The sequence below is a fragment of the Xanthomonas sp. GPE 39 genome (genome assembly GCF_000963005.1).
In the GTDB taxonomy this organism is placed as follows: Bacteria; Pseudomonadota; Gammaproteobacteria; order Xanthomonadales; family Xanthomonadaceae; genus Xanthomonas_A.
Genome location: NZ_JZHZ01000007.1, coordinates 1,987,534 through 2,218,219, shown reverse-complemented (window position 1 = coordinate 2,218,219; position 230,686 = coordinate 1,987,534). Strand labels below are relative to the sequence as shown.

The following is a 230,686-nucleotide window of genomic DNA, read 5'->3' as shown; positions in this document are numbered from 1 at the left end:
GCACCGAAATCTCCAAGCGTGATTTCGCCTTTCCGGACGCTATTATTCCGTCCATTCCAAACACTCACGACAGAAATAGGTCTTCTCAATGACGGAAGTTCGCAACTTGCAACAGATCGCCGAAGCCAAGGCCAAGCTGCAAGAAGAAATGCGCAAGTTAGAAGAGCAGGAGAAACAGGCGCGCGAGGGGCAGACCAATGCCGCGCACGCCAACGTGTTGTCTCTGCTGGAGCAGTTTGCCGAGTTTTTCACCGCCAAACAGCGCAACGAGATCGCTTCTTATGTCACCAGCCCAGCGCCCAAGGTCGCCAAGGCTGCCAGTGGTCGTAGCGATGTCAAGCCGAAGTATCAGTTGCCGCATACCGGCGAGACTTGGTCCGGCCGTGGTCGCACGCCGAAGTCGTTTGCCGCCTGGGAAGGCACCGCCGCTTATAACGAGTGGAAGGCGCGCCACCCGGAGTTGAAGTTTCCGCTGTTCAAATATTGAGTTATCCGCAAAGGCCAGGGATGCCTGGCCTTTGATGCGTGATCTTCGATTTTCCGAAGGATCGACCGGCTGCGCCGGTCGAGTCGGCATGGCTAGCCCGCGCCGTTCAGGAGTGGCTGCAGCGACGGTTCCAGTTCGCGCCGACGCCAGCCTGCCAGTGGCAGCGGCCATTGCGCGCTTTCCAGCAGCGCTTCCAGATGTTTACGCGAGGCGAGCAGGCCGTCGGGCAGGCCGAGCTCGGCGCTGCGTGTGGCGACCGCATCCTGGAGTCGCTTCAATGTTGCCTTGTGGCGGTCGCTGGAGGCCTGCGCCAGTGGCGCGTCCGTTTCGTCCAGCAATGGCGTGGTCAGCGCCTGCCATAGCGCATCGCCCAGCTTGCGTGGTGCTTGGGGGTGTTTGTCCAATAGTGCTTGCAGGCCTTGGCGATCGTCCGGTGGAGAGCGTGCCAGCGTGGCGGCCAGTTCGTTGTCCAGGATCCAGCTGCGTGGTTTATCGCTATGCCGGGCCTGTGCATCGCGCCAGCGCAGCAGGCGTAGCAGGCGCAGTTGCGCGGGACGTTCCATGAACTGCGCTGCGCGCATGCTCAGGTGTGGCCAGCGTTCTGCGTTCTCCTGCTCCACTGTGCCGAGCAGGCGCTCGCCGTCTTCCTGTAACCAAGCACTGCGATCCAGCACCTGCAGCCGTGCGTGCAAGCTGTCGTGCAGCGCGAATAAATGCCGCACGTCGTCGGCGGCATAGTCCAGTTGTGCGGGCGAGAGCGGGCGGCGCAGCCAGTCCGAGCGCGTCTCGCCTTTGGTCAGGTGGATGCCGGTGATCTCCAGAACCAGCTTCTGGTAGCCCATGCCAGCGCCGATGCCGGCCAAGCCGGCCGCGATCTGGGTGTCGAACAGCGGCCGCGGCAACGTGCCGCAGGCGCACTTGAACGTCACCAGATCCTCGCTGGCGCTGTGCATGATCTTGAGGATGCCTGGATCGTTCAGCCATGGCGCTAGCGCCTGCGGCATGCCGGGGATCAGCGGATCGATCAGCAGGATCTCCTCGGCCACCGCCATTTGCACCAGCGCCAGTTGCGGCCAGTAGGTACGTTCGCGGACGAATTCGGTATCCAGTCCGATCCTGGTTGGTCGTTGCGCCAGGCGCTCAGCCAGCTCGTTGGGGTGCTTGATCCAATAAGGCACGTGATTTCCGATTGAATGCAGGGTTTGCTCAGGCAGGCGAGAATAGCCTAACGTCGTCTCGTCGGTCGCACGTGCGCAGGGCGCGCGTGTCACCAGATCAATCTGTTCGGAGGATAAGGTGCGCACGAGTGGCGCGGTGATGGTCTGGATTCTGCTGGTGGGGATGCTTGGAGGCTGTGCACGGCAGACGTCCACGCCGATGCCGGCTGCGGCGGCACCGGCCAGAGCGGTGCGTGCGCCCAGTGTCACCGTCGGTGGCGAAGACGCCGCGCAGATCGTGGCGCAATGGCAACCGCCGCTGCCGACGCTCGCACGCAGCGGCCTGGCCCAGGCGCGGCGCGATGCCGCGCGTGCGTTGGCCCAGGACCATCTATTCGAGGATGCGCAGGCGGCGATTCCACTGTATCTGGCTATCCGCACGCTAGCGCCGAAGGATCGCCTCGCACGCGACGGCCTGCGCAAGGCGCGACGGCGGCTGTTGCAACTCGGCGAGGACGCGCTGCGCGACCCGGAACGTTCGGATGCGGTGCTGGAACGCGTTGACCGCATCGCGATGGTGGCGCGCTGGCTGGATGCGGAGGATCCGGCGCTGTGGCGTCTGCAGCAACGGTTCGAGACCGCATCGCGGGTGTTGGCCTACAACCGTGCAGGTGAGGACGACCTGCGCGCTGGTCGGCTCGGCGAGGACGGCAGCAGCGGGGCGCTGGCCAATTTCCGCGAGGCCCAGGAACTGGATCCCGATGACGCGCGTGCGCGGCAAGGCGTGGCGGCGGTGGAAAGCGCGTTGATCCGGCGTGCCGAGGTGGCCGCTATGGCATCGGATTTTGCCGCTGCCGACATTTGGCTGGCGCGCGCTGGGCGCGTGCGCGATGACGCCGTCACTGTGCACGATGCGCGCGAGCGAGTGGAACAGATGCGTATCGCGCGGATTGAGGCGTTATGCGACGCCGGTCTGCGCGATCTGGTCACGCCGGCAGGCTTGAAAGCTGCGCGTGCGCGGCTTGAGGAAATGTTGCGTATCGCCGATCCTGGCGATCCGGTTGCCGCCATGCTGCGCGAGCATATCGATTTGGTGGCGCATTACGGCAGCTTTCGCCCTGGTCAGGTATTCGCCGACGCCATGCGCGATGGCACGCGCGGCCCGCAGATGATTGTGGTGCCGCACGGTGGCTTCCGCATGGGCGCCGGCGAGACCGAGCCGAATGCCGCACCGAGCGAGATGCCGCAGCACTACGTGCGCTTCGAGCGTGGGTTCGCCATGGCGATCACGGAGGTCACGGTGGGCGAGTTCCGTCGCTTTGTCCAGGCCACGGGGGTGCGGCCGCGCGCGACCCGGCGTGGTCATTCCACGGTGTACGACGAGCGCAGCGGCAACTTCATTCGCCGCAGTGGAGTGGATTGGCAGTCGGATTACAGGGGCGTGCGCGCGGCGCCGAACAGCCCGGTGATCCACGTCAGTGTGCGCGATGCCGAAGCTTATGCAGCCTGGTTGTCGCAGCAGACCGGGCACCACTACCGGCTGCCGAGCGAGGCCGAGTTTGAATACGCTTTGCGCGTCGGTAGCCAGGGGCGCTATCCCTGGGGCAACGCCGCCACGCCGCCGCGCGATAGCGGTAATTTCACCGGCAGTGGCGATCTCTCGGCCAGTGGCCGACATTGGAACAACGCCTTTGTCGGTTACACCGATGGATTTTGGGGGCCGGCGCCGGTTGGCAGTTTTGCCGCCAATGTGTGGGGGTTGCACGACATGGCGGGTAACGTCAGCGAGTGGGTCGCCGATTGCTGGCATGCCAGCTACCGACGCGCGCCCGCCGATGGTGCGGCCTGGTACAACCCCGGTTGCCGCTCGCGGGTGGTACGCGGCGGCAATTGGGCCAGCGCCCCGGAGCAGACCCGGGCCGCGTGGCGCTCGATGCAGGATTCGGACAGCACCAGCGCCCGCGTGGGTTTTCGTTTGGTGCGCGGTATTTGATTCTGTCTGATGCCGGTTAAGACAACGGCGCGCCCTTGCGTGGCGTGCGTCGCTGACAGCGGAATGACGGCGCATGGTGCGCTGTCGGGTTCATCGCGACGCGGCATGATCCGTTGCGCGCCATCGGCAGCAGCCTTATGCCGCGTCTGTAGGCAGAGCCATGCAGGTAGGCACGCGGTGGCGATGACGACAAGCGCGTTTGCGTCGGCCCTGCCTCGGTGCGGCGCTCAGCATTCCTGCTCGGGCGCGACATAGCCTTCTGGCTTGGCGGCACCGCCCTGGAACAGGAATTTATCCAACTCCGCCTCCAGAAAGGCGCGATGCTTGGGGTCGCGCGGCGATAGCCGATTTTCGTTTATCAGCATGGTTTGGTGCGCCAGCCATGCCTGCCAGCCGGCCTTGCCGATCTGCGCGAACACGCGCTTGCCCAGTTCGCCGGGGTAGGGGACGTAGTCGAGGCCCTCGGCGTCGCGTTGTTGGTAGTGGCAGAAGACGGTACGGGACATAGCGGTTCCTGAGAGTGCGTCGTGGTGCTGGTGCGTGGGGTACATCACACCGGCTAAAGACCATCGAGCAGTTTGCGGATCGGTGCCGGCAGGCCGAGCGCCGATAGTGCGGCACGCGCGACCCAGCGCAGGTCGTCATTGTCGCGCAGCGCATCGCGTAGGGCGACCTTGCGCAGGCGCAGCGGCTGCAGATGCAGGCGGTAATGGCTGAAGGTGTGAACGATGGGCGGTAGTGGCTCGGCCGCGTCTAAGGCGCAGCCGCTGGCATGGCGGGCGAACCAGTCGCGCAATGCGCTTTCGGTCTCGGCCTGCGGCAGTGTCCATAGCCCGGCCCAGATGCCGGTTGGCGGCCGCCGCTGCAGGAGCAGATCGCCGGCGGCGTTCTCCAGCAGCAGGGCTACTGCCTCGCGTTCTGGCAGGGTCTTGCCGGGCTTGGGCGTGGGGAGTGCATCGACCAGGCCGTCGCGGCGTGCCACGCAGTCGTCCTGCAGTGGGCACAACACGCAGGCCGGATTGGCGCGGGTGCACAGGGTGGCGCCGAAATCCATCTGCGCCTGGGTGTAATCGGCCATGCGGCCGTCGGGAACTGCACCGATATGGGCCTGCGCCATCGCCCACAGTGGCTTTTCCACCGCAGGCAGGCCCGGATAGCCGGCGATGCCGTGGTAGCGCGTCAGCACGCGTTTGACGTTGCCGTCGAGGATCGCAAAGCGGTCGTTCCAGGCCTGGCTGAGAATCGCGCCGGCGGTGCTGCGTCCTATTCCCGGCAGCGCGTTCAGCGCTTGGAAATCGCGCGGCAGCTCGCCGTCGTGCAACGCCACGCATTGCTTGGCCGCCGCATGCAGATTGCGCGCACGTGCGTAGTAGCCCAGCCCCGCCCATTGCGCCATCACTGCGTCGTTGTCGGCGGCGGCCAGTGCGGACAACGTGGGGAAGTGCGTCAGGAAGCGCAGGAAATACGGGATCACCACCGCCACCTGGGTCTGCTGCAGCATGATTTCCGATAGCCACACCCGGTAGGGGCTGCGTGGATGCTGCCACGGCAGGTCGTGGCGCCCATGGCGGTCGAACCAGGCGAGCAGATGTGCGGCAAAGTGGTCTGCGGGCTGGCGCATCGGTGCGGGAGTGCTCTTAGTTCTTATCGGCACAGGCTGCTAGCCAGTGTGTATGAGGCACCAGACGCAGCATGACGGGATTGCATCGGTATCTGTAGGGCGAGGTGTTGAGGTGTTCTTGCTGCCAGAGCGGTTCTCTGCAATCGCGCTCTGCGCAGCACAGCAGCGGCCAGCCGGATCAGCCGCCGAGTGCCTCCGGCAGCAAGGCGTCAACAAATGCTTCGGCATCGAACACGCGCAAATCCTCGGGGCGTTCGCCGATGCCGGCAAAGCGGATCGGGATACCGAACTCGCGCGCCAGCGCGAACACCACGCCACCTTTGGCAGTGCCGTCGAGCTTGGTCACGACCAGCCCGGTCACACCGACTGCGGCATGGAACTGGCGCAACTGCGACAGCGCGTTCTGACCGGTAGTGCCGTCGATGACCATCAGCACTTCGTGCGGTGCGTTCGCATCCAGCTTGCCGAGGACGCGACGAATCTTGCCCAGTTCGTTCATCAAGCCGGTCTGGGTGTGCAGACGACCAGCGGTATCGGCGATCAGCACATCGGTGCCGCGCGCCTTGCCGGCTTGCAGTGCGTCGAACGCCACCGAAGCGGCGTCGGCGTTTTGGCCCTGTGCGATGACACTCACGCCGTTGCGCTCGCCCCAGATTTGCAACTGCGCCACCGCCGCGGCGCGGAAGGTATCGCCGGCGGCGAGCATCAGGCTATGACCTTCGTCCTTGAAGCGCTTCGCCAATTTGCCGATGGTGGTGGTCTTGCCGACGCCATTGACGCCGACGGTCAGCACCACGAAGGGTTTGGCGTTGGCGTCGATCTGCAATGGCTTGGCCACGGGGCGCAGGATCGCCAGCAGATCCTCGCGCAGCGCACGCTGCAGTGCTGCGGCGTCGGCGAACTCGCGTGCTTTCATGCGCTTGCGCAACTGCTCGATCAACGCGGTGGTGGCGGGAATGCCGACATCGGCGGTGATCAGCGCGGTCTCGATTGCATCGAGCAGGTCATCGTCGAGTTTGGGATTGCGCGAGAACAAGCCGCCCACGCTGCGCGCGAAGCTGCTGTTGCGCAGGCGCTCGCGCCAGCCGGGTTTGCCAGCCGGTGCGGCGGGTAAGGCATCGCTGCGCACCAGGCCATCGTCGGCCGCTGCTACGGTGGTCGCTGCAGGAGGTGTCGGCGTGGAGATGGGGGGGGATGGTGCAGGAGCGGCGGCTATCGGAGACGCTTCAGCGTGTGCTGGCGAGGCCGATGTCGGCGATGCTTCGGCAGCTGACGCGGGAGCGATGGCTGTGGCCGTCATTGGCGTAGCCGATTCGGCCGCGTTGGGTATCGGCGTGGTCGGTCCGACGTCGGTGGCAGGCGCTGCGGCAGCGGGCTTCGGGAAGGCGGCCGCCAATTCCTCGGTGCTGTAACGTGGCGCGCGGCTTTCGCCAGCGTTGTCCTGGGGCTTGTTGCGGCGGAATAGGCTGACCATGGATGACGCGTGGTGCGGAAACGGTCCATGCTACCACTTGCAGCCGATTGGCCTTGCGCAGCGGTGCCTTGGTTGTTTTTTAGGAGTTCATTGCCAGCGAATAGGCAAATAGCCAGGAGCGACGTTTGGGAGGCCGCAGATCCTCGGCAGTGATCGTCACGGGAGCAGTGACGTGGCTTGGCGGCTCTGGTGGTGCATGGGACGTTTCCCGTGCCAGCTAGGCGACAGCATATTGCTCGCGCGCCACCTGCCCGTGCTGTTCCTGCTGCAATTGCACGATCAGTGCCTGTTCCTACACCTGCAATTGGGCCGTCTTTGGTATATCGAACAAGGCGGCGTCAGCGTGCGTCGCGTGCGGTGGCGCTCATGCCATCGGCTAGTTATCGGCCATACGAATGCTCGTATTTTGGCTGCTGCCGCATGGCCGTCAACTCCGCTTCCCGTGTCTGCAGTTGGGTCTGTACCTGCTGTAGCGTGGACTGTACCGATGGGGCTGGCTCGCGCAGGTCCAGCATGAAGTGGTTATAAGGGACATCGAGATTGCGGCCATAGAGCGTATCGCCCTTGACCACGAAATCGTTTTTCCCTCCTGTGTTCATTCCTTGGAGCGCCATCTTGCCGACGAGCTGGTGCATGCGTTCCTCGGACACCGAGATGCCCCTGCCCTCCATGGTGGTTTTGGTCTGTGCGTAGAGCGCGTGCAGCGGGGAATTGTGGCTGCTGTAGGGTTCCAGCGCTTTTGGTGCTGCCTGCTGCTGCGTAATGGCGAGGTCGGGGCGAGGCGGGTTCGGGCGCTCGGCGACGGCATCGGTCGAATGGGAGGGCACGGGCTTAGCTTGATCGGCCAAATGGCGGTCGGTGGCAAGGTCCTGTGTCTTCTGCCGCGCGGCGAATTGGGCATGTGTTTGCAGTGCTTCGAGCGTGCCTGGGTCGGCGATGCCGGTCGGCTCGCGGCCAGCCCAACGCTGGAAGTTCTCTACCGCCTGTTGGGTGCGTGGACCGTAGTCCTTGTCGTCCTGGATGGCCTTGCCATCGTGGTCGGTGGCACCGATGGTCTGCAAATGTTGTTGCAAGGACTGCACGGCGACGCTGCGGTCGCCAGGCTCCAGGGGATGTGCCGTCATCAGCGGGAGCTGTGGTCCGTGCGCCGCTGGCGGGGTGTGCAGCATCGGCTCGGCGGCCTGACGCTGTTCATGTTGATGCGAACGGGTGTCTTGGCTGTGGCGCTGGTCGTGTTCGCGTTCGTGTTGCTGTGCATCCATGGCTTGGCGGTGCAACTGCGCGTGTTGCTGCGCAAGCTGATGTTGCTGCTCGCGCGCTGCCTGCGCTTGCTGTTCCTGCTGCTGTAATTGCGCGATCCGCGCCTGTTCCTGCATGTCCACGCTGGCCGGTTTTTCATGGGCAGCAGTGCTGTGCTGTGGAGGTGGTGCATGTACATGCGCGGGGGGCTGCACCAAATGCGGGGCTTGGTGTTGCTGTGCCTGTTGCCTGTCCACGGCAGGATGCGGCGTGGATGCGGCTGGCGCGCTCTGACCGAACCACTGCCCTGGATGGGTGACAGTCTCATAAGCTTGGCCGGCAGCATGTTCGGCCGCATTGATGACGCGTTCGACAGTGGGACCACTGGCCGCGTAGGCATGTTTGGCACGCACCTGGACAGTCAGTGCTTCCAACTTCGCCGCCATGGCGGTAGTGGCGCCAGGATTCAGGGCCATGTTCAGTAGCTCGCGGTCCTGATGTATGTCCTGGCGAAAATGGTCAAAGGCGGCCTTGTTGTGCGCGTAGTTGGTTTGGAGCTGCGCCAGCCTTTCCGGGGACAGCACGCTCTGCGGGCCAGTGAAGTGTGTCCCGCTGTGATCGCCCATGCGCATCGCTCGCAGCGGATTGGGTGACGATGCGCCGTGGCTGAAGTCGAGGTAGTGCGCGTCTTTGAGCGCTTGCACATTCTCTGGAGTCGCCAGAGTCACCACCGTACCGTAATGCCGACTGGCCGCACTCACCGGATCACCTGCCAGGACGTAATTGGTCACCGCCGTGCCACCTTCCGGCACGTGATGACGCAGACTCACCACGCCGTAGGCGTTGTAGGTGGAGCCGGCCAGGCCGAATTCCGCCGCCTCAATCTGCGCCAGTGCTCCGCCGAGAGAGTGGCCGGTGACGGTTACGTGGTCTTTGGAAATGCCCTGCTTGGCTGCCTTAGCGAGCATCTGCGCGGTGAACGCATCGGCGGCGGCTTTTTGTGGATTGACGGCATCGCGCACCATCGTGGCATCGGCAGCGATGTCTTGAATGGTGGTGAGCGCATGCTGCGCTTTTTCCGCCTTGGTCTCGCCGGTAAATAAAGCCGGGTCGGTGCCACGGTAGGCGATGATGATGTTGTGTGGTACTTCCACACTTCGATACGCGGTTGCATGGAAACCACTGACAGGATCGTTTGCGTAGCCGAAGACGGTATAGCTTGCACCTCCTAGAGGTATTTTTTTCGCGCTATCAACATCGGTTTGCGGACGGCTGAAATACGAGTCATTGGCAGCATCTGCACGCGTTTGATCAGTGGGTTTCATGGCTTGGCTTCCTTGACAGCGATGGTGACTGAGAAATGAGCATCCGGATGCTGAATAACCTCATCGTCTTCCCCAGTGAGAGTTTCAGTACCATACTCAACGAGATGCTGATCCCCATATGAGCTTTTCTTGAAGTAATAGGTCTCCTGACTTTCTCGCAGGAGTTCTTGCAACATACCAGACCAATTGAACCTAACTCCCTTGGCAATCGCAGATATGCCTACACTGGTGACATCCCAGTGGCACACACCAAGCTTGAAGTAGTCTTCGTCCAGCAAGGTATCACGGTAGAAATACCCCTTCCACGTGTGATCGTCCACCTGTGTCATGGGAACATAGAGTCCGGTATTGGGCATGTGTCGTTGTCCAATGAACGGAATAAGTGGCACGCATTTCGCATTGATGACGTCATACCCGATGTATGCCTCAATCGAATCCCACGGCCCCGGCGCATGGGAGGTGGCGATGACTTCGTAGCGTTTGACCGGGTGTGGATTGAGGTGACCGGTAGCGCCGTCATTGCCGACATCGATGCCTTTGGAGCAGCCCGCAGCAGTCAGGGCCAGCGGCATGATGGCGGTGGCGGCAAGGTGGTGCAGTTTCATCGGGTCGTCCTCGGGCGAATTGGTCGCGGATGCGGCGGCAGGCGGGTACGGCAGTGGCGCGGGTTTACGCTTGGGTTGCACCGGCAATCCGCCAGGTGGCAGTGGCCCAAGCTCGGCACGCACCCGCGCATTGATGATCGCCATATCGCGCAGGAGCTGCAGATCGTGCAGCCGATCGCGCACGTTGAGTTTGCGCGGGCGATAGGGATTGTCGCTGTGATCGTCTTGATCGTCGCTTTCCTGGCTCATCGCGCGTGACCTTTCCTTTTGATTTTGAGCAAGCCTCCCCACTGCGCTTGCGATCTTACGTCACGAAGCGGATGCCAACACCGCCCAACCTGTCCACTGGGTCTTTGAGGCCATGGCCGGTGGTGGTCATGGTATGGCGCACGACCAGCCAACAGCGTGACAGGATGTATCGGCACGACAGCGACGCCCGCCGGATGCGCCGCCGAGGCCATGCGCTCGCTCATGGCCTGCACTGCATGGACGACTCAGCAACAACGAAACCCGCTCTTGCCGCCGTAGCGCGCTTGCTGGCGCTCGCGGAAGAAGGTTTTGTAATCCATCGGCTGTTGCTCCGGATGTTTCTCCAGCATATGCCGAACGTAGTTGTCGTAGTCGGGAATGCCGCAGCATAGTCGTGCGGTCTGCACCAGTCGCCGCCACAATCGACGGTGCGCTTGGTATTGGCCGACGGGGACCAGGTCGGTACGCATCACATATCCGCCATTTGGTGTGGTTGTAGTGCGATGTAGGGAGTTTCGCGGTCGCTGCGCTGCGGCTTGCGGCGTGCGGCGAGGATGGTCTTGATCGAGTAAATCAGGATCGCCAAGACCACGCACAGGAACAACACCGTCAGCCCAGTGTTGACGTAAGCGTTGGTCACGATCTGCTGCATCTGCGCCATTGATGTGGCTGGTGCGGTGAGGGTGCCGCTGGCAATGGCGTTGCCGAAGGTGTGCGCTTGCGCCAGAAAGCCTTGCGTGGGGTCGGCGTCGAAGATTTTGATCAAGCCGGCACAGGTCGTACACAGCAGCAGCCACAGCGCCGGGATCAGGGTCACCCAGGCGTAGCGGTCGCGTTTGAGTTTGAACAGCACCACCGTGCTCAGCATCAGCGCGATACCGGCGAGCATTTGATTGGAAATGCCAAAGAGCGGCCACAGTGTGCGAATGCCGCCATACGGATCCTTGACCCCGGTGTACAGCAGATAGCCCCACAGTGCGACGCAGCCGGCGGTGCCGAGGATGTTGGCTCCCCATGATTCGGTGCGACGCAGCGCCGGCACGAAGTTGCCGAGCAGGTCTTGCAGCATGAAGCGTCCGGCGCGGGTGCCGGCGTCGACTGCGGTGAGGATGAACAACGCTTCGAACAAAATAGCGAAGTGGTACCAGAACGCCATCATGTTCTCTCCCGGCAGCAGCCGGTGCAGGATCTGCGCGATGCCCACCGCCAGGGTCGGCGCGCCGCCGGCGCGGGCCAGGATGCTGCTTTCGCCGATATCGTGCGCGGTAGTCTGGAGGACGTCCGGGGTGATGCTGAAGCCCCACTCGGAGACCTTGGCTGCGACCGCGATGGCGTCGTGACCGACCATCGAAGCGGGCGCGTTCATTGCGAAGTACACGCCCGGCTCGATGATCGAAGCCGCGACCAGTGCCATCACCGCGACGAACGATTCCATCAGCATGCCGCCGTAGCCGATGTAGCGCATATGCTGCTCGTTGGCGAGCAGCTTGGGCGTGGTGCCGGAGGCGATCAAGGCATGGAAGCCGGATACCGCGCCGCAGGCGATGGTGATGAACAGGAACGGGAACAGGCCACCGGCCCACACCGGGCCCATGCCGGTGTGGGCATAAGCGGTGATCGCAGGCATCTTCAGTTCGGGCATGACCACCACGATGCCGATGGCCAGTGCGAGGATGGTGCCGATCTTGAGAAAGGTGGACAGGTAGTCACGCGGTGCCAGCAGCAGCCACACCGGCAGGACCGAGGCGACGAAGCCGTAGCCGATCAGCATCCAGGTGACCTGCATGTCGGTGAAGGTGAAGGCTGCGGCCCAGACCGGATTGGCGGCGATGCGACCGCCAAACCAGATCGCCGCCAGCAGCAGGATCAGCCCGAACACCGAAATCTCGCCGATCTTGCCAGGACGTAGGTAGCGCATGTACACGCCCATCAGCAGCGCGATGGGCATGGTCGCGATCACCGTGAACATGCCCCACGGGCTTTGCGCCAGGGCCTTGACCACCACCATCGCCAGTACCGCCAGGATGATGATCATGATCATAAATGCACCGAACAGAGCGACGGTGCCTGGAATCTGCCCCATTTCCTCGCGCACCAGCTCGCCGAGCGAGCGACCGTCGCGGCGGCTGGACAGGAACAACACCATGAAATCCTGCACCGCGCCGGCGAGCACCACGCCGACTACTAGCCATAACAGGCCGGGCAGGTAGCCCATCTGCGCGGCCAGCACCGGCCCGACCAGTGGCCCGGCACCGGCGATGGCGGCGAAGTGGTGGCCAAACAGCACGTGTTTGTTGGTCGGCACGTAGTCCAGACCATCGTTGTTGACGACAGCAGGCGTGGCGCGGGTGGGGTCCAGTTGCATCACCTTGTCGGCGATAAAGCGGCTGTAGAAGCGGTAGGCGATCAGGTAGATCGAGACGGCGGCGACCACGATCCAAAGTGCGTTGATGTGTTCGCCGCGCCTTAGAGCCAGCGTGCCGAGACAGAACGCCGCCAGCACGGCGAGTGCGGCCCAGGCCAGTTTGGAAACGCTTTTCATGTAGCGTGTACTCCTAGAGTTATGCGACAAGCGTCGCCGCGATGCTGCGGGCGGTCAAGGCCGGCCATTGGTATTGGGTGCTCACCTGCATGTGGCTGCGACACAGCCACGGCCACCGGCAGTGGCCGCGTCGACATCTGCACGATGGAACGATGGGTTGCGCTGATCGCGGTTGGCTGCTGCATTGGTCGCTCCCATAGTGATGACTTACCCAGCGAGATTGCCTGCCATGACCGATACCTCCACGAACGACCCGGCGCGCATCCTGCGCACGATTCGCGGCCATGCCACCGCCGATGGCGATGGGGTCAAGTTGACTCGGGTGATCGGCGGTGGCGAACTGCCCGAGCTGGACCCGTTCCTATTGCTGGACGAATTCGGCACCGACCGCGCCGAGGACTATATCGGCGGCTTTCCCAGCCATCCGCATCGCGGTTTCGAGACGGTCACCTACATGCTCGATGGCCGCATGCGGCACAAGGACAACCACGGCAACGAAGGTCTGCTGACCCCAGGGAGCGTGCAGTGGATGACGGCCGGTCGTGGCTTGGTGCATTCGGAGATGCCGGAGCAAGAGTCCGGGCGCATGCGCGGTTTTCAGCTATGGGTGAATCTACCGGCGCGCGAGAAAATGACCGCGCCGCGTTATCAGGAGTTCGCGCCGGAGCGCATTCCGCTGATTCAACCGGCTGCGGGCGTGACGATCAAGGTCATCGCCGGGCAGATCGGCGAAATCCATGGGCCGATTGCGCAGCCGGCCACCGATCCGCTGTATCTGGACATCGCGTTGGCCGCGGATGCGGCCTGGTCGTATCTGCTGCCATCCGGACACAATGCGTTTGCATACATGTTCGAAGGCGCGGCGGTTGTGGGCACGGGCGCGCAGGCGCGGCCACTGGCGGCGCAGACCCTGGCGGTGCTTGGCGGTGGCGATCTATTACAGCTTCAGGCTGGGGAGCAGGGGGCGCGTCTGATCCTGGTGGCTGGGCGGCCCTTGCACGAGCCGGTAGCACGGCATGGACCGTTCGTGATGAACACGCGCCAGGAGTTGATGCAGGCCTTCGTTGATTTCCAGGAAGGGCGCTTCTAAGCGCAGCATAGGCTTTTGTCGTTTTACCGCAGCGCCAGGCCGATCCGCCTGGCCGCTGTCCTCAGCGCTCCAAGGCCAGACTGGCCTGATGCATGTCCAGTGCTTGTACCACCCCCTGCAGTGACTGCAGTTCCTGCGCATCGCTCGCATCGATCCATACCTGTGCGAACTGGCCTTTTTTCAGTTCTGCGACGGTGATGCGGCGCGAGGCCTGGCCGGGTAGCTCGGCACCGCCCACGTCGGGTCTGTACCATTGGATCGTCTCGCCACCGATGCTGCCTTTTTCCTCGCGCAACGCGCGCGGGAGCGGAATGCGCGGGTCACGCGCGGTGAGCATGATGCCCAGCACCTGGCGGCCGTCGGCGGTTGCCGCGCGACAGACGATGAGGCCCTTGTCGCTGCGCTCGTTCCACTGCAAGTTGACCTGCGGCGGCAGTTGTGGGCAGTTCTGGGACTGTTGCGCCAGAGCAGTGGCCGCCGGCAGAGCGGCGGCCATCGTCAGAAACACGTTGCATACGATGGCAAGCTTCATTCGCGATGTCCCCATGGGTCTTGTTGCAACGGTTTCGGTTTGTTTGTCCATTCACGCCAATATCGGCTGTCTGTAGCGGTTCTCCTGCTGGTGGGCGATCACTGTCTCCCTATCCCGGCGCAGTGCCTGTCCCAGAGTGCACTTGCCTGTCTCGCACGATAGCACCTCGCCAAGGTGATAGCGTGGGCGGATCTATAAAGGTGGACATGCGCCAGGTGTGCGCTAGCCAGTGTCTGGTGTCTGGTGTCTGGTGTCTGGCGGGGGCGTTGTGCATGGCCGCTGCGTGGGCTTGGCCATGCGCCGGCCGCCAAGGACTGAACAATCGCATCTTCCGCGTCTTTTGAGCGGCCAATCCATTGGAGTGTAAAGTCCTCGATCACGCGGGTATAAATTGTTTAGGTCATCCCTAAATGTCAACTTGGAACTGTGCGCGATGCCTGCTCATTCGTCAGTTCTCAGGAATCAAGGCTACAATCCTTGGCTCCTCACAGCGACTGTGTTGCGATCACGCTGAAACTCCGTGTCGACTATGTTTATCATCGTGTGATCCTGGTGCTGGTATTGCAGGATTTAGTTACAGCTTCAATCCGCGTCCGCGAGGTAATTTGATCAACGTCATAGCTAATGGCATCCAGGTGATCAGCCTCTGAGACGGTGCCGGTAAACGCTGAAAGTGAGTGCGCGTGCTGTTGCCTCAAAAAAGCTCCCGGCTGCGTCGGTGTGGACGACGACCTCGCGCGAGCGCCTGCAGCGCTCTTTTGCGATCAATCACCTCCGCAGTCGTCGCGAACACCGCAGCGGTAGTGTCTGGGTGTCCACTGTAATGCGCCATTGGCAGCCGTGTAGCTCTTTCTCACTCATGCATTGCCGCAACGGGTAGTGCGTGGTCGGCCTGCCTGCAGGTGGCGGCAGTGTCTGAGGTGTTGCCTGTCCGGTTCACGTCCACGCCATGTTCTGGTGCGCAGTGTCGCTCCTGTGTCGTCGATGAACAGGCATGCGTCGCGGCCTCGGGGCAAGGGGCATGCACAGTCTGGCATGCTTGGTGGTTATGTCTGTTTAAAGAAATTGCATGATGTGCAATCGCGCAAGCAGTTGTCTACGTCATGCCTGTGTGGATACATATCATGTCCTGTGTGCGACCGTACTGAGTGTCGATAAAGCTTCAGTCGTCTCTGTGTCTGGACTGCATAGCGTATCGATACAAAATGGCCAGATGTTATTCGGTCCCTGGTTCGGTCCCGGCACGGCCTGGATCCCGTGTTCGGTCTTACGCATGCTGGTGATCCAGAAACGACGATGGCGTTCGTCGTGCAATCCGTTTCCTTACCATTCCTCTATATTTGGAGTAATCCCATGATCAGCACGACATCCAACGTTCGTTCTTGCTGCAAGGCTGTGCTGTTTTTCTCGCTCGTGATTGCCACATTCACCGCTTTCGCGTCGCAGGCACGGGCGGAAGATCTGCATGGCGTTAATGATGTGCACTCTGCCGGCGCATTGCTGGTCAGTGGGGGCGATCTCGGTAATCCAATCTGTTGCTATGTGGATTGGAGCAAGCAACAGAATATCTCGCGATAAACTAAGTGTGCCACTGCCTAGTGATTGCCATACAAGCGCCTCAATGCACGGCTGGCACTGGGATAGTGGGAGATCGCGATACGACGTGGGGAGATCCGATCGACCTCAACGTCGCTATCACGGATAATGGTCTGGTATTTGCTAAATACCGACCATGAGCCCGGATCCGCACGCGGGCGATCATGTCTGGCGCGGGGTAGTGGACTGCCCGCGTCTGTGCATGGTTGCCCGTTGTGCGTGGTCGGGCTTACGCAATAGGTCATCTCAAAACAGGCTCCCGGCTGCGCCGGTGTGGACGGCGACCTCGCCACGACGCGAGGCCAGCCGATCGGCCAGCCGGGTCGGTTCCGGCAGACGGTAGCCGCGCAGATAACGCTGAGTCCACTGCAAGGCGCTGTCCACGCTCACACGGTGTCCTGGCGAGACGATCAACGGATTGCAGCGTGCCTTGCTGCGCAGCGCCCAGCCGACCACTTCGCCGCGATGCAGGATCGGGCTGTGGTCGCCGGCTTGCGCGCCGGGTGCGTCGAAATGACCGGCCAGCGATTTTTTTGCCACCCCGATGCTGGGTAGTCCGGTGACCACGCCAAAATGCGCGGCGATGCCAAGCCGGCGCGGATGGGCGATGCCTTGGCCATCGACGAAGACCAGATCCGGAGGCTGTCGCAGCAATGCCAGCGCGGCCAGGAGTGCCGGCAATTCGCGGAAGCTCAGCAGGCCCGGGATGTAGGCCATTGCGGTAGGCACGCGGGCGATCTCGGCCTGCTGCGGCTGTAGCGTGTGTGCGTCTAGCAGCACGGCGGCGGCGCGGGTGATGCGGCCCTCGTCTTCGAAGCCGACATCGACGCCGGCCAGCCAGCGTGGTGGATCGCTGACCTCGTCGTGCAGGCGCACCTGCCGCGCCAGCGTCGTTTGCAGGGCGCGGGCTTGCGCGACGCTGCCATCCCAGTCGCCGAACACGGCGGAGTTTTCAGACATTTGCATGTGCGCATGCTGACAGCGTGGGCGTTGCCGCGCTGTGGATGCGCTGTGGATGCGCTGAAGATGCGCAGGGGACGCCAGGGGTGTGCGTGCGGATCGGGCCCTGTCCGTGGGGGGCGTCACGGTGACGGCACCGGCTTGCGTCATGCCGCTACAATTCGTAGGCAATGTCCTGTCTTTTCCTCTCACGGAGACCGTCGTAGTGACCCGCAAACTCGTACTGTTGCGCCATGGCCAGAGCCAATGGAACCTGGATAACCGCTTCACCGGCTGGGTGGACGTGGATCTCACCGAGCAAGGCCGCCAGGAGGCCGTGGCCGCCGGTCGGCTGATGCGCGAGGAGGGGCTGCACTTCGATGTGGCGCATACCTCGGTCCTCAAACGCGCCATTCACACCTTGCAGGGCGCGTTGAACGTGCTGGATCAGGATTGGCTGCCGGTACACAAGAGTTGGCGCCTCAACGAGCGCTGCTACGGTGGCTTGCAAGGCCTGGACAAGGCCGAAACCGCCGCCAAGCACGGCGAGGAGCAGGTCAAGGTCTGGCGCCGTTCCTACGATATCCCGCCGCCGCCGATGGATGCCGCCGATCCGGGGCATCCGCTGCACGACCGCCGTTACGCCACGCTCGATCGCAATGCGCTACCGGCGACCGAGTCGTTGGCGAGCACGCTCGATCGTGTGTTGCCGTACTGGCACGATGCCATCGCCCCGCAACTCAAGGCCGGACAGACGGTGCTGGTCACGGCGCACGGCAACTCGCTGCGCGCGCTGTACAAATATTTGAACGCGGTGTCGCGCGAGGAGATTCTCGAACTCAACATCCCCACCGGCATCCCGCTGCTGTTCGAACTGGACGACGCCTTGCAAGTGCGTTCCTATCGCTATCTCGGCGATCCGGAAGCGGCCAAGCGCGCCGCCGAGGCAGTGGCGAATCAGGGCAAGGCAAAGTAAGCGCCAGACCATTGCGGCCACGCGCACGGTGCCGACCACAGGCACCGTTGCGCGCGCAGCCAGATGCTGCTGCGCGCGCGTGGTGCATTGCATGCCTGGCTCAGCCGTTGCCGCCAGCGTCCATCCACACCCGCATCTCGCCTTCGCCGCGGTTGGCCCAGGCGAAATACGGCACGAAGGTCAGTGTCTGCGGCTGTGACGTTGGTGGCGGCGCATCGTAGCGGTACAGCGGTGCGGTGTCGGTGAGGCTGTCGTCGCCGTGCAGGCGTTCGCCTTCGGCTTGCAGCAGCACCTGTCCGGCCAGCGCGCCGCTGCCGGCAATCGTATGGATCGCCGCAGTGGCGGGCAGGCGTAACTGCTGCAGGTGGGCACCGTTGTCGGCCTGTTCCAGGCAATACACCAGCGGCCCGCGTTGCAGTGCGACCTTGCCGGCCAGGTGCCGCACCCGTGGATGCGCGCTGACCCGCATCGCCGGCATCGGCAAGTGCAGGTGGAGCGTGTCGCCTTGTTGCCAGTGTCGACGCAGCACGCAGTAGCCGTGTTGCCGGTGTGCGTCGATTTCCACCGGCTCGCCATTGAGCCGCAGTTGCGGCGTGCGACACCAGTCCGGCAGGCGCAGGCCCAGGGCGGCTTCGATAGGCGTGGCGCAGTCCACGCGCAGTTCGATCTGTTCCTGCCAGGGGTAGTCGCCGCGCTGCTGCAGGGTCAGGGTCTGCCCGTGTACCTCCAGGCTCGCATCGCTGCCGACGTAGAGGTTGACGTACAGCGCGTCGTCGCGGCGGGTGTAGATGTAGTGGCCGAGCGAGGTCAGCACGCGGGCGATGTTGGGTGGGCAGCAGGCGCAGCCGAACCAGCGTTGGCGCACCGGTTTGACGTGGTCGAAGGTGTGGTTGCCGTGTACCGTGGCCGGCTGCACTTCCAGCGGATTGACGTAGAAGAAATGCCGGCCGTCCAGGGCCATGCCGGCCAGGACCGTGTTGTAGAGCGCCCGTTCCATCACGTCGGCGTAGCGGCTATCCGGTGCCAGTTGCAGCATGCGCTTGGCGAACATCATCAGCCCGATGGACGCGCAGCTTTCGTTGTAGGCGGTATCGCTGGGCAGGTCGTAATCGACGCTGAAGGCTTCGCCGTGGCTCTGCGCGCCGATGGCGCCGGTGAGGTACATCTGTCGTTGCGTGGCGTTATTCCAGAGTCGTTCGCAGGCCGCACGCAGGCGGACATCGTCGCTGTGCCGGGCCAGGTGTGCCACGCCGGTGTATAGGTAGGCGAAGCGCACGGCATGGCCGACGGCGCTGTCTTGCAGTGCCACCGGCAGGTGCGCCTGGCTGTAGGCCTTGTCCTTGATCATCCAGGCCGGGCCGTATGCGTCCCAGAAGAAGCTGCCGCCGCGTTGTTCCTGTTCGATGTCGTAGTAGTGCGGCGTGCGCCCGCGTTGCTCGACGAAGTAGCGCGCCAGCGCCAGGTAGCGTGGTTCGCTGGTGGCCTCGTACAGGCGCATCAGCGCCAGTTCGATTTCCGGGTGGCCGGGGTAGCCGTGCAACTGCGTGGGGCCGGGGCCGAAGGTGGCGTCGATGTGGTCGGCGAGCCGGCAGACGATGTCGAGCAGGGTGCGTTTGCCCGTGGCCTGGTGATAGGCGACGCCGGCTTCGATCATATGCCCGGCGCAGTACAGTTCGTGGCACTCGGCCAGATTGGTCCAGCGTTGTTCTGGCGCTTTGACGGTGAAGTAGGTGTTGAGATAACCGTCGGCCTGCTGCGCGGCGCCGATCAGTTCGATGGTCGCATCGGCATTGCGTTCCAGGACCGGGTCGGGATGCTGCGCCAGCAGATAGGCCACCGCTTCCAGCCATTTGGCCACGTCGCTGTCCTGGAACACCATGCCGTAGAAAGTGCCATCGCTGCGTCCTGCGGCGATGCGGAAGTTCTCGATTGCATGGCTGGGGGCGGCATCTGCCACGGCGTCGTTGAGCGCATCCCATTGGTAGGGCAGTACCACCTCCTGCACCAGGCGCTGGTAGCGCTGCCAGAAGGGGGCGGCGATGCGCAGGCGGTCCAGCGGCAGCTCGGCGGAGGGCAGGGGAGTATTCGGCATGGGGGATGCGTCCTGGACGAAGGCGAGAAGGGTCAGCGTACCGGGTGGGTGGCAAGATCGGCGGCGATGCGGGTCAGGAGTGGTCGACGCAGGCGGCAGCGTTGGATCGCCACGGCCAGCATCACGTGCAGGCCGGCGGGAATCAGGGTTTCCAGCAGGGTGATCGCACGCAGCGAGGCGGCGGTCTGATGCGCGGCACCTGCATGGTAGCCAGCGTGTACGAATAGAGCGCCGATCACCACCGCGCTCGATGCCCAGGCCAATTTGATGCAGAAAAGATTGAAGGCGAAGTTGATGCCGGAGGAGCGCAGTCGGTTTTTCCAGGCGCCGTAGTCGTCGGCGAAGGCCATCAGCGAAAAATGCAGCGGCAGTGCGAAGCCCAGCACCAGGCAGTTGACGAAAATCACTCCCAGCCACAGCGTCTGCTGGGTCGGCCCGGTCGGTATCCACCATTGCAGTGTGCCCAGTGCGGCCAGTGCCAGGTTGGTATGCAGGTAGAGCGTTAGTGGGTCGAAGCGGCGGCACAGCGCGTTGACCACGATGGCGCCCAGCACCGTGGCCAGCGCCACCATCGCGAAGAACAGCGAGGTGTAACCGCCGTCGCCGCCGAGGACGTAGGTGATGAAATACAGGTACCCACCGCCGCGCAGATTGAATACGTTGATCAGTAGGAACGACATCAGCAGTACCAGCCGCATCTGGTCGTTGTGCAGTAGCCCACGCAGGTGTTCGCCGATGCTGGCGTTGCCGAGCAGGCTGAATGGCACCCGCTCGCGCACGGCAAAAAAGCAGCACAGGAACATCGCGACTGCCAGCACGGCGAGTAGGCCGACACCGAGGCTATAGCCGCGCGCGACATCGCCGTTGCCGAGCGCACGCACCAGCCAGGGCAGGCCGACCGAGACGAGGAACCCAGCGATGCCGCACAGCACGAAGCGCCAGGATTGGGCCGAGACGACCTCGCGATGGTCGTTGGTCATGCTGTTGATCAGGGCGCAGTACGGCACGTTGATCGCGGTGTAGCACAGCGACAGCAGGAAATAGCTAGCGAAGGCGTAGCCGATTTTGGCGTTCTGGCTGAGCTGCGGCGTGCTGAAGGTCAAGACGCAGGCGATGCCGATCGGTAGCGCGACCCACAGTTGCCACCCGCGAAAACGGCCCCAGCGGCTACGTGTACGGTCGGCGATGAGGCCCATCAATGGGTCGGACACCGCATCGGCCACGCGCAGCACGGTGAACAGGGTGCCGACCAGTGCCGGCGTCAGCCCGAAGACATCGGTGTAGAAAAAGGTCAGGAAGTTGGCGATCAGGCAGGTGACGATGGTGCCGCCGGCATCGCCAAGGCCGTAGCCGAATTTCTCGATGGACGAAAGCCGTGGCGTGGTAGCAGTGGTTGTGGCGACATGCTCGGTGGTGGTCGCATTCAACGGATCGGCTCCTGATGGGCGTGCGCTGCTGCGGCGCCGCGCCAAACTCGCATGTCGCGGGCGTGGTAGCAAGCGGCGCTGCGGGATAAAAACCGCACGATTGCGATCTGCCTGGTGACGACTGCATGGCAAAAGTTGTCTGCAAAATTTTTGCTGCATCGCAACGTTGCGTCACTGTAGAGCGATATTGCTGCGCGATTGGGTGGGAGCGAATATCTGAGCCTTTTGCACACGCATGGTGGGTTGGCCGAGAACGATGGCCTCGCTGCACATCGTCATGCGGCGCATTGCGCGTGCATCGCAGTGGCTATGCTGCGAGCAATACATCAACGTTGATTGAGCGCGTGACTGACCATGCCATGCAAGAGGGTGGTGGCTGTCGCTGGTCAATGTGGAGGCTGACCGATCTCGCGCATCATCGCGCTCAGCGGCAGGATTTTTTCTGCGCCGTCGCGCTTGCTTGCTTACACGAGTGACTGTCGCGTTGCAGGTATCCAGTTGGAGGTGCCGAATGTGCGCGCTCAGCGCCTCCTATGTGGCAAGGTGCGTGTGGTCTTTAAGGCGCGCGCCACTCAGCGTGGCGACAGCGCCGTCAGCAGGCCGCGCGCGGCATTGAAGCGGTCGATGGGCTCCGGTAGCGGCAGTTTGAGTTTCAGTTTGTCCGGGCCGTCCATCGCGTACAGCTTGGGCTGTTTCTGGATCATCTGCAGGATGGTCATCGGGTCGATGTTGGGCTTGCTCTCGAATACCAGCCGTCCACCTTGTTCGCCTAATTCCAGTTTGCGGATGCCCAGCGCATTGGCTTGCAATTTCAGTTCGGCGATTGCGAACAGGTGCTTCACCGGCTCGGGCAACAGGCCGAAGCGGTCGATCATTTCCACCTGCAATTCGCGCAGGCCATCGCCATCGCGGGCGCTGGAGATGCGCTTGTACAGCGTCAGACGGGTATGCACGTCGGGCAGGTAGTCGTCCGGAATCAGTGCCGGCACGTGCAGTTCCACTTCGGCGCCACGCGCGCTTTCTCCGCTGTCCAGATCCGGCAGCTTGCCCTGGCGGATACTGCGCACCGCGCGTTCCAGCAGTTCGGTGTACAGGCTGAAACCGACCTCGGCCATCTGCCCGCTCTGGTCTTCGCCGAGCAATTCGCCGGCACCGCGGATTTCCAGGTCGTGGGTGGCCAGGGTGAAGCCGGCACCGAGTTCGTCCATCGAAGCGATCGCGTCCAGCCGCTTCTGTGCATCGGCCGTGATGCTGCGTTGATCCGGCACCAGCAGGTAGGCGTAGGCGCGATGGTGCGAGCGACCGACGCGGCCGCGCAACTGGTGCAATTGCGCCAGGCCGAATCGGTCGGCGCGGTTGATGACGATGGTGTTGGCGTTGGGGATGTCGATGCCCGATTCGATGATGGTGGTCGATAACAACACGTTGAAGCGCTGCTTTTGAAAATCCAGCATCACCGATTCCAGCTCGCGTTCTGGCATCTGCCCGTGGGCGATCCCGATGCGCGCCTCCGGCACCAGTTCGCTCAATTCGCGCTGCATGCGGCCAATGCTCTCCACGTCGTTATGCAGAAAATACAACTGGCCGCCGCGCGCCAATTCGCGCTGAAAGGCTTCGCGCAGCAAGGCGTTGTCCCACTGGGTGACGAAGGTCTGCACCGCCAGCCGGTTCAGCGGCGGCGTGGCGATGATCGATAGATCGCGCAGGCCGGCCATGGCCATGTTGAGTGTGCGCGGAATCGGCGTGGCGGTCAGGGTCAGCAGGTGGACGTTGGCGCGCAGTGCCTTCAGTGCTTCCTTCTGGCGCACGCCGAAGCGTTGCTCTTCATCGACGATAACCAGGCCCAGATCCTTGAACCGCACGTCCGCTTGCAACAGGCGATGGGTGCCGACGATCACGTCGATGGTGCCGGCAGCGACTTTCTCCAATTCGGCCTTGATTTCCTTGCTGCTCTTGAAGCGCGACAGCACTTCGACCTTGAGCGGGTAGTCGGCAAAACGGTCGCGAAAGTTGCGGTAATGCTGTTCGGCCAGCAGGGTGGTCGGCACCAGTACCGCCACCTGTTTGCCGGCGCTGGCCGCGGCGAAAGCCGCACGCACCGCGACCTCGGTCTTGCCGAAGCCGACGTCGCCGCAGACCACGCGGTCCATCGGCTGGCTGCTGGCCAGGTCGCGCAAGGTGGCGTCGATGGCGGCCAATTGGTCGGGGGTTTCTTCGAATGGGAAGCCGGCGGCGAATGGCTCGTACATCGCACGGTCCACTTGTAGCGCCAGGCCGGCGCGAGCCTGGCGTCGCGCCTGGATTTCCAGTAGTTCGGCGGCGACGTCGCGGACCTTTTCGGCCGCTTTGCGTTTGGCTTTGGCCCACTGCTCGCCGCCCAGCGAATGTAAGGGGGCGGTCTCGGCGGAGGCGCCGGAGTAGCGGCTGATCAGGTGCAACTGGGCCACTGGCACGTACAGCCGGTCGCCCTTGGCGTATTCGATTTCCAGGAACTCGCCAGGCATGCCGCCGGCGTCGAGCACGATCAGTCCACGGTAGCGACCGACGCCGTGGTCCTCGTGCACGATGGGCGCGCCTTCGGACAGCTCGCCGAGGTCGCGGATGATCGCTTCCGGCTCGCGGCCGACGCGGCGGCTGCGTCGCGCTTGGCTGGCGCGTTCTGGGAACAGTTGGCGCTCGGTCAGGACCGCGATGCGCGGTTGCTCCAGCGCGAAGCCGCCATCCAGTGGTGCCACCGCGATGGCGAAAGCCGGGCCGGTCGCGGCGGCGAACGCGCTGAAGTCGCCTAGCACATGGGGTTTCAGGTCGGCGGCGGCCAGCACTTCGAGCAGTGCTTCGCGACGGCCGGGCGAGTCGGCAGCGATCAGCACTCGGCCCGGGTAATGGTCGAGGAACTGCTTCAGCGCCGCAGCCGGCGCGGCGTCCTTGGCGGCCACCGGCAGCGGCGGCAGCGTTTGGTCGCCCAGCGTCTGTGCCTCGTCGATGCGCGGATGGTCGGCCGCGCGCACTTCGATGCGTGCCAGCGTGTTGAGCCGTTCGCGCAGTGTGTCCGGCGTCTGGTACAGCTCATCGGGGACAAGCAGCGGCCGTTCCACGTCGTGGCGGCGTTGTTCGTAGCGTGCCTGGGTCTGTGTCCAGAAGGCATCGGCAGCGGCACCCACCCCCGGTACGATCAACGGCAGTACGCGTTCGCCCAGGTAGTCGAACAAGGTGGCGGTGGTATCGCGTGCGCTTGCTTGGCTGCCGCGCGATTCCTGAAAGAACAGCGGCAAGTAGTATTCGATGCCCGACGGTGCCAGCCGCGCTTTCAGGTCCTGGTAGAGCGCGCTGCGCCGGGTGTCCACGTCGAAACGCTCGCGCAGCGTGGTCAGTACCCGCTCCACGCTGGCATCGTCCATTGGGACTTCGCGCCCGGGCAAGATCCGCACCGCTTGTACGTGGTCCAGTGAGCGCTGCGATTCCGGGTCGAATGCACGGATGGAATCGATGTCATCGTCCAGCAGCTCGATGCGCAGCGGTGTGTCGGCACCCATCGGGTAGACGTCGAGCAAACCACCGCGCACGGCGAAGTCGCCCGGGTCCATGACCTGCGGCACGTGACGATAGCTGGCGCTTTCCAGTCGTCGCTTTTCCGCGTCCAGATCCAGGCGTTGACCCACGCGCAGGTCGAAACTGCCGCCAACGATGTAGCGCAGTGGCGCCAAACGCTGCATCAGCGTCTGTACCGGCACCACCACGATGCCCTGTTGCAGGGTCGGCAATCGCTGCAGTGCCGCCAGGCGTTGGCTGACGATGTCCGGGTGCGGGCTGAACTGGTCGTAGGGCAGGGTCTCCCAGTCGGGAAATGGCACCACTGGCAGATGTGTGTCGCCGCCGAGCAGGGTATGTAGTTCGCCCTCGATCTGGTGTGCACTGTGGTTGTCGCGCGCGATCACCAGTAATGGTCCGCGATGCGCGGCGGCGGCGCAGGCGATGTGCCAGGCCAGCGCGGTGGAGGAGGCGGGTGCGCGCCAGTGCGCGCGGAGCTGGCCGGACTTGGGCAGCGGCGGAACGGGGAAGGAAATAGACGGCATCGATTGTCGAGTTTAGTAAAGCCATGGGCGAGAGCCGTTGGCTTTTGCCCAGAGAAACGCCGCAGCCTGAGGCAGCGGCGACGGATGCCGCGCAGAACAAGCAATGTTCTATACGAGCGGCGTGTGCGCTGGTTTCAGTTGCCCAATTCCAGCACCACGCGCACCAGGCCGGATGTGTCCGCATGCGGCATCCGCTGGAAACCGAGCGATTCGGTCAGTTGCAGCATCGGCACGTTGCTTTCGAGAACCTCGCCGTAGAGCCGGTCCAAATATTTGCGTCGCGCCCACTTGACCAACTTGCGCATCAGTTGCCGCCCCAGGCCCTGGCCGGCGACGAAGCTGCTGAGCAGGATCGCGCACTGGGCCTCGCGGGTGCCGGGGGTGATCGCGGCGCGGGCGAGGGCGCCGACCACCGCTTCGCCGGGTGGCAGTGGTTCGGCGGCCACCAGGATCAGCTCCTCCTTCGGGTTGGGATGGGTGAGCCGTTGCGCCATTTCTTCATTCAATTGCTGCGCAGAATGCAAAAAGCGCGTGCGGATTTCGCTCGGGCCGAGTAGGCCGAAGGCACCTTGCAATGGTGCGCTATCCTCGGGCCGGATTGGCCGGATCAGCAGCTCACGTCCGCTGGGCAGGGTGAAGGTTTCATGCCAAGGGGGCATGCGGTTACGGGTCGCCATGTCCGTCTTGTCCTCGATCAGGCTCGCGATTCTCGCATTATCAGCAGGTCGTCGTCCGTGAATGCCTGCTGTCTTTCTCGTGTTGCTGCGGGTGCCGCGGTGCGGTAGGTCGTCGCCGATACGCGTCGTTGCGCGCAGGCTGTTGCGTGCGTTAACGGTGCGTAGTCGATGCGGCGCGATCCTCGCGCTGCGCATGCCGCGCTGTGTGTTCGCTCCCATTCGTTGTGCCTGCGGCTTAGGTTTCGCGTTTGAGCCACTCCAGGCGGGTCTTGGCGCCGGTTTCGCCCAGATGCGTTTGCAGGATCGGCAGCGTTTGCGCCAGTGTCTGTTCGAACTGCCAGGGTGGGTTGAGCAACAGCATGCCGCTGCCGTTGAGTCGCAGTGGTGAATCGTCGGGGCGGACCTGCAGTTCGGCCAGTAGTATCGATGCTGCTGGCAGTGCTGCCGTCTTGCGGAAGAAGGGTTGCAAGCTGCGCCGTTGCTTGATCGGATACCACACTGCGCACATCGCCTGCGGCCAGCGTGTCAGCGTTTCGCGCAAGGCGGTCACGATCAGCGGGTACTCCGCAGACTGGGCCTCGTAGGGTGGGTCGATCAGGACCAGGCCACGCCCGATCTTGCTGTTGCCGGATTTCGGCGGCAGGAACGCTTTGATGGCTGTATAGCCGTCGCCGACATGCACCTGCACACGGCGGTCTTGGGCCAACAATGTTTTCAGCTCTGCGGCTTCCTCGGTTTGCAGTTCGCATGCAACCAGCCGGTCTTGCGCGCGCAGCGCTTGCGTCACCAGCAGTGGGGAGCCTGGGTAGCTGAGCAACGTGCCGATGGGGTTGTCGGCTTGCACTGCGCGTAGGTAACGTTCCACTCCCTCCGGAAGGGTGGGGTGGCACATCAGGCGCAGTACGCCGGCGGCGGCTTCGCCAGTCTTGCGCGCCTCGCTTGCGGCGAACAGGTAACGGCCACGCCCTGCGTGGGTGTCGAGGACGAAGAAGGCGCTGTCCTTACGCTTGAGCGCATCGAGCAATGCCAGCAGCACGGTATGTTTGAGGACGTCGGCATGGTTGCCGGCGTGGTAGGCGTGACGATAGTTCATCCACGCAGTGTACGGGCCGACACCGCGCACAGCCATGAGCCCGTCGCGGTGTCGGCTGATGCCGAGCATGTCACCTCGTCCATGGTGTGTAAGTGGCAAACGCTGCGGCGACCATGGAATCGCCGCAGCGCATCAGGTATCGGTCAGTAGGCGATAGCCGCCTGGAGCACGTCCTTGGCCACCACCGACCAGGCTAACCTCCCGAAACCTTTCTTGCCCCAATCGGTTCCCCAACTGTTCTCGATCAGCAGGCCATCTTTGTCGTAGCCAAGGGCGATGACCTCGTGCGCGCCCAAAATATCGCTATTGGTGTCGGTATCGAGATCATTGTTCTGGGTCAACGATTCGAAGCCAGCACGGACATAGAAACCGATCACGACCGGGGTGTCGTTGGCGATTGCCAGCTTGATCTGTTCGATCAGTGCCTGACCATCGGCAGCGCTGATCTTGCCCGAATTACTGTAGATCATCTTGTAATGGAAGGGCTGCTTGTAGTTACGGGCATTGGCGCGCTCATGCTTGGTCGGCTTGCTCTTCCAGTTGTAGTCGCCCTGGAAGTAGTCCGCCTCGGTATCGATGCCCTGCGCTAAAGCGACGTCCAGCGGCGCTTCCATCGAGGAGCCTTCATCCTGTCCGTCATTGACTTGGGTGTACAGGTACATCGGTGCGAACAGATTGACCGATTGCTTGGTGACATTGGCATACCAGCCCGCCAGTGTGTGCGCGGTGGCCCAGGAGGCACACGCACCCAACTGCTTCTGATCGCCGGGTTGGATTGCCCATTGGGTCAGGTCGAAGCTTTCCGGAGGCGTCTTAACTAGCTTTCCATCAGCTTGAAAGAGTTTTACCAGTGGTTGTGTCAAGGTGGGTGGCTTCAGACCCATACCATGCGGTTGCGCATGGGCGACCGCGAACGCGGATAATGTGAGCAGACTAGCCAGCGCGACGATTGGGCGAGAGACGGATAGCGACATTAGTGACTCCTTGATCGGCGGCTCATGCCGACATGCGGCTGCCGCAGGGCGGTCAGGCAAATGTCGAGGGCATTCGCGCATCTTGCGGTGTATGAAGTTGTGTTAAATTGCGATTAACATGTTGAGTCACGGCTCGCACTGGAATCGAGAGCCGTGAGGCACTTTTATTGCATTAATAGTGAATGGAATCGATGTGCATCTATCACGAATCTTCCCTTCTGGTGTGTTTGGTAGACGGAAGGCGCGCGGCGGAAGTTCACATGTTCATGCGTCTGGTCGGCGTGATCAAAGCTGCGATGAAGTTACTGGCAGCGGTGCGCAGGTGTGCGGGCGGCATGATCGCCTGCAAGCTTTGCTTTCCATCGCCAGCGAACATTCGATGAATTGGACGATGTGCAAACGCGAGTGTCCTCGGCAAGATGGGGATGCACTTCAGCTCGTCTCCTTGCCTGCTGGTGGCGTACAGCTCCGCGCGCGACTGCGCGCAGACGCGGCGAACGCTGTCGCGGTAGAGCGGCTGCGCAGGATGTGCGTTGCCAGACAGTGCCACGTTGGGCGGGGTAAAATCGTGAGCTTGCCAATTGCTTTGAGCGCTCCATGGTCTGTCGCACCCGTTTTGCCCCCAGTCCGACCGGTTACCTGCATATCGGCGGTGCCCGCACCGCGTTGTACTGTTGGTTGGAGGCGCGCCACCGTGGTGGGCAATTCGTGCTGCGCATCGAGGATACCGACCGCGAGCGCAGCACGCAGGCGGCGATCGATGCGATCCTGGAAGCGATGGACTGGCTTGGCCTGGACTACGACACAGGTCCGGTCTACCAGACTCAGCGCCTGGAGCGCTATCGTGAAGTCGCCGCGCAGTTGTTGGCCCAGGACAAGGCCTACTATGCCTATGAAACCCGCGAGGAGCTGGACGCGATGCGCGAAGCGGCGATGGCCCGGCAGGAAAAGCCGCGCTACAACGGCGCCGCGCGCGAGCAGCACCTGCCGTATCGCGACGATCCGAACCGGGTGATCCGCTTCAAGAACCCGAGCGAGGGCGTGGTGGTGTTCGACGATCTGATCAAGGGTCGCATCGAGATCGCCAACAGCGAATTGGACGACATGGTGATTTTGCGTCCCGACGGCTATCCCACCTACAACTTCGCGGTGGTGGTCGACGATTGGGACATGGGCATCACCGAAGTGATCCGTGGCGACGACCACATCAATAACACCCCGCGCCAGATCAATATCTACCAGGCGCTGGAGGTGCCGGTGCCCAAGTTCGCGCACATGCCGATGATCCTGGACGAGCAGGGCGCCAAGCTGTCCAAGCGCACCGGCGCGGCCGACGTGATGCAGTACAAGGATGCCGGTTACCTGCCGCATGCGCTGATCAACTATCTGGCGCGCTTGGGGTGGTCGCATGGCGATCAGGAGCTGTTCGCACGGCAGGAATTGGTCGAGCTGTTCGACGTCAAGGACGTCAATTCCAAGGCGGCGCGTTTGGACATGGCAAAGCTCGGCTGGGTCAATCAGCATTACCTCAAGACCGATGCCCCCGAATCGATCGCCCCGCATCTGCATTCCCAGCTCGTCGCCCTCGGCATCGACCCGGCGACCGGTCCGGCCGTGGCCGAGGTGGTGGTGGCGTTGCGCGAGCGCGTGCAGACGCTGAAAGAAATGGCCGAGAAGGCGCTGGTCTGGTACCAACCGCTGGACAGCTACGACGCCTCGGCCGTGGCCAAGCACCTCAAGCCGGGCGCCGAGCAGGCGCTGGGCAAAGCCCGCGCGTTGCTGGCCGCGTTGCCGCAGTGGAGCCTGGAGAGCGTCGCGGCGGCATTGCACGACACCGCCGCCGCGTTGGAAATCGGCATGGGCAAGGTGGCGCAACCGCTGCGCGTGGCGATCACCGGTACCCAGGTCAGCCCGGATATCTCGCAGACTGTCTACCTGGCCGGCCGCCGCGAGGCGTTGAAACGCATCGATGCCGCGCTCATCAAGATCCCAGCGGGAAGCTGATTCCCCGGAGACCGCCATGCCCAGCAAGAAGCACGCCTGTATCGATCCCCAGCACCATGTCCATGACCCGGTCGATTTCGTCACGGTGGCTGAGCGAGTGAGTTGTGAGCGTGGTCTGCGTTTGACCCCGATCCGCGCCAATCTATTGCGGTTGATCGCCGAGGCGGCGCGCCCGGTCAAAGCCTACGAGTTGCTGGAATGGGTGCGCGAAGGCAAGAGCGTGGGGGCCGATGCGCCACCCACCGTGTACCGGGCGCTGGATTTCCTAATTGCCAACGGTTTCGTGCACAAGCTCGAATCGGTCAATGCCTTTATCGCCTGTCATCATCCCAGTAGCGCCCAGCACTCGGTGCCGTTCCTGATCTGCGATCGCTGCCACAGCGCGGTCGAACTGGAAGACCGCGATGTGGTCGAACAATTGGAACGGCGGGCCAGGGCGCTGGGCTTCCAGCCGCAGGCGCAGACCCTGGAAGTGCATGGCCTGTGCGCACGCTGCGCGAACGGCTAGGGCGCCATCTCAGCGCCTGCGTGTACGCGCCGGAACTCACATGCAATGCGGCGTCGATAGTATTTGCCAAGTTGTTGCGTAGCGGTTTGCGCATGAAATTCACGACAATGCCTATCCCTTCCAATCTCCGTGTCTTGCTCGACCGTCTCGGCGCCACTGGTTCGTTGTTATGCGCGGTGCATTGCGCGGTGCTGCCGTTGGCCCTGGCGTTATTGCCCTCGTTGGGTCTGTCGATATGGCTGGGCGAAGGGCTGGAGCTGAGTATGGTGGTGTTCGTCACCTGCCTTGGCCTGTTCAGCTTGGTGCTCGGCTACCGTCGGCATCGCGTCTGGCAGGCGCTGGGGTTGTTGATATTGGGCCTGTTGTCGGTGTGGGCCGGGATCCTGGTGCCTGCCTTGCACCACGCGGCAGTGGCGCATGCGGCGATCATGACGTTCGGTGGCACCCTCGTCGGGCTTGCCCATCTGCTCAATCTGCGCCTGAATCACAGCCATGTGCACGACGCGAGCTGCGCCCATTGAGCGCACGTGTTAGGCTTGTCGATCTTGTGTGAGGATCGCCAATTGCGTTGCCCTCGCCAAACTCCGCGCCGCGCGTGGGGATTTTTTGCACATACATTCAGGAGTCGATGAGCATGGGTAAGGGTGACCGCAAGACCGCCAAAGGCAAGCGCTACAACGCCAGTTACGGCAATGCGCGCTCGCACAGCGTGAGCAAGGTGGCTGTGGGCGCTGCTGCGCCGGTCGCGAAGAAGTCGGTGGTCAAGGCGCCGGCGGTGAAGAAGGCGGTGGCCAAGAAGACGGTGGCCAAGGCCGGCTGAGTTCAGGTCAACGCCTGCAGCGTAAAACGCGGCGCTTGCGCCGCGTTTTTTTTTGCGCAGTTTGCCAGGCTGCGGCGGGTTTCGTGTCGTACCGCTTGCGCTGGGTTGCATCCCCCGGTTGGCGGAGGCTGCACGAAAACGGCGGCGGTGTGGCGCTCAGCGCGGGAGCGCGTCCTCGCCCTGGTCTCCGGCCAGGTCGGCGACCAGAGATGTTTTTTCCTCTGTCGTGGGCGCGGGAGGCGGTGGCGGTGCCGGTGCCGCCAGCAACAATTCGGCCAATCCCCTGTAGATCGGCGTGCGGCAGACCAGCGCCGAGGCGCCGCGCGCGATCAGGACTGTTGCCAGGATCGGCAGCAACATGTTGCTGCTGTCAGTCAGCTCCAGCGAGATCACCGCCGACGTCAGGGGAGCCTGGGTAACACCAGTCAGATAGGCGCACATGCCCAGCAGCACAAACGTGCGCGGATCCACGCTCGGCATCAGCACGGCCAGGTTGTGGCCGAGACCGGCACCCACCGCCAGCGCTGGCGAGAACAGGCCACCTGGAATGCCGGCGACGTAGGACACCAAATTCGCCAGGAGTTTCATCAGGCCGAATTCGTGGCCGACGCTGGCATGCCCTTGCACCAGACTGCGGGCCTGCTCATAGCCGGTCCCGAAGGCGCCTGCGCCGAACACCAGGCCCAGCACGACCAGCGTCAGGCCACACAACGCGGCCAGCAGCACCGGATGCTGGCGGCGCAACGTGCCCAGCCAGCGTGGCTTGCCAGCGACGGTCGCCAGGACTATGCGTGCGAACCCGCCGCCGAGCAGGCCGGCGACCACACCGCACAGCAAGATCGCCAGCCACGCCTCGCCAAGTGGCAGCCCCGCCGTGGCGACCTTGCCGAAATAGGTGTAGTTGCCCAGCAAGCCCAGCGAGATCACGCCGCCAACGATCACCGCGGTGAGCAAGGTGCCGGAGAAGTGATGCTCGAAACGTCCGCTGAGTTCTTCGATGGCAAATACCACGCCGGCCAGTGGCGTGTTGAACGCGGCGGCGATGCCGGCCGCGCCGCCGGCGAGTAGGAAGTGGCTGGCATGGCGCGAGTCGCGGAAGCCGAACCAGCGCCCGAACACGTACATGAGGCTGGCACCGACGTGGACTGTTGGACCTTCGCGGCCGATCGAGGCGCCGCCGAACAGCGCCAGCGTGGTCAGTAGCAGTTTGCCGGCGGACACGCGCAGCGATAGGTTGGCTTGTCGGAATGTATGGTCGCTGCGTTCCAACGCGGCGATGACCTGCGGAATGCCGCTGCCACGGGTGGGCCGCAGTGCGCCGTTGGTCAGCCAGGCGAGCAGTGCAAAGATGCCGGGGGTGAGCAGCAAGGCCCACCAGCGCGAATGCGCGGTGATGCGTTGGAACAGGTGGAAGGCGGCGTCGCTGGCTTTGGCAAAGACGAGCGCGACTAGGGCCACCGCCACTGCGCCGCCCCACAGCACGAGGCGTTGTTTCCAGCTTTCGTGCGAGAGCAGTGGCCGTAAGCGATGGCGCAGGCGTGGTGGTTGCGCGTGATCTGGCGAGTGCATGCGCGGATTGTCGCATGCGCTGCGTTGTGCCGGTGGTATCTGGCGAGGCGATCAGCGCATGGATGAGCAGTGTTGCGCGCATGCGTGCACGTTGCGGCCATCTTCGGCTCAGCTTCGGCGTGATGCGGCGCGTGCGCAGGCTGTCGATCCAGGCAGACAGCACCTGCACCGTGACGCGGGGCGGTGTTGCTGTGGATGGCGCATAGCCCCGCCGTGGCGCATGAGCGTGGCTAGCAAAACGATAGCGAATCGCTTCGTTGTGTTAGCCACTGTTAGCCGAACAGTGCCGTGGTCGTGCCGCGATGCGTGTGGGGATCAACCTTGGTGCGGCGTTCCAGTTCCAGTAGCGCGGCTTTGGTCGGTAGGCCGCCGCCGAAGCCGGTGAGCGTGCCGTTGGCGCCGATCACGCGGTGGCAGGGCAACAGAATCGGTAGCGGGTTACGGCCGTTTGCCGCGCCGACCGCGCGCACCGCACGCGGTTGTCCGAGGTGTTGCGCCAACTGCGCATAGCTCCAGGTCGCGCCGTATGGAATGTCGGCCAATGCTTGCCACACGCGGCGTTGGAAGACGGTGCCGTGCGGTGCCAATGGCAGTTCGAAGCCGGTGCGTTCGCCGTCGAAATAAGCCTGCAATTGCCTGCGCGCTTCGCGTACTGGCGCTGGATCGTGGATCCAGTCGGCGCGATCCGGCGCGTCGTAGCGATTTTCCGGGAACAGCAGATGATGCACGCTCTCCTCGTGCCCAACGGCGACGGTGAGTTCGCCGATTGGCGTGGCAAATCGGTCGTAGTACAGCGTGCAGCGGTTCATGCGGCAATTCCCTTGGGCGGGTCGCCGGCCAGTCTAGTACGTTCTGACGCACCAGGACGGAGCGTTCCCGGAAGCACTGCCGGCGGCCATGGCGGTATCGGCCTGCGCGGGTCGTCGCCAATTGGGAGGTCCTGCATAGCGGTAACGGGCAGCTTCCTGATCCGCTCTGCGCGGTGGAAAGACCGTTATCGCAGAACGACGTGGCACCGCTGTCGCTGGCATCGCTCTGAGTCTGAACGGTGGCTGCGCCTGGACACGATGCGTCGCCGCCCATTCATGTTGTGGGCATTCGCGTGGCGCTAGCGTCCGCGGTATTGATCCCCGGAGTGCACCTATGTCCCCCGGAACCAAGCTGATGATGCGTTTGTATCTGCCGCCGGCGCTGTTGGCCTTGGTCGGCTTCCTGCTTGCCGAAGTGCTGCTGCATTTTGCCACTGGCAAGCACGCGACGTTGCTCGCGCGCATTGCTTCTCTACTGAGCCTGTGCGCGCTGCTTGGCGCGACGGTCTGGGCGTTATGGGGCAGTTGGCGTGCCTGGCATCGGCAGCGCTATGTCGTTGCCCCCATCCCGGCACCGCCAGGAGAGGAGATGACCTGAGCGGCGCGGCCCGCAGCGACGTAAACTGCCGGTCCCATCACCGTTGCGTGCGAGCGTTGTCCATGCCGATATCCGTGCCGTCGCATCGCCTGTTCGGCATGTTGCTGTGCGCCGTGGCGCTGCCTGTGTCCGCACAAACCGCCCCGTCCAAGTCGCCGGCTCCGTCCAAGCATGCCGTCGCGGCTGTGCCCGCGCCGGGGCCTTTAGCCAAGCAGGATGCGCAAATGGCACAGGCCGGCCTGCGCGCCGCACAACTGGTCGATGCTGGCCGTAGCGGCGAATTATGGGACGGTGCCTCGGCGCTCACCAAAAAGGCGGTGACGCGCGCTGCGTTCGTGCGCGATGTGGATACCGCCCGTGCGCGGCTGGGTGCGTTGCTCGGGCGCGGTGTCGCCAGCGTGGCCCGGGTGCAGTACGTTGCGGGCTCGCAGGTGCCGCCGGGGACTTATGTCAACATCAGCTTCCCCAGCCGCTTTGCCAATGCGCCGCAGCCGGTGCGCGAGTTGGTGTCGCTGCGTCTGGATGAGGACAAAACCTGGCGTCTGGCCGGCTACCATGTCGCCCTGCCGGATTGAGTCGCAAGCTGTTCCCCGTTCCCGCCGGAGGTTCCGATGATGAGTTTCGAAATCCGCATGCTGGCCTGGGCGATCCTGCTGGGGATCGGGCAATTGCTACTTGCCGCGGTGTTCGTCACCGGGCAACGTGGATTGAAGTGGAACGCTGGCCCGCGCGACACGCCACAGCCGCCGCCAACCGGGGTGGCTGGACGCCTGGAACGCGCCTTGCGCAATTTCCTGGAGACGTTTCCGTTCTTTGCCGCGGGTGTGCTGGCAGTGACGTTGCTGGGCAAGGGCAGTGCGCATACCGCACTGGCGGCACAGTTGTATGTGTGGGCGCGCCTGGCCTACGTGCCGCTGTACGCGCTGGGTGTGCCGTATCTGCGCAGCGTGGCCTGGGTGGCATCGCTATGGTCGATCCTGCAATTTGTATGGGCGCTGTTCTGAGCGGGCTTGGCCGCGTGATGGTGCGCCCTCGCGTGTCATCCCGGCCTAGTCATGCGGCTTGTGCTGGATAGCCAATAGCCTTGACGCGCGTTTTGCGTATTGCCAGGACAACTTCGATCATCTCGCCGCGCGCTGCACGTGGCCGGGCGAGTCGTGCGCGTTCACCGCACATCTGATCCAGCGCGTCATCGTGTCCTTGCGCCGAGAGCGGCCACGGCGGGGGCCGTGGCGCAAATCGTTGCGTTTCTCGCGCTGCTGGGGGAGGGAAGTGTGCTCAGACCTTGCCCAGCACCTGCACGTGCACATCGCCAAGCTGCACCATCTGGCCCGCGCGTACCTTGCATGCCTTGCGCAGTTCGACCTCGCCGTCCACACGCACCTGGCCTTCGCTGATCACGGCTTTGGCGGCGCCGCCGCTGTCGCACAGGCCGGTCAATTTCAACAAGTGTTTCAGTTCTACGTAGTCGCTTTCTAATTGGAGATCGATGGTTTGCATGATGGGGGACTCGGAAATCGATGCCTATTGTCGATCATTCGCGAGCCGAGCGGGCAGGTCGGTGGTGTCGCGGCGAGTCCGCTGTTGGTACCTCATGGCACCGCATCGATGGCGTCGCGCCTGAACGGTGGCCTTCACCTACTTTCGACATGTGAGCTGCCAAGGCGCACAATGTACTCCTTTGCGCTTGCCGGTTCTCTGCGGCGCCTCCGGAGTCTCCCATGTCCCAAGATACCCCCGCGCCGCTGCTGTTCGCAGATCTCGGCCTCTGTTCTGCTGTGATGAAGGCGGTCGCCGAGATCGGTTACGAGTCGCCCTCGCCGATCCAGGCAGCCACCATCCCGGCCCTGCTGACCGGGCGCGACCTGCTCGGCCAGGCTCAGACCGGCACCGGCAAAACCGCCGCGTTCGCGCTGCCGATCCTGTCGCGGCTGGATTTCGCCCAGCGCAAGCCGCAAGCCCTGGTGCTGGCACCCACGCGGGAACTGGCGATCCAGGTCGCCGAGGCGTTTCACCGCTACGCCGCGGCCATTCCCGGCTTCCAGGTATTGCCGGTGTACGGCGGCCAGCCCTACGTGCAGCAACTGTCCGCGCTCAAGCGCGGCGTGCATGTGGTGGTGGGCACTCCGGGACGGGTCATCGACCATCTCGACCGCGGCACCCTGGACCTGTCCGAGTTGAAGACGCTGGTGCTTGACGAGGCCGACGAAATGCTGCGCATGGGCTTCATCGACGACGTCGAAGCGGTGTTGAAGAAGCTGCCGCAATCGCGTCAGGTAGCGCTGTTCTCGGCGACCATGCCGGCGGCGATCAAGCGGATCGCGCAGACGTATCTCAACGATCCGGCCGAAGTCATCATTGCCTCCAAGACCACCACCTCGGCGAACATCCGTCAGCGCTACTGGGCGGTGAGCGGGTTGCACAAGCTTGATGCGTTGACCCGGATTCTGGAGGTGGAGCCGTTCGACGCGATGATTATCTTCGCGCGCACCAAGGCCGGCACCGACGAACTGGCGCAAAAGCTGCAGGCGCGCGGTCTGGCGGCGGCGGCGATCAATGGCGATATCCAGCAGGCGCAGCGCGAGCGGGTGATCCAGCAACTCAAGGATGGCAAGCTCGACATTCTGGTCGCCACCGACGTGGCCGCGCGCGGCCTGGACGTTGAGCGCATCAGCCATGTGTTGAACTACGACATCCCCTACGACACCGAAAGCTACGTGCACCGCATCGGCCGCACCGGCCGCGCCGGGCGCAGCGGCGAGGCGATCCTGTTCGTCAGCCCGCGCGAGCGCGGCATGTTGCGCGCGATCGAGCGCGCCACCCGCCAGCCGATCGAAGAGATGCAATTGCCGAGCGTGGACGCGGTCAACGATCAGCGGGTGAGTCGCTTCATGGAGCGGATCAGCGAGACCATCGCGGCGGGTGGCATCGACATCTATCGCGAACTGCTGCAGCGTTTCGAAACCGAGAAGAATATTCCGATGGTCGAGGTGGCGGCTGCGTTGGCGCGTCTGCTACAGGGCGATACCCCCTTACTGCTGGCCCCGGATCGTCCGCGCACGGCAGCGCAGGGCGAGCGTTTCGAGCGGCCTGGTGGCGAGCGCCGTGAGCGCGGTGAGCGTCCGGAACGTGCAAAGTTCGAGCAGAAATTCGAGCGCGAGGCCCGCCCACCCCGTCGCGACGAGGGTGAACGTGCGCCGCGTCCAGCGCCTGCACAGGGCGGTGATTTCGATTACCACCGCGATGTCGGCAGTTTCGAGGCGCCCCGTCGCGACAAAGCGCCGAAAGCGCCGCGTGGTGCGCCGGATGTGGGCATGGAGACCTACCGCATCGAAGTCGGTCATCAGCATGGGGTGAAGCCGGCCAATATCGTCGGTGCCATCGCCAACGAAGCCGGACTGGAAAGCAAGTACATCGGTCGCATCGACATCCACGACGACCACTCGATCCTGGATTTGCCGGTGGAGATGCCGCGCGAGTTGTTGGCGCACCTCAAGAAAGTATGGGTTTCCGGCCAGCAATTGCAGATGCGTAAACTCGACGACGTTGCGTCCGACGGTGCGCCGTTCAAGCCGAAGTTTGCGCGTGGCGGCAAGCCGGGTGGCAAGCCCAACGCCGCCGCCGCGCGTCCATCTGGGCGCTTCGGCGACCGTCCTGGCGAGCGTCCGCCGCGCAAAGGGCCACCCAAGCGTTGATGCCACGCCGCGAGTGCCGCTCAGTGCCAACCCCTGCGTGACAGGGGTTGCCGGCCAACTGGCGCTTTATCGCCGCTGCGCCTGATCGCCCGCTGTGCCTCGTCCCGAGTTCCCCGTTCCCAGCCCCGGTTCCATGTCCACTCGCCTCAACAAGCACATCGCCGAGAGCGGATTTTGCTCGCGCCGCGAGGCCGATCGCCTGATCGCCGCACGCCGCGTCACCGTCAATGGTCTGCCCGGCGGGGTCGGTTCGGTCGTGGGCGAGGGCGATGAGGTCAAGGTCGATGGTCAACCGCTGCGCGCGCGCGTCCAGCAAAAAAGTGGCCGCCGTCACGTCTATATCGCGCTGAACAAGCCGGTCGGCGTGACCTGTACCACAGAGCGTGAGGTCAAGGGCAACATCGTCGATTTCGTCGGCCACGAACAGCGCATTTTCCCGATCGGGCGTCTGGACAAGGACTCCGAAGGGCTGATCTTGATGACCAGCAACGGCGACATCGTCAACGAGATTCTGCGCGCGGAGAACCGCCACCAGAAGGAATACCTGGTGGCGGTGAACAAGCCGGTCACCGACGAGTTCCTGCGCGGGATGGCGCGCGGCGTGCGCGTGCACGACCAGATGACCTTGCCGTGCCGCACTGCGCGGATCGCCAAGTTCGGCTTCCGTATCGTGCTGGAGCAGGGGTTGAACCGGCAGATCCGCTTGATGGCGGCGGCGTTCGATTACCGCGTCACCCAGTTGCGGCGCGTGCGCATCGACAACATCAAACTCGGCGCACTCAAGCCCGGGCAGTGGCGCAATCTCACCGAACAGGAACTACGCGGGCTCCTGCCGCAGCGCCAGCAGTGGTAGCGGCCAGCGAGTGGTGGGGCTGGCAACGGCCGCGGATTGGGCGATACTGAGCAGCGACATTTGTCGCCGTCCTCCGGTACCCCGTGATCAAACCTTGCAAGTCCGACAACGAAGCCGCGCGTCTGCGCGCCCTGCACGCCCTGCATATCCTGGATACCGAGCAGGAAGACGCCTACCAGGATCTCGTGGACATCGCCGCCAGCCTCTGCGATACCCCTTCGGCGTTGATCTCGTTGGTGGACGAGGAGCGTCAATGGCTGAAATCGCAGCGTAATGTCAATCTGCTGAGTACATCGCGCGACGAATCGTTCTGCGGCCATACTATTTTGTCGCCGCAGCAGGTCATGATCGTTCCCGACGCGGCCGAGGATCCGCGTTTCAAGTGCAATCGGTTGGTGACCGAGGGAGGCGTGCGTTTCTATGCCGGCGCCCCATTGTTGACCGGTGATGGGTTGGCGGTCGGCACGTTGTGCGTGTTGGATAACCGCCCACGCACGTTGGACCCGTTGGACCCGGGCCAGGTGGCGGCGCTACAGGCACTGTCGCGGCAGGTGATGCATTTGATCGAACTGCGCCGCACCAGCCATGCGCTGTCGCTGCAGTTGCGCGAGCGCGAATGGTACGAACAGCAGTTGTTGCGATATCAATCGTCGCTGGAAATGCTCAATGCCGACCTGCTCGAACAGGCGCGCACCGATCCTCTGACCGGTCTGCTCAACCGCCGCGCCTTTGCCACCGCGTTGATGGTGGAGGTTGAGTCGGCGCAGATGAATGCCACAGCGCTCAGCTTGGCTATCCTGGATCTGGATTACTTCAAGAGCATCAACGACCTGCATGGTCATGACAAGGGCGACGAGGTGCTGTTGGCGTTGGCGCGGATGTTGCGCCTGCATGTGCCGTCTGACGGCCTTGTGGCGCGCTACGGCGGCGAGGAGTTCGCGATCCTGTTGCCGTGGATGCAAACGGAACAGGCAGTGCATACGTGCGAAGTAATACGCGAGGAAACGGGTTTATTGCGGGTTGGCGTGCCGATTACCACGAGTATCGGTGTGGCCACGTTACGCGCGCCCGAGAGCGCCGAGCAATTTCTCAAACGTGCCGATCAGGCGTTGTACCAGGCCAAGCGTGCCGGCCGCGATTGCGTGTCTCTGGCCGAATGAGTGCTGTTGCGTGACTCAGTTAAGTGAGTTCTTCGCTTCGCTGGTGGCTAGTAGCTCGGGATGTTGCACCCGTTTGGCGCGGGTCATTAGCGGGTGCAGGAACACTGCACTGAGGATCACCGTCACGCCCAGGTAGAACAGTGCGGTGAGTTGTTTTTGTTCGTCCAGCAGCACGATCGCAAAGAGGATCGCATAGACCGGCTCCAGGTTGGTGATCAACTGCACCGCGTAGGCGCTGAGTCGGCGTAGCGCCACCAGCGCCAGCGCGAACGGCAGCAGCGTGCATAGCAGTGCCAGTGCCACCAACAGCACGCTGTCGTGCAGGCTCGGCAGCATCAGTAACGGCCCGCTCAACGCGGGCAGCACCAACGGCAGTAGCGGTGCCAGCAGGGTCAGGGTGAGAGCGCCTGCGCCCAATTCCACTGCGGTGACCGTGAGCGGATCGGCATGGTCGACCAGGCGCTTGTTGAGCGAACCGAAGGCTGCCACAAAAAGTGCCGATGCCGCGCCGACCACGACCCCGGCACGCATCCCGTGCGGCACCCCGCCGACCACCAGCGCCACCCCCGGCAGCACCGCCAGACCGAACACCAATTCGCTGGGACGGAACGGACGCCTGGCCACCCACGGCTCGATCACGGCGGTGAATACCGGTGCCAGCGCGATGCAGGTCGCCGCGACCGAGGCATTGGCTAGCTTGATCGCGCCATAGAAGGTCAGCCAGTGCAGGCCAACCAGGATGCCGACCATGGCGTAGCCCAGTGCCAGTTTTGCGTTCAGCGCGGCCAGTCCACGCCATACACGCGGCACCAGCGCCAATGCCAGCACGACAATCAGCATTCGCCACCACACCAGCGGCAGCGCGGGTAGGGTGATCAGTTTGCCGAGGATGGCGGTCATGCCCCAGAGCAACACGCACAAATGAATTTGCAACTGGGCTTTGCTGGTGGGGTGGGGTGACATGCGGCTATTGTCGCGCAAAGCGTGGCATCGGCGCGGTGGCTGGCTGGCGTGCGAGGTCAGTGGCTGGTGTCCTGCGTGGCCGAGGCCGGTGCGATCCTGCGCGCGTACAGCGCAGTGAGCAGCGGTACCAGCAGCGAGGTCACGATCACCGACGTCGCGACTAGGACGGTGGCAGCCGGGGCTGTCGCCTTGAATTGCGGTGCCATTGCCGCGATCAGTGCCGGTGTGGCCACCGCCGCGCCGGCAGTCCCGGAAGCGGCGATGCCTGCGCTACCGCTGCCACCGCCCAGCAGCCGGTCGGCCAGCAGCAGCGGGATGCCGGTGACGAAAACGACCAGCAGGCCGAGCAGAATCCCCGCCGGACCACCTTCGACGATGGCGTGTAAATCCAATGTATTGCCGAGCGCGAAGGCGAAGAACGGAATCAGCGCGGGCACCGCGCGACTGAACAAAGTGCGCAGTTGCGGATCCAGATTGCCAAGTCCGAAACCCACCAGCAGTGGCAGCACCGCACCCACCAACAGGCGTGGTTCGAACGTGGCGACACCGGCGCTGCCCAGGATGAGCATGGTGACCAGCGGCCCGGACTCCAGCGACATCAGTACCACCGCGCCGGCCTCGCCGGGCGCGCCGTACTGCTGCATGACCGAGGCGAACAAGCCGCCGTTGGTCATGTCCATTGCTGCGACCAGGGCCAGCACCGACAGGCCCTTCCACAGGCCCGCCTCGATCCCGTTTGGTGGTAGCAGTTGCGCGCCGACGACCGCTACCAGCCATGCCACCGCGATCTTGGTCAGCAACAGTACCCCGGATTTGCGAAGTACCCGACCGCCGGCGCGTAGCTGGATCGACGCGCCCATGCAGAAAAACCACACTGCCAGAATCGGCACGATGCCGCTGACCAACCCTTGGGTGAATCCGCCGAACCATGTGCCCATCTGCGGCCATACGCTATGCAGCGCTGCACCAAGAAACAAGGGGACGAGCATCATGCCGCCGGGAATGCGTTCTACGGTCTGCTTGATCTGCATTGGGTGGGTCCAGTGGAGAGGTGAGGGAGAAGCCGCCACCGCGTCGGGTGTTGCGATCACCGACGTCGCGATTATTTGAGGGTTTTACCGCATCCTCGCGACGTGTGGATGGCACCGGCAGGAGGTTGTCCGCACCCGCTCAGCCCGGCGCGGGCGAATCGATCAACTGCCGAATCGATGTTGTGCTGCGGTTCGCGTCCACGATGCGGGTGACTTCACTCTCTGGCGCTGCCGTCGCTTCGTGTCCTGGCCTACACTGCGCTGCGTATCTGCTGCGGGTGGAGTCGGTGATGCGCCTGCGACCATGTGTAGGTTCCCTTCAGGAGCGATGGATTTGAAAAGTATATCGATGGGCTGTGGCCTGCTGTTGGCGATGAGTGTCAGCGCGCAGGCGCAGGTGCCGACACCCGTGCTGCCGTCGTCGTTGCAGGATTTGGATGCGCGCGTGGAGCGGGTCCGCAAACAGTTCGACGTCCCCGGTATCGCCATTGCCATCGTCAAGGACGGGCAGGTGGTGCTGGAGCGCGGCTACGGTGTGCGCGAATTGGGCAAGCCGGAGCCGGTGGATGCGCAGACCTTGTTCGCCATCGCCTCCAACACCAAGGCGTTTACCGCTGCGGCGCTGTCGATCTTGGCCGACGAGGGCAAGCTGAGTCTGGATGATCGCGTCGTCGAGCATTTGCCTTGGTTCCAGATGTCCGATCCCTACGTGACACGCGAGATGCGCGTGCGCGATCTCCTGGCGCACCGGAGCGGATTGAGCTTGGGCGCTGGCGATCTGCTGTTCTGGCCTGCCACCAGTTACAGCAACGAGGAGGTGGTGCGGCGGTTGGCGCATGTGCCGCTGAAGGGGGGCTTCCGCGACCGCTACGCCTACGACAACATCCTGTATGCCGTGGCGCAGAAGTTGATCGAGCAGGTCTCCGGGCAGAGCTACGCGGCGTTCGTGCAGCAGCGCATCTTCGTGCCCGTGGGCATGCAGGGCGCACGCATCAACAGCGATCATCTACAGGCGGGCGATCAGGCGGCGGTCGGTCATGCCAAGTTCGACTTTCGCCAGTTGCGCACGGTGTCGCCGTTGACCTGGTCCAATAATTCCGGTGCCGGCGGCATCTATGCCAATGTGCACGACATGGCCAAGTGGATGCTGGTGCAGCTCGACGGTGGCCGCTTGCCTTCGCTCGACGGGCAGGAGCGGCGCTTGTTCAGTACGCAGCGCCAGCAGGAGATGTGGCAGGTCATCACTCCAATCGCAATCTCCGAGCCGAGCGTGCCGGAGTTGCTGCCGGCCAAGCCGAACTTCGCCGGCTATGGCGAGGGGTGGAGCCTGAGCGACTACCGTGGCGCCAAACTGGTCTGGCATACCGGTGGCTGGCCGGGCATGGTGTCGCGCTTGACGCTGGTGCCCGAGCGCAAGCTCGGCGTGATCGTGCTGACCAACCAAGAGGTCGGTGCGGCTTTCAATGCGATCACCCTGCAGGTGCTCGATGCCTACCTTGGCGCGCCAGCGACCGATTGGACTGCGGCGTATGCCGCGGCGGAGGCCAAGGCCGATGCCGGCGCCGACGCGGATTGGGCCAAGCATGTGGCCGCACGCGATGCCAAGTCCAAACCCTCGCTGCCATTGGCCGGTTATGCAGGCACTTACCGCGACCCCTGGTATGGCGAGGTGATGGTGCGCCTAGAGGGTAAGAGGCTGGAGTTGCGTTTCAGCAAGACCGCGCAATTGGTGGGTAGTCTGGAGCATTGGCAGCACGACACCTTCATCGTGCGCTGGCGCGATCGCTCGCTCAATGCCGATGCTTTCATAAATTTCGCCCTCAACGCCGACGGCAAAGTGCGCCAGGCGCGCATGCAGGCGATTTCGCCGTTGACGGATTTCAGTTTCGACTTCCAGGATCTGGTATTGACCCCGGTGCAGTGAATGCGGGAGCGGCGATGTTCGCAAGTCCAGCGCCGCAGCGCGGCGCCGGTCTGAGTGTGTTGTCCAAAAGCGGGCAGTCGTGTCAGCGCAAACGCGCGCTGACTTGGCCTCAGTGCGGTGGCGTGCGCACCGGTAGCGGTACGTTGCAAAGGTCGATATGCCCGGCCGGGCGCTTGTAGAAATTGTCATGACGGTTGCGCCGCGCTTCGACCACGTCGCGGAACGTTTGCGTATCGGTGCGCAGCAACTGCAGCGCCGTGCGCTCGGCGACCGGCACGTCGCTGGCAAGACGGATCGCACGGATGGGCGTGCGTTGTTCGGGCTTCTCGTAGAAGCCCATCGGGTCCGGGCCGCGCGGGATGACACTGAGCAGTTCCATGCCCTTGATCACGCGGCCGACCACGGTGATGTTGCGGTCCAGTTGCCGCGGCGACTGACCAGTGACGACATACAGTTCGTTGCCGATGCTGCTGTCCTCGTCGTTGTTGCGGCCGGCGCCGAGGGTGCCGTAGCAATGCGCCAACCATGCGGTGCCGGCCTTGGGATCGCGCGCGACGGGGAAGTCGTCGACAAAGCCGACTTGTGGTGCCCAGCCGTCGCGGTCGGGCAGCGGCTGGAATGTCAGGCCGGTGATCGGGCGCTGGAATTCGGCGGGCAGGTGCGTCTTGGCGCTGCCCAGCGACTTGGCCTTGCCGATGGTGTCGGCATCGGGATCGCCGAACTGCACCACGAAATTATCCTGTGAGCGGTAGATGCTCAGTCCGTCCCAGAAGTGCTCGTGGGCGAGGGTGCGGATGTTGCCGACGTGTTGCGGCGCGAATGCGGGGGCCAGTTCGATGACGACCCGTCCACTTTCCAATTCCAAATAGAGCGTGTTCGCTGGGTCCAAGTTGCGCCAATCGCTGGGCTTGGAGGCATCCAGAATCTGCTGCGGACTGCGATAGGCTGTCTGCTTGGTTTCAGCCGTGGCTGCGTTGGCTGCCGTGGTCGAGCAAAGCAGCGCGAGGACGAGCAGAGGCGAGCGCAATGGCATGGACGTGATCCGGTCGAAGGTCGTTGGATTTTCACCGAAGCGCTGGTCGCTGCCAATGCGTTGACGACGCGGCGGGTTTCACCGCGTCAGCGCTCATCCCCTATGCCGCCATGGCGGCGTTCAGCGCGTTTTGCCGTTGTTGTTGCCACGTTGCTTCAGTGGGCTGACATTGCCGACTGGCACCGCAGCTTTGGCTGCACCAGCATTGGCGGCGATGAAGGCACGTACCTGCGGATAGACGATCTCGCGCCAGCGGCGGCCGCTGAAAATGCCGTAATGGCCGGCGCCTTTCACTTCCAGATGCTGGCGGCGCTGCGCGGCGATGCCGGTGCACAGCTCGTGTACCGCCGCGGTTTGGCCGAGGCCGGAGATGTCGTCTAGTTCGCCTTCGATACTGAGCAGCGCGGTGTCGCGAATCGCCGATGGATCCACACGCTCGCCGTTGACCGTCCATTCTCCGCGCGGCAGCAGGAACTCCTGGAACACCACCCGGATCGTATCCAAATAGTAGGAGGCCGGCATGTCCAGCACCGCGTTGTATTCGTCGTAGAAGCGGCGGTGCGCCTGAGCGTCCTGCAAATCGCCTTTGATCAGGTTGGCGTAGAAATCCCAGTGCGACATGAAATGCCGGCTCGGGTTCATCGCCAGAAAACCGATGTGCTGCAAAAAGCCCGGATACACCTGGCGGCCATGGCCGGGATACGCCGACGGCACGGTGTGGATGACGTTGTGCTCGAACCAGGACAGCGTGTTGCGCGTGGCCAGGTTGTTGACCTCGGTGGGGCTGTGTCGAGCATCGATCGGCCCGCCCATCATCACCAGCGAGCGCGGTGTGACTTCGCCGCGCGCGGCCATCAGCGACACCGCCGCCAGCACCGGCACGGTCGGCTGGCACACGCTCATCACGTGCAGCGATGCGGCGCCGATATGGCGAATGAATTCCTGCACGTAGTCGACATAGTCGTCCAGGCCGAAGTCGCCTTCGCTCTGCGGCACCATGCGTGCATCGATCCAGTCGGTGACGTAGACCTTGTGGTCGCGTAGCAGGGTGCGCACGGTATCGCGCAGCAGCGTGGCATGGTGGCCGGACAGCGGCGCCACCACCAGCACGGCGGGTTGCTGCTTGAGGCTGTCCACGATGGCGGTGTCGTCGCTGAAGCGCTTGAAGCGCAGCAGGCGGCAGAACGGTTTGTGCAGGACTTCCTGCTCGACGATCGGCAGGGCGTGGCCGTTGATTTCGACATGATCCAAAGACCAAGCCGGTTTCTCGTAGTCCTTGCCCAGACGATGCAGTAGCTCGTTGCTGGCGGCGAACCGGTCGGCTCCCGGCAGCGTCGACCATACGCTGTTGGCGTCGGAGAATATCTTGGCGTTGGCCTCGGCCTGGTGGACCCAGGGCGCGAGCAGGTTGCGGGTCAGTTCGTGCAATTGGTAAAGCATGCCGGTGTTCCCATCCTGAGCGTATGCTGCTGTGCAGCATAACCCATCGTGGTCGGCTGCTCCTTAATAGGGGGGCAGAGCTGTCGTCTCCAGCGCCGCTGCATCGCCCGCCATCGCGGGGCTCAGCCAGCAGTGACTGCCCACCGGGCGCAAGCCGACTGCACCAAATTGGCGTCGGTACCAGCGTGCTGCGCGTGGCTGGAACTCGGCATGGTCGCCATCGAAGTCGTCCTGCGCGGTGAAGGTCTCCAGGAATGCGACCCCGCCGCACAGCTCGGCCAGACCTGGCAGGCCCTGACGCAATTCGCGGCTGGGGACGTAGTGCAGGACATCCGAGCACACCAGCAGATCCACCGGGGCGCACGGTCGCAACCAGGCGAAATCGCCAAAGCGCGCCGGGTGCAGATTGCGTTGGCGGCCATAGCGGGCGACCGCGTAGTCACTGCTGTCGAAACCGAGGTAGCGCAGCTTGGGGCGTTGTTTCAGCAGCGGCGCGCGCCAAGCCCCTTCGCCGCAGCCGATGTCGAGCACGCTGCGGATCGGGCGTTCCAAGTAGTACTCGGCCTGCGCGATGGCGAGTGCGACCTTGCGTGCCAGACGCGCGGCATTACCGATGCCGTCGCGGCGGTACCAGCGTTGGAAGTAGTCGGCGTCGTATTGTTTGTGCATGCGCGGGTGGGTCCGTGCGGTCGCGGGACGAATGGGACAAAATGGCACGACATCCTACGCCAGCGACCTGGAGCCAGCGCATGCAACTCTATCTGTGGATCAAGTCCTTGCATCTGCTGTTCGTGATCGCCTGGATGGCGGCGGTGTTCTACTTGCCGCGCATCCTGGTCAACGCGGCCGAGAGCACGGGTCAGCCGCAGGTGCAGGAGCGGCTGGCACTGATGGGGCGGCGTTTGTACCGTTTCGGCCACAGCATGTTCGGTCTGGCGTTGTTGCTGGGATTGGTGCTTTGGCTGGGCTACAAGGTGCTGCCAAATTTCCCGACCATGGTCGTGCCAGACCACAGCGGTTGGTTGCACGCCAAGCTGGGCTTGGTGGCGTTGATGCTGGCCTACTATGTGTTCACCGGACGCTGGCTCAAGCGGGTGGGGCAGCAGGCGCTGCCGTCCTCGCGCGCGCTGCGGCTGTTCAACGAGGTGCCGGTGTTGGTGTTGCTGGTGGTGATCTGGTTGGTGCTGGCGAAGCCGTTTTGAGTCAGCTCGACCACTAGGCAAACCTTGGCGGTCGATTCGCTCGGGGTATACGCAAATGTCCATGCGCACATCCGTCTTGCGTCATCAAATCCAGTGCTGCGATCGATCGCTGCGCGTGATCTGCACGCAGCGGGTCGATTGCAAGAGCGTCGACAGCATCGGCAAGGGCGCGATGCGGCGCAACCCTGCGCGCTGGGAAGGTCAGGCTGCCTCGTAAGCGCCATAGCTGCGCAGGCGCTCGTAGCGCTTTTGCAGCAGTTTTGCGATTGGCTGCCGTTCCAAGGCGTCCAGCTCGTTGAGCAACACGGCTTTCAGGCGCTTGCCCATCTGCATGGGATTGCGGTGCGCGCCGCCGATCGGCTCGCGGATCACCTTGTCGACCAGGCCGAGCGCGGACAGCCGTTTAGCGGTCAGGCCCAGTTGCTCGGCGGCATCCTTGGCCTTGCCGGCGTCCTTCCACAGGATCGAGGCGCAGCCTTCCGGCGAAATCACCGAATAGGTGCCGTACTGCAGCATCAAGGTACGGTCGCCCACACCGATGGCCAGCGCGCCGCCGGAGCCGCCTTCGCCGATCACGGTGCAGATCACCGGAACCTTCAATTCGGCCATTTCCAGCAGGTTGCGTGCGATTGCTTCGCTCTGGCCGCGCTCTTCGGCACCGATGCCGGGGTAGGCGCCCGGGGTGTCGATGAAGGTCAGCAAGGGCAGCTTGAAACGCTCGGCCAGCTTCATCAGGCGCAGCGCCTTGCGATAGCCTTCCGGGCGCGGCATGCCGAAATTGCGCGCGATCTTGCTCTTGGTGTCGCGTCCTTTTTGGTGGCCGATGATGACCACGGAGCGACCGTCGATGCGACCGATGCCGCCGACGATGGCCTTGTCGTCGGCAAATGCGCGGTCCCCGGCCAGTTCCTGGAATTGATCGCACAGTACGTCGATATAGTCCAGCGTGTAGGGGCGCTGCGGATGCCGCGCCAACTGCGAGATCTGCCAGGGCGATAGATCGCGGAAGATCTGCGCGGTGCGTGCGCGCAGTTTGTCCTGCAGCGCCAGCACTTCGGTGTCGACGTTGACGGCTGTGCCATTGCTGGCGCTACGCATTTCCTGGATCTTGGCTTCCAGATCGGCGATGGGTTGCTCGAAGTCGAGGTAGTTCGGGTTCATTGGAAGCGGTGGTGAACGTGATGTGCGCAGTTTAGCCGAATGCCGGGCATTACCCCGTACGCGGCCGTTCGGTGGCGTGGTTGGGCTGGTGTCAGCGTCACTGGAAAGTGCACGCGAAGCGGCAATAGAGACAACGCGACAGCCGCCGCGCGGATCAGTTCGCCCACGGCGGGGTGTATTTGACTTTCACCGCGCACACTGCCGGATCGCCACGCAGCGCGTCCAGCAGGTGCGGGTCCACGCGGACCGAATGATTGCCGTTGAGGTCGAGCATGCCGGCCACGCTGCCTTGCGCCGATTGCAGTAACAGGTCCAGACGCAGTGGCGTCTTGCCCGGGCGGTGGCGGGCGAGCAAGCCGTCGATGCGCGGCCAGGCGCTGCGTTGGCGTAAATCCAGCCGCAACGACAGCCGCTGCGCATGGTGGGTGCAGATGTGTTCGTAGTCCCAGCATTGGCGGATGCGCATGGCATAGCCGCCGTTGAATTCATCCTCGCGCACGCCACCCTTGACGATCAGCAGCCGGTCGCGGGTGAGCAGGTGGCCGAACTCGGCGAGCGCATCGGAGAATGCGCTGCATTCGATGCGACCACGGCCATCTTCCAGTTGTACGAACACCTGGCTATCGCCCTTGCGGCGCACGCCGACCACCAGGCCGGCTAGGATCGCGCTGACTTCCGGACGCCAGGCGCGCTTTTCGCCATCGCCATCGCCGCTGCGTCCGCGTCCGCCGCTGGATTGCGCGCAGATTTTTTCCAGTGCGCCGAGGTCGCAGCCGACCAGTTCGCGGACTTCGTCGCGGTACGGATCGAACGGATGCCCGCTGAGATAAAACCCCAGCGTCTCGCGCTCGCCGGCCAGCAACTGGCCCAGCGGCCATTCTTTGCTTTCCGGCAGGTTCAAGTGCAGCGCCGGTGCGCTGGTGTCGGCGTTGCCAAATAGCGAGTTTTGCCCGGAGGCGCGCTCGCGCGCCATCTGCTCGGTGGCTTTCATCACCTCGGGTAATTGCAGCATCAATGTGGCGCGGTTGCTGTCCAATCCGTCCATCGCGCCTGCGTGGATCAGCGCTTCCAGCGTGCGCTTGTTGAGCTTGGCCGATTCTACGCGCGTGCAGAAATCCAGCAGCGAGACGTAGGCGCCGCTGCGCTCGCGCTCGGCCACGATGGCTTCGCAGGCACCGCGACCCACGCCTTTGATCGCGCCCAGTCCGTACTGGATGGTGTCGGGTGTGGCCGCTTCGAACATGTAGGCCGAGGCGTTGATCCGTGGTGGCAGCACGGTCAATCCGAGGTTGCGGACCTCATCGAGGAAGCCCACGACTTTGTCGGTGTTGTCCATGTCCGAGGACAGCGTCGCGGCCATGAATTCGGCCGGATAGTGGCGTTTCAGCCAGGCGGTCTGATAGCTGACCAGTGCATAGGCGGCGGCGTGCGATTTGTTGAAACCGTAGCCGGCGAACTTCTCCATCAGGTCGAAGATTTCGTCGGCCTTGCTTTCGCCGACGCCGCCCTTGGATGCGCCTTCGCGGAAGATTTCGCGGTGCTTGGCCATCTCGGCCGGCACCTTTTTGCCCATCGCACGGCGCAACAGGTCCGCGCCGCCCAGCGAGTAGCCGCCGACGATCTGCGCCATCTGCATGACCTGCTCCTGGTACACCATGATGCCGTAGGTGTCTTTCAGGATGGCTTCGGTGCGTGGATCGGGGTAGATGATCGCCTGCTGGCCGTGCTTGCGCGCGTTGAAGTCGGGGATCAGGTCCATCGGGCCGGGACGGTACAGCGACACCAGCGCGATCAGATCCTCGAAGCGGTCGGGCTTGGCATCCTTGAGCAAGCGGCGCATGCCCGAGGATTCGAACTGGAACACCGCACCGGTGCTGCCCGAGGCGAAGATGTCTTTGTAGGTCGGTACATCGTCGAGCGGGATCGCGGTGATTTCCACCGGCGGGATACCGGCGCGCGCGTGGCGCACGTTGATCGCTTTCACCGCCCAGTCGATGATGGTCAGTGTGCGCAGGCCGAGGAAGTCGAACTTGACCAGGCCGACCTGTTCGACGTCGTCCTTGTCGAATTGGGTGACGGGATTCTTGCCCAGGTTGTCGACGTCGTGTTCGGCGAATAGCGGGCAGAAGTCTGACAGCGGTGTCGGTGCGATCACCACGCCGCCAGCGTGCTTGCCGGCGTTGCGGGTGAGGTCTTCGAGTTGTCGCGCCAAGTCCATCAGGTCGCGGACGTCTTCCTCGCTCTGGTAGCGCTGGATCAACTCCGGCGCGGCCATTTCGCTGTCCTTGCCTTCGCCCATCGCATCGGTGAGGGTGATGCCGAGGATGTTGGGGATCAGCTTGGCCACCCCATCGACCAAGCCATAGGGGAAACCGAGTACGCGGCCGCAGTCGCGTACCACGGCTTTTGCCGCCATGGTGCCGTAGGTGATGATCTGGCTGACTCGGTCGCGCCCGTACTTGCGCGCAACGTAGTCGATCACCTCATCGCGGCGATCCATGCAGAAGTCGATGTCGAAGTCGGGCATCGACACGCGTTCGGGGTTGAGGAAGCGCTCGAACAGCAGGTTGTACGGCAGCGGATCCAGGTCGGTGATCTGCAGTGCCCACGCCACCAGCGAGCCGGCGCCGGAGCCGCGGCCTGGCCCGATCGGAATCCCCTGCTGCTTACCCCACTGGATGAAGTCTGCCACGATCAGGAAGTAGCCGGGAAAGCCCATCTTGATGATGGTGTCTAACTCGAATTCGAGCCGCTCCACGTAGTCCTGACGGGTTTTGCCCGGGGCCAGTGGGTTCTTTTCCAGGCGTGCGGCCAGACCGTCGCGTGACTGGCTGCGGATCCAACTGTCCAGGGTCTCCTCGTCCGGTACCGGGTAGGCGGGCAGGAAGTAGGTGCCCAACTGCATCTGCAGATTGCAGCGTTGCGCCAGGGCCAGGGTGTTGTCGAGTGCGTCGGGAATGTCGGCGAACAGCGCGGCCATCTCCTCGGCGGATTTAAGGTACTGCTGATCGCTGTACTCGCGTGGGCGCTTGGGGTCGTCGAGCACACGGCCGGAAGAGATGCACACGCGTGCTTCGTGCGCGGCGAAGTCGCTGGCATGCAGGAAGCGCACATCGTTGCTGGCCACCACGGGCAGGCCGCGCACGCCGGCGGCATGCACGGCGAATCGGTTGAACGCTTCCTCGCCGTCGCGGCCGGTGCGGGTCAGTTCCAGGTGCAGGCCGTCGCCGAAGATGCGTTGCCAGTCGGCCAGTTGTTGCTCGGCCAGATCGTGGCGGCCTTCGCTGGCCAGACGTCCGGCCAGGCTGTTGCGCCCGGCCAGCGCGAACAGGTTGTCGCTGCCGTGCTGCAGCCACTCCGGGCGCAGCGCCACGCCGCCTTCGCTGCGGTGGCCTTCCAGCCAGGCACGGGTCAGCAGCCGCGACAGGCTCAGGTAGCCGTCGCGGTTGCGGCACAGCACGGTCAGCCGCCATGGTGCCTGGTTACCGTCGGCGATCAGCAGGTCGGCGCCGGCGATTGGCTTGATGCCCACGCCCTCGGCGGCCTTGTAGAACTTGACCAGCGCGAACAGGTTGTTGAGATCGGTGACTGCCAGCGCAGGCAGATCCAGTTCCACCGCGCGGCTGAGCAGATTGGCTTGCTTGGCTTTCTTCGGGTCGGCCTGATCCGGTTTCTCGGGCACACGGATGGTCGAATCCGCCAGCGAGAATTCGGTGTGGATGTGCAGGTGGGCGAAGCGAGAAGTGGACATGCGGAACCAGAGCGATGCCCAGGCAGGGTAGCGGCGGGGGCGGGAGGGGGCAAGGCTTGACAGGGCAAGCGCTGGCATTCGGGACAGGTCTCACGTGGGCGTGGATCGTCTCGCGTCGTTGCCAGCACCCGCTGCGTGTGTGTTGACGCGCGCTGTATTGCGTACCTAGCCCTGCATGCTCGGCCCTGCGTCCCGGCCTTCCAGGGCTTTGCGCACCGGCGCGAAGCTGCGTCGGTGCTGTGGGCAGGGGCCATGCGCGGCCAACGCGGCCAGATGCGCTGGCGTCGCATAGCCTTTGTGCAGGTCGAAACCGTAATGCGGGTGTTGCGCATGCAGGTCTTGCATGATCCGGTCGCGGGTGACTTTGGCGATGATCGAGGCGGCCATGATGGCGCGATCAAGCGCGTCACCACCGACCAGCGCTTCGGCCGGGCAGGGCAAGCCCTTGGGCACGCGGTTGCCATCGATGCGGGCGAAGCCGGCGACATGCGCCACGCCTTCGACCGCGCGGCGCATGCCGAGCATGGTCGCCTGGTAGATGTTGAGGCGGTCGATCTCTTCGGCTTCGATCAGCACGACATGCCAAGCCAGGGCGCGCTCGATGATGCGTGGGTACAGTGTCTCGCGCCGTGCGGCGGTCAGTTGCTTGGAGTCGTCCAGTCCGTTGATACGGGGACGGGTCGGATCGAACACCACCGCCGCGACCGCGACCGGCCCGGCCAGCGGTCCGCGCCCGGCCTCGTCGACCCCGGCATATCGTCGGGAGTCGGGAGTCGGTGGCGGCTCGGGGAAAAGCGCCAGCTCGTGTGCTTGCCTGTTCACGAGGCGGGGTGTTCCGCGTCTGCTGTTGCGCGTTCTGGAGCTGGGGTGGAGCCTTGCAATAGCTCCGCCACCACATCCGCAGCCCGCGCAGATGCGTCCTGGCGCAGCAGCCGGTGCAGGCGTTCGTACTCCGGTTGCAGCGCTGCTACCGCTTGCCGATTGCGTAGCCAGCGCAGCAGCGCAGCGGCCAGTGCGTCCGGCGTACAGGCATCCTGCATCAGTTCCGGGGCGAGGTCCCGGCCGGCCAGAATGTTGGGCAAGGCATAGCGCTCCACTTTCAACAGTCCCAACGCCTTGACGATGCGGTAGGTCAGCGGCGAGACCTTGTAGCCGACCACCATCGGCCGTTTCACCAGCATGGCTTCCAGGGTGGCGGTGCCGGACGCCAGCAGCACGGCGTCGGCAGCGATCAGCGCGGTGCGCGCCTGTCCATCCAGTACATGCAGTGAAGCTGTGGGCAAGGCCGAACGTGCCACTTGTTCGGCGAGCAGTGCCTTGCAGGCTGGATTGGCCGCCGGCACCAGCACGTGCATGCCCGGTAATTGCTGCAGCACCTGCGCGGCGGCGGCGAAGAAGGTGTCGCCGAGCCGACCGATTTCGCCCAACCGGCTGCCTGGTAGCACGGCCAGCACCGAGACGTTGGGCGGCACACCGAGTTCGACGCGGGCGGCCTCGCGTTCGCTGTGCAGGGCGATTGCATCGGCCATCGGGTGGCCGACGAAGCGCGCATCCACGCCGTGCCTGGCATAGATCGGTGGCTCCATCGGGAACAGGCACAGCACCCGTTCGGCGCTGGCACCGATCTTGGCTGCGCGCTGCTCGCGCCACGCCCAGACCGACGGACTGACGTAGTGCGCGGTGCGGATGCCACGCTGCTTGAGCCAGCGCTCCATGCCGAGATTGAAGTCGGGTGCGTCGATGCCGACGAACACGTCCGGGCGCCAGTCCAGCACGCGTTCGCGCAGCGCGCGGCGCAGCTTCAGCAGGCGCGGCAGATGCCGCAGTACTTCCAGCAGCCCCATGACGGACAGTTCGCTGGCATCGAACCAGGTGTGGCAGCCGGCGTGTCGCATGGCATCGCCACCGACGCCGGCGAACTGCGCATCCGGATAGCGCGCACGTAGTGCCTCGATCAACCCGGCACCCAGGAGATCGCCAGAGGCTTCGCCCGCCACCAGGGCAATGCGGCGCGGTCGCGCGGCTTCGGAACTGGCGATCCGGGGCCCGGGTTCCAGGTCCCGCGCCCCGGCATCGACGTTCATCGCAACAACGACCGTTCGCTGGATTCGATGAATTCCAGCATGGCGCGCACGTCCTCGTTGCCTTCGGCCAGCGTCAGCAACTGCTGCTTGGCTTCGGCCAGGGGCAGCCCGGCCACGTATAGCGCGCGGTAGGCGCGTTTGATCGCGGCCACGCGCTCGGCATCGAAACCGCGACGTTTGAGACCTTCGCTGTTGATGCCGCGCGGACGACCGAGCGAATTGCCGCCGACCATGATGAACGGTGGCACGTCGCCGTTGATCAGCGCACCCATGCCAAGGAAGGCGTGATCGCCGACGCGGCAGAATTGGTGCGCGCCCGCGAAGCCGCTGATGATGACATGGTCACCGATTTCCACATGCCCGGCGAGCGTGGTGTTGTTGGAGAACACGCAATGATTGCCGACGATGCAATCGTGGGCGATGTGGGTGTAGGCCAAAAACCAGTTGTCGCTGCCGATGCGGGTAATGCCGCCGCCGCTGCCGGTGCCACGGCTGATGGTGACGAACTCGCGGATCACATTGCGCTCGCCGATCACCAGTTCGGTGCGCTCGCCGACGAACTTCTTGTCCTGTGGCTCACCGCCGAGCGCGACGTGGCCGATCAGGCGGTTGTCGCGGCCGATGCGGGTCGGGCCGAGGATGCTGCAATGCGAGCCGATCACGCAGCCTGGGCCGATCTCCACCTCCGCACCGATCACGGTGAAAGCGCCGACCTGTACGTCGGCGGCCAGTGTCGCCGTCGGATCGATGATGGCAGACGGATGGATCACAGCAGCGTTGGCACTCATCGCAGATCTCCTGCCAGGGGACATCACTGTGCTTGAGCGCACATCACTTCGGCGTAGGCCACGACCTCGCCGTTGACCTTGGCTTCGCCGCAGTACACCGCCATGTTGCGGATGATGCGTTTGATTTCCACATGCAGCTCCAGCACGTCACCGGGTACGACCGGGGTGTTGAAGCGCACATTGTTGACCTTGACCATGAAGAATGGCGTGGACTCCACGTCGGGGCCTGCCATCAGTTGGATCAGCAGGCCGCCGACCTGGGCGATCGCTTCGATGATCATCACGCCCGGCATGATCGGCAGGTTGGGAAAGTGGCCTTGGAAGAACGGTTCGTTGATGGTGACGTTCTTGTGCGCGACGATTTTGCGGTTCTCGAAATCGAGCGAGATAACCTTGTCCACCATCAGGAACGGATAACGGTGCGGCATCAACGCCATGATCCTGTTGATGCTCGGCAGAGTGTGATCGTGGCTCATGCATTCTCCTTGCTGACAGACAGGATGCGACGGGCCAGGGCATCGAGCTGTTTGAAGCGCGCGGCGTTCTTGCGCCACGTGCGGTTGTCGGTTAACGGGGTACCGGACGAATACTCGCCCGGCGTGTGGATGGAATTACGCACGACTGACCTACCGGTGATCACGACCTTGTCGCAGATCTCCAGGTGGCCGACCACGCCGACCGAGCCACCGAGCATGCAGTAGCGGCCGATCTTGCTGCTGCCGGCAATGCCGGTGCAGCCGGCGATGGCGCTGTGCGCGCCAATGTGCACGTTGTGTGCGATCTGCACCAGATTGTCCAGGCGGACGTCTTCTTCGAGGGTGGTGTCTTCCAGTGCGCCGCGGTCCACGCAGGTGTTGGCGCCGATTTCGCAGTCGTCGCCGATGCGCACGCCACCGAGTTGCGGCACCTTGATCCAGCGGCCGGCGTCCATGGCCAGACCAAATCCGTCGGCCCCGAGGACTGCGCCAGGATGCACGCGCACGCGCTGGCCTATGCGCACTCGGGTCACCAGGGTGACGCGGGCAATCAGTTCGCTGCCGGCGCCGACTTCGCAGTCTTCGCCGATCACGCAGCCCGGGCCAATCACGCAGCCCTCGCCAACCACGCTGCGCGCGCCGATGCTGACGAAGGCGCCGATGTGCGCGCTCGGCGCGATGTGCGCGCTGGGGTCGATGCTGGCACTGGGGTCGATACCAGCCGGGCGCACCGGCAGCGTCTCGAACAGTGCCGCGATCTTGGCGAAGGCCACATACGGATCGCGCGCGATCAGCGCCGTGCCGGGCGCTGCGTCGGCATCGTCGGCGCGCAGCACCACGATCGCCGCGGCGCTGTCGGCCAGTTGCGCGCGATAGCGCGGGTTGGACAGGAAACTGAGCTGCCCGGCACCGGCCCGCGCCAGCGTGGCCACGCCATGCACCGCAACATCGCCGTCGCCCTGCACCTGCAGGCAGAAGCGCTCGGCGATCTCTTCGGCGCGGTAGCGTTTGGTGTTCATTTGACCATTCTAATGTTGAGATTCAAAAACTGATTTGCGAGTTCATTCGGATGGGCGGCAACTATTTATTGCAAGGTGCGCGGGCGTTGACTTGCCTATTGGTACGTGTTAAGAATTTGACTGAGGCTGAGGTGCGTCAGGTTTGCCTTAGTCTAAGGTCCAGATTTTATATCTCTGGAACTTTAATATGCTAGTAATTCCTTCCCAACTCTGGAGTTAAGCGTATGGGTATGAAAATCTTGAATGCGGCTATGGCTTTGGGTGGTATGTTTGCAGTTTTTTCTGTTAACGCGACGACTCGGGCTGAATGCTATAACTATTATAGTAATTGTCTTGCACACCCAGTCACTACGATAGAAGGTTGTGAGATAAATTTGCAATGGTGCCTAGATAGTGCTGTTGGATATGTTCCGGAGAAAATGGAATATCTCAATGATCGTGGTATTAAGCGCGCCATGTCTAATTATGATCAGGAAAGCAGGCAAGTCGCATCGATTGATGGCTTGTCTTTGAGGTAAGAGCATTCGCAGGTAAGGTAGAAGCCTACCTTACCTGCTCGGTTGTACTTAGAACTGTCCGCCGAAAGTAAACTGCAGACGCTCGATTTCGTCGTTGTCTTCCCTTTTCAGCGGGATCGCATAGCTGATCGAGATCGGGCCGACCGGGGCGCGCCACAACAAGGCCACACCGGCGGAGGCGCGCAACGCGTTGGCCTTGAAGTTGTCCACGCCGTTGAACACGTTGCCGACGTCGACGAAGGCGGAGATGCGCGCCGATGGGCTGTCGAACAGCTTCGGGAAATACATTTCCGCCGAACCCACGGTCTTGAACGAGCCGCCCAGTGGTTGGCCGCGCCGGTACGCCGTGGTCATCTCCGAGCGCGGGCCGAGAGTGTTGTCCTGGAAGCCGCGCACCGAGTTGGTGCCGCCGGCATAGAAGTTCTCGTAGAACGGCAGGCCCGAGGCGGTGACGTGGCGGATCAGGTTGGTGCCGTTGCACGGCTGTGGCGTATAGGTGGTGCCCTGCACGCTGCCGCAGATGTCGCGCGAGACATCGTTGCCATAGCTGTCGCCGTAGCCGAACTCGGCGCGGGTGTTGAGCACCAGCGCTGGAATGATCGGCCAATACTTGGAGATTTGATAGTTCAGTTTCCAGTATTCGACGGTGGAGCCGGGCAAGGTGGTTTCCAGGCCGATGCGCTGGTACATGCCACGGGTTGGCATAAAGTACTCATCGCGGGTGTCGCGTGCCCAGCCCAGTTCGGTACGCCACGCGTGGAAGGTGTGCGTCCCGATCGCGTCCATGTAGTCGACGATGGCCTGCGGCGTGAAACCGGGGTAGGCGGTGATCTGGTTGCTGTCCACGCCGAACATCAGCGACACGGTATCGGTTTCGGTGATCGGAATACCGAAGATCGTCTGCGCCGCGCCGTTGGTGCTGTTGTACTGTGCGGTGCCGAAGTTGGAGTAATCCAGCTTGCGCCAGGACAGGTTGTAGCCCAGCGACACACCGTCGTCGGTAAAGAACGGGTTGGTGTAGGAGAACGCGTAGCGCTGCTGGTAGCTGCTGCGCGAGGCGTCCACCGCGACGCGGTTGCCGCCGCCGAGGAAGTTGTTCTGCGACAGTTGCACCGAGGTGGTCACGCCGTAGGTCTGCGAATAGCCCACGCCGAAGGTGAAGCTGCCGGAGGTGGTTTCCTTGACGTTGTAGACCACGTCGACCTGATCGTTGCTCCCCGGCACCGGCGGCGTTTCCACGTTGACCGATTCGAAGTAACCCAGTCGTTGCAGGCGGATCTTGGAGCGGTCGATCGCCGCCTGCGAATACCAGGTGTCCTCGAACTGGCGCATTTCGCGGCGCATGATTTCGTCGGAGGTGCGTGTGTTGCCACGGAACACGATGCGGCGCACCAACACGCGCGGACCCGGCACCACTTGCAGGTTGATCGCCACGGTGCGCTTTTCGCGGTCGACGGTCGGGATCGGGGTGGCCTTGGCGAAGGCGTAACCGATGTTGCTCAGGGTGTTGGTGATGGCGTCGGAGCTGTATTCCAGCAGCGCGCGCGAGAAGGTATCGCCGGCCTTGGGGATCACCAGCTTCTCGATCTGTTCCTGCGGCAGGACGGTGTCGCCGGTGACCTTGATGTCGGAGATCTTGTACTGCTCGCCTTCGCTGATGCCGGCGGTCAGGTACATGTCGCGCTTGTTCGGGCTGATCGCGACCTGGGTGGAGTCGACGTTGAAGTCCACGTAGCCGCGGTCCAGGTACCAGGAGTTAAGTTTTTCCAGGTCGCCGGACAGCTTTTCCTTGGAGTACTGGTCGTCGCGGCGGTACCAGGATAGCCAGTTATGTTCGTGAGACTCCCAGTTTTCCAGGATGTCCTTGTTGGCGAATTTCTCGGTGCCGATCAGGTTGACGTGACGGATCTTGGCCGCTTTGCCTTCCTTGATCGCGATTGCCACATCCACGCGGTTGCGGTCCAGCGGACTCACCGTCGGGGTGATCTGGACGTTGTACTTGCCGCGGTTGTTGTACTGGCGGGTGAGTTCCTGAGTGACGCGATCCAGACTCAGCCGGTCGAAGGTGCCGCCCTCGCTCAGGCCGATGTCGGAGAGTCCCTTCAGCAGCTCCTCGCTCTTGATGTCCTTGTTGCCGGTGACGGTCAGCTTATTGATCGCCGGACGCTCCTTGACCGTGACCACCAGGATGTTGCCCTGACGATCAACGCGCACGTCCTCGAAAAAGCCGGTGTGGTACAGCGCACGGATCGCCTCGGCGACCTTCGCCTCGTTGACCGTGTCGCCACGCTCCACCGGCAGATAGGTGAAGACGGTACCGGCGGAGATGCGTTGCAGCCCGTCGACGCGGATGTCGCTGGCGGTGAAGGGCTCCGCGACCTGGGCCAGGGCCGGCAGGCTGAGGCTGGCGGCGAGTGCGAGGGCTAGCAGGCGGCGATTGGGAAAGCGCGTCATATCACGTCCGGTAGAGGTCGATAGCGTTGTTGCATGGGCGCCGGCGCAAGACGACAGCGGGTCGAGTGGAATCGGCAATCGGGTCATCGCATTACCTGGCCGAAGAGGTCGTTGTAGAACGCCAACCCCATCAACCCTGCCAGCAACGCCAGGCCCACGAATTGCCCCGCCGCCATGGCGCGCTCGCTCAGCGGGCTGCCCTTGACCAACTCGATAAGGTAATACAGCAAGTGCCCGCCGTCCAAGATGGGGATCGGCAGCAGGTTCATGATCGCCAGGCTCAGCGACAGCAATGCTAGGAAATTCAGGAACCAGTCCGGGCCCTGCTGGGCGGAAATATTGGCTGCCTTGGCGATGCTGATCGGGCCGGATACGTTGCGCAGCGATGCCTCGCCGGTGAGCATGCGGCGCAGCAGCCCGAGGGTATCGCCGGCCATCCGGCCAGTTTCGCGCAAGGCCACAGGGATGGCCTGCAACGGCCCGTAGCGCGAAATGGCGTCGAAGGCGGGCCGGGGCTGTTGGCCGATCGCGATCCCCAATTTCCATGCCGTCGCACCGCTGTGCGCAACCGGCTTGAGGTGCACTTGCAGGGCCATGCGCTCGCCGTCGCGTTCCACCTCGATCAGGCCGTTGCCGCCGTTGCGGCCCAGCGCCTGCACCTGCGGTGCGACCTGCTCGGCACTGATGATCGGGCTGCCGTCCACCGCCAGCACACGGTCGCCCGGGCGCAGTACACCGTCGGCTGCCGAGCCTGGCGTGACCATGGCGATCACCGCCGGTTGCAGGGTAAAGCGCCAGCTCAGCCCGGCCAGGCTGGGGACCTGTTGCTCGTCGAAACCTTCGGGCAACTGCGATAGCGCCAGAATGTGGACGCGGCTTACCCCATGCTGAGTGTCCTCGGTTTCCACCCGAACATCTTTGTGGTCCATGGCGGCGATGGTCAGTTGCATGCTGGCCTCGCTCCAACTGGATACGTCGCGCTCGCCGATCCGGACGATGCGCTCGCCAGGCTGGAATCCGGCCTGCAGCGCAAGCCCGTCGGTGCGTCCGATGATCGGTGCGTAGTCCTGTTTGCCGATCACGAACATTGCCCACAGCAGCGCCACGCATAGCAGTAGGTTGGCGATGGGCCCGGCGGCGACGATGGCGATGCGTTGCCACACCGACTTGTTGTTGAAGGCCAGTGCCTGCTCGGCAGGTGCCACCTCGCCCTCGCGTTCGTCGAGCATCTTGACGTAGCCACCCAGCGGAATCGCGGCGATGACGAATTCGGTGCCGTGGCGGTCGTGGCGTGACCACAGCGGCTTGCCGAAGCCTACCGAAAAACGCAGCACCTTGACCCCGCAGCGGCGGGCGACCCAAAAGTGGCCGAACTCATGGAAAGTGACCAGCACGCCCAGGCTGACCAGCATCCACCAGACGGAGCCGAAGAAGTTACCCATGCGCGTGGCTCATGGCAGCGTGCGGATCAAGCATGGGAGTGATGGTGGGCAATGGCGAGTTCGGTGATCTTGCGCGATTGCGCGTCTGCTGCCAGTAAAGCGTCCAGGGAATCGGCCGCAACCGCAGGCAGCTCGGTCAGGGCGTTCTCGACCAGCGCAGGAATCGATAGGAAACCGATACGGCCCTGAAGAAACGCTGAAACCGCGACTTCGTTGGCCGCATTCAGGATCGCCGGTGCGCTGCCCCCAGCCTGCATTGCATGCCAAGCTAGACGCAGGCAGGGAAATGCCTCCATGTCCGGTGCCTCGAAGTCCAGGCGGCCATGCGCCAGGAGGTCCAGTCCGCCGACGCCTGAGGCGATCCGCTCCGGCCACCCCAGGCCTACCGCCAGGCTGGTGCGCATGTCCGGCAGCCCCATTTGCGCCAAGGTGGAGCCGTCGATGAACTCGACCAGCGAGTGGACCAGACTCTGCGGGTGCACCAGGACCTCGATGCACGAAGGCGCCAGCGCGAACAGGTGGTGCGCTTCGATGACCTCCAGGCCTTTGTTCATCAGTGTCGCCGAATCGACCGAGATCTTCGGCCCCATCGACCACTTCGGGTGTGCCACCGCCTGCGCTGGTGTCACTTTCTCCAGGCGGGCGCGGTCCCAGCCACGGAACGGGCCACCGGAAGCGGTCAGCAGCACCCGTCGCACCTCGCTGCCGGTCTGGCGCGAACGTAAGCACTGAAAGATGGCGTTGTGTTCGCTGTCGATCGGGATGATTTCGGCACCGGCTGCGGTTGCCGTGGCGGTGACCAGTTCTCCGGCCAGCACCAGGGCTTCCTTGTTGGCCAGCAGCAGGCGCTTGCCGGCGCGGGCCGCGGCCAGGGTCGAGGCCAGGCCGGCGGCACCGACGATGGCGGCGAGCACGCTGTCGCAGGCGTCGCTGGCGACCAATTGATCCAGAGCCATGGCACCGGTGTGCGCCTCCGTCTGCAAACCGGCCCTCGCCACGCCATCGCGCAGCGCGGGGTACAGGGCTGGGTCGGCGATGACCGCATGCGCTGGACGGTGTGCCGCACACAGCGCCAGCAGCCCTTCCACGTCACGGCCAGCAGCCAGTACATTGACGCGCAGGCGCTGCGGGTGGCGCGCGATCACGTCCAGGGCGGAGCCCCCGATCGAGCCTGTGGCGCCGAGTACGGCGATGGTACGGACCGCCTCGCTCATGTCAGAACCCGAAGATGTCCTTGCCCAGCGCGAAAATCGGCAACGCCGCCAGCACGCCGTCGATACGGTCGAGCACGCCGCCGTGACCAGGGATGACATGGCCCGAGTCCTTGGCCCCGACGTGACGCTTGAGCAGACTTTCGAACAGGTCACCGACCACCGAGGCCAGGATGCTGACTGCCGCCACGATCAGCAGGCCGGGCAGGTGTGGCAGGGTGATTCCGGCGAGCCAGCCGAACCCCACGGCCACCGCCAGGCCGGCCAGCAACCCGCCGACCAGACCTTCCACGGTCTTGTTGGGGCTGATCCGCGGCGCCAGCTTGTGCTTGCCGAATCGGCGGCCGGCGAAATAGGCGCCCGAGTCGGCAGCCCAGATGGTGGCCAGGGCGGTCAGTAGCCAGAGGTGGCCGTTCAGTTGGCTGGCGTGGATCAGGCCCAGTGCCGACCAGGCTGGGACGATCGCCAGGGTGCCGGCAGCCAGCTTGAATACTCGCGCGTAGGTCGAGTGATCGGAACCGAAGTGGAAGTAGCGCAGCCACAGCAAGGCCAGGCACCACCAGCCGATGCCGATGAGGGTGGTCAGTTGGAACAGCACCAGCGACCCGGCCGAGGCCCACACCAGCAATACCATCAGCAGCAGGTTGAGCATCAGCAGGATGGTGCGCGGCAGGGTGTCGTCGATCTCTGCCAGCTTCAGCCATTCCCACAGGCCGATCAGGAAGATCAGCGCAGTCAGCGCGGCCAGCCACTGGGTCGGCAGCAAGACGATGGCGCAGATGGCCAGTGGCGCCATGATTAGCGCGGCGATGACGCGGGTACGGGTCATGCGGGAACCTTCTCCGCTGTTGCGTCGGCAACCTGCGCGCTGGTGAGGCCGAAGCGCCGCTCCCGCCGTGCGTAGTCATCCAGAGCGTGTTGCAGCACCTGCGCGTCGAACTCCGGCCAGAGGGTTTCGGTGAACCACAGTTCTGTATAGGCCATCTGCCATAGCAGGAAATTGCTGATGCGCAGGTCGCCGCCGGTGCGAATGAACAGGTCCGGCGGCGGCAGATCGGCCAGCGCCAGCCGTGCCGAGAGCGCGTTTTCGTCGATCTGCTCCGGCCGCAGGCGTCCGCTGGCGACGTCTTCGGCCAGCGTGCGCGCGGCCTGGGCGATGTCCTGGCGGCCACCGTAGCTGGCGGCGATTGACAGGTGCAGTGCCTGATTGTCGCGGGTCCGCGCTTCGGCTTGGCTCATCCGCTCGCACAGCGATGGCGCAAAGCGCGCGCGGTCGCCGATGAAGCGCACGCGCACACCACGCCGCTGCAACTCATCGACCTCGCGATCGAGCGCGTGCAGAAACAATTTCATCAGTGCGTCCACTTCGTCCTGCGGGCGCCCCCAGTTCTCGTTGGAGAAGGCGAAGAGCGTGAGCGCGGCGATGCCGCGTTCCAGGCAGAAGTCGATGGTGCGGTTGACCGCGCGGGCGCCGGCACGGTGGCCGATCACGCGCGGCCGACGGCGGCGCTGCGCCCAGCGACCGTTTCCATCCATGATGATGGCGAGATGGCGGGGCAGGGACATGGATGCAGAGTCGGAGGTCATGGCCGTAACGGCGCAGACTTAGACTGCCATCAGTTCCTGTTCCTTGCTCTTGACCACCTCATCCACGTCCTTGATCGCCTTGTCGGTCAGTTTTTGGATGTCTTCTTCGCTGCCGCGCGCTTCGTCCTCGGTGACCTTCTTGTCCTTGAGCAGATCCTTGATGTGCTGGTTGGCATCGCGGCGGATGTTGCGAATCGCGACCTTGGTGTCTTCGCCTTCGCCGTGCACGACCTTGGACAGTTCGCGTCTGCGCTCTTCGGTCAGGGCGGGCAGGTTGAGGCGGATGGTGGTGCCGGCGGTATTCGGGGTCAGGCCCAGGTCCGAGGCCAGGATGGCCTTCTCCACTGCGCTGACCATCTGCTTTTCCCATGGGGTAATGGTCAGCGAGCGCGCGTCGGCGACGGCGACACTGGCGACTTGGCTCAACGGCATCTCCGACCCGTAATAGTTGACTTTCAGGTGTTCCACCAGGGCGGTCGAGGCGCGTCCGGTACGCACTTTGATGAGCGTATGGCGCAGCGCGTCGATGCTTTTCGCCATGCGAGTCTGTGCGTCTTGTTTGATGTCGTTGAGCATCGCCGATGTCCGTGCTGAATCTGAATCAAACGATTATAGCCGGGAACCGGCTAGGGTCGGCACTCCGGACGTGTGGATCACGCGCATTGCGCGTTGCAGCATCGGCTTGAGGTGCTCTGACGCGGTCACGCCAGCATGAGGTCAATGCTGGTCTGCGGCGCGCGTTCTGCCTCGTGGCGTCGCTCAGCTCCGGCCTTGCACCAGTGTCCCGATTTCCGCGCCACGCAGGATCTTCAGCAGTTCGCCGGGTTGGCTCATATTGAAAATGCGCAGGGGGAGGTCGCTGTCGCGGGCCAGAGCGAATGCGGCGGTGTCCATCACCTCAAGGTTGCGGGCGATGACTTCGTCGTAGGTCAGGCTGTCGAAGCGCACTGCATCGGCGTGTTTCTTCGGGTCTTTGTCGTACACGCCGTCGACCTTGGTTGCCTTGAGCAGCAGGTCGGCGCCGATCTCGATTGCGCGCAGCGCCGCGCCGGAGTCGGTAGTGAAGAAGGGGTTGCCGGTGCCGGCAGCAAAGATCGCGATGCGGCCCTTTTCCAGATGGCGGATCGCGCGGCGACGGATGAAGTCCTCGCACACGTCGTTGATCTTGATCGCGCTCATCACGCGCACTTTGGCGCCGAGTTTCTCCAGCGCATCCTGCATCGCCAGCGCGTTGATGACGGTGGCGAGCATGCCCATGTGGTCGCCAGTGACCCGGTCCATGCCACCAGCGGCCAGGCCGGCGCCGCGAAAGATGTTGCCACCGCCGATGACCAGCGCCACTTCCGCGCCGGCCTGCTGCGCTTCGATCACTTCACGCGCGAGGCGGTCGATGATCTTGGGGTCGATGCCATAGTCGCTTTCGCCCATCAGTGCCTCGCCGGAAAGTTTCAATAGGATGCGGCGATAGGCGAGCTGAGACATGGCGACCTCGTTGGGTGATGACGAGAAAACCAGCGAATTCTATCCGATGCGCATGAGCACGTCTGCGCCGCCACCTCGGCTCAATCGAGGTGATCGTGCAACGAGTGCGTTAAACGGATTGCAGATGCGGTGTTTGGGGGAGATAAGTGGCACGGTTGGTGCTGGCGTGGACGTTGTCGATTTTATCGACAACGCTGGGGTCGATGCAGGTGAGCGATAGTGGTCAGTGGTGTCGTTTGGCTGACGCGACGTTGTATGGATTGCGCTGCGCATCGGTGTGCGCCTGCGGCTGGTGATCGCATCGGCCGCTGTCAATTGGGCAATGTGCGCATCGAAGATTGGGTTAGCCGCCAGTGGCGGGATGGTGTGTCGCGTCGTGGTCGGTGCGGTTGCGTAGATGCAAATGCAAACGATGGCAACGCTGTGCCTGGATTCATCGATTCATCCAGGATGCGAGCAGTAAAAAAAAGCCGCGACGATGCGCGGCTTTTTCTTCCCGGATTTCGGGCGATCAGGCCAGGCCGGCCTGCTTCATCACTTCGGCAGCGTAGTCTTCCACCACCTTCTCGATCCCTTCGCCCACGGCCAGGCGCTGGAAGCCGACGACGTCGGCGCCGGCTGCCTTCACGGCTTGCTCCACGGTCTGCTCGGTGTTCAGCACGTAGGGCTGACCGTATAGCGTGACTTCGTTGACGATCTTGGCGATCTTGCCGCTGATGATCTTCTCGAGGATGTCCGCCGGCTTGGCCTTGTCCTTCTCGGACATCTTGGCCAGTTCGATTTCTTTTTCCTTCGCCACGAACTCGGCCGGGACGTCGGATGCCTTCACATGCGGTGGGTTCATCGCCGCCACGTGCATGGCGATGCCGCGCGCCAGTTCGATGTCGCCGCCCTTGACCTCTACCAGGACGCCGATACGGCCGCCGTGCACGTAGGCCGCGACGTGGTTGGTGCTGTCGATGCGTGCCAGACGACGGACTTGCACGTTCTCACCGACTTTGGCAATGACGGCGGCGCGGGCTTCCTCGACGGTTTCGCCGCTGGCCAGCTTGGCGCTCTTCAGCGCTTCGGCGTCGGCTGCGTTGGAGTGCAGCGCGGCCTGAGCCACGGCGTCGGAGAAGCTCAGGAAGTTATTGTCCTTGGCCACGAAGTCGGTTTCGGAGTTGATTTCGACCAACACCGCCTTGCCGTCGGCCTGGGCCACGGCGATGCGGCCTTCCGCCGCGACGCGGTCGGCTTTCTTGTCGGCCTTGGCCAAGCCGGATTTGCGCAGCCACTCGGCGGCGTTGTCGATGTTGCCGGCGTTCTCGGTGAGCGCCTTCTTGCACTCCATCATGCCGGCGCCGGTGCGCTCGCGCAGTTCCTTGACCAGGGAAGCAGTGATTTCCACGGGATGACCTCACGAAAGGTGGGAAAGGGCCGGCTTGTGGCCGGCCAGTAATTCTGGGGAGCGGGCGCTCGTCACGCCTGCGATCCCGGACGCGCGGTGCGCGCCGGGGAGTGGCTGCGCATGATCGCGCAGCCACATGGCGTGCCGGTTACTCGGCAGCGGCAGCGGTTTCTTCGGTCTTCTTGCCGTTCTTGCGCGGGCCACGGCCTTTGTCGTCGCCGGCTTCGGTGAACTCTTCCTCGCGCACGCTGGCGGCATGCGGCGCGGCGGCCTTGCCTTCCAGCACAGCGTCGGCGGCGGCGCGTGCGTAGAGCTGCACGGCGCGGATGGCGTCGTCGTTGCCGGGGATGGCGTAGTCCACCAGTTCCGGGTTGTAGTTGGTGTCGACCACCGCGATGACCGGAATGCCGAGCTTCTTGGCTTCCTTGATGGCGATGTCTTCATGGCCGATGTCGATGACGAACAGCGCGTCGGGCAAGCGGTTCATTTCCTTGATGCCGCCCAGCGAGGCTTCCAGCTTGTCGCGCTCGCGGCGCAGGGTCAGCACTTCGTGCTTGACCAGCTTGTCGAAGGTGCCGTCGGTCTCTGCCGCTTCCAGTTCCTTCAGGCGTCCAACCGATTGCTTGACGGTGCGGAAGTTGGTCAGGGTACCGCCCAGCCAGCGCTGGGTCATGAACGGCTGGCCGCAACGCTCGGCTTCTTCCTTCACCGCATCGCGGGCGCTGCGCTTGGTGCCCAGGAACAGGATGGTGCCGCGCTTCTGCGCGATGCTGGAGATGAAGTTCATCGCATCGTTGAACAGCGGAACCGTCTTTTCCAGGTTGATGATGTGGATCTTGCCGCGTGCGCCGAAGATGTACTGCGCCATCTTGGGGTGCCAGTAACGGCACTGATGGCCGAAGTGGACGCCGGCTTCCAGCATCTGACGCATGGTGACTTGGGGCATGACAGTAACTCCTGATAGGGAATCGGCCATGCGCGGGCATGTAGTGGGTGAAGCACGCGCAGGAACGTGCTGGCCTTGGAGGCATGCACGACGATTCCGGGGTTGGGCCTCCCTGTTGCCTCCGTGGCCGAACTCCTTGCGGAGCACCCCGGCACGGGCAATGACGACAGGTGTGAATTCGCCGGTGCGTCCGGCGTGGACGGTTCACGACCCTCGAATCGACGGGACGTAGCGGCGGAACTATACCCTGTGGCGACCGACAGCACAAATGCGCGGCGGGCGGGTCATTCGGCGGGGAGCGCCTGTAGTTGTGATGCGTCGTCCAGACGGGCGGCGAAATGACCGCCCTGGGCTGCGGCCACAGCGGCTGGCAGCGGCCAGCGTTTCTGCTCCCCGGCGAGGACGTAGCCTGACAGGTTTGCATACAAGGTCAGCTGATGGCCATCGGCACCGATGAAGCTCAGGTCGCTGAGCTTGGCGTGGACGCGACCACGGTTACGGATCATTAGCTCCGGCCCGCGCGCGCCGGGGACCAGGCTGGCGCTGAGCTGGGGCGTGGCGGTGCTGTCCTGCGCACTCACGAAAATCGGAGTGGAATAGCGCAGGAGCGTGTGTGAGGGTTCTGCCGCAGACGCTGTGGTGTCGCGTTCTTCCAGTACCAGGCGATAGGCGGTCTCGGTCGCGCTGCTCGTGGTTGTGGTGCGGATCACCCGCAGCAATTGCTTGCCCTGTGCGGGAATGTTGATCCACTGCGGGCTTGTCTGGATCGCGTCGGTGTCCTGCAACTGGTCCGCCCCGTCGGTTTGCACCCAACGATAGACTTGGACCTGGGCCTGCCAGGGATGATCCTGGGTATTGGTCAGCCAGATCTCGGTGGCCATCGTGTCCTGCGTCATCTGCACGAGTGTCGGGCTGATACGCACGCCCGCGCTGGCCGTTCCTGCCAGCACAAGCATTAGGGTGGCAAGCCAGCGGCTCGCCAGTGTGGCGCGGTAGCTGGCCACTAGAACGCGACCGTCGCGTAAGTTGCCTTGTTGCGTGGCAAGGTGGCGGTGGTGGGTAGGCTCAAGGCCAGCGCAACGTCGTTACTCGTCGCCGAGCGGCCATCGATGTTCGCTTGATAGGGCAAGGGGTGGCTGCAGGCGACCACCGGCGTTGTGCCGGATTGGCCATTACCGTCGGCGTTTATTTCACAATTGTGCAGAATTCGGATACCAATCCGGAGTGCGGTGCTACTCGTTTGTTGTGCCGCCAGATCGCCACAGACCAGGCAAAGACTCGCGATTAGTAAGGATCTCAGCAAGGTTGGCGCTATCATGGGGCTAGGATTCCGGGCACGGCAAGGCAGGGGGGACAATGCAGATAACGGCGTTTGCCAGTCCAACTTGATCGGGGGGATATACCCCTGTTCAGGACTCAGTAGGTCACGGTGACGGTGACCAGATCGCTGTAGTTGCCAGAGCTTGGAGTCTGCCCGCCAGGAACCTGGCCGTACAGTGTCAGCGATTGCATATTGCCGGTGCCTGTGCCGGTTTGCGTGTCGCTGTTCAGGGTGTTGCCCCAGCGTTGCGTGCGGGCAGCGTCGCGGTAGAGTTCGTAGGTCAGGTACTGGCCGTTGGTGCTGTTGTACATGCGACGGACAGTTCCACTGGCGTTCTGGCCGTTGTCCAGGCTCACCTGCCAGGCGGTGCGATAACGGCAGGTCATGTTGAGGGTTGTCGTGTAGTTCAACGCGCTGTCCATCAGCCCCGATTGGCTGCCGAAATCCAGGTCCGCGATACTGCCGATGGCGCATGTCGATGGAACCGTGATGGATGCAACGAATGGGAACTGCACCGAACTGCCGCCTCCAACACCACCGCTGGTGCAGGAAGATGGCATAAACCCGGGATTGCCGATCAGTGGCTCGGTGTAGCGATACTGCAGGTTGGTGTACAGGCCGCTGAAATTGTTCTGGTAGTACCCGGTAGCGAGCCCAGTCTGCAGCGGTACGCGTCCGTAAACGGTGAAGGTGGCGGTGGAGCTGCCGCCCAGCAGGAGCGAGGAATACGTCAGGTCCACTTGCAGCGGGGTGGAGCCATTCAGGGCGTTGCCCCAGATCAGCGTGCGCGCGCTATCCTGATAGAGTTGAAAATTGAGGCTGTCGTTGAGCGGGTTGAGCATGCGTCGTGTCGCGATGCCCAGGCCGCCACCTTGGGTGCCTTCGTCGATGTTCAGGCACATGCGCACGTAAATCGTGCCCAGGATGCTGATTGCCCCGGTCTGGCAGGTGACGACGATTTGCGCGGTCGCGTCGGTCGTCGTGGTATCGGAGATGCTGCCGAAGTTCAGGTTCGACGCCTGCGCGCTGCACACGGTGGTGGCGTCGGCGCGTTCGGGCGTCAGCGCCGCGATCCCCAACAGGCCGATGCCCATAACCAGTGTGTGTGCTTCGCGCAGTGTCATGGGGTGCTTCCCGCGCTGCAGCGCAGCGGTTCCAGGTGGGTCGGTCGATGCTGCGGGGTATAGGTGATGCGGACCTTGCACTGGTGGTCGGTGCTGGTCTCCACTTCCAGATCGTTGGGGCCGTGCTTGAGGCCTTCCAGATAGGCTTCGCCGTCGTAGCCCACCATCGTGTCGATGCCCGGGCCGTGGACCCGGCTGCCGACCGGTAGTGGCGTACCGTTGCTATCTTCCAATCGCACCAGAACGCCGTCGCTGTCGCGGATCGGGAATTTCACGACCACGCCGGCGCGGTCGCGCGGAACCACGATCTGGTCGATCTTCTCCGGGTGTGCCTGCGCTGGCAAACGCATCGGGTCGATCGACAGTTGGTTGTGTTGCCAGGCCAGCAACGGTGTCACCAGGAGGAAGCCGCGCGCGTCGGTGCTGCCGATCGGGCGGTTTTCCAGCATCACCGGTACCCCGGCGACGCCGTCGGTGGAGACCAACGCGAAGGCTTGATCGAGATCGCGGCGCGGGAACCATCCGCCGCCGATCCAGGCCAGGCCGCCGGATGCCTCGGCATAGGTATAGATCTGGTTGTTGTTGCTGGCGATACCGCCGGCATAGCGTGCGCTGTCGCCGCGCAAGTTTGCTTCGGCCAGACCGCCGCTGTCCTGGCCGCTGCGCGCCTGTAGCCGCCAGCCGAGGTTATCGGTTGCCGCCGAATGGCTCAGGTCGGCAGTCGCGCTCATGCGCTCGCGGGCCTGTTGCAGTGCCACTGAGGCCTGACGGCTGTCTTCCAATGCGATCGTCCAGCCCAGGTAGACGCTGCGATCGCGGCTCTGGTCCAGATTCTGATTGACACTGAGCGTCAGCGACGACCGTTGTCCCAGGACCTTGCTCCAGAACAGGCTGCCATAGCGCGCTTGGCTGCTGCCGGGATAGGCCAGGCGCACATAACTGAGCGAGACGTTGCCGAGCGGAATCCATGAGGTGCCGAGCAGGGCGCGGTCGCTGATCCGCGCCGGTGGCGCGCCGTACTCCGCGGCGACGTCGCGGTAGCCACGCTGCGCGCGCTGCGTGTCCACCCCCACATTGAAATGCCCGTTGTTCCAGTGGTAGCTGAGCGTGTACTGGAGGCCGTCGCTGGTGGCGTCGCTGCCGTGCGCCAGAGAGGCGGCGACCACGCCGGTCCACGGCAGCAGCCAGATGACTCCCGCACCCGCGTTGCGCACCCCGGCGCCGGCCTCGGCGTGAGTTTCGGCGGTGAGATGCGGGTTGAGGCCACGCCGCCAACTGGCGCTGCCGACCGTGTCGCTGGCGTAGGCGAAATTGCTGCTGCCGTAGCCTTGGCGAACGCGGCCCAATGCCACCGACCAGTCGTTCAGGCCGGTGGCGAGCAGTTGCTGCGTGGCGTAGAACGGGAAGGAGATCGAGCGGGTCTGGCCGTAGGCGTCGGTGATGACGACCTGCGCATTGCCGGCACCATCCACGCCAGGTGCGGCCGATAGCTGGAACCGACCGGCCGGCAATTGCGCGCCGTATTGACGGATGCCGTTGACGTACAGGTCCATGCTCGATGGCACGGTGACCTCGCCGAGGAATTCCGGCAGCGGTGAGGTCACGCGGTATGGCTGCAGGCCGAAGTCGCTGCCGACCCGTAGCCCTCCCAGGCGCAGGGTGCGGCTCCAGTTGGTGCTGCTGCCCAGGGTGTCGCCCACCACCACGCTGGTCATGCGATCTGGGAGCGACCATTGCCATTGCGTGTCCAGGCGGATTGCTTGGCTGCGCCAGTCTTGCAGGGGGTCGTGGGTCAGCCGGCCGACGAACGATTGCCGCAACAGACCACCGCCGAGCACGCCATTGCCCAGCCCAAATGCGCGTATTTCGCCACTGGCGGTGAGATTGCTGGTATCGCCTTGGTGGCTGGCGTACAGGTCGTAATTGAGCAGCGCACCGGGGGAGCTGGTCGTCGGTAGCGCCGGTGTGTTGCCTTGCGCATCGATGTGGGTCACTGGCGCGTCGAGCAAGGCTACCGGCGCGTCGATGTTCAACTGTTGCAGAGCGGCATCGTAGCGGAAGCGCACCCCTTCCAGATCGTTCAAGGACAGTGTCGCCGCGTTGTCGCTGGCGTCCACGCGCAAGCCGAGTTGGCGCAGGGTGGCGGGGCTGGTACGCAATTGCGTGCCATCGCGTTGGAATTGGAACAGGCCAGGTTTGCGGGTCTGGTTCACGGTGACCTCCAGATACAGCGTCTCCTGCGCGGGTGCGGGATTGCTGGGCTGGGCCATGGCGACGTCGATGATGGCGGCGCAGGCCAACAGTGCCAGCAGTAACTCAAGGAGCCGCTGCATCCAATGGAAGCGACTGAGCAAGGGGTGCACCGTTGATCTTGGCTTGGAACGTGCCTTTCGCATGTGCGAGCGTGCTGGTTAGCGGCCAGCGTCTGCGCTGGCCCGGCAGGATGTAACCGGCCAGTCCATTGCTGATTGGGAGATGGCGGCCATCGCTGGTCACGAAATCAAGGTCTACCACTTGCGCGTGGCCGTTGCCTTGGTTGACCACTTCCAGTGACTGGGTCGCGCCATCGCGGACCAAGCGCGCATGCAACACGGGCGTGACCTTGCCGCTCGGGGTGACGAAGATCGGCAGCGAATAGCGCAAGATGAATTGCAGGCCGCTGTTGCTGTTGGTTGCTCCATCCTTCGTCGGTAATTCGTCCACCAGGATGCGATACGTTTGCTCGTTGCCGCTGGGCGCATCATCCAGGCGGATGATGCGCACCAGTTGCCGCGAATGCGGCGCCAGTTCGAGCATTGGCGGGCTGATCGCGATTTTGTCGCTGGGGTCGAGTACGTCTTCGCCATTGTGCTGATGCCAGCGGAATACCCGCACCTGCGCATGCAGCGGCACATCGCCGCTGTTGCTGAGCCAGATGCCTTGAGCGCTGTCCGTGGCGCTCAGCGTCACCGACGTCGGAGCGACCTGCAAGCTGGAGGCTGTGCAGGCGGCAGCCACCGCCAGCCACAGTAAACCGATGGCTGTCAGGCGCAGCATGTCATGCGATCGCGAAAACATGCAGGCAGGTACTCCGATGAGTTTGGTGTTACCAAGTCACGGTGGCGGTGACGATGTCGCTGTACGAATCGGCAGGATAGTTCGCGCTGGCGACTTGGCCGTAGACAGTGACGGGCTGCACGTTGCCGTTGCCGGTGCCGGCTTGGGTATCCAGGCCGATGGTCGATCCCCAGTTCTGGGTCATTGCCGAGTCGCGATACAGCGAGTAGGGCACCCGTGAGGTGTTGCTGCTAGTGGCGCTGCCCATGGTGCGCGTGAGCACCGTCGCAGCGGTGCCGGTGCCGGCATTGAGCGAGATGTTGTAAGGGGTGCCGGTGGTGCAGCGCACGTTCAACGTGCCGGTGCTGGTGATCGAGGTCTGGGTCGAGTTGACGGTGCCGAAGTTGACATCGGTTGGGGCGGTCTGGATGTTGCACGCGCTGGCGATCTGGATCTTCACGTTGAAGGTGCGCGAATCGGTCTGGGCCGATGCCAGGCCGGAGGTGGCGGTGAACAGCACAGCGATGGCGATGGCGCGTTGAAGGGTTTGCATGGCACTGCTCTATTGGTGAAATGACGGATGACCGCCGGTGCCATTTGTGATGCAAAACGTGCGCCATTACGTGTATTTTTAGATATTTATCGCGGTCTGAATTTTGATGTAAGCCGCTTTTTATTCTATTTATGTTTGTGATGGCGTGCGACCTGCCATGCGGGTGCCGAAAAACCGCCGGACTCGCGTTGTCCGTTCAGGAAGCGTCGGATGAGCGATAATGGGGGCATGACAGTCAATCTGAAATCTCCCCAGGACATCGAGAAGATGCGCGTCGCCGGCCGCCTGGCTGCCGAGGTGCTCGACCTAATCGGCCCGTATGTCAAGCCGGGCGTGACCACCGCCGAGCTGGATCGGCTCTGCCACGACCACATCGTCAACGTGCAGCAGGCGGTGCCGGCCAATGTCGGCTACCGTGGCTACCCGAAGACCGTGTGCAGCTCGGTCAACAACGTGATCTGCCACGGCATTCCCAGCGACAGCAAGGTCCTGAAGGACGGGGACATCGTCAATATCGACGTGACCGTGATCAAGGACGGTTGGCACGGCGACACCAGCCGCATGTACTACGCCGGCACCCCGTCGGTGATGGCCCGGCGCCTGGTCGAGACAACCTACGAGGCAATGTGGCGCGGCATCCGCGCGGTGAAACCGGGCGCCACGCTGGGCGACGTCGGCCATGCGATCCAGCAATACGTGGAAAGCCAGCGTTTCAGTGTGGTGCGCGAATACTGCGGCCACGGTATCGGCAAGGTCTACCACGATGAGCCGCAAGTGTTGCACTACGGCCGCCCCGGCGAGGGGCTGGTGCTGAAACCGGGCATGACCTTTACCATCGAGCCGATGATCAACGAGGGCTCGCGCCATACCCGGGTGCTGCCGGACGGCTGGACCGTGGTGACCAAGGACCGCAAGCTCTCGGCGCAGTGGGAGCACATGATCGCGGTCACCGAGGATGGGGTGGATGTGCTCACCTTGTCGCCAGGCGGCCTCGGCGCGCCGTGAGCCTGTTGTCGGTCGGTGCCGATGCCGGCATGCCGGGTGCCGATGTGGACGATGCGGCGTGGGCGCTCGCGATCCGGCAATTGCTGGCGCAGGCCGATGCCCGGCTGAGCAAGCGCTTCGACCAGGGCGAGGAAATCGACCGCCTGTTGGCGTTGCGCGCGCGCGCGCTCGACCACGTCATCCGTGATGCCTGGCGGCGTTGTGTGCCGCCGGAGGCAGGTTTGGCGTTGTTCGCGGTCGGCGGTTACGGTCGCGGCGAACTGTTCCCGCGTTCGGACATCGACCTGTTGGTGTTCGGCGAATGTGCGTGCCATGGGGTCCACGAACAGGCACTGGCGCGGCTGTTTCCATTGCTTTGGGATGCCGGTGTGCCGGTCAGCCATGCGGTGCGCTCGGCCGCGCAATGCACGGCGGCCTGCGCCGACCAGACCGTGCTGACCGCGCTGATCGAAGCCCGTCCCTTGCTCGCCGATGCCGCCGCGACGGCGGCGTTGGCCGCCGCGATCGCGCCGCCGCACCGCTGGCCGCCGCGTGCGTTCTTCCAGGCCAAGCGCGAAGAATTACAGGCCCGCCATCAGCGTTTCGGTGACACCGCCGACAATCTGGAACCGGATATCAAAGACGGCCCCGGTGGGTTGCGCGATCTGCACACCCTGGGTTGGATGGCGCTGCGTGCCTTCGGTGTGCGCGATCTTGAACCGCTGGTCGGGCTGGGCCATGTCGGTAGCGACGAGGCTGCGGCCTTGCGTCGCGAACGCTGCGAATTGTCGCGGCTGCGCTATGGCCTGCATCTGCAGGCCAACCGACCGGAAGAGCGCTTGCGCTTCGATTATCAGAAGGCCTTGGCGCAGCGAATGGGCTTCTCCGACGATCCCGAGAGCCTGGGAGTGGAGAAGATGATGCAGCGCTTCTATCGCAGTGCGGCGATCGTGCGCCGGATCAGCGACAGATTGCTGCAGCGCTTTGAAGAACAGTTCGATGGCGAAACGCAGCCGCAGCCGCTCGGCGGTGGATTCTCGCTGCGGCGTGGTTATCTCGCCGCCGATGCCGAGAGCTGGCCGCAGGCCGATCCGGTGCAGGTGTTTGCGTTGTTCGCAACCTGGGCCGCGCATGGCGAGATACGTGGCCTGCATTCGCTGACCGCGCGTGCCCTGGCGGAGGCATTGGCGTCGCTGCCGTCCTATGACAGCGCCAGCACGCTGGCGCGCGAGCGCTTCATGGCGCTGCTGCGCGGTCCACGTGCGGTACAGACGCTGACCAGAATGGCGCGCTTGGGTGTGCTCGGGCAGTGGATCCCAGCGTTCGCGCAGGTGTCCGGACGCATGCAGTTCGATCTGTTCCATGTCTACACGGTCGATCAGCACACGCTGATGGTGTTGAAGAACATCGAGACGTTTGCCAGTACGCGCGCCGACGAGCGCTTTTCGATCGCACGCGAAGTCTGGCCGCGGTTGCGCAAGCCGGAATTGCTGTTGTTGGCGGGTCTGTTCCACGATATCGCCAAGGGACGTGGTGGCGATCACTCCGAACTGGGGGCGGTGGATGCGCGTGCGTTCTGCGCCTGTCACGGCCTCATTGCTGTCGACACCGAGCTGGTCGCCTGGTTGGTGCAGCAGCATCTGCACATGTCGGTGACCGCACAAAAGCAGGACATCACCGACGTGGAGGTGATTCATCGCTTCGCCACGCTGGTGGGCGACCGCGAGCGCCTGGATTATCTGTATCTGCTGACCTGTGCCGACATCGCCGGCACCAGTCCCAAATTATGGAATGCGTGGAAGGACCGACTGCTGGTAGACCTGTATTTCGCCGCGCGTCGCGCGTTGCGCGAAGGTCTGGAGCATCCGCTGCCCGTGGCGGAACGGCTGCAGGAAGCACGCGATGCCACGCGTGCGCTGATGCACTTCCAGGGGCACGACGATGCCATCATCTCGCGTCAGTTCTCCGGAATGCCGGACGAGAGTTTCCTGCGCTTTCGTCCCGAGCAACTGGCGTGGCAGGCCACTTCGCTGATGGAGGTGGAATTGGGTGGCACTTTGGTGAGGGTGCGTCCGGTCACGCCCGATGATGCTGCGCTGGAAGTGTTCGTCTATTCGCCCGATCGCGACGGCTTGTTCGCCGGAATCGTGATGACCCTGGGCCGGCTTGGCTATGGCATCCACCGCGCACGCGCGCTCGACGCACCGCACGGGGCGATCTTCGACACCTTCGAGGTGGTGCCGGGCGATACGTTTGCCACGAGCGACACGGTGCAACTGGAAGCGGCGCTGCGCGAAGCGCTGGCCGGCGACCTGGCGCGTTTGCGTCCGGCGCGGCGTGCGGTGCCGCGGCAACTGCGGTATTTCCGTTTTCCACCGCGCATCGAGTTTCCCGACAGCCTGGACGAGCGCCTGACCCGTCTGAGCCTGGTCGCACCGGACCGTCCAGGCTTGCTGGCGGATGTGACCTTGGTGCTGCGCTGCCAGCGCTTGCGCGTGCATGACGCGCGCATCGCCACCTTCGGCGAGCGCGCCGAGGACATGTTCCACATTACCGACGAGTACAACTTACCGTTGACCGACGCATCCCGCCAGGCGCTGCATGCCGCGTTGCAGGCATGCCTGGACCCCGATACCCCGCCTGGAGAAGTTCATTGATGGCTACCAAGAAGCCTGCCGCGAAGAAGAAGTCCGTTGCCACAGCTAAGCCGGCCAAGCGTGCCACTGCCGCCAAGCGTACTGCGCCCAGGTCGGTGCCGAAGTCCGCATCCAGCATTGCGCAGGTCAAGCCCGCTGCCACGCCCAGTGTCGACGAACTGAAGTTCATGATCGACAGCGCCTTCGAGCGCCGCGCCATGTTGACTCTGGACGAGATCGAGGGTTCGACCCGGCCTGTGGTCAATCGTGTCATTGATGGCCTGGAAACAGGCGAATTCCGTGTTTCCGAACCGGATGGACACGGCGGCTGGAAACTCAACGAGTGGCTGAAGAAAGCCGTGCTGCTGTATTTCCGGGTCAATGAGATGGCGGTCATCGAGGCGCAGCCGGCACCGTTCTGGGACAAGGTGGAATCGCGTTTCGCCGGTTACCACGAAGCCGAATTCCGCAAGGCCGGGGTGCGTGTGGTGCCGGGTGCGGTTGCGCGACGCGGCAGTTACTTCGGCAAGGACGTGGTGCTGATGCCGAGTTTCACCAACATCGGCGCGCACGTGGGCGAGGGCACCATGGTCGATACCTGGGCGACGGTCGGTTCCTGCGCGCAGATCGGCAAACACTGCCATTTGTCCGGCGGTGCCGGCATTGGCGGTGTGCTGGAGCCGTTGCAGGCCAGTCCGACCATCATCGAGGATCACTGCTTCATCGGTGCGCGCTCGGAAGTGGTGGAGGGCGTGGTGGTCGGCCACCACAGCGTGATCGGCATGGGCGTGTTCATTGGTCAGAGTACGCGGATCTACAACCGCGCCACCGGCGAGATTTCCTATGGCTACGTCCCGCCTTACAGCGTGGTGGTGTCTGGCCAGTTGCCGGCCAAGGACGGTTCGCACTCGCTGTACTGTGCGGTGATCGTCAAGCAGGTCGATGCCAAGACCCGGAGCAAGACCAGCGTCAACGAACTGCTGCGCGGCCTGGCCGACTGACACGTTGTGTTCGCCGATGGCGCGTCGCAGTGAATGCGTGTGGCGCAGTATGCGACCCCATCGCGGCGCGTTTGTCCTGACTCTAATCCCTTGATGTGTTGGAACAAGCGCGGCGCGCAAGAGTGAGATTTGGAAATGATCACGATCTACGGATTGAAAAACTGCGACACCTGCAAGAAAGCTATCAAGTGGCTGGAGCGTTTCGACATCGCCCATACGTTCGTCGACTATCGTGCCAACACGCCCACGCCCGAAACTTTGCTGGAGTGGGCGGCTAAGGTCGGCGGCTTCGACGCGCTGGTCAACAAATCCTCGACCACCTGGCGGCAACTTCCGGAAAACAAGAAAACCCCGGGTTCCGATGCCGAGTGGAAGCTGCTGTTGCGCGAATATCCGCAACTGATCCGACGGCCGCTGGTGCTCACCGCGGATGGCCGGATCAGTCAGGGCTTTTCCGATAATGCGTTCAAGCAGCGTTTTGGCGTCGGTTGACGCCATGATGCGCGTGCGCTTGCAGCGTCTGAGTTGAGTCTTGGGCTCGCTGCACCGCCTGCCTGTTCCCGTGTGTGCATAGCGCTGAGCGCAGGCGCGATGCTGCATGTTTCCCTCTATTTGCGGCTGCTAGCATAAAGCCACGCAATGCTGCTCTGATCGTGATGACCGACCATGTCCGATGTGATTGAACTTGCCTGCGACCTGATCGCCCGTCCCTCGGTGACGCCGGAGGATGCCGGCTGCCAGGAATTGATCGCACAACGCTTGGCGCACGCCGGCTTCGTCATCGAGCATCTGCGTTGTGGCCAGGTCGATAACCTGTGGGCGACGCATGGCGGTGGTGACGGCCCTGTCCTCGTGCTGCTCGGTCATACCGACGTGGTGCCGCCTGGGCCGCGTGAGGCCTGGGCCAGTGATCCATTTGCGCCGCAGATACGCGACGGTGTGCTGTACGGTCGCGGCGCCGCCGACATGAAGGGCAGCGTGGCCGCATTCGTGATCGCGTGCGAGCAGTATGTCGCGGCGCATCCACAGCACCCTGGCACGTTGGCGGTGCTGCTGACCAGCGACGAGGAAGGTCCTGCGCTCGACGGTGTGCGTCATGTGGCGCGCCTGTTCGCCGAACGTGGCGAACGCATCGACTGGTGCATCACCGGCGAACCTTCGTCCACCGAACGGCTTGGCGATCTATTGCGCGTCGGGCGTCGCGGCAGCTTGTCTGGCGCGTTGACGGTGCGCGGGGTACAGGGGCATGTGGCCTACCCACACAAGGCGCGCAATCCGATCCATCTCGCTGCGCCAGCGCTGACCGAACTAGTCGCGCGGCATTGGGACGACGGTTACGAAAGCTTCCCGCCGACGAGTCTGCAGATTTCCAACGTGCACGCCGGGACCGGCGCGAACAATGTGATTCCCGGCCAATTGGAGGTCGCCTTCAATCTGCGCTACACCCCGCACTGGGATGCGCCACGGCTGGAAGCGGAGATCGCGGCGCTGCTCGACCGCCATGGTTTGGACTACAGCGTGCAGTGGCATCGCAGCGGTGAACCGTTCTATACCCCTGAAGGCACTCTGCGCGGGATAGCGCGCGAGGTGCTGGGTGCCTTCGCCGGTGCGCCACCGGAGGAAAGCACCGGCGGCGGCACGTCCGATGCGCGTTTCATCGCGCCATTGGGTGCCCAGTGCATCGAGGTCGGCCCGGTCAACGCCAGCATCCATCAGGTGGACGAACATGTGCGTGTGGCCGACCTGCACGCATTGCCTGGGCTCTACCTGCGTCTGATCGAACGGTTGCTCTCGTAACAGTTGCGTCTGCTCGCGCACCGGGTTACGTTCGATCAATGAACGCGCTGTCTGCCTCCCGCCCGATTCGCGCCAACGCTCGTAACCATGCGCTGGCGAATCATCCTGCGTGGCTGATGCGGGTCTGCGACTAGGCGTTACCAGCAACACCACGCCCAGCTCTCAGACAACCCGCATCGGCCGATGCGGGTTTTTTTGTGCGTGCGTGGGCACCTTTTGCAATCACCCGGTGCGTCATGACCGGGGACAATCCCCACTCGGCCCCACGATCAGGAGTTTCGCATGTGTTCGATTTTCGGCATCTTCGGCCTGCAACCGGGCGACGACCTGCAGGCATTACGTCGGCAGGCGTTGGATTGCTCGCAGCGCCAGCGCCATCGTGGCCCGGACTGGAGCGGCGTGTATGTCGATGACGGTGCGGTTCTGGTGCACGAGCGCCTGGCCATCGTGGATCCGGCCGGTGGCGCGCAACCCTTGCTGGCCGAGGACGGCCAGTTGGCCCTGGCGGTCAATGGGGAGATCTACAACCACCGCGAACTGAAACAGCAACTGACCCAGCCCTATGCGTTCCAGACCGGTTCGGATTGCGAAGTGATCAACGCTCTGTACCGTGAGGACGCGCCAGCCGCGCTGCTCGACCGGCTCAACGGCATCTTCGCCTTCGCGCTGTGGGACAAGGCCGCAGGCCGCGTGCTGATTGCGCGCGATCCGATGGGCGTGTGCCCGTTGTATTGGGGCCATGACGCACAGGGACGCCTGCGCGTGGCCTCGGAAATGAAATCGCTGGCCGACACTTGCGCCGATGTCGCCCAATTCCCGCCGGGCCACTACTACGACAGCGCCAGCGGCGCGTTGGTGCAGTACTACCGCAGGCCGTGGCGCGATTACGCCGCCGTGCAGGGCGTGGAGGTGAGCAAGCAGGAATTGCGCGAGGCGTTCGAGCGCGCGGTGCATCGCCAGTTGATGACCGACGTGCCCTATGGCGTGTTGCTGTCCGGTGGCCTGGATTCTTCGCTGGTGGCGGCGGTGGCCGCGCGTTTTGCGCGCAAGCGCATCGAGGAGAACGACCAGGCCGAGGCCTGGTGGCCGCGCCTGCATTCCTTCGCCATTGGCCTGAGGGGATCGCCCGATTTGGCCGCCGCCGCGATTGCCGCCGAGGCGCTGGGCACCGTGCATCACGGTTTTGAATACACCTTCGAAGAAGGCCTGGACGCGCTGCCGGAGGTCATCCGCCATATCGAGACCTATGACGTCACCACCATCCGCGCTTCCACTCCGATGTTCCTGCTGGCGCGGCGGATCAAGGCGATGGGGGTGAAGATGGTGCTGTCCGGCGAGGGCAGCGACGAGATCTTCGGCGGCTATCTGTATTTCCACAAGGCGCCGAATGCGCGCGAGTTCCATGAAGAGCTGATCCGCAAACTCGATGCGCTGTACAACTACGATTGCCTGCGCGCCAACAAGTCGATGATGGCCTGGGGCGTGGAGCCGCGCGTGCCGTTTCTGGACGTGGAGTTCCTGGATGTGGCGATGCGCATGGACGCCCAGTACAAAATGGCCGGCGTCCACGCCGATGGCCGCAAGCGCATCGAGAAGGCGGTATTGCGCGAGGCGTTCGAGGGCTATCTGCCGGAGTCGATCCTGTGGCGGCAGAAGGAGCAATTCAGCGATGGCGTCGGCTATGGCTGGATCGATGGGTTGAAGGCGCATGCGCAGACCCAGGTCAGCGACCGCGAACTCGCCGCAGCCGACAAGCGCTTCCCGGTGAATCCACCGCAGACCAAGGAAGCTTATTACTACCGCAGCCTGTTCGAACGCGCGTTCCCCACGCCGGCGGCAGCCGAGACCGTGCCGGGCGGCAAGTCGATTGCGTGCTCGTCGCCGGCGGCGATCGCCTGGGACGCGAGCTTCGCGGCGATGGCCGATCCCTCCGGGCGTGCGGTCGCAGGCGTGCACGAACAGGCGCTGGCCTGATCGATGCGGCGGGGCGTGCGGTCGCATTCCCCGCCAGCCATTCGAACCGGCGATTGTGCAGACAATGCCGATCGGGTTCGGATTGGTGGCGTATCAAGCCGGAAGTGCGAATGCGGAGAATGTTGCTGCTGATGTCGCAGCGCGCGTGGCGCAAATGCGCGGCCATCTAAGCTCAGGCATTGCCTGTGAGCTGATGTTTTCTACAGCCTTGCCACTGAGTCACGGCGACTTGGAGAAGCCGAGGTGTTTGGCCGTGCTCTCAGTGGGCTGGTTCTTCAGTCAAGACCAAACCATGCCAGTGATTCGGTCTTGCTTCCCGCATGCGGTTATTTGAACCGCACGCAGTACCCGTAGCGATCAGGCAGGATGTCCACGCCGGAGGCTGTGCCCTCGTTATCGCGCCACAGATTCGGTTGGAAATCGCTGCCTTTGCAGTTGGCCGCGCTGTTCACGCCGACCATGTAGGTGAACGGATTGCCGCGGAAGATGTTGTGCTCGAAGGTGTTGTTCTGGCTCATGCTGTTGTCCCAGCACAGGATCTCCGGCGTGCGCTGGCGGATCGAACAGGTCAGGTATAGGCCCGCGCCCTTGTTATCGATGAACTGGTTGCCGGTAAACAGGTTGCCGCGTGAATCGGACAGGTATAGGCCTTGGCTGCCATTGCGCTCCAGGCGGTTATTTTGGATCTCGCTGTCTTCCAGGTGCTCGGTGGTGATGCCGGCGGCGACATTGTCATGAATCGTGTTGTCGAACAGTTTGATCTTGGCGCTGCGGTTGAACGATACCCCGTCCCAGGTCGCGCCGGAGATGTCGTTGTGGGCGATCAGCAGGTCGTGGCTGTCGTATTCGCTGAGCAGGCAGGCGCTGCGGCATTTGTTTACCCGCAGATGGGTGAGTTGGATGTTCTGTCCGCTGCGCACCACCACCAAGCTGTTGCTCAGGTACGGCAGTTCGGGCATGAATTCCTTCTGGGCATCGCCGCCGACGATCTGCAATTGGCTGATCTGCACGTCGCTGATCGGCCGTAGCGGGCGTTCGTGCTGATAGTCGCCGAGCACGATGGTTGGTTGTTGCACGCCATCGCGCATGCGTAGCACGGTCTTATCGCCCTGACCACGCAGGCGCAGGCCGTTGCGCTGGATCGACAGCAATTTGTTCAAGTGAAAGTCGCCGGCGCTCAGGCAGAGCGTCGCCGGTTTGCCATCGTTAGGGAGGCTGTCGATCATGGCCTGCAGGTCGTTGCCGGGTTCCGCGCGCACGCTGCAATCGGTAGTAGCAGTACTAGTACTCGCAGTACTCGCAGCAGTAGCGGTCTTGGCTTGGGACGGCGCAGCGTGGGCGGTGGACGCCAGGGCCGTCGCCAGTGGTAGTAGCAGTGCGAGCAGGGGGCGATGCTTCATTGGGTTCGGACTCCACGTGGGGTAGGAGAGGTGGGGTTGTCGGTGTGCGCCACGGTATCGGCATGGTGGTAAGGCGTCATTGTCGTACCGGTGAGCTTAATGTCAGCGTGTGGTGCGTCTGTCGAGTCTAGACGCTGCGCGTGTCGTGCTTGCATGGTGGTTGACGCAGGCTGTGCGCCTTATCACGTATGGATGCGATGGCGCGCAGGCGGGCGTGGAATCTGGATGTGAATGATTCCGATTGGAACGTGACAGCGTCGTCTCGGGCACTATGACAGCTTCAATCGACAACACAGAGCCCACCTATGAAGGGACATCCCGACGTCGTCCAATGCCTCAAGGAGTTGCTGCGTGGTGAATTGGCCGCGCGCGACCAGTATTTCATTCACTCACGGCGCTATGAAGATCAGGGCCTGCTGGCGCTGTACGAGCGGATCAATCACGAGATGGAAGAGGAGACCGAGCATGCCGATGCAATACTGCGGCGCATCCTGTTCCTGGAGGGAGATCCGGACATGCGTGCGCTCGCGTTCGAGCCCGGTCGCACGGTTGAGGAGATGCTGGAAAAGGACTTGAAGGTCGAATACGAAGTGCGCGCGAATCTGGCTGCGGCCATGAAATTATGCGAACAACATGGCGACTACGTCAGTCGCGACGTGCTGTTGGCACAACTGCGCGACACCGAAGAAGACCATGCCTGGTGGCTGGAGCAGCAACTGGGGCTGATCAAACGTCTGGGCCTGGCGCTGTACCAGACTGCGCAGATCGACGCGCGCGCCAAGAACGCCTGACCGACTGCCGAGCGCGGTGCCGCCCGCGTGCGGGCGGCGATTACCCAGGTGGCTGGACTGTGCCGAGCGCTGTATGCGCTCGCGCGTTCCTGCTTTCCGACTTACTCCACCGCGAGGTCGTCCACCTTCTGCCAGCCACGCGGCAACAGGCCACCACGGCTGGCGCGCGCGCCCAGGTAGGCATCCAAGTCTTTGAACGACAGCGACATGGTGCGCTGGCCGCTCTTCACCAGCAGGGTGTTACCCGGCGTCACCGCCGCGATTGCCACGACTCGCTCGGTGCCGAGCTTGGCCTTGGGGATGTCGATGATCTTGTTGCCTTTACCCTTGTCCAGCTCGGGTAGCTCGGCGACCGGGAAGGCCAGCAGATGGCCGGCGCTGGTGACCGCGACGATGCGGTCGGTCTCGGCATTGCTCACCGTGGCCGGGGACAGCACCTTGGCGTTGGGAGTCAGGTTGAGCATGGCCTTGCCGGCCTTGTTGCGGCTGGTCAGGTTTTCAAAGCGGGTGATGAAGCCGTAGCCGTGCGAAGACGCTAACACCACGCGGGTATCGTTTTCGCCCGTCGCCAGCGCCTGGAATGCCACGCCGGCCGCGGGCGAGAAGCGCCCGGTCAACGGTTCGCCATTGCCGCGCGCCGAGGGCAGGGTATGCACGAGGGTCGAATAGGCGCGGCCTTCCGAATCCACAAACGCCACCTGCTGGGTGCTGCGACCGCGCACCGCCGCCAGCAGGCTGTCGCCGTCGCGGTAGGCGAGGGCGGCCGGGTCCACGTCGTGGCCCTTGGCCGCGCGGATCCAGCCTTTCTCCGACATCACGATGGTCATCGGTTCGCTCGGCACCAGTTCGGTCTCGTCGATGGCCTGCGCCGCTTCGCGCCGCACCAGCGGCGAGCGTCGCGCATCGCCGAACTTCTTGGCGTCGGCGATCAGTTCGTCCTTGATCAGCTTTTTCAGTTTTGTCTTGCTGGCCAGTAACGCTTGCAATTGTTCGCGTTCCTTGGCCAGAGCGTCCTGCTCGCCACGGATCTTCATCTCTTCCAGCCGCGCGAGCTGGCGCAGGCGGGTTTCCAGGATGTAGTCGGTCTGTTCCTCGCTGAGCGCGAAGCGCGCGATCAACGCCGGTTTCGGCTCGTCTTCGCTGCGGATGATGCGGATCACTTCGTCCAGGTTGAGGAATGCGACCAGCAGACCTTCCAGCAGGTGCAGGCGCCGTTCCACTTTCTCCAGGCGGTGGTTGAGCCGGCGCACCACGGTATCGCTGCGGAAACGCAGCCATTCTTCCAGCAGGGTCTTGAGGTTCTTGACCTGCGGGCGGCCATCCAGGCCGATCACGTTGAGGTTGATGCGGTAGCTGCGTTCCAGATCGGTGGTGGCGAACAGGTGGCCCATCAGTTGGTCGGCGTCGACCCGGTTGGAACGCGGCACCAGCACCACGCGCACCGGATTGGCGTGGTCGGACTCGTCGCGGATGTCCTCCAGCCACGGCAGCTTCTTGGCGCGCATTTGCTGCGCGATCTGCTCGATCACCTTGGACGGGGAGACCTGGTAGGGCAGCGCGGTCACCACGATGTTGGTGTTTTCTTTTTGGTAGGTGGCGCGGGCGCGCACGCTGCCGTGTCCGGTGGCGTACATCGCGTGCAAGTCGGCGACCGGGGTGATGATTTCTGCGGTGCTCGGATAGTCCGGGCCGCGCACGTGTTCGCACAGCTCGGCAATGCTGGCGTCGGGGTCGTCGAGCAGGCGGATCAGCGCGCTGACGATCTCGTTGAGGTTGTGCGGCGGCACGTCGGTGGCCATGCCCACGGCGATGCCGGTGGTGCCGTTGAGCAACAGGTGCGGCAGCCGTGCCGGCATCCAGGTCGGTTCGTCCAGGGTGCCGTCGAAGTTCGGCGACCAGTCCACCGTGCCCTGGCCGAGCTCGCCGAGCAGCACTTCGGCGATGGGGGTCAGCTTGGATTCGGTATAGCGCATCGCCGCGAACGATTTCGGATCGTCGGTGGAGCCGAAGTTGCCCTGGCCTTCGATCAGCGGATAGCGGTAGGAGAACGGCTGCGCCATCAGCACCAATGCCTCGTAGCAGGCGCTGTCGCCGTGCGGGTGGTACTTGCCGATCACGTCGCCGACGGTACGTGCGGACTTCTTCGGCTTGGCCGCCGCGTTCAGGCCCAACTCGCTCATCGCATAGACGATGCGCCGCTGCACGGGCTTCAGGCCATCGCCGAGGAACGGCAGGGCGCGGTCCAGCACCACGTACATGGAGTAGTCGAGGTAGGCGCGTTCGGCGTATTCGCGCAGCGGTAGCTGCTCGAAACCATGGAAGGCGGGGCGGGCGAGATCGGTCATGCGCAGGAAACACCTCTAGGCGAAGGCGGCGAGGGACGCCGCACAGCAACTGATCGATTATCCGGATGTGGCAGTTAATGCCAAGCCGCGCGTGCGGTTGCCGCGGGTCTTTGATGGCCAGAGCGCGTGTCGGTGCAGGGCCTCAGAGTGGCCGCGACGTCGCGACAAAGGTGGGTATTGACGCGGCTGCGAGCCGGATCGATGCGTGGAGCGGCGGTGCTGGGCGGCCCTGGGCAGGTGCATCGTCCGTGAAACGCCGAGGTCACGGGTGATCTAGGCGCTGATGTTGGGCGCAAGGTCTTCCCTTGCGCGGATTCAGTCCTACGGTGATTCAGTCCTACGGTTATTGATGACCGGACATAGGCGAAGGCGGCGAAGAAGGCCGCAGAGCAACGGGTCGGTGATCCCGGATGCGGCAGGGAATGCCGAGCCGTGCGTGCCGCGTGGCTGGCCGTGGACGATCCATGAAGCGTGGCGAGGCAGGCATGGCGTCTGCTCAGGTGTCCAGCGAAGGCTCTCGTGGCGGGCGCATGGCCTGCCTGCATGGAACGCTTAATTTCATTTTAAAATATTCGCTTGACAAATATTTTTAGATGAAAATAATTGACCTGATGAGCACCTTCTCCTCCCCAGACCCTCCCGCGTTCGGCCTGCTCCTGCGGCAGGTGCGCGACGCTCTGATGCGGCGTTTGGATGCTGGGATGGCCGAGTTGCAGCTCGGTTTAGGCGCCAGCCATTACATCGGCATGAAGGCTCTGGCGCAGATGTCGCCGTGCAGTGCCAACGCCCTGGCTCAGGCGATCGACCAGAACCCCAGTGCGGTCACCCGTCTGCTGGACAAGTTCGAGGAACTGGGATGGGTAAGCCGCGAAGCGCACGCGCATGACCGGCGTGCCTTGCGTATCGTCCTCAATGACGAGGGCCGCGCCATGTGGGAGCAACTCAGGCTGCGTGGCGACGAGGTCATCGCCATCGCTCTGAGCGATCTTTCCGCTGAGGAGCGTGAGCACCTCACTTCGCTGTTGATCCGCGTTCGCGATTCTCTCAATTCCTGATGAATACCCTCATGAAGCCATCCACCACGTTTCCTCGTCTGCGTCCGCTGGTGGTCGCTGCACTGACCCTGGCGCTGGCCGCATGCGCCAGCAGTCGTGGCCTGGAGCCGCACGGCCATCGGCTCGATGCCGATCGCCAGTTGCATCTGGATCACACCTTGCGTGACGACGTCCTGACGCCTGCGCCGTGGCCGCAGCAGGATTGGTGGAAGGCGTTGGGTGATGGGCAACTCGACGCGCTCATTGCCGAAGCCTTGCAGGGCACGCCGAGCTTGGAAGCCGCAGACGCGCGCGTGCGCCTGGCGCAGGCGCAGGCCGGTGCCGCCGATGCCGATCGTGGCGCTAAATTGTCGCTGTCGACCGGTTACACCGGGCTGCAATTGCCCAAGAATCTGGTCGGCGACAAGATCGGCGGCCAATACCTCCACGACGAGCATGCGCTGCTGGATTTCAGCTATGGCGTCGACGTGTGGGGCGGTAAACGTGCAGCGTGGGAGGCGGCGGTGGATCAGGCGCATGCCGCACAGGTCGATGCGCAGGCCGCGCGTCTGGATCTATCCGCTGCTGTCGCCCGCGCCTATGTGCAACTCGGTTACGCCTGGCGCTTGTACGATCTTGCCGGCGCGGAACTGGCGCGTGCCGATCACAGCCTGAAACTGGTGCGGCAGCGTCGCGATGCCGGGATCGACAGCAGCTTGCAACTGCGCCAGGCCGAGGCGCGCGTGCCCTTGGCGCGCCAGCAGCAGCAGGCGGCGCAGCAGCAGATCGACGAAGCACGAATCGCGCTGGCGGCCTTGCTTGGGCGTGGTCCTGATCGCGGGTTGCAGATCCAGCGCCCGCGCTTGCTCGACCCACAGGCGGTGTCGCTGCCGTCGGTGCTGCCGAGCGACCTGCTCGGCCGCCGTCCCGACGTGGTCGCCGCGCGTTGGCGAGTCGAGGCTGCCGCGCAGGGGATTCATGCGGCCAAGACGCAGTTCTACCCCAGCATCAACCTCACCTTTCTGGGCGGCCTGGTCTCGAGCAACCCTGGCGATTTCTTCAAGAGCGGGTCGGTGTTGGGCATTCTCAGCCCAGGGTTGAGCCTGCCGTTGTTCGATAGCGGCCGACTGCGCAGCCGGCTTGCCGAACGCGATGCCCAGTACGACTTGGCCGTGGCCAATTACAACCAGGCGTTGGTGGCAGCACTGCGCGAAGTGGCCGATCAGGTCAGTGCGGCGCGCTCGCTCGCGCAGCAGGCCCAGCAGCAGACGCAGGCAGTGGACACCGCGCAAGCCGCTTTCGATCTGGCCCAGCAGCGCTACCACGCTGGCATCGGCAACTATCTGGACGTGCTCAGCGTCCAGCAGCAATTGTTCGAGGCGCAGCAGCGTCTGGCCTTGCTACAGACAAACCAAATCCTGGTTTCGGTGCGCCTGAATCAGGCGCTGGGCGGTGGTGACGAAGCCACTTCCGCTGCCGACGCACCCACGTCTTCTACCGCTTCTTCGCATTCTTGAGATCGCTGCAATGAATCAGACATCCACTCCCGCTTCCTCCGTTGCCGCCTCCAGCCGGCGCGGCAAGCTGCTGCGCGGCTTGGCCGTCGTCGTGGTGCTGGCGCTGATCGCCTTCGCAATCTGGTATTTCTGCATTGGTCGCTGGTACGAGCAAACCGACGATGCCTACGTGCAGGGCAATCTGGTGCAGATCACGCCGATGGTAGGCGGTACCGTGGTGCGGATCGACGCTGACGATGGCATGCGCGTGGAGCGCGGTCAGCTACTGGTGAAGCTCGATCCTGCCGAAACCGAGGTGGCGTTGCAGCAGGCGCAGGCCAATCTGGCGCGCACCGTGCGTCAGGTGCGTGGCTTGTACCGCTCGGTCGACGGCGCACAGGCCGAACTGTCCGCGCAGCAGGTGATTTTGCAGCGCGCCCGTGCCGATGTGGCCCGCCGCGCCGGCCTGGTGGCCAACGGTGCGATCTCCGCCGAAGAGCTGGCGCATGCCCGCGACCAGTTGGCCGCCGCTGAAGCGGCTGTCAGCGGTTCGCGCGAAACCTTGGCGCGCAGCAGCGTGCTGATCGACGCCGCTGGCGTGGATCGGCAACCCGAAGTGCAGGCCGCTGCCGCGCAGATGCGTCAGGCCTTTCTCAACAACGCCCGCACCGCCATCCTGGCGCCGGTTTCCGGCTACGTGGCGCGGCGTTCGGTGCAGGTCGGTCAGCGCGTGCAGCCTGGTACCACATTGATGGCGGTGGTGCCGTTGAATCAGGTCTGGGTGGATGCCAATTTCAAGGAAACCCAGCTCAAGCACATGCGTCTGGGCCAGCCGGTGGACATGGAGTCGGATGTGTACGGCAGTGGGGTGGTCTACCATGGCACGGTGCAAAGCCTGGGCATCGGCACCGGCAGTGCGTTCTCGTTGCTGCCGTCGCAAAATGCCAGCGGCAATTGGATCAAGATCGTGCAGCGCGTGCCGGTGCGCATCGCCATCGATGCCAAGCAACTGGCGGAGCATCCATTGCGCATCGGTCTATCGATGAAGACCGAGGTCGACATGCACCAGCAAAACGGCAATGTGCTGCCGATCAAGCCGGCCTCCGGCCCGCTGTTGGGCACCGATGTCTATGCGCAGCAGTTGCAGCAAGCCGACGCGGCAGTCGCGCAGATCATCCAAGCCAACCTGCCCGCCGTCGCCAAGGCGAATTGAGCCTGCCATGTCCAACCAAGCTGTTGCTCCTGCCGCGCCCGGCATGCCAGGCGCACCAGTCGCCGGATTTCGTCCGGCCAGCGTGGCGTTGTGCACATTCGGTTTGGCGCTGGCCTCGTTCATGCAGGTGCTCGACACCACCATCGCCAATGTGTCCTTGCCGACCATCGCCGGTAATCTCGGCGCCAGTTCGCAACAAGCGACCTGGGTCATCACTTCGTTCGCGGTGAGCAACGCCATTGCACTGCCGTTGACCGGCTTCCTCAGTCGTCGCTTCGGCGAGACCAAGTTGTTCGTGTGGGCCACCTTGGCCTTCACCATGGCCTCGTTGCTGTGCGGTCTGGCTCAGAGCATGGGCATGCTGGTGGTGTCGCGTGCGTTGCAGGGCTTCGTCTGCGGTCCGATGTATCCGATCACCCAGAGCCTGCTGGTTTCGGTGTATCCGCGCGAGAAGCGCGGGCATGCGCTGGCGCTGTTGTCGATGATCACCGTCGTGGCGCCCATCGCGGGGCCGATTCTCGGTGGCTGGATCACCGACAACTATAGTTGGCAGTGGATTTTCTTCATCAACGTGCCGCTGGGCATCATCGCTGCCAGTGTGGTCGGCGCGCAGTTGCGCGACAGGCCCGAACCGACCGAGCGTCCGCGCATGGACTACGTCGGCCTGATCACTTTGATCATTGGTGTGGGATGTCTGCAGGTGGTGCTGGATCTGGGCAACGACGAGGACTGGTTCAACTCGACCAAGATCGTCGTGCTCACGGCGATTTCGGTGGTGGCGTTGGCCACGTTCGTGATCTGGGAATTCACCGATAGCGACCCGATCGTCAACCTGCGTCTGTTCCGTCACCGGAATTTTCGCAGTGGCACCATGGCGCTGATCGTGGCCTATGCGGGATTTTTTGCCGTGTCCCTGCTGATTCCGCAGTGGCTGCAGCGCGATATGGGCTACACCGCGATCTGGGCCGGCCTTGCCACCGCGCCGATTGGCATCTTGCCGGTAATCATGACGCCGTTCGTCGGCAAGTACGCACCGCGTTTTGATCTGCGCCTGCTTGCCAGCATCGCCTTCATCGTCATGGCGATCACCAGCTTCATGCGTTCGGATTTCAATCTGCAAATCAGCTTCGAAAACGTGGCCGGTATCCAGTTGTTGATGGGGATCGGGGTGGCGCTGTTCTTCATGCCGATGTTGCAGATCCTGCTGTCGGATCTGGACGGGCGCGAGATCGCGGCCGGCTCCGGTCTGGCGACGTTCCTGCGGACCTTGGGCGGTAGCTTCGCCGCCTCGTTGACCACCTACCTGTGGGCCAAGCGCACCCAATTGCACCATGCGCATCTGACCGAGCATATCTTCGCGTATTCGCCCAGCACGCAGGAACGGATACAGGCGATGGGCGGCGGCAGTCTGCAAAACGGCGCGGCGCTTCTCAACAACAGCATCAATCACCAAGCATCGCAGATGGGGTTCAACGACATCTGCTATCTGCTGGGCTGGGGGTTCTTGGCGATCATCTTCCTGGTGTGGCTGGCCAAGCCGCCGTTTGGCGGCGGCGGTGGAGCGGCGGCGGCCGGAGGTCATTGAGCGGCGGTCCCCGCTGCGGTGCGTGCTCTGCTGCGTGGCGATGACGCCGCCCTGGCGTGGCGCCATGCTTGGCTGGAGGTGGTGCATCGCTGGTCGGCACGCTGACGTGTCCAGTCGCCCTCTTGCGCTTGCCGTTGCTGCGCGCGATGCAACAGAATGCGGCTCCCTTCGCAAACGTCGGCAGGTTCGGATATGCAGCGTTTTCTGCGCGCCTTGTGGTGTCGTTTCGAACATGTCCGGCCGTGGCGTGCCTGCGCATACGTGCTCTCGCTGGCGGTTGTCATCGCTGCCAGCGCCGGCATATCGCAAGCGTCCATCGTCGCTGCGGCCACGCCGACCGAGCGCGCGGACGCGGCTGGATGGATGCAGCGCCACCAGCAGATTCTTGCGCAGGTGCGTGCGCATGCGCAGACTCCGCTGCTGTTGATCGGCGACGCCATCTTCCGCAGCAGCGGGCCGGATGCGGTGGCCACATCGGCCTGGCAGACCTTTTACGGGGTGCGCGGTGCGCTCGATCTGGGCGTGGACGGCGATGCGACCGAGCATGTGATGTGGCGCTTACAACACGGTGAACTCGACGGTATCCAGCCCAAGGTGGCGATGCTGTTGCTGCGGACCGCAGCGGAGGATCACGACATGCGCAGCGCCGAGGACACCGTGCTCGGAATCGATGCGCTGGTGGCGACGCTGGAGCAACGTCTGCCGAAGACGCGCATTCTGTTGCTTGGCGTGCTGCCCGGCAGCGGGTCGGCGCAGGCGCGTGCGCGCGTGGATGCAGTCAATCGCATGCTGGCCGTGCACTATGGTGAACATCCGCGCGTGACCTATCTGGATGTCGTCGCGGCACTGCCGGGCGATGCGCCGTCCGCGTCCACGCCACAGGCACAACAACGTCTGGCCGAAGCCATCGAGCCGACCCTGGCGCGCCTGCTCGACGCACCGCCGCAGGTCCCACTGGCGGCGATGAGCGAGGTCAATACCGCGCTGATCCCGGTGCCGTGGTTGGAGCAGGATTCCTACGACTGGTACGCGCGCCATCATGCCGCGCTTGCGCAGGGCCGGCCGTTGCAGCCGCAAATCGTGTTGCTGGGCGATTCGATCACCCATTTCTGGGGCGGGCCGCCGCTGGCGACCCGGGTCAACGGCGCGCAAGCCTGGCAGCGAACCTTCGGCAGCGCGCGGGTGCTGAACCTGGGATTTGGCTGGGACCGCACTCAGAACGTGCTGTGGCGTCTGCGTCAGGGCGAATTGGATGGGCTGGCACCGCGTTGGGTGGTCATCAATATCGGCACCAACAACCTCGCCGGCACCGATCATGCGCGCACCAACACGCCGCAGGAAACCGCCGACGGTGTTGCCGCAGTGGTGGCCGAGGTGCGTCGCCGACTGCCGCACAGCAAGATTGTTCTGATGGCGATCCTGCCGCGCGGCTTTGCCGCCGATGGGCCGCTGCGTGCGCCGATCCTGGCGACCAACCGTCTGCTGGCCGCGCGCTTCGACCACGATCGGCAGGTGCGCTGGCTCGACATCGGTACACGTTTTCTACAGCCCGATGGCAGCTTGCCGGCGGCGCTGATGCCCGACAGCACCCATCCCAGCGAGGATGGTTATCGCATTTGGGGTGATGCCTTGCGCGCGGTCGGCGTCGGCGGCTGAGCATACGTCGGCGCGTGCGGCATGGCGCGTGTGTCGGCTCATCGTGACCAATCAAACCTCGCCCGTCGTTGTCGGGCGGGCGCAACGCACAGCAAGTGCTGCGTACAAGGTGCTGCCTGAGGATTGCGAACGTTCTGCGCGTCCGTCAGGCGGCGATGCCGTCGTTGGTGGCGACTCTCAGCCTTTGTCGGGTTTGAGCAGCTCCAGCACTGCCTCGCGACGGCGGGCCGGCATATTGCGGTAACGGGTCAACAAGGCTTGCTCGTGCTGATCGCGCGCTTGCAGGGTGTAATCGGGGGACGCTTCCTGCAGCCGCACGCTGGAGGCATGCCCGCAGATCAGGTCGTCGAGTGAGCGCTTCAGCACCACGCGCAGCATCGGCAGTAGCCGGAAGCTGGGTGTCTCACGGTCGTTTTCCCAGGCCGAAATCGACGACTTGGTAACGCCCAGGGAGAACCCCAGTTGCTCCTGAGTGAGCCCCGCAGCTTTTCTGGCTTCGCGCAACCGGTCGCCGAAGCTTTTCATCGCGGTGGGCCTTGCAGAGACGACGGGCTTACCAAGATATGGAGCATCCGCCAACTTGTCGTACAGTCACGCTTGACTCTAGGTGTTCGGTAATTCAATACTTCTGTGGTGCGGACGCGCCGATGCGCGTTGGCACGCACGACACGGATGCCTCAGGAGTGGAGATGTCGTATTTTCGTTGCATTACTGCTGTCAGGTGGCCTACGGCCGCGCAGCGTGTTGTTCGCGTATGCACAATGGAGGGCGTCGCGTGACCAAATACGATCTGAAACTCAAGCCGATTGCGCAATTCAAGCCGTCTTTGCAAGTGTTGGTACATGCTGCCAATGCCTACTTGGCCGCATCTGCGGCCGAGCGTCGCAACCCTGGCTACCGTGCCTATGTGGTGGCGATGTGGGTGGATGGCGTCCGCGTGGAGATCGGTCCGTTTCGCCCATCGCCGCCTTGAGCAAGATGGTTCGCGCGGTGGTGCCAACAAAAAACCCGCCGCAGCGGGTTTGTTTGATCCAACGTGACCTTTCGGTCGTGGTGCCCAGGAGAGGACTCGAACCTCCACGGTTTTACCCGCTAGTACCTGAAACTAGTGCGTCTACCAATTCCGCCACCTGGGCAACTCAGAACGACAATTGTCTGTGTGGCGCAAGGGACTGTCAAGCGCTGTGGCGACGGCGGCAGCTCGCGCCGTCGCCACAGCGGCTGGTCAGTGGCTGGCGTTGAAACGCAGGCCCTGGTTGATCGCGCAGCGGTAGCCCAGCGTCTGGCCGGTTTGCTCGTAGCTGGGCAGGGCAAAGATGAACATGGTGAAGTCGATGCTGTTGTCCGGATGTATTTGGTAACGCAGGAACTGCTGGATCGGCTTGCCGTCGCGCCCAACGGTCATGTGATCGTCTGCGAAAGACAGGGTGCCGTCGGGCGTCACGCGGTAAGAACCGATACGCAGGCCGCCATGGATCTGGCTCGGCGTGGCGCCACCGGACGTGGGCGTGCACTGACTCAGATCGATCGCCACGGCGACCGAGTTGCCGCTGTCCAGGGCATGTTCGATGTCGGCAAGCGAATCCAGTGGCGCGTGAGCGGAAGCCACCGTTGCACTGGCGAACAAGGCCACGGCGAGCAGGGAAAGGTGGAGAGGTTTCATGGGATGCAAGCTCCGGAGCATGGGGGAGGGCGACGGATCGTGCATTGCACGCTAGCGTTTTGTCGGATCGAGTCAACCGGCAAAAACGCGATTTCCCGGTGCCGTCACACTGTGTTCGAGGTTAGGTTGTGTTCGTCGCGCGATGTTCGAGTGGCATGCAAAACGCGGTTTTCCGCTCAAGGCAGGTGCCACTCGATGAGCCGTGCCTGGGCAGAGGCTTACGCAGGCGCTGTTGCGACAGTGCAGCGCGGGTTTCAGTGCGCACGCGGCCGATGCGTTTGTCTGTGGCGTGTGCCGGCGTCAGGCGCGTTGACAAGTACGGTGCCGCACCGCAGAATGCGCGGCCTTCAGCGCCCAGGTGGCGGAATTGGTAGACGCACTAGTTTCAGGTACTAGCGGGTAAAACCGTGGAGGTTCGAGTCCTCTCCTGGGCACCACAAGCAAGATCGCGAGAGCGCTGAACTCTCGCCGTGACCGGCCCGCGACGCGGGCTTCGTCGTTTCTGGGCTCTGCCGATGTGCGCATTGCGGGGTTGCGGTTGCGTTGGTGGTGCCCGCCATGCGAGTACCATGAGCGGATGACAACTCGCAAAAGTAAGTCCGGCAAGTCCGGCAAGTCTGCGTCCAACGACGCACCCGCTAGCAAACACGCTCCCGCCACCACGCCGAAGCCATCGCGCCTGCCCGCCTGGATGCCCAGTTTCCTGCGCCGTGGCCCCAAACCACCGTTGCAGCCCCTGCACCCTGAGTCGCCCGCAGCGGCCCCCTCCGCCGCTGCGACGCCGCTCCACGATCCACACGCCGCGCGTGAGGCAGAACGTTACGCTGAGCCGATCGCCAGCCGCGAGGCGATCTTGCAGTTGCTGCATCGTTGCGATGGTCCGCAGACGCTGCAGGAATTGGCCGCCCAGCTCGGCTTGACCGAGCCTTCGCGCATGGAGGCGCTGAGCAAGCGCCTGGGGGCGATGCTGCGCGAGGCGCAGGTGGTGCAGAACCGTCGTGGCGGCTACGCGCCGTTGCAGCAGACCAACCTGATTGCGGGTGTGGTGATCGCCAATCCGGATGGCTTCGGCTTCCTGCGTCCGGACGAGGGCGGCGACGACCTGTTCCTGCCGCCTTACGAGATGCGCAAGGTGTTGCATGGCGACCGCGCCCTTGCCAACGTCACCGGCATCGACCGCCGTGGCCGTCGCGAAGGCAGCATCGCGCGCGTGCTCGAACGCGGCCTGAGCCGCTTGATTGGCCGTTTCAGCCTGGAGGCGGGTATCGCCTACGTGGTGCCGGACGACAAGCGTATCCAGCGCAACGTGCAGATTCCCCACGATGCCATCGGCGAGGCGCGCGACGGCCAACTGGTGGTGTGCGAACTCACCTCCACGCCGGATGCGCGACGTCCGCCGATCGGCAAGATCATCGCGGTGCTGGGCGACAAGTTGACCCCGTCGCTGCTGGTGGAAGCGGCAATCCATGGTCACGAGCTGCCCTACGCCTTCCCGCAGGAGGTGCTGGACGAGGCAGCGGCGGTGCCGTTGACGGTGGCGCCGGAGGCGATCCAGGGCCGGGTGGATCTGCGCCACACGCCCTTGGTGACCATCGATGGCGCCGACGCCAAGGACTTCGACGACGCGGTGTTCTGCGAGTCCAACGCGGAGGGTTTCCGCTTGGTGGTGGCGATTGCCGATGTCTCCCACTACGTGCGTCCGGGCACGCCGCTGGATACCGAAGCGGTCAAGCGTGCGACCTCGGTGTACTTTCCCGGGTTCGTGGTGCCGATGTTGCCGGAGACGCTGTCCAACGGCATCTGCTCGTTGAATCCGAAAGTGGACCGCATGTGCTTTGTCTGCGATATGCAGATTGATCGTCAGGGCGAGGTCGCCGGCGCGCGCTTCTACGAGGCGGTGATGAATTCGCATGCGCGGCTCACCTATGACCAGGTGTGGCAGGCGGTGGGCGAGCGCGATGCGCAGGTGCGCAGCGAGTTGGCGGCGGTGCTGCCGCACTTGGAGCGTCTGCACCAGCTCTATCAGGTGTTGGCCAAGGCGCGTGCGCGCCGTGGCGCGATTGAGTTCGAGTCCTCGGAAGTGCGTTTTGTCCTCGACAACACCGGCGAGGTCACCCAGGCCGGGATGCTGATGCGCAACGACGCGCACAAGTTGATCGAAGAATGCATGATCGCCGCCAACGTGGCGGCAGCCCGTTGTCTGTTGGATGCGCGGATTCCGGCGCCGTTCCGCGTGCACGAGCGTCCACCCGAGTCCAAGTACGCCGATCTGCTGGAGTTCCTCAAGGAGTTCAAGCTGAGCCTGCCGGCATGGGCCAAAGTGGTGCCAGGCGACTTCACCAAGCTGCTGAAAAAGGTGCGCGAGCGCCCGGATGCGGCGCTGTTGGAATCGGTCTTGCTGCGCAGCCAGAGCATGGCGGTGTATTCGCCGGACAACGCCGGCCATTTCGGTCTGGCGCTGGAAGCGTATGCGCACTTCACCTCGCCGATCCGTCGCTATCCGGATTTGCTGGTGCATCGTGCGATCAAGTATGCGCTGACCCGTGGCGCGCCGGACAAGTATCTGTATGCGCCGCGCGCGATGGCGGCGTTGGCCTTGCAATGCTCCGAGCGCGAACGCCGTGCCGACGAGGCCGAGCGCGAAGTCGACGAGCGCTACCGCGCGGCGTGGATGGAGAAGCACGTTGGCGGCCAGTTCGATGGCGTGGTCAGTGGTGTCACCAGCTTCGGTTTGTTCGTCGAACTGGACCAGTCCAAGGTCAACGGCCTGATCCACGTGACCCAGTTGCCGCAGGACTATTATCAGTTCGACGCCAGCCGCAAGACCTTGACCGGCGAGCGTCGCGGCCGCCAATTCCGGCTTGGCGACCGGGTGCGCATCCTGGTGCTGAAGGCCAGCATGGAAGAGCGCAAGATCGATTTCCGCCTGGTCGAGGAGGGCAGCTCCTCGCACGAAGACCTGCCACCGCCGCCCGCGCGCGGACAGCCGGCCAAGCGCAAGAAAAAGAAGTACTGATGGCGCATGGGGCGGCACGCGCATCGTGGTGATGGCTGTGCGGCGCCGCCGCTGGCCGATCGTCCAGGATGGCCGCGACGGCGCGCAGGCGTTCGTGCACACCGCCGATCATGTCGCGCGGTCGAGCATGTGACGCGAGCGCCCGCAGCGCCTACCATGCGCGCTTTCCTTTCGTGTAGTCCGGTGGCATGAGCAAGCAGAACCAGTGGATCGTCGGCGTCAACGCCGTGGCTTCGTCGATTGAGAACGATGCCGACAACGTGCGCGAAGTGCTGGTCGAAGCCGGCAGCAAGAATCCGCGACTGCAGGAGATTGAGGAGAACGCGCGGCGCAAGGGCATCGAGGTGCGGCGGGTGAATACCCAGGCGCTGGACGGTGTCGGCGGTGCGGTGCGCCACCAGGGTGTGGCGGCGCGTTATGCGGCGGCGCGCACCTGGGCCGAGAACGAGCTGGAGGGCTTGGTAGCCGCTGCGCAAGGGCGTGCTCTGCTGTTGGTACTGGATGGGGTGCAGGATCCGCACAACCTCGGCGCCTGCCTGCGCAGCGCGGCGGCGGCGGGCGTCACGGCGGTGGTGATCCCAAAGGACAAATCCGCCCCAGTCAATGCCACCGTGCGCAAGACGTCCGCTGGTGCCGCTGACCGCCTGCCGATTGTGGCGGTAACCAACCTGGCGCGCTGCCTGCGCGAGCTGCAGAAGCAGGGGGTCTGGATCTATGGTCTGGCCGGCGAGGCCGAGACCTCGCTGTACGCGCAGGATCTGCGTGGCAATGTGGCGTTGGTGCTGGGCGGGGAATCGGACGGTCTGCGTCGGCTGACCCGCGAGCATTGCGACGGTTTGGTCCGGATTCCGATGCCCGGGGAGATCGAGAGCCTCAACGTGTCGGTGGCGGCCGGTGTCACCCTGTTCGAGGCGGTGCGCCAGCGCATGGGCTGAGTGCCGCTGTGCTGCGTGCGGGCTGCTGTAGTTTGCATTGCGGGGCCAAGCAGTAAAAAGCTGCGCGGCGGCGGGAGTACGCCGCCGGTTTTATCTGTAGAAGCGCTGGTGCCGGCCTGGCACTGGGTTCACGCGGGCGCTCCGCTCTGCGCGGCGGGCCAGGCATTGGCGATCTTGCAGAATAGCCGCGCGGTCTGTTCGGTGTCGTACACCGCGCTGTGGGCGTCGGCGGCGTTCCACTCGAAGCCGGCGGCCTGCACCGCGCGTGCCAGGACAGTCTGCCCGTAGGCGATGCCGGCCAGGGTCACGGTGTCGAACACGCTGAAGGGGTGGAACGGGTTGCGCTTGTGGCCGCAGCGCGCCACGGTCGCGTTGAGAAAATTCAGGTCGAAATGCGCGTTGTGTCCGACCAGGATCGCGCGTTGGCAGCCGTATTTCTTCACCGCCGCCCGCACGGGTGCGAAGACGTGTTCCAGTGCCTCGCGTTCGGGCTTGGCGAAGCGAAACGGGTGATCCAGGACGATGCCGGTGATTTCCAGCGATTTGGGATCGATGACGGTGCCAGGGGCCGGCACCACGTGTGCGCTGGCGGTGGTGCCGGGGGACAGCATGCCGGCCGCGTCCATTTCGAGCGGGATCACCGCGATTTCCAGAAGCGCGTGTCGGTTCCAGTCGAAGCCACCGGTTTCCACGTCCACGACCACTGGCAGATAGCCGCGGAAACGTCGCGACATCGGGGTAATGGCGAGAGCTTGGGGGGAGTGCGCTTCGAGTGGATCGTTCATGCGACAAGGGTAGCAGAGCAGCGTCAAGTGCCCGTCGCGGCGATGCGCCTGGATGTGCTGCGGCTCAGCGTGGTGGGCGGGTGCCGAGCAGGCTGCCCTGCGTGCGCAGGCGCTCGAACAGGGCGGCGCCGTCGTGCAGCATGGTGCCCGGATCGTGGTTGTGTGTGTCGGCCAGCTCCAGCAGCAGTGCGCGTCCGTTGCGCGTGCCAGACTGCAGTGCGCTCAGCATCGCATAGGTGAGCGGCGCCAGTTCGGCGAAGCGGACTTGACCGTCGGCGTCGCGTCGCGCCAGTAAGTAGGTCGGTGCGGGCGGTGCCGTGTCGGGTTGCCACGCCGGGCCGATGCGCTGCACCGGCCAGCGGTAGCGCAGCAGGCGCAGCCAGGGTGAGAGTTGCGGCACGCCATCGAGCAGGTCGCCGTGTGGATCGTGTGGTGGCAGTGCGCTGTCGTCGATCTGGACGTCCAGTTCGACAGTCTCGTAGTGGGCCAATTCTGCCAGCCATGGTCGGCGTGGATCGGCCGCGCGCTGTTCCAGGAACCGCACCAGTTCGCCGCCCAGGCGCGGGAACAGTGGGGTGTGCGCGCGATGTTCGGCGCAAAACGCACGTAGTAGTGCATCCCAGTCGGCTGTGCCGAGCGTCGTGCGCAGTACAGGAAACTGCGCGCCCAGTAGCTGGGCGAGATTATCGAAGAACAGCGCGCGGTATACCGCCAAGCGGCGCGGTTCGATGTCTGCCGGTGGCGCGTGTCGCTGCGGATCGCGCAGATGCAGGGTCAGCGCGAGTTGCTGGCTGCGCAATGTCTCAGCCATGTGCGCTGCACTGCGAGGGCAGTGCGTGTTGCTGCAGGTCGCGAATCTGTTGGATCTCGCCCAGCAGATCCGTCAGCGGCGGAAACTGGCCGTCGCGCTCCAGCAGGGTCGGACGCACGCCGTGTAGACGATAAGCGGTGCTCAGCAGATGCCAGACAGGGTCGATGACCGCTGCGGCATGGGTATCGATCTTCAGGCCGCTGGCGGCATCGTCGCGATGTCCGGCGATGTGGTACGAGGCGATCCGCGCGCTGGGCATGGCGGCGAGGAAGGCCATGGCGTCGTAATCGTGGTTATGGGCATTGACATGGACGTTGTTGACGTCCAGTAGCAGGTCGCAGTCGGCTTCGCTCAGCACCGCGTTGACGAATGCGGCTTCGCTCAGTGCCTGTCCCGGCGCGGCGTAGTAGGAGACGTTCTCCACGGCGATGCGTCGGCCGAGTGCGTCCTGAGCCTGGGCGATGCGTGCGGCCACATGGCGCACCGCCTCGTCAGTGAACGGTAACGGCAGTAGTTCGTAGAGCTGGCCGTCGTCGGCGCTGTAGCTGAGGTGTTCGCTATACAGCACGACCCGGTGCCGATCCAGAAACTGGCGTGTCTGCCGCAACAACATCGCGTCCAGTGGCGCGATGCCGCCGAGCGACAGCGATAGGCCATGGCAACTGAGTGGATGGCGCGTGCTCAGTGTCTGCAGCATTTCGCCGGGACGGCCACCGACACCGATCCAGTTGTCGGGCGCGCATTCGAGAAAATCGAAGGCGTCTGCGGGCAGGTGGAGCAGGTCCGGTAGCAGGCCGCGGCGTAGGCCGAGTCCGGCGCTCGCCGCAGCCAGGGGCCGCAGCATGGCTTCAGCCGCCGCCACCGCATTTGCCTTCGCCGCATTTGCCTTCGGTCATGGCCTTGTCGTGGTGTTTGGCGGTGGCCTTGCCTGCTTTTTTCTTGCTATCTGCGGTCGTGGGGGCATGCGCACCGCACTTGCCTTCGGCAGTCTTGGCGCTGGGCTGGTTGTGTTCGATGTGCGCGGCCGATGGTGTTGGCGTCGCGGTTGGTGTCGCCGTCGGGTCTTCTGTTTGCGGCGGTGTGCTCGTCTGAGTGCCGAGCGCGTAGCCTTGGTCGAGGTCGGTCATTGCCAGCGCGGAGGTGGACATGCTCAGCCCGCTGAGCAGGATCGCACCGGCGAGGGTAGGGGACGGGCGTGGTGATCGGGACATGCGCAGACTCCTGGCGAAGGGATGGGCACCGACGTCGCGCCGATGCGTTGCCAAGCCTACTCGCAGTGGGAGGAGCTTGCATGCGGCGGCGCGCTGCGCCACGGAAAACTCCGCAATGCCTTTTGTCGCACAGCCGCAGTCGCGGCTGCGGCCAAACCCGGTTATCCGTTCTCAGATACCGCTGGTGGAGCTGGTTTCGTCGCGTTTGTCGCGCCGCGGCAGCGGTTGGTCGCCATGCACCAGGAACCACACGTTCTCGGCGATGTTGGTGGCGTGATCGCCGATCCGTTCCAGGTTCTTGGCCATGAACAGCAAATGCGTGCATGGGGTGATGTTGCGCGGATCTTCCATCATGTAGGTCAGTAGCTCGCGAAACAGCGCGGTGTACTGTGCGTCCAGTTGCGCATCGTCCTGGCGGACCTGCAGTGCCAGGGTGGCGTCGTTGTTCTGGTAGGCCATCAACGCGGCCCGGACCTGCTGCGCGGCGAGTTTGCCGAGCTGGCGCAGGCCCAGGGTCTGCGGCATCGGCGGTGACAGGTTCAGCGCGATCGAGCGCTTGGCGACATTGGCAGCGTAGTCGCCGATGCGTTCGATGTCGGAGGGAATGCGCAGGCCGGCGAGGATCTCGCGCAGGTCGCGCGCCATCGGTCCGCGCAGCGCCAGGCGCATGACGTCGTGGCTGATCGATTGCTCAAGCGCGTCGATTGCCTCGTCGTTGACGACGATGCGTAGCGCAGCGTTGTCGTCGCGGCGTTCGACCACGTCCAGTGCCGCTTCCAATTGCGCCACCGCAGTTTCGCCCATGCGCACGATTTCTGCGGTGAGGCGATGCTGTTCTTCGTTGTAGCTCTTCACGATGTGCTCGTTGGGCGGAGTATTCATGGTGTGGCTCCATTTGATCCGGCGTTGTCGCCGCTATCATTACAAACTTTAAGGCGCTGGCTTTCTGTGGCTGTTGTCCGCTCTGCGGTGGGCAGGTGTCGCGGCGAGAGGGCTGCCGCAGCAGGCGCTTAGCCGAAGCGTCCAGTGATGTAGTCTTCGGTCTGCTGTTTGCTGGGTTGCGAGAAGATGGTTTCGGTACGGTCGTGTTCGATCAGGTCGCCCAGGTACATGAAGGCGGTGTAGTCGGACACGCGCGCGGCTTGCTGCATGTTGTGGGTGACGATGAGGATGGTGTAATCGGTCTTGAGTTCTTCGACAAGCTGCTCGATGCGGCTGGTGGAGATCGGGTCCAACGCCGAGGTGGGTTCGTCGAGCAGCAGCACGTCCGGGCGCAACGCCACCGCACGGGCGATGCACAGGCGCTGTTGCTGGCCGCCTGACAGCCCCAGCGCACTCTGCCCGAGTTTGTCTTTGACCTCGTCCCACAGCGCGCCCTGGCGCAGCGCTTGTTCGACCCGTTCGGCCATCTCGGCCTTGGACAATTTTTCGTGGTGGCGGATGCCGTAGGCGACGTTCTCGAAAATGGTCATCGGGAACGGCACTGGCTTCTGGAACACCATCCCGACCTTGCTGCGCAGGCGGTTCATTGGATACTTCGGCGAGAGGATGTTCTCCCCGTCCAGCAGGACTTCGCCGCGCGCTTCCAGCTTCGGATACAGCGCGTAGATGCGGTTGAAAATGCGTAGCAGGGTGGATTTGCCGCAGCCGGATGGGCCGATCAACGCGGTGACGCGCTTCTCCGGCACCTGCAAGTTGATGCTCTTCAGCGCATGGTACTTGTCGTAGTAGAAGTCCAGGCCGCGCGCGGCGATTTTGACCGGTGATGGCGCCAGCGCAGTGTGCCCGGTGGGCATAGCGATGCGATGCATCGGTGCGGCGTTGTGGTGATCGTTCATGGCCTGTTCCATAGGAAAATCAATCGTTGGAAATCTTTTTGCGCAGCAGCAGGGCGCGCGCGCCTAGGCTGACCAGCAACACGAACACGGTGAGCACCAGTGCGCCGGACCAGGCCAGTAACTGCCAGCTGGGATAGGGGCTGCCGGCGAAGGAGTTCATCACCACCGGGACGCTCGCCATCGGCTGCATGATGTTGTTGTTCCAATACTGGTTGCCGAAAGCGGTGAACAGCAGCGGCGCGGTTTCGCCGCTGATCCGCGCCAGCGCCAACAGCACGCCGGTGACGATGCCAGCCGAGGCGCTGCGATACAGCACCTGCATCGTCACCTTCCATTGCGGGATGCCCAGCGACAGCGCCGCTTCGCGCATCTGCGCCGGCACCAAACGCAGCATTTCGTCGGTGGTGCGCACCACCACCGGCAGCACGATGAAAGCCAGTGACAGCGCGCCGGCCATCGCCGAGAAGCGGCCGCCGGTCTGCATCACGTACAGGGTGTAGACGAACAGGCCGAGCACGATCGAGGGCGCCGATAGCAGGATGTCGTTGACGAAGCGCACCACCTGGCCGGTCTTGCGCGCATTGCCGTACTCAGCCAGCCAGGTGCCTGCGGCGACACCGATCGGGGTGCCGATCAGCAGGGCCAGGCCGCACATCACCGCGCTACCGAAGAACGCGTTGGCCAAGCCGCCTGTTTCCTCGCCAGGCGGCGGGGTCATGCGGATGAACAGATCGAGATGGATGCCCGAGATGCCTTTGCCGACCAGCGTCCACAGGATCCAGGCGAGGAATGCCAGTCCGAACAGCGCGGTCAGGCAGGACACCGTGACCGCCATTGCGTTGATTATGCGGCGGCGCTGGTACAGGCGGTGCGCGATGTCTGTGGCCATTTCAGTTGCCCTCCCTGCGCGCGAGCTGCGCCAGCATCAGCCGGGCAATCGCCAGCACGATGAAGGTCACGATGAACAGCACGAAGCCCAGCAGCAGCAGCGCGGAGCGGTAGGTGTCGGTGGCTTCGCCGAAATCGTTGGCGATCAGTGCGGCGATCGTGGTGCCGGGTTCCAACAGCGACGGCGAGAGTCGCACTGTGTTGCCGACCACGAAGGCCACCGCCATGGTTTCGCCGAGCGCGCGTCCCAGCCCCAGGAAGATGCCGCCGATCACCGCCGAACGGGTGTAGGGTAGCACGATATCCCAGCTCACTTCCCAGCGGGTGGAGCCGAGCGCGTAGGCCGATTCCTTGAGCCGGGTCGGCACGGTCAGGAACACCTCGCGCATCACCGAGGAAATGAACGGGATCACCATGATCGCCAAGACGATGCCGGCGGTGAGCAGGCCGATGCCCAGTGGCGGCCCCTGGAAGATCGGCCCGATTACAGGCAGCGTGCCGAGGTGATCGTTGAGCCAGGGGGTGACGTAGTCGGTCATCACCGGCACCAGCACGAACAGGCCCCACATGCCGTAGATGATCGAGGGGATGCCGGCCAGCAGTTCGATCGCGGTTCCGACCGGGCCGCGCAGCCAGCGTGGTGCCACCTCGGTGAGGAAGAACGCGATGCCGAAACTCACCGGCACTGCGATCAGCATTGCGATCAGCGCGGTCACCAGCGTGCCGTAGATCGGCGCCAGCGCGCCGTACTTGTTCTCGACCGGATTCCACTCGCTGGAATAGAAGAAACTCAGCCCTTGCAGTTGCAGCGCCTGGCGGCCACCCCACAGCATCGACATGGCTGCGCTGGCCAGGGCAACGAGGACGAAGACGACGGTGGCGGTCAGCATCCAGCGGAACACTCGGTCGGCGCGGGCGTCATGCAGGTCGCGTCTGCGAGGCGCCGTCATTGTGTCGGGAATGGCAGGGGCATTCATGGCTCGAAACTCGCCGGGACGTGCTTGCGCACGTTCCGATGGTGGCTGCGGCGGGTGGAGTCGCGCGCGGCGGGTGGTTGCATCGTTGCTGCGCTGATCGGAACCGGGAAGTTCAGATCACAGCGTGCGCAGATGACGTCGGGGGGCTTGTAATATACAGATGGGACTGCACGGAGCGGGTGTGGCTTGGAACTTGTCGTAGGAGAACCTGCCGGATGGCAGCTCTGCGCCTATTTAAATTCCTCGTTCCAGTATGCTTCGATCTGTTGCACCAATGTTGTTGGCAGCGGCACGTAGTGCAGTGCCTTGGCTTGCGGCTGACCGTTCTCGAACGCCCATCTGAAGAACGCCAGGGTCGTCTGATTGCGGGCTGGGTCTTTTGCATGCTTGGGCACCAGCATGAAATTGGTGGCTGTGATCGGCCATGCTTGCGCGGCGGTGGAATTGGTGATGATTAGGTTGAAATCCTTTGCGCTGGCCCAATCCGCCGACGCCGCCGCTGCGGTGAAGCTGTCCGCATTGGGTTGTACCCAGTTGCCGGCGGCGTTCTGCAACGAGACATAGGACATTTTGTTCTGTAGCGCGTAGGCTATCTCGACGTAGCCGATCGATCCCTTGATCTGTTGAACATACGAAGCTACTCCTTCGTTGCCTTTACCGCCGACGCCGCCTGGCCATTGCACCGAAGTGCCTTCGCCGACTTTGTTCTTCCAATCCTGGCTGATCTTGGATAGATAGTTGGTGAAGTTGAAGCTGGTGCCCGAACCGTCGGAGCGGTGAACCAGGTTGATCTTGCTGTTGGGCAGGCGCAGGTCGGGGTTCAGCGCGGTGATCGCCGGGGCATTCCAGGTGGTGATCTTGCCGAGAAAAATGTCGGCCAGCAGTGCGCCGGTCAGTTTCAACTTGCCTGCTTGCATGCCTTCCAGGTTGACCACCGGCACTACGCCGCCGATCGCCGACGGGAATTGGCCGAGGCCAGCGGCGGCCAGTTCTGCGCTGGCCAGCGGCTTGTCCGAAGAGCCGAAGTCCACGGACCTGTTCTTGATCTGGGCGATACCGCCGCCGGAGCCGATCGACTGGTAGTTGATCTTGTTGCCGGTGGCTGCGTTGTAGTCGGCCGACCACTTTGACAACAGCGGATAGATGAAGGACGCGCCGGCACCGGAGATTTCCGCAGCACTCCTGACGCCAGCGGTTGGAACGGCGGTGGGCGTCCCGCCAGTACTATCGGCGGCACCTTGCGAGGTGTCGCCATTGCCGGGCTGGCAGCCAGAGAGGGCGAAGATCAGCGCCGAGGATAGGACGGCAACACGCGTTGGCTGCAGTTTCATCGACTCACTCCGTGGCCAAGAGCGCCGGTGCGTCCGGCTGACGCGCGCTATGAAATGATAATTTTGTTACAAGGGCATGACTTGTGCATTCGCTCGCGGAGTTGGGAGCTGTTCCGGACCGCGCTAATTGGATGTCAACGCCTGACTGCATGGGGGGCGCAAACAAAAACGCGGACCTTACGGCCCGCGTCGGTGGGGGTTGCAGGTGCCGTCGCGCGCTGCGACGGGTACCTGGGGTACGCCCGTTACTTGAGGTTCTGCGCCCAATAGGCTTCGATCTGCTGGACCAGCGGCTCCGGCAGCGGCACGTAGTCCAACGCCTTGGCCTGCGCCTGGCCCTGCTCGAAGGACCACTTGAAGAACTCCAGGGCCGCCTTGGAAGAGGCCGGCTTCTTGGCTTTTTTGTACATGATCGCCCAGGTCGTGGCGGTGATCGGCCATGCGTCCTGACCCGGCGCGTTGGTCATGATCAGGTTGAAATCCTTTGCGGACTTCCAATCGGCGGTCGCGGCCGCAGCGGAGAAAGACTTGTCGTTCGGCATGATGAAACTACCGGCGGCATTCTTCATACCGGTGTAGCTGAGTTTGTTCTGCAGTGCATAGGCATACTCGACATAGCCGATGCCGCCACGTATCTGCTTGACGTAAGCGGCCACGCCCTCGTTGCCCTTGCCGCCGATGCCGGCAGGCCATTGCACCGCTGTGCCTTCGCCAACCTTACTCTTCCACTCCGGGCTGACCTTGGACAGGTAGTTGGTGAAATTGAAGCTGGTGCCCGAACCGTCGGAGCGATGCACGATGGTGATCTTCATGTCCGGCAGAGCCAGGCCAGGATTGAGCGCGGCGATCGCCGGGTCGTTCCACTTGCTGATCTTGCCCAGGAAGATGTTGGCCAGCACGGTGCCGTCCAACTTCATCGCGCCGGGCGCGACGCCAGCCACGTTCACCACTGGCACGATGCCGCCGATCACGACCGGGAACTGACCCAGGCCGAACTTGCTCAGCTCCGCAGCACTGAGCGGCTTGTCGGACGCGCCGAAATCCACCGTCGCGGCCTCGATCTGGGCGATGCCGCCACCGGAACCGATGGACTGGTAATTGATGCGGTTACCGCTTTTTTCAGCGTAGGCCGCCGACCACTTCGACAGCACCGGGTAGACGAAGCTGGAGCCTGCGCCAGTGACATCGGTGGCTTGCGCCGCCAGCGAAAACGAAACGACCGCAGCGGCTGCCAGCAGTCGGAGCTTGAGGGAACGCATCTGGAGAACTCCTGAGAAGGTTGAGATGCCGACACCCCTGCCGACATCAGTGAAATTGCAAGACTTTTTCGTGAATGCTTGAAGAAGAATAGGTTTCATCTTGGTGACAGATTAGCACGGCCATTTAACTTGGCCCCGGCATGGGGTCCATGGGATTTAAATTCATTCCGACACGGTTTTGACTTAAAAGTTCCATATATTTGACGGAATCTTTACAAATGGTCAGACTGTTGCCCACCCCAGCCGTATCACATCGTTGTCCAACCAACCACTGGAGACATCCTCAAATGCGTTCTCATCTACTCGCTTCGGCGATCCTTGTCAGCCTCGGTCTGACCTCGGCACCGCAGGCATTTGCTGCTGCGAAGACCAAGACCAGCACTCCTGCAGTGTCCGCGGCCCAGTTGCAGCAACTGCAGGCGCAGATCGAAGCATTGCAAACCCAGGTGCAGCAGTTACAAGCGCAATCGCAAGCGTTGCAGGCGCAGTCCGATGCCCAGTCGGAAGTCAATGTCACCCAGGCTCAGGCCACTGAAGCAGCACAGGCCAGCGCAAGCAAGGTCGACAAGCTCGCCAAGCTGGTCGACAACACCAAGGTCGGTGGGCGGATGTTCTTCGATCTGAGCGACGTCGACAGGACCAGCAGCGGTGCCAAGACCGCCGCCAGCGGTTTCGGTCTGGACGTCAAGCGGTTCTATCTGACCGTCGACCATTCCTTCAACGATATCTGGTCGGCCAACCTGACCACCGACTTCCAGTACAGCTCGGCCATCTCCAGCACCGAACTGTTCATCAAGAAGGCATACGTGCAGGGCAAATTCAACGATGCTTTCGGCTTGCGCATCGGTGCGGCCGATATGCCGTGGTTGCCGTTGATCGATAAGTACTACGGTTACCGTTACGTCGAAAACACCCTGAATGACCGCATGAAGACGGCCAACTCCTCCGACTGGGGTCTGCACGCCTTTGGTGACCTCGGCACGCAGGTCAACTATGCGGTGTCGGTGGTCAACGGCGCTGGCTACAAGACCCTCGCGCGCAGCAAGCGGATGGACGTGGAAGGCCGCGTCGCCTACACGCCGATTCCCAACCTGGCCATCGCACTCGGTGCCTATTCGGGCAAGCTGGGCAAGGAGACCGATATCCTTGAGGCCAACCACACTTACAACCGCGCCAACGCGATGGTGGCCTACGCGGATTCGAGATTCCGCTTGGGTGGTGAATATTTCGTCGCCAAGAATCTCAATAATGTGTTGACCGTTGCCAGCGATAAGCTCTCTGGCTGGTCGACGTGGGGCAGCGTGGTGCTGGCCGACAACGGCATCAGCTTGTTCGGGCGTTACGACAAGGTCGATCTGAGCAAGACGCTTGACCCTTCGTTCTACGACAAGTACTGGAACGTTGGCGTCGAGTTCCCGGTGCTGAAGAACCTGAAGTTGGCGACGGTGTACAAATACACCCACCAGCAAGACATCAGCAAGATCGACGTGAAGACCAAGGAATTCGGCATCTGGGGCGACATGTCGTTCTGATTCGCCGATCTGCGATGGTTGTAAGTTCGGCAGGAAGGCGGCGCAGATGCGCCGCCTTTTTGTTTTCTGATGCTGGCCCGCAGGTCATGGGTCATGCCATCGTGCCGCGAGATCGCTTCAGTGCTCGGTTGCCGGCGTCTTGTCCTTGAACCGACACAGGTCGCCGATCACGCACTGCGGACAATCGGGTTTGCGTGCCTTGCACACATAGCGGCCATGCAGAATCAGCCAATGGTGGGCGTCGTAGAGGAATTGCGCCGGGACGCGTTTGAGCAGGGCATCCTCGACCGCACGCACATCTTTCCCCGGCGCAAGCCCGGTGCGGTTGGCAACGCGGAAAATATGCGTGTCCACGGCCATGGTCGGTTCGCCGAAGGCGGTATTGAGCACCACGTTGGCGGTCTTGCGGCCGACCCCGGGCAGCGCTTGCAGCGCATCGCGTTCGCGCGGAACCTCGCCGTCGTACTGCTCGACCAGGATGCGGCAGGTGGCGATGACATTCTTGGCCTTTGCGTTGAACAGGCCGATCGTGGAGATGTAGCGCTTCAGTCCGTCTTCGCCCAGCGCCAGGATTGCGGCCGGCGTGTTCGCCACCGGGTACAGCCGGCGGGTGGCCTTGTTGACGCCGACATCGGTGGCCTGCGCCGACAGAATCACCGCGATCAGCAATTCGAACGCAGTGCTGTACTGCAATTCCGTGGTCGGGGTTGGGTTGAGCGCGGCCAGGCGCGAAAACACCTCGTGGATTTCCTCCTTGCGCAGCGTGCGTCCACGTCGTGTGGTGCTGGTGGTCGCGCTCGCACTCACGACGGGCTCCTTGCCGCTTTGGCTTTTGCGCGGGCCAGGATCGCCGCTGCGGCTGCGGGAAGTGGGGGCGCCGTGGCGGCGCTTGCCGGTGCGGCACGGCGGGCCTGGCGTGCTTGTGCGCGCAGTGCCAAGCGCGCCGCACGCGCACGGTGGCGCGCGCGTGCGGCCCAGGCGATGCGCAACCGCTGCTGTGCATCCAGCAGTTGTGCGCGTAGCTGTGGCTGCGCTGGATCCAGGGTGTCGTGGTCGGGATCGTCGCCGACATAATCCATCAGGCCACCCTCGATTGCGGCATCGAGGTTGTCGTCGAGAATCCAGCGCAATAGTTGCAGCGGCGAGACGGTAGCGGGGGTGCAGGCGTGGGACATCTGTGGAGGGCGCTCAACGGTTTTGAAACTGCGGCGGGCGTCGCTCCAGGAACGCCCGGGTGCCTTCGCGCATGTCTGCGCTGGAGAACAGCAGGCTGAATTGCGCAGTCTCGTACTCCAGTCCCTGCTCGATCGCGGTTTCGCCGCCGACCTGGATCGCATCGAGAATGCCGCGCAAGGCAAGCGGTGCGGCGTTGGCGAGTTGTTGCGCCACTTGCAAGGTGGTCTGGCGCAGATCGGCGGCGGCCACTACGCGGTTGACCAGGCCCAGTTGCAGCGCGCGCGCTGCGTCGATCGAGGTACCGAGCAGGCATAGTTCCAGCGCCGCTGCGCGACCGGCCAGCCGCAGTAGGCGCTGGGTGCCGCCGAATCCGGGGATCAGCCCGAGGTTGATTTCCGGTTGGCCTAGCCGGGCGCTGTCGGCGGCCAGCCGCAGATGGCAGGCCATTGCCAATTCCAGCCCGCCGCCGAGCGCAAAGCCGTTGACCATCGCCAGGACGGGCTTGGACAGACGCTCGATGCGGCGCATGAGGCGTTGGCCGAGTTGCGAGAAATCGCGGCCTTGCATCGGTGTCAATTCGTTCATCTCTGCGATGTCGGCACCGGCCACGAAGGCTTTTTCGCCGGCGCCGGTCAACACCACCACGCGGATTTGTGGGTCGTCCTCGGCGCTGGCGAAAGCCGTATCCAACGCCAGTAATATCTGCCGATTCAATGCGTTGAGCTTGTCGGCACGGTTGACGGTGAGGATGCGGATCGCCCCCTGTGTATCGGTGAGGATCGGTGTGCCGGACATGTCCATTCCTAAATGTAAAAAAATGGTGATGGGAACTCTGTGCAGTCCGCGCCTGTCTAGTGAAGCGCGTTGTCGGTAGCGGTGATGCGCCGCTGCGGCTATCCTAACGCGTCATCTCAGGCGGCACTGGCCGTCCTGTGCCACCACCCTGGAGAATTGTTTGATGAAGTTGCGTTCTATTGCGGTCGCTGTTGCGGCCCTGGCCCTGAGCGGCAATGCGTTCGCCCAGGACATATCGTCCGAAAAGGGCAAGCTGAGTTATTACTTCGGTTACGACTACGGCAACAATCTTGCCGAACTGTCTGGCCGTGGCGAGCAGCTGGATATCAATACGGTGGTGAAGGGCTTGCAGGATGCCTACGCCAAGAAGCAACCTGCGGTCACTGCCGATCAGTTGAAGCCGGCTGTCGAAGCGTTCCAGAAGCGCGAGCAGGCCCGTGCCCAGCAGGCCAAGGCCGACTACGAGAAGGCCGCCGCCGAGAACAAGACCAAGAGCGAAAAGTTCATGGCCGAGAACAAGGCCAAGGCAGGCGTGCAGACGCTGCCGAGCGGCGTGCAGTACCGCGTGATCGAAGCCGGTAAGGGCGCCAAGCCGACTCAGGCGAGCACCGTGCAGTTGGAAGTGGCTGGTCCGTATCCGTTCGGTCAGCACCCGCCGCAGGCGCGTCCGGCGCAGCAGATTCCGGCGATCAAGGTCAGCGAAGTCGAGATGCAGGCCATGCGCGAGACGCTGCTGCAGATGCCGGCTGGTTCCAAGTGGGAAGTGACCCTGCCGCCGGACAAGGCCTACGGTGCCGATCCGCGCACCCCGTTCCCGCCGAACGTGGCTGTGCAGTTTGAAATCAAGCTGGTCAGCGTCAAGTAAGTGCGAGGCATCTAGTTGTACGAGGATTGCGCCGGCAGCGATGCCGGCGCAATTTTTTTTGTCGGCCAAGCCACGGTGGCGCGGTGAATCGCGCTAGCCTGTAATAGTGTTCAATCCGATGGATACTGTCTCCCATGCCGTGCTCACGCCGTGTATCGGTCTGTGCCGCCTCGATGCAGGTGGTTACTGCATGGGGTGCTTGCGCAGCGGCGAGGAAATCGCGCGTTGGCGCGACATGAGCGACGCCGAACGCCGCCGATACATGGACGCTGTATTGCCTGCGCGCGGTTGGTCGCCATCGCCGGCGCAACGTCTGGTCGAACGTGTCCAATTGCAGTGCGCGCTGCATCCTTTGCAACGACCGCCGCTTGGGCCGGGTTGGAACCAGCATGAATTACAGGATCTGCTGCCTGCTGGGGCGCCGGTGGAGGCCGCCGTGCTGGTCGGGCTGGTGCCGCGCGCTGATGGCACCCGGGTGCTGCTCACTCGGCGCACCGATCGTCTGCGCCACCACGGTGGACAGGTCAGTTTTCCCGGTGGTCGTATCGACTCCGGCGACGCCAATGCAGTGGCAGCGGCGCTGCGTGAGAGCAATGAAGAAATCGCACTGGCCACGAGTCAGGTCGAACCATTGGGTTATCTGGATCCGTTCCTCACCATCAGCGGTTTCCGGGTGATGCCGGTGGTCGCGGCAATCGACCCGGCGTTCGTGCCGCAGCCGCATCCGGATGAGGTGGCCGAGGTGTTCGAAGTGCCGCTGGCTTACTTGATGGTGCCGGAAAACCTACGTGGCATCGAGATCGATGATCGTGGGCAGTCGAGAGTTGTGCTGGAATATGTCTGGCCCGAGCAGCGGATCTGGGGCGCGACCGCCGCGATTCTGCTCAATTTGCGTCGACGACTGGAGCAAACTGCATGAGTTCACCGTTGCCCGAATGGCAGCATCTGGTGGCCGCGTCGGCGTTGGCTGTCGCGCTGGATCATCCCGACCTGCGCATTGTCGATGCGCGGTTTGCGCCAGCGGCGTTGCTCGATCCGCGCGCCGCAGACGCGATGCGCCAGGCGTATGCGCAATCGCATCTGCCCGGCGCGGTTTACGCCGATCTCAATACCGATCTTTCCGATCTACGCCGCCCCGGCCTGGGGCGGCATCCGCTGCCGGAGGATGCCGCGTTCGCGCACACCTTGGGGCAGTGGGGCATCGCGCCGCACACCCAGGTGGTGGTCTACGACGCGGCCGACGGCAGCATGGCGGCGGCACGGCTGTGGTGGATGTTGGGTCTGCTTGGTCATCGTCGCGTTGCCGTGCTCGATGGCGGACTCGCCGAATGGCGCCGGTTGGGCTTGCCGGAGACGGATGCGGTTGTATCGCCTTCCTCGCTCGCGCCGTATCCGCAGCGTTTCGATGTCGGTCGTATCGTCGTGGCCGATGAGGTGCTCGCGCGGCTGCATGAAGCTCCGGGCTGGTTGCTGGATGCGCGCGCTGGCGAGCGCTTTCGTGGCGAGGTCGAGCCGATCGACGCAGTTGCCGGGCACGTCCCTGGTGCGGTCAACCGACCACTCGGCGAGAACCTGCGCGATGGGTGCCTGCGTTCGCCGCACGAATTGCGCGCGGAACTCGAACCGCTGTTGTGCGGGCGCGATCCGAGCGAGGTGGTGGTGATGTGCGGTTCCGGCGTGACGGCCTGCCATCTGCTATTGGCGTTGGAACATGCCGGTTTGCATGGTGCGCGCGTGTATGCCGGTTCCTGGAGTGGCTGGATTGCCGATCCGGCACGGCCGTGTGCTAGCGGATAGGGCGGATGGCGACGAAGCGTTAACGCGATTGCGGTCAACACGACAAGGGAGCAGGCGAGAGTGGGGCGGAACAATGCGTTGGCGTGAAGCGTGTGTGCTAGTCATGATGTTGGCGCTGGTGGCCTGTGGTGGAGCGGACATGTCCGGCGCAATCGGTGCCGACGCCTCGCCCCGCGCGCAGGCAGTCGCCGATTACCGGGAATTGGTGCAGCAACGTCGCATGCAACGGGTGGCATTGCTGCGTGCGCCCTCAGGCTGGCTCAGTTATATCGGCTCCGGGCGCCTGGGCGACGGCGTACACCGCGTTGGCAATGCCGCCGACAACGATGTGCAGTTGCCGGGCGGTCCTGCGCACCTTGGCACGCTGAGGGTGGACCCGCAGGACGGGGTGTATTTCGAGGTGGCGGAAGATGCACACGTACGTGTGGGGGGGCTCCCGTTCGTTGCTGGACGCTTGAATACCGATGCGACGCACGATACGGAAACCCGCCTTAACCTGGGGACGCAGGAGTTCTATGTGGTGCGTACCGGCAATTTGTTCGGTTGGCGTTTCCGCGATCCCTACGCCGCCGCGCGCTACGCATTTCCCGGTATCGATTATTTCCCGATCGATGTGCACTGGCGCGTGGTCGCCGAGTGGTATCCGCAGCCGACGCAGCGTGCTGTCGTGTTGCTCACCTCGGTCGGAACGCCGGAGCCGCTGGCCTTGGCTGGTAGCGCCGAGTTCGTGATGCAGGGGCATCGTTATCGTTTGCAGGCCTTGCGCGATGAGAGCAATAAACGTCTGTTCTTTCCGTTCTCTGATCGCACCAGTGGTCGCGAGAGCTATGGCGGTGCGCGTTATCTATTTGTCGAATTGCCGAAGGGTCGTCACATCGTGTTGGATTTCAATCTGGCGCAAAATCCGCCTTGTGCGTTCACGCCGCATTTGGTGTGTCCGCTGGCACCGTTCGGCAATCTTATGGGGCTGGCGGTGACAGCGGGCGAGAAAAACTATATGGGTCCACGCTGAGCCCAGGTTGTGGCCGAGCGCTGGCTCGGCACGGCTGGCCGCGCACGGTCATTGCAGCGTGCAGACCGTGCTCGCCGATCATTGCGTAGGCGGTGTGTACGGTGTCAACGCCACTGCGGCCAGAACTTGCGCCCACGGGAAGAGCGGCCCGGGATCGCGCTTGCGTTGAACCTGCAAACGCGGGTCGTCGCTGGCGGGCTCCAGGCTCAGGTCCAGCGCTTCGTGTCCGGCGATGCGGCGCAACTGCGGCAACTCGGCGTGCAGTTGCCGCAGCAGTGCGATCAGCGCTTGGATCTGCGCCGGTGGATAAGACTCTTCCATCGCCTGCTGGCGTGAGTCCAGCCAGTGCGGGTAGCGTCCGCGGTTGACCAGTTCGATGCCCAGCGATTGCCGGTTGTGGCCGCGCACGTGATGGGCGATGCGTTCCAGCGGCACGTAGCGATACACGCTGCCGTCGCGGTCGATGTAGAAGTGGCCGCTATTGCCGGTGCCGGAGGGATACAGCACGCGTTCGCCGTAGGCGCGTGCGCTGGCCAGATCCGGCAGTTCGGTGCAGTGGATCACCGCCAGTTCGATGGCGTCCAGCGCACGCGTTTCCAGTCGCTGGACATAGGGCAGGGGCGTATCGTGGATGGATGGTGGTGGGATCTGCGGCATGCACCGATGCTAGCATTCGCCCATGAATCTGAATTCGGAAAGCCCGCTGGCGGCACTGATGTCCACCTTCCCGCGTACAGGACGGGTGGAATGGATCGGCCTGCGTGCGGCGCGTGAGGTGCCGATGCGCGTGGTGAACGAGGTCGTGGCGAAAACGGCGGCGGGCCTGTCCGGCGACCGCTATGCCGGACGCAACGGCAAGCGTGGGGTGACCCTCATCCAGGCCGAACACCTGCCGGTGATCGCCGCACTGGCTGACCAGGCCGAAGTCGCGCCAGCGACGCTGCGGCGCAATCTGGTGGTCTCCGGGATTGCGTTGATCGCACTGAAAGGACGCCGTTTCCGCATTGGTGAGGTCGAACTGGAAGGCGTCGCGCCATGTGATCCGTGCTCGCGCATGGAGCTGGCATTGGGCGCGGGTGGCTACAACGCGATGCGCGGCCATGGCGGCTTGTGCGCGCGGATTGTCCACGGTGGCACCTTGCGCGTGGGCGATGCGGTGGTGGCGCTATGAGTCGCGGTCACTGCATCGTGTCGCATGGTTTCGAGAGCGGGCCGCAGGCGGCCAAAGCGACCGCGCTGGCCGAGGTCGCGCAGCGCATGGGCTGGAGCCACGAGCGCCCGGATTACACCGATCTGGATGCGCGCCGGGAGGTCAGCCAGCTCGGTGACGTGCCGGCGCGGCTGCAGCGTCTGCTTGAGCGGGCCCAGCATGCGGCGCAGCAAGGACCGTTGGTACTGGCCGGTTCCAGCCTGGGTGCTTATATCGCCGCGCAGGTATCGCTGCAGGTACCAGTGCGTGCGCTGTTCCTGATGGTGCCACCGACGCGGATGGGGCCGCTGCCGGCGTTGGATGCGGCCGCGGTGCCGATCTCGATCGTGCATGCTTGGCGCGATGAACTGATTCCCGCCGCCGAGGTGATCGGTTGGGCGAAGGCCCGCGCGGCGCGGCTGCTGCTAGTGGACGACACGCATCGTTTGAACGATCACGTGGACACGGCGGCACAGGCGTTCGCGCAATTGCTGGCGCGTTTGTGAGCGATACGCCGGAGCTGTTGCTGCGCGCCGAGCGCGCGGCCGATACGGCGGCGATCGAGGCGCTGACCCTGATCGCGTTCTTCCGTGTCGCGCACAGCCGCCACGATGAGCAGCAGATCATCGAACGCCTGCGTGCGGACGCCGCGTTGACCGTATCGTTGGTGATCGAACACGAGGGCTACATCGTCGGCCACATTGCGGTGTCTGCGGTGACTCTGTCCGATGGCAGTCGCGATTGGTACGCACTCGGGCCACTGTCGGTGGGCCCGGGGCATCAGCGACAAGGCTTGGGTTCGCGTCTGGTCCGCGAAGCGCTGGCGCAGTTGCAGGCGCTGGGCGCGGCCGGTTGCGTGGTGCTGGGCGAACCGGCGTTCTACGCGCGCTTCGGCTTCCGCCAGGAGCCGGGATTGGTTCTGCCGGGTGTGCCAGTGGAGGCCTTCCAGGCGCTGTGCTTCGGCGATCGTTTGTTGCCGGTGGCCGAGGTGGCGTATCACCCGGCATTTGCAGTCCAAGCCTAAGCATGGCCTGCGCGCTGTAGTGCCGCGCTGAGCGCGGCAAGAGTGGCGTGGTCGTTGCGTTGTGCCGCTGCCGCAGCGGTTCCACTTGCACTCGCTAACAAAGCGACTGCGTCGCTGAGCGACTCGCGATGTTTTGTCAGCCACTCTTCAGGCTAGCGTCAACGCATGCCGACATCCGCCGCAGAGGACGCGGCGCTTGTCGGTCGGGCTGGTAATACGCGGCGTGATGGCCGACCATGGCGGCCTCGTTCGTCTGCACCGCTTTCCTCCGCTGTTACCGGCTGCGTGGTGATGCGTCGGGCGGGGCGACGCCGGTCGCGCCTTTCCTCTGTCCGCTGTGGTCCGCATTGCCGTGAAATTTTTCGTCTCCTGTGCCAAGGGCCTGGAATATCTGCTTGTCGATGAGCTGCTTGCCTTCGGTGTGGCGCAGGCAACGGCCACCGTGTCCGGGGTCAATGTCGAGGGTACGTTGCGCGATGCGCAGCGCGCAGTGCTGTGGTCGCGTCTGGCCAGTCGCGTGCTGTGGCCGCTGCACGCCTTCGAGTGTCCCGACGAGGCGGCGTTGTACGCCGGCGTGGCCGCCGTGCCATGGTGCGAGCACCTCACCCCCGAGCACACCTTGGCAGTGGATGCGCATGTGTCCGGTACCGGAATTACCCATGCGCGCTATGCGGCGCAGCGGGTCAAGGATGCGGTGGTGGACACGCTGCGCAATGCTGGTTTGGAGCGGCCGTCGGTGGACGTGGAGCATCCGGATCTGCGTCTGAATTTGTCGCTGCGCAAGGGCCGCGCGACCGTGTCGGTGGACTTGGGCGGTGGTTCGCTGCATCGGCGTGGTTGGCGCCAGGCACAGAACGAGGCACCGCTGAAAGAGAACCTGGCCGCCGCGTTGTTGCTGCGTGGACAGTGGCCGGCGCTGTATGCCCAGGGCGGCGGTCTACTCGATCCGATGTGCGGTAGCGGTACCTTGCTGATCGAAGGGGCGCTGATGGCGGCCGATGTCGCCCCGGGTCTGTTGCGTGTCGCGTTGGCCGCTGCGCGCCACGGCGATGCGGTGCCCACGCTGTCCAGTATTGCGCCGAGCCGCTGGCTGGGCTTCGACCTGGCAGCATGGGAGCAATTGCTGGCCGAGGCGCGACAGCGCGAGGCCACCGGCCGTGCCGCGCTTCGCCCGGTGCTGTACGGTGGCGATCTCGATCCGCACGCGATTCGTGCCGCGCGCGAGAACGCCCAGGCAGCCGGGGTTGCTGCGGCAATCGCGTTCGAGGTGCGCGACGTCGCCGATCTGCGTGTGCCTGCGCCGACGTTGGGCGTGGTCGTGTGCAATCCGCCCTACGACGAACGCCTGATTGCCGATGCCGCGTTGTATCGGCGCCTGGGGGATGCGTTGAAGCGTGCGGTGCCGCAGTGGCGCGCCAGTGTGCTGTGCGGCAATGCCGAGCTGGCCTACGCCACCGGCCTGCGCGCGGCGAAAAAATACCAGATGTTCAACGGTGCGTTGGAGTGTCCGTTGATCGTCTGCGATCCGATCGCGGTTGCGCCGCGCGTGGGTGCCGATGCGGCGCACTCGCTCAGCGATGGAGCACAGATGGTGGCAAACCGTCTGCGCAAGAACCTGCGTAAGTTCAAAAGTTGGCGCATGCGTGAGCAGGTGACGTGCTTCCGTGCTTACGACGCCGATCTGCCCGAGTACGCGGCGGCGATCGACGTGTATCAGGAAGACGCTGGTCAGGCGCGCACGTTCTTGCATGTGCAGGAATATGCGGCGCCGGAGAATATTCCCGATGCCGACGTGCGCCGCCGTCGTAACGAACTGCTGGCCGCCGCGCGCGAGGTGTTCGCGGTGCCGGCCGAGCAAGTGGCGCTGAAGACGCGCGAGCGCGGCAAGGGCGGTAGCAAGTACGGCCGCTTCGAACAGCGCGGTGAGTTCTTGGTGGTGCGCGAACACGATGCGCTGCTGCGGGTCAACCTGTTCGATTATCTGGATACAGGACTATTCCTGGATCACCGCCCGTTGCGCGGTGCCATGGCGCAGCAGGCGCGCGGCAAGCGCTTCCTCAACCTGTTCTGCTACACCGGTGTGGCCAGCGTGCAGGCGGCGGTGGCCGGGGCCGATTCCACCACCAGCGTTGACTTGTCCGGCACCTACCTGCAGTGGTGCGCCGACAACCTGGCATTCAACGGCAAGGGGGGCGCTCAGCATCGCCTGGTGCAGGCCGATGCGCTGACCTGGCTGGATGCGGAGAAGAACCGTTACGACGTGATTTTCTGCGATCCGCCGACCTTCTCCAACTCCGCGCGCGCGGAGGATTTCGACATCCAGCGTGAGCATGTGCGTTTATTGCGCGCGGCGGTGATGCGGCTCACGCCGGAGGGCGTGTTGTACTTCTCCAACAATTTCCGCCGGTTCAAGCTGGATGAGGATGCGCTCGCCGTGTTTGCCAGTTGCCAGGAGATCAGCGCGCACACCATCGCGCCGGATTTCGAACGCAACCGGCGTATTCACCGCGCCTGGCGTCTGCAACGACGTTGAATCAGGCGCTGTGACCGCGTGTCAGCACGGCGTCATCAGTTCTGGCTTTGCCGAGAGTGGATGCGGGGCGGAGGGGGTGTCTGGCTTGTGTTCGTTCCAGTACGCCTGGATTTGCAGGATCTGCGGCAGGATCGTGCCGAACAGCTCGACCAGACGCGGCTCGAATTGGTTGCCGGAGCGCTCTTGGAACAGCGCCATCACCTTGTCCAACGACCAGGGTTGCTTGTAGGCGCGGTGCGAGGTCAGCGCATCGAAGACGTCGGCGAGTGCGACGATCCTGGCCGATTCGGGAATGCGCTCCCCGGAGAGGCCGGCCGGGTAGCCGCTGCCGTTCCAGTGTTCGTGGTGACACAATGCGACCTCGGCGGCGAGCCGGAACAGCGGTGCTTTGCTGCGGCTGAGGATGTCGTAGCCGATCTGTGGATGTTGTTTCATCACCTCCCATTCGGCCGGATCCAGCGGTCCGGGTTTCTTCAGCACGGCATCGGGAATGCCGATCTTGCCGGTGTCGTGCATCGGCGCCGCCTGTTCGAGGAGTTCGGCATCCTCGCGCGACCACCCGGCGGCCAGTGCCAGCGCCCGCGCGTAGCCGGCCATCCGCCAGATATGGTTGCCGGTGTCCGCATCGCTGTAGTGGCCGGCCATACCCAGCATCTTGATCGCGTCGCGGTGGCTGTTGGCCAGGCTGGCGTCGCTGACCAGTGACAGGTGCGTGCGCACGCGGGCGCGCAGGATGCTGGGCGAGAATGGCTTTGTGATGTAATCCACACCGCCGGCCTCGAAGCCGATGCTTTCGTCGGTTTCATTGTCCTTGGCGCTGACGAAGATGATCGGGATCGACGCACTACGCGGTTCTTGCTTGAGCGTGCGGGCGATGCTGTAGCCGTCCATGTCGGGTAGCTCGACATCCAGCAGGATCAAGGCAGGATGATGTTTGGCGACGCCACGCAGCGCTTCTGCGCCGTTCTTGGCGAAGACCAGGGTGTAGTCCTCGCGCAGGATCTGGCGGATCAGCGCCAGGTTGCTTGCCTCGTCGTCGACGCAGAGTAGGGTTGGTTTGAACATTGGGTTCCTTGGCGGCGCGCAGTGAGACCGCACCGAAGCACATCTCAGGAACTAGCATCGGCCAACCATTGCCTGACTTTAGCCTCGGCTTCACGGAAGGAAAAATTTTCTACGAGCTGATTCAATTCTGTGGCCCTGGGTTCTGCTAGCCACGGGGTCAGGCGTTGGGTCGCGCGCTCGATGCGGTCCAGGTCGTCGCTGTCCAGCGCCTGCAGCAACACCTGCCAGGCTTCCTGCGCGGCTGTCGATGTCGGAGCACTGGCGGTGGGCGGCGGCGGTGCCGGCGTTAACGCTGCCGCGACTGCCGTCTCGGCGTCGATTGCGGCGACGAAGCGCTGCACTTCCGCGATGGTGGCGGCCATGGTCGTTGCCAATGCTGCGATTTCGGTATCGGCCTGTGTCGGGTCCGTGTACAGCTTTTCCTCCAGCATCGCGGTGGCTGCGGTCAGCGCCGGTAACGCTAGCGATCCGGCCGATCCGCGCAGTGTATGCACGTGGAAGATGGCCTGCTCTAACAGTTGCTCATTCAGCAATGCTTGCACACTCGCTGCTGGATCGCTGTGTTCCTGCAGTAGTTTCAGTAGGTAGCGCTGGTAGGGCGCGCGTTCGCCCCAGAACTGTTGCGCCTGGGCGATGTTGAGCAGGGCTGGGTCGGCTGCTGGCCAAGTGGCAATGGCAGTAGGCGGCGTCGGTTCGAGCGGTTGCGATGTCATGGGCGTGGGAATGGGGAGGAATTGGCGGATGGTCGCAATCAGGTTTTCCACCTGGAAAGGCTTGGCGATGAATCCGTTCATACCACTGGAGAGAGCGAGTTCCTGTTGTTGACGGTAAGCACCAGCGGTCAGCGCGATCACTGGCAGTGCAGCCAGAAGCGGGTCTGCGCGTAATTGACGGGTGGCTTCGTAGCCATCCATGTTTGGCATCTGCACGTCCATCAGGATCACCTGGAAGCGGTTGGGCTCTTGTCGCAGCCGCTGCAGCGCTTGTTCGCCATCATGGGCCAGTTCCACTGTCGCGCCTTCGCCTTCGAGGATGCGTTGCGCGACTTCGCAGTTGATCTGGCTGTCGTCGACCACCAGGAGCTGTGCGCCGGCCAGGCGTGAGGTGTTGTCGCCACAGAGCAGCGGATTGGGGCCTTCGCCGCGTCGGTGTGTCAGTAGCGTGGCAATGGTTCTGTAGAGGGTGGGGGCGGTGACGGGTTTGGTCATGAGCGCATCCACGTCCACGTCGATGGACCCCTGGTTGCGTTCTTCGATCAGCTGCCGTTCGTAAGCGCTGACCATGACGATGATCGGTTGCTTGTCCGAGCTTGTCTGCGCACGGATACGTTGCGCCACGCTCAATCCGTCCAGATCGGGCATGCGCCAGTCCAACAGGATCACATCGAAGTCGTGGCCCTGCGGCGCGGCGGCGAGCGCGTCAGTGCCGCTGGCGACGGCCTCCACCTGCCAGCCGAAGCCGCTGACAATGGTGGTCAGGTTGCGCCGGGCCAGATCATGGTCGTCGGCAATCAACACTCTCGGTGGTTCGGACAGTTCCGGCTCGGCGGCCGGCGCAGGCAGCATCGCGAAGGTGATGGCGAAATAAAAATCGCTGCCATGATCGGGAGTGCTCTGCACTTCGAGCTGTCCACCCATCAGTTCCACCAGGCGTCGGCTGATGGTCAGGCCCAGGCCGCTGCCGCCGTATCGACGGCTGGTTGAGGTGTCGGCCTGCAGAAACGGCGAGAAGATCAGGCTCTGTTTTTCCCGCGCAATGCCGATGCCGGTATCGCGCACCGAGAACATCAATTTGATTTTGCCCGCCTCGGGGCTGGGGAAGGCACGCACGGAGAGCGTCACTTCGCCCTGTTCGGTGAACTTGATGGCATTGCCGACCAGATTGACCAGCACTTGGTTCAGGCGCAGCGCATCGCCGCGCAGCCAACGGCAGCCTGCTGGCAACGGCTCGACGATCATCTCCACCGGTTTGGTGCTGATCGCAGAGGTCATCAGGGTGGCGATGTTTTCCAACAACTGGCTCAGATCGAATGGTTCTGATTCCAGATCGATACGCCCGGATTCGATCTTGGAGAAGTCCAGGATGTCGTTGATGATGTCCAGCAATGCCCGCGCGGAGATGTCGGTCTTCTGGATCATGTCCTTGGCCGCTTGCGGCAACTCGCTGTTTTGCAGCAGGTAGAGCATGCCCAAAATCGCATTCATCGGCGTGCGGATTTCGTGACTCATATTGGCCAGGAAATCGCTTTTGGATTGATTGGCGGTCTCTGCCGCGTCGATTGCCAGACGCAGCTCGCGCTCGCGGCGCATTTGCTCGGTGAGATCGACAGCGATGCCCAGATAGCCGATCACCCGCTCGTCGTCGTCGCGCAACGTGCTCAGGGTGAGCAGCACCGGGAACGCGATGCCATCTTTGTTCACGTAGGTCCATTCGCGGGTATCGCTACGGCCCAGCGTGGACAATGCGGCGATGGATTCGAACGTTGGTTGCACCGTGATTCCGGACTGCATGGTCATACGTTCGGCACGTTCGGCCAGTTGCTCCGGATCCAGGAACAAGCCGGTGGCTTTACGTCCGATCATCGCGTGCGCCGTATAGCCGAGCAGTGTTTCGGCGGCCGGATTGAACAGGGTGATGGTGCCTTCCGGGTCGGTGGCGACGATTGCATAGCCGGCATGGGCCAGGATCGCGCGCTGTAGCGCCGAGTAAGTGACCAGTTCGCTGGTGCGCTGCGCGACCTGTTGTTCCAGTGTGGCGTTGAGTTCCAATACGCGCGCTTGGGCGCGCGCCCGCTCGGTCACATCGTGCAACAGGTGCGAGTGGCCGATCATCTTGCCCTCGGCGTCCATGATCGGCGAGACGCTGGCCAGCACGTTGACGATTTTGCCATCGCGGTGACGCAGTTCGCGCACTTGCGTGTCGCTGTCGTTGGCATCGCGCAGGTTTGGGCCGAGCAGCGTGTGCAGCGGTTGGCCGATGGCCTGCGCAGTGGTGTAACCGAAGATGCGCTCGGCGGCGGGATTCCAATGGGTCACATGGCCCTGCAGGTCTTCGGCGACGATCGCCTCGCCGGTGCCGCTGACGAGTGCGGCCAATTGGCTTTGTTCACGCAGGAACAGGTCGCGACGGTGGCGGTTGGTCAGGGACAGATACAGCAGTGCGGCTAGCAGCAGCGAGACGCCAGCGACCAATCCGCCATCGAGCAGTGGCGAGGATTGGTTGAGCGAGCGCACGAAGCTCGGCGTGGCCTGCATACTTAATCGCCATTGACGTCCGTACACGGGCAAAGTGCGCACTGCGCGCAGGTTGGTGGCGCCCGCCACAGGGCTGGCGTGCCCGCGACCGTCGCCGCGATAGAAAGGCTGGTCGGGCGACTGGCTGTCAGCCACTGTCAGGTGCAGATCGGTGCCGTGATAGGGCGAGGAGGCCAGCACCTGGGCAATGTTCAATGGCGCATAGGCCCAGCCGGTGGTGGCCTGCCAGCGCTGTTGCGGAGTCTCCAGTGGCATGCCGGGGCGGTAAATCGGCAACAGCAGTAGAAATTGGCTGTTGTCGTTGCGTGTGGTTTTTGACGGGTGGATCGGCGAGGTGATGATCGAATTGCCCGAGTAAGCGGCGGCTAACGCCGCGGCACGTTGTGCCGGTTCGGACGCGATATCGAAGCCTTGTGCGAAGGTGTTTTGCCCCAGCGGTTGGCGATACAGGATGACGAAGCGGTCGCCATCGTGTGGTGCCAGTTCGTGGATCTGCAGCGCTGGCATGCCATCCTCGTGGGCTTGCCTCAGGAATGCGGTTTCCTCGGTGCGCGCGACCCGGCGGATATAACCAAAGCCATGTACACCCGGAAACTCACGTTCATACTCGCGCGAGCCGCTGTAGCGGGCGAAACCCTCGGACGAAATGCGATCACCACCGGCCACGATCACTGCGCCGCGCAGGCCACGCAGGCCGTGTTCGTAAATGTCCAGGTGCTGCCGCAGCTCATCGGCAACATGCGTGGCGAGTTGCTGGAACTTGGTCTGGTTCTGCTGATGGTTACGTTGCTGCACGCTTTGCGCGACCAACACCGCAGCAACTAGGCCCACGCCAAGCACGGCCAATGTGGCAAAACGCGCTGACCGGGTAGGGCCTGCGGTGAGTGTCCAACGTTTATTCGACATGCGCTCCCCTTGCTCTGATCAACGCTGGTGCGGCGTGAGCATCGGCATCCCCGTAGTCCGTGCGCGATGGCATGCATTGTGACCGCGCAGGTCCGCACAGCATCTTCTGCCAAGCTAGCGCGAACATTGCGACCGCACCAGCCCCCATTGCTGGCGCGGGGAGCAACATTTCGACCATTACGTAAGGAGCGTGACGGTGGCGTGTAGTATCACGCCGATCAGGCCGCCGACCAGGGTGCCATTGAAACGGATGTATTGCAGGTCGCGGCCGACGCTCAATTCCAATTGATCCACCAGATGGCGCTCGTCCCATCCCTTGACGGTTTGCGCGATATGCGCGGTGACGCTGTTGCGCAGGCGCTGGGTGAGTTGTTCGGCGCCGTCGAGCAGATGCTGGTTGAGCGCCTCGCGCAGTGCGCCGTCCTGGGCCAATGACTGGCCCAGGGTGCCTAGTGCGCTGCGCAAGTGTTGCGCCAGTGCGCCATCGGGACGCGATAGGTCCTCGTGCAGGCTGGCATGGATCTGGCCCCACAGCCCTTGCACGTAGTCCTGTACATCGGGGTGTTCGATCAGCCGCTGCTTCAGCGCCTGGACCTTGGTGGCGATGGCCGGATCGGTGCGCAACTGCTGTACGTAGCCGCTGAGCCAGCGCTCGTAATCCTGGCGCAGTGGATGCTGCGGCTGCGAGAGCACCTCCTGCAGTTCCTCCAGCAGCGCCTGCGCCAGACGCTCGGCCAGACTATCGGCGATGCCCTCCACCGGCTTCACCCACGCGACCGTGCCGACCAGCTTGGGCCATTCGCGCCGTGCGTATTTGACGATCATCTTCGATACGCGTTGTTTGACCTCGGCATCGTTCAGGTGCTCGCCGAGCCGGTTCAATGCTTCGTCTAGCAGTCTCTGGCGGCGCCGGTCGGCGGTGAGCAGGCCGAGAATCTCGCCGACAGTGGCGGTGGCATCCCATTCGTGCAGCCGTGCCACGACGAAGCTGTGGATGCGGCGTCGCATTGCGGCTTCGTCGAGTAGATTCAGCGCCTGTAACGCCCAGCCCCGCGTCAGTTCGGCGAGTTTGCCTGCTTGCGCTGGTTCGGTCAGCCAATGGCCTAGCCGTGCTGCAGGATCGAATGCGTTGAGTTTGGCGAGCAGTGCGTCATGCTCCAGAAAGTGATCGCGGACGAACACGGCAAGGCTATCGGCAATGCGTGTCTTGCCGTGCGCGATGATGGCGGTGTGCGGAATCGGCAGGCCCAATGGATGTCGAAACAGCGCCACCACCGCAAACCAGTCGGCCAGCGCGCCGACCGTGGCGGCTTCGCAGAACGCACCGATCCAGGCCCAGGCGCCGTGCATGCCCATGGCGTGGCTGAGCAGGAAACCGCACAGCATTGCCAGTAACAGCCATACGGCCAGCCGTTTCATCCGCCGCAACTGCGTATGGCGTGGATCGGGAGGCGAGGGGAGATCGGAAGAGACGCTCATGCCGGGTTAGTGTACGCAGCACGGGGTCAGGCAGGTTCGATTGCAGTGTTCATTTCCCAGCGGTGCAGTCGATCCATGGGCGTGCCATACGTTTGGCTCGGGCATGCTTCGACGTAATGGGGGGCGTGAGTGCATACGTTGTGCTTGCGAAAGGCAACAGTAGACAGATGCACGATCAGCCCAGCGCGTCCAGCGGCCTGACGAACTCCTGGCCCAGCGCCTGCGCCACCGCACGGTGGGTGAGTTTGCCGGCGTGTACGTTGAGGCCGTTGCGCAGGTCCTGATCGTCGCGCAAGGCCTGCACGCCGTGTTCGGCGAGCAGCAGCACGAACGGCAGGGTGGCGTTGGTCAGCGCGAAGGTAGAGGTCCGGGCGACCGCACCTGGCATGTTGGCCACGCAATAGTGGACGATGCCATCGACGTTGTACGTCGGCTGCTCATGGGTGGTTGCATAGCTGGTCTCGAAGCAGCCGCCCTGGTCGATCGCCACATCCACCAGCACCGAGCCTGGCCGCAGCAGCGCCAGTTGCGCACGCGAGACAAGTTTGGGCGCGGCAGCGCCTGGGATCAGCACCGCGCCGATCACCAGATCGGCATGTGGCAGACAGTGTTCGATGGCATCGTGGGTGGAATACAGTGTTGTCAGTTGCTGGCCGTAAAGTTCGTCCAGGTATTTGAGCCGCTCCAGCGAGCGATCCAGCACCGTCACCCGCGCGTGTAGGCCCATCGCCATGCGTGCGGCATTGATTCCGACCACGCCGCCGCCGATCACCAAGACTTGCGCCGGCTTCACCCCGGGCACGCCGCCCAGCAGTACACCGGAGCCGCCCTGGGCTTTTTCCAGCGCGTGCGCGCCGGCCTGGATCGCCATGCGTCCGGCGACCTCGCTCATCGGTGCCAGTAGCGGTAAGCCGCCGTGGCCATCGGTGACGGTTTCGTAGGCGATGGCGGTGCAACCTGAGTGCACTAGCGCGGCGGCTTGCTGCGGATCCGGTGCCAAGTGCAGATAGGTGAACAGCAGTTGCCCTGGACGCAGCATCGCGCATTCTGCTGGTTGCGGTTCTTTGACCTTGACGATCATGTCGGCCTGCGCGAACACGCTGGCTGCGTCCTCGGCAAGCTGCGCGCCGGCGCGTTCGTATTCGGCATCGGTCAGCCCGATGCTCTGGCCGCCGCCACGCTGGACCAACACGTGGTGTCCGTGCAATACCAGTTCGCGGACTCCGGACGGGGTCAGCCCGATCCGATATTCATGGTTTTTAATCTCTTTCGGAATGCCGACCAGCATGAGCGGTTCTCCAAGTGGACGCAGCGCGTGGGGAGCGCGGCTGGGTGGTTGGGTGAACGGTCAGGGCGTGCTGCGGATTATCTCCGCCAGCACAGAAAACATGCGTTCGATGTGCGTGTGCTCGACGATCAACGGTGGCGATAGCGCGATGGTGTCGCCAGTGACGCGGATCAGCAAGTCGCCCTCGTGGAAGCAGCGTTCGAAGATGTCGTAGGCACGCGCGCCGGGCGCACCCTCGCGCGGGGCCAGTTCGATCGCACCGATCAAGCCGAAGTTGCGGATGTCGATCACGTGCGGCAAGCCACGCAGTGCGTGGATGGCTTGTTCCCAGGCCGTGCCGAGTTGTATCGCCTTGTCGAACAGGTTTTCTTCCGCATACGTATCCAGTGTCGCCAATGCCGCAGCACAGGCCAGCGGATGGCCGGAGTAGGTGTAGCCGTGGAACAGGTCGATGGATCCTGCCGTGCCATGCGCGAAGGCGTCGTGGATTGCGTCCGACACGAAGACAGCGCCCATTGGCACGCATCCGTTGGTCAGACCCTTGGCGGTGGTGATGATGTCCGGCACCACGCCGAAGCGTTGCGCGGCCAAGGCGTTGCCGATGCGGCCGTAGCCAGTGATGACCTCGTCGAAGATCAACACGATGCCGTGTTTGTCGCACAACGCGCGGATGCGTTGCAGGTAGCCTTGTGGCGGCAGTATCACGCCGGCCGAGCCGGAAATCGGTTCGATGATGAGCGCGGCGATGGTGGAGGCGTCATGTAGTGCGATCAAGCGTTCCAGGTCGTCGGCCAATTCAGCGCCGTGTGTTGGCAGGCCGCGCGCGAATGCGTTGCGCTCAATGTCCAGCGTATGTCGCAGATGATCCACGCCAGGCAGCAGCGGGCCGAACCCTTTGCGATTGTTCGGCAGCCCACCGACCGAGATACCACCGAAACCGACCCCGTGATAGCCCTTTTCGCGACCGAGCAAGCGCGTGCGCTGGCCCTCGCCGCGTGCGCGGTGATACGCCAGTGCGATCTTCAACGCCGTATCCACCGACTCGGAGCCGGAGTTGGTGTAGAAGACATGATTGAGTCCGGGTGGCGCCAATGCCACTAATCGCTCGGCAAGCACGAACGGCAGTGGCGAGCCCATCTGGAAGGTGGGCGCGAAATCCAGCGTGGCGATCTGTCGGGCCACCGCTTCGACGATGCGTGGCCGCGCATGACCTGCGTTGCAACACCAAAGCCCGGCGGTGCCGTCGAGAATCTGGCGTCCATCCACACTGCGGTAATACATGCCCTCGGCCGAGGCCAGTAGCCGCGGCCGTGCCTTGAACTGACGGTTGGCCGTGAATGGCATCCAGAATGCCTCTAAATTCCGTGGCATCTGTGTGGCGTGGTGGTCGCACAGCGGCTGGGGCGGAAGAGTGGACTGAGGATACATCGCAGGCTCCACGCGAAGGACGTTGAAAAACTTTACCTGATGCTGGTATGCGGGAGTGTCGCAATGAGAACGGCTAACGGACCTGCGCGACTTGGCCTATCCTGCGTCAGACCATGGTCATCGCCGGTCATGGCCTTGCCGACTCCATGGGCAGGTCAGGCAGTGGCGGCATCGGTTCCGTGGCGTAAGATCGCAGGCGCAGTGGGGAGGCTTGCTCAAAATCAAAAGGAGAGGTCACGCGCGATGAGCCAGGAAACCGACGATCACAGCGACAATCCCTATCGCCCGCGCAAACTCAAAGTGCGCGATCCGTTGCACGATCTGCAGCTCCTGCGTGATATGGCCATCATCAATGCGCGGGTGCGCGCCGAGCTGGGGCCACTGCCACCTGGCGGATTGCCAGTGGAACCCAAGCGTAAACCCGCGCCACTGCCGTACCCGCCTGCCGCCGCATCCGCCGCATCCGCGACCCATTTCCCCGAGGACGACCCGATGAAACTGCAACACCTTGCCGCCACCGCCATCATGCCGCTGGCCCTGACCGCTGCGGGCTGCTCCAAAGGCATCGATGTCGGCAATGACGGCGCTACCGGTCACCTCAATCCGCATCCGGTCAAACGCTACGAAGTGATTGCCACCTCCCATGCGCCGGGGCCGTGGGATTCGATCAAGGCGTATATCGGGTATGACGTCATCAATCCGAAATGCGTGCCGATGATCCCGTTCATTGGCGAGCAGCACATGCCCAATACCGGGCTATATATTCCCATGGCCCGCGTGGATGATCACACGTGGAAGGGGTATTTTTACCGTGATGCCTTGCTGGACGAGGATTATTTCAAGCTTGGTGTGTGCCACTGGGATGTAACCAGTGTAGGCATCTCTGCGATTGCCAAGGGAGTTAGGTTCAATTGGTCCGGTATGTTGCAAGAACTCCTACATGACAGTCCTGAGACGAGCTATTTTAAGAAGATCGTGTATGGAGATACTTCCTTTTCTCCCTATGGCGCACCTAACTACTCTGCCCTCCGTCCTGAATACAAAGAGAGTCAGGGCGATTTCTTTCCAGTCACCATCGCTGTCAAGGAAGCCAAGCAATGAATACTGTCGATCAAGAACGCGCCGATGCGGCCAATGATTCGTATTTCAATCGTCCACAAAGCGATATTGATAGCGAGAAAAAAATACCTCTAGGAGGTGCAGACCATACCGTTTTCGGCTACGCGAACGACCCAATAACTGGCTTTCATGCTACGGCCTATCAAAATATCGTGACTGGTAACATCATCATCGCCTACCGTGGCACCGACCCAGGTCTATTTACCGGCGAGACCAAGGCAGAAAAAGCAGGTCATGCGCTCACGACCCTCCAGGACATCGCCGTCGATGCCACGATGGTGCGCGACGCCGTCAATCCGCAAAAAGCCGCCGCCGATGCGTTCACCGCGCAGATGCTCGCCAAGGCGGCTGAGCAGGGTATACCCAAAGATCACGTGACCGTCGCCGGTCACTCCCTCGGCGGCGCACTGGCGCAGATCGAGGCTGCCAAATACGGCCTGACCGGCTCCACATACAACGCCTACGGCGCGCGAGGGCTGACCGATGGCAACCCGCAGCCTGGCTGCCAAGTCACCAATTACCGCATGGCCAACGATCTGGTGAGCGCCGCCAGTCCTCACGTCGGCAGTGTGGTCTCGCTGGCGAGTCATGACGATGTGCAGAGTCTGCGCGCTGGCCGTTATCTGGATGCGCCCGTCGGCGCACCACCACCGAATGTGCTGATGGCAATGCGACCGGGCGACCACGGCGGTGCCCAGCACTTCGGCAGCCAAAGTCCGGACAACGTCCTGGCCCCGCAGCGTTTCAGCGAAGCGTCGCAGCGTTACGCGGACCACCAGAGTGCCTTCGAGCATTTCACCTGGGAGGTTGCTCACGAACGTGCCGAACTGTCCCAGGCGCTACGCCAGATGCGCGCGCACCCCGACCAGACCCATCTGCCAGCGGATATTCAGCGGCAGGTGAACGAATACCTGGCGTTGAACTTCGACACGCCGCTGCGCGAGGGCATCGAACATCACGCATACGTACGAAAGCACGCGAGCTGCACGATGCCGGCGATGCCGCGCGCACGTTGGGCCATGCGGTACACGACATGGACGAGCGCATGGCCTCGGCGGCGCATCGGGCGGGCGTTGCGGCTTTTCCCTTGAACCCCATGGGGCGCTGACCGGTCTGGCGGCACGTTCGCGCAACACGGACAGCGCGCAAGCCATGGGGATACCATCATCCATGCCTCCGGTGTCGCACTAAGATGAAACCCACTCTGTCGTTGCTCGCCCTTTTCCTTAGCCTATCCGCAGGATGTTCTATGTCGCACGGTGATCCAAAGAATCCAAAACATAATCCACATCCGGTCAAGCGCTACGAGGTCATCGCCACGGCGGATGCGCCGGGGCCGTGGGACTCGGTAAAAGGCTACTTGGAATATAAAGTTTCAAATCAAGAATGTACCCCGGAAGATAAGTTCCTAGGTGTGCATGTCATGCCGCCAATCGTGGGGCAGGATTTCGAGATGACGCGCATCGATGAGAAAACCTGGAAGGGATATTTCTATCGAGACTTCATGCAGGATGAAGATTACTATGGCTTAGGGGATTGCCACTGGGAGCCTGCTAGTGTGTCTACTGTATTTGTTGGCAATGGCGTTGCATTTGACCCTGGTGCAGTATTTGAGCAAATTTTGCGCAATGGCCAGCAAACGGAGTATTTTAAGAAGAGTTCCTATGGTGACAAGGCATTAGTTCGCTATGGCGCACAAAACTATTCTATTGACGATATTGGTGTTATTCAGAATCCTGGCGATTACTTTAAAATAACCATGGCGATCAAGGAGGTGAGGTTATGAATCTTGCAGATCAAGAGCGCGCCGATGCGGCTATTGATTCTTACAACGATCGGCCGCAAAAAGACCTCGACTTTAATCATCCTGGGAAAGCTTTTTTGAATGGACATCAATACATTATATTTGGCTATAAAGATGATCTCTCTACTGGTTTCCATGGCACCGCTTACCAGCAGTTCGATGCGCCCCATGACATCATCATCGCCTATCGCGGCACTGATCCAGATCTGCTGCACCACACGCGCACCACCGTGTCGGATGCAGTTGCCGACCTCACGATGGTGCGGGATCGGGTCAATCCGCAGAAGGCAGCCGCCGATTCCTTCACCCGAGAAATGCTCGATAAGGCGCATGCGCGAGGCATTTCCAAAGACCACATCACAGTCACCGGTCACTCCCTCGGCGGCGCACTGGCGCAGATCGAGGCGGCGGAGTTTGGTCTGCGCGGCGCCACGTTCAATGCCTACGGCGCGGTGAGCCTGAGCCACCACGTGCCGGAGGGCGGCAGGCAGGTGACTAATCTGCCCATGCGGCTGCACGACCATCGTGGATTGCGCGCATGAAGTCCCTCTCTCTTCTGGCTGCATTGTCCCTTTTCTTTAGCCTATCCGCAGGATGTTCTATGTCGCACGGTGATCCCGATAATCCTAAAAAGAACCCGCATCCGCTCAAGCGCTATGAAGTCATCGCTACGGCAGATGCGCCTGGGCCTTGGGATAAAGTAATTGGTAGAGTTTTCTACGATGTAATAAATAAAGAGTGTACGCCAGAGAATAATTTTCTTGGCGTGCATATCACGCCTAAAGATGTGGCGATTGATTTTGAAATGAATCACGTGAGTGAAAAAATATGGAGAGGATATTTCTATCGAGACGCCGTACTGGCTGAAAATTACTATGGTCTTGGTATATGTCATTGGGATACAACGAGCGTCTCAGTGGGATTTATTGGGAGTGGCGTGCCTTTTAGCTCTGGCTCAGTGTTTGAGAGATTTTTGAAAAAAAGTTCGCAGACTGAATATTTCAAGAAGAGTGATTATGGAAATAAAAAATCCATTAGCAATGGGGCGCTTGGGTATTCGGAAGTAAATCCAGAATATTCCAAAAATCCGAGTGAATTCTTCCCCGTCACAGTGACAGTCAAGGAGGTTGCGCCATGACTTTTTCTGATCAAGATAGAGGTGATGCAGCAATTGACGCATACAAAGATCGTCCGCAAAGTGATGCTGATCCAATAAATCCAAAGAAAGTTATTTTTGGTGGCAAGCAATACTTAGTATTTGGATATGGAAACGATCCATCCACCGGTTTTCACGCGACGGCCTATCTCAATAGAGATACAAACGACATCATCATCGCCTATCGCGGTACCGATCCAGATCTGCTGCACCACACGCGCACCACCGTGTCGGATGCAATCGCCGACCTCACGATGGTGCGGGATCGAGTCAATCCGCAGAAGGCGGCTGCCGATAGCTTCACCCGGGAGATGCTCGACAAGGCGCAGCAGCAAGGCATTTCCAAAGACCACATCACCGTCTCCGGTCACTCCCTCGGCGGCGCACTGGCGCAGATCGAGGCGGCGGAGTTTGGTCTGCGTGGCGCCACGTTCAATGCCTACGGTGCGGTGAGTCTGAGCCACCACGTGCCGGAGGGTGGCAGGCAGGTGACCAATTACGTGATGGCGGGTGACGTCGTGAGCGCGGCCAGCCGCCATTACGGCATGGTGGTGATCTTGGCCAGCGCGGAGGATGTGCAATCGCTCCGGACAGGGCGTTATCTCGGCGCCAGCCCCGGCGCCGCGCCGCCCAATCCGTTGCGGGCGATGCGCCTGGGTGATCACAGCGGCACCCATTTCACTGGTCCACAGAGTGTGCTTGAGCCGGCTAGGCTAGCGCAGCACCAACAACAGTACGCGCACAACAAGGCCGCTTTCGATCAATTTCACCTGGACGTCCATCGGGACCGCGAGGCGCTGAGTNGGAACAGTCCTACGATGCGGCCAAGCACAGCGTCTCGCACGACATCGACGCGGTCGAACACGCAGCCGGGCAAGCCTACGACACGCTGACGCATCCGGGTCAGTTGTTCCAGCACAGCCCGCAAGCCGCATCCATCCCTCCCACAGCGACGCACGCGGATACGTCCTCCTCTTCATCCTCATCCGCCGCCGCGTCCGCCATGCCGCCCCCGGCCATGGACAGGCACACGGCCCTGCAGGAAGACCATGCCGCCGAGCTGCGCCAGGAACACATGCGACAGGCGCAGCAGCAGGCGGCGCACCTGGCGCAAGTCCACCGGCAGACGCAGCCGCCGCCTTCTCACAGCAACCCGGCCCATGAAAAACCGGCCAGCGTGGACATGCAGGAACAGGCGCGGATCGCTCAACTGCAGCAACAGGAACAGCAAGCGCAGGCAGCGCGCGAGCAGCAACACCGCCTCGCGCAGCAGCAACATGCCCAGTTGCACCGTCAAACCATGGATGCGCAGCAACACGAACACGACCAGCGCCACAGCCAAGACACCCGGTTGCATCAACACGAACAGCGCCAAGCTGGCGAGGCGATGTTGTACACCCCGCCGACGCGCACACCGCGTTCGGATGAGCATCTCCAAGACTTCCGTCACCCGGACCACCCGTTGCACTCGCGCTATAACCTGTTCAAGAACGCGCTGCACGAGTCCCATATCGTGCCCAGGAATGGCGACAAATTACCCTACGGCCCGGAGCAGCAGGAACGACTAGCTGCCGCGTTCACCAATACCCTGGGCGTCGATAACACTTTCGAACACAGCATCAAAGGCTTCAAACAGCACCAGGGCCAATTGCTGGCCTATGAAAATCCCTTCTCGGTGTACGAGAAAAGCAAGGTGCTGCGGATCGATCCGCAGCAGGCGTTAGCGCAATCGCCCGAGCAGCATGCCGCGAACTGGCGGGCACGCGAAGCGACCCATGCACCTGCGCCGCCAAGCCGCGCCATCGCCCCCGTGGCGATCACCGCCGAGGATATGCGCCATCCGGCGCACGCGAGTCATGCGCTGTTCGGCCAGGCGCGCGATGCCATCGCCGATGCGCATGAACGCTGGGGTCGTCCCGTGCCGGATGCGGAGCAGTTGGACCGTCATGCGGCACAAGTGGTCGTGGAGACGCGCAAGTTTGGTCATACCGAAGTTGAGAAGATCTACCTGGGGATGCCACAGGGCCACGCGACCCAGGTACCGAATTACCTGGCGAAATCCCACGGACAGCTATGGGCGCAGGTCAATGCACCGCAACTGACGCAAGCGCCGGACGTGGCCCAGGCTAGCCAGCAATTGCAGAGCGTGGAGCAGCAGCGGCTCGCCGAGCAGGCGATGCAGGCCCAGCGCGCGGCGCAGATGCAAGGGCAGGGCATGGTCATGAAGCTGTAGGGGATAATCGAAGTATCTGCTCAGTGCAGCGTTGCCTCGCGGGCATGCCGATGTACATGCGCGGTCCTTCATAATGCGGGTTTTACGAAGGAGCCCGCGATGACGGACGCAACCCCATTTGATCTACTCATCAGCGACTGCGATGGCGTACTCGTCGACAGCGAGGTGCTGGCCGACCGGGTGATGTTCGACACCCTGAGCGCGTATGTGCCTCGCGCCGAGTTGGAGCGCTTTCTCGACGGCAGCTTCGGCCAGACCACCGAGCAAATCGTGCAGCGCGTGCAGCGGCATTTTTTGCTCGACCTGCCTGCGGGGCTATATCTCCAGATTCGCCAGCGTTCCGAAGCGCTGATCGCCGCCGAGGTGCAGCCTATCGAAGGCGTGCGCGCGGCCTTATCGGCATTGCCGCTGCCATTGGCGGTAGCTTCCAACAGCCAGCGTGCGAGTGTGGTTGCGTCGGTGGAGCGCGCCGGGCTGAGCGAGCGGGTGGGGGGGCAGCTCTTCAGTGCCGACATGGTGGAACGGCCCAAGCCTGCGCCGGACCTGTACCTGCTGGCCGCACACACCCTCGGTGTGACTCCGGCGCGTTGTCTGGTGATCGAGGATAGTGTCACCGGCGCCACCGCCGCGCTGGCCGCCGGGATGACGGTGATCGGCTTCACCGGCGCCGGGCACATTCCCGCCGGTCATGCCGCGACACTACGTCAGCTCGGTGTCGTGGCGGTGATGGAGCACATGCGGCAGTTGCCGCAGATCTATGCCGATCTGTTACGGCTTGCGGCAGTCTGATGCACCACGATGTGATTGCCGCGCGTGGCGCGATGGCGCGAGCGTGTCGCCCCTCCATGTGTCGAGGCTTCTACAGTTTGCCTTTCATCGCGCGGTAGTCGCGCGGGGTCATGCCGACGGTGGCCTTGAACTGGCGGGCGAAGGCGCTCTGATCGGCGAAGCCGCACAACTGGCCGATACTGGCGATGCTGTTGTCGCCGTGCAACAGGCGCATCGCCGCTTCGATGCGCATCTTGGTCAGCAGTTGTTGCGGGGTCAGTTGGAACACGCGGCGGAAGTGTCGCTCCAATTGCGCCACCGACAGTTCCGCCATGTCGGCGAGCATTTGCACGCGCAGGTTATCGCCGTAGTGCGTCTGCATGTGTTCCATGGCGCGGCTGATGCGTTCGTAGGCCGAGTGCCGGTTGTCCGGTTGGCCCAGGTCGCGAGAAATGCCGACCACGCCGATTACGTCTTCGTTCTCGCACAGCGGGCGTTTGAAGGTCAGGCACCAGCCAGGAGTGCGGTTGGGGAACAGATGCACTTCCAACTGGTTCTCGATCATCTCCCCGCACAGGACGCGTCGGTCCTGCATCAGGTAACTGCCGCCCAGCGGCAGCGGGAACAGTTCCGCGGCGGATTTGCCGATCAAGTCGCTGCGGGACTTCTTACCCAGGCGCCGCACCAGGGTCAGGTTGACGTGGGTGTAGCGGCCGTTGCAGTCCTTGACGAAGAACACCACGTCCGGCAACGCGTCGAACAGTGTCTGCATTTCCAATGCTGAAATCGAAGTCTCCATGGGGCATCACCAGCGGTTGTGAGCGATTGCGCGGACATGCCGCAGCATGGCCTCGGGGTAGCGATGCTAGCCTAAGTTGGGATGATGAGCGCGTTTGCGTTGTGCGAATTTCCGCATTGGCCATAGGCAAACGCTGCTAGCCGATTCTGGCCCCGAATGTGAGCATAAATCCATGTATACGCTTGATGTCATCGACTCGCACAGTGGCGGCGAACCGACCCGTGTCGTCGTCGCCGGCTTTCCCGATCTAGGCGCTGGCACGCTGGCGCAGCGGCGTGGCGTGTTCCGCGACCGTTTCGATCGCTGGCGCAGCGCCATTGCCTGCGAGCCGCGTGGTTCGGACACGATGGTCGGCGCGCTGCTGCTGCCGCCGCTGGATCCTGCCGCCTGCGCGGCAGTGATCTTCTTCAACAACGTCGGCTATCTTGGCATGTGCGGCCACGGCACCATCGGTTTGGTGCGGACCTTGGCCGACCTGGGCCGGTTGGCGCCGGGCGCGCACCGCATCGAGACCCCGGTGGGGACGGTGGGCGTGGCCTTGCACGAGGATGGTCGGGTTTCGGTGGACAACGTGGAGAGCTACCGCTATGCCGCTGGCGTCCAAGTGCAGGTGCCGGAGTATGGTGCCGTGCGTGGGGATGTCGCCTGGGGCGGCAATTGGTTCTTCATCACCGAGCAGACACCGTGTGCGTTGGAGCTGCGCAACCAGCGTGCGTTGACCGCTTACACCGAAGCGATCCGGTTGGCGCTGGACACGGCGGGCATCCGTGGCGCCGAACAGGGCGAGATCGACCACATCGAAATCAACGGGCCAGCGCCGGACGCCAGTGCTGATGCGCGCAATTTCGTGCTGTGCCCCGGTCTGGCCTACGACCGCTCGCCATGCGGTACCGGCACCAGCGCCAAGCTGGCGTGCCTGGCGGCCGACGGCAAGCTGGCACCGGGCCAGGTTTGGCGCCAGCAGGGCATTCTGGGCAGCGTGTTCGAAGGCAGTTACACGGCTGGCGAGCGTGGCGTGCTGCCGCGCATCACTGGACAGGCTTACATCACCTCGCGGGCGCAGTTGTTGATCGAGCCGCAGGACCCATTCGCCTGGGGTATCGACGCCGGATGAGCGGTTTCGACCTGATCGTCGTCGGTGCCGGTATCGTCGGTGCGGCCTGCGCCGACGCGGCGGCGGCCGCCGGATTGCGGGTGGCGATCATCGAGTCGGGCAGCATCGGTGGCGGTTCCACCGCTGCGGCGATGGGGCATTTGGTCGCGATGGACGAGGATCCGGCGGAGCTGGCGCTGTCGGCGTATTCATTGCGGTTATGGGAAGAATTCGCGCCGCTGCCGGAGGCCGAATTCAGCCGTTGCGGCACGCTGTGGGTGGCGCGCGAGGCGCGCGAACTCGATGCGATTCCGGCCAAGATCCAACGTTTGGCCGCGGCCGGCGTACACGCCGAGGCGGTCGATGCGCAGCACCTTTACCAACTGGAGCCGGCGTTGGTGCCGGGTCTGGCGGGGGGCATGCGTGTGGCTGCCGAGGCCGTGGTGTATCCGCCGCGCATGGCGCGTTATCTGGTGGATCGCGCCTGCAGCGCGGGTGCGCAGCTGTATGCCGGACGCCGCGCGCTGGCCTTGGCCGACGTCGGGCTGCGCCTGGACGATGGCACCGCGCTGCACGGCCCCGTCTTGGTCGCTACCGGCTGCGCACTGCCGGAACTGTTGCCGGAGTTGCCGATGCGTGCGCGCAAGGGGCAATTGGTCATCACGGATCGTTATCCAGGTTTCGTTGCGCACCAGTTGCTGGAATTGGGCTATGCCGATAGCGCGCACGGCAGTGACGGCAGCAGTGTGGCGTTCAACGTGCAGCCGCGCCCGACCGGGCAATTGCTGATCGGTTCCTCGCGTGAATTCGACGCGCGCGACCGCGCCGTATCGATGCCGATGTTGCAACGCATGCTGGAGCGTGCGTTCGGATTTTTGCCCGGATTACGGCAATTGCAGGCGATCCGCGTGTGGACCGGGTTGCGTCCGGCCACGCCGGATGGTCGCCCGTACTTGGGGGCCGTGCCGCAACGTCGCGACGTGTGGGTCGCGGCGGGGCACGAAGGGCTGGGCGTGACCACTGCGCTGGGCAGTGCGCGGCTGTTGCTGGACCTGCTGCTACAGCGGCGTCCGGCGCTGGATCCGGCTCCGTTCGCGCCAGCGCGGGCGTTGGCATGAGCGCGTCGATGCTGCGCCTGCAAGTCGATGGTCAGCCGGTAAACGTCGCTGACGGCAGTAGCGTGGCTGCCGCAGTGGCGCAGGTGGCCACGCATTTTCGTCGTTCGCGCAGCGGCCAGCCGCGCGCACCGCTGTGCGGCATGGGGATATGCGGCGAATGCCGGGTGCGTATCGACCGCGTCAGTCAGGTGCGCGCCTGTATCACTCCGGCGCGCGATGGCATGCAGGTGTGGACCGATGGCTGAACCGCGCGCGCACTACGACGTGTTGGTCGCTGGCGCTGGTCCGGCTGGGTTGGCGGCGGCGCTGGCGGCAGCCAGCCATGGGCGCCGCGTGGCCTTGGTCGATCTGCAGGCGCGGGCCGGCGGACAGATCTGGCGCCACGATGTCACCCACGCGCCGCCACGTCTGGCCGCGCGCGCGTTGGCGCAGTTGGCGGCCAGTGCGGTCACGTTCCTGCCGCAGACCCAACTGGTGATGACGCAGGACCGGCAGGTGCTGCTCGACGGTCCGGAGGGCGCGCGCTGGTTGGGATACGACGCGCTGGTGCTCGCTACCGGCGCACGCGAATTGTTACTGCCGTTCCCCGGTTGGACCTTGCCCGGCGTCACCGGTGCGGGCGGCGCGCAGGCGCTGGCCAAGCAGGGCTGGCCGTTGGCCGGCCGTCGTGTCGTGGTTGCGGGGAGTGGACCGCTGTTGCTGGCCTCGGCGGCGACGCTGCGCCGCCATGGCGCGCAGTTGCTGGGCATTATCGAGCAGGCGCCGCTGCGCGCGCTGGCCGGCTTTGCCGCGCAATTGCCGCTGCGCTGGCCGGACAAGGCGTTGCAGGCACTGGCGCTGCGCGCGCAGTTGGCAAGGGTCGGTTACCACGCCGGTAGCGTGGTGGTGGCCGCGCACGGCGAGGGTCGCGTGCAGTCGGTGGAGATCGAAGGGCCGCGTGGTCGCCGCCAGATCGATTGCGATCATCTGGCCGTGGGCTATGGCCTGGTGCCCAACGTCGAATTGGCGCAACTGCTCGGTTGCCGTCTTGCACGCAGCGGCGCGCATCCGTGCGTGGCGGTGGATACGCAACTGCGCACCACGGTCGATGGCGTCTTCGCCGCCGGCGAAGCCCTGGGTATCGGTGGGCGCGACTGCGCACGCGTGGAGGGGGCAATCGCCGGGCATATGGCGGCGGGTCAGCCCGCGGCGGCGCAGGCGTTGCAGCCGCGCCGCATGCGCGCGCGCGCGTTCGCCACGCTGCTGCAGAAGCAGTTCGCGCTGGATCCGCGGATCCACGCGCTGGCCGCGCCGGATACCCTGGTGTGCCGCTGCGAGGACGTGCCCTTGTCGGCGCTGTGCGGTCATGCCGATCTGCGCGACGCCAAGCTGGTCTCGCGTTGCGGCATGGGTGCCTGTCAGGGGCGCATCTGCGGCAGTGCGCTGACCGAGCTGGGGCTGACGCCGCGTAGCGACGACTTCTCCGACGACGGCCGCCGGCCGCCGCTGTTTCCGGTGCGATTGGACGCGTTGGCCCATCCTGTGCCCGTGTCCGACCCCGTTTCCGCCGCGTGTTCGCACACGGCATCCTTTCGCAACTCTCCACAAGGTGTACTTCCATGAGTAAGGCTTCCTTCTGGCACGGCGTGCTGCCGGCCATCACCACCCCATTCAATGCCGATGGCAGCATCGACCATGCGTTCCTGGCCAAGCATGCGCAGGTGATGATCGACGCCGGTTGCAGCGCGATCGTGCCGCTCGGCTCGCTCGGCGAAGCGGCCACGCTGAGCTTCGACGACAAGCTGGCGATTTTGAAGACGCTGGTGCAAGCCGTGGCGGGGCGTATTCCGGTGGTGCCAGGCATCGCCGCGTTGTCCACCGATGAAGCCGTGCGTCTGGTGCAGGCGGCCAAGCAGCTCGGCTGCGGTGGCGCGATGGTGCTGCCGCCTTACGTGTACTCCACCGACTGGCGCGAAATGGGCGCGCACGTGCGTGCGGTGATTGCCGCGACCGATCTGCCGGTGATCCTGTACAACAATCCGGTGGCCTACAAGACCGACTTCACTGCGGCGCAGATCGCCGAGCTGGCCGCCGAGTTCCCGCATCTGGAAGCAGTGAAGGAGTCCTCCGGTGATGTGCGTCGTTTCGCCGCATTGGGCGAATTGCTAGGCGACCGTCTGGTGCTGCTGGTGGGCATGGACGATGCCATCGTCGAAGGCGTGAGCATGGGCGCCAAGGGCTGGATCGCCGGCCTGGTCAACGCCTATCCGAAGGAATCGGTGAAGCTGTTCGAGCTGGCCCGCGACGGCGGCTACCCGGCGGCCAAGGCGCTGTACGATTGGTTCCTGCCGCTGCTACGCCTGGATACCGTGCCCAAGTTCGTGCAGTTGATCAAGCTAGTGCAGGAGAAGGTCGGTCTCGGCAGCGAGCGCGTGCGTGCGCCGCGCCTGATCCTGGAAGGCGCTGAGCGCGAAGCGGCGCTCAAGGTGATCGATCACGCCATCGCTACCCACCCTGGAGACTGAGATGAGCATCCAACCGCTGTTGCTCGCTGGCCATTGGCAGCCTTCGCTGGAAGAGCGTGGTCGTTTCCGCGCCGAGAACCCACGCGATGGCACAGCGTTCGGTCCGGAGTTTCCGGTCAGCGGCGCCGCCGACCTGGAAGCGGCCTTGAGCGCGGCGACGTTGGTTGCCGACGCGCTGGCCGCGGCCGAGCCGGATCGCATCGCGGCCTTCCTGGATGCTTATGCTGCGGCGATCGATGCCGATGGCGAGCACTTGGTCGGGTTGGCGCATGCCGAGACCGGCTTGCCGGTCGAGCCGCGCCTGGCCAAGGTGGAACTGCCGCGTGCCAGCGGCCAGTTGCGTCAGGCCGCGCAGGCGGTCCGCAGCCATAGCTGGACGCAGCCGGTGATCGACACCGCCGCCGGCTTACGTGCGCAACTGGGGGCCTTGCACAAGCCGGTGTTGGTGTTCGGCCCGAACAACTTCCCGTTCGCGTTCAACGCGGTGGCCGGCAGCGATTTTGCTTCGGCCATTGCCGCAGGCAATCCGGTCATCGCCAAAGCGCACCCCTCGCATCCGGCGACCAGTCAGCGCTTGGCGCAGCTTGCGCACCAGGCATTGCTGGATCACGACCTGCCGGCGGCGGCGGTGCAGTTGCTGTATCACTTCGACACAACCTTGGGTCTGGAATTGGCTGGGGATGCGCGCTTGGGTGCGATCGGTTTCACCGGTAGTCGCGCCGGTGGTCTGGCGCTGAAGGCCGCAGCCGACCGTGCCGGCGTGCCGGCTTATGTCGAACTGTCCAGTGTCAATCCGGTGTTCCTGCTGCCTGGCGCGTTGGCCGAGCGCGGCGCGGCGCTGGCGCAGGAGTTCTTCGCCTCGTGCACCATGGGCAGCGGTCAGTTCTGTACCAACCCGGGCATCGTGGTGGTGCCGGAAGGCGATGCGGGCGATGCTTTCGTCGCCGCGGCGATCACGCACTTTGCCGCCGCTGCGCCAGCGCTGCTGTTCTCGCGTGGGGTGTTGGAGCACCTGCAGCGCAGCGTGGCGACGCTGCGTAACGCGGGTGCCGCCCTGCTGGTGGGTGGCGAGGCACCGACGACACCTGGGTACCGGTATGCGCCCACTTTGCTGCACGTGTCGGCCGAGGAGTTTCTGCAACAGCCCGAGGCCTTGCAGACCGAAGCGTTCGGGCCGGTCAGTCTGATCGTGCGCAGCACTGGGTTGGCGCAGCTGACCACGTTGGCGCGCAGCTTCGAAGGCAATCTCACCGGCACCTTGTATCGCGGCGCCGACGGTAGCGACGATCTGGCTTGCACCGCGCTGATTGCGGCATTGCGGCCGCGTGTCGGGCGTTTGATCTGCAACAAGATGCCCACTGGCGTGGCGGTGAGTCCGGCGATGAATCATGGTGGCCCGTATCCGAGCACTGGCCACTCGGGCTTTACTGCGGTTGGCATGCCGGCAGCGATTCGCCGTTTCGCCGCGTTGCACAGCTACGATGGTGTGCCCGACGACATGCTGCCGGTCGTGTTGCGCGACCGCAATCCTGGTGGCGTGCAGCGCTTGATCGACGGCTATTGGAGTGTGTCCGACGTGGAGCGCAGTGCATGAGTGATGCGGCGCAGATCGGTGGCTTAAGCCTGGATGCGGCGCACGCGCAGCTTGCACCGTGCTCACGCCGTGCGCCACCGATCCAGGAGCAGGAATACCGTCAGCGTCTGGCCGATGCGCGCGCCTTGATGCGCGCACACGGCGTGGATGCGTTGTTGATCGGTGCCGGCGCATCGCTGCGCTATTTCACTGGTGTGCCGTGGGGTGCGAGCGAGCGCTTGGTGGCGATGCTGCTTACCGCCACGGGCGATCCTTTGTTGATCTGTCCGGCGTTCGAGGAAGGATCGTTGGATGCGGTGCTGTCCCTGCCTGTACGCAAATGCTTGTGGGAGGAACACGAGGATCCGCACGCACGGGTCGCCGAGGCGCTGGCGCAATGCAACGCGCAGACGCTGGCGTTGGATCCAGGCATTGCGTTCGCCGTGCATACCGGCTTGTCGGTGGTGCTGGGGACGGTCGCGATCCGCGACGCGGCGCCAATCGTTGATGGCTGCCGCATGCGCAAGTCGGCGGCGGAGTTGGCGTTGATGCAGCAGGCGTGCGACATGACCTTGCAGGTGCAACGTCTGGCCGCAGGGTTGATCCACGAAGGCATCACCACGGCGGAACTGACCCGTTTCATCGACCAGGCGCACCGCGCGCTCGGTGCCGATAACGGGTCTACGTTCTGCATCGTGCAGTTCGGCCATGCCACCGCGTATCCGCATGGTATTCCGGGCGTGCAGGCGTTGCGTGCCGGTGAGTTGGTGTTGATCGATACCGGTTGCACTGTGCAGGGCTATCACTCCGATATCACCCGCACCTATATCTTCGGCGAACCCAGCGAAAAACAGCGGCATATCTGGCAATTGGAGCATGCCGCGCAGGCAGCGGCGTTCGCTGCCGTGCGTCCCGGCGTGGCCTGCGCCGCCGTAGACGCGGCTGCGCGCGAGGTGCTGGAGCGTGCCGGCCTCGGCCCGGATTACCGCTTGCCGGGACTGCCGCATCGCACGGGTCATGGCTGCGGCATGAGCATCCACGAGGCGCCATACCTGGTGCGCGGCAACGCGTTGGCACTGGCGCCGGGGATGTGCTGTAGCAACGAGCCGATGATCGTGGTGCCGGGCGAATTCGGTGTGCGTCTGGAGGATCACTTCTATGTGACCGACACTGGCGCGCAGTGGTTCACGCCGCCGTCGCCGGCGATCGACCGCCCGTTCGCCTGATGCGGGTGCGATGTGCAGCATGTGCCAACGCCGGCCCATGCTGCACATCTGGGTGAAGCTTCCTTCTTTTACTGCACACTGGTGTTTCCTGGCCGTCGCTGGTATGGCCGATCCGTCTGCTCCATCGGAGAAATCGCAATGCGTCTGAGTCCCCCATTTCGCGCGGCATTGTCGTTGGCGCTGGTCTGTCCTGTGATCTTCCACAGCGGCATGGCCGTGGCGGCAACTCAGGCGGCGGCGACGCCGGCCAAGCAGGCAAGTGCGCGCTTCAAGGCGCTGTATCAGCGCGAGTGGGCGTGGCGGCAGGAGCAATTCGCTGGTGCCGACGACGAAAACGGCAAGGCCGCTCCCGCCGACCATCTGCCGAAGGTGGACCTGGCGACGCAGAATCAGCGCACCGCCTACTGGCAACAGGTGTTGCAAGAATTGGACGCGATCAAGCCAGCGGACCTGTCGGCGCAGGAACAGGTCGATTACCAGGTGTATCGCGAGCAGATTGTGGTCCTGCTCAATCAGCAGCGCTTCCATACCTGGGAGATGCCGTTCAACAGCGATAGTTCGTTCTGGAGCGATCTCGGTTTCAGTGCGCGCTCCACCATGCATACGCGCGAGGATTACCAGCGTTATTTGAAGATCCTCGCCGACATTCCGCGTTATTTCGACGATCAAATCGTCAACATGCGCGCCGGTCTGGCGCGTGGCTTCAGCCAGCCGCAAGTGACGCTGACCGGGCGCGATCAATCCATCGCCGACGTGGCGCAGGCTGCTGGCCAAGCCAATCCGTTCTACGCCCCATTCAAGCAGATGCCGGCCAGCATTCCGGCGCAGGTGCAGGCGCAATTGCGCCAGCAGGCGTTGGAGACCATCGCCCACAGCGTGGTGCCGGCGTATGCCGGGCTGCTGCATTTCATGCGCGAGGAATATCAGCCCAAGGCGCGCACCACACTGGCCGCCGAGTCCCTGCCGGATGGTGTGGCGTACTACCGTGCGCAGATCCGCGAGTTCACCACGCTGGATCTGGCGCCGGAGCAGATTCATGACATCGGACTGAAGGAAGTCGCCAAGCTGCGCAAGCAGATGGACCAGACCATCGCCGCCAGCGGCTTCGTCGCCCCGGCCGGGCAAGCGACGTTCCCGGCCTTTTTGCACTACCTGCGCACCGATCCCAAGTTCTACGCCAAGACACCGGAGGAACTGCTCAAGGATGCAGCGTGGATCGCTAAGCGCGTGGATGCCAAGATTGGCGATTACATCGGTCGGTTGCCGCGGCAGCGTTTCGCAATTGAGCCGGTGCCGCCGGAACTGGCGCCGTTCTATACCGGCGGTCGTGGTGGTCCTGGGATCTATCTGGTCAACACCTATGATCTGCCGTCGCGACCGTTGTACAACCTGACCGCGCTGACTCTGCACGAATCCTCGCCCGGTCACGCGCTGCAGATGCCGCTGGCTGCCGAGCAGCAGGACTTGCCGGACTTCCGGCGTTACAGCTTCATCTCCGCTTACGGCGAGGGCTGGGCGGTGTATTCGGAATACCTGGGGCAGGAGATGGGGATGTACGACACGCCCTACGACCGCTTCGGTTATCTGACCTATCAGATGTGGCGCGCGTGCCGGTTGGTCATCGATACCGGCATTCACCACAAGGGCTGGACTCGCGCGCAGGCGATTGCCTATCTGCGCGATAACACCGCGCTCAGTGAACATGAAATCACCACCGAGGTGGACCGCTATATCGGCTGGCCCGGTCAGGCGTTGTCCTACTATCTTGGCGAATTGAAGATATTGGAGCTGCGGCGCAAGGCCGAGCGCGCGCTGGGCGAGAAATTCGATATCCGTGCTTTCCACGATGCGGTGTTGGAAACCGGCTCGGTGCCGTTGCCGGTACTGGAACAGCGCATCGCGCGTTTCATCGCCGAAGGTGGCAAATCGCCGTGGGCCAGCGCGGTGGATGCGGCACCGACACCGTGATGCCGGCGTCGCTGCGCCTCGCGCTGGCGAACGGCGGTCGCCAGTGCGCTGGCGTGTGCACGGGCGGCGACGCCTCGGTGATTCGCCAATGCAACTGAGATCCAGCGAGGGACACCATGGCGGCACAAGGTAAGTTCCATAAGCGACTGAGCCTCACCGATTTGACCTTCATCGGGCTCGGTTCGATTTTCGGCTCCGGCTGGCTGTTTTCGGCCAGCCATGTCTCGGCAATGGCCGGTCCGGCGGGTATCGTGTCGTGGATCGCTGGCGGTGTGGCGGTTTTGATGCTGGGCCTGGTCTATTGCGAATTGGGTGCGGCCTTGCCGCGCGCCGGTGGCGTGGTGCGTTATCCGGAGTATTCGCATGGCGCCTTGCTCGGCTGGCTGATGGGCTTCATCACCTTGATCGCGTTCTCCAGCCTGATTGCGATCGAAGTGGAAGCGGCGCGGCAGTATGCGGCGGCGTGGTTCCCGTGGCTCAGCCAGGCCGGCAGCACCCATCCCAGCATCGCCGGCTGGTTGCTGCAACTTGCGTTGCTGGTCGCGTTCTTTTTGCTCAATTACTACAGCGTCAAGACCTTCGCCACCGCCAACAATATCGTCAGCGTGTTCAAGTTCCTGGTGCCGGTCTTGGTGATCGTGCTGTTGATGGCGCACTTCGATGCGCGCAACCTGCGCGTGCATGGATTTGCTCCGTTCGGTGCGGCTGGGGTGGAGACGGCGATCTCCGCTGGCGGCATCATCTTCGCTTATCTCGGTTTGACTCCGATCGTCTCGGTGGCCAGCGAGGTGCGCGATCCGCAGCGCAATATCCCCATTGCGTTGATCCTGTCGGTGGCGCTGTCCACCGTCATCTACGTGCTGCTGCAGTTGGCGTTTCTGGGCGGCGTGCCGGCACAGCACTTGGCGCAGGGGTGGGGCGGCATCGACAAGGTGTTCTCGCTGCCTTACCACGATATCGCGTTGGCGTTGGGCATTGGCTGGTTGGCGACGCTGGTGATTTGCGATGCGATGATTTCGCCAAGCGGCACCGGCAACATCTACATGAATGCCACGCCGCGCGTGGTCTATGGCTGGGCGCGCAGCGGCGGTTTCCTGCCGGTGCTGACCCGGGTCGATGCGGCATCTGGCATTCCGCGTCCGGCGTTGTGGCTGAGCCTGGGCTTGTCGGTATTTTGGACCTTGCCGTTTCCGTCGTGGGAAACCTTGATTCAGGTGGTGTCGGCGGCGCTGGTGCTGAGCTACGCGGTGGCACCGGTGACGGTCGCCGCGTTGCGACGCAGCGCGCCGCAGATGCCGCGTCCGTTTCGGTTACGCGGCATGGCGCTACTGGGCCCGTTGTCGTTCATCGTCGCCGCCTTGATCGTGTATTGGTCTACATGGAGCACGCTGTCGTGGTTGCTCGGCTTGCAGATCGGGATGTTCGCGCTGTACGTGCTCTATCGGTTGCCCGACGCCGCTGGTCGCGTGCGCCTGTGGCAACAGGTGCGTGGCGTACTGTGGTTGATCGCGTTCTTTGCGTTGGTGCTGTTGGTGTCGTTTTTTGGCACCTTCGGCGGTACTGGGCAAATCGCGCATCCCTGGGATACGCTCTGCGTGGCGGTGATCGCGCTGGGCTGCTACTACTGGGGCGCGCATACCGGCCTGCCCAGCGAAGCGCTGGCGTTGGAAGAGGACGACGGGGAATAAGCCAGCGGTCTGCATTGCCGCAGCGGCAGATGCTGCCGTATCTGATGCGGTTGCTGCTGCGAGAAACCGCGAATCTGCTGTGGATGGGGAAAGCATGAACAGAGTTGTTGCAACGATCGTAGGTGCTGCGGCGTGTTTCGCCGCCGCCGCCGCCGTCCAGGCTGCGCCCAGTGTCGCTGATTATCAGCGTTCGCTGGGTTTGCGCCAGGCCTGGATCGGCTTGACCGAAAACGTGAGCTGGCCTGCGCAATGGCGCGATGCTGGCGCGTTCTATTACCGCAAGACGGTGCCCGGCGGTTTCGCCTTCGTCGTTGAGGACGTGGTCAGCCAGCGCAAGCAGCCAGCGTTCGATCAAGTGCGCTTGGCGCGCGCGTTGGGTGTCGCGATGGGGACCACGTTTCCGGCGCTGCGCCTGCCATTTGAGCGTTTCGCCTATGTGGCCGAGGGCGATCATGCGCAGGCGGCGATTGCGTTCGAGATCGACGAGACGCCCTGGCGCTGCACCGTGACCACGTATGTCTGCGCGCGTGCCGATCGCGGCCGACAGCCGCGACCACGCGGTTTTGGCGTGGTGCGCGATCTGACCCAGCCAGCGGATAACACGCCACGGCGTTCGCCCGACGGACGCTGGGAGGCTTACGTCGACGGTCATGCGGTGGTGCTGCGCGCGCGCGCCGATGGACGGGTGTGGCGGCTGGCCGAGGATGGCCGTGCCGACGATTTCTACGATCCGGAGACCATCTCCTGGTCGCCGGATTCGCAGCGGTTGGCGTTGTACCGGGTACGCCCAGGCTTTGCGCGTCAGGTGACCCGGGTGGAGGCGGCGCCGCCAGGTGGCGGTCAGCCGCTGGTGCGCACCCAGTTGTATCCCAAACCCGGCGATGCGGTGGATATCGAGCGTCCGGTGTTGTTCGACATCACCGCATTAGCCCACGGCGGCGCGCCCCGGCGCAGCAGCATCGACAATGCGCTGTTCGCCAATCCCTATCAGTTGTCGCCGATCCAGTGGCGTGGCGATAGTGCCAGCTTCGTCTTCGATGCAGTGCAGCGTGGTTTTCAGCACATGCGCGCGATTGCGGTGGATGCCGCCAGTGGCCGCGCGCATGTGGCGGTGAGCGAGGACGCCAAGACCTTCGTCAATGCCGACCGCAGTTTTCGCCACGATGTGGATGGGCTGGGCAAGGAGATCCTGTGGGTGTCCGAGCGCGACGGCTGGCGCCATCTGTATCTGTTCGATGGCGTTACCGGCCAGGTCAAAACGCAGATCACCCACGGCGCGTGGATCGTGCGCGATGTGCTGCGGGTGGACGATGCGCAACGGCGCATCTGGTTCAGTGCCAGCGGTATGGATGCGGGGAAGGATCCCTACGACCGGCAGTTGTTCGCGGTGGATTTCGACGGTGGCCGGCTGACCCGGTTGACCGACGCCGATGCCGACCACGACGTGGCCATCGCCGACGACGGTCGCCATTACGTGGACGTGTATTCGCGTCCGGACATGGCGCCGGTGATGGAGCTGCATGCAATCGATGGCGCGCTGCTGCAAGTGGTCGAACGTGGCGACATCAGCAAGTTGCAGGCCGCTGGCTGGCGCGCGCCGCAGACGTTCGTCGCCAAGGGTCGCGATGGCCGTACCGATATCTGGGGCATGGTGGTGCGCCCGCGCGATTACGATCCGCACAAGAAATACCCGGTGATCGAGAACATCTACGCCGGTCCGCACGATTCCTTCGTGCCCAAGACGTTCTGGCCATTCGGTTATCACTCCGGTGGCGATAAGCAGATCGGTATGCAGGCGCAGGCGGATCTGGGTTTCATTGTGGTGATGATCGACGGCATGGGCACCGCCAACCGATCCAAGGCCTTTCACGATGTGGCCTGGAAGAATCTCGGCGATTCCGGGTTCCCCGACCGCATCGCCTGGCACAAGGCGATGGCCGCGCAAGACCCGTCCTACGATCTGAGCCGCGTCGGCATCTACGGCGCCTCGGCTGGCGGGCAGAGCACGCTTGGCGCACTGGAGCGGCACCCGGACTTCTACAAGGTGGGTGTGGCTTATGCCGGTTGCTACGACAACCGCATGGACAAGATCAGTTGGAACGAGCAGTGGATGGGCTGGCCAGTGGATGCGAGCTACGCGCGTGCCTCGGGCGTGGACAACGCGGCCAAGTTGCGTGGTGATCTATTGCTGATCGTCGGCGAGCAGGACAGCAATGTCGACCCGGCCTCGACCGCGCAGGTGGTGAATGCGCTGATCAAGGCCGGCAAGGACTTCGACTTGCTCAACGTGCCCGGCGGCGAACATTCCGTGGGCCGTTCCACCGGCCCCATCGACTACGTGCAACGGCGTCAGTACGACTTCTTTGTGCGGCATCTGCTGGGCGAGACGACGCCGCACTGGAATAGCCTGGATAGGCAAATTGCGCGATAAGCCGGTCATGTCTGTATCAATGTCAAAGGTGCCGCCCTCTGCTGCGAGGGCGTGATTGCCTGCTCCGGCAACAGGCAATAGCGCGCATGCGATGACGGATGTTTATACATTTTCATTGTGTCCGGTAGCGAACATTCCGTGGGCCATTCCAGCGGTCCTATCGATGATGTGTAGCGCCGCCAGTACGACTTCTTGGTGCGGTATCTGCTGGACGAAGCGACGCTGCGCTGGAATGCGGAGCCGATCGCTCATCAAATGAGCCGCGCGGGCTGCGCTGCCCGCAAGCGCGAGGCTCGAACGCGACGCTGCATGGCGGCCGGAGGACTACGCACTGCGTGCTCACGCGTTTCACCTGCGCGCTCAAGTTGCGCTTGCGGCTGCCGATAGTCTTACAAACTCCCTTCCGCCGGTTGGCATGTCATGACCTCCATCGCCTCGTCGTCTTCGATCGCGCTCTCCGGCATGCGCGCTGCGGCGTCCGGCTTGCAGGTGCGTGCCAACAACATCGCCAATCTCGCCACCGAGGGTTTCCAACGCGCGGTGCCGGTGGATCAGGAGGCGGCCGGCGGTGGCGTCGTCAGTCAGGTGCAGGCGGCGGGCGGGCAGGGCAGCGATATGGTCGATGACATGGTCGGCGGTCTATCCGCGCGCAATGCGTTCCAGGCCAATGCGCGGGTGCTGCGCGCGGCCGACGACAGCCTGGGGCATCTGCTCGACGTCCTCGCCTGAGGCGTTCTGCCGCGCCATCGCGCCGGTGCCGCGTTGTGACAGCGCGGTGAGGTTGCGGAAGGCTTGTGGCTATGCGGTTTTCCGCATCGATCCTCGGCACAGCGCGCAAGACGCTGCGGTACGCGCAGCGCACGATGCACGATTGCCTATATCCGAGGAGGGTCGATGGATCGGAGAGATTTCCTGCGTCAGGGGCTGGCGGTGGGGGCGGTGGCCGGTGTCCAGGCGCTGGCCGGCACTGCCACGGCGACGCCGACTGCGCGTTCCGCGCCCGCGTTGCCGCCGTTGCGTGCGCTATCCAGCGACGCGCTGGCCGGGCATACCATGCAGTGCCACTTCGATGAAGCAGGCGTGCGCTGGACGGTGTACGAAGACCTGCGCCATCCCGATGGCGACTTGACCCTGCTTGGCCCGGACGGCGCGCTGGTGTTGGGCAAACGTACCGAGCCGGTCTATCCCGCCGCACAAGCGCCGTACTTCGGCATGGCCCTGGCCGAAGTGGCGATGGCCGAAGCCGACCTGCTCGCCGACCGCCTGTTGCGCGATGGCGATCCGCGCCAGGACGAGGTACGCGACGTGGCGCCGCCGCCAGCGTCGCAACTGGATGCGAAGGACTACAACGGGCGCTTGCCCTGGACCACCTTTGTGGGGACCCGCGAATGCGCCGATACCATGCCGGTGTATCCGGATGGGCGCACGCGCACTTACCGGGCGGTGCAGGCGTTCCCGGAACTGGGCAAAGACGCGCTGGTGCAGCGTCGTCGCGAAGGCCTGATCGGCGGTTGGATGCCGGCCGTGCGCAAAGTGGTGCCGGCGGGCGAGGGCCGCTATTACGACTTGTTGCTGTTCGCCGATGTGTTGGCGACGGACCGCTTTGTGGTGCAAACCTGGCACCGCAGCGCGCTGGTCGAACATGGCAAGGTCCGCAAGGTGGTCTACGGCTATAGCTACCCGGATTACCCACCGCGACGCGGCCCACGCAGTGCCGAGGATTTCTACCGTGGCCTGCTCGCCTTCGCTGGCTATTGGCACGGCTTGCTCGCCGACATGGCGCAGGCGCAGTTGCCTGATCCCAGTTGGAGCGAGATGGCGCGCTTTGCCTTCGCGCGTGAACTGGTGGTGCGCCCGGGCGGTACCTATCCCAAGTACGGCGCAGTGGATCGCGATTACTACGGCAACGAATACGATGGTTTCCAGGACACCTTCACCAGTTCGTTGTACGCCAACCTGGAGTGGGGCCGCTTCGCCCAGGCTGCGGCGGTGCTGGATGGGTACTTCAGCGATTTCGTGCAGGCCGACGGCATGATCAACATGCGCGGCGCGGAGACTGGGCAGTTCGGGCTGACCCTGTCCCTGCTGGCGCGCTACCTGCGCTATACCGGCGATGTGGCGTTGCTGCGCAAGCATCGCGACAAGATCGCCGCCACCGCCCAGGTGCTGGTGGAACTGCACGATGCCAGCTTGCGTTTGCCGGCAGCGGCACCAGGGCACGGGCTGATCCACGGCTGGAACGAATCCGATGCCTGTCTGTCTGCCGATCCGCAGCTATGGTGGAAACCCTACTACGCCAACAGCGCGCTGGCCGTGCGCGGCTGGCGGGACATCGCCGGGGTCTGGCCTGCGATTGCCGGCGTCGGCGGACAGGCCAGCGCCACGCAATGGCAGCGGCATGCGCAGCAGCTTGTCACGCAGCTACAGCGCAGCGTGCGCGGGAATATCCGGCGCGACCTGACCCCGCCCTACATCGGCCCGCTGCCGGGAGTGAAACTCACCTTCCGGCAATCGCTGCAACAGGAGCAGCCCAGCGAGCAGGGCTGGCCGCATCGGGCCTATTCCGAATTGTTGCAGGCCGACGTGTTGCCCGAGGATCTGGCGCACTTGGTCATCGACTGTGTGCGTGGTCATGGCGGCACCAGCCTCGGCGTGGTCGGCAACATCACCGCGCCCACGCCCGAAGGACGCGACCTGCTGGGTTTCATCTCCTACGGCTACGCGCAGCAGTTGCTGCGTCTGGATCGGATCGAGGAATACCTGCTGTTCCTGTACGCGCATCGCTATCACGTGCATACCCGTGGCAGTTGGACCGCGGGCGAGGTTAGCGGCATCACCGGCGGCATGCCGTTGTTCTGCATCCCGGCGCAGTTGACGATCCCGCTATTGCTGCGCTGGATGCTGGTGTTCGAGGATAGCGCCGGCGAGGAGCTGTTCCTGGCGCGGGCGCTGCCGCGCGACTGGCTGGGCAGTGGCCAGACAATCGCCATTGCCGCTGCGCCGACGCGCTGGGGTGCGGTGTCGTTGAGTCTGTGCGCTGATCCGGCACGGCAGCGCATCGATGGACGTGTGCACTTGCCGCCGTCGCGGCCATCGCGGACCTGGTTGACCTTGCGCGTGCCGGCGGGCACGCGCTTGCGCGAGGTGATGCTGGATGGGCAGCGTGTGCCGCTATCGGGTCCGCGCAACGAGCGCGTGCAGGTGCCGGCTGGCAGTGCAGAAACGCTGACGATTGCCGCCGTCTACGGTTGAGCAGCGTGCGGAGTCGTCGGGAGCGTCCCTTGGGGTTGGGCAGTGCGGTATTCCGCACGGTTTCCCGGTAAATACCACAAGACGGGATATCCGCTATACGCGCACATTGTGTCAGTGCAGTGAATTTTCAGGGTGGATTCATGCACGCCACAGCGGAACCTGGCGCGTCGTCGTGCGTGCAGTGTCCGGGCGTTTTGGCCCCGGCTGCACGCGTGGACACGTTCGTTTCCGTACTCGCCCACAGGCGCTGGCGATGAGGTGCAGGCCCCATGCAGGGAATGCCTCACCGATCGCACCGCGTGCAGCCAAGGAGAATCCGATGCCGTCCTTACTCGAATGCGTGGTGCCGTTGTTCCCTCGTTCATGGCGTCTTACGCAGCGTCATGCTCCGCTGAGCGCGGCGATCTACGCTGCGTTGTTGCTGCTTCCGGTTTTTGCGGTGCAGGCACAGGATGCCCAGACCCAGGACGGCGCGGCGACCACATTGGAGCGGGTCAGCGTGACCGGCAGTCATATCCGCCGCATCGATGCCGAGACTGCAAGCCCAGTCATCACCATCGACCGCCAGCGGATCGAGGACAGCGGCCAGAACACCCTAGGCCAGTTACTGCAGCAACTGCCGGCGATGGCCGGCAATATGCCCAATATCGCGCTTAATTCCGGTTTCAGCCATGGTCGCGCGCTGGTCTCGCTGCGCAATCTCGGCCCCGAGCGCACCTTGGTGTTGGTCAATGGTCATCGGATGGCCGGGCCTGCCAGCAGCGTGTCCGCCGCCCCCGGCGTTGACGTCAACGCGATCCCGGCGGCGATGGTGGAACGGATCGAAGTGCTGACCGACGGCGCCTCCTCGGTCTATGGCTCCGATGCCATCGCCGGGGTGGTCAACATTATCCTCAAGGACAAATACGATGGTTTCGCCGTCACCGCCGATTACGGCCAGAGTACGCATGGCGATGGCAATCGCCGTGGGCTGGGCGTGGAGTGGGGCAAGAGCTGGGACCGTGGTGGGCTGATCCTGGGGGTCAGTCATAATTCGATGAATGCGCTTTACGATGCTGATCGCCCTTATGCCCAAACGGCGCAGGGGTATCACAACGGCACTGCGTATGAACTGCGCAGCGGCGGCACGCGTGCGTTTTTGAATGATGGCCAGGTGTTGGTCCCAAATGCTGGATTGGCGCCAGGCGCGGTCAATGCCGGGAATTTTCATCCCTACGATGTGGCCACGGATGGCCATAACTACTATGACGGGCAGTATCTGATTACGCCGGTGCAGCGAACGAATGCCTCGGCACACGCCAGTTTCGATTTCACGCCGGACCTGCAGGGATATCTGGACGTCTTCTGGACTCGTAGCCAGACCACCTCGCAGCTCAGCGCCTATGGCCTGGAAATGCCCGATGCCGCGCAGAATTACTATAACCCGTTCGGTAGTGCACTGACCCGCTACCTGCTACGTTCGGTGCAAGCCAATACCCGCGTCTACACTTCCACGATGTACCAGACCAACATCGTCGCCGGGCTACGCGGCAAATTCGCCGACACCAGTTGGCAGTGGGATGCGGCCGCCGGTTATGCGCACTACAAGGACACGTTGATTCGTCATGGTTTTTCGGTCACCTCGCGGCTGAATAACGCCGTGGGCGCCTCGTTCCGCGACAGCGATGGCACGATCAAATGCGGCACGCCTGGTAATGTGATCGCCGGCTGCACCCCGATCAACATCTTCAATCCGGATGACCCCGCCACCATCGCGGGGATCAAGGCTACGCAAAGCGCGGTGGATCTGGTGGATAAAAGCACGATGAAATTCGCCGAAGCCAGTGTCAATGGCGATCTGTTCAAGATGCCTGCCGGCATGGTGCAGGCCGCGTTTGGGTTGTCGCTGCGGCAGGATGGTTTTGCGCAAGGCACCAGCAACCCGGTGGCGGCGGCCGATATGTATGGCAGTTGCGATTATAACGACGGCTGCATCATGAATCAGGGCCATGACGAGACGGTCAAAGAGGCCTACGCCGAATTGTTGATTCCCCTGCTCAAGGGTGTGCCTGGTGCGCAGGCGTTGAATCTCGACCTGGGCACGCGGTATTCCAAGTACGATTACTGGGGCAACACCACCAACAGCAAGATCGCGCTGGAGTGGCGCCCGCTCGATAACTTGTTGATCCGCGCCACCGGCTCGCAGGTGTTCCGTGCGCCATCGCTGGGTAATCTGTACGGTTCGCCGTTCAATGGGATAGTCGACGACACCGGCGACTATAGCGATCCGTGTAATGGCTACACCGGTGGTGGCAATCCTGCGGCGTGCGTCAACGTGCCGCGCAATGGCAGCTTCGTCAACACGTCTTCGTTCAGGGTCATCACCACCGGGTCGGCCAACGCGGGCTTTGCGATCAGACCCGAGCAGGGCCGCTCCTACAACATCGGTGCAGTCTACGATCCAGGCTGGGCCGAGGGGCTGTCGTTGAATGTGGACAATTGGCGGGTGTGGCTCGACGACATGCTCAACGGCACCAGTCTGGATGAGGTGTTGCAGAATTGCTATGACGGGAAGAACGCGTTTTGTCCTTTGATCCAACGCGATGCGGCTGGACAATTGGTCAGCGTGACCGTGCCATTTACGATCAACAGTGGCAAGGTCGATATCCGTGGCGACGACATCGGCATCAAGTACGCCTTGCGTGACACCGCCTGGGGTAGCTTCCATGCCGGCGTCGATGCGACCTATCTGTCCCGCTATAGCTTCAGCGGCGATCCGCATAACTACGTTGGGGAAATGTCCTTTTTCGGCAACATGCCGCACTGGCGCGCCAACTTCAATCTGAGTTGGGACAACGGTCCGTGGCATGCCAGTTGGAATACGCGGCTGATCGGGCACACCACGGTCGGTAGCGCCTATGAGGATACCTGCATCAACACCGCCGCCGATGGCAGTTGCGTGTACTTCCACGTGGGCACGGTGACGTACCACGACGTGACGTTGAGTCGTAAATTCGACAGCCTGCACAGCACTGTGTCCGCTGGCGTGAACAACCTGGGCAACCGCACGCCGCCGCGCTACTACGGTTATTCCAGCGCGGCCAATACCGATGCCTTCACTTACGACACGTTGGGGCGGTATTTCTGGGCGCGGATCAGGACCGAGTTTTGAGGCAGCAGCGGCAAGACGGGGATGTGGTCGCGCGGTGCCTGCGGCGCGCGACCACCCAGCGGATCGGCGCGGCGTTGCTGGTGCTGGCAGGGTTATTCGCGCAGGCCGGCGCGGCGCAACTGACCGATGATGACGAAGGTCTGGACCACAGCAACGCTGCACTCGGGATGCCGCGTTTCAAGGGCGATGCGCAGCCCGTGCCGGCGACTGGCGTGGCCTTCGTTCCAGGGACCGGCTATTTGCCGCGTGTCTTCGCGGTCGACCGCGCGGCCGGCGCCGGCAGTGCGCCTGGCAAGGATTTCTGGATTGATCGCATGCTCGCGCGTCGTGGTCGCGAGGGTGATCGCGATGGTCAGGACGGCAATCGTTGGTTGTTCACGCGCGGCCGCGCCGCGTATATGTACACGCATCGACCCGAAGTGCCGGGCTTCGTCGGCGATGTGGCCTATGTGCACAAGACCGGCCACGATGCCTTGTTCCGGTTGCAGGTGGAAGGCGTTGACGCAGCGCTGGCGTTGACCGAGGACAGCGCGCAACGGCGGCAGACGCCGAGCTATTTCAGCAGCGTGTACACCGGTGCCGGCGTGCGCCTGCATCTGGTCAAGTTCATCACCGAACAGAACGTGGCGGTGGCCGAGGTCACTTTGTCCAGTACCGATGGCGTAGCACGCAGCTTACGCGTGCGTGCGACCTCGCCGATGGCCACGCACGCCGATGGCGCGGAATTGATTGGCGCCTTCGTCACCCACAACGCGATCACCACGCTCTTTCCGCGCCTGTCTGGAGATGGTTTTGCGGTCGATGGTGGCAGCCTGGTGCGGCGCGTGGTTGTCCCGGCGACCGGGGCGACACCCACCTTGAAGCTGCAATTGGGCCTGGTCACACGCGAGTTGCCGGCCTCGCTGCAGCAATACCGGCGCATCGCCGCACAGTCGCCGCAGCAGGCCTACACCGAGCACGTGGTCGCCTATAACCGCTGGTGGGCCGACAACCTGCCGTATCTGCAAACGCCCGAGAGCAATCTCGATAAGACCCTGTTTTATCGCTGGTGGTTGCTGCGCTTCAATTTTCTCGATGCCGTGGTGCCCGGCAACGACTATCAGTTTCCGGTGGCGATCGAAGGCGTGCTCGGCTACGACAACGCGATCGTGCTGACCACCGGCATGTTCATCGACGACCTCAAATATCTGCGCGATCCGACCGCTGCCTACGGTTCCTGGCTCGGTGCGGGCGAGACCGCTGGTGGCGGCAAGTACGTGGATAACCCCGGCGCGCCGGAAAACTGGTCCAACTCCTACGCGCAGTATCTCAGTGCCGCGGCGTGGCGAGCCTATCAGGTGCATGGCGGACCGCCGGCCATCGCCGCGCAACTGGCGCGCTATGCCAGTGCCGATGTAGACGCATTGCTGCGTGCCTATGATCGCAACGGCAATGGCCTGATCGAATACGACTGGGCGGCGATGACCGGCAACGATGCCGATGCGGTGTCCTTCGACTGGGCCAAGCGCCATGGTCAGGCGCGCATGGACCGCAGCGAGAGCGCCTATGTGTACGCCAATGCGCTGGCTGCCGCGCAGGCGGCGCAACTGGCGGGCGACACCGTCACTGCAACGCGAATGCAGGCACTGGCGGCGAAGATCCGCCGTGCCGTGTTGCAGGTGCTGTGGCAGGACCACAGCGCCAGCGCCGACAGCATGGGCCTGCATGGCGACCTGCTCAAGCAGCGTCAGGCCGAGGACGCGCGTTTGCCAGTGGATTGGAAGGAAACCAATAACTATTACCCCTTCAGTGTCGGCCTGATGCCCAAGCGCGGCGACCCGGACGATGACCCCAAGTACGTGCGTGCGCTGCGTCTGTTCGCCGATGCACGGCAGTTTCCGCTGTTTCCGTTTTACACCGCCAACCAGGCCGATCTGCACGCGCGCGGCGGTGACGGCAGTAATAATTTCTCGGTAATCAATGCCACTGTCGCTTTTCGCCTGCTTGGCAGCGTGCTGCGCGATTATCCCAGCCCTTATCTGGATGCGAGCAGTTATCGCAAGCTGCTGTACTGGAATGCTTGGGCGCATGATATCGATGGCGATAATCGCTATCCCGATCAGAACGAATTCTGGGCCGAGGGTAGCGCTGCCGATGGCGGCAAGATCGGTTATCGCTCGTGGATCCACCATACTCAACTCGGTGCCAGCAACTTCACCGTGATCGAAGATGCGATGGGTCTGCGTCCGCGTAGCGACGCCATGATCGAGCTGTATCCCATCGACATCGGCTGGGATCACTTCGTCGCCGATCACCTGCGTTATCGCGACCGCGATCTGAGCATCGTCTGGGACCGCGATGGTCGTCATTACGCTGGCGCTGCGCCCAAGGGGTATTCGCTGTACCTGGATGGCAAGCTCGCTTTCACTGTCGATCGCCTCGCGCACGTCATTTACGACCCGGCCAGTGGTCGCGTGCGCGCCGCAGCGGATGCGGTCAACGCCGATGCGGCGCAGGTGCAGGTGCTGGCCGCGCACACGCTGGCACTGCAAGCGCCGCAGCAGGTGCGATTCCCGGCCAGCGCGCGGATCGGCGCGGTTCTGGCCGATGCCGGGGTGGATATCGGCCTGCCAGCCGCCGCGCGCAATCTGGCGCAAGGTGCGGCGGTTAGTGCGAGCTTCGCTGCCGAGGGTTTCCCGGCGACGGCGGCGGTGGATGGCAGTACCGCCAACGAGCCGTTCTGGGGGACCGTCGGATCGACGGCGCATAGCGACTGGATCGCCCTGGATCTAGGCCAACCGCAGACGCTGGATGATGTGCGGGTGTATTTTTATCGTAGTTCATCGCCCCCCGGTGAGCAGCACGGTTTTCCCTCGGGAACACGCGCTGGTTATGCGCCGCCATGGCTGTATGTGTTGCAGTATTTCGATGCGGGCGTCTGGAAGACCGTGCCGGGCCAGGTTCGCGACAGGCTGATCGCGCAGGGCAACCGCAACCGCATCCGTTTCCCGCCACTGCGCGCGCAGCGCTGGCGCATCCAGGTGACCCACGCTGGCGCGCAGCGCACCGGGATCAAGGAAATCCAGGCTTATGCCACCGGCATCGCGGCCCCGGTGGCCAGCGCTAACGATGCGCCGCACGTCGAAGCCTGGCAGCAGGATGGTGCTGCCGCCGACGGCGCGGTGCATGTGAGTGGCCGCGTCGGTGACGACGCGCGGCCCAACGGCACGCTGGCATTGCAGTGGCGCGCGCTGCGCACGCCGCCGGGTGGTGCGGCGATCTTCGCGCAAGCGCAGGACGCCAGCAGTGCGGTGCGCTTCACCGTTCCCGGTGCTTACACGCTGCGCTTGCAGGTCGACGATGGCGCATTGCAGGGGCATGCGGATGTCGAGGTGATCGCTCCAGCATTGCCTGCCGAGCAGGCAGTGCAAGTGCAGGGCGAGGCCGAACCGAGTGCGCAGTTCACTGCGGCGCATCATCGTCTGCAGGCACTCAACGATGGCTGGAGGCCGGCGTCGGGGCAGGTGCCAGCGGCGGATCGGCGCTGGGGCAGTTGGGGACGTGCGCAACCGGCGTCGGTGTGGGTGCAGTATCAATGGCCGCAGCCGCAACGGTTGAATGCGACCGCGCTGTATTTCTGGGACGATCAGCCGCAGGGCGGGGTGGCGTTGCCGCGCGGCTGGACGTTGCAGTATCGCGATGGCACGCAGTGGCGCGAGGTGGTTGTGCGCGGTGATTATCCGGTGCTGGGCGGTGGCGCGGCGAGTCGGGTCGCGTTCGCGCCGGTGACCACCACGGCGCTGCGCGTGGTCCTGCAAACGGCGCTGCGGGGCGACGGACATGCGGCGGTTGGTATCGACGAATGGCAAGTGTTCGCCGAGCGCGCGGTGGCCACCGAGGCGGTGGACGTGCGCGTGGCACCGGGGCAAGTGCCGGCATTGCCGGAAAGGATCGCCGGTTATTTCGCCGATGGTCGCTGGGCTTGGTTGGCCGTGCACTGGTCGCAACTGGATCCGGCCGCGTTGGCTGTCGAGGGGCGTGTCCAGGTGCAGGGCCTGGCCGATGGCGCGGTGCCGGTGAACGCCAGCCTCTGGGTGCGCGCGAATGCGCCGGGTCAGATCAACACGGTGCAGGCACCGCCGCCGCTGCATGTGCGTGTCGGGCAAACGCCGGTGCTGCCAGCGTTCGTCGGGGTGCAGTACAACGACGGCTCGCGCGAGCGCGTGCCGGTGCGCTGGTCGCCGCTGGCGCCGACGGTCGCTGCCATGCCCGGCAGCGTGAGCGTGGAGGGACAGGTGCAGGGACGCGACGGCAGTGGCAGCATGCCGGTGCATATGCAAGTGCTGATCGACCCGGCGTTGGCACCATGAGCAGGCTGTACGCGCGGGCGCTGTTGCTGCTGGCGATATGCGCGATGACCGGTGCCTTGGCAGCATCCCCAGCGGCGTTGCGTTCGCGTCAGGTGCATGCGCTCGGCAATCCAATCCTGGCCGATGGCCGCGATTATTCGGCCGACCCCGCGCCGCTGGTGGCCGATGGCAAGCTGTACATCATCGCCGGTCGCGACGAAGCGCCAGCGCAGGTCAACGACTTCGTCATCCCGCGTTGGCAACTGCTGGTCACTGACACTGTCGGCAGTGGTCGCTGGACCTATTATCCGGACTTATTGCGCCCGGAGCAGGTGTTCGCCTGGGCGGCGCCGGGGCATGCCTATGCCGCGCAGATCGTGCAGGGCACGGATCGACGTTATTACCTGTATGCCCCGGTGCAAGAAGCGCATTCGCGCAATGCCGATGCGTTCGCGATTGGTGTGGCGGTGGCCGACAGTCCGCTGGGGCCGTGGCGCGATGCGCATCCGCAGGGGCCGATCCTGTCGCAGTCGCTGCCGGTGCGCAACACGATTCAGAACATCGACCCCACGGTGCTGGTCGACGACGATGGCCGCGTCTATGCGTATTGGGGCACGTTCGGGACATTGTTCGGCATCGAGCTGGAACGCGACATGGTCACGCCGAAGGGGCCGGTGGTCGCGGTGAAAAGCTTGGATGGATATTTCGAGGCGCCATGGGTGTTCAAGCGTCGCGGCACTTACTACATGGCTTACGCCGCCAACAACGCCGGCCCCGATTCGGCGTGCACGCCGACGCTGTATCACGCCTGCATCGCCTATGGCACCGCGCCATCGCCGCTGGGGCCGTGGACGTATCGCGGTGTGGTGTTGGATCCGGTGTCTTCGACCACCTCGCATCCTGGCATCGTCCAGTTCAAGGGCCAGTGGTACCTCGTCTATCACACCGCCGATGCCAAGGGGGGCGGTCATTTTCGCCGTAGCGTGGCCATCGATACATTGCAGTGGGACGATAGCGTGAGCCCTGCGCGCATGCGCAAGGTATTGCCGACGTGCCGGCCCAGGCCAGCGCCGTCGCCATCGCGCAACCTCGCCGCGGCGGCCATCGCCACCGCGTCCAATAGCCCGGCCATTCCGGTGCAGTATTGGATCGCCGCGCTCAACGATGGCGTGGTGAATGCGCATCCGTTGCCACCGCAAATGTGGGGGAGCTGGACCTCGCACAATCCGTCGCAACAATGGATCCAATATGGCTGGGCAGCGCCGGTCACATTGAATGGCAGCCGCATCGTGTTCTTCGCCGACCAGCCTGCCGGGGCTGCCATCGGCGTGGCGCCGCCACGTGCCTGGCATCTGGAATACCGCACGCAGGGACGCTGGTTGCCGATTCCCGGAGTCAGCCGATACCCGAATGCGGTGGGGCGATTCCAGCGCGTCGCCTTCGCGCCGGTGCGCACACGCTGCGTGCGCGCGGTGTTCGATGCCTCCGGCGATGGCCGCACATACGCTGCGGTGGCAGTGCAGGAGTGGGAAATGCTCGCGCCGCGAGCGCAGATATTGCCGCCGCGTGCGCCGTCGCATGCGCAGGCATCGTGTGATGTGGGAGAAAGCAGACAATGAAATCAGTGAAATCAGAAGGTAACTCCATGCAGGCCGCTTTGGTTGCAGATAGGTCTGTGCAGCAATTGCGATCGTCGCAGCCGCTTGCCATGGGCGTGCGTGGCTGTTTGATGCTGTTATTGGCGGCAATGCCCTTTTACGCGGCGGCGGCCGGCGCGCCCAGTGAAGCCGATTATCAGAACGCACAGTCGCTGCGCACACGCTATGCCGCGCTGGTGGATCAGGAGCCCGCCTATCCGGCCTGGGTCGATAACGCGCACTTTCTCTACCGCATTGGCCGGATACGCGCGGGCAAGGCACCACGGCAGGACTATTTGCTGGTGGATGTGCGCAGCGGCGAGCAACGTCCCCTGTTCGATCCGCAGCGGTTGGCCGACGCCCTGACGCAGGGCGGGGACGGCACGGTGGCTGCCGACGATCTGCAACTGCGCCAGGTGAGCATGAGCGCCGATGGCATGCTGTCCTTCGTGCGTGGTACCGCAGCACATTGGCGTTGCGATCTGCATGCGTATCGCTGTGAACCTCAGCGTGATAGTGGTGAGGATGCCGATTCCTACGATATGGCCCCGCCACGCCAGGAAGGCCCCGAATACGGGCAGCTGTCTGCCGATGGCCGTCAGCGCGCCTGGGTGGAGCAGGGCAATCTGGTGGTCGACCGCGCCGATGGCAGCGGCAAGGTCCGGCTCAGCCGCGATGGCGGCAAGGACAGCTATTACGCCGCCGACAGCATTGCCTGGTCGCCGGATGCGCGTCGGCTGATCGCCTGGCGGGTGACGCCCGCGCCGCCGCACGTGGTGTACTACATCGAATCGGCCCCTGCCGATCAGTTGCAACCGAAGTTGCATCAACAGGTCTACACCAAACCTGGCGACCCGCTGCCTGTGATCCGTCCGGTGCTCTTCGATGTTGCCTCCGGGCGTGCGATTGAGATCGACAACGCGTTGTTTCCCACTGCGTTCGGGCTTACACCGCCGCGCTGGCGCGACGATGGCCGCAGCATCACCTTCGAGTACAACCAGCGTGGTCATCAGCTTTACCGGGTGATCGAAGTGGATGCTGGCAATGGTCACACGCGCACCTTGATCGAAGAAACTTCGCGAACGTTCATCGATTATTCCGACCTCGGTGGCGACCACATCAACGGCGGCAAACACTTCCGCCAGGATCTGGACGACGGCAAGCAGATTTTGTGGGGCTCCGAGCGCGATGGTTGGGAACACCTTTACCTGTACGACGGCAAGAGTGCGCGTGTCGTGCGGCAAGTCACACACGGGCCGTGGGTGGTGCGCAAGGTCGATCGTGTCGATCCGGCGACGCGGCAGCTCTGGTTCACCGCCTCGGGGATGAACCCCGGCGAGGATCCGTACTATCGCCATGCCTATCGCATCGGTCTGGACGGTGGCGATCCGGTGGCGCTGACCCCGGAGGCGTCCGACCACCAGGTGTTCCCGTCGCCGGACGGACGCTGGCTGCTGGACCTGTATTCACGTGTGGATCAAGCGCCGGTGTTAGTGCTGCGCCATGCCGAAGACGGCACGGTGGTGCGCACCATCGCGCATGCCGATATTTCCCGCCTGCTTGCCGCCGGCTGGCAGCCGCCGTTGCCGTTTCATGCGCCTGGTCGTGACGGCCGCACCGAAATCTGGGGCGTGATCCACCGTCCGCAAGCGCTGGATCCGGCACGCAAGTACCCGGTGGTGGAGGCCATCTATGCCGGGCCGCAGGGCTCGTTCGTGCCGAAGACGTTCACCACCTGGGTCCCTGCGCTGACCGCGCTGGGATTTGCGGTCGCGCAGATCGACGGCATGGGCACCAACAACCGCTCGCGCGCTTTCCACGATGTGGCCTGGCGCAATCTCAAGGATGGCGGTTTCCCGGATCGCATTCTGTGGCACCAGGCCGTCGCCGCGCGTTATCCCTGGTATGCGATCCAGGGCGGTATCGGCGTGTTCGGCACTTCCGCCGGCGGCCAGAATGCGTTGGGCGCGCTGTTGTTCCATCCCGAGTTCTACCGCGTCGGCGTGGCCAATTCCGGCAGCCATGACAATCGCATGGACAAAATCTGGTGGAACGAGCAATGGATGGGCTGGCCAATCGGGCCGTGGTACGCGGCCTCGTCCAATGTCGACAACGCCTGGCGGTTGCAGGGCCATCTGTTGCTGGTGACTGGCGACATGGACAAGAACGTCGATCCGGCCAGCACCTTCCAGGTGGTCGATCGGCTGGTCAAGGCCGGCAAGGAGTTCGATTTGCTGTTGGTCCCCGGTGGCGACCATGGTGCCGGTGGGGCGTATGGCGAGCGTCGCTTACTGGATTTCTTCGTGCGTTGGTTGCAGCACGCGCCAACCCCGGACTGGAACCGTTCGCCCACCACCCAGCGCAGCGAGCATCGATGACGCCGCGCGGAGACGTTCGATGTTCCCCATTCATGCAAATTTCCGCATACATTGCCACGGTCGCCGACAAGACACTGTGCGGGGGCGATGGGATAGTCCGGGGGGTGTGCGGATGCCTTGGTGCGGTGTGGGGCGCTGCTGCGGTGCCTGGAGCATTCGGACAGGCAAGTGCGTCAATCCCATCCGTGCCGTGCGGGTGATCGTCCAAGAGGAGTTCCAGATGCCGATGTTGAGCCGTATCTCGTTCGCCTGTCTGCAAGCGCGCGCGCGATGAGCAAGACACCCTGGAGCTGCGATGGCGCAATGGGCGATGCCTTCGGGCGTCATCGCGATCACGCCGCAAGCGCCGCGTTGGATCCATCACGGCGTCGCTTCCTGCAATGGAGCGCGTTGGCGATGGCGGCCGGATTACTGCGCTTTCCGCAAGATGCCGCCGCGTCCACCCCCGGGCGGGTGCAGGCGCTGCCGTTGCGGCAGGTCACGCTCAAACCGTCGCTGTTTCTGGATTCGCTGCAGACCAACCGTCGCTACCTGCTGGAACTGGAGCCCGATCGCCTGCTGCACAACTTCCTGCAGTATGCCGGGTTGCCGCCGAAGGGCGCGGTCTACGGCGGCTGGGAGGGCGATACCATCGCCGGGCACACACTGGGGCATTACCTCAGCGCCTTGTCCAAGATGCATGCGCAGACCCGCGATGGCGATTTGCGTGTGCGCATCGACTACATCGTCGCCGAACTGGCACGCGCCCAGGCGAAGGATCCGGACGGCTATGTCGGCGGCTTCACCCGCAAGACCGACAACGGCAAGATCGAAGGCGGCAAGGCGGTGATGGAGGACGTGCGTCGCGGCATCATCAAGGGCAGCAAGTTCAATCTCAACGGCAGTTGGTCGCCGCTGTACACCCAGCACAAGCTGTTCGCCGGCCTGCTCGACGCGCATGCCCTGGGCGATAACGCGCAGGCGCTGACGGTGCTGGTGAAGGTGGCCGGTTACTTCGCCGGAGTCTTCGACGCGCTCGACCATGCGCAGATGCAGACCTTGTTGGATACCGAGTTCGGTGGACTCAACGAATCCTTCATCGAGCTGGGCGCGCGCACCGGGCAGGAGCGCTGGATTGCGATCGGCAAGCGACTGCGCCACGAGAAGATCATCGACCCGCTGGCCGCCGGGCACGATGTACTGCCGCACATCCACGCCAATACCCAGGTACCCAAGTTTATCGGCGAGGCGCGCCAGTTCGAAGTCGCCGGCGATGCCGATGCGGCGGCGGCGGCGCGCTTTTTCTGGGAGACCGTGACCGCGCACTACAGCTATGTGATCGGCGGTAATTCGGACCGCGAATATTTCCAGGAGCCGGACAGCATCGCCGGGTTCCTCACCGAGCAGACCTGCGAGCATTGCAACAGCTACAACATGCTCAAGCTGACCCGGCATCTGTACCAATGGACGCCGCAGGCGCGCTATTTCGACTACTACGAGCGCACCTTGCACAATCACACGATGGCCGCGCAGCATCCGGCTACCGGCATGTTTACTTACATGACGCCGATGATCAGCGGCGGCGAGCGTGGGTTTTCCGATAAGTTCGATTCGTTCTGGTGTTGTGTCGGCAGCGGCATGGAAGCGCATGCGCAGTTCGGCGATGCGATCTACTGGCAGGACGAGGCGGCGTTGTATGTCAACCTGTACATTCCCTCGCGGCTGGACTGGAGCGAGCGCGATCTGTCGCTGGAGCTGGACAGTGGCGTGCCCGAAAACGGCAAAGTGCGTTTGCAGGTGCTGCGTGCCGGCGCGCGCGCGCCACGGCGATTATTGTTGCGGGTGCCTGCCTGGTGTCAGGGACGCTATACGCTGCGTCTCAATGGCAAGCGGCTGCGGCGCACGCCCAGCGATGGCTATCTGACGTTGGAGCGAGACTGGCGCAGTGGCGATGTGATCGAATTGGAACTGGCCACGCCGCTGCGGCTGGAACATGCGGCCGGCGATCCGCAGACCGTGGTGGTGATGCGCGGTCCGTTGGCCTTGGCCGCCGATCTCGGGCCGGTCGGCACGCCCTACGATGCGCCGGATCCGGCGTTGGTGGCGGCGGCCGATCCGCTGGCCGGTTTCGCCGAATTGCCGCAGCCGGGGCATTTCCTCGCCAGCGACACGCAGCCGCCAGGACTGACCTTCGTGCCGTTCTATGCCCAGTACGAGCGGCGCAGTGCGCTGTACTTCAAGCGCATGCAGCCGGCGCAGTGGACGCAGGAAGCAGCGCGGCGCGCGCGCCAGCAGGCCGAGCAAGATAGTCTGCGTGCGATTGCGGTGGACATGATCCAGTTCGGCGACGAGGCATCGGAGAAAGCGCACAAACTGCGCAGCGATACCTCCTTCGGTGGTGCCTACCGTCGCCAGCAATGTCGCGATGTGCGTGGCAAGGGTTTTGTCGAATTTCAGATGCGCGGTAGTCAACAGCCATTGGTGCTGCGCCTGCGTTTCTGGGGGAGCGACAAGGGCCGTTTCAATATTCTGGTGAACGGCAAGCTGGCCGTGGAGGTGCAAGTGGAAGGCGGACAGGTGATCGATTTCGTGGATCGCAACTACCCACTGCCGCCGGCATTGACCGCCGATGCCGCGATGCTGACCTTCCGCCTGGAACCGCAGCATGGCGATACCGCCGGGCCACTGTTCGGCGGCTGGCTGATCCCGGTCGCGCGCACATGATCGCCCGCTGCGTACACGGTAGTGTGTCTGGGGGCCGCCTGAGGAGCGCCTCGCGCCTACGCGCCGTGATCTGCGCGACCGGCTGGTTGTTGTGGCGTGGCCTGTTCGGTCTGGGCGCGCTTGCCGGCGCGGGGTGCGCGCATGCGCCGACTGCCGGTACCGCCATGGCGGCGGCCAGTCCGTTGCAGGGCGTGTGGGTCATCGCGCCGGAGCCGACGTTTCCAGGGCTGCGTTATCTGCGCATCGCCCAGCGCGATGGTCAGGCGCAGGGCAGCATCACCACCGACTGGTACGGCGATCTGCCGATGCAGCAGTTGCGCCTGGACGGCACCGTGGCCCGGTTCGCAATCGACAACGGCAATGCGCACTTGTCCGCGCAGCCATGGACCGCGACCCTGGAGCATGGCCAACTGCACGTGGTCGGCCGCATCTGGCACAAACAGATCGACCTGCGCGCCACCCGTGGCAGTGAAGCCGACGCGGTGCGGTTAGCGTTCCAAATCGCACCACTGCCGGCATATACCCCGTTACCGAGCGATGGCTTGGCGCGGACCCCACCACTGGGCTGGAATAGTTGGAACCGTTTCGCCGAGCACATCGACGACGCCACCGTGCGTCGCATCGCCGATGCCATGGTCGCCTCGGGCCTGCGCGATGCCGGCTATCTTTACGTCAACATCGACGATGGCTGGCAGGGCCAGCGCGACCGCGACGGTGTGCTGCAGCCGAACGCACGTTTCCCGGACATGCGCGCGTTGGCCGACTACGTGCACAGCAAGGGGCTCAAGCTCGGCCTGTACAGTTCGCCCGGGCCAAAGAGTTGCGCTGGCTATCCGGGCAGCTACGGCCACGTCGAACAGGACGCGCGGACCTGGGCAGGCTGGGGCATCGACTATCTCAAATACGACCTGTGCTCGGGTGAGGGCATCTTCCGCGAACCGCAGCAGGTGCGCCGCGCCTATTTGCAGATGGGTCAGGCGTTGCGCGCCAGCGGGCGACCCATCGTCTATAGCCTGTGCGAGTACGGGCGCGATCATGTCGGCCAATGGGGGCGCGAGGTCGGCGGGCATTTGTGGCGCACCACCGGCGACATCAAGGACACCTACGCGAGCATGGTCGCCAATGGCTTCGAGCACAACGGCGATCCGGCCGATGCCGGGCCTGGTGGCTGGAACGATCCGGACATGCTTGAGGTCGGTAACGGTGGCATGAGCGAGGACGAATATCGCACCCATCTGGCGTTGTGGGCCATGTCGGCAGCACCGTTGCTGCTGGGCAACGACCTGCGCCAGATGACCCCGGCCACATTGGCGTTATTGCGCAACCGCGAGGTGCTGGCCATCGACCAGGATGCGCTGGGCGTGCAGGGCAGGGCGATACGCAAGGACGGCGCAATCGAAATCTGGCGCAAGCCATTGGCCGATGGCGGTATTGCCCTGGGGGTGTTCAATCGCGATGCGCAGCCGCACCGGGTGGCGTTGACCGCGCAGGACGCGGGAACCGTATTGCGGGGCCGTCGTTGGCGCGATGTATGGCACGGCCAGACGCACCCGGCGCATCAACTCCGCAGCGTGCAGGTTGCCGCGCATGGCGTGGTGTTACTGCGGCTGTCGCCGCCACCGGCTGTACGCCACGCATTGAATCGGCAGTAAGACGATGCGCTGTTGCATGCGTGGCGTCCACGACGCCGCGTATGCACGTGCATATTGGGCGTGCGTTTGGATTGAGCGATAGATGGCTGCTGCCTCTGCTCTGAGCCAATACCTTGCGCCATGCCGTCCGGTGATTGCCGCTAGCGTGTCGCGTCACCGCGACCATGCGTTATTCCGCATGCGAAACCGCTAATTGCGACAAGACGCGAATATACGATCCGGTGCAAATTGTGACCAGATTATGAAGATTTTATCCCGGATTTTGTCAGTGAATCCAACTGCACTCGGGATTGCGACGCGCTGGTCTTGTTCGTTTTGCATGCAGGTGCATGGATCTGCGCGATATGGATTTTGTATTGCGTCATGCGGCCATTGGACGGACTGAACTCGCCGTAGCGTCCCCGGCACCGCCAAGGTGCCATTCGTTGCAGGTCGGTACGTCGGCTCCGCGCTGGCGTGGTGTCGTTCGGCCTGCGTTTTTTGAATGCTGTTTTGCTTTGTCATTGCCCAAGGAGAGTTTTCATGCCGTTTCCGCCACCATGCGCATCTTCTCATCGCCATGCCGTATCGCCGTTGGCATTGGCGATTGCCGTCGCTTCTGCGTTAGGCAGTGCGTGGTCGGCGCAAGCACAACAGGCCCCTGCCGATGGTGCACCGCAGACCCTGGATAGCGTTGTGGTGACCGGCTCGCGCTTGCGCCGGGTCGATGCGGAAACCGCCAATCCGGTGGTGACGATCAATCGCGCGCAGATCGAGGCGACCGGTAAGGCCACGCTTGGCGATCTGGTGCAGGAGCTGCCGTCAATCGCCGGCAACGCGACCAATCCCAATACCAACAATGGTGGTGGTACTGGTGCATCCGTGGTGTCGTTGCGCGGTCTCGGCGAAAAGCGCACGCTGATTCTGGTGAATGGCACGCGTTTGGCCAATAACGATGTCAACGCGATTCCCGCCACGATGATCGAGCGGGTGGAAGTGCTCAGCGACGGCGCTTCGGCGGTGTACGGTTCGGATGCGATTGGTGGTGTGGTCAACTTCATTCTGCGCAAGGGCTTTGATGGTGTCGAATTCAGTAGTGACTTCGGTACCAGTGCGCGCGGCGATGGCAACAGACGTAATTTTTCGCTCACAGCGGGCAAGACCGGTGAGCGCAGCAGTCTCGTCGCGGGGCTGTCCTATCACGACATCGATCCGGTCTCTGCCGGCGAGCGTCCTTACTCCAGGAACGCGCTGTCGCTGATCGACGGCAAGTCGGTCAAGCAAGGGTCCTCGGCCACTCCCACCGGCACCGTCAGCTTCAACGATGGCTCGCCTGCGGCCAAGGCGCTGGCGGCCCGCAATGGCTGTTCTCGGGTGACTTTCAACGGCGGCAGCAGCAGCCCGACCGATCCCAGTCAGTATCACTGCTACGTCGCTTCCACCGATTCCTATAATTATCAACCGTACAACCTGTTGCAGACGCCGCAGAAGCGCACCAATGCTTTCGTGATCGGTACGTTCCGTTTCGACGATCACCTGGAAGGCTACCTCAACACGTACTTCAGCAAGACCACCTCGGCCTCGGTCATCGCGCCGATCCCGCTCTTCGCCAACGGCGACAACTTCCTGGTTTCGGCGAACAGTTACTACAACCCGTTCGGGATCGATTTCGGCACCGACCGCAGTACCGGCAATTCCTACAGTAGTTTCAATACCCGCGCCACGATGCTGGGCAACCGCCGTTATGCGTACAACACCTATAATTTTCAGATCAGCCCTGGCCTGCGTGGTAGCTTCGGCGACAGTTCCTGGCAGTGGGATGCCAGCGTCAATTACGGCAAGGTCAAGCAGAAGTCGATCAATGAGGGCTTCCTGAGCTACGCCGGTTTCAATGCGGCGGTCGGGCCATCGTTCCTGGATCGCGACGGCACGGTCAAATGCGGCAGCGCCGGTGCGGTGATCGCCGGCTGTACCCCGGTCGATGTGTTCAACCTCAACAACCCAGCCAACCAGGCCGCGTTGCGGGCCTTGCAAGTCAATCCGACCGTGACCAGTGTGTACACGGTCAAACAGTTCGAAGCCAACGTCAACGGCAACGTGTTCGATCTGCCGGCCGGCGCGGTGAGCCTGGCGGCCGGTGTCACCTACCGCAAGGAAAGTACCTCGACCGCTGCCGATCCACTATGGACGGGCGACGAGAATGGCATCTGCGGTGTGCTCGAATACTGCGCCAGCGTGCTCGGTGGCAGTTTCAGCGTCAAAGAAGCGTATGCCGAGGCGTTGTTCCCGCTGCTGGCCGGGCTGCATGGCGTGCATTCGTTGAACTTGACCGTCGGCAGTCGCTTTTCCGATTACGACACCGTCGGCAGCAAGACCAACAGCAAATTGGCGTTGGAGTACCGCCCGATCGAGAACCTGTTGCTGCGCGGCACGGTCTCGCAGGTGTTCCGTGCTCCCAACATCGGTGAGCTGTATTCCGGTGTGGTCGGCGACGCCCCGTCGGTCAACGATCCGTGCGACGGCTACCGCGGCGGCCACGCGGCGGCCTGTGCCCATGTGCCCACTGACGGCAGTTATCAGCAGGAGAACAATCAGGTCTCCGCCAAGGCCTCCGGCGCGGTGGTGGCGGGTTACCGGCTGAAACCGGAGACGGGCAAATCCTACGATTTCGGCATGGTCTACGATCCGGGTTGGGTGGATGGCCTGTCGCTCAGTGCGGATCTGTGGAAGATCAACTTGAAGGACACCATCACCGGAGTATCGGCGCAGACGGTGTTGAATCAGTGCTACGCCAACGACGCCAGCCCATTCTGCTCGCTGATTCATCGTAACGACAACGGCACGGTCAACTACATCGCCGAGCCGACGGTGAATCTCGGCAAGCTGTGGGCTAGCGGTGCCGATTTCAGCTTGAATTATCGCTTGCCGCAGACTGCCTGGGGGAGCTTCAACGCCAGCCTCAACGGCACCTATGTGATTCGCTACGATATCAATCCCAATACCGCCGATCCCGACACTGTCACCATCCACAACGCCGGCAAGTACACCTACGCTTACGGCAATTTCCCGCGCTGGCGTGGCCTCGGCACGTTGAGCTGGAATTTGGGTGACTGGAGCGCGACGTGGCGCATGCGTTATGTCGGTCCTACCGAGATCGGTAGTGCCGACGCGCGTCAGGGATTGTCGGCCGATGTCGGCCAGCCCAATGTCGTGCGCGATATCGGCGCTTATGTCTATCACAGCGTGCAGGTCGGCTATCAGGTCAAGCCGTGGCACACCCGTTTCGAAGTGGGGGTGGACAACCTGACCGACCGACAGCCGCCGCTGTATTACGCCAACAACGTCGTCAATGCCAACACCGATGTGGCGACCTACGATTTGATCGGACGTTACTACTGGGCGCGGGCGACGCTGAAGTTCTAGGTCGGAGAAGTTTTAGACTGGTGCCGGCGTGGCCGTTAGCGCTCGCGCTGCTAATGCGGCGTGACTGCGGCGCATTGCAGTGTTGCTCGCATGCTGCAAGCCGATGTCGATGCCGAGGATGGACGAAAAAAGGGCCCGCAGGCCCTTTTTTCGTTTCCGCTTGCGTTCTCAGCGTCAGTGCATTGTGGCCCGCATGGCGTAGCGATGCGGGCCCGCCACCGCTTACGCCGACAATTCCAGCAACAACTTGTTGAGCCGGCGCACGTAGGCGGCGGGGTCCTTGAGACTATCGCCAGCGGCCAGCGCCGCCTGATCGAACAGCACCCGGGCCAGATCACCGAAGCGATCGACATCCGGTTCCGCATCCAGCTTCTCGATCAGCGGATGCGCGGGGTTGAATTCGAACACCGGCTTGCTCTCCGGCAGCTTCTGCCCGCTGGCTTCCAGGATCTGCCGCATCTGCAGGCCCATATCGCCCTGGCCGATGGCGAGAATTGCCGGTGAATCGGTCAATCGGTGCGAGACCCGCACCTCGGCGACCTCGTCCTTGAGTACCTGCTGGATGCGCTCGGCCAACCCTTGCTTGGCCTTGGCCGCTTCTTCCTGCGCCTGCTTTTCTTCTTCGCTGTCGAGCTGGCCCAGGTCCAGGTCGCCACGCGCCACATCGACGAAGGATTTGCCGTCGAACTCGGTGAGATAGCTCATCAGCCACTCGTCGATGCGGTCGGTGAGCAGGAGCACTTCGATGCCCTTCTTGCGGAACACTTCCAGGTGTGGGCTGTCCTTGATCTGCGCATAGCTTTCGCCGGTCAAGTAGTACAGCTTGTCCTGGCCCTCCTTCATCCGCGCCACGTAGTCGGCCAGGGACACGTTCTGAGTGTCGTCGCTGCTGTGGGTGGATGCGAAACGCAGTAGGCCGGCGATCTTTTCGCGGTTGCTAAAGTCCTGCGCCGGGCCTTCCTTCAGCACCTGGCCGAAGTTCTTCCACACGCCTTGATAGCGTTCGGTATCGTCCTTGGCCAGCTTCTCCAGCATGTCCAGTGCGCGCTTGGTCAGCGCCGACTTCATCGAGTCGATCACGGGGCCCGATTGCAGGATTTCACGCGATACGTTCAGCGACAGGTCGCTGGAATCGACGATGCCCTTGATGAAACGCAGATACAGCGGCAGGAACTGCTCGGCCTGGTCCATGATGAAGACGCGCTGCACGTACAGTTTGAGCCCGCGCGAGGCATCGCGCTGGTACAGGTCGAACGGGGCGCGGCCGGGCAGGTACAGCAGCGAGGTGTACTCCAGTTTGCCTTCGACCTTGTTATGGCTCCACGCCACCGGGTTCTCGTGGTCGTGGGCAATGTGCTTGTACAGTTCCTGATATTCCTCGTCCTTGATCTCGTTGCGCGGCCGCGTCCACAGCGCGCTGGCGCGATTGACGGTTTCCCACTCGGGGGTTTCCGGCTTGTCCTTGTCCTCGCCGTAGTGTTCCTTGGTCAGTTCGATCGGCAGGGCGATGTGGTCGGAATACTTGCGCACGATGCTGCGCAATTTCCAGCCATCGGCGAAGCCTTTCTCTTCGTCCTTCAAGTGCAGCACGATGCGGGTACCGCGCTCGGGCTTGTCGATGGTGGCGACTTCGAACTCGCCTTCGCCACGCGAGGACCAGTGCACGCCGTCGCTGGCCGGCAGCCCGGCACGGCGGCTGTACACGTCCACTTGATCGGCGACGATGAAAGCGCTGTAGAAACCGACACCGAACTGGCCGATCAGGTGCGAATCCTTCTTCTGATCGCCGGACAGGTGCTTGAGGAAATCGGAGGTGCCGGATTTGGCGATGGTGCCCAGGTGCGCGACGATCTCCTCGCGACTCATGCCAATGCCGTTGTCGTCGATGGTGACGGTGCCGGCGTCCTTGTCGAAGCCGATGCGGATCCGCAGTTGCGCATCGCCGTCCAGCAGTTCTGGCTTGACCAGCGCCTCGAAGCGCAGTTTGTCGGCCGCGTCGGAGGCATTGGAGATCAGCTCGCGCAGGAAGATCTCCTTGTTGGAATACAACGAATGGATCATCAACTGCAGCAGTTGTTTGACCTCGGTCTGAAAGCCCAGGGTTTCTTTTTGGGTTTCCACGCTCATCGGTAAGTGCTCCATGGAGGACGGATGGCCGTGCGCAGGGGCGCGCGGCTCTGCCAGCGGACATGGTGGCGGCAGGGGCCTGCTTCAAGCCGTGTGCCACGCATAGGCCAGACAAGCGTGCTGGTCTATCATCCCGGCTCCGTTCCGCACGGTTTGCCGTCGATGCCGACCCCGCGCCTGTTTCTTATTGCTGTCCAATCTGCGCGAGGCTGCCGATGAACCGGCCCGGCGCGGGGCAGGTGCGCATCATCGGCGGGCGTTGGCGCAATACGCGCTTGCCGGTGCCGGACTTGGCCGGGCTGCGCCCGACCTCCGACCGGGTCCGCGAGACGCTGTTCAATTGGTTGCAGCCGATGTTGCCGGGGGCGCGCGTGTTGGACCTGTTCGCCGGCAGTGGCGCGCTGGGGCTAGAGGCGGTGTCGCGCGGCGCACACAGCGCTTGCCTGGTCGAGCGCGACCCGGCGCAGGCGGCGCAGTTGCGCGCCACCGTCGCCAGATTGCAGGCGCAGTCGCAGGTGCAGGTGGTACAGGGCGATGCGCTGCGCTGGCTGGCCGAGCACGATGGCGATGCGTCTGTTGACATTGCTTTCGTCGATCCGCCTTTCACTGCGGGTTTGTGGGAAGCGGCGTTGCAGCGTTTGCCGGCGCGGCTGGCGCCCGATGCCTGGCTGTACTTGGAATCGCCCGCCGGGCAAGTGCCGGCACTACCGGTCGGCTGGGCGTTATACCGCCAGGGTGGTAGCCGCGAGGTCCGCGCTGCCCTGTACCGACGTACCGCTGCTACACTGGCCGGCGACTTTCACGCGGTATCCAACGCATGACCGTGGCCCATAGCCGCATCGCCGTCTATCCCGGCACCTTCGATCCGATCACCAACGGGCACATCGATCTGGTCAACCGGGCCGCGCCGCTGTTTGAGCAGGTGGTGGTCGGCGTGGCGCAGAGTCCGTCCAAGGGGCCGACCCTGTCGCTGGAATTGCGCGTGGCCCTGGCCCGCGAGGCGCTGGCCGGACATCGCAACGTGGAGGTGATCGGCTTCGATACGCTGCTGGCGCATTTCGTGCGTTCGGTCGGTGGCGGGGTTCTGCTGCGCGGTTTGCGCGCGGTGTCCGATTTCGAGTACGAGTTCCAGATGGCGAGCATGAACCGGCATCTGATCCCGGAGGTGGAGACGCTGTTCCTCACCCCGGCCGAGCAACATAGTTTCATCTCGTCCTCGCTGGTGCGCGAGATTTCGCGCTTGGGCGGGGACGTCTCCGGCTTCGTGCCGCCGTCGGTGGTGCAGGCGCTGGTTCAGGCCCGCCAGACCGTGGCGCAGGGCTAAGCCGCCCCTCATTCATCGACTACACAGAGGAAACCGTTCCATGAAGACCACCGCACGCGCGTTGTTGATTGTTTCGTTGGCCCTGGGCGTGAGCGCCTGCAAAAAGGAAGAGGCGGCTAAGCCGGTCGCCGATGCGCAACCGGCGCTGACCGCCCCGGCCAAGGACGACGATGCCGGTTGGAAAAAATATCTGCAGGAAGTGGCGATCCAGAACATGGGCAACGTCACCAACAGCCCGTTCCTGTACTACTTGCCGCCAGAGTCCGATGCCGAGTTCCAGGCCAAGTACGATCGTCAGGTCGAAAGCGCCACCACCGCCATTGGTCGCGGTATTCAGTCGGGGAACATGCTGGCGTTTGGCTCCTCTGCATCGTCCAAGATGGCCGACCTGATCGCCGCGGTCTTCGCCAAGGTCGAGCCGAACAGCATGAAGGGCGTGCGCGTGGTCTATATCGGTGCCCCGGCGGATAATGCCCGTGTCGAGGCAGTGGTGAAGCCGACCGGCGCCGATTACATCTTCGTCGAGGCCAAGTAAGCCGGGCATCGCCGGCGCGCGTTGCGCGCGTCGGCGGCGTCATCGCCCGCAACGGGCGGCGGCGCAGGCCAGCAACGGTGGGTCAGCCGCGCCTGCTCTGTGCGCGATTGCGCGGGTTGTCTGCCGTCATCGCCTGCGGTGCCGCCATGGCGGGGTTCGCGTCATAGCACACGCGCCATGGCACAGTTATTAGGGGTAGCGCATGGCCGTGCCGTTGCGATCCGGTAAGATGCTCCGGTCACGGTCCGATGGCGCACTATGTCCCTCAAGATCAACGCGCTCTGCGTCAACTGCGACGTTTGCGAACCGGCCTGCCCAAATCAGGCCATCTCCATGGGCGAGACGATCTACGTGATCGATCCGGCTCGTTGCACCGAATGCGTCGGTCATTTCGATGAACCGCAGTGCGTGGTGGTGTGCCCGGTGGAGTGTATCGATCCGGATCCTGCGGTGCCGGAAACCCATCCGCAGTTGCTGGCCAAGCTGGCGCGCTTGCGCCGCGAGAACCCCGAGCTGTATCCGCAAGATAACGAGAGTTGCGCATGAAGCGTCATGTTCTTCGTGTTTTGTTGCTTGCTGGGATGCTGATGCCATCGGCGTGGGCGCAGGCGCCGCGCGCCGCGAGCGCCACTGCGCCGGTGGTGCATCCGCCCGGTGACGCGATTGCCAGCGGCCACCACCTCGCCACCGAGGCGGGCCTGCAGATCCTGCGCGAGGGCGGCAATGCCTTCGATGCGGCGGTGGCGGTGTCCTCGACGCTGTCTGTGGTCGAGCCGATCAGTTCCGGTCTCGGTGGTGGCGGTTTCTTTCTCCTCCACGATGCCAGCACGGGCCAGGACACGATGCTGGATGCGCGCGAAGTCGCGCCAGAATCGGCGACGCCGGACAAATTCCTCGACGCCAAGGGCGCACTGGACCACGACCGCTCGGTCAACGGCCCATGGTCCGCTGGTATTCCCGGCCTGCCGGCGGCGCTGGTGGAGTTGGCGACCCGGCATGGTCGGCTGCCGCTGCGGCAGTCGCTGGCGCCAGCAATCCGCATCGCCAGGGAGGGCTTCCCGGTGTACGCGCGTATGGCCGAGGGCTATCAGGCCCGGCGCAAGGTGATGGAACGTTATCCGGGCACGCGCGAGGTCTATCTACGCCATGGCCGACCGATTGCCGAGGGCGATCTGTTCAAGCAGCCGGAACTGGCCGTCACCTTGCAGTTGCTGGCCGACAAGGGCTTGGACGGTTTTTATCGTGGCGTCACCGCCAAGAAGCTGTTGGCCGGGGTCAAGCAGGCCGGTGGCCGCTGGACCGCTGACGAGTTGGCCAGCTATAGGGTCAAAGAGCGCACGCCGATTCGCTTCGACTACAAGGGCTGGACTATTACCACGGCGCCGCCGCCGTCTTCCGGTGGGATTGCCCTGGCCAGCATGCTGCAGATCCTGGAGGGCTACGACCTCAAGGCGATGGACCCGGTGCACCGGGTTCATCTGACGGTGGAAGCGATGCGCCGTGCCTACCGCGACCGCACCTTCTTCCTGGGCGACCCGGATTTCACCGTGGTGCCGCAGCGGGTCTTGCTGAGCAAGGACTATGCGGTCGGCCTGCGCTCGACCATCAACCCGGACAAGGCCACGCCTAGTGACTTGCTATCGGGTCAGCCGACTCCGCTGGAAGACGATGAGACCACGCATTTTTCGATCATCGACCGCGAAGGTAATCGCGTCGGCGCCACTCAGACGGTCAATCTGTTGTATGGCTCCGGGCTGATTCCCAAGGGCACCGGCGTGTTGCTCAACGACGAAATGGACGACTTCGCGCTGCGCCCGGGCACGCCCAACGTGTTCGGGGTGATGGGCTATGCGGCCAATGCCCCCAAACCGGGCAAGCGCCCGCTCAGTTCGATGACGCCGACCTTCATGGAGAACGCGGACAAGGCGATCGTACTCGGTACCCCGGGCGGCAGTCGCATCATCACCATGGTCCTGCTCGGCATCCTCGGCTACGACGACGGCCTGGATCCGCAACAGGTCGCCGCGCTGCCGCGCTACCACCACCAGTGGTTGCCGGACGTGATCGAGGCCGAGAGTAACGCCTTCGATGCGGCGACCGTGCAGGGGCTGAAGGCGATGGGCCATCCGCTCAAACTGCCTGGTGACAGTGCCAAGGATGGGCGGGGTTCCAGCCATGTCTGGGGCAATCTGCAGACAGTGGAATGGGACAAACACCGCAACGAGCTCGGTGCCGCCAGCGACCCGCGCAACAAGGTCGGCAGTGCTCAGGTGCAACTGGCAATGCCGGCTCACTGACCAGTTGCACGCGTCGGCGTTCCTGACGCCGTGCATCCGGGCGAGCTTGCGCATCGCGCGGACGGGCAGCGTTGTTCAGCCGACGCTGCTGTTCCATAGCATGCAGCCGATCTTGGCCTTGCCATCGATCTCGCGGAACTCCCACAACTGGCGCAAATGGGTGATCCGGATCGGCTCCTGGGTTGCGACCCAGCTCAGGGCTTGCAGCGAGACCGGATGACCGGCGACGCGACCAACATGTCTTCGGCGGCAAGGCCGCTGTCGCTGGTCTGGTTACCGTCGAGTACTCTGAAGCTGTCCGGACCGCTGTTATTGCACAGTAATGTCTGTTGCCGATGGTCGGCTTTGTCAGCCCGTCAGCGTTGCATCGCATCCGAATCAAGGCCGACCTGTAGCATCAATTGCTAGTGATGTGATCCTGCTTGCCGAACATCGGCATGTGGCTCAGTTGCAGCGTTGTCCCAGCATGAACATATGCCGTGGGTATTGTGGTGTATTGATGATGTGTCAAAGCGATACATTCATGCGGCGGGTTTTCATAGGGTAATGGTCCGTGGGGGGCGGGGCAGGTATTTGCGCGGCACGGCGCCGGCGCCAGAATGGCGCATCCGGCCAGCGTGCTTCCTGTCGATAGAAATGCTCGCGCATGCGCTGGTAGCCTTCGAAACGCGCCAGCATCTGCTGTGCCTGTTCCATTACCGCAGTGTCCTGGTGCCGTTCGAGCACGGCGCAAATGCGCGGAGCGGCTGCGACCGCATCGGCCAATGCCTTGTGCACGCCTTGCGAGGACAGTGGATCGTAGCTGGAGGCCGCATCGCCGATCGCCAGCCAGCGCGCTCCACTGCAGTGGCTCAATCGTGCAGAGCGCGCTTGGCGCGTGGACAGACAGTCTGGTGGTGCCCTGCGCATCCAGCCGACGGTGGCACCGATATGGTGGGTTTGTGCCAACTGCACCGACCATCGCGCGGGTTCTTGCAGACGCTGTTCGCGCAGGACCGCCGCATCGGTGGCGAGGACGACGATGGCTTCGCCGGACGTCAGCGGTGCCGTATACCACCAGCCATAGTCGACTGCTTCGAGCAGCGAGCGTTGCCCGAGCCTACTCGTGGTGTCCACCGGCAACAGCGCGGCAAGGCAGACCAAGCGATCACCGGTGACGCGTTCGGCACCCAGCGCCTGTGCCAGCCGTGCGCGTTGGCCGCTGGCATCGACGGCGAAACGGGCATGCAGCGTGGTCAGTGCCGCACCGTGCGAGCGCAAGTGCAGTCGCAGGCCATCCGGGTCCGCGTCGGAGGCACTCTCCAGGCGGGTATGCAAGCGCACGCTGGTACCGCCGCTGCGCGCCTGTTGCAGCAGGAACGCATCGAAATCGCGGCGATCCACCTGCCAACCGGGCCCGTGTGGATCGAACAGGAAGTCGTTGTAGCCCAACGTTTGCGCGCCCCATGACGAGGCGTTGCCGATGCATCTGCGCATGTCCAGCGCCGCGAAGGTATCGGCCACGCCCAGCGCATGCAGCAGCAGGCCGGTCGCTGGCGGCAGGCTCTCGCCGTAACGCGGGTGCTGGCCGTCGCCTGCATCGATCAGCACCACGCTGCCGACGCCGGCACGGCGCAACGCGATGGCCGCCGCACATCCCGCTGGTCCTGCGCCGATCACTGCCACGTCGCAGTGGGTATTCATGCTTCAAGTGTCCGCGCTGTTGGAATTCATTGGCCAGGGCGCGATCTCCGGTTCGTCCAGTTGACTGGCCACTTCCAGGTACATGTCCGGGCTGTAGCGAATATCGCCGGCGATCGCGCTGCCCTGGATGACGAAGCCAATGCGGTGCCAGTTGTTCACCATGTCGATATGGTTTTGGAAGCGGCCAGCGTTACTCAGATCGTCGGATGTGGTGCCCGCACCGCGAATGGAATAGCGTTGCGGGCCTGGCTTGCCGTCCCTGACATCGGTGGCCACATGCACGGTGAATGGGCGCTGTGCTGGCCAGGCCCAGTAAAGTGTGGTGCTGTTGTCCGGATTCGGGTCGGCAGTGAACGTCGCGCAGGCGTTGTAGTCGGTTTGCCAAGGAACCGACATAAACTTGGAGAGGTCGCCTGGCTCCAGCGGCGCGGGGTCGATGCCATCCGGACCGGGTTGGTAGGGGATATAGCCAACGCTCAGAAATGGCTGGCCGTATTGCACGCTGGCGTAGTCCATCGCACGTCCTCGGATTCGGAATGGACCGCAGCCGCTGCTTTGCCAGTCGGCGCGGTAGAGCGCCGGATCGCGCACGACGAAAGTCATCTCGATGCCGGGAGCGAAGCTTCCGCCCTGGCAGTTGACCATCACTGCGCGGTCCAGGTACTCGCCAGGCCCGAATTCGATCTGTGCCTCGGCCTCGAACTCGCCGCGGTTCCACTGGCTGAGGAAAAAGTATTGGGTCCGCGTCACCGTCAGGAATGCTTTGCCAACGTCACCCATCGCCAAGGGCATGAACGGTGCGCCGATGTTCGATTGCGCCGCTGGGTTTGGATCGCGCACGTAGGCCAGCCCATTCATGATCGTCTCGGCCGGTGCGTTGTGCGCGCTGATCGCGCCGACGGCGTCGTGTGCGGCGATCGCCCGCTGCGGCAGGTTGCTATTCCAGCGTTGCAGTGCCGGCGCGCGGAAGATCGGTTGCAAGTGATCTGCGAACGATGGCCGGAACTTGGAGTCGAAGCGATTCTTGAACAGAGACGGCACTAATTTCATGCGCCTGACCCAGGTGTCGTAGATGTCGTCCCACAGGCTCACCACGTTCAGTGCCTGGGGGGCGTAGCTTGGATCGGTGGTGATGGCCCAGGCCGGCACCACCTCGGCAATGCTGTCGTCATCGAACACGATCAGCGCCGAGACCGGGCCGTCGCCGGTGTCGTCGAACCAGCCGTCGGCATTGACGTCGCCATATTCGTTCGGGGCGATCACGCCGCTGAGCAACGGGAACGGCTTACCGTCCGCTTGCAGCCAACTGCAGGCGCGACCAAAGCCCGGCAACACCAGCAGGCGGCCCCGCGCGTCGGTGCGCAGCTCGCCCAGTGTCTCGATCTTGCCGGTGGGGGTATAGAGCTTGGCGAACCCATCGTCCGGAAACGATTTGGGGTAGTAGGGGATCGGCCGGATGGTCGTGTCGGCATCTGCATAGCTGGCGACGGTCGCCTTGTCCAGATGCACACCCTCCGATTGTGTGCCACGAATGGCCCGCGGACCGGGATCGATCACAAGCTTCTTCAGGCGCGCGGCGTTGTTCGGATCGCTGCCCTCGGCGGCATTGCGCAGGCGTAGCTGCGCGGCGTTGGCCGATTCGTAGACCGCTATGCCGAGCTCGTCATTGAGTACGTGCGCGTTGGCTTTCTTGTTGGCAAGGTGCACGGTCCAGACGATATCGCGCACCCGTTTTTTGCCCACTTTCGTGCCCACGACCACTTCGGTGCCGGCGCCACTGGGATAGTTGTCGCTGCTGCCGGATGGATAGTGATAAATGCGGAACCGCGCTGCCTGCCGCTTCATGCGGCCGCTGCGGTCGCGCAGATCGTTGCTGGAGATGACCTCGGCCTCGGTATCCGGCTTGATCGGCAGGCCGCCGCTGACATGCGGATTGCCGGTGTCGATCCCTTCGGGGATCGGCAGGCCCGCCATCGTTTCCGGTCCGAGATAAAACTCTTCGCTGTTGCCTACCCGCGCGATGCCGAACGCCGGATGGATGCGAAACACTGCCTTGGATATCGACATAGGCGCCTCTTAGGAAAAACGTGGGATTGCGTTGTGCTGCCAGCACGACAGCACATCGCCGCCGAGTTTTGCCATTTGCACGCCGAATGCGGGGGGGATCTGTTCGCCGCGGAAAATTCCATTCAATGTCCCAAGGAACGAAGCGAAATCTCGGATCAGTATCTGCTGTGCCGCATATCCCGGCGTATCTTTTGCGGGGTTGGCTTGCCCGCTATAGGTGTCTGGACATTGTGGCAAGCAGCGCACGTAGTCGAACTTCTGGAAGTGCGACCAATCGTTGTGGAAGCTGTCGGCGGTGCTCTGGTATGGCGCGGTCACGGTTTCGTTTGCCTCAGTCTGGCCTTCGCCCTGATCCATGATGATGTCGGTCAGGGTCAGTGCCTGACGAAAGCCGGCGTCGCCATATTCGCTCACTGTCAGGTTGCCGGCTTTCTGGTAGAACGGGCCGAACTCGTCCATTTGGCGCACGCCGCCCTGCACATGCTGGCGAAGTTCCGCCATGCCGTTGCGCAGTGCAGCGTAGAACTCGCCGATCGAACCGTATTTCTGTTGTGTGTCGGACAGGTCCGGCTCGCGTTCTGTCAGCCATTGCGGATATTCGATCAGGCACATGGTGTTGATGCGCGTCGTGTCCAGCGGCCCCAGTTCGGCGCTATATGGGTTGAATTCCTCGGTAGGGTTGGGCGTGTCTAAGTTGAAGTCCAGATGCGGGACCTCAGTGCCTTGATAGACAGGTATGGTCAGCGTTGGTGAATAGCCGTAGGCATTGGCGATGTTGCTGACCAGTTGTACATGCAGCATTTCCTGGTATACCGCCGACTGGATCAGCCGGTAGGGGGCCGAACTGATGTCCTTGATCGAGTAAAGCACGGTTAGGTAGTAGGGGATGGTCCACAGTTCCAGGTCCATCACACCTTGCAGGTGCTGGTGCAGCAATGGCTTGTTCCAGGTCAGCGGCGTGGCGAGCGTTCGTTGTTTCATGGGGTCTCTTTGGAACTTTGGTTGAGCGTCGGGGGATTGCGTAGCCGGCTAAACCCGAAGCTGTTGTCGCCGGGTGAGTTGCTCTTCACCTTTGCAACTGGCCGGGATCGCATTGCTGGAGATGGCGACGACGATATGGCAGAGGAGACAACTAGGCTGCGACCGCGATGGGTTTGGCGAGTCGCTGTGTCTGTTCTGGAAACAGGTTTTCAGCTTGGTATTTGTCAAGTTGCCGAGGCCGGCCGTTGCGGATTGGTGCCGGACTGCGGTGTCAGCAGCGTATCGGCGATCATCGTTGACTAACATCACTACATTACGCTGACCAGCGAAGCATTGAGTATGCTGACTATCGTCGGCGCTAGGTAGACAAGGTGAGTAGGGCAGGTTCAACTCTGGATCGCAACAGCGTTGTTCGTGAAGTGGTCCGGGCGACCTGATCTGTAGCACTTCATAGACGCGTGGAGTTGCCCATGTCATCCAGACGCCTGAATCTGTCAGCACCATACCGTCTCCATGTGCTGTAAAAATCGGCAGTCGATGCGTGCCGTCGCTGAGGTATATGAGCGTACCCAGAGCACGATCAGCCACCAACTGTGTCGCAACCAGAACGCGCGATGCCATTTCAAAACGCGCTTCGGAGCTTTCGCCGAGGGGGTGCTCAACTGCGTTGCGAATTACTGCGGCGGGCACTGCATTTTGTTGCGCAAGGCATGCACCATTGAGGCCAGTGTGGATTTGGTGCCGGCCCTCAGCGATTGGAGGTGAGTCCGCATTGGTGCAGATGCGCCGATGCCAATGCGTTAGCATTTGGCAATGAAACTCTGGTCGATCCAAGGTAATTCTCAGAAACTCGATGGCGGCGCCATGTTCGGCAACGCGCCCAAGGCGATGTGGCAGCAATGGGCTGCACCCGATGACAGTAACCGCATCGCCTTGGCCTGCCGCGCGTTATTGGCAAGCCCACTGGCCGGTAAGACGGTGTTGTTCGAGACCGGTATCGGTGCGTTCTTTCCACCCGCGCTGCGTGAGCGCTATGGCGTGCTGGAGGCGCATCATGTGTTGCTGGAGTCGTTGCAGGCAGCCGGCTTTGCGCATGACGACATCGACGTGGTGGTGCTGAGTCATCTGCATTTCGACCATGCCGGTGGTTTGCTGGCACCGTGGCGCGAGGGGGCCGCGCCGCAGTTGCTGTTTCCCAATGCGCGCTTCTTGGTGGGAGCGGCGCACTGGCAGCGCGCGCTGCAGCCGCATCCACGCGACCGGGCCAGTTTCATCCCCGAACTGCCAGAATTGCTCCAGGCCAGCGGTCGCCTGGAACTGGTCGACGGTGCGTACTCGCAGACCTTGGGCGAGGCGGTGCGGTTCCGTTTCAGTGACGGACATACGCCGGGGCTGATGCTGGCCGAGATCGTCGGTCCCGCCAATGCTGGCGATGGTCAGGCGCACGGTGGGGTGGCGTTCTGCGCCGACCTGATTCCGGGCCGCTCCTGGGTGCATGTGCCGATCACCATGGGCTACGATCGCAACGCCGAACTGCTGATCGACGAGAAGCGCGCGTTCTTGGAGGATGCGTTAGCGCGCGGGGTGCGTCTGTTTTTCACCCACGATCCGGATTGTGCGTTGGCGCACTTGCAGCGCGATGCCAAGGGGCGTTTCGTGACCACGCACGCACTCTCGACGCTGCAGGCACACGCGCTGGCAGGCTGAACGTCGCCATGGCAGGGTGGACGGCGACGGCGTGCTTGCAGCCGTCATCGTGGCCGGCGAGTATCAGCATATGAAACGATCTCATCACCTATGGTTCTTGTCCCTGGTCTGCCTGCTCGTTGGCGGTTGCGCGTTGCGTGCCGACGAGGCCACGCCATCGCCGATTCGGCTCAATCAGGTCGGTTTCCTGCCGGCTGCCAGCAAGCTGGCGGTGGTGCCGGATGGTCACGGCACCGCGTTCGTGGTGGAACGTGCTGACTCGGGCGAGGTGGTGTTGCGCGGTACCCTCGGCGCTGCGGCGCTGTGGCCACCTGCGCAGGAGACGGTAAGAATCGCCGATTTCTCTAGCTTGCGCGCCCCAGGTCGCTACCGTCTACGGGTGGACGGTTTGAAGCCATCGGACGATTTCGCCATCGCCGAGAACGCCTACGACGCGCTCGCGCGCGCCGCGCTCAAGGCCTATTACTACAATCGCGCCAGTACCGCGCTGTCCGGCGAGTACGCCGGACGCCACGCGCGCGCGTCCGGCCATCCCGACGACCACGTGCTGATCCATGCCTCGGCGGCGTCGCCTGCACGTCCGGCCGGTACCGTGATCGCCGCGCCAAAGGGCTGGTACGACGCTGGTGATTACAACAAGTACGTGGTCAATTCCGGTATCACCGTCTACACCTTGCTGGCCGCCTACGAGCAGTTCCCCGAGTATTTCGCCACGCACAAGGAAGGTATTCCCGGCAGTGGCGGCGGAGTGCCGGATATCCTGCGCGAGGTCGATTGGAACCTGCAGTGGTTGTTGGCGATGCAGGACCCGCACGACGGCGGCGTCTACCACAAACTGACCAACCTGGATTTCTCCGGCATGCAGATGCCGGATCAGGCGAACGCGCCGCGCTATGTTGTGCAGAAAAGCACCGCGGCCACGCTCGACTTCGCGGCGGTGATGGCGCAGGCCAGTCGCATCTACGCGCCGTTCGATGCGCAATTCGGCGGGGTGTCCGCGCGCATGCTCAAAGCCGCGCGCCACGCCTGGGCCTGGGCGCAGGCGCATCCGGATGTGGTCTATCGGCAACCGCCCGATGTGCATACCGGCGGTTACGATGACGAGCACTTCGACGACGAGTTCGCCTGGGCCGCCACCGAGTTATATCTGGCCACCGCCGACAACGCGTATTACGACGCGGCGATGGCGCGCCATGTGCCGGTCAACGTGCCGGATTGGCGCGATGTTGGCGGTTTGGCTTGGATGTCACTGGCGCAGCATCGCGCGCGGTTGACCCCGCATGCCGACCAAGCGCGCATTGCCAGTGAGATCGAGGGCTTGGCCGACCATCTGACGCAGGTCTGGCAACACTCGGCTTGGCGGATCGCGATGACCTCGCAGGATTTCCAATGGGGCAGCAACAGTGCTGTGCTGGGGAGGGCGATGCTGTTACTGCAGGCCTATCAGGTGCAGCACAAGCCAGAGTACCTGCAGGCCGCACAGTCGCAATTGGACTACGTGCTCGGGCGCAACCCACTTGGGATGTCCTTCGTCACTGGCATCGGTGCGCGTTCGCCGATGCACATCCATCACCGCATTTCCATCGCCGATGGCCTCGCCACGCCGGTGCCCGGCCTGCTCGTCGGCGGTCCGCAGCCGGGCCAGCAGGATGCACAGATGTGCAAGCATGCCTACACCTCGACGCTGCCGGCGCTGTCCTACCTGGACAAGGAGTGTAGCTACGCGACCAACGAAGTGGCGATCAACTGGAATGCCCCGTTGGTGTACGTCAGCACGGCGTTGCAGGTGTTGCAACGCTGAATGATCGTTGTGCGTTGTGCGCCAATGTCACGCTGCGTGGGAGGTCATGCGCTGTGATCTGCGCCCTGGCATGTGACCTCAGCCCGAACGGGTGAGCAGGCGGACGGCGTGTGCGTTGCTCAGATCGCGCGCCGGCCGAGGGTATGTCGCATGTGGATTCAGGCCGCCGAGGTTTGCGCTATCTGCGGCCCTTCGCGCAACGCGCGGCCGATCAGGCCGATCAGCAGATCCAGTTCCTCGTTGTCCATCTCGAAATGCGGGGTGAAGCGTAGCGAATTCTCGCCACCATGGATGACGTTGACGCCGTGCTGGCGTAGCCATTGCTCGGTGGAGTCTGCGCCGCAACACTTGAACTGTGGTGCCAGCGCACAGGAGAACAGCAGGCCGGTACCCTGGACATGGGTGATCGCGCCGCCGAGTTGCGCCTTGAGCCTGTCCAGTTTTCGTACTGCTTCGGCCCCGCGTTCGCGAATGTTGGCGCGCAATTGCGGGGTCAGTTGCGCCAGGGTGGCGGTGGCGACCTCCAACGCGCGTGGATTGGTGGTCATGGTGTTGCCGTAGGTCCCCTTGCGGTACACCTGGGAGGCGGATTGGGTCAGTGCCAGCACCGACAGCGGATATTGCGCGGCGTTGAGCGCCTTGGAATAGGTTTCCATGTCAGGCGGATCGAGTCGCTCGAAGCCGGGATAGTCCACGATCGACAACACGCCGTGCGCGCGCAGCCCGGCCTGGATCGAATCGATCAGTAACAGGCTGCCATGTGCGCGGGTGAGTTCGCGCGCGGCGGCGTAGAAGTCCGGTGGCAGCGCGCGTCCGGGGTCGCCTTCGCCCATCACCGGTTCCAGGAAGACCGCCTCGACGAACCAGTCGTGCCGCGCGGCGTCGGCAAAGACACGACACAGTGCGTCCACGTCGTAGGGCGCGATTGCGATCAGCGAGTCTTCGCCGCGATAGCTGGCCAGGTGCCGCAGATAGGTCTTGCGGCTGGAATCGGAGTACAGGCCGGGGCGGTCGGTGCGGCCGTGGAAGCTGCCCTTCACCACGACACGTTTGATCTTGGCGCCGGCATGGCGCGCGCCGGGATCGGTTTGCAGTTTGGCATTGATGTCGGCGATGCGCGCGGCCAGGCCGACGGCTTCGGAGCCGGAGTTGAGGCACATGAATTTGCTGTACGGGCAGCCGCCACGGCGGTGGCCGATTTCCGCGCGCAGCGCGCGGGTCAGGCGCAGCTGCGACATGCTGGGGGTCATCACGTTGGCCATCATCTGCGGCCGCGCCATCGCCTCCAGCACTGCCTCCGGGGTGTGGCCGAAGCCGAGCATGCCGTAGCCGCCGGCGTCGTACAGCACCGCGCCTTTCAGGGTGACGACCCATGGGCCGCGCGCGGTCAGTGGCACATAGGGGGTCACCGCGTCGTCGGCGTAAAAATTCACCAAACCCGCTTGTATGGTGCGCATCTGCGCCACCTCGTCGAGGTCGAGCAGATCGCCGAACTCCCTGATAAGGTGATCATGTTCGACCGCCGCCGCCGCGATCGCCGCGCTAAGCTGCGGATGCGAGGCCGCCAGGCGGAGAATGTCGGCATCGTCCAAGCCGTGCGTCAGGCGTTCGCCGGGATGGGCGCGGAGCGAGGCGAGAAGGCTCAGTACGCTCATGAAGTTCTCCTGATGACGGATCGTCCAGCGGTTAGCCCTGAGTCCATTATCCGAATGGGGCCGTCGAGTGGCAGCGTTGATTTGCTGGGGAAATAAGGTAATTTCGTCGAATCGACGAAATGGGCTGCCATGAAGATCACGGCCTCAGACGAACGCCTGCTGTCGCTTCTGCGCGAGGATGCGCGTGCATCCACCGCGCAGATCGCGCGTCGGCTCGGCGTGTCGCGCACCACGGTGCAGAGCCGGATCGAGCGCCTGGAGCGGGAGGGGGTGATTTGCGGCTATGCCGTGCGCACCCGCGACGACTACGAACAGGGCGCGATCCGCGCGCATATCTTCATCACCGTGTCGCCGAAAAAAATGATCTCGGTGGTCAAGGCGCTGCGTGAGATCGATGCGCTGCGCGTGTTGCATTCGGTCAGTGGTTCCTACGACCTGATCGCGCTGGGTGTGGTGCCGGCGGTCAACGATATGGACGAACTGACCGACCGCATCGGCGCGTTGGATGGGGTGGAGCGCACCACCTCGTCGATCATCCTGGCGACCAAGTTCGAGCGTTGAGGCGTGGCGTCTGGCACTGCGATTGCGTTTAGAACCGCTCCCGCATGGGAGTACCCGGCGGCGATGCCGTTGCCGGCTACAATGCTCGGCCCTGGTTCTGCGATTCGCCGGCCTTGAAAAAATCCGATTTCCACTACGACCTGCCCGAGGAGCTGATCGCGCAGGCGCCGTTGGCCGAGCGCTCGGCCAGTCGTCTGCTGTGTGTGCCGCCGGCCCCAGCGCCATTCCAGGACCGTCAGGTGCGCGACTTGCCGCAGTTGCTGCGTGCGGGCGACCTGTTGATTTTCAACGATACGCGGGTGATCCCGGCGCGTCTGTTCGGGCAGAAGCACAGCGGCGGGCGGGTCGAGATCCTGATCGAGCGCCTGCTCGGTGGTCAGTGTGCGCGCGTGCAACTTGGCGTGAGCAAGTCGCCCAAGGTCGGTGCGCGCATCGCCCTGGACGCTGGCGGCGAGGCGGAGGTGCTGAGCCGCGATGGTGCGTTCTACCAGTTGCAGTTCCATGTCGATGGCACGTTGGAACACTGGCTGCAGCAGGCCGGGCGGCTGCCGTTGCCACCGTATATCCGGCGCGAGCCGGGGGTGGAGGATCGCGAGCGCTACCAAACGGTGTTCGCGCGCGAGGCCGGTGCCGTCGCCGCGCCGACCGCAGGGCTGCATTTCGATGTGCCGCTGTTGCAGCAACTGCAGGCGGGGGGCGTGGAGGTCGGTCACATCACCCTGCATGTCGGTGCCGGGACCTTTCAGCCGGTGCGCGTGGAGGCGCTGGAACAGCATCAGATGCACCGCGAATGGCTCAACGTCGGCGCTAGTCTGGTCGAGCAGGTCCGCCGCACCCGCGCCGCTGGCGGGCGCGTGATCGCGGTCGGAACCACGGTGGTGCGCGCGCTGGAAAGCGCGTCCAAGGACGGCGAGTTGCATCCGTTCGCCGGTGAGACGCAGATCTTCATCCTGCCCGGTTACCGTATCCGCAGCGTCGATGCGATGGTGACCAATTTCCATTTGCCGGAAAGCACGTTGATGATGATGGTCGCGGCCTTCGCTGGCCGCGAGCGGATCTTCGCTGCCTACCGTCACGCGATTGCGCAGCGCTACCGCTTTTTCAGCTACGGCGATGCCATGTTGTTGTGGAGTGCGCAGGCATCCCTGGCCGAGGTGGAGTCCTAGCGCCTCGTTGCTGTTGCGGTGTCCATTAGCTGTTTCCCATTTCCGATTTTTCGCCTTCCAGCGCCATGTCCCGATTGCAGTTTCAACTCCACACCACCGATGGCGCTGCGCGTCGCGGTCGCCTGACTTTCCCGCGCGGGACCGTGGAGACGCCGGCGTTCATGCCGGTCGGCACCTACGGCTCGGTCAAGGGCGTACTGCCCGAGCAGATCAAGGCGCTGGGTGCTCAGATCATTCTCGGCAACACCTTCCACTTGTATTTGCGGCCGGGTTTGCAGGTGATTGGCGACCATGGTGGCCTGCACGGCTTCGCTCGCTGGGATGGGCCGATTCTGACCGATTCCGGTGGATTCCAGGTGTTCTCGCTGGCGCATCGGCGCAAAATCAGCGAGCAGGGCGTGACCTTCGCCGCCCCCACCGATGGCGCCAAGGTGTTCCTCGGCCCGGAGGAGAGCATGCAGATTCAGCAGGTGCTCGACTCGGACATCGTGATGATTTTCGACGAGTGCACGCCATACCCGGCCACAGAAGACGTGGCGCGGCGCTCGATGGAGCTGAGCCTGCGCTGGGCGCAGCGCTCGCGCAACGCGCACGACGCGCTGGGCAACGATGCGGCGTTGTTCGGTATCGTCCAGGGTGGCGTGCATGCGGACCTGCGCAGCCGTTCGATCGAGGGCTTGCAGACGATTGGGTTCGACGGCTACGCAATCGGCGGCTTGGCGGTAGGCGAGCCGGAGCACGAGCGCAACGCCATGCTCGAACACCTGCACCCGCAGTTGCCGGCCGACCGTCCGCGCTACCTGATGGGCGTGGGACGCCCGGAGGACCTGGTCGAGGGCGTGGCCCGTGGCGTGGACATGTTCGATTGCGTGATGCCGACCCGCAATGCGCGCAATGGCCATTACTTCACTTCCTTCGGCACGGTGCGCATCCGCAACGCCAAATACGAGCGCGACCTGGACCCGATCGAGCCAGGCTGTGGTTGCTACGCCTGCAGCAACGGTTATACGCGTGCCTATCTGCGCCACCTGGATCGCTGCAACGAAATGCTGGCGCCGATGCTGGGAACCTTGCATAACCTCTGGTACTACCAAAATCTCATGGCGCAGATGCGCGCTGCGATTGCGGCAGGAACCTTTGCCCAGTTCAGGCGGTCCTTCTATATGGCGCGTGGGGTCGAGGCGACACCGCTTCCATCGGAGTAGTCGGTCAGGCTTTTCGTCGCGCGCGTGGGCAGGCAGTCGGACTGCGTTGTGACGTTCTGCTCGTCTCGGATGGCGCGCTTCTGCGGAACCGCATTCGCCTTTGTCCCGGGGCAGGGTAGGCGCCGGTGGCGGTTTGGGAGAGTGAAGGCAGATCGTGGCATAATCGGCGGCTGCTTGCTGCCTCCCGGCAAACCAGCGCTCCGCCCCCTAAGGGTGCGGGCTGCACAAACTTATAGGACATACCCGATGAATCCGCTCGATTTCCTGATTCCCGCCGCCCAGGCACAGACCGCCGGCGGTACCGCATCTGCCGGTGGTGGTCTGCAGATGTTCCTGCTGCCCGTCATCCTGATTGCGGTGATGTACTTCGCGATGATCCGCCCGCAGATGAAGCGGCAGAAAGAACACAAGTCGATGCTGGACAAGCTCGGTCGCGGCGACGAGGTCATTACCTCCGGTGGCGTGGCCGGCGTGGTCGTGGACATCGGCGACAACTTCATCACCGTGGAAGTGGCCGACAACGTGCGCGTCCGTGTGCAGAAGGGTGCCATCAGCAACGTGCTGCCGAAGGGCACGCTGAAGTCCGCCTGATCCATTCCTCCTACTGTTAGGCGCGACGCCGGCGTGGCGTCGTGCGGGGTCCCGCAATGCTCGAGTTTCCGCGCTGGAAGTATGTCCTCATCCTGATCGTGCTGGCGTTGAGCGCGTTGTACGCGCTGCCGAACGTGTACCAGAAGGATCCGTCGGTCCAGATCACCGCCAGTCGCGGCGGTAAGCTCGACGATGCCCTGCGCGAACGGGTCCTCGCCGACCTGAAGGCGGCCGGGATCACCGCAAAATCGGTCGCCAACGAAGGCGACAGCCTGATGGTGCGGTTGCCGAGCCTGCAGGCGCAGACTCGCGCCAACGACATCCTGCGTGAGCAGGTGGGCGAGAACTACACGGTGGCGTTGAACCTGGCCTCGACGGTGCCAGGTTGGCTGTCCAAGCTCGGCGGCAAGCCGATGGTGCTGGGCCTGGATCTGGTCGGCGGTGTGCATTTCGCGCTGCAGGTGGATCAGAAGGCCGCGCTGGAGAAACGCTTGGATGCCTTCGCCGAAGACCTCCGCACCACGTTGCGCGATAACCACATTGCCTACCGTTCGGTGGAACGTCGCCCAGACAACAGCATCCAGGCCAACCTGGGCGAGGGTGCTGATGCCAGCGCCGCACGCGCGCTTCTGGCCAAGGCGCAGCCAACGTTGAGCTATGCGGTGTCCGGGCAGACCATCGCGGTGACCGTGCCCGATGCCGAGCTGAAGCAGATCGCCGCTGGCGCCATCGAGCAGAACTTGACCACCCTGCGCAACCGCGTCAACCAGTTGGGCGTGGCCGAGCCGATCATCCAGCGGCAGGGCGAGGACCGCATCGTGGTCGAGTTGCCGGGTGTGCAGGACACCGCCGAGGCCAAGCGCATGATCGGTGCCACCGCCACCTTGGAGTTCCGTGGCGTGGTCGACGGCAATGCCGATGATGCGGTGCGCTCGGGCAATATTCCACCCGATGCCAAGGTCTACTATCGGCGCGACAATGGCGCGCCGGTGCTGCTGAACAAGCGTGTGCTGGTGTCGGGCGATCAAATGGTCAACGCCAGCGTCAGCACCGACCAGAACGGCCTGCCGGCGGTGGCGGTGACGCTCAACAACGCGGCCGGTCAGCGCATGTTCGATTACACCAGCGCCAACACCGGCAAGCTGATGTCGGTGGTCTACATCGAGCGCATTCCAACCGTGACCATGGTCGATGGCAAGGAAGTGCGCAGCGTGCGGGTCAAGGAAGAGGCGCTGGCGCCGACCCGCATCGCCGGTGTGTTCGGCAAGAATTTCCAGACCACCGGGCTGGAGAAGAACGAAGCCGAGAATCTGGCCAAGTTGCTGCGTGCCGGTTCGCTGGCCGCGCCGATGGACTTCGTCGAGGAGTATGTGATCGGTCCCAGCCTGGGCGCTGAGAACGTGGAGCGTGGCATCACCGCCGTGGTCTACGCGTTCCTGTTCACCCTGGTGTTCTTCGGCGTGTACTACCGCATGTTCGGTGCGATCACCTCGGTGGCGTTGTTGATGAACCTGCTGATCGTGGTCTCGGTGATGTCGCTATTCGGGGCCACCATGACCTTGCCGGGCTTCGCCGGTCTGGCCCTGTCGGTGGGCTTGTCGGTGGACGCTAACGTGCTGATCAACGAGCGTATCCGCGAAGAGTTGCGCCTGGGCGTGCCGCCCAAGTCGGCGATCGCGGCCGGTTACGAAAAGGCCGGCGGCACCATCCTCGACGCCAACCTCACCGGGTTGATCGTGGGTGTGGCGCTGTACGCGTTCGGCACCGGTCCGCTGAAGGGTTTTGCGTTGACCATGATTATCGGCATCTTCGCCTCGATGTTCACCGCGATCACCGTGTCGCGTGCGCTGGCGGTACTGATCTACGGCCGTCGCAAGAAGCTCAAGTCCGTGGCGATTTGAGCCGCGCACGCCATCCTTCGCAAGAACCCGCGCCCGTTGGCGCGGGCTCCAAAAAAACGCAGAGCGGCATCCTATGAAAATTTTCCCGCTTCACCTGATTCCGAACGACACCAAAATCGACTTCATGCGCTGGCGGCATCCGACCCTGGTGCTGATGGCGGTGCTGGCGTTGGCCTCGTTGGGGATCATCTTCGCCAAGGGTTTCAATTACGCATTGGAATTTACCGGCGGTGCGCTGGTACAGACCAGTTTCCAGAAGGCGGTGGACGTGGATCAGGTGCGCACGCAGCTGGCCAAGGCCGGCTTCGAGAACGTGCAGGTGCAGAATGTCGGCAGTGGTAACCAGGTGGTGATCCGCCTGCAGCCGCAGGGCGAACATAATAACGAGGACATCACCAAGAACCTGGCCGAACAGGTGCGCAACGCGGTGACGACGCCGCAGAACCCGGCAACGGTGCAACCAGGCGAATTCGTCGGGCCGCAGGTCGGCAAGGACCTGGCGTTGAACGGCGTCTACGCGACGGTGTTCATGCTGGTCGGTTTCCTGATCTACATCGCCTTCCGTTTCGAATGGAAATTCGCGGTCGTGGCCAGCATGACCGCGTTGTTCGATCTGCTGGTGACGGTGGCGTATATCTCGCTGACCGGTCGCGAGTTCGATCTCACTGTGCTGGCCGGCCTGTTGTCGGTGATGGGCTTTGCGATCAACGACATCATCGTGGTGTTCGACCGCGTGCGCGAGAACTTCCGCAGTCTGCGCGTGGAGCCGGTCGAGGTGTTGAATCGTTCGATCAACCAGACCCTGTCGCGCACGGTGATCACGGCGGTGATGTTCTTCCTGTCTGCGTTGGCGTTGTACTTGTACGGTGGCGCGTCGATGCAAGGCTTGGCCCTGACCCACATGATCGGTGCGGTGATCGTGGTGGTGTCCTCGGTGATCGTGGCGGTACCGTTGTTGTCGATCGGTCCGTTCCAAGTGACCAAGCAGGATCTGTTGCCAAAGACCAAGGACGTGGAGGCGCTGGCGCGCAGGCCGTGAACTAGCCTGCCCGCGACCGACCGGCGCGCGAGTAACGCCCGGTTCTGCTGCTGTGGTCAATCTGTAAAAGCCGCGCGAATGCGCGGCTTTTCTTTTGCGCGCAGTCAGGGTCAGGAGCCTGTTGAGGTGTCGTGTGCGGTGGAACGGTGGCCGCCGATACGCCCGAACAGCGGGCATTGCCTGTGGCGCACAGGGATAAGGGGCGAATGTATTTCTGTGTCGTTGCAGCGGCGCGCGGTGTTTTTCCCGCGAGCGGCGTTACACGGGACGGCCACAGCCGCCCCGTGCGTGCTGCTGATCAGGAGGCGACGTGCATGGCCGGGGCCTCGCGTGAAGTGACGCGCGCCACCATCTTTGCCACTGTCGGATAGGTTTCCCTTTGCACATGGAACTGTCCGACGATCTCAACCAACTGGTTTGCCTGCTGTTCCATGGAGCGTGCCGCAGCGGTCGCCTCTTCGACCAACGTGGCGTTTTGCTGGGTCGCTTCGTCCATCTGGGCGATGGTCTGATTGACTTGCTCGATCCCAGTCGACTGTTCCTGCGATGCCGCGGAGATCTCGCTCATGATGTCGGTGACGCGCTGTACCGAGGCCACGACCTCCTGCATGGTCGTGCCTGCGCGGGCAACCAGGACCGAGCCTTCGGCGATGCGGTTCACCGAGTCGTCGATCAGGCTCTTGATTTCCTTGGCGGCATTGGCCGAACGTTGTGCGAGGGTACGCACTTCACTGGCGACCACAGCGAACCCGCGGCCCTGTTCGCCGGCACGTGCCGCTTCCACCGCCGCGTTGAGTGCGAGGATATTCGTCTGGAAGGCAATGCCGTCGATGACGCTAATGATGTCGGCGATGCGCTTTGAGGAAGATTCGATACCACTCATCGTGGTGACGACCTGACCGACCACCTGGCCTCCTTGCGAAGCGACCGACGCGGCGCTAACCGCCAACTGATTGGCTTGGCGTGCATTCTCGGCGTTCTGCTTCACGGTGGAGGTGAGTTCTTCCATCGAGGCGGCGGTTTCCTCCAAGCTGGCGGCTTGTTGTTCGGTGCGGCGCGATAGGTCGTTGTTGCCAGTGGCGATCTCGCCAGCGGCGTTGTCGATGCTCGTGGATGCTGTTTGGATGCGACCGACCATCTCGGTCAATTGCCCGACGGTGGCGTTGGCGTCGTCGCGCATACGTGCGAAAACGCCGTGGAATTCGCCCTGCATGTGTTGGGTGAGATCGCCAGCGGCGATCGCGCGTAGCAACTGCGATAGCGCCGCCAGATTCGTCTCGGTATCAACCATCATGCGATTGAGGTTGGTCACCATGGAACGGAAGGCATGACCAAAACGCGTTTCGTCGCCGCGACGAGAGAAATCGCCCTGTGCGGCCGCGCTGACCAGGATGTCGATCTCGCGATTGATTGCACCGAGGTTACCTTTCACCTTGTGCATGGTCTCGGTTAGGATCGCCATCTCGCCGTGGAATTGCTCCAGGTCGCGGCTCAGGTTGCCCTCGGCGTATTCGCCCATCAGTGCGATCACCCGCTGATTCACCTCGATGTGGCGATGGACCAGCGCATTGGCGTCGCGCACCATGCGCCCATAATCACCAGGAAAGTGTTGCTCGTCCATGCGGAAGCTGATTTGTCCTGCTGCGTGATGGTCTGCCATCTCGGTCTGCGCCTGGATCACGGCGCGCAACTGCTCCTGCATCTGTCGCATGTCGTTCAACAGCGATGGTGATGTTGTAGTCAGTTGCACGTCCCGCGACAGGTCGCCAGTGGCGATACGGCGGACCACCTCGGCGGCATAGGCTGGCTCGCCACCAAGCTGGCGCATCAGGCTGTTGCGCACCAGTAAGCCGAGCGATATCGCTGCCAAAATGCCGATCAGCATGCCGCCGATGTTGGTCCACTCGCCCGCGTGTGCGCGTGTTTGGCTTGCGGCTTGGCGTACTTCCAACAACTCCTGTTCGGTTGCTTCGTACTGCCTGATACTGTCCCGCAGTGCATCCATCTGCTGCTTACCTTGAGTGTTGAGCGTTGACAGAGTGGAAGTTCTATCGCTCGCGTTTTCACGGATCTGATCGAGCGTCTTTTCCTGGATTGCGAGGAATTGTTCGTAGGACTGCGCGATCGCTTGCAAGCGCGTCTGCTGGGTCGGGTTGTCTGCGGTCAACTGTTTGGATTGCTGCCATTGCGTGCGGAATTCGCGTTTGCCCTGCTCGAACGGCTCAAGATAGGTGGTGTCCTTGGTGAGGCCGAAGCCGCGCGCGCCGCTTTCGATATTGAGCAGGCTCAACAGCATGTGGTCGCCCATGGTGATGACCTGGTAGGTATGCGCGTCCATTGCCGCAGCTGCGATGAACTTGCGGAACCCGATCAGGCTGGCGATACCGACCAGCAATAACATGGCGATCACGCCGCAGAAGCCGATCGCCAAGCGTTTGCTGACGGTGAGGTGATTGAACGACATTTGGTAGAATCTCCGAGCGGAAGGTACGAGCTATCGACTGCGTGATCGGACCGGGCCATCAACGCGGTGTCGGGTGAGCTCTGGTGGGGGCCTGGCTTTGGGCAAAAACCCGCACCTATATCGACCATCTATCGCCGCTCTTGAGGAAAACTATCGATGGCTGCCATCTGCGATTGAGCGTTACCTGTGCGCATCGCTATAACTTCGGAGATATACCGATCAATTTCCGGATATATGGCGATCACTGTCTACGCACTCGCCAATCAATTTCTCGTGAAAATGTGACGACAGTCTTGTGGCAGATGCTGGTCATGGCCGCTGTGCAATCGGAGTAGCGCGCGTCTTTGGCATATAAACGCGTTAAGCCGCTTCGCTCGCCAGCGTTTCGGTCTGGGCTTGGAGTGTCGATGCGGTGCCGATTGCGCGCATGTCGGAAATAAAAAAGCCGCGCAATCGCGCGGCTTTCGGTTCTCTAGTGCGATGGCCCTTTTGCTGGGGCCAGTGATTTAGAACTTGGCGTCGAACTCGCCGGCATACCCGCTGTTGACGATCAGCTTCTGCAGCGCATCGCTGACCTTGAGATTGCCGGCGACGATCTGGAATTGCGGGGCGCCGCGATCATCGATGCGGCCTGGCGTGGCGCCCTTGAAGTCGGTGACGCGACCGCCGGCTTCGCGTACCAGCAACACACCAGCAGCGATATCCCAGGCTTTCACGCCGGCCTCGAAATAGCCATCGGCGCGGCCACAGGCGACGTAGGCCAAGTCCAGTGCGGCCGAACCCGTGCGACGGATGTCCTCGGCCTGCACCATCAGCGCATCCACGCATTTGAGCTGGGCGCTGGTGCGCTTGCGTTCGCGCGGGGCGAAGCCGGTATTGATGATGGTGCCATCGAGTTCCTTGCGTTCGCTGACACGGATGCGACGGTCGTTGAGCACCGCGCCACTGCCGCGGCTGGCAGTGAACAGCTCGTTGCGCAGTGGATCGAAGATCACCGCATCGATCGGCTCGCCGTTCTCGACCAAGGCGATGGACACGCAATAGTGAGGGAATCCACGCAGATAGTTGCTGGTGCCGTCCAGTGGATCGATCACCCACATGTAGCGGCCGCCTCCCTGCACGCCGCCTTCCTCACCCATCACGCCGTAGTCCGGATAGGCGCGACGCAATTCCTTGACGATCACCTTCTCTGCATCGGCATCGACTTCGCTGGCGTAGTCCATGCGGTCCTTCTGCACGACGTTCAGTGCCTCCAGGCGGTTGATGTGGCGCAACAGGACGTTGCCGGCGAGGCGGGCGGCCTTGACCATGACGGTAACGACGGGTTTTTGCACGGCAACGGTTCCCGAAAGGGCGGAGTAGGGCTGAACGAGGAAAAGAGCACCCCGGCGCGAAGGCCGGCCGCACAGTTTACCATCTACGCCCCCATTCGCTTCCCTCTGTTGTGCTGCCATGACCGATCCTGCCCACATTCGCTTCGTCCTGGTGGGAACCCAACATCCCGGTAACATTGGGGCTGCGGCGCGAGCGATGAAGACCATGGGTCTGGCGCGGTTGGTGCTGGTGGCGCCGGAATGCAGCGTGGACGTCGACGCTTACCGGCGTTCGGCTGGTGCCGAAGACCTGCTGCAGCAAGCGCCGGTGCTGCCGACGCTGGCCGATGCACTGGCCGATTGCCGACTGGTGTTGGGCTGTACCGCGCGTAGTCGCCGGGTCGCGTTGCAGGAATTATTGCCGGCCGACGCCGCACAGCGTCTGATGGCGACAGTGGCCGAGTCGGCCGAGGTAGCGGTGGTGTTTGGGCGCGAACGCACCGGCCTGACCAACGAAGAACTGCAACAGTGCCATGCGGCGGTACATATCCCCTCCGACCCGGCGTTCAGTTCGCTCAACCTTGCCGCGGCGGTGCAGGTCTTGGCCTATGAAGTGCGGCTGGCCCAGTTGCGCAGTGCGGCCGCCGCACCCGCTGCGGCCGCGCCTGGATTGCGCGAAGCGCCGGCCAGCCACGCGCAATTGGAAGGCCTGTTCGGGCAGTTGGCCGAAACTCTGGATGACATCGATTTCCACAAGGGCCGCGCGCCAGAGTCGGCGATGCGGAAGTTGCGCCGGCTGTTCCTGCGCAATGCGCTCAGTGAGCAGGAAGTGCGGCTGTTGCGCGGGGTGTTGTCCGACGCACAGCGTATGGCGCGCCTGGCGGGACAGAGCAAGCATTAATTGCCGTGCCGTCGTGCATCTTGCCAGGTGATTTGTTGCGCGCGTCCAGCGTGCCGGCGTTCGGGGTGGGCACCAGGCGGTGCCAATATGGTGCAGTACTGGATAGCAATGTTATTTCCCGCCTTCGCCTTTCGCTGGAGCCTGGTCGCTTCTATTCGTGAATGACGCGTTATCTGCTTTTTTGTAGTGCTCAGTCCCAATATCAACGCGGCATTGTTGTAGGGCTGGGTGTATTGCCTGAACTGCAGCAGACCGGAGTTGAATTGGCTCAGTCGTGATAATCAAGGATGGCTTGAATATGTTGGGCCTTCCAAAATCAATCATTTATGCCAAAAACAGTGGGGGATGGGCTTGTTCATGCCGTCCATAATTGGGATGGATTACCCAAGGGCTGTTCAATAAAAGTACGACCGCAATACTTTTTTCCAGGGAACAGGAGGGCTATTCTGAATTCGCCCCCTCATTGCAGGTATTGCCAGCCATGATTATGCCTTCGCGTATTTTGCGTTTATCGCTATGTATCAGCGGGTGTGTGGTTGCTACCAGTGCGGCAGCGCAAACCACAGCTCCCGAAACAACCTCATCCTCCCCGACCACTGCCACCGCGCAACAGAACGCACCCACTGTCAGCTTCGAACAGTGGCTTGCCGACTTCCGCCAGCGTGCGCTTGCCTCCGGCATCGAAGCAGCCACGCTGGACAAGGCATTCGCCGGCGTCACCCCCGATCCAACGGTGCAGGCGCTGGATCAGCAGCAACCCGAATTCACCCTTCCTCTGTGGGACTATCTCGACGACCGTGTCACACCTTCCATCATCCAGAAAGGACAGCAACTACTGAGTAGCCACCAGGCTCTGTTTCAGAAATTGAAGCAGCAGTACGGTGTGGATCCGGGCATACTGACCGCCATCTGGAGCATGGAAAGCCAGTACGGCAAAAAGATCGGGGACCTTTACGTGATCCGCTCGCTGGCGACACTGGCGCATGAGGGGCGACGCACTACATATGGCAACACGCAACTGCTTGCGGCCTTGCAGATTTTACAGACGGAAAACGGTATTGATCGCTCGCGCTTGGTCGGTTCGTGGGCCGGCGCCATGGGGCAGACGCAATTCATTCCGACTACCTATCGCCAATATGCCGTCGACGAGGATGGCGACCATAAACGCGATGTCTGGAATTCCTATGCGGACGCTTTGGGTTCTGCGGCGAATTATCTCAAGCAGAGTAATTGGACTCGCGATATTCCCTGGGGCCAGGAGGTCCATCTGCCAGCGGGCTTCGACTACGCGCAAGCCGATTTGACGATCAAGAAAACCGTGGCCGAATGGCTGCGCCTGGGGGTGAAGTGTGCTGGCAAACCGATTGCGAGCGCGCTGGCTCAGCAGCAGGCATCGGTGTTGCTGCCCACCGGGTACCGCGGCCCGGCGTTCCTGGTGTTCGATAATTTCCGCAGCATTCTGCGCTACAACAGTTCCAGCGCCTATGCCTTGGCGGTCGGTTTGCTGGCCGACGGTTATGCGGGCGGTGCCGGGGTAGAGCAGTCATGGCCCAAAGATGATCCTCCGCTCAATAGCGTGGCCGAGATCACCGAGCTGCAGACGCGGCTGAACGCCAAGGGATTCGACGTAGGCACCGTCGACGGTGCGGTGGGGTCGCGAACTCGTCAGGCAATCCGTGCATTTCAGCGCAGTCAGCAATTGCCGCAGGATGGTTACGCTAGCACTTCGTTGCTGGCGCGTTTGCGGGCCAGCTAATCGGCGCTGTATGCCGGAACCACGCGGCAGGCTTAGGAGGGTCTGTCGGGATTCCATGAAAAGTGCTTGGCTGATAGCGAGTCAGCTCACGTTTGGCTCTCTTCTGCGCGAATCCCTGCCGACCCTCTATCCGCGCAATTGAGACAGGTCTTGGGCGCGGTTGCGATGCGCCAGGTGCGCGGCGATGGTGCCGATCAGGGCATCAGCGGGCGCTTGCCGCTGTCGCCGGGGATTTCGCGCACCAGTTTTGGTACCAAGTAGCCCGATAGCCGCGCGGCCAGCGCTCGATGCAAATCCAATGCGCTGGCATCGTCCACCTCGAAATGGGCCGCGCCCTGGACTCGGTCGAGCTGGTGCAGGTAATAGGGCAGTACCCCGGCGGCGAAGCTGCGTTCGCTCAAGGCGGCCAGCGCATCCACCGTGTCGTTGACGCCGCGCAACAGCACCGCTTGGTTGAGCAACTGCGCGCCGGCATCGCGCAGGTGTGCCAGCGCGGCATCCACCGTAGCGTCGAATTCGTTGGCATGGTTGGCGTGGATCACCACGGCCAGCGGCCAGGGCAGGGCGCGTAGCCAGGTCAGCAGCGGGGCATCGATGCGCTCGGGCAGCACCACCGGCAGCCGACTGTGCAGGCGCAGGCGTTTGAGTTGCGGCAATGTTGCGAGCGCCTGGGTCAGCTCGGCCAGTTTCGGCGTGGCCAGCGAGAGTGGATCGCCGCCGGACAGGATGACTTCCTCGATGCTCGGATCGGCGGCGATGGCGGCCACCGCATCGCCCCAGCCATCGCGCGCGGCGCTCTCCTGAGCGTAGGGGAAGTGCCGGCGGAAGCAGTAGCGACAGTGCACCGCGCAACTGCCGGTCGCCACCAGTAGGGCGCGCCCGCGATACTTGTGGATGACGCCATCGGCCTTCTTGGCGGCCTGGTCTCCCACCGCATCCAGGGTGAAGCCTGGCACCCGCTGCAATTCGGCATCCAGCGGCAGCACCTGACGCAGCAATGGGTCGTGTGGATCGCCATGCCGCATCCGTGCGAGGAAGCCGCGCGGCACGCGCAGCGCGAATTGCGTCGCCGCCTCGGTGGAAATGCCCAGTCCCTGTGGATCCAGCCCCAGCAGTGTCAGCAGTTCGTGCGGATCGCGCACGGCGTCGCGCCAGGCCTGCTGCCAGCGCGGCGTTGCGAGGACGGGGGGGCTCGGTGACGGCTGCATCGAGGGTGGGGCTGCGGTTATCATAGGAGGTTATCAAGCGAGCACCCGCCGCTGCGGCGGGGCGTCCATTCTATCCGGCCGGCCGCCGAACGCGGCGGGTTTACATTACCCGAGGAGTTTCAGATGGCCAGCTATGGCATGAACGATGTCAAGAACGGGATGAAAATCCTGGTCAACAGCGAACCTGCGATCATCACCGATACCGAATACGTGAAGCCGGGCAAGGGCCAGGCGTTCACCCGGGTCAAATATCGCTTCATCAAGTCCGGGCGCGTGGTCGAAATGACCATGAAGGCCACCGACAACGTGGAAGCGGCCGACGTGGTCGATACCAACATGCAGTACCTGTACACCGACGGCGAATACTGGCACTTCATGCAGCAGGAGACCTTCGAGCAGGTGCAGGCCGACAAGACCGGCGTTGGCGATGCCGCCAAGTGGATCAAGGGCGAGGAGGACTGCGTGGTGACGTTGTGGAACGGGACCCCGATCCAGGTCACTCCGCCGAATTTCGTCGAGCTGAAGATCGTCGAGACCGATCCAGGTGTGCGTGGCGATACCTCTGGCGGTGGCGGCAAGCCGGCCACGCTGGAGACTGGCGCGGTGGTGCGCGTGCCCTTGTTCGTCGGCCAGGACGAAGTGATCAAGGTCGATACGCGTTCGGGCGAATATTTCTCGCGCGTCAAGTAAGCGCGTCGTTGCCGGAGTCGCAGCGTGCGTCTCCGGCAGGGTCGCGGCGGTGTTGTGCTTGGATCTGGCGCGCGGCGAGAACGCCGGCCTGCCGCGTATGCGTGCGTGATCGGAAGGCGTGGCTTGCCGGCTGTGCTGACCCGCGAGGACCCACTGCCAGGCGCCGCGACGAGGTGTGGCAGACGTTATGCTAAGACGAACAGGGCGATTGTCCCGTTGCCCCCGACAAGGCGCCATTCCAGGCGCTGCCACTTTGATGCCTGCCAAGACGCGCCATGACCGTCCCTCCGATTGAATCCTGCGACCTGTTGATCGAAGCTGGTTACGTCGTCCCGATCGAGCCGCATGCAGTGGTGCTGGAGGACCACGCGGTGGCGGTGCGCGGCAGCGAGATTCTCGCCGTGCTGCCCACCGCCCAGGCGCGTGCACGCTTCGCCGCTACGCGCACCGTCTCGCGTCCCGATGCGGTGCTGCTACCCGGCCTGGTCAATGCGCATACCCACAACCCGATGACGCTGCTACGCGGCATCGCCGACGACTTGCCGTTGATGGTGTGGCTGCAGCAGCACATCTGGCCGGTGGAAACCGCGGTGATTGGCCCGGAGTTTGTTGCCGACGGCACCGCGCTGGCGATTGCCGAAATGTTGCGCGGCGGTACCACCTGCGCCAACGAGAATTACTTCTTCGCCGACGTGCAGGCCGCGGTGTACAAGCAGCACGGCTTCCGCGCGCGGGTCGGCACGGTGATCATCGATTTCCCCACCGCCTGGGCCAAGACCGCCGACGAATACTTCGCCCGCGCCTGCGAGGTGCACGATCAGTGGCGCGACGATCCGCTGGTCGGCATCGCCTTCGCTCCGCATGCGCCGTACACGGTCAACGACGCCAACTTTGAACGGGTGCGGATGCTGTCCGACCAGCTCGATGTGCCGGTCCACCTGCACACCCACGAGACAGCGCAGGAGATCGCCGATTCGCTCAAACAATATGGCCAGCGCCCGCTGGCGCGGCTGGACCGGCTGGGCCTGGTCAACGACCGCCTGATCGCGGTGCACATGACCCAACTGACCGAGGCGGAGATCCACCTGTGCGCCGAGCGCGGGGTCAGCGTCGTGCATTGCCCCGAATCCAACCTCAAACTCGCCTCCGGTTTCTGTCCGGCCTGCGCGCTGCAACGCGCCGGAGTGAATCTGGCGATCGGTACCGACGGTTGCGCCAGCAACAACGATCTGGACATGTTCAGCGAGAACCGCACTGCCGCGCTCCTGGCCAAGGCGGTGGCCAATGACGCCACCGCGCTGGATGCGGCCAGCACGCTGCGTGCGGCCACCCTGGGCGGCGCGCGCGCGCTGGGCTTCGGCGATAGGATTGGTTCGATCGAGCCCGGCAAGCAAGCTGACCTGATCTGCGTGGATCTGTCGGCCCTGGAAACCCAGCCGTTGCACAACGTACTCTCGCAGTTGGTGTACGCCGCTGGCCGCCAGCAGGTGAGCGATGTCTGGATTGCCGGCCAGCCCAAGCTGACCCAGCGGGTGTTGGTGGATATGGATGTCCAGGCGCTGGTCGCCAATGCACGGGAATGGCGCGAACGCATCCGCAGCGTGCGTGCCTGATCCGTTTTTCCCGCGCCGCGCTGCGCGTGGCCCCATCGAGATGCCGTCATGACCGCTCCCGCCGCCAACGCTTCCGCCAATTTCGATCAGGCCGAACTGGACAAGTTCGGCGCCCTGGCCACCCGCTGGTGGGATGCCGATGGCCCGCAGAAGCCGCTGCATGCGCTCAATCCGGTGCGTCTGCGTTATGTCGCCGAGCGGGTGCCGCTACGTGGCGCCACCGTGTTGGACTTGGGCTGCGGTGGCGGCCTGCTCAGCGAAGCGTTGGCCAAGGAAGGCGCGCATGTCACCGCCATCGATCTGGCACCGGAGCTGATCAAGGTGGCGCGCCTGCATCGGTTTGAATCTGCGGTCGAGGTCGATTACCGGGTGCAGTCGGTCGAGGAGCTCGCGGCGGCGCAGCCAGCCAGTTTCGATGCAATCACTTGCATGGAAATGCTCGAACATGTGCCGGATCCTGCGGCGATCATCGCTGCCTGCGCACGCTTGCTCAAGCCGGGTGGTCAACTGTTCCTGTCCACCCTCAACCGGACCCCGGCCTCGTTCGCCCTGGCCATTGTCGGTGCCGAATACGTGGCGCGTCTGCTGCCTGTCGGCACCCACCACTATCAGGGTTTCATCAAGCCAGCGGAGCTGGCCGCCTGGCTGCGCCAGGTGCAATTGCAATTGCGCGATGTCACCGGCCTGCGCTACGAGCCCTGGCGTAACAGCGCGCGTTTGTCCACGCGCACCGAAGTCAACTATCTGGCCTGCGCGGCCAAGCCGGACGCGCTGGATGCGCAGCAGTAGCCAGCAACCACCGCGCCGTGGGTTCCCGCGCGCGGTGCTCTTCGACCTGGACGGTACCTTGCTGGATAGCGCGCCTGACCTGCTGGCTGCCACCAACGTGTTATTGGCCGAACACGGCCGTGCCGCTCTGACGCTGGAGCAACTGCGGCCGGTGGTGTCTAAAGGCGCGCGGGCGATGCTCGCTGTCGCCTTCCCGGACTTGGTGGCCGATGCCCGCGATGCGTTGATTCCGGCGTTCCTGCGCCACTACGAGGCGCTGATCGGTCGTTATTCGCATCTGTTCGACGGCATCGCCGGATTGCTGCAACGGCTGGAAGAGGCGGGCAGTGTCTGGGGCATTGTCACCAACAAGCCCGAGTTCCTGGCCCGGCTGATCCTGCCGCAACTGCACTGGGAGCAGCGCTGTGCGGTGTTGATCGGCGGCGACTCGTTGTCCGAGCGTAAGCCGCATCCGCTGCCGCTGCAGGTCGCCGCGCAGCGCATGGCGATGGCGCCACAGGATGTGGTCTACGTCGGCGACGATGAGCGCGACATCCTCGCCGCGCGCGCTGCCGGCATGGCCTCGGTGGCGGTGTTGTGGGGCTACCGCTTGCACGACGACGACCCGCTGGCCTGGCGTGCTGACGCCTTGGTGGCCGATCCGCTCGATCTGTACACCGCTGCGGCGTGGCCGTTGGCTGCGCCATCTTCCTGATTGTCCGGAGCCCCGATTGCATGAGCAGTTCGTCCGCCCTGGAGGCTTTTCTCGACAAATGGCGCCGCCTTTGGCCGGAATGGGCCGTGGCCGAGACCTTCGTGCCTGCCTCACAGCGCGCCCGCAGCGTAGCCTGGTTCGCCTTGCTGCAGGAGTTCGACGACATCCTCAACATCGCCGGCGATCCGCTACCGGCCGACGCCAAACTGGCATGGTGGGGAGAAGAGTTGCGCAGTTGGGCTGGGCGGCGTTCGCGGCATCCGTTGGGGCGGGTTCTGGAGCCGGTCGCTGCGCCTTGGGTGCAGTTAGCCGATGCACTGTTGACGTTGCCTGATTCGCGCGCCGCCGCCGCCGATCCGGCGCATGCGCTGGAACGCCTGCGGCCATTCGCCGATGCGGTGGTCGCGGTCGAGCGAATCCTGTTCGATCCCCTCACCGATGGCGATCCCGGCCCGGTGGCAGCCCAGGTGCTGGCGCAGCGGCTGGCCGAAGCCGGCATTGCCGCGTTGCCGATGTCGCTGCGCACTGGCGACGAGGCGCAGGCACAACAGCGCTGGGCGCAGGCCATCTTGCAGCGCTGGCCGCGGCGTGTGCAGGGTGCGCGTCCACGCCGTATTCTCGCGACGCTGGCGCGGGCACGGCTTGCACAACGTGCACGCGCTTCGCGCACCTCGCCTAGCGCAATGTCCACGCTATGGCGTGCATGGTGGGCGGGGCTTGGGTGAGGGCGTAACCCAGCGTAACCGCCGCAGCCATATCAAGAACGCAGCGCTGGCATGACGGCTCCAGCGCTGCGGGGTGACGAGAGAGTTGCGAGTTTGATCGTCGATCAGATCGGCGAATCGGGCAACACGCTGCTATAGGTAACGAAAGCGTTGCTGCAGTCCAATGGCTCGCCTTGCCCTGGTGTGCCATTCAACTGCACGTCGTACTGTCTAGAGGGCGATAGCAAACTAGCAAAGCTGACCGGGCCGCCGGTGAAACTAAAGTGAGTGGCCGCTGGATCGGCGCCCGGCCCGCCATTGTGCGGGGTAACGAAAGAGGGCTTGCCGCCGTCGAGGACGACATTATCCAGGGAAATCGTGATTGGATAGGATACATTTTTATCCATGTAGCCGTAGAAGCTCAATTGACCAGCGCCAAAGCCGGTTGAGCCCAATGAATGCACATTGCGCAGGGTGATTCCATCGAAATGCGGATAAGAGCTGCTTTTGGCGCTGCTCGCCGGCTTACTGTAAAAGGCATCGAACACCAGCGGGCGTGCCACGTTGCGCATGCAGATATTTTCGAAAAGCACATCGGAAACCTGTCCGCCGCGGCTGCTATCAGATTTGATCCTTAGGCCATTCCCTGACGCAGGGTCTTTGCTTGCATCGGTAGAGTTGAATCCATCGATGCTCAGGTTGCGCACCACGATATTACTCATGCCAGAATCTGTCTCGCTGCCTAGCGACATGCCATGACCGTAATAAAAATGGTTATTGACGAAGGCCATATGTGTCGACGGAATGCTCGATGTGCCACTTGCATGCGCTTTGATGGCGACGTGGTCGTCGCCTGTGCTGATATAGGAATACGCCAATAGGACATTCTTGGACTGGCCCGGATCGAAGCCATCGGTGTTTTTGGTGTTTCCCGGAGTGAAGCAAGTGGCGGGCGTTTGCACATCCGGCGTGGTGCCGGCTGGGCAGTGATAGCCGGGCTGCGTGTAGACCAGACTCGGGCTGAGGATCTTCAGGCCCCAAGCGGTCATGCCTGTCACATTGTTGGTAATCACGTGGAAATTCGGCGAGTTCTCCAGGGTCAATCGATACATGACGATATTGGTGCTGTTATCGATTTGTATCAGACGCGGCGCGTGCTGGATGAGCCCTTGGCTCACGGTCTGGTAGGCCACATCCCACCAACTCCGCTTGCCCGCGTTGGGGCCTGCGGTCAGGACGCTGCCGCCACGTCCGTCGATCTTGCCATCGCCGACGATGCCGTTACCGCTGAGCGAGGTGCCGTAAATGAGTGGTTTGCAGGTTTTGGTTTTGTCGTTATCGGCGGTGCCGCAACTTCCCGCGCCGGTATCGTAATCTTGTGGGTTGCGCGAGGCGAATAAGGTGACACCCTTATCGATCCATAAGGTCACGCCGCTCTTGAGGGTCAGTGGGCCGGTAAGGAAGCCGGATTCGCCATCGCTTCCCTGTGCCAGTTTCACCGCGCTACCGGCGGGGCAGTCGCTGATGGCATCCTGGATGCGCAGCGTATCCGGTGCCGAGTAGGTTGAGTCTGCATCGACGCTGTCCAGCGAGCCATTGACCGGTTGTAACGTTGCCTTCAATGTCGTACAGACGTTCTGCGGCAGCGTTGGTTCGTTTATGTTTCCCCAATCGGTGACGATAGAAGTTTCTTGGTCTTGCTTATGGTGTGGCTTTTGCGGCGTTGTATGCGAGTGGAGCGAGGTTGCGCCGGCATGGAGTGAAAAAACGGCCAGTAGTGATAAGCCGTATGCGGGGAAAGAGGACGAGGCTGTAGTCGTCATGGGTGCGTTTCTCAGAAAGTAAAGATGGGCAGCATATGTGTAGGCTTGCTGATTGTAACGGTCGCCGCTGCGATTCGACCGATACTAGTGGACATGATGACAATCGGCACTGCCCGGCCCGTTGTTGGAATACTCGTAGAAACGGTTTGCGGAATAGGTGCAACTTTTGCTGCAATAAGGACGTTTGGCAGTAGAGTCGCTCCATGGTGCGTCTTTACGTATATGTGCGCCGAGGATCGAATTGCGGATTGTCACCTGGCCATTGGGTGATTTGCCGTTGACATAGTTGGAAAGGTTGCCGACGCTCTGGTCCCAAGCGCGACCCAGGTAGATGCTATTGCTGACAGCATCGCCTACCGTGTCGAAGACACTATCGATGGCAAGAAAGCCGTATGGGTTCTTAGGATGGGTGCTTGGAGCGAATAGATAGGCTTTGTCACCGCTTTTCAAGCGTCTGGCATCGTAGCGGATGGTGCTGTGGTAAAAGACCGCGGTACCTGCGCCGAAGATGAAGTCGGTGTCGCCTTGCACCAGGCTATCCTTGAAGTATGCGCGTTTCACCAATGTAGTGTCGACAGCGCTGACCAGTAGGGTGTCTTGATTGCCCAGCACCGTGACATTCTCCAGAATCGCCTTGTCGCCACGGATGGCCAAGGCGACCGCCGATTGGTTGGTGCCTGGGTAGGTGCCTTCCACATAATCGTTGGCGAAGGTCAGATTGCGCGCTTGGAATGCGTCCGCTCTTACTGTGAATGTGGCGCTGCCGGAGGTGCCAATGACGCTGGCATCGGCATTGCTGATGCAAGGGGTGGTAGGTGTGCCGACTGGTTTGGGCGTCAGATTGGCATTGTTGAAGGTGACGAGCGTGTCGCTGGGTGTTTGGCCCATGCCGAACAGCGTGATCGGCGGTGCCGTTTCAGGGATGCACACCACTTCTCTGTAGATTCCTGGTGCGATGCTGATGTAGCGGCGCATGGTGCCGCCATCGGCCACGGCCTGATCCACCGCAGCTTGAACGCTGGTGAATGGTGCCGAGCCATCGGCAGCGACGCGATAATTTGCGCTCAGCAGTGCGACCCCCGCGCTCGGATCCCAATTGTCGGTGACCAGCGAGTCGACCGTGCCGGCTCGGGACAGATAGTTGGAAGCGGTGTAGGTCTTTGCATCGGCGTCGCTCAATTGTGGTCTTTCGGCAGTGCCTATCAAGCTCTGCGCATTGCCCGCGAGGGGGAGGGCGACCGTCAGTAATGCCCAGGTCTGCAGCCAAGTTGGAAGTCGCATAAGGATTTTTCTTTCAAGATTATGGCGGTTTTCTTCAATGGAGCGTGGCGCGTCCATGTTAATTTTCTATGTGAATTTCCATGGTGTATGATTTTAATGTGTTTTTATTATTTTCTATATCATGCAATATAAATTTACGGGTCTTGTGAGCGTCGTTTCACGCTTAATGGGCGCGATGGGGTACTTGCCGTCATCTTGTCGGCTGCTGAATGTGGTGGTGTTGATGGTTGTATCGTTGTTGGCTCTGTTATCAGCATATTTCATCTGCATTTCATGTAAGGGTGCTTACATGGCGCATTGATTGTTTTGAGTCAAAGCTGGGGTTTCTTAATAGTATGCTGGCGCGATCAGGGGGTGGATTGTGCTGTAACCAGTATGATCAACGGCGTGAGTCCGATAACAAGTGAAGAATCTCAGCGTCCTGATGCTGCGCGCGTCAGTTGTTGCCCCGTGTCGCAGGTCTCTGCTTTGTCGAGATGGATGTCTCGTGCCGGCTGCCGCTCCCATCGAATTGCATCACTGCGGCGGCAGTGCTGTCATCGTCAATGACGCATCCCACGTTGTGTCGCGATGAATGGAGTGCCGTCAACGTGATTTCGTGCGTTCAAGTACCAGCAGTGGGTCGATGCGAACATCGAACCAGTTCATTCCCCAGTGCAGATGCGGTCCGGTCGCGCGCCCGGTGGCGCCGCTCGCACCGATGACCTGGCCTTGAACGATCCGGTCGCCGACCTTCACGTCGATCCGTGATAGATGCAGGAAGTTGGAGCTGACGCCGTAGCCGTGATCGAGCAGGATGGTGCCGCCGGTCAGGTACAGATCCGGCGCGGCGAAGGTGATCACGCCCGCAGCGGGGGCTTTGACTGGGGTGCCTGTGGGCACGGCGATGTCCATCCCAGAGTGGCCGGCGCCGGGTTGACCGTTATAGACGCGGGCATTGCCGAAGCGGCCACTGATACGGCCCTGTACTGGCCAGATGAAGGGCGCGGCGAAGTCGGTGCGTGGATCGTCGCGGTCGCGCGCGGCGCTGACCTGGGCCTGTTCCCGCTTGATTCGCTCGGCGATTGCCGCAGGCGGGTTGACTGTCTTCGGTGGAACGCCGTTGACGTATTCGAGCGGCCAATCGCGCGCTGTCACCGCGATTTCGATTGTTTCGCTACTGCCGTCTGCAGGTTGCACCACGATCTGCAGCGGCCCGCGTTCGTCACGGCCGATACCGAACACCACGCTGCCGTCCTCGCTGACACGCAGCGTTCGCCCAGCGTATTTCACACGGCTGCCGGAGGGCACCTTGCCGATCACCAGCGCGCCTTGCGATGCGCTATGCGGGAATACGCTGCGCGTGTCGGTGCCGATGGCCGCTGCTGGCTGCGTCCACAATGGGAGGGCCATTGCTGCTACCAATAGGCCGAGCGCCCAGCACGCGCGGCTTGGCAAGAGACGGTGTGACATCAGCGGTCGAAGACCAGGCGTTGCCCATTCGGATGGCCGACCAAACGCGTTCCATCCCAGGCCAGCTCGCCGTTGACCCAGGTGGTGGCGATCTTCGAGCGGAATCGGCGGCCCTCGAACGGCGACCAGCCGCATTTGGACAGCACGTCCTCGCGCTGCACGGTGAAGGCGCTGTCGTCGATCAGCACCAGGTCGGCGTGATAACCCTCGCGCAGGAAGCCGCGCTCGTGCACGTCGAACAGCAGCGCAGGCGCATGCGCGAATTTGTGCACCACCTGGGCCACGCTGAGCCGGCCTTCATGGACCAGTTCCAGCGCCGCGACCAGCGCGTACTGCACCAGCGGCAACCCCGACGGCGCCTGTGCATACGGCTTGCTCTTCTCTTCCAAGGTATGCGGGGCGTGATCGGTGGCGAGCACGTCGATCACGTCCTCGGTCAGTGCGCGGATCAGCGCCTCGCGGTCGCTTGCATCCTTGATCGACGGATTGCACTTGATCAGGTTGCCGAGCGTGGCGTAGTCGGCGCTGTCGAAGCGCAGGAAGTGGATGCAGGTCTCGGCGGTGATGCGTTTGCCCTGGATCGGTCCCGGTGCGAACAGTGCCAGCTCGTCGGCGGTGGAAATATGCAGCACGTGCAGGCGGGTGCCATGCTTCTTTGCCAACGATACCGCCAGTTGCGAGGATTTCAGGCAGGCCTCGCGCGAGCGGATGTCCCCATGCATCTGCGCATTCAGCGCTTCGCCGTACTGCTGCTTGAACGCGGCCAGGGTCGCGTCGATGGTCGGCGTGTCCTCGCAGTGGGTGATGATCGGCGTCGGCGCGTCGCGGAAAATCGCGTCCAGCGTGTGCGGATTGTCCACCAGCATGTTGCCGGTGGAGGCGCCCATGAACACCTTGATGCCAGGTGCGGTCTTCGGATCCAGCGTCTGTATCGCGGCCAGATTGTCGTTGCTGGCACCCAGGTAAAAGCCGTAGTTGCCCCAGGCGCGGCCGCGCGCGGCGTCGTACTTGGCCTGCAAGGCGGCCGCGTCCAGGGTCGGCGGATTGGTATTGGGCATGTCCATGAAGCTGGTCAGGCCGCCGGCCACTGCGGCCGCCGATTCGCTGGCGATGTCGCCTTTGTGGGTCAGGCCTGGTTCGCGGAAGTGCACTTGATCGTCGATCATGCCTGGCAGTAGCCAGCGCCCCTTGGCATCGACCACCGTCTCGCCTTCGCGTGCGCCCAGTTGCGAGGCGATCGCGGCGATGCGGCCGTCAGCGATGCGCAGGTCGCCCTGGGTTTCATGGCCTTCGTTGACCAGGCGCGCGTTGACGATGAGTGTGGAAGCGGACATCAGGATTTTCCTCGGCAGCGACAAGTTGGGGGAGTGGTGGGGTCTGGCACCGGATCGAACCCGCCGGGATGGAAGGGATGGCAGCGGCTGACGCGGCAAACGGCCATCCAGCCGCCACGCAGCGCGCCATAACGGGCGATAGCGGTCATTGCGTAGGTCGAGCAACTGGGCACGAAACGGCAGCGCGGCCCCAGCAGCGGACTGATGAAGCGCTTGTATAGGCGCAGCAGAATAATGAGAGCGCGGACGATCACGCCACCATGATATGCCACCTGCTGGACTAGGCGGTGTAGGTCGGCGTATACGCGGCGTTGTTGCCGCTAAGGGTAGGGTAGGCTATAAAGGCCCGCTTTCCCGGGCCCCGGGAAGATCAAGGAAGCGTTTCGTGGCTGCCAAAAAACCTGCAAAGAAGGCCGTTCAGGCCGTCAAAAAGCCCGCCAAGCCTGTCGCCAAGAAAGCGACGGCTGGCAATGCTGCTGCTGCCAAGCCGTCGAAAAAAACGCCGGCCAAGCCAGTGGCAAAGGCTGCGCTTGCGAAGCAGCCCGTAAATAAGCCTACGGTCAAAAAAGCGGCGGGTAAGCCTGTCGCAGCCGCCAAATCCGCAGTTGTCAAAAAAACGTCGGCAAAATCAGCGGCAAAATCGGTCAAGCCCGCCGCCAAATCTGTCGGCAAGTCTGCGCATGTTGCCAACAAACCGGTAGTGAAACCGGCGCCGAAGCCTGTTGCCAAGCCGGCTGCGCCTGCCGCCAAATCCAAGCCGGCCGTCAAGTCCAAACCGGTCGCCGCTCCTGCGACGTCCACCTCCGTACCGACGCCGGCATCCAAGCCGGCTGCGGCCAAGCCTGTCCAGGCCAAGTCTGTCGCGCCTGCTGCGGCACCGGCTCCCAAGCCCGTCGCCGCTGCGCCCGTGATGTCTCCGGCCCCGCCACAAAAGAATCCTGTGTCCGTTTCGAAATCCTCCGCGAAAACCCCCACCAAATCCGAACCCACCCCGAAGGCGCCGGTTGCCAGGCCCACTGGCAAAGTTGCCGTGGCTGTGGCTGCCAAGTCCAGCGCGCCAGTCAAGCCAGCCAAATACAAAGTGGTCGATTACATGACCGACGAGGCGACCGGTCGTCCTATCCTGCCCAAGGGTTATAAGCCTGCGGCGGACGAGGAATACATGAGTGCGTTGCAGCAGGAATACTTCCGTCAGCGCCTGCTCACTTGGCGTGCCGATCTGGTGGAGGAATCCAAGCAGACCATCGAGAACCTGCGCGATGAAGTCCGCGATATCGGCGACGAAGCCGAGCGCGCCACCCGTGAGACCGAGAACTCGCTGGAACTGCGTACCCGCGACCGTTACCGCAAGTTGATCGGCAAGATCGACAGCACGCTCAAGCGCCTGGATGCAGGCGATTACGGCTACTGCGTCGACACAGGCGAGGAAATTGGCCTGGAGCGTTTGGATGCGCGCCTGACCGCCGAGCGCACGATCGACGCGCAGGAACGCTGGGAGCATTTGCAGAAGCAGCAGGGCGACTGATTCTCCACGGCCACTTCTGCGTCGCCAAGGCCCCGCTTGCGCGGGGCTTTGCATTTTCTGGTGGATCTTCACGCCTATCCGGCTTGGTGTCGCCTGCCGCCAAGTGGTGCGATCCGCTGATGCAGCGGTGGGCAAGTTGACGCGTGGCGATGACGTCTGCGCCACGCATTGTCGCTGTGTTTTGTGCCATTCGCTGTGGCGTGCGCGCTTTCTCGCTGATGACGCCGATGCTGCGCCAACCTTTTCCCCGTGCGGCGTTGCGGTGCATTCCCGTCACTGCAGTGGACGGACGACACCGTGATTCAACTACGATGCGGCATACGCCACCAATGTCGTACATGCCCTTGTCATGCCACTACCGCACGCTGAGCAGATGCCGATATCGCCATGTGGTTGTTTCGCGTTCATGTCATCCAGTCGTTGTTTCTGTTTGATCGTCGTTGTGAGAGTGGGTGGGCAGGGGGAACTCAATGCGTGATGCTGTCGAGCGCGCCACGGCGCAGCAGCAACCGTGTCGCCGTGGTAGATGGCGCTGGTTGTTGTCCAGCGTGCTACTGCTGCTGGCGGCGATCATTGTGCTGGGGCCACGAGTCAGTGTGGTCTTGCCTCGGATCGCGGCGCCAGCGGTACCACAGGATCCGCTGGCACTACAGAAGTGGATCGATGCGCGCGAACGCGCCACGCCAGGGCTGCGGGTGGACAATCAGGCGCGCATCGTCTGGGCCGACCCGGCACATCCGGGGCGGCGCGGCTGTGCAATGGTCTATTTGCATGGTTTTACCGCCAGCCAAGGCGAAGGGGCGCCCACGCATGTGCGTCTGGCGCGTAGCTTCGGTTGCAATCTGTATCTGCCACGCTTGCCGGGGCATGGTCTGGTTGCGGTCGATGCGTTGCGCGGTGTCGATGCCGGACGCTTGCTCGTCGGCGCCGCCGAGGCCCTGGCGGTGACGCGGGTACTGGGCGAGCGGGTGGTGGTGATCGGCAGTTCAATGGGGGGCGCGTTGGCGGTGCAAGCGGTGGCTGCGAATCCGCGGCAAGTGCAGGCCCTGGTGTTGTGGTCGCCGTTGGTGCGCGAATGCGACGCAAAGTTGCAACCGATGCTGTGGCCCTGGGGCGTGCAGATGCTCGCCCTGATCTACAACGGCGGTGATCCGATCTTGCGCCATCCAGTCGAAAACGCATACTGGGCCGAGGCAACGCATGTGGATGGCTATCGTGCGCTGGCGGCACTGACCCGCGGCGGCATGCAGCCGGCGACCTACGCGCGGATCCACGTGCCAGTCTTCCTGGGGTATTACTACCGCGACGCGCGACATCAGGACAAAACGGTGTCGGTGGCGTCCATGCAGGCGATGTTCAAACAGTTGGGGACATCGCCTGCGCTGCGTCAGGCGGTGAATTTTCCGATGGCGAACGACCATATCCTGGCCTCGCCGATCCGTTCCAGGGCGGTGCCGGAGGTATTCGCGGCGACGTGCCGGTTTTTGGCCACTCGGGCAGGGCTGGCGCAACCCTTGGGTGTGCCCGATTGCGCGCACGCGTGGAGCCATGACGTTGCGTTGTCGTCTTCCGTCGCACATTGAGCATGGCGGCGGCGCATGCGGCGCGCATTTGCTACTGCAGGTCGCGCAAATCCAACCGGCGCAGCTTGGGTGCCTTCCAGGCGGTGATGCCGACCACGCCCAGGGTGACGCAGCCTCCCAGGATCACCGCCGGCACCAGATGGATCAGCCGCGCCATGACGCCGTCGTAGAAAGCACCCAGTTCGTTCGACGAACCGATGAAAATGCTGCTGATCGACGATACCCGGCCCCGCATCGCATCTGGCGTGACCAGTTGCAGGATGGTCGAGCGCACGATCACCGAGACTCCATCGCACATGCCGTAGACCAGCAGGATCGCGGCCGATAGCCAGAAGTGCCGCGATAAGCCGAAGGCGATGGTGCACAGGCCGAAGCCGGCCACTGCCATCAGCAATACACGTCCGGCATTGCGTTGTAATGGATGTCGCGCCAACCACACGCCGATCAGGATCGAGCCCAGCGCTGGCGCGCCGCGCAGGATGCCCAGGCCGGTGGGGCCGTGGTGCAGAATGTCGTGGATGAAGGCAGGCAGCATCGAGACTGCGCCGCCCAGCAGGACCGAGAACATGTCCAGGGCCATCGCGCCGAGCATGATCTGATTGGAGAATACGAACTGCGCACCTTCGGCGATGCTGCGGAAGATCGGTGTGCGTGGGCCGTCATGGATCGGCTCGTCCACGCGCAACAGCCACATCGCCAGCAGTGACAGGGTGGCCACGCCCATGGCGGTGCCGTAGGCCAGGCTTTTGCCACCAAAGCCGACCAGCAGGCCCCCCAGTGCCGGCCCGATCACGTTGCCGGCCTGGAACGCGACGCTGCCGACACCAGCGCCACGCGCATACGCTGCGCGGGGCAGAACATGCGCGAACAGCGCGCTGTAGACCGGATTCAAGAACGCGCGCGCTGCGCCGGTCAGCGCAATCGCCGCGTAGATTGGCCACACCCCATGCACGGGCAGCCAGCCAGCGCTCACTGCGGTCAGCACGCCAGCGGTGGCGATTAGGCCCAGGCAGGAGAGCATACCCAGCCGGCGTCGCGGCAGGTGATCGACCAGGTAGCCGGCAAATGGGGCGATGCAGAAGAACGGCAGAATCTCGGCTAGCCCGATCAGGCCCAGCGAGAAGGTATTGTGGGTGATTTCGTAGATGTGCCAGCCAACCGTGACCGCGACGATCTGATAGGACAGCATCGTGCAGATGCGATAGCCCAGTACCAAGGGGAAGCCGGGATGCGCCAGTACGGTGCGCAGTGTATGCGGCGTGGGCAACGGTGCGCTCATGTCTGTTGCGCGCGGGCGGTGTCCTGGATGAAGGCCAGCAGCGCAGCTAGGCCGTTGCTGCGGGTCGGCGAGAGATGCTTACCCAGGCCGATGGCCGCGACGAAGTCCGGCGCGGTGGCCAGGATGTCGGCGGCGCTGCGCCCGGAGTAGATCCGCAGCACCAGGTAGATCAGCCCGGAGACGATGGCCGAATCGCTGATGGCATGAAACACCAGGCGCTCGGCGTTGCCCTCGGGCACGATCCATACCATCGACTGGCAACCGTGCAGGCGATGTTCTTCGGTCTTCCATGCCTCGGGGAAGGCGGGGAGTTTGCGGCCCAGGTCGATCAGGTATTGGTAACGCTCGGACCAGTCGCCGAAGAAGCCGAACTCCTCGGCGATGGCGGCCTGTGCGGCGGTGGGCGTGGGTTCGAGCGGGAAATCGGTGTCGGTCACTGGCAGAGTGGGTCAGGAGAAAGGGGGCGAGATGCCGATCAGGCACGCTTCCAGCGGATGCCTTGCGGGGTGTCTTCGAGCACGATGCCGGTGTCGGCGAGTTGTTGGCGGATGGCGTCGGCACGGGCGAAGTCGCGACGTTGCTTGGCGGCGCTGCGCTCGTCGATCAAGGCTTGGATGGACGCATCGTCCTCGTTATCGCTGCCTTTGAACCATACGCCGGGATCCTGCTGCAACAGGCCCAGGGCGAGGCCGGCACCGAGCAGGTTGGCTTTTACATGAGCAAGTTCGGCGTGTTCGGCCGGGCCAATGCGCTCGGGTTTGGACAGGATCGTCCGCGCGTGCGAGGCGAGGGCGGACAGCTCGGCCAGCGCCCGTGGGGTGTTGAGATCGTCATCGAGCGCGATGTCCACTTCGGCCGGGATTTCCGGTTCGGCGGAATAATCGGACAGGTCGCGCAGCGTCCCATATAACCGATCCAGCGTATTTTTCGATTGCGCGATCAGCGTCTGCGACCAGTCCAGCGGTTGCCGATAATGCGCGCTCAGCAGGGCGTAGCGCAGTGCTTCGGGCGGATGCTTGGCGATCAGCTCGTGCACCGTTTCGATGTTGCCCAGCGACTTGCTCATCTTGGCGCCGCTGAAAGTGAGCATGCCGTTGTGCAGCCAGAAGCGGGCAAAGGTGGCGCCACCGTGGGCGCACTGGCTCTGCGCGATTTCGTTCTCGTGATGTGGGAACTGCAGGTCCACGCCACCGGCATGGATGTCGATGGTCTCGCCCAGGTGCGCGGCGGCCATCGCCGAGCACTCGATGTGCCAACCCGGTCGGCCACGGCCCCATGGCGAGTCCCAGCCGGGCAGGTCGTCGCTGGAGGGCTTCCACAGGACGAAGTCGCCTGGGTCGCGTTTGTAAGGTGCCACCTCGACGCGGGCGCCGGCCAGCATTTCTTCCGGGTCGCGCCGCGAGAGTTTGCCGTAGTCGGCGAAGCTGGCCACTGCGAACAGCACATGCCCCTCGGCGGCGTAGGCGTGGCCGTTGTCGATCAGCCGCTGGATCATCGCCACGATCTGCGGGATGTGGGTGGTCGCTTGCGGCTCGATGTCCGGCGGGGCCACGCCCAACGCGGCCATGTCCTGCCGGTAGATGGCGGCGAAGCGGTCGGTGATCGCGCTGATCGGCACGCCCTGAGCCTGCGCGGCGGCATTGATCTTGTCGTCCACGTCGGTGATGTTGCGCGCATAGCGCAGCCGCCCGTAGCGCCGCCGCAGCAGCTTGGCCAGCACGTCGAACACCACCGGGCCGCGCGCGTTGCCGATGTGCGCGTAGTTGTAGACGGTCGGGCCGCAGACGTAGAAGGTCGGGCCGGCATCGCGATCGAGTGGTTCGAAGGCATCGAGCTGGCGGGTCAGGTTGTTATACAGGCGCAGGCGCATCGGCATCGAGCATGGAGGGGCTGTCCGATTCTACCGGCAGTCGTTGCCGGCCGGGTGGGCCATGCGGGCGTGGGCGTGCGTTCAGCCCGACGCAAGCCGCAATGCCTACACTGACGAGCCTGCAATCGCGAAGCTTGCTTCCAATGCGTCTAAAGCTTTTGTCGCCGCTAGTCGGCATGCTTGTTTGCGCTGCGTCGGCGTCCGCAGCGCAGGACAGCGAGACGCGCAATCGGGTGGTGGTGATCGAGAACGTCAGGCTGGAGTATGCGCAGGTGCTCAACGTGGAGCCGGTCTATCAGACCTTGCGCGCCACCCGTACCGAACAGCAGTGCGACCCGCTGCCAGTGGCGGCGCCAGAGCCGGAGCCAGAGCTGCCGAAGCCGGCCCAGGACGATAGCCGGATCGGCCGGATGATGGATTCGGTGAAGGACATTTTCAGCCGCCGGCATGAGGATCTCGCAGTCGCTCCAACGCCTGCGGCGGCGGCATCGGGCGGACGCAATTGCAGGACGGTGACAGTCGGTCGGGAGTTCCGCCGGCCGATCGCCTACGACGTGGATTATGTCTATAAGGGCACCAAGTATCGCTCGCGCCTGCCGGAAGACCCGGGCAACCGCCTGCGCATCCGCGTATCGGTGGTGCCATACGTGCCAGACGCGGTGGTGGTGCCGCCGCGATGAGCCCAGCTTGCGCCTGCGTCGCGCGCGTGCGAGGATGCGCGCCAATGAAAGCGAACCTGCCTCAGCATGTCCTCAGTGCCGCTTGTCTTGCCTCGGGCATGACCTCGCGTGCGCGTCGACCGGAATCCCACATTTCGGCTGGGTAACCGGGGCGTCGCTGCGTGCGTTCTGAAAACCCAGCTAGAGGCTGGGTTTTTTCGTTTTCATTGTCCGGAAAAGTTTCACCCGTAAAGAAGCTATCGCGCGCCCCGCGCATGCCATCGACTCTCGATGGTTCCTCGCAGCAAAGGATGGATCGATGTCTCTGAAGCATTTTTTGAACACCCAGGACTGGAGCCGCACCGATCTGGACGCGTTGCTGACGCAGGCGGCGCTGTTCAAGCGCAATCGTCTTGGCAATGAGCTCAAGGGTAAATCGATTGCGCTGGTGTTCTTCAATCCGTCCATGCGCACCCGCACCAGCTTCGAACTCGGTGCGTTTCAGTTGGGCGGCCATGCGGTGGTGTTGCAGCCGGGTAAAGATGCTTGGCCGATCGAGTTCGATCTGGGCACGGTGATGGATGGCGAGACCGAGGAGCACATCGCCGAGGTGGCGCGGGTGCTCGGACGCTACGTGGACCTGATCGGCGTGCGCGCGTTTCCGAAGTTCATCGACTGGGCCAAGGACCGCGAAGATCAGGTGCTCAAGAGCTTCGCCAAATATTCGCCGGTGCCGGTGATCAACATGGAAACCATCACGCATCCCTGCCAGGAACTGGCCCACGCGCTGGCGTTGCAGGAACATTTCGGCACCCAGGACCTGCGCGGCAAGAAATACGTGCTGACCTGGACGTACCATCCCAAGCCGCTGAACACGGCGGTGGCCAATTCCGCCCTGACCATCGCGACTCGTCTAGGCATGGACGTGACCCTGCTGTGCCCGACGCCGGATTATCTACTCGACGAACGCTACATGGGCTGGGCCGCGCAGAATGTGGCACAGAGCGGTGGTTCGCTGACGGTCAGTCACGACATCGACAGTGCCTATGCCGGTGCCGACGTGGTCTACGCCAAGAGCTGGGGTGCCTTGCCGTTCTTCGGCAACTGGGGGCCGGAGAAACCGATCCGCGACCAGTATCAGCACTTCATCGTCGACGAGCGCAAGATGGCGCTGACCAACAACGGCGTGTTCTCGCATTGCTTGCCGCTGCGCCGCAACGTCAAGGCCACCGACGCGGTGATGGACTCGCCCAATTGCATCGCCATCGACGAGGCCGAGAATCGGCTGCATGTGCAGAAGGCGGTGATGGCCGCGTTGGTGGGCCAGGGTCGGGCGTGAGCGGCGACTTCCACCATCGCCGGCGGCGGCCAGCTCAACGAGGTCGTGTTGCATTCCATTGTCACGCTGAGCGCCGGCGATCCGGCAGCCGCGCAGGCGCTGCACCGCGCCGCACATGCGGCCTGTTTCATCGCCCGTTCGGTCAACTTCCCGGGGCGCTGCGAGCCGCGCGCCGTGGTTGTCCAGTCGTTTTCCTTTTCCTCCTTCCCCCAGGATCTTCGTCATGAGTAGCAAAGACATCGTTCTCGCCTTTTCCGGCGGCCTCGACACCAGCTTCTGCATTCCCTATCTGCAGGCCAAGGGCTATGCCGTGCACACCGTGTTCGCCGACACCGGCGGCGTGGATGCCGATGAGCGCGATTTCATCGAGAAGCGCGCTGCGGAATTGGGCGCGGCCAGCCACGTCACCGTCGACGGTGGCCCAGCGATCTGGAAGGGCTTCGTCAAGCCGTTCGTGTGGGCCGGCGAGGGCTATCAGGGCCAGTACCCGCTGCTGGTGTCGGACCGCTATTTGATCGTCGATGCCGCGCTCAAGCGCGCCGACGAACTAGGCACCAAGCACATCGCGCATGGCTGCACCGGCATGGGGAACGACCAGGTGCGCTTCGACCTGGCGGTCAAGGCGCTGGGCGACTACGAGATCGTCGCGCCGATCCGCGAAATCCAGAAGGAACACACCCAGACTCGTGCCTACGAGCAGAAGTATCTGGAGGAGCGCGGCTTCGGCGTGCGCGCCAAGCAGAAGGCCTACACCATCAACGAGAACCTGCTCGGCGTGACCATGTCCGGTGGCGAGATCGACCGTTGGGAAGCGCCGGGCGAGGGCACCCGTGGCTGGTGCGCGCCGCGCAGCGCGTGGCCGACCGAGCCGTTGACGGTGACGCTGACCTTCGCACACGGCGAGGCGGTGGCACTGGACGGCAAGCCCTTGGAAGGTGCCACGCTGCTGGCCAAACTCAATAAATTGTTCGCTCCCTACGGCGTGGGCCGTGGCATGTACACCGGCGATACTGTGATCGGTCTGAAGGGCCGCATCGTCTTCGAGGCGCCGGGCCTGGTCGCGTTGCTGGCCGCGCACCGCGCGCTGGAGGACGCGGTGTTGACCAAGCAGCAGAATCGCTTCAAACCGGACGTGGCGCGCAAGTGGGTGGAGCTGGTCTACGAAGGCTTCTACCACGATCCGCTGAAGACCGATCTGGAGGCGTTCCTGCATTCTTCGCAGACCATGGTCAACGGCGAGGTGACGCTGGAGACGCGCGGTGGTCGCGTCGATGCGGTGGCGGTGAAGTCGCCGCATCTGCTCAATGCCAAGGGCGCGACCTACGCGCAGTCGGCGGACTGGGGCGTGGCCGAGGCCGAGGGCTTCATCAAGCTGTTCGGGATGAGCTCCACGCTGTACGCGCAGGTGAATCGCTGAAGCCCAAGGCTTCTCTCCCCTCGCCAGAGGGCTGAGGCTGTGGCAGCCAAGCCCTCGTGCAGCTTACGCACGAGGCTTCGCACGCCCCTTCATCCGCTCTCTTCGTGGGCTTCTCCCGCTGGAAGTGTTGTTCTGATGGAATCCATGCCCGCACTGCGCATCAGCACCGACAACGAGGAACTGGATCTGCCCTTGATCCACCGCTTTCTCAGTGAGCAGGCCTACTGGTGCCTGGGCATTCCGTTGGAGACGCTGCGACGGGCGATCGCCGGTTCGCTGTGCTTCGGCGGCTACCTTGGTGCAGTGGGGCAGGTGACGTTTGCCCGCGTGGTCACCGATGGGGCGACTTTCGGCTATCTGGCCGACGTGTTCGTGCTGCCGGAACATCGCGGCCATGGCTACAGCAAGCAGTTGATGGCAGCGGTCATGGCCCACCCGCAACTGCAAGGACTGCGCCGTTTCATGCTGGCGACCTCCGATGCGCATGCGTTGTACGCCCGGCACGGCTTCACTGCGCCGGCGTTGCCGCAGTCGCTGATGGAAATCGCCCACACCAATCTCTACCGCACCCCCACCACGGCGGCCTGACCTACCATGACCGATCTGCTCACCTCCACCCTCGATCACCTGCAGGCGCTGGTGTCCTTCGACACCCGCAATCCGCCGCGCGCGATCACCACTGGCGGCATCTTCGACTATATCCGCGCGCAACTGCCGGGTTTCCGAGTCGAGGTGATCGATCACGGTGCCGGCGCGGTCAGTCTCTACGCGGTGCGTGGTGCGCCGAAGTACCTGTTCAACGTGCACTTGGACACCGTGCCGGACTCCCCGCACTGGAGCGCCGATCCGCACGTCATGCGTCGCACCGAGGATCGGGTGATCGGCCTGGGCGTATGCGATATCAAGGGCGCGGCGGCCGCGCTGATCGCTGCGGCCAATGCCAGCGATGGCGATGCCGCCTTCCTGTTTTCCAGCGACGAAGAAGCCAACGACCCGCGTTGCATTGCCGCGTTCCTGGCGCGTGGTATCCCCTATGACGCCGTGCTGGTGGCCGAGCCGACGATGAGCGAGGCGGTGTTGGCGCATCGTGGCATCAGTTCGGTGCTGATGCGTTTTGCTGGCCGAGCTGGGCATGCGTCCGGCAAGCAGGATCCGTCCGCCAGCGCGCTACACCAGGCGATCCGCTGGGGCGAGCGCGCATTGAATCATGTGGAATCGCTGGCGCATGCGCGCTTCGGCGGCCTCACCGGGCTGCGTTTCAACATCGGCCGGGTCGAAGGTGGAATCAAGGCCAACATGATCGCGCCGGCAGCCGAGCTGCGCTTTGGTTTCCGTCCGTTGCCGTCGATGGAGGTGGGCGCATTACTGGCAACGTTCGCCGGCTTTGCCGATCCGGTGGCCGCGCATTTCGAGGAAACTTTCCGTGGGCCGAGCCTGCCATCCGGCGACATCGCCCGGGCCGAGGAACGTCGATTGGCCGCGCGCGATATCGCCGATGCGTTGGAACTGCCGATTGGCAATGCGGTGGACTTCTGGACCGAAGCCTCGCTGTTTTCCGCAGGTGGTTATACCGCGCTGGTGTATGGCCCAGGCGATATCGCCCAGGCGCACACCGCCGACGAGTTCGTCACGCTGGCGCAGTTGCAGCGCTACGCCACCTGTGTTCATCGCATCCTCAACGGCGCGCGCTGATCCGCGCGTCCACTGTGCCCGACCCCACTGGATTTTTTCGGACATCCCTTTCTGCCATGCACGCCAACCGTCAAACCCGTCAAACCATCGTGCGCCTGCTTTCGAGCATGGCGAGCGCGAAGGAAATCAGCCAGTATCTGAAGCGTTTCTCGCAGTTGGACGCCAAGCGTTTCGCCGTGGTCAAGGTCGGCGGCGCGGTACTGCGCGATGACCTGGAAGCGCTGACCTCATCGCTGTCGTTCTTGCAGGAAGTGGGGCTGACGCCGATTGTGCTGCACGGCGCCGGCCCGCAACTGGATGCGGAACTGGCCGCCGCCGGAATCGAAAAACGCACCGTCAATGGCCTGCGTGTGACTTCGCCGGAAGCACTGGCGATCGTGCGTCGGGTGTTCCAGACCTCGAACCTGAAATTGGTCGAGGCACTGCAGCAAAACGGTGCGCGTGCCACTTCGATCACCGGCGGAGTGTTCGAGGCGCACTACTTGGATCAAGCCACGTATGGCCTGGTCGGCGAAGTCACTGCAGTGAACTTGGCGCCGATCGAGGCCAGTCTGCAGGCCGGCTCGATTCCGGTCATCACCAGCCTGGGTGAAACTCCCAGCGGACAGATTCTCAACGTCAATGCCGATATCGCCGCCAACGAACTGGTGCGGGAGTTGCAGCCGTACAAGATCATCTTCCTCACCGGCACGGGTGGCTTGCTCGACGAGTGCGGCACGGTGATCGACTCCATCAATCTGTCCACCGAATATGCCCATCTGATGCAGCAGCCGTGGATCAACGGCGGCATGCGGCTGAAGATCGAGCAGATCAAGGATCTGCTAGACCGGCTGCCGTTGGAGTCGTCGGTGTCGATCACCCGCCCGGCCGATCTGGCCAAGGAATTGTTCACCCACAAAGGCTCCGGCACCCTGGTGCGACGTGGCGAGAGGGTGTTGCGCGCGACCTCGTGGCGGGAGCTGGATATGCCACGCTTGAAGACGCTGATCGAATCCAGTTTCGGTCGCACGCTGGCGCCGGACTATTTCGATACGACCCGGTTGCTGCGCGCCTACGTCAGCGAGAACTATCGTACCGCGGTCATTTTGACCAACGAGGATGGGTACACCTACCTGGACAAGTTCGCGGTGCTTGACGACGCACAAGGCGAGGGCCTCGGTCGCGCGGTGTGGAATGTGATGCGCGAGGAAACCCCGCAATTGTTCTGGCGTTCGCGGCACAACAACCAAGTCAACATTTTTTACTACGCCGAATCCGACGGCTGCTTCAAGCAGGAGAAGTGGAAGGTGTTCTGGTACGGGCTGGAGAATTTCGAGCAGATCCAGCACTGCGTAGCGCACTGCGCTACACGCACGCCGACCTTGCTGGGATGAACCCGGACGTCGCCATGTCTGCATCCTCCTGCGATCTTGCCGAGGCCTGGCGCCGCGTTCCCACCCTGCGCGGACGTCACGTCAGCCTAGAGCTGCTGCAGTCTGCGCATGCTCAGGGGTTGCGTGCTGCGCTGGCCGGTAGCGGCTTGGACACCTTGTGGTACACCAACGTACCGGCGCCGGAACGGGTGGATGCCTATGTCGCCGAGGCCCTGGAGGCGCAGGTGCTGGGGCGTGTGCTGCCGTTCGTGGTACGTGACGCGCACGGTGAGATCGTCGGCAGTACGCGCTTCTACGCCCTGGACCCGCAGGTGCCGACGCTGTCGATCGGCTACACCTGGTACGCGCCGCGCGTGCAGCGTACCGGCGTCAACACCGAGGCCAAGTTGCTGTTGCTTGGCTATGCCTTCGACACCCTCGGCTGCCTCAGCGTGGTGTTCGAGACAAGCTGGTTCAACCACGCCTCGCGTGTGGCGATCGCGCGGCTCGGCGCAAAGCAGGATGGCGTGTTGCGCAACCACAAGCGCCACTGCGATGGCACGCCGCGCGATACCGTGATCTTCTCCATCATCGATACGGAATGGGCCGGGGTGAAACGCCACCTGCAGTTCCGCCTGGATTCGCACGTATGAGCACTTCCGTTTATTCCATTGGCATCGTCGGTGCGCGTGGCCATACCGGCGCCGAATTGATTCGCCTGATCGCGGCGCATCCGCAATTGCGCCTGGCCTTTGTGTCTTCGCGCGAGTTGGACGGCCAGCGCGTCGAGGCGCATCACGACGCCTACCAGGGTGAGCTGCGCTACGAAAATCTGGATCCGCAGGCGGCTGCGGCCAAGCATGCCGACGTGGTCGTGCTGGCACTGCCCAACGGCAAGGCCGCGCCCTACGTGGCCGCGCTGGAGCAGGCGCAACAGGCGAATGCGACGGCGGTGGATCCGCTGATCGTCGATCTGTCCGCGGACTATCGCTTCGATTCTAGTTGGTACTACGGTTTGCCGGAGCTGACCCGGACGCGCTATGCCGGGCAGCGGCGCATCAGTAATCCCGGCTGCTATGCCACCGCGATGCAGTTGGCGATCGCGCCGTTGCTCGATCAACTCGCCGGCCCACCACAATGCTTTGGCGTGTCGGGTTATTCCGGCGCTGGTACCACGCCCTCGGACAAGAACGACCCGGCGCTGCTGCGCGACAACTTGATGCCGTATGCGCTGACCGATCACCTGCACGAGCGTGAAGTGTCCACGCAACTCGGTGTGCCGGTGGAGTTCATGCCGCATGTGGCGCCGCATTTCCGTGGTATCACCATGACCGTGAACCTGTGGCTGCAGCAGCCGATGAAGCTCGACGCGGTGCAGCGCTGCTATCGCGAGCGCTATAGCGGCGAAGCCTTGATCGAGGTGCTGGACACCGCACCGTGGGTGAGCCGTATCGCGGGTCGCCACGGTGTGCAGATCGGCGGTTTCACTCTTGCGCCGGGCAACAAGCGCTTGGTGCTGGTGGCGACGTTGGACAATCTGCTCAAGGGCGCGGCGACGCAGGCGATGCAGAATCTCAACCTGGCGCTGGGATTGGACGAGTTGACGTCGATTCCGGTGTGACATCATCGGTCCCGCGTCCCGGGGACCGCAAAAAAGGGCTCCCATGACCAATCTCCTGTGGCAAAAACCCGGCGTCGCTGTCGATGCGCAAATCCAGGCATTTCTGGCGGGCGATGACGTGTTGCTGGATCGCGAATTCTTCCTGCACGACATCGCCGCCAGCGGCGCGCATGCCGAAGGTTTGCAGCGTATCGGCATCCTCTCGACGGACGAACTGGCCGGATTGCAACGCGAGTTGGCGATGCTGGCCGAGGATTTTCGCAGCGGTGTCTTCGTCCTCGATGCGCGCTTTGAAGACGGGCATTCGGCGATCGAAGCACGGTTGACCGAGCGTCTCGGTGATGCCGGGCGCAAGATCCACACCGGACGCAGCCGCAACGATCAGATTCTGGTCGCCACCCGGCTGTGGCTGAAGGACAAGTTGGCCCGCTTGGCCCAGCTCAGCGCCGACATCGCCAAGGTCGCGTTGGACCGCGCGCAGGCCGAGCAGGACTTGCCGGTGCCTGGCTATACCCACATCCAACGCGCCGTGGTGTCGTCGGCGGGTATGTGGTGGGCCGGCTGGGCCGAGGCGTTCATCGACGATGCGGTGCGCGCTGCCGACACCCTCCGCTTGGTGGATTGCAATCCGCTCGGCACCGCTGCCGGTTACGGGGTCAATTTGCCGCTGGATCGCGATCACACCACCGCCGCGCTGGGCTTTGCGCGGTTGCAGGTCAGCCCGATCTACGCGCAATTGTCGCGCGGCAAGTTCGAAATGGCGGCACTGGAAGCACTCGGCAGCGCCACCTTGGATCTGCGTCGCCTAGCCTGGGATCTGTCGCTGTTCACCAGTGGCGAGTTCGGTTTTGTCGCGCTGCCGGCGCAGTACACCACCGGCAGTTCGATCATGCCCAACAAGCGCAATCCGGACGTGATCGAACTGATGCGCGCCACCCATGCCAGCGTGGCCGCCGCGCGTACCGAGATCGAACAGTTGCTCTCGTTGCCCTCCGGCTATCACCGCGATTTGCAGAGCAGCAAGGGGGCGATTTTCCACGGCTTTGGGCGTGGTCTGGCCGCACTTGAGTTGTTGCCGGCGTTGCTGGCCAACCTGGAGTGGCGCGAGGATAAACTGCGCGCGGCGATTGACTCGGGCATGTACGCCACCGACGTGGCCGTGGAAGCGGCGCTGGCCGGTGTGCCGTTCCGCGAGGCGTATCAGGCAGCGGCGGCCACGGCCGATCGCGCTGGACAAGGACGCACTCCGCAAGGCAGCCTGGCCGCGCGGGTGTCGCCCGGCGCCGCCGCCGATCTGCGCCTGGCGCAATTGCATGCGCGCTGGCACGCACTGGGCGTTTGATGCTGGTTGCCGCGCCGTTGCATTTGGCGCAGACCCAACCGAATCGATCCAACAAGACACGAAACGATGACACATTACTTGGTCATGGCGATGCGCAAGCCGGAGTTTTCACAGTCGGTGATCCAGCCGCACCGTGATTTTCTTGCCGCGTTGCGTGCGCAGGGATTGCTGGAACTCACGGGTGGTTTCGCCGACGGCAGTGGCGGCGCTTACGTGCTGAAGAATGTCGCCAGTCTCGAACAGGCGCGGGCGATTGTCGCCGAGGATCCGTTGCTGTTGC

At 63.5% G+C, this 230,686-nt stretch carries 188 protein-coding genes, 2 tRNA genes and 2 pseudogenes (1 of these 192 cut by a window edge); 103 read left to right on the top strand and 89 right to left on the bottom strand.

The window, feature by feature from the left end; translation table 11 throughout:
* Nucleotides 1-88 precede the first annotated feature (88 nt).
* On the top strand, nt 89-487 hold the full coding sequence (locus XALGPE39_RS09360) for an H-NS family nucleoid-associated regulatory protein (RefSeq protein ID WP_045727951.1): 399 nt from the start codon (nt 89-91) through the stop codon (nt 485-487).
* A 92-nt stretch (nt 488-579) separates the two neighbouring features.
* On the opposite strand, the gene rnd is transcribed toward XALGPE39_RS09360, so the two are convergent.
* Nucleotides 580-1,665 carry a ribonuclease D gene (gene rnd, locus XALGPE39_RS09355; RefSeq protein WP_045729099.1) on the bottom strand — a complete coding sequence of 362 codons (1,086 nt, stop codon included), beginning with the start codon at nt 1,663-1,665 and terminating at the stop codon, nt 580-582.
* A gap of 199 nt (nt 1,666-1,864) precedes the next feature.
* Between rnd and XALGPE39_RS09350 the strand changes: the two genes are divergently transcribed.
* Nucleotides 1,865-3,637: a formylglycine-generating enzyme family protein gene (locus XALGPE39_RS09350; RefSeq protein WP_082061871.1), complete on the top strand. Its 1,773-nt coding sequence runs from the start codon at nt 1,865-1,867 to the stop codon at nt 3,635-3,637.
* Nucleotides 3,638-3,864: 227 nt separating this feature from the next.
* Here the strand turns inward: XALGPE39_RS09350 and XALGPE39_RS09345 are convergent, their stop codons facing one another.
* The 7 genes from XALGPE39_RS09345 to XALGPE39_RS09315 all read right to left on the bottom strand — a co-directional run bounded on the left by XALGPE39_RS09345 (nt 3,865) and on the right by XALGPE39_RS09315 (nt 12,692).
* Nucleotides 3,865-4,143 (bottom strand): oxidative damage protection protein, encoded by a 279-nt coding sequence (locus XALGPE39_RS09345; protein WP_045727949.1) that lies wholly within the window; start codon nt 4,141-4,143, stop codon nt 3,865-3,867.
* Nucleotides 4,144-4,196: 53 nt separating this feature from the next.
* A complete protein-coding gene (gene mutY / locus XALGPE39_RS09340) occupies nt 4,197-5,258 on the bottom strand; it encodes an A/G-specific adenine glycosylase (RefSeq protein WP_045727948.1) in 1,062 nt (353 codons plus the stop codon).
* Nucleotides 5,259-5,436: 178 nt separating this feature from the next.
* Entirely contained in the window at nt 5,437-6,732 is a 1,296-nt protein-coding gene (gene ftsY, locus XALGPE39_RS09335; RefSeq protein WP_045727947.1) for a signal recognition particle-docking protein FtsY, read from the bottom strand.
* A gap of 380 nt (nt 6,733-7,112) precedes the next feature.
* Entirely contained in the window at nt 7,113-9,296 is a 2,184-nt protein-coding gene (locus tag XALGPE39_RS15660) for a peptidoglycan-binding protein (protein ID WP_152624866.1), read from the bottom strand.
* On the bottom strand, nt 9,293-10,150 hold the full coding sequence (locus XALGPE39_RS16450; RefSeq protein ID WP_235429781.1) for a hypothetical protein: 858 nt from the start codon (nt 10,148-10,150) through the stop codon (nt 9,293-9,295). Before XALGPE39_RS16450 ends, XALGPE39_RS15660 begins: the two co-directional genes overlap by 4 nt.
* A 245-nt stretch (nt 10,151-10,395) precedes the next feature.
* Complete coding sequence (locus XALGPE39_RS09320; RefSeq protein WP_045727946.1) at nt 10,396-10,620, bottom strand: CstA-like transporter-associated (seleno)protein; 225 nt, start codon at nt 10,618-10,620, stop codon at nt 10,396-10,398.
* Nucleotides 10,620-12,692: a carbon starvation CstA family protein gene (locus XALGPE39_RS09315; protein WP_045727945.1), complete on the bottom strand. Its 2,073-nt coding sequence runs from the start codon at nt 12,690-12,692 to the stop codon at nt 10,620-10,622. Before XALGPE39_RS09315 ends, XALGPE39_RS09320 begins: the two co-directional genes overlap by 1 nt.
* Before the next feature lie 229 nt (nt 12,693-12,921).
* On the opposite strand from XALGPE39_RS09315, the gene XALGPE39_RS09310 reads away from it, so the two are divergent.
* Entirely contained in the window at nt 12,922-13,782 is an 861-nt protein-coding gene (locus XALGPE39_RS09310) for a pirin family protein (RefSeq protein WP_045727944.1), read from the top strand.
* Between the two features lie 61 nt (nt 13,783-13,843).
* On the opposite strand, the gene XALGPE39_RS09305 is transcribed toward XALGPE39_RS09310, so the two are convergent.
* Complete coding sequence (locus XALGPE39_RS09305; RefSeq protein ID WP_045727943.1) at nt 13,844-14,314, bottom strand: hypothetical protein; 471 nt, start codon at nt 14,312-14,314, stop codon at nt 13,844-13,846.
* Between the two features lie 1,353 nt (nt 14,315-15,667).
* On the opposite strand from XALGPE39_RS09305, the gene XALGPE39_RS09300 reads away from it, so the two are divergent.
* Nucleotides 15,668-15,892 carry a hypothetical protein gene (locus tag XALGPE39_RS09300; protein ID WP_045727942.1) on the top strand — a complete coding sequence of 75 codons (225 nt, stop codon included), beginning with the start codon at nt 15,668-15,670 and terminating at the stop codon, nt 15,890-15,892.
* 264 nt (nt 15,893-16,156) lie between these two features.
* On the opposite strand, the gene nfi is transcribed toward XALGPE39_RS09300, so the two are convergent.
* On the bottom strand, nt 16,157-16,870 hold the full coding sequence (nfi, locus tag XALGPE39_RS09295) for a deoxyribonuclease V (protein ID WP_045729096.1): 714 nt from the start codon (nt 16,868-16,870) through the stop codon (nt 16,157-16,159).
* A 205-nt stretch (nt 16,871-17,075) separates the two neighbouring features.
* Between nfi and gpmA the strand changes: the two genes are divergently transcribed.
* Nucleotides 17,076-17,825: a 2,3-diphosphoglycerate-dependent phosphoglycerate mutase gene (gene gpmA / locus XALGPE39_RS09290; RefSeq protein WP_045729095.1), complete on the top strand. Its 750-nt coding sequence runs from the start codon at nt 17,076-17,078 to the stop codon at nt 17,823-17,825.
* Nucleotides 17,826-17,925: 100 nt separating this feature from the next.
* Here gpmA and XALGPE39_RS09285 read toward each other — a convergent pair whose 3' ends face one another.
* The 7 genes from XALGPE39_RS09285 to XALGPE39_RS15655 form a co-directional block, all read right to left on the bottom strand.
* Nucleotides 17,926-19,917 carry a beta-L-arabinofuranosidase domain-containing protein gene (locus tag XALGPE39_RS09285; RefSeq protein ID WP_045727941.1) on the bottom strand — a complete coding sequence of 664 codons (1,992 nt, stop codon included), beginning with the start codon at nt 19,915-19,917 and terminating at the stop codon, nt 17,926-17,928.
* Nucleotides 19,918-19,949: 32 nt separating this feature from the next.
* Entirely contained in the window at nt 19,950-21,344 is a 1,395-nt protein-coding gene (locus XALGPE39_RS09280) for an MFS transporter (protein WP_045727940.1), read from the bottom strand.
* Nucleotides 21,345-21,916: 572 nt separating this feature from the next.
* Nucleotides 21,917-25,417, bottom strand: coding sequence for a transcription-repair coupling factor (mfd, locus tag XALGPE39_RS09275; protein ID WP_045727939.1), 3,501 nt, complete (start codon nt 25,415-25,417; stop codon nt 21,917-21,919).
* 134 nt (nt 25,418-25,551) lie between these two features.
* A complete protein-coding gene (locus tag XALGPE39_RS09270; RefSeq protein WP_045727938.1) occupies nt 25,552-26,094 on the bottom strand; it encodes a GNAT family N-acetyltransferase in 543 nt (180 codons plus the stop codon).
* A gap of 235 nt (nt 26,095-26,329) precedes the next feature.
* Nucleotides 26,330-27,187, bottom strand: coding sequence for a 23S rRNA (adenine(2030)-N(6))-methyltransferase RlmJ (gene rlmJ / locus XALGPE39_RS09265; protein ID WP_045729094.1), 858 nt, complete (start codon nt 27,185-27,187; stop codon nt 26,330-26,332).
* A gap of 143 nt (nt 27,188-27,330) precedes the next feature.
* Nucleotides 27,331-28,161: a C1 family peptidase gene (locus XALGPE39_RS09260; RefSeq protein WP_045727937.1), complete on the bottom strand. Its 831-nt coding sequence runs from the start codon at nt 28,159-28,161 to the stop codon at nt 27,331-27,333.
* Between the two features lie 256 nt (nt 28,162-28,417).
* Nucleotides 28,418-28,711 (bottom strand): hypothetical protein, encoded by a 294-nt coding sequence (locus tag XALGPE39_RS15655; RefSeq protein ID WP_152624865.1) that lies wholly within the window; start codon nt 28,709-28,711, stop codon nt 28,418-28,420.
* Between the two features lie 47 nt (nt 28,712-28,758).
* Here XALGPE39_RS15655 and gltX point away from each other — a divergent pair, with 47 nt between their 5' ends.
* The 4 genes from gltX (at nt 28,759) to XALGPE39_RS09240 (ending at nt 31,493) form a co-directional block, all read left to right on the top strand.
* Nucleotides 28,759-30,165: a glutamate--tRNA ligase gene (gltX, locus tag XALGPE39_RS09255; protein WP_045727936.1), complete on the top strand. Its 1,407-nt coding sequence runs from the start codon at nt 28,759-28,761 to the stop codon at nt 30,163-30,165.
* Between the two features lie 16 nt (nt 30,166-30,181).
* Nucleotides 30,182-30,673 (top strand): transcriptional repressor, encoded by a 492-nt coding sequence (locus tag XALGPE39_RS09250; protein ID WP_045727935.1) that lies wholly within the window; start codon nt 30,182-30,184, stop codon nt 30,671-30,673.
* Between the two features lie 107 nt (nt 30,674-30,780).
* Nucleotides 30,781-31,194: a MerC domain-containing protein gene (locus XALGPE39_RS09245; RefSeq protein WP_045729093.1), complete on the top strand. Its 414-nt coding sequence runs from the start codon at nt 30,781-30,783 to the stop codon at nt 31,192-31,194.
* A 113-nt stretch (nt 31,195-31,307) separates the two neighbouring features.
* The gene (locus XALGPE39_RS09240) at nt 31,308-31,493 is read left to right on the top strand and encodes a 30S ribosomal protein THX (protein ID WP_045727934.1); all 186 of its coding nucleotides are present in this window, start codon (nt 31,308-31,310) and stop codon (nt 31,491-31,493) included.
* A gap of 156 nt (nt 31,494-31,649) precedes the next feature.
* Here the strand turns inward: XALGPE39_RS09240 and XALGPE39_RS09235 are convergent, their stop codons facing one another.
* Together XALGPE39_RS09235 and XALGPE39_RS09225 are read right to left on the bottom strand one after the other, a co-directional pair.
* A complete protein-coding gene (locus tag XALGPE39_RS09235) occupies nt 31,650-33,062 on the bottom strand; it encodes a chloride channel protein (RefSeq protein ID WP_045727933.1) in 1,413 nt (470 codons plus the stop codon).
* A 272-nt stretch (nt 33,063-33,334) separates the two neighbouring features.
* Complete coding sequence (locus XALGPE39_RS09225) at nt 33,335-33,871, bottom strand: methylated-DNA--[protein]-cysteine S-methyltransferase (RefSeq protein WP_045727931.1); 537 nt, start codon at nt 33,869-33,871, stop codon at nt 33,335-33,337.
* 334 nt (nt 33,872-34,205) lie between these two features.
* On the opposite strand from XALGPE39_RS09225, the gene XALGPE39_RS09220 reads away from it, so the two are divergent.
* The 3 genes from XALGPE39_RS09220 to XALGPE39_RS09210 all read left to right on the top strand — a co-directional run bounded on the left by XALGPE39_RS09220 (nt 34,206) and on the right by XALGPE39_RS09210 (nt 35,473).
* Complete coding sequence (locus XALGPE39_RS09220; protein ID WP_045727930.1) at nt 34,206-34,469, top strand: hypothetical protein; 264 nt, start codon at nt 34,206-34,208, stop codon at nt 34,467-34,469.
* A gap of 98 nt (nt 34,470-34,567) precedes the next feature.
* Entirely contained in the window at nt 34,568-35,044 is a 477-nt protein-coding gene (locus tag XALGPE39_RS09215) for a DUF4019 domain-containing protein (protein ID WP_045729092.1), read from the top strand.
* A 39-nt stretch (nt 35,045-35,083) separates the two neighbouring features.
* Nucleotides 35,084-35,473, top strand: a complete 390-nt coding sequence (locus XALGPE39_RS09210) for an MAPEG family protein (RefSeq protein ID WP_045729091.1) — start codon at nt 35,084-35,086, stop codon at nt 35,471-35,473.
* Between the two features lie 274 nt (nt 35,474-35,747).
* On the opposite strand, the gene XALGPE39_RS09205 is transcribed toward XALGPE39_RS09210, so the two are convergent.
* Nucleotides 35,748-35,969 carry an RNA-binding S4 domain-containing protein gene (locus XALGPE39_RS09205; RefSeq protein WP_045727929.1) on the bottom strand — a complete coding sequence of 74 codons (222 nt, stop codon included), beginning with the start codon at nt 35,967-35,969 and terminating at the stop codon, nt 35,748-35,750.
* Between the two features lie 221 nt (nt 35,970-36,190).
* Here XALGPE39_RS09205 and XALGPE39_RS09200 point away from each other — a divergent pair, with 221 nt between their 5' ends.
* The 3 genes from XALGPE39_RS09200 to XALGPE39_RS09190 all read left to right on the top strand — a co-directional run bounded on the left by XALGPE39_RS09200 (nt 36,191) and on the right by XALGPE39_RS09190 (nt 40,177).
* Nucleotides 36,191-38,164: a DEAD/DEAH box helicase gene (locus XALGPE39_RS09200; protein ID WP_045727928.1), complete on the top strand. Its 1,974-nt coding sequence runs from the start codon at nt 36,191-36,193 to the stop codon at nt 38,162-38,164.
* 133 nt (nt 38,165-38,297) lie between these two features.
* On the top strand, nt 38,298-39,017 hold the full coding sequence (locus tag XALGPE39_RS09195) for a pseudouridine synthase (RefSeq protein ID WP_045727927.1): 720 nt from the start codon (nt 38,298-38,300) through the stop codon (nt 39,015-39,017).
* A gap of 83 nt (nt 39,018-39,100) precedes the next feature.
* Nucleotides 39,101-40,177 carry a sensor domain-containing diguanylate cyclase gene (locus tag XALGPE39_RS09190; RefSeq protein ID WP_045727926.1) on the top strand — a complete coding sequence of 359 codons (1,077 nt, stop codon included), beginning with the start codon at nt 39,101-39,103 and terminating at the stop codon, nt 40,175-40,177.
* Nucleotides 40,178-40,192: 15 nt separating this feature from the next.
* Here XALGPE39_RS09190 and XALGPE39_RS09185 read toward each other — a convergent pair whose 3' ends face one another.
* Both XALGPE39_RS09185 and kdgT read right to left on the bottom strand, forming a co-directional pair.
* The gene (locus XALGPE39_RS09185; protein WP_045727925.1) at nt 40,193-41,140 is read right to left on the bottom strand and encodes a DMT family transporter; all 948 of its coding nucleotides are present in this window, start codon (nt 41,138-41,140) and stop codon (nt 40,193-40,195) included.
* Nucleotides 41,141-41,196: 56 nt separating this feature from the next.
* Nucleotides 41,197-42,171, bottom strand: a complete 975-nt coding sequence (kdgT, locus tag XALGPE39_RS09180; protein WP_045727924.1) for a 2-keto-3-deoxygluconate transporter — start codon at nt 42,169-42,171, stop codon at nt 41,197-41,199.
* Between the two features lie 373 nt (nt 42,172-42,544).
* Between kdgT and XALGPE39_RS09175 the strand changes: the two genes are divergently transcribed.
* Nucleotides 42,545-44,095, top strand: a complete 1,551-nt coding sequence (locus tag XALGPE39_RS09175; protein ID WP_235429889.1) for a serine hydrolase — start codon at nt 42,545-42,547, stop codon at nt 44,093-44,095.
* 109 nt (nt 44,096-44,204) lie between these two features.
* Here the strand turns inward: XALGPE39_RS09175 and XALGPE39_RS09170 are convergent, their stop codons facing one another.
* From XALGPE39_RS09170 to XALGPE39_RS09160, 3 genes and pseudogenes are all read right to left on the bottom strand, one after another.
* Entirely contained in the window at nt 44,205-45,128 is a 924-nt protein-coding gene (locus tag XALGPE39_RS09170) for a peptidylprolyl isomerase (RefSeq protein WP_045727923.1), read from the bottom strand.
* 210 nt (nt 45,129-45,338) lie between these two features.
* Nucleotides 45,339-46,568 (bottom strand): annotated as a pseudogene (gene phaZ / locus XALGPE39_RS09165) (polyhydroxyalkanoate depolymerase); the annotation flags it as partial.
* Between the two features lie 63 nt (nt 46,569-46,631).
* Nucleotides 46,632-47,237 carry a class I SAM-dependent methyltransferase gene (locus XALGPE39_RS09160; protein ID WP_045727921.1) on the bottom strand — a complete coding sequence of 202 codons (606 nt, stop codon included), beginning with the start codon at nt 47,235-47,237 and terminating at the stop codon, nt 46,632-46,634.
* Nucleotides 47,238-47,317: 80 nt separating this feature from the next.
* Here XALGPE39_RS09160 and XALGPE39_RS09155 point away from each other — a divergent pair, with 80 nt between their 5' ends.
* Complete coding sequence (locus XALGPE39_RS09155; RefSeq protein ID WP_045727920.1) at nt 47,318-47,770, top strand: CopD family protein; 453 nt, start codon at nt 47,318-47,320, stop codon at nt 47,768-47,770.
* 201 nt (nt 47,771-47,971) lie between these two features.
* On the opposite strand, the gene XALGPE39_RS09150 is transcribed toward XALGPE39_RS09155, so the two are convergent.
* From XALGPE39_RS09150 to lpxD, 7 genes are all read right to left on the bottom strand, one after another.
* The gene (locus XALGPE39_RS09150; protein ID WP_045727919.1) at nt 47,972-48,931 is read right to left on the bottom strand and encodes an acetyl-CoA carboxylase carboxyltransferase subunit alpha; all 960 of its coding nucleotides are present in this window, start codon (nt 48,929-48,931) and stop codon (nt 47,972-47,974) included.
* Between the two features lie 154 nt (nt 48,932-49,085).
* Complete coding sequence (gene dnaE / locus XALGPE39_RS09145) at nt 49,086-52,682, bottom strand: DNA polymerase III subunit alpha (protein ID WP_045727918.1); 3,597 nt, start codon at nt 52,680-52,682, stop codon at nt 49,086-49,088.
* Between the two features lie 165 nt (nt 52,683-52,847).
* Nucleotides 52,848-53,504 (bottom strand): ribonuclease HII, encoded by a 657-nt coding sequence (locus tag XALGPE39_RS09140; RefSeq protein WP_045727917.1) that lies wholly within the window; start codon nt 53,502-53,504, stop codon nt 52,848-52,850.
* A complete protein-coding gene (gene lpxB / locus XALGPE39_RS09135) occupies nt 53,501-54,766 on the bottom strand; it encodes a lipid-A-disaccharide synthase (protein WP_082061870.1) in 1,266 nt (421 codons plus the stop codon). The genes XALGPE39_RS09140 and lpxB overlap by 4 nt, the downstream gene beginning before the upstream one ends.
* Entirely contained in the window at nt 54,763-55,554 is a 792-nt protein-coding gene (lpxA, locus tag XALGPE39_RS09130; RefSeq protein WP_045727916.1) for an acyl-ACP--UDP-N-acetylglucosamine O-acyltransferase, read from the bottom strand. The genes lpxB and lpxA overlap by 4 nt, the downstream gene beginning before the upstream one ends.
* 23 nt (nt 55,555-55,577) lie before the next feature.
* Nucleotides 55,578-56,030 carry a 3-hydroxyacyl-ACP dehydratase FabZ gene (gene fabZ, locus XALGPE39_RS09125; RefSeq protein WP_045727915.1) on the bottom strand — a complete coding sequence of 151 codons (453 nt, stop codon included), beginning with the start codon at nt 56,028-56,030 and terminating at the stop codon, nt 55,578-55,580.
* A complete protein-coding gene (lpxD, locus tag XALGPE39_RS09120; RefSeq protein WP_045727914.1) occupies nt 56,027-57,049 on the bottom strand; it encodes a UDP-3-O-(3-hydroxymyristoyl)glucosamine N-acyltransferase in 1,023 nt (340 codons plus the stop codon). The genes fabZ and lpxD overlap by 4 nt, the downstream gene beginning before the upstream one ends.
* A 224-nt stretch (nt 57,050-57,273) precedes the next feature.
* Here lpxD and XALGPE39_RS15650 point away from each other — a divergent pair, with 224 nt between their 5' ends.
* Nucleotides 57,274-57,567, top strand: coding sequence for a hypothetical protein (locus XALGPE39_RS15650; RefSeq protein ID WP_152624864.1), 294 nt, complete (start codon nt 57,274-57,276; stop codon nt 57,565-57,567).
* A gap of 48 nt (nt 57,568-57,615) precedes the next feature.
* Here XALGPE39_RS15650 and bamA read toward each other — a convergent pair whose 3' ends face one another.
* The 15 genes from bamA to XALGPE39_RS09045 all read right to left on the bottom strand — a co-directional run bounded on the left by bamA (nt 57,616) and on the right by XALGPE39_RS09045 (nt 74,113).
* Nucleotides 57,616-60,021: an outer membrane protein assembly factor BamA gene (gene bamA, locus XALGPE39_RS09115; RefSeq protein ID WP_045727913.1), complete on the bottom strand. Its 2,406-nt coding sequence runs from the start codon at nt 60,019-60,021 to the stop codon at nt 57,616-57,618.
* 83 nt (nt 60,022-60,104) lie between these two features.
* Nucleotides 60,105-61,463 carry an RIP metalloprotease RseP gene (rseP, locus tag XALGPE39_RS09110; protein WP_045727912.1) on the bottom strand — a complete coding sequence of 453 codons (1,359 nt, stop codon included), beginning with the start codon at nt 61,461-61,463 and terminating at the stop codon, nt 60,105-60,107.
* A gap of 26 nt (nt 61,464-61,489) precedes the next feature.
* On the bottom strand, nt 61,490-62,677 hold the full coding sequence (dxr, locus tag XALGPE39_RS09105) for a 1-deoxy-D-xylulose-5-phosphate reductoisomerase (protein WP_045727911.1): 1,188 nt from the start codon (nt 62,675-62,677) through the stop codon (nt 61,490-61,492).
* A gap of 1 nt (nt 62,678) precedes the next feature.
* Nucleotides 62,679-63,503, bottom strand: a complete 825-nt coding sequence (locus tag XALGPE39_RS09100; RefSeq protein WP_045727910.1) for a phosphatidate cytidylyltransferase — start codon at nt 63,501-63,503, stop codon at nt 62,679-62,681.
* Entirely contained in the window at nt 63,500-64,240 is a 741-nt protein-coding gene (gene uppS / locus XALGPE39_RS09095) for a polyprenyl diphosphate synthase (RefSeq protein WP_045727909.1), read from the bottom strand. Before uppS ends, XALGPE39_RS09100 begins: the two co-directional genes overlap by 4 nt.
* Nucleotides 64,241-64,279: 39 nt before the next feature.
* A complete protein-coding gene (frr, locus tag XALGPE39_RS09090; protein WP_045727908.1) occupies nt 64,280-64,837 on the bottom strand; it encodes a ribosome recycling factor in 558 nt (185 codons plus the stop codon).
* A 183-nt stretch (nt 64,838-65,020) separates the two neighbouring features.
* Nucleotides 65,021-65,743: a UMP kinase gene (pyrH, locus tag XALGPE39_RS09085; RefSeq protein WP_045727907.1), complete on the bottom strand. Its 723-nt coding sequence runs from the start codon at nt 65,741-65,743 to the stop codon at nt 65,021-65,023.
* Between the two features lie 511 nt (nt 65,744-66,254).
* Nucleotides 66,255-67,133, bottom strand: a complete 879-nt coding sequence (gene tsf / locus XALGPE39_RS09080) for a translation elongation factor Ts (protein ID WP_045727906.1) — start codon at nt 67,131-67,133, stop codon at nt 66,255-66,257.
* Between the two features lie 148 nt (nt 67,134-67,281).
* On the bottom strand, nt 67,282-68,079 hold the full coding sequence (gene rpsB / locus XALGPE39_RS09075) for a 30S ribosomal protein S2 (RefSeq protein ID WP_045727905.1): 798 nt from the start codon (nt 68,077-68,079) through the stop codon (nt 67,282-67,284).
* A 284-nt stretch (nt 68,080-68,363) separates the two neighbouring features.
* Entirely contained in the window at nt 68,364-69,035 is a 672-nt protein-coding gene (locus XALGPE39_RS09070) for a fimbria/pilus periplasmic chaperone (RefSeq protein WP_045729088.1), read from the bottom strand.
* Between the two features lie 47 nt (nt 69,036-69,082).
* Nucleotides 69,083-69,208: a hypothetical protein gene (locus XALGPE39_RS16590; RefSeq protein ID WP_255352346.1), complete on the bottom strand. Its 126-nt coding sequence runs from the start codon at nt 69,206-69,208 to the stop codon at nt 69,083-69,085.
* Between the two features lie 287 nt (nt 69,209-69,495).
* Nucleotides 69,496-70,524 (bottom strand): spore coat U domain-containing protein, encoded by a 1,029-nt coding sequence (locus XALGPE39_RS09060; RefSeq protein WP_045727903.1) that lies wholly within the window; start codon nt 70,522-70,524, stop codon nt 69,496-69,498.
* The gene (locus XALGPE39_RS09055; RefSeq protein ID WP_161795335.1) at nt 70,521-72,887 is read right to left on the bottom strand and encodes a fimbria/pilus outer membrane usher protein; all 2,367 of its coding nucleotides are present in this window, start codon (nt 72,885-72,887) and stop codon (nt 70,521-70,523) included. The genes XALGPE39_RS09060 and XALGPE39_RS09055 overlap by 4 nt, the downstream gene beginning before the upstream one ends.
* Nucleotides 72,841-73,581, bottom strand: a complete 741-nt coding sequence (locus XALGPE39_RS09050) for a molecular chaperone (protein WP_052690053.1) — start codon at nt 73,579-73,581, stop codon at nt 72,841-72,843. The genes XALGPE39_RS09055 and XALGPE39_RS09050 overlap by 47 nt, the downstream gene beginning before the upstream one ends.
* Before the next feature lie 28 nt (nt 73,582-73,609).
* Nucleotides 73,610-74,113, bottom strand: coding sequence for a spore coat U domain-containing protein (locus XALGPE39_RS09045; RefSeq protein WP_045727901.1), 504 nt, complete (start codon nt 74,111-74,113; stop codon nt 73,610-73,612).
* Between the two features lie 228 nt (nt 74,114-74,341).
* Between XALGPE39_RS09045 and map the strand changes: the two genes are divergently transcribed.
* From map to asnB, 6 genes are all read left to right on the top strand, one after another.
* Nucleotides 74,342-75,118, top strand: coding sequence for a type I methionyl aminopeptidase (gene map, locus XALGPE39_RS09040; protein ID WP_045727900.1), 777 nt, complete (start codon nt 74,342-74,344; stop codon nt 75,116-75,118).
* 29 nt (nt 75,119-75,147) lie between these two features.
* Nucleotides 75,148-77,754 (top strand): [protein-PII] uridylyltransferase, encoded by a 2,607-nt coding sequence (locus tag XALGPE39_RS09035; RefSeq protein ID WP_045729086.1) that lies wholly within the window; start codon nt 75,148-75,150, stop codon nt 77,752-77,754.
* On the top strand, nt 77,754-78,734 hold the full coding sequence (gene dapD, locus XALGPE39_RS09030) for a 2,3,4,5-tetrahydropyridine-2,6-dicarboxylate N-succinyltransferase (protein ID WP_045727899.1): 981 nt from the start codon (nt 77,754-77,756) through the stop codon (nt 78,732-78,734). The genes XALGPE39_RS09035 and dapD overlap by 1 nt, the downstream gene beginning before the upstream one ends.
* A gap of 135 nt (nt 78,735-78,869) precedes the next feature.
* On the top strand, nt 78,870-79,226 hold the full coding sequence (locus tag XALGPE39_RS09025) for a Spx/MgsR family RNA polymerase-binding regulatory protein (protein ID WP_045727898.1): 357 nt from the start codon (nt 78,870-78,872) through the stop codon (nt 79,224-79,226).
* Between the two features lie 174 nt (nt 79,227-79,400).
* Nucleotides 79,401-80,531 (top strand): succinyl-diaminopimelate desuccinylase, encoded by a 1,131-nt coding sequence (gene dapE, locus XALGPE39_RS09020; RefSeq protein ID WP_045727897.1) that lies wholly within the window; start codon nt 79,401-79,403, stop codon nt 80,529-80,531.
* Between the two features lie 282 nt (nt 80,532-80,813).
* Nucleotides 80,814-82,505: an asparagine synthase B gene (gene asnB, locus XALGPE39_RS09015; RefSeq protein ID WP_045727896.1), complete on the top strand. Its 1,692-nt coding sequence runs from the start codon at nt 80,814-80,816 to the stop codon at nt 82,503-82,505.
* Between the two features lie 326 nt (nt 82,506-82,831).
* Here the strand turns inward: asnB and XALGPE39_RS09005 are convergent, their stop codons facing one another.
* Nucleotides 82,832-83,905, bottom strand: a complete 1,074-nt coding sequence (locus XALGPE39_RS09005; RefSeq protein ID WP_045727894.1) for a right-handed parallel beta-helix repeat-containing protein — start codon at nt 83,903-83,905, stop codon at nt 82,832-82,834.
* A 305-nt stretch (nt 83,906-84,210) separates the two neighbouring features.
* Between XALGPE39_RS09005 and bfr the strand changes: the two genes are divergently transcribed.
* Nucleotides 84,211-84,696 (top strand): bacterioferritin, encoded by a 486-nt coding sequence (bfr, locus tag XALGPE39_RS09000; protein ID WP_045727893.1) that lies wholly within the window; start codon nt 84,211-84,213, stop codon nt 84,694-84,696.
* A gap of 101 nt (nt 84,697-84,797) precedes the next feature.
* Here bfr and parC read toward each other — a convergent pair whose 3' ends face one another.
* On the bottom strand, nt 84,798-87,041 hold the full coding sequence (gene parC / locus XALGPE39_RS08995; RefSeq protein WP_045727892.1) for a DNA topoisomerase IV subunit A: 2,244 nt from the start codon (nt 87,039-87,041) through the stop codon (nt 84,798-84,800).
* A 611-nt stretch (nt 87,042-87,652) separates the two neighbouring features.
* On the opposite strand from parC, the gene XALGPE39_RS08990 reads away from it, so the two are divergent.
* From XALGPE39_RS08990 to XALGPE39_RS08970, 5 genes are all read left to right on the top strand, one after another.
* Nucleotides 87,653-88,096, top strand: coding sequence for a MarR family transcriptional regulator (locus XALGPE39_RS08990; RefSeq protein ID WP_045729085.1), 444 nt, complete (start codon nt 87,653-87,655; stop codon nt 88,094-88,096).
* Nucleotides 88,096-89,592 (top strand): efflux transporter outer membrane subunit, encoded by a 1,497-nt coding sequence (locus XALGPE39_RS08985; RefSeq protein WP_045727891.1) that lies wholly within the window; start codon nt 88,096-88,098, stop codon nt 89,590-89,592. The genes XALGPE39_RS08990 and XALGPE39_RS08985 overlap by 1 nt, the downstream gene beginning before the upstream one ends.
* Nucleotides 89,593-89,602: 10 nt before the next feature.
* Nucleotides 89,603-90,784, top strand: coding sequence for an efflux RND transporter periplasmic adaptor subunit (locus XALGPE39_RS08980; protein ID WP_045727890.1), 1,182 nt, complete (start codon nt 89,603-89,605; stop codon nt 90,782-90,784).
* Nucleotides 90,785-90,791: 7 nt separating this feature from the next.
* Nucleotides 90,792-92,369, top strand: coding sequence for a DHA2 family efflux MFS transporter permease subunit (locus XALGPE39_RS08975; RefSeq protein ID WP_045727889.1), 1,578 nt, complete (start codon nt 90,792-90,794; stop codon nt 92,367-92,369).
* A 192-nt stretch (nt 92,370-92,561) separates the two neighbouring features.
* Nucleotides 92,562-94,025 carry a GDSL-type esterase/lipase family protein gene (locus XALGPE39_RS08970; protein ID WP_082061868.1) on the top strand — a complete coding sequence of 488 codons (1,464 nt, stop codon included), beginning with the start codon at nt 92,562-92,564 and terminating at the stop codon, nt 94,023-94,025.
* Nucleotides 94,026-94,202: 177 nt separating this feature from the next.
* On the opposite strand, the gene XALGPE39_RS08965 is transcribed toward XALGPE39_RS08970, so the two are convergent.
* Entirely contained in the window at nt 94,203-94,550 is a 348-nt protein-coding gene (locus tag XALGPE39_RS08965) for a helix-turn-helix transcriptional regulator (RefSeq protein WP_045727888.1), read from the bottom strand.
* 250 nt (nt 94,551-94,800) lie between these two features.
* Between XALGPE39_RS08965 and XALGPE39_RS08960 the strand changes: the two genes are divergently transcribed.
* A complete protein-coding gene (locus tag XALGPE39_RS08960; protein ID WP_152624863.1) occupies nt 94,801-94,998 on the top strand; it encodes a hypothetical protein in 198 nt (65 codons plus the stop codon).
* 78 nt (nt 94,999-95,076) lie between these two features.
* On the opposite strand, the gene XALGPE39_RS08955 is transcribed toward XALGPE39_RS08960, so the two are convergent.
* Both XALGPE39_RS08955 and XALGPE39_RS08950 read right to left on the bottom strand, forming a co-directional pair.
* Nucleotides 95,077-95,161 (bottom strand) — tRNA-Leu (locus XALGPE39_RS08955).
* An 89-nt stretch (nt 95,162-95,250) separates the two neighbouring features.
* On the bottom strand, nt 95,251-95,688 hold the full coding sequence (locus XALGPE39_RS08950) for a VirK family protein (protein ID WP_082061867.1): 438 nt from the start codon (nt 95,686-95,688) through the stop codon (nt 95,251-95,253).
* 352 nt (nt 95,689-96,040) lie between these two features.
* Between XALGPE39_RS08950 and XALGPE39_RS08945 the strand changes: the two genes are divergently transcribed.
* The 3 genes from XALGPE39_RS08945 to rlmB all read left to right on the top strand — a co-directional run bounded on the left by XALGPE39_RS08945 (nt 96,041) and on the right by rlmB (nt 99,639).
* Nucleotides 96,041-96,125, top strand: a tRNA-Leu gene (locus XALGPE39_RS08945).
* Nucleotides 96,126-96,265: 140 nt separating this feature from the next.
* Entirely contained in the window at nt 96,266-98,704 is a 2,439-nt protein-coding gene (gene rnr / locus XALGPE39_RS08940) for a ribonuclease R (protein ID WP_082061866.1), read from the top strand.
* Between the two features lie 188 nt (nt 98,705-98,892).
* Nucleotides 98,893-99,639, top strand: coding sequence for a 23S rRNA (guanosine(2251)-2'-O)-methyltransferase RlmB (gene rlmB / locus XALGPE39_RS08935; RefSeq protein ID WP_045727884.1), 747 nt, complete (start codon nt 98,893-98,895; stop codon nt 99,637-99,639).
* Between the two features lie 128 nt (nt 99,640-99,767).
* Here the strand turns inward: rlmB and rnt are convergent, their stop codons facing one another.
* The 10 genes from rnt to pstS (XALGPE39_RS08885) form a co-directional block, all read right to left on the bottom strand.
* Complete coding sequence (gene rnt, locus XALGPE39_RS08930; protein WP_045727883.1) at nt 99,768-100,424, bottom strand: ribonuclease T; 657 nt, start codon at nt 100,422-100,424, stop codon at nt 99,768-99,770.
* A 64-nt stretch (nt 100,425-100,488) separates the two neighbouring features.
* Nucleotides 100,489-101,235, bottom strand: a complete 747-nt coding sequence (locus tag XALGPE39_RS08925; protein WP_045727882.1) for a putative DNA-binding domain-containing protein — start codon at nt 101,233-101,235, stop codon at nt 100,489-100,491.
* The gene (locus tag XALGPE39_RS08920; RefSeq protein WP_152624862.1) at nt 101,228-102,079 is read right to left on the bottom strand and encodes a DUF692 domain-containing protein; all 852 of its coding nucleotides are present in this window, start codon (nt 102,077-102,079) and stop codon (nt 101,228-101,230) included. The genes XALGPE39_RS08925 and XALGPE39_RS08920 overlap by 8 nt, the downstream gene beginning before the upstream one ends.
* 4 nt (nt 102,080-102,083) lie before the next feature.
* Complete coding sequence (locus XALGPE39_RS08915; RefSeq protein ID WP_045727880.1) at nt 102,084-102,446, bottom strand: hypothetical protein; 363 nt, start codon at nt 102,444-102,446, stop codon at nt 102,084-102,086.
* Between the two features lie 171 nt (nt 102,447-102,617).
* Nucleotides 102,618-103,328 carry a phosphate signaling complex protein PhoU gene (phoU, locus tag XALGPE39_RS08910; RefSeq protein ID WP_045727879.1) on the bottom strand — a complete coding sequence of 237 codons (711 nt, stop codon included), beginning with the start codon at nt 103,326-103,328 and terminating at the stop codon, nt 102,618-102,620.
* A gap of 128 nt (nt 103,329-103,456) precedes the next feature.
* Nucleotides 103,457-104,284 carry a phosphate ABC transporter ATP-binding protein PstB gene (gene pstB / locus XALGPE39_RS08905; protein ID WP_045729083.1) on the bottom strand — a complete coding sequence of 276 codons (828 nt, stop codon included), beginning with the start codon at nt 104,282-104,284 and terminating at the stop codon, nt 103,457-103,459.
* 19 nt (nt 104,285-104,303) lie between these two features.
* Entirely contained in the window at nt 104,304-105,173 is an 870-nt protein-coding gene (pstA, locus tag XALGPE39_RS08900; RefSeq protein ID WP_045727878.1) for a phosphate ABC transporter permease PstA, read from the bottom strand.
* 1 nt (nt 105,174) lies between these two features.
* Nucleotides 105,175-106,149 (bottom strand): phosphate ABC transporter permease subunit PstC, encoded by a 975-nt coding sequence (gene pstC / locus XALGPE39_RS08895; protein ID WP_045727877.1) that lies wholly within the window; start codon nt 106,147-106,149, stop codon nt 105,175-105,177.
* 230 nt (nt 106,150-106,379) lie between these two features.
* Nucleotides 106,380-107,480: a phosphate ABC transporter substrate-binding protein PstS gene (pstS, locus tag XALGPE39_RS08890; protein WP_045727876.1), complete on the bottom strand. Its 1,101-nt coding sequence runs from the start codon at nt 107,478-107,480 to the stop codon at nt 106,380-106,382.
* A gap of 245 nt (nt 107,481-107,725) precedes the next feature.
* Nucleotides 107,726-108,739, bottom strand: coding sequence for a phosphate ABC transporter substrate-binding protein PstS (gene pstS / locus XALGPE39_RS08885; RefSeq protein ID WP_045727875.1), 1,014 nt, complete (start codon nt 108,737-108,739; stop codon nt 107,726-107,728).
* Nucleotides 108,740-109,026: 287 nt separating this feature from the next.
* Here pstS (XALGPE39_RS08885) and XALGPE39_RS08880 point away from each other — a divergent pair, with 287 nt between their 5' ends.
* The gene (locus XALGPE39_RS08880; RefSeq protein WP_045727874.1) at nt 109,027-110,271 is read left to right on the top strand and encodes a porin; all 1,245 of its coding nucleotides are present in this window, start codon (nt 109,027-109,029) and stop codon (nt 110,269-110,271) included.
* A gap of 117 nt (nt 110,272-110,388) precedes the next feature.
* Here the strand turns inward: XALGPE39_RS08880 and nth are convergent, their stop codons facing one another.
* The 3 genes from nth to XALGPE39_RS08865 are packed head-to-tail and all read right to left on the bottom strand — an operon-like array spanning nt 110,389 to nt 112,242.
* Complete coding sequence (gene nth / locus XALGPE39_RS08875) at nt 110,389-111,078, bottom strand: endonuclease III (protein ID WP_045727873.1); 690 nt, start codon at nt 111,076-111,078, stop codon at nt 110,389-110,391.
* Complete coding sequence (locus XALGPE39_RS08870) at nt 111,075-111,446, bottom strand: hypothetical protein (RefSeq protein ID WP_045727872.1); 372 nt, start codon at nt 111,444-111,446, stop codon at nt 111,075-111,077. Before XALGPE39_RS08870 ends, nth begins: the two co-directional genes overlap by 4 nt.
* A 13-nt stretch (nt 111,447-111,459) precedes the next feature.
* Complete coding sequence (locus tag XALGPE39_RS08865) at nt 111,460-112,242, bottom strand: enoyl-CoA hydratase-related protein (RefSeq protein WP_045729082.1); 783 nt, start codon at nt 112,240-112,242, stop codon at nt 111,460-111,462.
* Nucleotides 112,243-112,405: 163 nt separating this feature from the next.
* Here XALGPE39_RS08865 and XALGPE39_RS08860 point away from each other — a divergent pair, with 163 nt between their 5' ends.
* The 4 genes from XALGPE39_RS08860 (at nt 112,406) to XALGPE39_RS08845 (ending at nt 115,916) form a co-directional block, all read left to right on the top strand.
* Nucleotides 112,406-113,107: an FKBP-type peptidyl-prolyl cis-trans isomerase gene (locus tag XALGPE39_RS08860; protein WP_045727871.1), complete on the top strand. Its 702-nt coding sequence runs from the start codon at nt 112,406-112,408 to the stop codon at nt 113,105-113,107.
* A 118-nt stretch (nt 113,108-113,225) separates the two neighbouring features.
* Nucleotides 113,226-114,026 (top strand): CoA pyrophosphatase, encoded by an 801-nt coding sequence (locus tag XALGPE39_RS08855; RefSeq protein WP_045729081.1) that lies wholly within the window; start codon nt 113,226-113,228, stop codon nt 114,024-114,026.
* Nucleotides 114,023-114,904, top strand: a complete 882-nt coding sequence (locus tag XALGPE39_RS08850) for a sulfurtransferase (RefSeq protein WP_045727870.1) — start codon at nt 114,023-114,025, stop codon at nt 114,902-114,904. The genes XALGPE39_RS08855 and XALGPE39_RS08850 overlap by 4 nt, the downstream gene beginning before the upstream one ends.
* A gap of 139 nt (nt 114,905-115,043) precedes the next feature.
* The gene (locus XALGPE39_RS08845; RefSeq protein ID WP_235429779.1) at nt 115,044-115,916 is read left to right on the top strand and encodes a DUF1684 domain-containing protein; all 873 of its coding nucleotides are present in this window, start codon (nt 115,044-115,046) and stop codon (nt 115,914-115,916) included.
* A gap of 78 nt (nt 115,917-115,994) precedes the next feature.
* Here XALGPE39_RS08845 and XALGPE39_RS08840 read toward each other — a convergent pair whose 3' ends face one another.
* Nucleotides 115,995-116,573 (bottom strand): N-acetylmuramoyl-L-alanine amidase, encoded by a 579-nt coding sequence (locus tag XALGPE39_RS08840; RefSeq protein WP_045727868.1) that lies wholly within the window; start codon nt 116,571-116,573, stop codon nt 115,995-115,997.
* A gap of 22 nt (nt 116,574-116,595) precedes the next feature.
* On the opposite strand from XALGPE39_RS08840, the gene XALGPE39_RS08835 reads away from it, so the two are divergent.
* From XALGPE39_RS08835 to rlmKL, 4 genes are all read left to right on the top strand, one after another.
* A complete protein-coding gene (locus tag XALGPE39_RS08835) occupies nt 116,596-117,087 on the top strand; it encodes an MOSC domain-containing protein (RefSeq protein ID WP_045727867.1) in 492 nt (163 codons plus the stop codon).
* Nucleotides 117,084-117,611: a YqiA/YcfP family alpha/beta fold hydrolase gene (locus tag XALGPE39_RS08830; protein ID WP_045727866.1), complete on the top strand. Its 528-nt coding sequence runs from the start codon at nt 117,084-117,086 to the stop codon at nt 117,609-117,611. The genes XALGPE39_RS08835 and XALGPE39_RS08830 overlap by 4 nt, the downstream gene beginning before the upstream one ends.
* The gene (locus XALGPE39_RS08825; RefSeq protein ID WP_045727865.1) at nt 117,608-118,129 is read left to right on the top strand and encodes an N-acetyltransferase; all 522 of its coding nucleotides are present in this window, start codon (nt 117,608-117,610) and stop codon (nt 118,127-118,129) included. The genes XALGPE39_RS08830 and XALGPE39_RS08825 overlap by 4 nt, the downstream gene beginning before the upstream one ends.
* Nucleotides 118,130-118,481: 352 nt before the next feature.
* On the top strand, nt 118,482-120,662 hold the full coding sequence (rlmKL, locus tag XALGPE39_RS08820; RefSeq protein ID WP_045729080.1) for a bifunctional 23S rRNA (guanine(2069)-N(7))-methyltransferase RlmK/23S rRNA (guanine(2445)-N(2))-methyltransferase RlmL: 2,181 nt from the start codon (nt 118,482-118,484) through the stop codon (nt 120,660-120,662).
* 21 nt (nt 120,663-120,683) lie between these two features.
* Here the strand turns inward: rlmKL and XALGPE39_RS08815 are convergent, their stop codons facing one another.
* The 5 genes from XALGPE39_RS08815 to XALGPE39_RS08795 form a co-directional block, all read right to left on the bottom strand.
* A complete protein-coding gene (locus tag XALGPE39_RS08815) occupies nt 120,684-121,727 on the bottom strand; it encodes an HD domain-containing phosphohydrolase (protein ID WP_045727864.1) in 1,044 nt (347 codons plus the stop codon).
* A gap of 44 nt (nt 121,728-121,771) precedes the next feature.
* Nucleotides 121,772-125,887, bottom strand: coding sequence for a response regulator (locus tag XALGPE39_RS08810; protein WP_045727863.1), 4,116 nt, complete (start codon nt 125,885-125,887; stop codon nt 121,772-121,774).
* A 177-nt stretch (nt 125,888-126,064) separates the two neighbouring features.
* A complete protein-coding gene (locus tag XALGPE39_RS08805) occupies nt 126,065-127,366 on the bottom strand; it encodes a DUF445 family protein (protein WP_235429778.1) in 1,302 nt (433 codons plus the stop codon).
* Nucleotides 127,367-127,541: 175 nt separating this feature from the next.
* A complete protein-coding gene (ald, locus tag XALGPE39_RS08800) occupies nt 127,542-128,654 on the bottom strand; it encodes an alanine dehydrogenase (protein ID WP_045727861.1) in 1,113 nt (370 codons plus the stop codon).
* A 60-nt stretch (nt 128,655-128,714) separates the two neighbouring features.
* Nucleotides 128,715-130,025, bottom strand: coding sequence for an aspartate aminotransferase family protein (locus XALGPE39_RS08795; protein ID WP_152624861.1), 1,311 nt, complete (start codon nt 130,023-130,025; stop codon nt 128,715-128,717).
* Nucleotides 130,026-130,325: 300 nt separating this feature from the next.
* On the opposite strand from XALGPE39_RS08795, the gene XALGPE39_RS16225 reads away from it, so the two are divergent.
* From XALGPE39_RS16225 to XALGPE39_RS15635, 6 genes are all read left to right on the top strand, one after another.
* The gene (locus tag XALGPE39_RS16225) at nt 130,326-131,183 is read left to right on the top strand and encodes a hypothetical protein (protein WP_200893912.1); all 858 of its coding nucleotides are present in this window, start codon (nt 130,326-130,328) and stop codon (nt 131,181-131,183) included.
* Complete coding sequence (locus XALGPE39_RS15645) at nt 131,180-132,292, top strand: hypothetical protein (RefSeq protein ID WP_152624860.1); 1,113 nt, start codon at nt 131,180-131,182, stop codon at nt 132,290-132,292. The genes XALGPE39_RS16225 and XALGPE39_RS15645 overlap by 4 nt, the downstream gene beginning before the upstream one ends.
* A 101-nt stretch (nt 132,293-132,393) precedes the next feature.
* Entirely contained in the window at nt 132,394-132,987 is a 594-nt protein-coding gene (locus tag XALGPE39_RS08780) for a hypothetical protein (RefSeq protein WP_235429776.1), read from the top strand.
* The gene (locus XALGPE39_RS08775; RefSeq protein ID WP_052690043.1) at nt 132,984-133,547 is read left to right on the top strand and encodes an Mbeg1-like protein; all 564 of its coding nucleotides are present in this window, start codon (nt 132,984-132,986) and stop codon (nt 133,545-133,547) included. Before XALGPE39_RS08780 ends, XALGPE39_RS08775 begins: the two co-directional genes overlap by 4 nt.
* Complete coding sequence (locus XALGPE39_RS15640; protein WP_152624859.1) at nt 133,544-134,143, top strand: hypothetical protein; 600 nt, start codon at nt 133,544-133,546, stop codon at nt 134,141-134,143. Before XALGPE39_RS08775 ends, XALGPE39_RS15640 begins: the two co-directional genes overlap by 4 nt.
* Nucleotides 134,140-135,054 carry an Mbeg1-like protein gene (locus XALGPE39_RS15635; RefSeq protein WP_152624858.1) on the top strand — a complete coding sequence of 305 codons (915 nt, stop codon included), beginning with the start codon at nt 134,140-134,142 and terminating at the stop codon, nt 135,052-135,054. Before XALGPE39_RS15640 ends, XALGPE39_RS15635 begins: the two co-directional genes overlap by 4 nt.
* Before the next feature lie 89 nt (nt 135,055-135,143).
* On the opposite strand, the gene XALGPE39_RS08760 is transcribed toward XALGPE39_RS15635, so the two are convergent.
* Nucleotides 135,144-135,524 (bottom strand): hypothetical protein, encoded by a 381-nt coding sequence (locus tag XALGPE39_RS08760; RefSeq protein WP_152624857.1) that lies wholly within the window; start codon nt 135,522-135,524, stop codon nt 135,144-135,146.
* Between XALGPE39_RS08760 and XALGPE39_RS08755 the strand changes: the two genes are divergently transcribed.
* Nucleotides 135,513-136,394 carry an XVIPCD domain-containing protein gene (locus XALGPE39_RS08755; RefSeq protein ID WP_152624856.1) on the top strand — a complete coding sequence of 294 codons (882 nt, stop codon included), beginning with the start codon at nt 135,513-135,515 and terminating at the stop codon, nt 136,392-136,394. The two genes, XALGPE39_RS08760 and XALGPE39_RS08755, sit on opposite strands and share 12 nt — an antisense overlap.
* Before the next feature lie 99 nt (nt 136,395-136,493).
* Nucleotides 136,494-137,183, top strand: a complete 690-nt coding sequence (locus XALGPE39_RS08750; protein WP_045727855.1) for an HAD family hydrolase — start codon at nt 136,494-136,496, stop codon at nt 137,181-137,183.
* Between the two features lie 70 nt (nt 137,184-137,253).
* Here XALGPE39_RS08750 and XALGPE39_RS08745 read toward each other — a convergent pair whose 3' ends face one another.
* The gene (locus tag XALGPE39_RS08745; protein WP_045727854.1) at nt 137,254-137,961 is read right to left on the bottom strand and encodes an AraC family transcriptional regulator; all 708 of its coding nucleotides are present in this window, start codon (nt 137,959-137,961) and stop codon (nt 137,254-137,256) included.
* 172 nt (nt 137,962-138,133) lie between these two features.
* Here XALGPE39_RS08745 and XALGPE39_RS08740 point away from each other — a divergent pair, with 172 nt between their 5' ends.
* The 19 genes from XALGPE39_RS08740 (at nt 138,134) to XALGPE39_RS08650 (ending at nt 174,065) form a co-directional block, all read left to right on the top strand.
* Nucleotides 138,134-139,075 (top strand): 4-hydroxyproline epimerase, encoded by a 942-nt coding sequence (locus XALGPE39_RS08740; protein WP_045727853.1) that lies wholly within the window; start codon nt 138,134-138,136, stop codon nt 139,073-139,075.
* Nucleotides 139,072-140,172, top strand: a complete 1,101-nt coding sequence (locus XALGPE39_RS08735) for an FAD-dependent oxidoreductase (protein ID WP_045727852.1) — start codon at nt 139,072-139,074, stop codon at nt 140,170-140,172. Before XALGPE39_RS08740 ends, XALGPE39_RS08735 begins: the two co-directional genes overlap by 4 nt.
* On the top strand, nt 140,169-140,417 hold the full coding sequence (locus XALGPE39_RS08730) for a 2Fe-2S iron-sulfur cluster-binding protein (protein WP_045727851.1): 249 nt from the start codon (nt 140,169-140,171) through the stop codon (nt 140,415-140,417). Before XALGPE39_RS08735 ends, XALGPE39_RS08730 begins: the two co-directional genes overlap by 4 nt.
* Complete coding sequence (locus XALGPE39_RS08725) at nt 140,410-141,774, top strand: FAD/NAD(P)-binding oxidoreductase (RefSeq protein WP_045727850.1); 1,365 nt, start codon at nt 140,410-140,412, stop codon at nt 141,772-141,774. Before XALGPE39_RS08730 ends, XALGPE39_RS08725 begins: the two co-directional genes overlap by 8 nt.
* Nucleotides 141,771-142,676, top strand: a complete 906-nt coding sequence (locus XALGPE39_RS08720; RefSeq protein WP_045727849.1) for a dihydrodipicolinate synthase family protein — start codon at nt 141,771-141,773, stop codon at nt 142,674-142,676. The genes XALGPE39_RS08725 and XALGPE39_RS08720 overlap by 4 nt, the downstream gene beginning before the upstream one ends.
* Nucleotide 142,677: 1 nt before the next feature.
* Nucleotides 142,678-144,270 (top strand): aldehyde dehydrogenase family protein, encoded by a 1,593-nt coding sequence (locus tag XALGPE39_RS08715; protein WP_045727848.1) that lies wholly within the window; start codon nt 142,678-142,680, stop codon nt 144,268-144,270.
* Entirely contained in the window at nt 144,267-145,475 is a 1,209-nt protein-coding gene (locus tag XALGPE39_RS08710; protein WP_045727847.1) for a Xaa-Pro peptidase family protein, read from the top strand. Before XALGPE39_RS08715 ends, XALGPE39_RS08710 begins: the two co-directional genes overlap by 4 nt.
* Nucleotides 145,476-145,685: 210 nt before the next feature.
* Nucleotides 145,686-147,443 carry a DUF885 family protein gene (locus tag XALGPE39_RS08705; protein WP_235429885.1) on the top strand — a complete coding sequence of 586 codons (1,758 nt, stop codon included), beginning with the start codon at nt 145,686-145,688 and terminating at the stop codon, nt 147,441-147,443.
* Between the two features lie 116 nt (nt 147,444-147,559).
* The gene (locus XALGPE39_RS08700) at nt 147,560-149,131 is read left to right on the top strand and encodes an APC family permease (RefSeq protein WP_045727845.1); all 1,572 of its coding nucleotides are present in this window, start codon (nt 147,560-147,562) and stop codon (nt 149,129-149,131) included.
* A gap of 94 nt (nt 149,132-149,225) precedes the next feature.
* Nucleotides 149,226-151,562 carry a S9 family peptidase gene (locus tag XALGPE39_RS08695; protein ID WP_045727844.1) on the top strand — a complete coding sequence of 779 codons (2,337 nt, stop codon included), beginning with the start codon at nt 149,226-149,228 and terminating at the stop codon, nt 151,560-151,562.
* A gap of 420 nt (nt 151,563-151,982) precedes the next feature.
* Nucleotides 151,983-152,291: a flagellar basal body protein gene (locus XALGPE39_RS08690; protein ID WP_045727843.1), complete on the top strand. Its 309-nt coding sequence runs from the start codon at nt 151,983-151,985 to the stop codon at nt 152,289-152,291.
* A gap of 165 nt (nt 152,292-152,456) precedes the next feature.
* Nucleotides 152,457-154,814: a hypothetical protein gene (locus XALGPE39_RS08685; RefSeq protein WP_045727842.1), complete on the top strand. Its 2,358-nt coding sequence runs from the start codon at nt 152,457-152,459 to the stop codon at nt 154,812-154,814.
* 319 nt (nt 154,815-155,133) lie between these two features.
* Nucleotides 155,134-157,965 (top strand): TonB-dependent receptor, encoded by a 2,832-nt coding sequence (locus XALGPE39_RS08680; RefSeq protein WP_082061864.1) that lies wholly within the window; start codon nt 155,134-155,136, stop codon nt 157,963-157,965.
* 167 nt (nt 157,966-158,132) lie between these two features.
* Entirely contained in the window at nt 158,133-162,314 is a 4,182-nt protein-coding gene (locus XALGPE39_RS08675) for an Ig-like domain-containing protein (RefSeq protein ID WP_152624960.1), read from the top strand.
* On the top strand, nt 162,311-163,912 hold the full coding sequence (locus tag XALGPE39_RS08670) for a family 43 glycosylhydrolase (protein WP_045727840.1): 1,602 nt from the start codon (nt 162,311-162,313) through the stop codon (nt 163,910-163,912). The genes XALGPE39_RS08675 and XALGPE39_RS08670 overlap by 4 nt, the downstream gene beginning before the upstream one ends.
* A gap of 128 nt (nt 163,913-164,040) precedes the next feature.
* Entirely contained in the window at nt 164,041-166,308 is a 2,268-nt protein-coding gene (locus tag XALGPE39_RS08665) for a S9 family peptidase (protein WP_235429775.1), read from the top strand.
* A 303-nt stretch (nt 166,309-166,611) separates the two neighbouring features.
* Nucleotides 166,612-169,011, top strand: a complete 2,400-nt coding sequence (locus tag XALGPE39_RS08660; protein WP_045727838.1) for a glycoside hydrolase family 127 protein — start codon at nt 166,612-166,614, stop codon at nt 169,009-169,011.
* Nucleotides 169,008-170,663, top strand: a complete 1,656-nt coding sequence (locus XALGPE39_RS08655) for a glycoside hydrolase family 27 protein (protein ID WP_082061863.1) — start codon at nt 169,008-169,010, stop codon at nt 170,661-170,663. Before XALGPE39_RS08660 ends, XALGPE39_RS08655 begins: the two co-directional genes overlap by 4 nt.
* A gap of 522 nt (nt 170,664-171,185) precedes the next feature.
* Nucleotides 171,186-174,065, top strand: a complete 2,880-nt coding sequence (locus XALGPE39_RS08650; RefSeq protein WP_045727837.1) for a TonB-dependent receptor — start codon at nt 171,186-171,188, stop codon at nt 174,063-174,065.
* 222 nt (nt 174,066-174,287) lie between these two features.
* On the opposite strand, the gene htpG is transcribed toward XALGPE39_RS08650, so the two are convergent.
* Complete coding sequence (htpG, locus tag XALGPE39_RS08645) at nt 174,288-176,192, bottom strand: molecular chaperone HtpG (RefSeq protein ID WP_045727836.1); 1,905 nt, start codon at nt 176,190-176,192, stop codon at nt 174,288-174,290.
* Between the two features lie 215 nt (nt 176,193-176,407).
* On the opposite strand from htpG, the gene rsmD reads away from it, so the two are divergent.
* From rsmD to ggt, 5 genes are all read left to right on the top strand, one after another.
* Nucleotides 176,408-177,013 carry a 16S rRNA (guanine(966)-N(2))-methyltransferase RsmD gene (rsmD, locus tag XALGPE39_RS08640; RefSeq protein WP_045727835.1) on the top strand — a complete coding sequence of 202 codons (606 nt, stop codon included), beginning with the start codon at nt 176,408-176,410 and terminating at the stop codon, nt 177,011-177,013.
* Nucleotides 177,010-177,516, top strand: a complete 507-nt coding sequence (gene coaD / locus XALGPE39_RS08635; protein ID WP_045727834.1) for a pantetheine-phosphate adenylyltransferase — start codon at nt 177,010-177,012, stop codon at nt 177,514-177,516. Before rsmD ends, coaD begins: the two co-directional genes overlap by 4 nt.
* Nucleotides 177,517-177,556: 40 nt before the next feature.
* Entirely contained in the window at nt 177,557-178,051 is a 495-nt protein-coding gene (locus XALGPE39_RS08630; protein WP_045727833.1) for a hypothetical protein, read from the top strand.
* 258 nt (nt 178,052-178,309) lie between these two features.
* Nucleotides 178,310-178,597 (top strand): YfhL family 4Fe-4S dicluster ferredoxin, encoded by a 288-nt coding sequence (locus tag XALGPE39_RS08625; protein WP_045727832.1) that lies wholly within the window; start codon nt 178,310-178,312, stop codon nt 178,595-178,597.
* The gene (gene ggt / locus XALGPE39_RS08620) at nt 178,594-180,348 is read left to right on the top strand and encodes a gamma-glutamyltransferase (RefSeq protein ID WP_045727831.1); all 1,755 of its coding nucleotides are present in this window, start codon (nt 178,594-178,596) and stop codon (nt 180,346-180,348) included. The genes XALGPE39_RS08625 and ggt overlap by 4 nt, the downstream gene beginning before the upstream one ends.
* 507 nt (nt 180,349-180,855) lie before the next feature.
* Here the strand turns inward: ggt and XALGPE39_RS08615 are convergent.
* Genes XALGPE39_RS08615 through XALGPE39_RS08605 form a run of 3 tightly spaced genes read right to left on the bottom strand, consistent with a single transcriptional unit; the run spans nt 180,856 to nt 185,079 of the window.
* Nucleotides 180,856-182,031 carry an FAD-dependent monooxygenase gene (locus XALGPE39_RS08615; protein WP_045727830.1) on the bottom strand — a complete coding sequence of 392 codons (1,176 nt, stop codon included), beginning with the start codon at nt 182,029-182,031 and terminating at the stop codon, nt 180,856-180,858.
* A 3-nt stretch (nt 182,032-182,034) separates the two neighbouring features.
* Nucleotides 182,035-184,098, bottom strand: coding sequence for a LodA/GoxA family CTQ-dependent oxidase (locus XALGPE39_RS08610; RefSeq protein WP_161795334.1), 2,064 nt, complete (start codon nt 184,096-184,098; stop codon nt 182,035-182,037).
* 9 nt (nt 184,099-184,107) lie between these two features.
* Nucleotides 184,108-185,079, bottom strand: a complete 972-nt coding sequence (locus XALGPE39_RS08605) for a ferritin-like protein (RefSeq protein WP_045727829.1) — start codon at nt 185,077-185,079, stop codon at nt 184,108-184,110.
* A gap of 813 nt (nt 185,080-185,892) precedes the next feature.
* Here XALGPE39_RS08605 and XALGPE39_RS08595 point away from each other — a divergent pair.
* Both XALGPE39_RS08595 and XALGPE39_RS08590 read left to right on the top strand, forming a co-directional pair.
* Entirely contained in the window at nt 185,893-186,786 is an 894-nt protein-coding gene (locus XALGPE39_RS08595) for an MBL fold metallo-hydrolase (protein ID WP_045727827.1), read from the top strand.
* Nucleotides 186,787-186,856: 70 nt separating this feature from the next.
* Nucleotides 186,857-188,587, top strand: coding sequence for a glycoside hydrolase family 9 protein (locus XALGPE39_RS08590; protein ID WP_082061949.1), 1,731 nt, complete (start codon nt 186,857-186,859; stop codon nt 188,585-188,587).
* A gap of 158 nt (nt 188,588-188,745) precedes the next feature.
* Here XALGPE39_RS08590 and XALGPE39_RS08585 read toward each other — a convergent pair whose 3' ends face one another.
* Complete coding sequence (locus tag XALGPE39_RS08585) at nt 188,746-190,242, bottom strand: aminotransferase class III-fold pyridoxal phosphate-dependent enzyme (protein WP_045727825.1); 1,497 nt, start codon at nt 190,240-190,242, stop codon at nt 188,746-188,748.
* Between the two features lie 129 nt (nt 190,243-190,371).
* On the opposite strand from XALGPE39_RS08585, the gene XALGPE39_RS08580 reads away from it, so the two are divergent.
* The 6 genes from XALGPE39_RS08580 to secF all read left to right on the top strand — a co-directional run bounded on the left by XALGPE39_RS08580 (nt 190,372) and on the right by secF (nt 196,705).
* Nucleotides 190,372-190,803, top strand: coding sequence for an Lrp/AsnC family transcriptional regulator (locus XALGPE39_RS08580; RefSeq protein WP_045727824.1), 432 nt, complete (start codon nt 190,372-190,374; stop codon nt 190,801-190,803).
* A gap of 113 nt (nt 190,804-190,916) precedes the next feature.
* Nucleotides 190,917-191,969, top strand: coding sequence for a tRNA preQ1(34) S-adenosylmethionine ribosyltransferase-isomerase QueA (gene queA / locus XALGPE39_RS08575; RefSeq protein ID WP_045729073.1), 1,053 nt, complete (start codon nt 190,917-190,919; stop codon nt 191,967-191,969).
* Nucleotides 191,970-192,034: 65 nt separating this feature from the next.
* The gene (gene tgt / locus XALGPE39_RS08570) at nt 192,035-193,174 is read left to right on the top strand and encodes a tRNA guanosine(34) transglycosylase Tgt (protein WP_045727823.1); all 1,140 of its coding nucleotides are present in this window, start codon (nt 192,035-192,037) and stop codon (nt 193,172-193,174) included.
* A 246-nt stretch (nt 193,175-193,420) separates the two neighbouring features.
* Nucleotides 193,421-193,765: a preprotein translocase subunit YajC gene (gene yajC / locus XALGPE39_RS08565; RefSeq protein ID WP_045727822.1), complete on the top strand. Its 345-nt coding sequence runs from the start codon at nt 193,421-193,423 to the stop codon at nt 193,763-193,765.
* A 56-nt stretch (nt 193,766-193,821) separates the two neighbouring features.
* Nucleotides 193,822-195,666 (top strand): protein translocase subunit SecD, encoded by a 1,845-nt coding sequence (gene secD / locus XALGPE39_RS08560; RefSeq protein WP_045727821.1) that lies wholly within the window; start codon nt 193,822-193,824, stop codon nt 195,664-195,666.
* Nucleotides 195,667-195,739: 73 nt separating this feature from the next.
* Nucleotides 195,740-196,705 (top strand): protein translocase subunit SecF, encoded by a 966-nt coding sequence (gene secF / locus XALGPE39_RS08555; protein ID WP_045727820.1) that lies wholly within the window; start codon nt 195,740-195,742, stop codon nt 196,703-196,705.
* A 298-nt stretch (nt 196,706-197,003) separates the two neighbouring features.
* On the opposite strand, the gene XALGPE39_RS16615 is transcribed toward secF, so the two are convergent.
* Nucleotides 197,004-199,169: a methyl-accepting chemotaxis protein gene (locus tag XALGPE39_RS16615; RefSeq protein WP_045727819.1), complete on the bottom strand. Its 2,166-nt coding sequence runs from the start codon at nt 199,167-199,169 to the stop codon at nt 197,004-197,006.
* Nucleotides 199,170-199,675: 506 nt separating this feature from the next.
* Nucleotides 199,676-200,503: an inositol monophosphatase family protein gene (locus XALGPE39_RS08545; RefSeq protein WP_045727818.1), complete on the bottom strand. Its 828-nt coding sequence runs from the start codon at nt 200,501-200,503 to the stop codon at nt 199,676-199,678.
* A gap of 118 nt (nt 200,504-200,621) precedes the next feature.
* Here XALGPE39_RS08545 and XALGPE39_RS08540 point away from each other — a divergent pair, with 118 nt between their 5' ends.
* Entirely contained in the window at nt 200,622-201,383 is a 762-nt protein-coding gene (locus XALGPE39_RS08540) for an RNA methyltransferase (protein WP_045727817.1), read from the top strand.
* 481 nt (nt 201,384-201,864) lie between these two features.
* Nucleotides 201,865-203,139, top strand: coding sequence for a lytic murein transglycosylase (locus XALGPE39_RS08535; RefSeq protein WP_045727816.1), 1,275 nt, complete (start codon nt 201,865-201,867; stop codon nt 203,137-203,139).
* Between the two features lie 194 nt (nt 203,140-203,333).
* Here the strand turns inward: XALGPE39_RS08535 and epmB are convergent, their stop codons facing one another.
* On the bottom strand, nt 203,334-204,371 hold the full coding sequence (epmB, locus tag XALGPE39_RS08530) for an EF-P beta-lysylation protein EpmB (protein ID WP_045727815.1): 1,038 nt from the start codon (nt 204,369-204,371) through the stop codon (nt 203,334-203,336).
* A 99-nt stretch (nt 204,372-204,470) separates the two neighbouring features.
* Between epmB and efp the strand changes: the two genes are divergently transcribed.
* The 5 genes from efp (at nt 204,471) to XALGPE39_RS08505 (ending at nt 208,858) form a co-directional block, all read left to right on the top strand.
* The gene (efp, locus tag XALGPE39_RS08525) at nt 204,471-205,037 is read left to right on the top strand and encodes an elongation factor P (RefSeq protein WP_045727814.1); all 567 of its coding nucleotides are present in this window, start codon (nt 204,471-204,473) and stop codon (nt 205,035-205,037) included.
* Between the two features lie 275 nt (nt 205,038-205,312).
* A complete protein-coding gene (locus XALGPE39_RS08520; RefSeq protein ID WP_045727813.1) occupies nt 205,313-206,650 on the top strand; it encodes a TRZ/ATZ family hydrolase in 1,338 nt (445 codons plus the stop codon).
* Between the two features lie 48 nt (nt 206,651-206,698).
* Nucleotides 206,699-207,439, top strand: a complete 741-nt coding sequence (gene ubiG / locus XALGPE39_RS08515) for a bifunctional 2-polyprenyl-6-hydroxyphenol methylase/3-demethylubiquinol 3-O-methyltransferase UbiG (RefSeq protein ID WP_045727812.1) — start codon at nt 206,699-206,701, stop codon at nt 207,437-207,439.
* Nucleotides 207,426-208,133: a phosphoglycolate phosphatase gene (locus tag XALGPE39_RS08510; RefSeq protein WP_045727811.1), complete on the top strand. Its 708-nt coding sequence runs from the start codon at nt 207,426-207,428 to the stop codon at nt 208,131-208,133. Before ubiG ends, XALGPE39_RS08510 begins: the two co-directional genes overlap by 14 nt.
* A 20-nt stretch (nt 208,134-208,153) precedes the next feature.
* Nucleotides 208,154-208,858 (top strand): phytoene synthase, encoded by a 705-nt coding sequence (locus XALGPE39_RS08505; protein WP_045727810.1) that lies wholly within the window; start codon nt 208,154-208,156, stop codon nt 208,856-208,858.
* Nucleotides 208,859-208,962: 104 nt separating this feature from the next.
* Here the strand turns inward: XALGPE39_RS08505 and XALGPE39_RS08500 are convergent, their stop codons facing one another.
* The 5 genes from XALGPE39_RS08500 to yidD form a co-directional block, all read right to left on the bottom strand.
* Nucleotides 208,963-210,660, bottom strand: coding sequence for a glycoside hydrolase family 28 protein (locus XALGPE39_RS08500; protein WP_045727809.1), 1,698 nt, complete (start codon nt 210,658-210,660; stop codon nt 208,963-208,965).
* A gap of 84 nt (nt 210,661-210,744) precedes the next feature.
* Nucleotides 210,745-211,941: a putative acyl-CoA thioester hydrolase gene (locus XALGPE39_RS08495; protein WP_045727808.1), complete on the bottom strand. Its 1,197-nt coding sequence runs from the start codon at nt 211,939-211,941 to the stop codon at nt 210,745-210,747.
* 585 nt (nt 211,942-212,526) lie between these two features.
* Nucleotides 212,527-213,333: a M23 family metallopeptidase gene (locus XALGPE39_RS08490; protein ID WP_045727807.1), complete on the bottom strand. Its 807-nt coding sequence runs from the start codon at nt 213,331-213,333 to the stop codon at nt 212,527-212,529.
* A gap of 59 nt (nt 213,334-213,392) precedes the next feature.
* Nucleotides 213,393-214,727 (bottom strand): dihydroorotase, encoded by a 1,335-nt coding sequence (locus XALGPE39_RS08485; protein WP_045727806.1) that lies wholly within the window; start codon nt 214,725-214,727, stop codon nt 213,393-213,395.
* A complete protein-coding gene (gene yidD, locus XALGPE39_RS15225) occupies nt 214,727-214,999 on the bottom strand; it encodes a membrane protein insertion efficiency factor YidD (RefSeq protein WP_152624855.1) in 273 nt (90 codons plus the stop codon). Before yidD ends, XALGPE39_RS08485 begins: the two co-directional genes overlap by 1 nt.
* Nucleotides 215,000-215,112: 113 nt before the next feature.
* On the opposite strand from yidD, the gene dksA reads away from it, so the two are divergent.
* Together dksA and XALGPE39_RS08470 are read left to right on the top strand one after the other, a co-directional pair.
* Nucleotides 215,113-216,252, top strand: coding sequence for an RNA polymerase-binding protein DksA (gene dksA / locus XALGPE39_RS15220; RefSeq protein WP_082061861.1), 1,140 nt, complete (start codon nt 215,113-215,115; stop codon nt 216,250-216,252).
* A gap of 470 nt (nt 216,253-216,722) precedes the next feature.
* Complete coding sequence (locus tag XALGPE39_RS08470) at nt 216,723-217,835, top strand: alpha/beta fold hydrolase (protein ID WP_045727804.1); 1,113 nt, start codon at nt 216,723-216,725, stop codon at nt 217,833-217,835.
* A gap of 31 nt (nt 217,836-217,866) precedes the next feature.
* On the opposite strand, the gene XALGPE39_RS08465 is transcribed toward XALGPE39_RS08470, so the two are convergent.
* From XALGPE39_RS08465 to cysS, 3 genes are read right to left on the bottom strand one after another with little or no spacing between them, the layout of a single operon-like run.
* Nucleotides 217,867-219,114 (bottom strand): MFS transporter, encoded by a 1,248-nt coding sequence (locus XALGPE39_RS08465; protein ID WP_045727803.1) that lies wholly within the window; start codon nt 219,112-219,114, stop codon nt 217,867-217,869.
* On the bottom strand, nt 219,111-219,551 hold the full coding sequence (locus XALGPE39_RS08460; protein ID WP_045727802.1) for a SufE family protein: 441 nt from the start codon (nt 219,549-219,551) through the stop codon (nt 219,111-219,113). The genes XALGPE39_RS08465 and XALGPE39_RS08460 overlap by 4 nt, the downstream gene beginning before the upstream one ends.
* Nucleotides 219,552-219,589: 38 nt before the next feature.
* Complete coding sequence (gene cysS / locus XALGPE39_RS08455) at nt 219,590-220,984, bottom strand: cysteine--tRNA ligase (protein ID WP_045729072.1); 1,395 nt, start codon at nt 220,982-220,984, stop codon at nt 219,590-219,592.
* Between the two features lie 176 nt (nt 220,985-221,160).
* Here cysS and XALGPE39_RS08450 point away from each other — a divergent pair, with 176 nt between their 5' ends.
* The 11 genes and pseudogenes from XALGPE39_RS08450 to XALGPE39_RS08400 form a co-directional block, all read left to right on the top strand.
* Nucleotides 221,161-221,664: a hypothetical protein gene (locus XALGPE39_RS08450; protein ID WP_235429774.1), complete on the top strand. Its 504-nt coding sequence runs from the start codon at nt 221,161-221,163 to the stop codon at nt 221,662-221,664.
* Nucleotides 221,665-221,962: 298 nt separating this feature from the next.
* The gene (locus tag XALGPE39_RS08445; protein WP_045727800.1) at nt 221,963-222,982 is read left to right on the top strand and encodes an N-acetylornithine carbamoyltransferase; all 1,020 of its coding nucleotides are present in this window, start codon (nt 221,963-221,965) and stop codon (nt 222,980-222,982) included.
* A gap of 27 nt (nt 222,983-223,009) precedes the next feature.
* Nucleotides 223,010-223,213 (top strand): annotated as a pseudogene (locus XALGPE39_RS08440) (hypothetical protein); the annotation flags it as partial.
* Nucleotides 223,206-224,399, top strand: coding sequence for an argininosuccinate synthase (locus tag XALGPE39_RS08435; protein WP_045727799.1), 1,194 nt, complete (start codon nt 223,206-223,208; stop codon nt 224,397-224,399). The pseudogene XALGPE39_RS08440 and the gene XALGPE39_RS08435, both read left to right, overlap by 8 nt.
* Before the next feature lie 135 nt (nt 224,400-224,534).
* Nucleotides 224,535-224,987 carry a GNAT family N-acetyltransferase gene (locus tag XALGPE39_RS08430; protein WP_045727798.1) on the top strand — a complete coding sequence of 151 codons (453 nt, stop codon included), beginning with the start codon at nt 224,535-224,537 and terminating at the stop codon, nt 224,985-224,987.
* A 6-nt stretch (nt 224,988-224,993) separates the two neighbouring features.
* Complete coding sequence (locus XALGPE39_RS08425; RefSeq protein ID WP_045727797.1) at nt 224,994-226,091, top strand: acetylornithine deacetylase; 1,098 nt, start codon at nt 224,994-224,996, stop codon at nt 226,089-226,091.
* A 56-nt stretch (nt 226,092-226,147) separates the two neighbouring features.
* Nucleotides 226,148-227,464, top strand: coding sequence for an acetylglutamate kinase (locus tag XALGPE39_RS08420; protein ID WP_045727796.1), 1,317 nt, complete (start codon nt 226,148-226,150; stop codon nt 227,462-227,464).
* 14 nt (nt 227,465-227,478) lie between these two features.
* Entirely contained in the window at nt 227,479-228,096 is a 618-nt protein-coding gene (locus tag XALGPE39_RS08415) for a GNAT family protein (protein WP_045729070.1), read from the top strand.
* The gene (gene argC, locus XALGPE39_RS08410; protein ID WP_045727795.1) at nt 228,093-229,064 is read left to right on the top strand and encodes an N-acetyl-gamma-glutamyl-phosphate reductase; all 972 of its coding nucleotides are present in this window, start codon (nt 228,093-228,095) and stop codon (nt 229,062-229,064) included. Before XALGPE39_RS08415 ends, argC begins: the two co-directional genes overlap by 4 nt.
* 43 nt (nt 229,065-229,107) lie before the next feature.
* Nucleotides 229,108-230,406 (top strand): argininosuccinate lyase, encoded by a 1,299-nt coding sequence (gene argH / locus XALGPE39_RS08405; protein WP_045727794.1) that lies wholly within the window; start codon nt 229,108-229,110, stop codon nt 230,404-230,406.
* A gap of 66 nt (nt 230,407-230,472) precedes the next feature.
* Nucleotides 230,473-230,686, top strand: the 5' portion of a protein-coding gene (locus XALGPE39_RS08400; RefSeq protein WP_045727793.1) for a YciI family protein. Its footprint extends 44 nt past the window's final position; 214 of the gene's 258 nt are visible here — the first part of the coding sequence; the start codon lies at nt 230,473-230,475; the stop codon falls past the right edge of the window.

What these genes read in the sequence shown, in the direction of transcription:
- pstA (WP_045727878.1), bottom strand. Translation starts at nt 105,173, where the DNA reads ATGGCCACAGACATCGCGCACCGCCTGTACCAGCGCCGCCGCATAATC.
- XALGPE39_RS08505 (WP_045727810.1), top strand. Translation starts at nt 208,154, where the DNA reads ATGAGCAGTTCGTCCGCCCTGGAGGCTTTTCTCGACAAATGGCGCCGC.
- lpxB (WP_082061870.1), bottom strand. Translation starts at nt 54,766, where the DNA reads ATGAACGTCGATGCCGGGGCGCGGGACCTGGAACCCGGGCCCCGGATC.
- XALGPE39_RS09345 (WP_045727949.1), bottom strand. Translation starts at nt 4,143, where the DNA reads ATGTCCCGTACCGTCTTCTGCCACTACCAACAACGCGACGCCGAGGGC.
- XALGPE39_RS15640 (WP_152624859.1), top strand. Translation starts at nt 133,544, where the DNA reads ATGAAGTCCCTCTCTCTTCTGGCTGCATTGTCCCTTTTCTTTAGCCTA.
- uppS (WP_045727909.1), bottom strand. Translation starts at nt 64,240, where the DNA reads ATGTCCCTGCCCCGCCATCTCGCCATCATCATGGATGGAAACGGTCGC.
- XALGPE39_RS08870 (WP_045727872.1), bottom strand. Translation starts at nt 111,446, where the DNA reads ATGTCCCACGCCTGCACCCCCGCTACCGTCTCGCCGCTGCAACTATTG.
- ubiG (WP_045727812.1), top strand. Translation starts at nt 206,699, where the DNA reads ATGACCGCTCCCGCCGCCAACGCTTCCGCCAATTTCGATCAGGCCGAA.
- lpxD (WP_045727914.1), bottom strand. Translation starts at nt 57,049, where the DNA reads ATGAACACCAAACGCTACCGCGCCGAAGAGATCGCCGAGCGCTTCTGC.
- XALGPE39_RS08465 (WP_045727803.1), bottom strand. Translation starts at nt 219,114, where the DNA reads ATGAGCGCACCGTTGCCCACGCCGCATACACTGCGCACCGTACTGGCG.
- XALGPE39_RS08830 (WP_045727866.1), top strand. Translation starts at nt 117,084, where the DNA reads ATGAGTCGCGGTCACTGCATCGTGTCGCATGGTTTCGAGAGCGGGCCG.
- XALGPE39_RS16615 (WP_045727819.1), bottom strand. Translation starts at nt 199,169, where the DNA reads ATGTCGTTCAATCACCTCACCGTCAGCAAACGCTTGGCGATCGGCTTC.
- XALGPE39_RS15650 (WP_152624864.1), top strand. Translation starts at nt 57,274, where the DNA reads ATGGGTATGAAAATCTTGAATGCGGCTATGGCTTTGGGTGGTATGTTT.
- XALGPE39_RS09150 (WP_045727919.1), bottom strand. Translation starts at nt 48,931, where the DNA reads ATGAACCCGAACTACCTCGACTTCGAGCAACCCATCGCCGATCTGGAA.
- XALGPE39_RS16225 (WP_200893912.1), top strand. Translation starts at nt 130,326, where the DNA reads ATGAGCCAGGAAACCGACGATCACAGCGACAATCCCTATCGCCCGCGC.
- XALGPE39_RS08590 (WP_082061949.1), top strand. Translation starts at nt 186,857, where the DNA reads ATGAAACGATCTCATCACCTATGGTTCTTGTCCCTGGTCTGCCTGCTC.
- XALGPE39_RS09285 (WP_045727941.1), bottom strand. Translation starts at nt 19,917, where the DNA reads ATGCCGAATACTCCCCTGCCCTCCGCCGAGCTGCCGCTGGACCGCCTG.
- XALGPE39_RS09025 (WP_045727898.1), top strand. Translation starts at nt 78,870, where the DNA reads ATGATCACGATCTACGGATTGAAAAACTGCGACACCTGCAAGAAAGCT.
- XALGPE39_RS09300 (WP_045727942.1), top strand. Translation starts at nt 15,668, where the DNA reads ATGATCAGCACGACATCCAACGTTCGTTCTTGCTGCAAGGCTGTGCTG.
- mutY (WP_045727948.1), bottom strand. Translation starts at nt 5,258, where the DNA reads ATGCGCCAGCCCGCAGACCACTTTGCCGCACATCTGCTCGCCTGGTTC.
- XALGPE39_RS08495 (WP_045727808.1), bottom strand. Translation starts at nt 211,941, where the DNA reads ATGCGACTTCCAACTTGGCTGCAGACCTGGGCATTACTGACGGTCGCC.
- XALGPE39_RS08470 (WP_045727804.1), top strand. Translation starts at nt 216,723, where the DNA reads ATGCGTGATGCTGTCGAGCGCGCCACGGCGCAGCAGCAACCGTGTCGC.
- XALGPE39_RS09250 (WP_045727935.1), top strand. Translation starts at nt 30,182, where the DNA reads ATGCCCAGCAAGAAGCACGCCTGTATCGATCCCCAGCACCATGTCCAT.
- XALGPE39_RS09270 (WP_045727938.1), bottom strand. Translation starts at nt 26,094, where the DNA reads ATGGCGACCCGTAACCGCATGCCCCCTTGGCATGAAACCTTCACCCTG.
- XALGPE39_RS08625 (WP_045727832.1), top strand. Translation starts at nt 178,310, where the DNA reads ATGTCCCTCAAGATCAACGCGCTCTGCGTCAACTGCGACGTTTGCGAA.
- XALGPE39_RS08520 (WP_045727813.1), top strand. Translation starts at nt 205,313, where the DNA reads ATGACCGTCCCTCCGATTGAATCCTGCGACCTGTTGATCGAAGCTGGT.
- XALGPE39_RS09210 (WP_045729091.1), top strand. Translation starts at nt 35,084, where the DNA reads ATGAGTTTCGAAATCCGCATGCTGGCCTGGGCGATCCTGCTGGGGATC.
- XALGPE39_RS08665 (WP_235429775.1), top strand. Translation starts at nt 164,041, where the DNA reads ATGCCCTTTTACGCGGCGGCGGCCGGCGCGCCCAGTGAAGCCGATTAT.
- XALGPE39_RS08780 (WP_235429776.1), top strand. Translation starts at nt 132,394, where the DNA reads ATGAAACCCACTCTGTCGTTGCTCGCCCTTTTCCTTAGCCTATCCGCA.
- XALGPE39_RS08670 (WP_045727840.1), top strand. Translation starts at nt 162,311, where the DNA reads ATGAGCAGGCTGTACGCGCGGGCGCTGTTGCTGCTGGCGATATGCGCG.
- XALGPE39_RS08750 (WP_045727855.1), top strand. Translation starts at nt 136,494, where the DNA reads ATGACGGACGCAACCCCATTTGATCTACTCATCAGCGACTGCGATGGC.
- nfi (WP_045729096.1), bottom strand. Translation starts at nt 16,870, where the DNA reads ATGTCTGAAAACTCCGCCGTGTTCGGCGACTGGGATGGCAGCGTCGCG.
- tgt (WP_045727823.1), top strand. Translation starts at nt 192,035, where the DNA reads ATGTCCCGATTGCAGTTTCAACTCCACACCACCGATGGCGCTGCGCGT.
- XALGPE39_RS09235 (WP_045727933.1), bottom strand. Translation starts at nt 33,062, where the DNA reads ATGCACTCGCCAGATCACGCGCAACCACCACGCCTGCGCCATCGCTTA.
- pstS (WP_045727875.1), bottom strand. Translation starts at nt 108,739, where the DNA reads ATGCGTTCCCTCAAGCTCCGACTGCTGGCAGCCGCTGCGGTCGTTTCG.
- XALGPE39_RS15645 (WP_152624860.1), top strand. Translation starts at nt 131,180, where the DNA reads ATGAATACTGTCGATCAAGAACGCGCCGATGCGGCCAATGATTCGTAT.
- XALGPE39_RS08715 (WP_045727848.1), top strand. Translation starts at nt 142,678, where the DNA reads ATGAGCATCCAACCGCTGTTGCTCGCTGGCCATTGGCAGCCTTCGCTG.
- XALGPE39_RS09175 (WP_235429889.1), top strand. Translation starts at nt 42,545, where the DNA reads ATGAGTGTCAGCGCGCAGGCGCAGGTGCCGACACCCGTGCTGCCGTCG.
- XALGPE39_RS08805 (WP_235429778.1), bottom strand. Translation starts at nt 127,366, where the DNA reads ATGAGCGTCTCTTCCGATCTCCCCTCGCCTCCCGATCCACGCCATACG.
- frr (WP_045727908.1), bottom strand. Translation starts at nt 64,837, where the DNA reads ATGCTCAACGACATCAAACAAGACGCACAGACTCGCATGGCGAAAAGC.
- XALGPE39_RS09215 (WP_045729092.1), top strand. Translation starts at nt 34,568, where the DNA reads ATGTTGCTGTGCGCCGTGGCGCTGCCTGTGTCCGCACAAACCGCCCCG.
- XALGPE39_RS08430 (WP_045727798.1), top strand. Translation starts at nt 224,535, where the DNA reads ATGGAATCCATGCCCGCACTGCGCATCAGCACCGACAACGAGGAACTG.
- secF (WP_045727820.1), top strand. Translation starts at nt 195,740, where the DNA reads ATGAAAATTTTCCCGCTTCACCTGATTCCGAACGACACCAAAATCGAC.
- XALGPE39_RS08685 (WP_045727842.1), top strand. Translation starts at nt 152,457, where the DNA reads ATGGATCGGAGAGATTTCCTGCGTCAGGGGCTGGCGGTGGGGGCGGTG.
- XALGPE39_RS08695 (WP_045727844.1), top strand. Translation starts at nt 149,226, where the DNA reads ATGAACAGAGTTGTTGCAACGATCGTAGGTGCTGCGGCGTGTTTCGCC.
- XALGPE39_RS08585 (WP_045727825.1), bottom strand. Translation starts at nt 190,242, where the DNA reads ATGAGCGTACTGAGCCTTCTCGCCTCGCTCCGCGCCCATCCCGGCGAA.
- XALGPE39_RS09350 (WP_082061871.1), top strand. Translation starts at nt 1,865, where the DNA reads ATGCCGGCTGCGGCGGCACCGGCCAGAGCGGTGCGTGCGCCCAGTGTC.
- XALGPE39_RS08835 (WP_045727867.1), top strand. Translation starts at nt 116,596, where the DNA reads ATGAATCTGAATTCGGAAAGCCCGCTGGCGGCACTGATGTCCACCTTC.
- XALGPE39_RS08850 (WP_045727870.1), top strand. Translation starts at nt 114,023, where the DNA reads ATGAGTTCACCGTTGCCCGAATGGCAGCATCTGGTGGCCGCGTCGGCG.
- XALGPE39_RS15660 (WP_152624866.1), bottom strand. Translation starts at nt 9,296, where the DNA reads ATGAAACCCACTGATCAAACGCGTGCAGATGCTGCCAATGACTCGTAT.
- dapE (WP_045727897.1), top strand. Translation starts at nt 79,401, where the DNA reads ATGTCCGATGTGATTGAACTTGCCTGCGACCTGATCGCCCGTCCCTCG.
- XALGPE39_RS08920 (WP_152624862.1), bottom strand. Translation starts at nt 102,079, where the DNA reads ATGCTGCGGCCCCTGGCTGCGGCGAGCGCCGGACTCGGCCTACGCCGC.
- XALGPE39_RS08420 (WP_045727796.1), top strand. Translation starts at nt 226,148, where the DNA reads ATGCACGCCAACCGTCAAACCCGTCAAACCATCGTGCGCCTGCTTTCG.
- htpG (WP_045727836.1), bottom strand. Translation starts at nt 176,192, where the DNA reads ATGAGCGTGGAAACCCAAAAAGAAACCCTGGGCTTTCAGACCGAGGTC.
- XALGPE39_RS08535 (WP_045727816.1), top strand. Translation starts at nt 201,865, where the DNA reads ATGATTATGCCTTCGCGTATTTTGCGTTTATCGCTATGTATCAGCGGG.
- XALGPE39_RS16450 (WP_235429781.1), bottom strand. Translation starts at nt 10,150, where the DNA reads ATGAGCCAGGAAAGCGACGATCAAGACGATCACAGCGACAATCCCTAT.
- efp (WP_045727814.1), top strand. Translation starts at nt 204,471, where the DNA reads ATGGCCAGCTATGGCATGAACGATGTCAAGAACGGGATGAAAATCCTG.
- XALGPE39_RS08630 (WP_045727833.1), top strand. Translation starts at nt 177,557, where the DNA reads ATGAAGACCACCGCACGCGCGTTGTTGATTGTTTCGTTGGCCCTGGGC.
- rsmD (WP_045727835.1), top strand. Translation starts at nt 176,408, where the DNA reads ATGAACCGGCCCGGCGCGGGGCAGGTGCGCATCATCGGCGGGCGTTGG.
- XALGPE39_RS09060 (WP_045727903.1), bottom strand. Translation starts at nt 70,524, where the DNA reads ATGACACTGCGCGAAGCACACACACTGGTTATGGGCATCGGCCTGTTG.
- XALGPE39_RS08690 (WP_045727843.1), top strand. Translation starts at nt 151,983, where the DNA reads ATGACCTCCATCGCCTCGTCGTCTTCGATCGCGCTCTCCGGCATGCGC.
- cysS (WP_045729072.1), bottom strand. Translation starts at nt 220,984, where the DNA reads ATGCGCCTGCGCCTGTATAACAACCTGACCCGCCAGCTCGATGCCTTC.
- rpsB (WP_045727905.1), bottom strand. Translation starts at nt 68,079, where the DNA reads ATGCCCCAAGTCACCATGCGTCAGATGCTGGAAGCCGGCGTCCACTTC.
- XALGPE39_RS09360 (WP_045727951.1), top strand. Translation starts at nt 89, where the DNA reads ATGACGGAAGTTCGCAACTTGCAACAGATCGCCGAAGCCAAGGCCAAG.
- ggt (WP_045727831.1), top strand. Translation starts at nt 178,594, where the DNA reads ATGAAGCGTCATGTTCTTCGTGTTTTGTTGCTTGCTGGGATGCTGATG.
- ald (WP_045727861.1), bottom strand. Translation starts at nt 128,654, where the DNA reads ATGCTGGTCGGCATTCCGAAAGAGATTAAAAACCATGAATATCGGATC.
- gltX (WP_045727936.1), top strand. Translation starts at nt 28,759, where the DNA reads ATGGTCTGTCGCACCCGTTTTGCCCCCAGTCCGACCGGTTACCTGCAT.
- XALGPE39_RS08725 (WP_045727850.1), top strand. Translation starts at nt 140,410, where the DNA reads ATGGCTGAACCGCGCGCGCACTACGACGTGTTGGTCGCTGGCGCTGGT.
- XALGPE39_RS09195 (WP_045727927.1), top strand. Translation starts at nt 38,298, where the DNA reads ATGTCCACTCGCCTCAACAAGCACATCGCCGAGAGCGGATTTTGCTCG.
- XALGPE39_RS08445 (WP_045727800.1), top strand. Translation starts at nt 221,963, where the DNA reads ATGTCTCTGAAGCATTTTTTGAACACCCAGGACTGGAGCCGCACCGAT.
- asnB (WP_045727896.1), top strand. Translation starts at nt 80,814, where the DNA reads ATGTGTTCGATTTTCGGCATCTTCGGCCTGCAACCGGGCGACGACCTG.
- ftsY (WP_045727947.1), bottom strand. Translation starts at nt 6,732, where the DNA reads ATGGTCAGCCTATTCCGCCGCAACAAGCCCCAGGACAACGCTGGCGAA.
- XALGPE39_RS08925 (WP_045727882.1), bottom strand. Translation starts at nt 101,235, where the DNA reads ATGGCTGAGACATTGCGCAGCCAGCAACTCGCGCTGACCCTGCATCTG.
- XALGPE39_RS08540 (WP_045727817.1), top strand. Translation starts at nt 200,622, where the DNA reads ATGACCGATCCTGCCCACATTCGCTTCGTCCTGGTGGGAACCCAACAT.
- rlmJ (WP_045729094.1), bottom strand. Translation starts at nt 27,187, where the DNA reads ATGAACTATCGTCACGCCTACCACGCCGGCAACCATGCCGACGTCCTC.
- fabZ (WP_045727915.1), bottom strand. Translation starts at nt 56,030, where the DNA reads ATGAGCCACGATCACACTCTGCCGAGCATCAACAGGATCATGGCGTTG.
- pstB (WP_045729083.1), bottom strand. Translation starts at nt 104,284, where the DNA reads ATGAACGATCACCACAACGCCGCACCGATGCATCGCATCGCTATGCCC.
- XALGPE39_RS09260 (WP_045727937.1), bottom strand. Translation starts at nt 28,161, where the DNA reads ATGTCGCTATCCGTCTCTCGCCCAATCGTCGCGCTGGCTAGTCTGCTC.
- XALGPE39_RS08485 (WP_045727806.1), bottom strand. Translation starts at nt 214,727, where the DNA reads ATGTCCGCTTCCACACTCATCGTCAACGCGCGCCTGGTCAACGAAGGC.
- XALGPE39_RS08985 (WP_045727891.1), top strand. Translation starts at nt 88,096, where the DNA reads ATGAATACCCTCATGAAGCCATCCACCACGTTTCCTCGTCTGCGTCCG.
- XALGPE39_RS09050 (WP_052690053.1), bottom strand. Translation starts at nt 73,581, where the DNA reads ATGTTTTCGCGATCGCATGACATGCTGCGCCTGACAGCCATCGGTTTA.
- XALGPE39_RS08865 (WP_045729082.1), bottom strand. Translation starts at nt 112,242, where the DNA reads ATGTCCGGCACACCGATCCTCACCGATACACAGGGGGCGATCCGCATC.
- XALGPE39_RS08740 (WP_045727853.1), top strand. Translation starts at nt 138,134, where the DNA reads ATGTATACGCTTGATGTCATCGACTCGCACAGTGGCGGCGAACCGACC.
- XALGPE39_RS08970 (WP_082061868.1), top strand. Translation starts at nt 92,562, where the DNA reads ATGCAGCGTTTTCTGCGCGCCTTGTGGTGTCGTTTCGAACATGTCCGG.
- XALGPE39_RS08680 (WP_082061864.1), top strand. Translation starts at nt 155,134, where the DNA reads ATGCCGTCCTTACTCGAATGCGTGGTGCCGTTGTTCCCTCGTTCATGG.
- XALGPE39_RS08595 (WP_045727827.1), top strand. Translation starts at nt 185,893, where the DNA reads ATGAAACTCTGGTCGATCCAAGGTAATTCTCAGAAACTCGATGGCGGC.
- XALGPE39_RS09170 (WP_045727923.1), bottom strand. Translation starts at nt 45,128, where the DNA reads ATGCCATTGCGCTCGCCTCTGCTCGTCCTCGCGCTGCTTTGCTCGACC.
- XALGPE39_RS08980 (WP_045727890.1), top strand. Translation starts at nt 89,603, where the DNA reads ATGAATCAGACATCCACTCCCGCTTCCTCCGTTGCCGCCTCCAGCCGG.
- dnaE (WP_045727918.1), bottom strand. Translation starts at nt 52,682, where the DNA reads ATGTCCACTTCTCGCTTCGCCCACCTGCACATCCACACCGAATTCTCG.
- XALGPE39_RS08795 (WP_152624861.1), bottom strand. Translation starts at nt 130,025, where the DNA reads ATGCCACGGAATTTAGAGGCATTCTGGATGCCATTCACGGCCAACCGT.
- XALGPE39_RS08415 (WP_045729070.1), top strand. Translation starts at nt 227,479, where the DNA reads ATGTCTGCATCCTCCTGCGATCTTGCCGAGGCCTGGCGCCGCGTTCCC.
- XALGPE39_RS08845 (WP_235429779.1), top strand. Translation starts at nt 115,044, where the DNA reads ATGTCCGGCGCAATCGGTGCCGACGCCTCGCCCCGCGCGCAGGCAGTC.
- XALGPE39_RS09220 (WP_045727930.1), top strand. Translation starts at nt 34,206, where the DNA reads ATGTCCCCCGGAACCAAGCTGATGATGCGTTTGTATCTGCCGCCGGCG.
- coaD (WP_045727834.1), top strand. Translation starts at nt 177,010, where the DNA reads ATGACCGTGGCCCATAGCCGCATCGCCGTCTATCCCGGCACCTTCGAT.
- XALGPE39_RS09160 (WP_045727921.1), bottom strand. Translation starts at nt 47,237, where the DNA reads ATGCACAAACAATACGACGCCGACTACTTCCAACGCTGGTACCGCCGC.
- XALGPE39_RS09305 (WP_045727943.1), bottom strand. Translation starts at nt 14,314, where the DNA reads ATGAAGCTTGCCATCGTATGCAACGTGTTTCTGACGATGGCCGCCGCT.
- XALGPE39_RS09045 (WP_045727901.1), bottom strand. Translation starts at nt 74,113, where the DNA reads ATGCAAACCCTTCAACGCGCCATCGCCATCGCTGTGCTGTTCACCGCC.
- XALGPE39_RS08975 (WP_045727889.1), top strand. Translation starts at nt 90,792, where the DNA reads ATGTCCAACCAAGCTGTTGCTCCTGCCGCGCCCGGCATGCCAGGCGCA.
- rlmB (WP_045727884.1), top strand. Translation starts at nt 98,893, where the DNA reads ATGAGCAAGCAGAACCAGTGGATCGTCGGCGTCAACGCCGTGGCTTCG.
- XALGPE39_RS08650 (WP_045727837.1), top strand. Translation starts at nt 171,186, where the DNA reads ATGCCGTTTCCGCCACCATGCGCATCTTCTCATCGCCATGCCGTATCG.
- bamA (WP_045727913.1), bottom strand. Translation starts at nt 60,021, where the DNA reads ATGACGCGCTTTCCCAATCGCCGCCTGCTAGCCCTCGCACTCGCCGCC.
- XALGPE39_RS08500 (WP_045727809.1), bottom strand. Translation starts at nt 210,660, where the DNA reads ATGACGACTACAGCCTCGTCCTCTTTCCCCGCATACGGCTTATCACTA.
- XALGPE39_RS09005 (WP_045727894.1), bottom strand. Translation starts at nt 83,905, where the DNA reads ATGAAGCATCGCCCCCTGCTCGCACTGCTACTACCACTGGCGACGGCC.
- XALGPE39_RS08655 (WP_082061863.1), top strand. Translation starts at nt 169,008, where the DNA reads ATGATCGCCCGCTGCGTACACGGTAGTGTGTCTGGGGGCCGCCTGAGG.
- XALGPE39_RS08855 (WP_045729081.1), top strand. Translation starts at nt 113,226, where the DNA reads ATGGATACTGTCTCCCATGCCGTGCTCACGCCGTGTATCGGTCTGTGC.
- XALGPE39_RS09100 (WP_045727910.1), bottom strand. Translation starts at nt 63,503, where the DNA reads ATGACCCGTACCCGCGTCATCGCCGCGCTAATCATGGCGCCACTGGCC.
- map (WP_045727900.1), top strand. Translation starts at nt 74,342, where the DNA reads ATGACAGTCAATCTGAAATCTCCCCAGGACATCGAGAAGATGCGCGTC.
- XALGPE39_RS08675 (WP_152624960.1), top strand. Translation starts at nt 158,133, where the DNA reads ATGCCGCGTTTCAAGGGCGATGCGCAGCCCGTGCCGGCGACTGGCGTG.
- kdgT (WP_045727924.1), bottom strand. Translation starts at nt 42,171, where the DNA reads ATGCAGATCAAGCAGACCGTAGAACGCATTCCCGGCGGCATGATGCTC.
- XALGPE39_RS08915 (WP_045727880.1), bottom strand. Translation starts at nt 102,446, where the DNA reads ATGTCCCGATCACCACGCCCGTCCCCTACCCTCGCCGGTGCGATCCTG.
- argC (WP_045727795.1), top strand. Translation starts at nt 228,093, where the DNA reads ATGAGCACTTCCGTTTATTCCATTGGCATCGTCGGTGCGCGTGGCCAT.
- XALGPE39_RS08710 (WP_045727847.1), top strand. Translation starts at nt 144,267, where the DNA reads ATGAGTGATGCGGCGCAGATCGGTGGCTTAAGCCTGGATGCGGCGCAC.
- mfd (WP_045727939.1), bottom strand. Translation starts at nt 25,417, where the DNA reads ATGCCGTCTATTTCCTTCCCCGTTCCGCCGCTGCCCAAGTCCGGCCAG.
- XALGPE39_RS08610 (WP_161795334.1), bottom strand. Translation starts at nt 184,098, where the DNA reads ATGTCGATATCCAAGGCAGTGTTTCGCATCCATCCGGCGTTCGGCATC.
- epmB (WP_045727815.1), bottom strand. Translation starts at nt 204,371, where the DNA reads ATGATAACCGCAGCCCCACCCTCGATGCAGCCGTCACCGAGCCCCCCC.
- XALGPE39_RS09225 (WP_045727931.1), bottom strand. Translation starts at nt 33,871, where the DNA reads ATGAACCGCTGCACGCTGTACTACGACCGATTTGCCACGCCAATCGGC.
- XALGPE39_RS08810 (WP_045727863.1), bottom strand. Translation starts at nt 125,887, where the DNA reads ATGTCGAATAAACGTTGGACACTCACCGCAGGCCCTACCCGGTCAGCG.
- XALGPE39_RS09155 (WP_045727920.1), top strand. Translation starts at nt 47,318, where the DNA reads ATGCAACTCTATCTGTGGATCAAGTCCTTGCATCTGCTGTTCGTGATC.
- XALGPE39_RS08840 (WP_045727868.1), bottom strand. Translation starts at nt 116,573, where the DNA reads ATGCCGCAGATCCCACCACCATCCATCCACGATACGCCCCTGCCCTAT.
- dapD (WP_045727899.1), top strand. Translation starts at nt 77,754, where the DNA reads ATGGCTACCAAGAAGCCTGCCGCGAAGAAGAAGTCCGTTGCCACAGCT.
- phoU (WP_045727879.1), bottom strand. Translation starts at nt 103,328, where the DNA reads ATGAATACTCCGCCCAACGAGCACATCGTGAAGAGCTACAACGAAGAA.
- XALGPE39_RS08580 (WP_045727824.1), top strand. Translation starts at nt 190,372, where the DNA reads ATGAAGATCACGGCCTCAGACGAACGCCTGCTGTCGCTTCTGCGCGAG.
- XALGPE39_RS08605 (WP_045727829.1), bottom strand. Translation starts at nt 185,079, where the DNA reads ATGAAACAACGAACGCTCGCCACGCCGCTGACCTGGAACAAGCCATTG.
- XALGPE39_RS08860 (WP_045727871.1), top strand. Translation starts at nt 112,406, where the DNA reads ATGAAGTTGCGTTCTATTGCGGTCGCTGTTGCGGCCCTGGCCCTGAGC.
- pyrH (WP_045727907.1), bottom strand. Translation starts at nt 65,743, where the DNA reads ATGTCTCAGCTCGCCTATCGCCGCATCCTATTGAAACTTTCCGGCGAG.
- XALGPE39_RS09035 (WP_045729086.1), top strand. Translation starts at nt 75,148, where the DNA reads ATGCCGGGTGCCGATGTGGACGATGCGGCGTGGGCGCTCGCGATCCGG.
- XALGPE39_RS08730 (WP_045727851.1), top strand. Translation starts at nt 140,169, where the DNA reads ATGAGCGCGTCGATGCTGCGCCTGCAAGTCGATGGTCAGCCGGTAAAC.
- XALGPE39_RS09200 (WP_045727928.1), top strand. Translation starts at nt 36,191, where the DNA reads ATGTCCCAAGATACCCCCGCGCCGCTGCTGTTCGCAGATCTCGGCCTC.
- XALGPE39_RS08660 (WP_045727838.1), top strand. Translation starts at nt 166,612, where the DNA reads ATGGGCGATGCCTTCGGGCGTCATCGCGATCACGCCGCAAGCGCCGCG.
- XALGPE39_RS09070 (WP_045729088.1), bottom strand. Translation starts at nt 69,035, where the DNA reads ATGCTTGTGCTGGCAGGAACGGCCAGCGCGGGCGTGCGTATCAGCCCG.
- XALGPE39_RS08965 (WP_045727888.1), bottom strand. Translation starts at nt 94,550, where the DNA reads ATGAAAAGCTTCGGCGACCGGTTGCGCGAAGCCAGAAAAGCTGCGGGG.
- XALGPE39_RS08425 (WP_045727797.1), top strand. Translation starts at nt 224,994, where the DNA reads ATGACCGATCTGCTCACCTCCACCCTCGATCACCTGCAGGCGCTGGTG.
- XALGPE39_RS08745 (WP_045727854.1), bottom strand. Translation starts at nt 137,961, where the DNA reads ATGGAGACTTCGATTTCAGCATTGGAAATGCAGACACTGTTCGACGCG.
- argH (WP_045727794.1), top strand. Translation starts at nt 229,108, where the DNA reads ATGACCAATCTCCTGTGGCAAAAACCCGGCGTCGCTGTCGATGCGCAA.
- XALGPE39_RS08950 (WP_082061867.1), bottom strand. Translation starts at nt 95,688, where the DNA reads ATGAAACCTCTCCACCTTTCCCTGCTCGCCGTGGCCTTGTTCGCCAGT.
- XALGPE39_RS09205 (WP_045727929.1), bottom strand. Translation starts at nt 35,969, where the DNA reads ATGCAAACCATCGATCTCCAATTAGAAAGCGACTACGTAGAACTGAAA.
- XALGPE39_RS08700 (WP_045727845.1), top strand. Translation starts at nt 147,560, where the DNA reads ATGGCGGCACAAGGTAAGTTCCATAAGCGACTGAGCCTCACCGATTTG.
- XALGPE39_RS08720 (WP_045727849.1), top strand. Translation starts at nt 141,771, where the DNA reads ATGAGTAAGGCTTCCTTCTGGCACGGCGTGCTGCCGGCCATCACCACC.
- XALGPE39_RS08450 (WP_235429774.1), top strand. Translation starts at nt 221,161, where the DNA reads ATGCTTGTTTGCGCTGCGTCGGCGTCCGCAGCGCAGGACAGCGAGACG.
- XALGPE39_RS08775 (WP_052690043.1), top strand. Translation starts at nt 132,984, where the DNA reads ATGAATCTTGCAGATCAAGAGCGCGCCGATGCGGCTATTGATTCTTAC.
- XALGPE39_RS08615 (WP_045727830.1), bottom strand. Translation starts at nt 182,031, where the DNA reads ATGAATACCCACTGCGACGTGGCAGTGATCGGCGCAGGACCAGCGGGA.
- XALGPE39_RS08490 (WP_045727807.1), bottom strand. Translation starts at nt 213,333, where the DNA reads ATGGCCCTCCCATTGTGGACGCAGCCAGCAGCGGCCATCGGCACCGAC.
- XALGPE39_RS09315 (WP_045727945.1), bottom strand. Translation starts at nt 12,692, where the DNA reads ATGAAAAGCGTTTCCAAACTGGCCTGGGCCGCACTCGCCGTGCTGGCG.
- pstS (WP_045727876.1), bottom strand. Translation starts at nt 107,480, where the DNA reads ATGAAACTGCAGCCAACGCGTGTTGCCGTCCTATCCTCGGCGCTGATC.
- XALGPE39_RS08435 (WP_045727799.1), top strand. Translation starts at nt 223,206, where the DNA reads ATGAGTAGCAAAGACATCGTTCTCGCCTTTTCCGGCGGCCTCGACACC.
- parC (WP_045727892.1), bottom strand. Translation starts at nt 87,041, where the DNA reads ATGACCGATCTCGCCCGCCCCGCCTTCCATGGTTTCGAGCAGCTACCG.
- XALGPE39_RS08510 (WP_045727811.1), top strand. Translation starts at nt 207,426, where the DNA reads ATGCGCAGCAGTAGCCAGCAACCACCGCGCCGTGGGTTCCCGCGCGCG.
- XALGPE39_RS09310 (WP_045727944.1), top strand. Translation starts at nt 12,922, where the DNA reads ATGACCGATACCTCCACGAACGACCCGGCGCGCATCCTGCGCACGATT.
- rnr (WP_082061866.1), top strand. Translation starts at nt 96,266, where the DNA reads ATGACAACTCGCAAAAGTAAGTCCGGCAAGTCCGGCAAGTCTGCGTCC.
- XALGPE39_RS09240 (WP_045727934.1), top strand. Translation starts at nt 31,308, where the DNA reads ATGGGTAAGGGTGACCGCAAGACCGCCAAAGGCAAGCGCTACAACGCC.
- dxr (WP_045727911.1), bottom strand. Translation starts at nt 62,677, where the DNA reads ATGAGCGAGGCGGTCCGTACCATCGCCGTACTCGGCGCCACAGGCTCG.
- XALGPE39_RS09320 (WP_045727946.1), bottom strand. Translation starts at nt 10,620, where the DNA reads ATGCGTACCGACCTGGTCCCCGTCGGCCAATACCAAGCGCACCGTCGA.
- XALGPE39_RS08705 (WP_235429885.1), top strand. Translation starts at nt 145,686, where the DNA reads ATGGCCGTGGCGGCAACTCAGGCGGCGGCGACGCCGGCCAAGCAGGCA.
- XALGPE39_RS09185 (WP_045727925.1), bottom strand. Translation starts at nt 41,140, where the DNA reads ATGTCACCCCACCCCACCAGCAAAGCCCAGTTGCAAATTCATTTGTGC.
- lpxA (WP_045727916.1), bottom strand. Translation starts at nt 55,554, where the DNA reads ATGAGTGCCAACGCTGCTGTGATCCATCCGTCTGCCATCATCGATCCG.
- XALGPE39_RS09245 (WP_045729093.1), top strand. Translation starts at nt 30,781, where the DNA reads ATGCCTATCCCTTCCAATCTCCGTGTCTTGCTCGACCGTCTCGGCGCC.
- XALGPE39_RS08880 (WP_045727874.1), top strand. Translation starts at nt 109,027, where the DNA reads ATGCGTTCTCATCTACTCGCTTCGGCGATCCTTGTCAGCCTCGGTCTG.
- pstC (WP_045727877.1), bottom strand. Translation starts at nt 106,149, where the DNA reads ATGAATGCCCCTGCCATTCCCGACACAATGACGGCGCCTCGCAGACGC.
- rnt (WP_045727883.1), bottom strand. Translation starts at nt 100,424, where the DNA reads ATGAACGATCCACTCGAAGCGCACTCCCCCCAAGCTCTCGCCATTACC.
- bfr (WP_045727893.1), top strand. Translation starts at nt 84,211, where the DNA reads ATGAAGGGACATCCCGACGTCGTCCAATGCCTCAAGGAGTTGCTGCGT.
- rseP (WP_045727912.1), bottom strand. Translation starts at nt 61,463, where the DNA reads ATGGGTAACTTCTTCGGCTCCGTCTGGTGGATGCTGGTCAGCCTGGGC.
- XALGPE39_RS08990 (WP_045729085.1), top strand. Translation starts at nt 87,653, where the DNA reads ATGAGCACCTTCTCCTCCCCAGACCCTCCCGCGTTCGGCCTGCTCCTG.
- XALGPE39_RS08735 (WP_045727852.1), top strand. Translation starts at nt 139,072, where the DNA reads ATGAGCGGTTTCGACCTGATCGTCGTCGGTGCCGGTATCGTCGGTGCG.
- secD (WP_045727821.1), top strand. Translation starts at nt 193,822, where the DNA reads ATGCTCGAGTTTCCGCGCTGGAAGTATGTCCTCATCCTGATCGTGCTG.
- XALGPE39_RS08815 (WP_045727864.1), bottom strand. Translation starts at nt 121,727, where the DNA reads ATGTTCAAACCAACCCTACTCTGCGTCGACGACGAGGCAAGCAACCTG.
- yajC (WP_045727822.1), top strand. Translation starts at nt 193,421, where the DNA reads ATGAATCCGCTCGATTTCCTGATTCCCGCCGCCCAGGCACAGACCGCC.